This is a genomic window from Trinickia fusca, assembly GCF_003628145.1.
Classification (GTDB): domain Bacteria; phylum Pseudomonadota; class Gammaproteobacteria; order Burkholderiales; family Burkholderiaceae; genus Trinickia; species Trinickia fusca.
Window position 1 is genome coordinate 735,793 of sequence record NZ_RBZV01000002.1, and the last position, 226,816, is coordinate 962,608.

Consider the following 226,816-nt stretch of genomic DNA (forward strand, 5'->3'; position numbering starts at 1 on the left):
GCCGAGCTGCCGTCCACCGTGCTCGGCGTGCTGAGCCGCATGCTGCTCGACCGGTAGGCGGCTAAGCGGCGCCCTTCCCTGCGGGCCCCATGATCGACTGCACGCATTCGTCGACGCTCAGTTCGCGCAGCGCGTCGGCCTGCAGCGTGTCCTCGTCGGCGGCTCGGGCCAGCACCGCGAGAGCGCGCGGCTTCAGGCGCGCGAGCACGAGCCTTTGATCACGCGAGCGCAGCTCCGCCGCAAAGATGCGCAACGATTCGATCGCCGAGCCGTCGACATCGGGTGTCTCCTCGAGGCTCAGCATGACCGTCTGCGGCTTGACTGGCTGCGCGGCCACGAGCGCGCGCACCTTGCTGAGCACGCGTTCGGTGTTGGCGAAGAACAGCGGCACCTCGGGACGCACGATCGCGATGCCGGGAATCGGCTTGGCGTCGGCATGCGCCGACACGTCGACGAAATCGTGACTGTCGCGCAAGCGGCCCAGCACGCTGACGGTCGGCTCCGACAGATTGCGCAGCGTGACGAGCAGACTCACGCCGATCGCGACGAGCAGGCCATGCAGCACGCCGAACACGAGCACGGCCGCGAGCGCCGCCAAGACGACGAGCCGGTCGCGCTGCCACCGCCAATACGGCCGGAACACCTCCCAATGGAGCGAATGACTGACCGCATAGATGACGATCGCCGCGAGCACGGGCTCGGGCGTGCGAGCCAACTGCGGCAGCAGCAGCCACACGATCAGCGCGATCACGATCGCGGCGCAGGCGCCGGCCCGGCGCGTCTGCGCGCCCGCCGCCTCGTTCGCCGACGTCGCCGAATAGCCAGCACCGACGGGCATCCCCTGCAGCAGCCCCGAGACGATGTTGGCGCCGCCGAGCGCGATCAGGTCCCGATTGGCCACCACCTGATCGCCGTGCTTGAGCGCGAAGCTGCGGATCGAGCCGTACGACTCGGCGTACAGAATCAGCATCAGCGCGAAGGCGAGCTCGGCCGTTTGCAGCCACTCCGTGCGCTCGAACGCGGGCAGCCCGAAACGCACATTGTTCAGATCGATCGTGCCCACCACCCTGATGCCCCAGTGGTGCCAATCGACCCAATAGCCGAGCGCGATGCCGAGCACGATGACGACCAGCGTGGCCGGAATGCGCGTGCGCCCGCCCAGCGTGAACAGGATCGCGAGCGACAAGGCCCCGAGCACGACGCTGTGCCAGTTCCACGCTTGCAGTTGCGCGAGCAGATCGTAGGCCACGCGCGGCACGTCGGCATAATGCGAACTCACGCCGAGGATCGTGGGCAGCTGCTTGATCGTGATCGTCAGCGCGAGACCGAACGCGAAGCCGCGCAGCACCGGCCTCGAGATGAAGTCGGACATACCGCCCAGGCGCGCGAGACCGGCACCGACGAACAGCAGCCCGGTGGCCGCCACGAGCGCGGCCGCCACCGCGAGCTGGGCGCCGCCGTCGCCGTGTGTGGCGCTGACGGTCGCAGCCAGCACCGCGGCTGACGACGATGTCGCCGAGACGATCGCGAACCGGCTGCTGCCGATCGCCGCATAGACGAGCAGCCCGGCCAGCAACGCGACGAGCCCCGCCTGCGGCGGCAGGTTCGCGATGCCGGCATAAGCGACGGCCTCGGGCAGTAGCAGCCCCGCGATCGACAGGCCTGCCAGCACGTCCATGACGACGCGCCGTCCGGGCGGCGGCGGCTCCGCCGGCTGCGCGTAGTGGGCCGGATTCTGCAGATGCGCCGCGGCGGCGTGTCCCGTGTCGATGGTCATGAGTGGAGTGGATGCGCGTGAAGACGTGGATCGAAAATGAGCCGCCGCGCTCATGCGATGCGGGCGGCGCCGGCGATGCGTCGATCAGTGGGCCGAGAACTTGCCCGACCAGCCCGGCAGATAGCGCGCATCGTCGCCGTGCGCGAGCGCGAGCGCATCCTTGAGCGCCTTGTCGAAGTTCTTTTGCAGGCGCTTCGCCGAAATCTTCAACCGCAGATAGTCGGCCCAGAGAAATTCGCTGAATGGCGTCGCATCCTTCGCATAGCCGCCCGCGCGGCGCAGCTCGCCGGCGAGGCTGCGATACGGATCGTCGGTCAGCCCCGTCAGCGAATCGGGCAAATGATCGTAATCGTGACGCGTGCCGTCGGGCCCGAACGGGTGCGCCCACTGGTTATGCTCCATGACACGCCAGAACATCGTGGGCTCGAGCCACGACAGATCCTTCAGCACCATCATCTGCACGGTCTGCACCCCCTCCTCGATCAGCGCAAGCCCAAGATGATGATGGTCGACGACGAAGTACTCGTTGCCCGGCCCGTGCACGGCCGGGAACCAGTGCGTCGCGATCGCCTGCGCGCGGGCCTTCTTGTCGAGCGTCTTCCAGTGCTCCCGCTTGGCCGTGACTTCGAAGTAGCCGACCGTCATCTGCGTGGGCCGCAGCTTCTCGAGCTTGGTCGTAATCAAGTGCACGTCGGCGCTCGTATGGTTCATTCTCTCTCCTCAGGTTGCCGGCCATTGCGCGTTCGCGCCGCCGCGATGAACAGTTGATATACCACTGATGCTCAAACAAAAAGGGCGTCACGCATACGCCGCGACGCCCTTTGCCATGCCGGTGCCGTGCGGCACGCGCCTCACCGGCTGCCCGAATTGCGCGCGATCGGCGCAGCGCCCCGCTTGCGCCAGATCTTCCACAACGCTCCGAGCGCGACCGGCACGACGGCCGCGCCGACCCCGACCAGCACGATCACGTTCAGGTACTGCCGGATGAACGGAATATTGCCGAACCAGTAGCCGGCCAGCACGAGCAAGAACACCCACAGCGCCGCGCCCGCGACGTTGAACGCCTGAAAGCGGCCAGCGCGCATCCCGGAGACACCCGCGACGAACGGCGCGAACGTGCGCACGACGGGGATGAAGCGCGCGAGCACGATCGTCTTGCCGCCGTGGCGCTCGTAGAAGTCATGCGTCTTTTGCAGCGCGGCGCGATCGAGGAAGCGCTCGAGCACGGGAATATGCGTGTTGAAAACCTTGGGCCCGATCGCCTTGCCGATCAGGTAATTGATGCTGTTGCCGCCGATCGACGCCAGGAGCAGCAGGCCGATCAGCGAGGCGAGGTTCATTTGGCCTGTCGCGCAGAACGCGCCGCCGATGAACAGCAGCGAATCGCCGGGCAGGAACGGCAGGATCACGAGCCCCGTTTCGCAGAACACGATCAGGAAGAGCACCGCGTACACCCACGCGCCGTATTGATGGACAAATTGGTCGAGGAATTTGTCGATGTGGAGAATCAAAGTGGCGAAATGAAGCAGCGTGTCCAAGTGCATTCCTTCTCGAGTAGTGCGGTCAACGACACCTCGCGGCCGCGCAGGCGAGGTGGATCGCGCCATGATACCGAAACTGCCCGGCCACGCCGCCAAATCGGAGGAATCGGTGGCGTGGCGGGCCCGGTGCGTGGCCGACGACGCGGCAAGCGGCCCGCTATAATCGCGCCATGTCCGAATTTCCCGATCTGCCGTCCGACGCCGAACCGGCCACGGACGCCGCGCGCCCCATGCCGTCGGCACCTGCCATGCGCCGCACGATCCAGCCGTTGCCCGACCAGCTGATCAGCCAGATCGCGGCCGGCGAAGTCGTCGAGCGGCCGGCCTCGGTCGTCAAGGAGCTGCTCGAAAACGCGCTCGACGCGGGCGCGAAGACGCTGCGCATTCTGCTCGACGGTGGCGGCGTCAAACGCATCTCGATCACCGACGACGGCTGCGGCATGCCGCCCGAAGAATTGCCGCTCGCGCTCATGCGCCATGCGACGAGCAAGATCCGTTCGCTGGCCGAACTCGAATCGGTCGCGACGCTCGGGTTCCGCGGTGAAGCGCTTGCCTCGATCGCCTCCGTGGCCGAAACGTTCATTACGAGCCGCACGCCGGACGCGCCGCACGCGACGCGCATCGACGCGCAAACCGGCGTTTTGTCGCCTGCTGCCGGCGCGGTCGGCACGACGATCGAGATCCGCGAGCTTTACTTCAGCACGCCCGCGCGCCGCAAGTTTCTCAAGAGCGAGCAGACCGAGCTCGGCCATTGCGTCGAAATGATCCGCCGCGCGGCGCTGGCGCGGCCCGACGTGTCGATTTCGGTGCTGCACAACGGTCGCGCGCTCGAGCACTGGAACGCGAGCGAGCCGACCACGCGCGTCGCGAAGATCCTCGGCGAAGCGTTCGCGCTCGCCCACTTGCCGCTCGACGAACAAGCGGGGCCGCTCGCGCTGTATGGCTGCGCGGGCTTGCCGACCGCGAGCCGCGGCCGCGCCGATCAGCAATACTTCTTCGTCAATGGCCGCTTCGTGCGCGACAAGCTGCTCACGCACGCGGTGCGTGCGGCCTATGAAGACGTGCTGCACGGCGACCGCTACCCGTCGTATGTGCTGTTTCTCGACCTGCCGCCCGAGGCGGTCGACGTGAACGTGCATCCGTCGAAGATCGAAGTGCGGTTTCGCGATTCGCGTGCGATCCATCAATTCGTGTTCCATGCCTTGCAGCGCGCGCTCGCGCGTCATGCGGGGGCTTCGCCCGAGACGACGGCTGGCGGCCACGCTGCTCATCTGCAAGCGAGCGAGACTGGCGCGAGCCACATCGCTGCCGGCCCTGCCGCGGCCGGCAGCGGTATATCGGCCTCGCCCGTCACGAGCCGCACCGGCACGTTCTGGATGCGCGATGCGCGCATGACGCAAGGCACGCTACCGGTCGGGCAGCCGCTCGCACTGTATGACGCGCTGTTCGGCCGCAAGGACTCGTCCGGCTCAGCCGGTATCGCGCCCGCAAGCAGCGCACCCGGCGATGCGGGCGCGAGCCTGCCGTTCGATGGCGCCGCCATGCTCGAAGCGCGCGACGAAGGCACGCCGTTCGCTTATGGCGGCCTCAAGCCGTCGGCGCCGTCGTTCGATGCCGCCGACGACCATCCGCTCGGCTTCGCGCTCGGCCAGGTCCACGGCATCTACGTGCTGGCGCAGAACACGCGCGGCCTCGTCATCGTCGACATGCACGCCGCCCACGAGCGCATTCTCTACGAGCAGTTCAAGCGCGCGCTGGCCGAGCGCACGATCGCCGTGCAACCGCTCCTGATCCCGCTGTCGATGCCGGCCGACGCCGTCGAGATCGGCACCGTCGAAGAGGAGCGCGAAACGCTCGACGCGTTGGGCTTCGATCTGGCCGCACTGTCGCCGACGACGCTCGCGATCCGCGCCGTCCCCGCGTTGCTCAAGGACGCCGACTTGCCGACCCTCGCCCGCGCGGTGCTCGCCGATCTGCATGCCTACGGCGGCTCGCGCGTGCTGACCGAACGTCAGCACGAGTTGCTGGGCACACTGGCTTGCCATCATGCGGTGCGCGCGAACCGTCGGCTCACGCTCGACGAGATGAACGCGCTGCTGCGGCAGATGGAGGCAACGGAGCGCGCCGATCAATGCAATCACGGTCGCCCGACCTGGTATCAGCTGACGCTGGGCGATCTCGACCGGCTGTTCATGCGCGGGCAATGAGCGATCCCAAGCACAGCATGACGACGATTGCGATTGCCTGCCTGCTGGGCCCGACCGCGTCGGGCAAGACGGCTGCCGCGCTGGCGTTCGCGGCACGGCACCCCACTGAGATCATCAGCGTCGATTCGGCGCTCGTCTATCGCGGCATGGATATCGGCACGGCCAAGCCGACGGCCGAGGAACGCGCGAGCGTGCCGCATCATCTGATCGACATCGTCGACCCTGCGGATGCCTACTCGGCCGCTCAGTTTCGCGCCGACACGTTGCGGCTCGTGGATGAGATCCGTGCGCGCGGACGCGTGCCGCTGCTCGTGGGCGGCACGATGCTGTATTACAAGGCGTTGGTGGAAGGCCTGAACGCGTTGCCGTCGGCCGATGCGGCCGTGCGTGCTTCGCTCGAAGCCGACGCTGCGCGTGAAGGCTGGCCGGCGCTGCATGCGCGTCTCGCCGGCATCGATCCCACGACGGCAGCGAGGCTTGCGCCGAACGATGCACAGCGCATCCAACGTGCGCTCGAGGTGTTCATGCTGACGGGGCAGCCGATGTCGGCACTGCTCGACGCGTCCGAGCGTGAACGTGAACGCGACGCCGCGGGTGCGCTTTATCGCTTCGTGCCGATCGCACTCGAACCTTCGAATCGTGCCGTACTGCACGAGCGCATCGCGGCGCGGTTCGATGCCATGCTCGAAGCTGGCTTTATCGATGAAGTGAAGCACTTGCGTGCGCGCGGCGACTTGCACGCAGGCTTGCCGTCGATGCGTTGCGTCGGCTATCGGCAGGCATGGGAGTATCTCGACGGCGCGATCGACTACGCGACGATGCGCGACAAGGGCGTCTTCGCGACGCGCCAGCTGTGCAAACGCCAGCTCACGTGGCTGCGCTCGATGCCCGAGCGCGTGATCGTCGATTGCTGTGCCGAGACTGCCACGCACGATGCCGTGCAGGCGATCGAGGCGGTGGTGGGGCACGCCGGGTAGCCAACACGGGACAGCGACAGCGCCTCCTTCCTGCCGTCACTCGGCACACCGACAGTAGCGATGAAAAAAAACCGCTCGGCCAACAACACCGAGCGGTTTTTTGTTTTTCTTCGATTGCCTGACCGACGAATCAGTCCGTCGGTCAACCAATGTCAGACCACGACCGTCTGCGCCTCGCCTTCCCCACTTGCACGCACGGTACCGATCTTCCACACCTGCTCACCGGCTGCAGTCAACTGACGCACGGCTTCATCGGCATCGGCCGCTGCGACGACGACCGCCATCCCGATCCCGCAGTTGAACACGCGGTGCATTTCCGCATCGGCGACCCCGCCGTGTTGCTGCAACCATGCGAACAGCGGCGGCATCGGCCACGCATCCTTGTGCAGCTCGGCCGTCAGCCCATCGCGCAGCACGCGCGGAATGTTCTCGACGAGCCCGCCGCCCGTGATGTGCGCCATGCCCTTCACAGCGATGTTCTGCATCAGCGCCAGCAGCGGCTTCACATAGATGCGCGTCGGCGCCATCAGCGTATCGGCCAGCGAGCGGCCATGGAAGTCCGCCGAGAGATCGGGATTCGCGCGCTCGATGATCTTGCGCACGAGCGAAAAGCCGTTCGAGTGGATACCGCTCGACGCCAGACCCAGCACCACATCGCCCGCCGCGATCGTGCTGCCGTCGATGATCTTGCTTTTCTCGACCGCGCCGACCGCAAAGCCGGCAAGGTCATATTCGCCGTCGGGATACATGCCCGGCATTTCGGCCGTCTCGCCGCCGATCAGCGCGCAGCCCGAGAGCTCACAACCTTGCGCGATGCCCTTGACGACGGTGGCCGCGATGCCCACGTCGAGCTTGCCGCAAGCGAAGTAATCGAGGAAGAACAGCGGCTCGGCGCCTTGCACGAGGATGTCGTTGACGCTCATCGCGACGAGATCCTGGCCGACCGTGTCGTGCTTGTTCAGATGAAATGCGAGCTTGAGCTTCGTGCCGACGCCGTCCGTGCCCGACACCAGTACCGGTTCGCGGTACTTCTTGGGCACTTCGAACAGCGCGCCGAACCCGCCGATGCCGCCGAGCACGCCGTCGCGCAGCGTCTTCTTCGCAAACGGCTTGATCGCATCGACGAGCGCGTCGCCGGCGTCGATGTCCACGCCCGCGTCGCGATACGACAAACCTTGGGCCGGAGTCTGCGCATCCGGAGCGGATTTCGGTTGATTCATGGGGAGGAGCAAGAAGGTCGGTAAAATGCGATTTTACCCGATGTCGATCCGGGGTTAGTGCTTACCGCGGTCCCCTATACGGTTGTCGATCCCGGGGATCCCCAACACACCAGGGAAAACGCCTTGTCGCAAAGTTCTCCGCTGCTCACGCCCTATCAGCGCCAGGCTCTGTTCTGGGGCACCGTCGCGCTCGGCCTCGGCATCCTGCTGTGGCTGCTGCGTCCCGTGCTGACGCCGTTTCTCCTCGGCGCGATCCTCGCGTACATCCTGCAGCCCGGCGTGGCCTGGCTCGTACGCCGTCGCGTGCCGCGCACGCTCGCCGCGTTGCTGATGATGCTGTTCTTCGCGCTCGTCGTCACGCTGGTCGGGCTGCTGATCATCGCGGTCGTGCAGAAGGAAGGCCCCGAGCTCAAGCAGCAGATCCCCGGGTTGATCGCGCATCTGCACGACTGGGCACAGCCCAAGCTCGTGTTCCTGGGGCTCGGCGATTCGTTCGACTTCTCGAACCTGCGCGACCTCCTCACGAGCCAGCTCGAAGGCAGCGCGCAAACCGTCGCGCTCGCTGCGTGGAAGTCGCTGCGCACGAGCGGCAACGTGATGATCACCTTGATCGGCAACGTCGTGATGGTGCCGCTCGTGCTGTTCTACCTGCTGTACGACTGGAATACCATGCTCGCGCGCGTGGCCGGCTTCATCCCGCGCCGCTGGCTCGCCAAGACGGTCGAGCTCGTCACCGAGATGGATCGCACCCTGTCGCAATACCTGCGTGGCCAGCTGCTCGTGATGGGCGTGCTCGCAGCGTTCTACGCCATCGCGCTCGCGATCGCGGGTTTCGAAATCGCTTTGCCCGTCGGCATCTTCACGGGCCTGGCCGTGTTCATCCCGTACGTCGGCTATGCGACGGGCCTCGCGCTCGCGCTGCTCGCGGCGCTGCTGCAATTCGGCGACTGGTACGGCTTCGGCGCGGTGGCCGCGATCTACGGCGTCGGGCAAGTGCTCGAAAGCATGTTCCTGACGCCGCGTCTCGTCGGCGAACGCATCGGCCTGCACCCGCTCGCCGTCATCTTCGCCTTGCTCGCGTTCGGCCAGCTGTTCGGCTTTTTCGGTGTGCTGCTCGCGCTGCCCGTCAGTGCGATCCTGTCGACTGCGCTGCGCGAAGTGCGCCGCGGCTACCTCGCGAGCGCGCTTTACAAGAATTGATTGACCACGTTTCAACTGTGACTGTGCATCGCCAACTGGCGCTCGATCTCGGCACCCCGCCGCCTTCGACGTTCGATAACTTCTTCGCCGGCGCCAACGCCGAACTCGTCGCGCGTCTCGCCGAGCTCGACAGCGCGCTCTCGGCCGGCCCCCTCGCCGACCGCACGTTCTACATCTGGGGCGAGGCCGGCTGCGGACGCAGCCATCTGCTCGCCGCGCTCGTGCATGGCGCAGGCCCGGGCCGCGCACGGTTCCTGGGCCCGCAAAGCGCACTGACCGCGTTCGCGTTCGACGCGCACGTGCCGATCTACGCAGTCGATGACTGCGACAAGCTCTCGGCGGCCCAGCAGATCGCGCTGTTCAATCTGTTCAACGAGGTGCGCGCGCATCCCACGAGCGCGCTCGTCGCCACGGGCAACGCGGCGCCGATCGCGCTGCAGGTGCGCGAGGACCTGCGCACACGACTCGGCTGGGGGCTCGTGTTCCACCTTGCGCCGCTGCCCGACGAGCACAAGGCGGCCGTCCTCAAGCACGCGGCGAAGGAGCGCGGCATTGCGCTCGCCGACGACGTGCCGGCCTACCTGCTCACGCACTTCAGGCGCGACATGCCGAGCCTGATGGCCCTGCTCGACGCGCTCGATCGTTTCTCGCTCGAGCAAAAGCGCGCGATCACGCTGCCGTTGCTGCGTACGATGCTCGCGCTGCCCCCCGTTGACACCGGCTCCCATGGCCCCGCCGACCCGGCAGGCCGCTTCAAGTAAAATGCGCCCTCATGACGAATCTTGCTCTCTTTGACCTCGACCACACGCTGATCCCGACCGACAGCGATCACGAATGGGGCCGCTTCATGGTGAAACTCGGCATCGTCGATGCCGAGACGTTCATGCGCGACGTCGACCGTTTCTATGCCGATTACAAGGCCGGCCAACTCGACATCCATGCCTACCTGACGGCCATGCTGACGCCGCTCGCCCAGTTCTCGCGCGAGCAACTGACTGCATGGCACGAGCAGTTCATGCATGAGGTCATCAAGCCGGCGCTGGTGCCGGCCGCGCTCGAGCTCGTGCGCCAACACCAGGACCAAGGTGACCTGTGCTGCATCGTCACGGCGACGAACGAGTTCATCACGCGCCCGATCGCCGACGCGTTCGGCGTGGACATGCTGATCGCCTGCGAAGTCGAGACCGTCGACGACCATCCGCACGCCCAATTCACGGGCCGCGGCAAGGGCACGCCGAGCTACCGCGAAGGCAAGATCGTGCGCGTGCAAGCCTGGCTCGAGTCGCTCGGCAAGACGCTCGCCGACTACGAGCACAGCTACTTCTACAGCGATTCGCATAACGACATTCCGCTGCTCGAAAAAGTTACCGATCCGATCGCGACCAACCCCGATGCCACGCTCCGGGCCCATGCACAGGCCAAGAACTGGCGCATCCTCGATCTCTTCCAACCGTCGTGATCAAGAAACTCATTCGCAAGCTGCTCGGCCAGGATTCGGCCGCCACCGACGATTCGCCCGCAACCAAAGAGGCCGCTGGGAGCGCCGCCGATGCGGCCACCGCCGGCAAGCCGCGCCGCAAGACCCTGCGCGTGCCCAAGGGCGCCAGCGCGCCAACGCCCGATACGCCCGTGATCCAGTCCTCGGACGTGCACGGCATCGATCCGCAACTGATTTCGCGCAACGCGATCCGCGTGACCGAAACGCTGCAACAGGCCGGTTTTCGCGCGTTCATCGTCGGCGGCGCCGTGCGCGATCTGCTGCTCGGCATCGCGCCGAAGGATTTCGACGTCGCGACCGATGCGACGCCCGACGAGGTGCAACGCCTGTTTCGCCGTGCGCGGCTGATCGGGCGACGCTTTCAGATCGTGCACGTGCAGTTCGGCCAGGAGCTCATCGAAGTCTCTACGTTCCGTGCACTCGTCGACCCGCCTCCGGCGGACTCCGCGCCGGCCAAACGCCTGCGCCGCGAGGAGCTCGACCGGCGCACGCACGCGGTCGACGCGAGCGGTCGCGTGCTGCGCGACAACGTCTGGGGCGAGCAGCACGAAGACGCCACGCGCCGCGACTTCACGGTCAACGCGATGTACTACGATCCGGCCACGCAGACGGTCCTCGACTATCACAACGGCATGGCCGACATTCGTGCGCGCGTGCTGCGCATGATCGGCGACCCGGCCACGCGCTATCGCGAAGACCCGGTGCGCATGCTGCGCGTCGTGCGCTTCGCCGCCAAGCTCGGCTTCGAGATCGACGACGCCACGCGCGCCCCGATCAAGCCGCTGGCCGACCTGATCCACAACGTGCCCGCTGCGCGCCTGTTCGACGAAATGCTCAAGCTGCTGCTGTCGGGCCACGCGCTCGCCTGCCTGAAGCAGCTGCGCAAGCAAGGTCTGCACCATGGCCTGCTGCCGCTGCTCGACGTGGTCCTCGAGCAGCCGCATGGCGAGACGTTCATCACGCTCGCGCTGAACAACACCGACGCGCGCGTACGGGCTGGCAAGCCCGTCTCGCCCGGGTTCCTGTTCGCGACCTTGCTGTGGCACGACATGCAGCAGCGCGCGCAGCAGTACGAAAGCGATGGCGAGTATCCGGTTCCTGCGCTGCACCGCGCGATGGACGACGTCCTCGACATGCAGACGGAAAAGCTCGCGATCCACAAGCGCTTCTCGGCCGACATGCGCGAGATTTGGGGTCTGCAAGCGCGCCTCGAGAAGCGCTCGGGCCGCAGCGCGCTCAAGCTCATCGAACACCAAAGATTTAGAGCGGGTTATGATTTCCTCCTGCTACGCTGCGAATCGGGCGAACTGGACCCGTCGGTCGGCCAATGGTGGACGGATTTCATCGATGGCGACGCAGCGGCGCGCGAGACATTGCTCACGCAAGGCGGCAAGGATCGGGCGCCGCGCAAGCGGCGGCGGCGCAGCGGCGGAAAGGGCCGCAAGTCGGGCGACGGCGAATCGGCAGGCACGACCGCCGCGCGCAGTGCGCACGAGGACTGACGCGGCAACGTTTGCCGCTAAAGGAACATCGTGAAGTCGTAGGAAGCCATGCCATGACGGTTGCTTATCTCGGTCTCGGCGCCAATCTCGGGGATGCTCGACAAGCCCTGAAAGACGCGGTCGTTTGCCTGGCTCAGCAGCACACCATCACCGTGCTCGCGAAATCCAGCCTGTATCGCACCGAGCCGATCGATGCCGGCGGCGACGACTACTACAACGTCGTCGTCAAGCTCGACACTACGCTGTCGGCGCAGGCGCTGCTTGCGCTTTGCCACCGCATCGAGCATCACTTCGGCCGCGAGCGTCCCTTTCGCAACGCGCCGCGCACGCTCGATATCGACATCCTGCTGTTCGGCGATGCGCGCATCGACGAACCCGACCTTATCGTTCCCCACCCGCGCGCAGCCGAGCGCGCGTTCGTGCTCGTACCGCTCGTCGAAATCGACGGCGACGCCACGATTCCGGGCTACGGCCCGGCGCAGATGCTGCTCGCGGGCGTCGCCCACCAGCGCATCGAGAAAGTGAAGACGTGCAGCTGCCCGATGCTCGACGCGCTCAAGGCGAAATCCGCGCCAAGCGGCCCAGCCGCCGGCCCTAGCGCGCCGTCCGAGAAAGGCGGCTGCCGATGAGCACGCCGCCCATCACCGTCCAGCCGCCCGAGCTGCACGGGCCCTTTCGCTACCTCGCGATAGAAGGGCCGATCGGCGTCGGCAAGACGTCGCTCGCCCAGCGGCTCGCCGACCGCTGGTCGATGCATGCGCTGCTCGAGCGGCACGACGACAACCCGTTCCTCGCGCGCTTTTACGACGACATGCCCCGCTATGCGCTCGCGACGGAGCTGCACTTCGCACTGCAACGCGCCGCGCTGGCGCGCGAAGCGGCCCAAGCGCTTGCGGCGGGCACTCGACTCGTCTCCGACTTCATCGCGCAAAAGAGCGCCGTGTTCGCGCGCCTGACGCTGCCCGACGACGAATGGCGGCTATACCAGGCGGTGGCGCCTCGCGTCGAAGCAGCAACGATGCCGACCCCCGACCTTGTCGTCTATCTGCAAGCCAGCCCCACCACGCTGCTCGCGCGCGTCGGCAAGCGCGCCCGGCCTGCCGAGCGGCAGATCTCCGACAGCTATCTGCGCGCCTTGGGCGACGCATACGATCAGTTCTTCTTCCACTACGACGAGAGTCCTGTGCTGACGGTCAACACCGAGCACCTGGACCTGCTGGGATCGGACGCCGATTTCGCGCTGCTCATCGAGCAGATCGAAGCGATGCGCGGCCGTCGCGCAAGCTTTGTCAAAGCGCATTGACTTCCTCCCCGCCCTCGGCCTTCGGCCGCCGTGCTGCGCACGGAAAGGACGGGGATTCCTACTGCGCTCAAGCTTGGGGGTGAACCACGCTTGAGCCGCTTCGGTGGGTTCCCACTGCTGGCGGCCTTGCTGCACCGCTCACTTTGCCCCGAAGGACATTCCCTCGGGGGACATGGGCGAACCGGGCATCGTCCTGCCCTTCACTGCTGAACAGTGCTTCGCCACGGCGAAGCACATTGATGGCGCCCACCACGTCGGCGTGCCCCTCGTAGCCGCACGCCACGCAGGCAAACTTCGCCTGCGTGCGCCGGTTTTCCGCTGACGCATGGCCGCAACACGGGCACGTCCGGCTCGTGTGCTGCGGGGGCACGGCCACCAGCCAGCCGCCGTTCCACGCCAGTTTGTACTGCAGCTGACGGCGGAATTCGTACCAGCCCTGGTCTAGGATGCGCTTGTTCAAGCCGGATTTGGCCCGCACACGCTGACCTGGCGCTTCGGGTGTCCCAACCGCCGACCTCACCATGTTCCGTACCCGCAGGTCCTCGACACACACGAGCGCGTGGTTTTTGCTGATCGTGGCCGTGGCCTTGTGCAGGTAGTCGCGGCGGGCGTTGCCGATGCGCGTATGGATGCGTTGGACGCGGGCCTTCGCCTTCTTCCAGTTGCTGCTGAACTTCGTCTTGCGGCTCATAGCGCGCTGCGCCTTGCGCAGCGCCGTTTCGTGTTTCCTGAAGCTGTTGAGCGGAGCCAGAAACGTGCCATCGCTGAAGGTCGCGAAGCGCACGATTCCCATGTCGATGCCCACCGCGCTCGTTGCCTGCGGTATCGGCTGCTCGACCTCGCGTTCGGTCTGAATCGAGACGTACCACTTGCCAGCCGAGTAACTGACCGTGGCATTGCGCACCTCACCCAGCACCTTACGACTGCTGCGGTAACGCAGCCAGCCCAGCTTGGGTAGAAGGATGCGGCTGCCTGCCTGGTCGAGCTTGACGCCTTGAGGGTAGCGAAAGCGGTCATGCTGCCCCTTCTTCTTGAAGCGCGGAAAGGCCGCCCGTTTCTCGAAGAAGTTGATGTAAGCCCGCTCCAGATCCTTCAGCGTCTGTTGCAGCACTTGCGAATGGGTCTCGCTCAACCACTGCGTTTCGGGACTGTGGCGCCACGCCGTGAGTTCGCGGCACAACGCAGCGTAGCCCAACTTCTTGGCGCCTTGTGCGTAGCGCTCCTTGTGCAGCGCCAGTGCCTGGTTGTAGACGAACCGGCACGAGCCGGCGAAACGGCGCATGGCGCGCTGCTGTTCCCCCGTCGGCATCAGCTCGAACTTGAAGGCCTGAATTCTTCGCATCGGAGCATAATAGTGGCGCTCGGTATGGCACCACCGCACCCACGGCATCTTTAAGACGCACGTCCGCTCCCCCCATTCGACGCAGCGGTCTCGACGTATGCGCGCCATATCGGCTAGCGCATGCCGGGATTTCGACAACGCCCCGAAACGGCGCTTGCAGTCGTCTGTTAGAAGCAGTGCCTGGACATCCGCAAGCGATACAGAGAGGGCTACGTCACCGCGTCTCTGCCCCCCGTCCGCATCGTGCACCAGCCTATCGAACACCATCAGGCGCCAGACTAACCGCGGCAAAGGACGCCTTCGGCATCCGCGCTATTCATCTCCCCCATGAACGGGGAAGCTTTCCGCGCGTCCTGGTAACATGCGCCCCGGCGGCCATGTTGCGCCGCACCTAACTCCTCGAGAACGGAATTTCCGATGACTTATTTGCAGGAATCCAGCCGGCCGAAGGTGACTGTGCCCAAGCTGCAAGCGATGCGCGACGCCCGTGAAAAGATCGCGATGCTGACGAGCTACGACGCGAGCTTCGCGTCGCTGCTCGACCGCGCCGGCGTCGACGTACAGTTGATCGGCGACTCGCTCGGCAACGTGCTGCAGGGCCAGAGCACGACGCTGCCCGTCACGCTCGACGAAATCGCTTATCACACGGCTTGCGTCGCACGCGCGCAGCCGCGCGGCCTCATCGTCGCCGATCTGCCGTTCGGCACTTACGGCACGCCGGCCGATGCCTTCGCGAGCTCGGTCAAGCTGATGCAAGCGGGTGCGCAGATGGTCAAGCTCGAAGGCGGCGAATGGCTGGCCGACACGGTGCGCTTTCTCGTCGAGCGCGCGGTCCCCGTGTGCGCGCACCTGGGGCTCACGCCGCAATCGGTGCACGCGTTCGGCGGCTTCAAGGTGCAAGGCAAGACGCAGGCGGGCGCGGAGCAATTGCTGCGCGACGCGCGTGCCGTCGACGAGGCCGGCGCGCAACTGATCGTGCTGGAGGCGATGCCTGCCGACGTCGCAGCGCAAGTGACGGCGCAAGTGCGCATTCCGACGATCGGCATCGGCGCCGGGCGCGACTGTTCGGGCCAAGTGCTCGTGCTGCACGACATGCTCGGCATTTTCCCCGGCAAGCCCGCGCGTTTCGTGAAGGATTTCATGGCCGGCGCACCGAGCATCCTCGCGGCCGTCGAGGCCTACGTCAAAGCCGTCAAGGACGGCTCGTTCCCGGGCCCCGAGCACACGTTCTGATACACCTGGCGAGCGCGCGGCCCCACCTCTAGTGCGGGCGCCGTGCGCTCGTGTGCCGGTCAGCGCGCCTGTTCTGCCGTGATCACGCGTGCAGGCAACGCACCGCGCAGTGCATTGCAGATGATCAGCGCCTGCGCGTTCAACAAGTCTTCGCGCGTGAGCACGCGCTCGCGCGCCTGCCATGCAGCGTCTTCGAGCAGCACCTGACGCATGACGCCCGGCAGCAGACCCGCAGCGAGCGGCGGCGTCCACCATTGACCGTCGAGTTTGACGAACACGTTCGAGCGGCCGCCTTCGGTCAACTCGCCGCGCTCATTGAAGAACAGCATGTCGAAAGCGCCGTGCGCTTCGGCCTCGCGCCACGCGCGGTCATATTCGGCGCGCGCCGTCGTCTTGTGTTTGAGCAGAAATTCGCCCGAGGACGTCGGCGCAAAGCCATGCTCGGGCCCGAGCAGCACACCGACCGTCTCGGTCTCGCCCGCTTCCGCGCTCAAGCCGGCGATCGTCTTGAGCGCGCCGAGCGACGCTGTCTGCAACTGGACACCCCCCCCTTTCGCGAGCGCAACGCGCATTCGGTGCGGCACGCCAGGCGGCAGCTGAGCGCAGCACGCATCGAGTTGCGTCCGCAGCGCAGGGGGATCGAATGCGAAGCCGAGCGCCGCAGCGCTCGAGGCAAGCCGCGACACATGGCGTTCGCGGTGCCTCACCCCACCCTCGTGCGTCGCCAGCATCGTTTCGAACAGTTCGAAGCCCGGATCGGCACCGGTCAGGAATTTGGCTTTCAAACGGCACTCCGCATATTCGTCGGCGGCCACGCTGTCGAGCACGATGCCGCCACCCACGCCCATCATCCCGCGCCGCATGCCGGTGCCGGATGCGTTGCTGTCCGGCGCGGCCAGCGTCAGCGTGCGGATCGTCACCGACAGACAGAAGTCACCACACGCGTCGCGCTGCCCCTCGTCGCCCGATTGGGCGTCGAGCCAACCGATCGTACCCGTATACAAGCCGCGCGGCGTCGTCTCGATCTCGTCGATGAGCTCCATCGTGCGATGCTTGGGCGCACCCGTAATCGAGCCGCACGGGAACAGCGCGCGCAGCACCCCGGCAAACGAGGTGTCCTCGCGCAGATCGGCCTCGATCGTCGACGTCATGCCCCAGATCGACGGATACGGCTCGACCGAGAACAACGCCGGCACGCAGACCGTTCCGGTCTTCGCCACGCGCGACAGATCGTTGCGCAACAAGTCGACGATCATGAGATTTTCGGCGCGATTCTTCGGATCGTTGCGCAGGAACGCTTGCGCGCGCGCATCCTCCTCAGGCGTGGCACCGCGCGCCGTCGTGCCTTTCATCGGACGCGTGCGCAATCGGGTGCCGGCCTTCTCGACGAACAGCTCGGGCGAGCACGAGACGATCCACGCACCGTCCGGCAAGGCAATCAGCGCGCCGTAACGCACCGGCTGCCGCGCGCGCAGGCGCCGGTACAACGCGACGGGCGGGCCGAACGCGTCGAACGTAAGACGGTAGGTGTAGTTGATCTGATACGACTCGCCTGCCCGCAACGCCTCGTGCACGGCGGCAATCGCCGCATCGAATTGCGCGGGCGTGACGCTTTCGGCGACGTGCGCGGCCCCGGCCACCGAAGGACCAACCTGGCCGCCGTCCATCTGGGCGAGCCAAGCGTCGACTTGCTCGCGCGAGCGCTTCTCGCAGTGCTCGAACAATAAAAAACGCAGCGAGGCGTTGCCGCCACGCTGCGTCGCATGCTGCTTGAGCTCGAGATCGCGCCCGAACTCATAGTCACCGAGCACGACCGCGTGAAGACCGCGGTTCACCTCGGCGGCAACCGCCTCGCAGACTTCCTCGAGCCGGGCGCCGTCCGTGCAGACGTGCTCGCGCACGAAGCGCGTATAGAGCCGGCTCGAAGGCGCAGCGGTGCTCGCCTCGCAATCGTCCAGCAGCGCGAACACCGCACTGCGTTCTTCAACCTTCATCTATCCACTCGCTGCCGTGGCTGCGCAGCGCCCACAACCAATCAATCGAAAAAGCTCTTCACGCGGTCGAACCAGCTTTTGCTCTGCGGGCTGTGACGCGGGCCGCCCTCGACGAGCGACTTCTCGAACTGCTTGAGCAGATCGCGCTGCGTATCGGTCAGCTTCACGGGCGTCTCGACCTGCACGTGGACGTATAGATCGCCCGGCACGCTCGAGCGCAGACCCTTGATGCCCTTGCCGCGCAGACGGAACGTCTTGCCCGACTGCGTGCCCTCGGGCACCGGGAAGGTCGCCCGGCCAGCCAGCGTCGGTACTTCGATCTCGCCGCCGAGCGCCGCCGTCGTGAACGGAATCGGCATCTGGCAGTGCAGATCGTCGCCGTCGCGCTCGAACACCGAGTGCTGTTTGATGTGGATCTCGACGTACAGATCGCCCGGCGGCCCGCCGTTCACACCCGGCTCGCCGTTACCCGACGAACGGATGCGCATGCCGTCGTCGATCCCGGCCGGGATCTTGACCTCGAGCGTCTTCGTTTCCTTCACCTTGCCCGCGCCGTGGCAGTGCACGCAGGGGTCGGGGATGTGCGTGCCGCTGCCGTGACACTTCGGGCACGTCTGCTGGATGCTGAAAAAGCCTTGCGACATGCGCACCGCGCCCGCACCGTGACAGGTCGGGCAAGTCTCGGGCTTCGTGCCGGGCTTGGCGCCCGAGCCGTGGCACACCTCGCACGACACCCAGCTCGGCACGCGGATCTGCGTGTCGCAGCCATGCGCGGCCTGCTCGAGCGTGATCTCCATGCTGTAGCGCAGATCGGCGCCGCGATAAACCTGCGGCCCCGCGCGGCCACCGCGTGCAGCTCCGCCGGCCGCCTGACCGAAGATGTCGCCGAAGATGTCGCCGAACGCATCGGCGAAGCCGCCAAAGCCGTGCGCGCCCGCGCCGGCCATGTTCGGGTCCACGCCCGCGTGGCCGTACTGATCGTAGGCCGCGCGCTTTTGCGAATCCGAGAGCATTTCATAGGCTTCCTTCCCCTCCTTGAAATGCTCCTCGGCGTTCTTGTTGTCCGGATTGCGGTCGGGGTGGTACTTCATCGCGAGCTTGCGATACGCCTTCTTGATCTCGTCGTCGCTCGCGTTTTTCGCAACGCCCAGAACCTCGTAGTAATCCCGTTTCGCCATCGGTTCACCGCCGGTGCGCGCACAGCGCGCCCGCTCCTTTCAATACTGTGGAGTCTCGCGACTCGTTCGGCGTGCGCAGCCCGGCCCTTGGCCAGCCCTACGCCCCACCCTTTATAAAGCAATGTGCCCGGAGAACCCGAAGGCCCGCCAGGCGCGTGAAAAGCCGGCGCATTCGTTGCGCCGGCCATCGTTTCCAGCTCCAGCTAGGCCGAAGCTCAGTCCTTCTTCACTTCCTTGAACTCGGCGTCGACCACGTCGTCCTCGGGCGCGCTCGCGCTCGCACCTGCCGACGCACCCGCACCTGCCGCCGCACCCGCGGCACCCGCCGCGCCTTGTGCCTGCATGTCGGCGTACATCTTCTCGCCGAGCTTTTGCGACGACGTCGCGACCGCTTCGATCTTCGCCTCGATCTCGGCCTTGTCGGCCGAGTTGCTCTTCAGCGTTTCCTCGAGATCCTTCAGCGCCGCCTCGATCTTCTCCTTCTCGCTCGAGTCGATCTTGTCGCCGTACTCGGTGAGCGCCTTCTTCGTGCTGTGCACGAGCGCGTCGCCCTGGTTGCGTGCGTCGGCCAGCTCGCGCAGACGGTGATCTTCCTCAGCGTTCGCTTCGGCGTCCTTCACCATCTTCTCGATCTCGGCTTCGGACAGACCCGAGTTCGCCTTGATCGTGATCTTGTTTTCCTTGCCGGTCGCCTTGTCCTTCGCGCCGACGTGCAGGATGCCGTTCGCGTCGATGTCGAACGTCACTTCGATCTGCGGCACGCCACGCGGTGCGGGCGGAATGCCTTCGAGGTTGAACTCGCCGAGCAGCTTGTTGCCGGCCGCCATTTCGCGTTCACCCTGATACACCTTGATCGTCACGGCCGACTGGCTGTCGTCCGCCGTCGAATACACCTGCGCGTGCTTCGTCGGGACCGTGGTGTTCTTGTTGATCATCTTCGTCATCACGCCGCCGAGCGTTTCGATGCCCAGCGAGAGCGGCGTCACGTCGAGCAGCAGCACGTCCGTACGGTCGCCCGACAGAACCTGCCCTTGAATCGCGGCACCGACGGCCACCGCTTCATCCGGGTTCACGTCGCGGCGCGGGTCCTTGCCGAAGAACTCCTTGACCGTTTCCTGCACCTTCGGCATACGCGTCATGCCGCCGACGAGAATCACGTCTTCGATGTCGCTGACCTTCACGCCTGCGTCCTTGATCGCGATGCGGCACGGCTCGACCGTGCGCGCGATCAGGTCTTCGACGAGCGCTTCGAGCTTCGCGCGCGTGATCTTCAGGTTCAAGTGCTTCGGACCCGAGGCGTCGGCGGTGATGTACGGCAGGTTGATTTCGGTCTGCTGGCTCGACGAGAGCTCGATCTTCGCCTTTTCGGCCGCTTCCTTCAGGCGTTGCAGCGCGAGCACGTCCTTCGACAGATCGACGCCTTGTTCCTTTTTGAACTCGCCGATGATGTAGTCGATGATGCGCTGGTCGAAGTCTTCACCGCCGAGGAACGTGTCGCCGTTCGTCGAGAGCACTTCGAATTGCATTTCACCGTCGACGTCCGCGATTTCGATGATCGAGATGTCGAACGTGCCGCCGCCGAGGTCGTACACGGCAATCTTGCGGTCACGCTTTTCCTGCGCCTTGTCGAGACCGAACGCCAGCGCTGCGGCCGTCGGCTCGTTGATGATGCGCTTGACTTCGAGACCGGCGATGCGGCCGGCGTCCTTCGTGGCCTGGCGCTGGCTGTCGTTGAAGTAGGCCGGCACCGTGATCACGGCTTCCGTGACCGGCTCGCCGAGATAGTCTTCGGCCGTCTTCTTCATCTTGCGCAGCACTTCAGCCGAGATTTGCGGCGGCGCGAGCTTCTGATCGTGCGCTTCGACCCAGGCATCGCCGTTGTTGGCCTTGATGATCTTGTAGGGCATCAAGCCGATGTCCTTTTGCACTTCCTTTTCGTCGAAACGGCGACCGATCAGGCGCTTGACCGCGAACAGCGTGTTCTTCGGGTTCGTCACGGACTGACGCTTCGCCGGTGCGCCGACGAGCACTTCACCGTCGTCCATGTAGGCGATGATCGACGGCGTCGTGCGGGTGCCTTCCGAGTTCTCGATCACCTTGACCTGATTGCCTTCCATCAGCGCCACGCACGAGTTCGTGGTGCCGAGGTCGATGCCGATGATTTTGCCCATTTTCCTAATCTCCTAAACTTTCGATCGCTTTGGGGCGGTGCCCGTCCGGCACGACAACCCATTCAATTCAAACCTGCACTCAACATGAGTGCTGCCGCACCGTTTTCAAGCCCCTTCGAGCGATGCGGTCTTTAAATTTTTTCAATCGCGCGGTGCGCCTCGTCGAGCCGCAGCCAAACGCTTACTTCGGCTGCGCGACGGTCACGAGCGCCGGACGCAGGACGCGATCGGCGATCACATAACCCTTTTGCAACACGGTAACGACCGTGTTGGGCTCCTGCTCGGCCGGCACCATCGAAATGGCCTGGTGGCGATGCGGGTCGAATTTTTCGCCGACCGGGTTCAACGCCGCTACTTTGCCTTTCTCCAGCGCGCTCGAGAGCTGGCGCAGCGTGAGCTCGACGCCTTCGCGCAGCTTGGCGGCGTCGCCCGTCGAGTCGGCAAGCGCGGCCTCGAGGCTGTCGATCACGGGCAGCAGATGCTCGGCGAAGCCTTCGATCGCGAACTTGCGCGCCTTCGTGACGTCCTCGTGCGCACGGCGGCGAACGTTCTCGGTCTCGGCCTTGGCGCGCAGGACGCTCTCGCCGAGCTCGGCGATCTTCGCCTGGGCTTCGCCCAACGCGGCTTCGGCTGCGTTTTCGGGTTGAGCTTGAGCAGCGGCTGCGGCGCCTTGTGCCGCGACGTTCTCGGCAGCCGGTTGCGCGGTTTCGTCCGCAGGCGCGGCGTTCTGGTTGGCCGGATTGTCTTGCGTATGTTCCATGTCGCTGAAATCGTCCAAAAATTAATCAAAAGCAAAACGGCGGCAGGCATGTTTCCGACGCATGTCGCGTCGCGCTATCCACCGGAGCCGGCCGGGCCGGCAGCCGAGTGTTGCGGAAATACAACCTGCCGGCGTGCATTAGGGGCGCAGATGGGGGTGGCCCGTGCGAATTCAAGAGGCCCGCCCAGTCTTTCCACACGATGATCGGTCCCTAAAACGGGAAACGAACGGTAACACTCGTTACGGCACCGAGGCCGAAACCGCGTTGAGCACCATTGTGGTTTGCCCTAAACTGCCCTCATGCGTTTCGAGTCCAGGCGCCATGCGCGCAGCACCGGAACGCCGCCGTATCGCCATCCGAGTACCTGTGTCCGTATCGCCCTCTCCGTTGGAGGAGTACCGTGAAACTGACCTTTGCTACTGCGGTGGTCGCCCTGGTACTCATCGCGGGCACCACGACCATCTGCATGTCCGGGGCCGTCACCGACAACACGACCGAGTACGGCAGCGTCCATGCGACGCTCGAACAGCTTTTCAGTCCCCACCTGAAAATTTGTCGATGACGCGCCGATCACGTTTGGTCGGCCTGCCCTGCAACGTCGCTGCAGGCTCGCGAAACGTCTTGCGCCGCTCCGCTTCCACAGCCCGCCTGGCCTGACTGTCGGGCGTTTCCTCATACAGCGTCTGGGCCACGCTGGCCGGCCCGCGCACATCGCAGACACCGAGCACGCGCACCTGCCAGACGATCCCCTCGATCTCGACTTCGACGAGATCGCCGACACGCACCTCTTTGGCCGGCTTGACCGCCGCCCCGCCGATGCGCACGCGGCCCTTCTCCACGGTATCGGCCGCCAGCGAGCGCGTCTTGAAAAAACGAGCGGCCCACAGCCATTTGTCGATGCGCATGCGCGCACCCGGTTCGGTCGAGATCTTGTAGTTCATCGCAATCAGAAAAGAGAGGCGTGCCGCTTGCACCGTTGCCGGTCATGCGCAGCAAGGATCCTGCCTGCGGCGGAACCCAGCGCTTGAGCCTGGCTCGTCATGCGACGGCACCGAGCGGCGAGGACGCCCGCGCCGGCCAGCCCTGCAGATGCTGGGCAACGATCTCACCGAGCGCGGCGATCCAGGCCGGCGCCGCATTGAGACAAGGAATCCTGTGAAACGCCTTGCCACCCGCATGCAGGAACTCGTCGCGCACTTCGATACCGATCTCCTCGATCGTTTCGAGGCAGTCGGCGGTGAAGCCGGGACAGAACACGTCGGCGCGGCGCACGCCCGCGGCACCAAGTTCGTGCAGCGTGGGCGCCGTATAGGGCTGCAACCACTCCGCCTTGCCGAATCGCGACTGGAAGGTCACACGGCACTCCGTCGACGTGAGCCCGAGCTCGCCCATCAGCAGGGCGGCCGTCTGCCGGCACTGGTCGTGGTACGGGTCGCCGAGATCGAGCGTCCGCTTGGGCACGCCGTGAAAGCTCAGCACGAGTTTGTCACCGGCCGCGAACTCGGGCCGGCCGTGTGCCGCCCAGTATTGCCGCACCTGCTCGGCCAGCGCGTGGATATAGGCGGGATGGTCGCAATAGTGCCGCACCGTGCGGATCTCGGGCTGATTGCGCATATGCCGCAATGCGGCGAACGCTTCATCGAATGCCGTGGCCGTGGTCGACGCGGAATATTGCGGATACATCGGCATCAGCAAGACGCGCTCGGCGCCCGCGAGCTTGAGCTGGTTCAGCATGGCACCTATACCGGGTGTGCCGTAGCGCATCGCATAGTCGACGATGATCGGATATTCGTTCGCGTGCAGCAGCTGCCGCACCGCCTCCGTCTGCTTTTCCGTATGCACGCGCAGCGGTGAGCCTTCGGGCATCCAGACGGCGGCGTACTTCTTGGCCGACGAGCGTCCGCGCAGCGGCAGGATCAGGCCGCGCAGCAGCGGCTGCCAGATCGGCGCGGGAATCTCGACGACGCGGGGATCCGACAGGAACTGCGCGAGATAGCGGCGCACGGCGCCCGGTGTCGGTGCATCGGGCGTGCCGAGGTTGATCAGCAGCACGGCGACGCGATGGGACGTGGCAGGCTGCGACGGCAGCTCGAGATCGAAACGCATGTGTGGAAAAAGCATGCCTCACAACGCGGAAAACGGCAGCGAGGCTTCGGTTCAGGTGAGGGCCATTATAGCGGCGCGTCTGCCGCGCCCTCACTAGCCATTCGGCCAATGGGCGGCATGCGGCAAAACGCGGCACGATAGCCATCACCAGCGTGCAACCCGGGGCAGCGGTGCAGGCTGCACGCAGCCGCTACTGCTGGCTCAACGCCGTCGACAGAAGCCGTGCGGTGATGTCGACGATCGGAATGACACGGCTGTACGCCATGCGCGTCGGCCCGATCACGCCGAGCGTGCCGACGATCGTGCCGTTGACCTCGTAAGGTGCCGTCACCACGCTCATTTGCTCGATCGGCACGAGCTTCGACTCGCCCCCGATGAAAATCTGCACGCCTTGGGCGTGGCTCGACACGTCGAGTAACTGCAGGAGGCTCGTCTTTTGGTCAAAGATGTCGAACAGCTTGCGCAACCGCGCCATGTCAGACGAAAGGTCCGCCACTTCGAGCAGATTGCGCTCGCCCGAGATCAGCACGGTTTCGCCGGTATCGGTTTCCTCGGTGCTGGCCGTGACGGCCGCATGCATGAGCGCCGTCATGTCGCCCCGCAACTCGTCGATCTCCTCGCGCAGCCGCCGACGCACCTCGTCGAACGACAACCCGGCGAAATGCGCGTTGATGTAATTGGATGCTTCGGTCAGCTGCGAGGGCGTGTAGTCGCGCTGGGTCGCCATGATGCGGTTTTGCACGTCGCCTTCGGGCGTCACGATGATGAGCAGGATGCGCTTGTCGGACAAGCGCATGAACTCGATCTGCTTGAAGACGTGGCTGCGCCGCGGCGTCAGCACGACCCCGGCGAACTGCGACAGGTTCGACAACACGCTCGCGGCCGCCGCCACCACCTTCTGCGGCTCGCCGGGCTGCAGCGTCGTACGCACTGCGCGCGTCACCGCGTCTTCGTCGGCCACCGATTCGACGGTCAGCATGGTATCGACGAACAAGCGGTAGCCGCGCGGCGTCGGCACACGCCCCGCCGACGTATGGGGGCTCACTACCAGCCCGAGCTCCTCGAGGTCCGACATCACGTTGCGAATCGTCGCCGGACTCAATTCGAGCCCGGAGTACCGCGACAACGTGCGCGAGCCGACCGGCTGACCTTCGGCGATATACCGTTCGATCAGCGTCTTGAGGAGAGTTTGTGCGCGAGGTTCTAACATGACGCAAAATTTTAGCCGAACAGCAAGGGCCCCGGGAGCGTCTAGCCGCGCCCGGCGAGCTGCCGCATTCCCGTCCGGCCGACGGAAACACCCGATCAGACACCACCGCTCGGCATCGTGCGCCGAACGGCGGGCGCGTCATCGGTACGTCATCATTCTAGCGACAAATAAAAGCATGCGAACCTGCTTACCGCATCCGTTCGAGTAGGCAAGCCGACAGGGCGGTTCTTTTCGACTCTCACCTATGGTGTAATGCCGGCATGGAAATTGGCAGCCAGTTCAAGACCGTTGCGCTCGTCGGGCGCAGCAATACGCCCGGCATCGGCGAGCCGCTGACGGCGCTCGCCGCTTGCATCGCCAAGCGCGGCTTCGAGGTGGTGTTCGAGGCAGAGACCGCGCGCGAAATCGGCGTGACCGGCTACGCGGCGCTCACGCCGGCCGAGATCGGCGCACGCGCCGACGTGGCCGTCGTGCTCGGCGGCGACGGCACGATGCTCGGCATCGGCCGCCAGCTCGCGCCCTACCGCACGCCGCTGATCGGCGTGAACCAGGGCCGGCTCGGGTTCATCACCGACATCCCCATTACGGAGATGCAGCAGCGCGTGATGCAGATGCTAGCCGGCAGCTTCGAGCGCGAAGAGCGCTCGCTGCTCGAGGCGCGCATCGAGCGCGACGGCGAGCCGATCTACCACGCCATCGCGTTCAACGACGTCGTCGTGAACCGCAGCGGCGTTTCGGGCATGGCCGAGCTGCGCGTCTTCGTCGACGGCCGCTTCATGTACAACCAGCGCTCGGACGGCCTGATCGTCGCGACCCCCACCGGCTCGACGGCTTACGCGCTGTCGTCGCAGGGGCCGATCCTGCATCCGCAGCTGCAAGGCATCGTACTCGTGCCCATCGCCCCACACGCGCTGTCGAACCGGCCGATCGTGTTGCCTGACGACAGTAACGTGCGCATCCAGATCGTCGGCGGGCGTGACGTCAACGTGAATTTCGACATGCAGTCGTTTACCGCGCTGCAGCTCAACGACACGATCGAGGTGCGCCGTTCGCGGCACACCGTCCCCTTTCTGCATCCGGTCGGCTACAGCTACTACGCGACTTTGCGCCAGAAGCTGCACTGGAACGAGCATCCTTCCGATGAAGAGGGCGCGGCGCCCTAGGCGCTCGCGCGTGCCCCGGCAGGGTAAGGCCGGTCCATCGAATACGCCGTCAACACGACTCCCATGCTCCGCCATCTTTCGATACGCGACTTCGTCATCGTCGCCGCGCTCGACCTCGAATTCGACCGTGGCTTCACCGTCTTTTCCGGCGAAACAGGCGCCGGAAAATCGATCCTTATCGACGCGCTCGCGCTCACGCTCGGTGCGCGTGCCGATGCCGGCGTCGTGCGCACGGGTACGAGCCGGGCCGACCTCACCGCCGAGTTCGCCGCGAGCCCCGAGGTCATGCGCTGGCTCGACGAACACGCACTGGCCGGCGCGGAGCCCGACGGCGCGGACACTGGCGATTGCCGCGTCTTGCTGCGCCGCGTCGTCGACAGCAACGCGCGCTCACGCGCCTTCATCAACGGCACGCCGGCCACGCTCGCGCAGCTGCGCGAAGTCGGCGAAATGCTCGTCGACATTCACGGCCAGCATGCGCACCAACTGCTGATGCGTCCCGATGCGCAACGCATGCTGTTCGACACCCATGCGGGCCTCACCCAGGCGGCCACGAACGTGGCGCGCGCACACCGTGCCTGGCGCGACGCCGCGCACGCGCTCGAGCTCGCCCATACGCGCGATCGAGAATTGCAGCTCGAGCGCGAACGGCTCGCATGGCAGCTGACCGAGCTCGACAAGCTCGCGCCGCAAGCCGGCGAGTGGGAAGAGATCAGCGCCGAGCACCGCCGGCTCGCGCATTCGGCGAACCTCATCGACGGCGTGCGCGGCGCGCTCGATGCGCTATCGGAATCCGACGAAGCGATGATCGGCCAGCTCGGCTCGATCATCTCGAAGCTGCGCGACCTGGCCGAGATCGATCCGGCGCTCGGCGACGCACTCGCAGCACTCGAGCCGGCCGAAATCCAGTTGCGCGAGGCCAGCTACTCGCTCACGCACTATGCGCAACGACTGGAGCTCGACCCGGACCGCCTCGCGCAAGTCGAGCACCGCCTCGATGCGCTGCACTCGCTCGCACGCAAGTTCCGTCTGCAACCCGAGACGCTGCCGGAAGAGCACGAAGCGCGCCGGGCACAACTGGCCGCGCTCGATGCGGCGGCCGACCTCGATTCGCTGACGGCAAGGGTCGAGGCCACGCATCGCGCCTATATGACCGAGGCCAAGCAGCTGTCGAAAGCGCGCGCGAAAGCCGCCAAGGCGCTCGGCGTGGCCGTGACGACAGGCATGCAGGAATTGTCGATGGCGGGCGGCAGCTTCGAAGTCGCGCTCGTCTCGCTCACCGAAGGCGGCGCACACGGACTCGAGCAGATCGAGTTCCGCGTGGCCGGCCATGCCGGCGTACCGCTGCGCCCGCTCGCGAAAGTCGCGTCGGGCGGCGAACTCGCACGTATCAGCCTCGCGTTGGCCGTCATTGCTAGCGCCGCGAGCCCGACACCCACGCTGATCTTCGACGAAGTCGACACGGGCATCGGCGGTGGCGTCGCCGAAGTGGTCGGGCGCCTGCTCCATCAGCTCGGCCGCGACCGCCAGGTGCTATGCGTCACGCATTTGCCGCAAGTCGCGGCGCGCGGAGATCACCACTTTCAGGTGGCCAAAGCCGCGGACGGCGCCGGCGGAACGCTCTCCACCGTTAGCGCGCTCAACCACGCGAACCGCATCGAGGAAGTCGCCCGCATGCTGGGCGGCCTCGAAATCACCGCCACCACGCGCAAGCACGCGAAAGAAATGCTGGCCGCCTAACGCCAGCCGCCCCGCCACGGAGGCTTGCGCACGGGCGCGGCCTCCGCCCTCCCGCGCCGCGCCCCTCCCTTCTCCATGGGAGTCAGCCGAACACGCGCTGCCACAATTTGAGCACGGCTTCACGCTCGGCGGCGATGCGCTCGTGTTCCACGCGCGCGGCTTCCATCCCGTCCAGCCGCAGCCGGTGCTGCAGCTTGCGGTAAGTCCGGTAGGCACCGCCGACCGTCTCGGCCTCCTGCTCGCTCATCATCCCGAAGTGCGAGACTTCGCGCAGCAGCGCGATGTTGCCCGTGTTGCTGATCAGTTCGGGGTGACGCTCCGCGTGCAGCAGCACCCAGTACTGCACGATGAACTCGATGTCGACCATGCCGCCGCGGTCGTGCTTGAGGTCGAACAGCGTGCTGCGATTGGGATGGCCTGCCGCCACTTTCTCGCGCATCGCCTTGATTTCGGCCGCTAGCGGCGCGCTATCGCGCGGCGTCGTCAGCACGCGTTCGCGAATCGCCTCGAAAGCGGCGCCGATCGTGCTATCGCCGGCGCAAAAGCGTGCGCGCGTGAGCGCCTGGTGCTCCCACACCCAAGCCGTGTTGGCGGCGTCTCCTTCGCGCAGCTGATAGCGCCGGAACGCATCGAGGTCGGTGATCAAGAGCCCCGACTCGCCGTTCGGCCGCAATCGCAGATCGACGTCGAACAGCGTCCCGGCGCCCGTGGCCGACGTGAGCCAGGTGATGAGCCGCCGCGTGAAGGTCGCGTAGACGTCGGCGGCTTGCTCGTCGGGGTCGTCGTAAAGAAAGATCAGATCGAGGTCCGACGCATAGCCAAGCTCTTTGCCGCCAAGCTTGCCGTATGCGATCACGGCAAAGCGCGGCACGTCGCGATGGCGCTTGGCCAGTTGCTGCCAAACGGCGTCGATCGTCACGTCGAGCACCGAGTCGGCGAGCTCGGAGAGCCGGTCGCTGACCTGCTCGACCGTCAGCTTGCCGGCCAGATCGATCAGCAGGATGCGGAACACTTCAGCCTGATGCGCGTGGCGCAGCAAGTCCATCTGATGCTCGACGCCATCGGCCGCGGCCAGGCGTTTACGCAACGACGCCTTGAACCCGGCCCAATCGAACGGGCTGGCGATCGCTTCGTCGTCGAGCAGTTCGTCGAGCAGCTGCGGATGCCGGGTCAGGTAGCCGGCCGCCCAACGCGAGGCCCCGAGCAGGCCCAGCACACGCTCGAGCGCGGCCGGATATTCGTTGAGCAACGCGAGGTACGCGCCGCGGCGGCCGACCGCCTCGAGCAGATCGAACAGCCGCACGATCGTCTGGCCGCGCTTGTCCGCGGGCTCGAGCTTGGCCGCGATCTCGAGTGCACGCCGTGCGATCGCGTCGAACCGCTCCCGGCTGCGCTCGGGCAGCCCCTGGTAGCGCGACGATTGCCGCATGCCGCGCAAGCGCGAGAGCACCTCGGCCGCGTCGGCGATGCCGAGCGTCTGCAAGCGCGCGAGCAGCTCAGCGCCAGCGGCTTCGTCGTCGAGGTCGCTGCTCCAGAGCTCGGCGGCGACGCTCTCGTCATCGCCGCGCGTTTTGTCGGCAAAGATTTGATCGAACTGCGCCTCGACGATCTCGCGATAACCATCGAGTTTGGCTTTCAGTGCTGCGTAGTCGGCGAAACCCAGGGAGGCCGCCAGCCGCATGCGCTCCTCGGGATCGACCGGCATGGCGTGCGTCTGCGCGTCGTGGCGGTATTGGAGCCGATGTTCGAGCTCGCGCAGGAAGCGGTAGGCATGCGAAAGATCGGCGCAGACGGACGGCGAGATCAGTCCACACTGGGTCGCATGGCGCAGCACCGCGAGCGTCGGACGCACGCGAAAACCGGCATCCTGACCGCCGCGAATCAACTGGAAGACTTGTGCGCTGAATTCGATCTCGCGAATACCGCCGCGGCCCAGCTTGATGTCGTCGGCCTTGTCGGGACGCATCGTGGCGCGGCGGCGTGCCTCTTCGCGAATCTGCTGATGCAGCGAGCGGATCGCCGCGATCACGCCGAAGTCGAGGTAGCGCCGGTAGACGAACGGCTTGACGAGCGCCTCGAGCTGGCTCGAAAGCCGCTGCGCCGCCGGGCTCTCGCCCTCGGAGACGAGGCGCCCCTTGATCCACGCGTAGCGCTCCCACTCGCGGCCCTGTACATAGAAATACTCTTCGAGCATGCCGAGGCTGCACACGAGCGGCCCCGAATCGCCGTTCGGACGCAGCCGCATGTCGACGCGGAACACGTAGCCATCGGCGGTCACCTCGGCCAGTGCGCCGATCAGCCGGCGCCCGAGCCGCGTGAAGAAATCCTGCGTGGCGATCGGCGCGCGCGTGCCGCCAGCCGTCTCGCCGTCGTCCTCGTAGACGAAAATGAGGTCGATGTCCGACGACGCGTTGAGCTCGCGCCCACCCAGCTTGCCCATGCCGACCACGCCGAGCGTGAGCCGCTCCCCATCCTGCCCGCGCGGCTCGCCGAACAACGCTTCGAGATCGGCCGACAGCACCGCCAGCGCGCGCTGGATCACCGCCTCGGCGAGGTCCGTCATCGTGCCCGTGACTTCGGCGAGGTCGGCGCGGCCCGCCAGGTCGCGCTCCATGACGGTGCAGAACACTTCGGTGCGCAGGCGGCGCAGCACGTGGCGAAGCGCGTCTTCACCCAGCGGCGTCGTGGGTGCGAGGCCCTGCGCCCCTCGATACTCGGCGGTCAAGGCATCGAGCCGGGCATCGATGCGCTCGCGCGTGACGCTCTCCTGCGCCCAATCGGCGATCTGTGCGGCAAGCTCAGGCCGCGCAGCAACCGCACGCGCGACATAGGACGAGTAATGGGAACTCAGCAATTCGGCGAAGGTCATGAAGGAATGTGGCTCGCTTGTTGCGCTGGGGTGTCGCGAGGTGCGCCGGCGCGCAAGTCGCAGGGATGGCGATCTTCGCGGCGCAAGCGCGGCAAGGGTTTTCGGCAAAAGGCCGAGACGAGGCGCTGTGATACATTTCGTCGTCTGAGACGCAAAACTACCATATCCCCGATTTACCGCAGCATGTCCGACAGCAAGGAATCCGCCGAAGCCACCTTCGCCGGACACGCACGCCCCGATGATCCGCTGTTGCGCCGTCTGCTCAAAATAGCCCTCGCGGCCGCGTTCATCATCTACTGCCTCGCCGCAGGCCTCTTTCTGGGCCTGCGTTATGTCGTCCTGCCGCGCATCGACGATTTTCGTCCGCGCATCGAAGCCCTGGTCTCCACGAAGTTGAACGCCCAGCTGCGGATCGGCAAGCTCGCCGCGCACTGGTCCGGCCTGGAGCCCGGAATCGACGTGACCGACCTCACGATCCGCGATCGGGACGGCCGCCTCGCGCTGACCGTGCCGCATGCGACGGCGTCGCTGTCTTGGTCGTCGCTGGTGCGCGTACGGCCGGTGCTCGCGAGTCTCGTCGTCGAACGACCCGACGTGCTCGTCGCGCGTGCCGCCGACGGCACCCTGTCGGTCGGCGGCATACAGGTCGCGACCACGCACGCCGGCAGCGACACGTTCTCGACCTGGCTGCTCTCCCAGCAGGCCATCGTGCTGCGCGGCGGGACGCTGCGCTGGCGCGACGCGCGCAAAGCGGCGCCCGAGCTCGCACTGCACGAGATCCGCGCGGCGATTCTGAACAGCGGGCTCACGCATCGCGTGGCCTTGCAGGCGCCGCCCGACGGCACGGTGCTCAAAGGCCCGCTCGACTTTCGCGCCCGCTTTCGCCATCTGCCCCTCGCGGTGGCCGGCAAGCCGCAGAACTGGAGCGGGCAGGCGTACGTGTCGACGGGCCCGGTCGATCTGCCCGCGCTCGCGCGTTACGTCGACTTTCCGATCGAGACTTACGCGGGCCACATCGACAACGCGATCTGGCTGGGCTTCTCCGGCGGCCATATCCGCTCGGCCAGCGGTCAGCTGCAAGGCTACGAAGTCGCGCTGCGCGTGCGTCCGACGCAACCGCGCCTCGACATGCCGGTCGCCCGCTTCGGCTGGACGCTGCAAATCGAGCCGCATCGCGACTACCGTCTGAGACTGACGAACCTGCACGCCGAACTGGGCCAGCCGCCGCTGGCCGATGGCACGCCGGTCTCGCGCACGCTCGCGCTCACGACGCTGTCGGGTCACTACCGCGTGCCGAGCGTCGAGGCGGGCCAACTGATGGAGGTGTCCGGCGACCGCGTCGACCTCGGCCTCCTCGCCGAATTCTCGCGCGCGCTGCCGGTACCGCGCCGCTTCCTCGACGAGCTCGTGCGGTTCGATCCGCGCGGCATGGTCGCCAACTACACGATCGGCGTCGAGCGTGCCCGCCCGGTCGACGCGCTCGCCGCGAACGAAGAACGGGTGAGCGGCACCGCGCCGGTCGTGCACTACCGGTTCAAAGGCGAGCTGCAAGGCATCAGCCTGTCGGCGCAGGAGCCGCCGCCAGGGCTGTCGCCGGCGGGCCACCCGCGCGCGGGCTTGCCTGGCTTCGAAAATCTGTGGGGCACGATCGATGCGGACGAAACGCACGGCACCGTGAGCCTCGATACGGTCAACGCCGCGCTGACGGTTCCTGGCGAATTCGACGATCCACGCCTGACCTTCACGCGGCTCGCCGGACACGGCGAGTGGACGGTCACGCCTGCGCCCGGGCAGCCGCACAAGGCCTTTGCGATACGCGTCGCGGACCTGCGCGTCGAAAATGACGACACCGTCGGCCGGGTCGTGGCGAACTATACGAACCCGGGCCACGGCCGCGGTTCGCTCGATCTGACGGCCAACATCGAGCGCGCCAAGGTGCCCGCCATTCCGCGTTATCTGCCGACGAGCGTCGGCGACCATCTGCGCCACTACCTGGGACACGGTCTGCAGGACGGCGTCAGCCGCAATGCGACGATCGAAGTGCATGGCGGGCTCGACGAATTCCCCTACTCGCGCAATCCGAAGGCGGGCATTTTCCGCATCGTCGCGCCGTTCACGGGCGGCAAGTTCGATCCCACGCCGTACCCACAGAAGACGCTCAAGAACGGCACGCCGGACGTCTGGCCTGCGTTCGACGGCATCGACGGCGTCTTTACGCTGCGCGAGAACGTCCTGCGCTTCGACATCGACCGGGCCCGCTATAAACAGGTGGCGCTCGAGCACGTCACCGGACGCATCGACGATCTCGGCACGCACGCCTCGAACCTCATCATCGACGGCCACGCGCGCGGTCCGCTCCCCGATTTTCTCGCCTACGTCAACGACAGCGCGGTGGCCGGCATGACCGGGCACGTCGGCGACAAGCTCAGCGCGAGCGGCCCGGCCACGCTGGCGCTCACGCTGACCGTGCCGCGCACGGCCGACGCGCACGTGAGCGTGGCGGGCACCGTCGGCCTGCTCGGCAATACGATCGCTGCACCGCAATGGCCGCCGCTCGAACAGCTCGCGGGACGCGTGCATTTCACCGAGCACTCGCTGTCGCTCGAGCGCGTCGCGGGCCGCTGGCTCGGCGGCGGCGTACGAGCGGGCGGCGCGCTGGACTCGAACGGCAAGTACGCCTTCGACATCGATGGACGCATCGCGGCCGACAGCGCGCGCGAGCTCGACGTGCAAGGGCCCGCTACGCGGCTGCTCGGCCACCTGTTCGGCGATGCGCCGTACAGCGTGCAGGTGCGCGGCGGCAAAGGCGGCACGCCCGACATCGTCGCGAGCTCGGATCTGACCGGGCTCGCACTCGACTTCCCTGCTCCGCTCGCCAAGTCGCGCGGCACGCCGATGCCGTTCTCGTTCACGCTCAAGCCGCTCGCGAACGGGCCCTCGCCGCGCGGGCGCGCCGAGCTGCAATTGGGCCCGCTGGCCGCGTCCTACGTGCTGCATCGCGAGGCTGGCACGCCGCGCGCGCACTGGGTCGTCGAGCAAGGCGCGATCGGTATCGGCCACAGCGCCGTGCCACCGGCCGAAGGCGTGAGCGCGGTCGCCGACTTGCAGACATTCGACGCCGATGCCTGGCGTGCCCTCATCGCCGACCTGCAGCTCGGCGAAGCCTCCGCGAAAGCGGTCGCAACCGCACCGGCCGGCGAGCAGCCGCAAGCCGCGGCGGGGTTCGCGCAGGCAAGCGCCGTACCGGCGGCGCAGTTCATGCCGAGCCGGTTCATGCTGCACACGGACACATTGAAGCTGTTGAACCGCCAATGGTCGAACGTCGCGATCGATGCGACCCACGGAGAACGCGACTGGCGGGCGAAGATCGCATCGAACGAAGTCATGGGCGACGTGTTGTGGCAACCGGGCATCGCCAACGGGCCCTCCGGCGTGCTGCAGGCCCACTTCACGAAGGCGGCGATTCCGGCGTCGGCCGGCCCGGACCCGGTCGGGCAGATGATGTCGTCGACGTCGACGCAGAAAATGCCGGCCATCGACCTGCTCGTCGACGATCTGATCCTGCACGGGCGCAGCCTCGGCAAGCTCGCCGTCAACGCGCGCAACCTCGACATGGACGGCGTGCCGGTCTGGCAGCTCGACAAGCTCGAACTGACCAACCCGGCCGTCCATCTGAATGCCAACGCCAACTGGCGTGCCGCGCGCCGGCTCGGCGCCAACGCCGGCCCCGATGCGCCGCGCCGCACCGTCATCGAGTTCACGCTCGACATCGCCGATGCAGGTGGCCTGCTCGATCGCCTGGGCCTGCCGCGCACGGTGAAGGCCGGCAGCGGCTCGCTCGCGGGCAAGGTGGGCTGGCGCGGCGGCCCGACAGCCGTCGACTACCCCACGCTGAACGGCCTCATGAAGCTCGAGCTGCACCACGGGCAGATCCTGAAGGTCGACCCCGGCGTCGCGAAGCTGCTCGGCGTGCTGAGCCTGCAGAGCCTCACGCGCGTACTCACGCTGAACTTCAAGGACGTGATCGGCGAAGGCTTGCCGTTCGAGAGCGTGACGGCGACCGGCCAGGTCAACGACGGCATCGCGCGCACCGAGGACTTCCGCATGGTCACGGCACCCGTACGCGCCGATCTGGCGGGCACCGTGGACCTCGCCGCCGAAACCCAGAACCTGCGCGTGGAAGTCACGCCGACGATTAACGCGGGCTCGGCCGTGATCGCCGCGACGATCGTCAATCCGCTGGTGGGGCTCGGCGCGTTCGTCGCGAACCTGGCGCTCGCGCAATCGATCTCGCATGCGTTCGCCGTGCAGTACGCGGTCACGGGCTCGTGGTCGCATCCGCAGGTCGAGCGGGTGTCGGGCGATCGGGGTAAGATGGCTGCTCCGGCCGAGGCGACCGGCCACTGATGCTCCGACGAGTCGCCCGGCAGCATCCGACACCGAATTCATGAGCGATCGACATGCCATCCTGACGCCCTTTCGCGTGAGCGCGCTGCAAATGGTCAGCACGCCGGAGCGCGAGCGCAATCTCGACGAAGCCGGCCGGCTCATCGCCCAGGCGGCCGGTGAAGGTGCGCAGCTCGTCCTGCTGCCCGAATACTTCTGCTTCATGGGCCATCGCGAGGCCGACAAGCTGGCCATCCGCGAAACATACGGCGACGGCCCGATCCAACGGTTTCTCGCCGACAGCGCACGCCGCCACCGCGTGTGGATCATCGGCGGCACGCTGCCGCTTGCGGTCACGACCCCTACCCCGGATCACGCCCGCGTGCTGAACACGACGCTGGTCTTCGACCCCGAAGGCGTCGAGCGGGCACGCTACGACAAGATCCACCTGTTCAATTTCGAGAAAGGCAGCGAGTCGTTCGACGAGGCGCGCACGATCCGTCCAGGCAGCGAAGTGTGCGTGTTCGATGCGCCGTTCGGCCGGGTTGGATTGTCGGTCTGCTACGATCTGCGCTTTCCGGAGCTGTATCGGCGTATGGGTGACGTTGCATTGATCGTCGTGCCGTCAGCGTTCACGTATACGACGGGGCGCGCGCATTGGGAAACGCTGCTGCGAGCTCGGGCGGTCGAAAACCAGTGCTACGTGCTCGCCGCGGCGCAAGGCGGCACCCATGAAAACGGGCGCCGCACCTGGGGACACAGCATGTTGATCGACCCATGGGGCGAGATCGTCGGGCAGCGTAGCGACGAGGGCCCCGGCGTCGTGACGGGCGACATCGATCGCGCGCGCATCGACGAGGTGAGACGCAGCCTGCCCGCGTGGCGGCATCGCGTGCTGCGCTAGCGCTTGCCAAGCGTCTGCCCGAGAGAATCACTATCCACTATCCGCATTAGGCATTGCCTTCTTTTTGGTATCCGACAAGATCGTATGAACGTTATCGAACCCGGCATCCGCAACCTCGCAACAGCGAAGGACATCCTGCTCACGCCGTACGGCCTCGACGAAGGGCTGCTCATCCGCACGCTCGGCGACATCTTCACGCACCGCGTCGACTACGCGGATCTCTACTTCCAGGCCACGCGCAGTGAAGCGTGGAGCCTCGAGGAAGGCATTGTGAAGTCGGGCAGCTTCAGCATCGACAAGGGCGTCGGCGTGCGTGCCGTGTCAGGCGAGCGCACGGCCTTCGCCTATTCGGACGACCTCTCGCCCGAGGCGCTCGCGCAGGCCGCGATGGCCACGCGCTCGATCGCCAGGGCCGGCGGCGGCAAGCAGAAGGTGAAAGTGGCGAGCGCGCTCACGGGCGTGTCGGGCCGCGATCTGTATCTGCCGGCCGATCCGCTCGCTTCGCTCGACGCGACGGCCAAGGTCAAGCTGCTCGAGCGCATCGAGAAAATGGCGCGCGGCCGCGACCCGCGCATCACGCAAGTGATGGCCGGGCTCGCCGGCGAGTACGACGTCGTGCTGATCGCGCGCAGCGACGGCGCACTCGCGGCCGACATCCGCCCGCTCGTGCGTGTGTCGGTGACCGTGATCGCCGAACAGAACGGCCGGCGCGAAATCGGCAGCGGCGGCGGTGGCGGCCGTTTCGACTATGCGTACTTCACCGACGAGGTGCTTTCGCGCTATGTCGACGACGCCGTGAAGTCCGCGCTCGTCAATCTCGACGCGCGGCCCGCACCGGCCGGCGCGATGACGGTCGTGCTGGGCCCCGGCTGGCCCGGCGTGCTGCTGCACGAAGCCATCGGCCACGGCCTCGAAGGCGACTTCAACCGCAAGGGCTCGTCGGCGTTCGCCGGCCGCATCGGCGAGCGTGTGGCCGCCAAGGGCGTGACCGTCGTCGACGACGGCACGCTGCCGAACCGCCGCGGCTCGCTCAACGTCGACGACGAGGGCAACCCGACGCAATGCACGACGCTGATCGAAGACGGCGTGCTCAAGGGCTACATCCAGGACACGCTGAACGCACGGCTCATGAAGATGAACGTGACGGGCAACGCGCGCCGCGAATCGTACGCGGCGCTGCCGATGCCGCGCATGACGAATACGTACATGCTCAACGGCGACAAGGACCCCGGCGAGATCCTGGCGTCGGTCAAGAACGGGCTCTATGCGGTCAACTTCGGTGGCGGCCAGGTCGACATCACGAACGGCAAGTTCGTGTTCTCGGCGTCCGAGGCGTACATGATCGAAAACGGCAAGATCACGTACCCGGTCAAGGGCGCGACGTTGATCGGCAGCGGGCCGGAATCGCTCAAGTACGTGAGCATGATCGGCAACGACATGTCGCTCGACACGGGCGTTGGCGTGTGCGGCAAGGAAGGCCAGAGCGTGCCGGTCGGCGTCGGTCAGCCGACGTTGCGCATCGACCGCATGACGGTCGGCGGAACGGTTTGATCGCCAAACCAGAATGCTCGATAGTTGCATCAGAGCACTCCTGAGCGCGGATTGTCCGCATTTTTAGGCGGCGCGGGTTGCCACCCGCGCCTAAACAGCGTATAAAGCGTAAGAACCCTTTTTGACGAGCAACACGCGCGCCATGTCCACGAAGTTTTACTTTTACTTCTTTTGGCATCTCAGTCCGCCGGCGGATCGAGAGGGGTGTTAGCGCGTTGATCGCACCCGATTTCCCGAAAAACCGCCGGCCAAACCCGGCGGTTTTTTTTCGCCCCGGCGGTCCCGGGCCGATTGAGCGCTTGCCCTGCGGCGAACGCTGTACCGAACCGATGAGGAGAAAAACAGCATGCCCCCGTACAACACCGATGACGTACGCATCCGTGAACTCAAAGAACTCCAGCCGCCCGCGCACCTCATTCGCGAGTTTCCGTGCACGGAGAGCGTAGCGGACCTGATCTATGGCACACGCCAGGCGCTGCATCGGATTCTGCACGGCATGGACGACCGCCTGATCGTGATCATCGGGCCCTGCTCGATTCACGACCCGAAGGCGGCGATCGAATACGCGCAGCGTCTCGTCGAGCAGCGCAAGCGCTTTGCCGGCGAGCTCGAGATCGTCATGCGCGTGTACTTCGAGAAGCCGCGCACGACCGTCGGCTGGAAGGGCCTCATCAACGACCCGCACCTCGACAACAGCTTCAAGATCAACGACGGCCTGCGCGCCGCGCGCGAGTTGCTCGTCGACATCAATGCGCTCGGCCTGCCCGCCGGCACCGAATACCTCGACATGATCAGCCCGCAGTACATCGCCGATCTGGTCTCGTGGGGCGCCATCGGTGCGCGCACGACCGAGTCGCAGGTGCACCGCGAACTCGCCTCGGGCCTCTCGTGCCCGGTCGGCTTCAAGAATGGCACCGACGGCAACGTGAAGATCGCGGTCGATGCGATCAAGGCCGCCTCGCAGCCGCACCATTTCCTGTCCGTGACCAAGGGCGGACATTCGGCGATCGTCTCGACGGCAGGCAATGAGGACTGCCATGTGATCCTGCGCGGCGGCAAGACGCCGAACTACGATGCGGCCAGCGTCGACGCGGCCTGCTCCGACGTCAGCAAGGCGGGGCTCGCTGCCCGGCTCATGATCGATGCGAGCCACGCGAACAGCTCGAAGAAGCACGAGAACCAGATTCCCGTGTGCGCCGACATCGGCCGTCAGATCGCGAACGGCGACGAACGCATCGTCGGCGTGATGGTCGAATCGCACCTCGTCGCAGGGCGTCAGGATCTGCAGGAAAACTGCACGCTGACTTACGGCCAGAGCATCACCGATGCGTGCATCGGCTGGGACGAGAGCATCGCCGTGCTCGAAGGGCTCGCCGACAGCGTCAAGCAACGCCGTATTGCGCGCGGCAGCGGCAACTGAGACTGCCTGACGCGATATGCCCGGTGGCGCGACGCAGAAAAAAACGCCGCTCGCAGGGGAACGAGCGGCGCATAAGGCTCAATCAAGGTGAGCGGCGGCCTGAGCCGCCTCGTTCGGTGCGTTATTCGAGCGCGCCCGAACCGAAGACTTCGCTGTGGATACGCGACGCGTCGACGCCGCGCGCCACCAGCGCATCGCGCTGTGCCTGCATGAACGCCAGCGGCCCGCACAGGTAGTAGTCGGCATCGGGCAGCACGGCCTGATCGGCCAGGCGCGCAAAGTCGATACGGCCTTCGTAGTCGTAGTCGACGCCCTCGCGGTCGGTTGCTTCGAGCTCTTCATAGAAGACGGCGCGCGTGACGTTCGGATGGCAGGCCACGGCCTCGCCGAGCCACGTCTTGAACGCATGCACGCGGCCGTTGCGGCACGCATGCACGAACGCCACGCGGCGCGTGCTGCCGTCGGCGATCAGCGTCGAGAGCATCGACACCATCGGCGTGATGCCGACCCCGCCCGACACGAGCACGACCGGCGTCGTCTTCGTGCGATCGAGGCGGAAATCACCCATGGGCGCCGTCACTTCGACGATTGCGCCCTCTTCCACACCGTCATGCAGCAGCGTCGACAGACGTCCCGGCGGAATCTGCTCGTTGCCGCCCTCGCGCTTGACCGAAATGCGCAGGTGCTGGCCGTTCGGGGCGTCCGAGAGGCTGTATTGGCGCGGTTGATCGACGCCGAGTTCGCCGACGTAGCGCTTGACCGTCACGAACTGGCCCGGCTCGTAGCCACAAGCGGCTGCACCGTCCGCCGGCGTCAGGTAGAACGACGTGATCTCGTCGCTCTCCACTTCCTTGCGCGCCACGATGAACGGGCGATAGCCGCTCCACGCCGCTTGCTCGTACAGCTTCGCCTCGACGCCGATCATGAGCTGCGCCAGTTGCGCATAGGCCAAGCGCCAGGCTTCGAGTGTCTCAGCATCGACGGCGTCGCCGAGCACTTCGACGACCGACGCCAGCAGATGCTCGCCGACGATCGGATAGTGCTCGGGACGGATATTCAGGCTCGCGTGCTTGTGCGTGATTCGGCCCACGGCCGCGCCCAGCGCTCCCAGGTTGTCGATGTTGGCCGCATAGGCATACACGGCCCGGGCCAGCGTATCGGCTTGGCTGCCGCTCGCCTGGTGCGTCTGGTTGAACAGGTTGCGCAGCTCGGGACGGTTCGCAAACATGCGCCGATAAAAGTGCTTCGTGATCGTCGTGCCATGCTGCGCGAAGACCGGCGCGGTGGCCTTGACGCGGGAGATTTGATCGGCGGTGAGAACGGGCGTCATGTCTGCTGCTCCTCTTTAAGATGCATCTAAGATACATGTTAAAGAGGACAAGACGGTATAGGTCACTTTGTCGCACCGCAGCGGACTTAACCTCGCGGGCCCGTCGTGGGCTATGTCGAAACGGTCAGGCCCCTATTGCGCGGTGCGGCCAGGCTCCCACAGCACGTCACTGCCGCCGCCGACACGGTTCAGCACGCGCGCCAGCACGAACAGCAAATCGGAGAGCCGGTTCACATAGCGACGCGGCGTCGCCGCGAGCGGAACAGCCGAACCGCCTGCGTCGAGCGCACCGACTGCGTCAAGTGCGACGATCGTCCGTTCGGCACGCCGGCAGACGGTGCGGCACACATGAGCCAACGCCGCCGCGCGCGTGCCGCCGGGCAGGATGAACTCCTTGAGCGGCGGCAAAGCGGCGTTGTAGTGCGCGAGCCAGCCGTCGAGCCGGGCAAGGTGCGCGTCGGTCACCATCGTATGACCCGGTATGCATAGCTCGCCACCCAGGTCGAACAGATCGTGCTGGATCGTGACGAGCGCATCGCGCACATCGTCGGGCAGCGGCTCGCAGAGCAGCACGCCGATCTGCGAGTTGAGTTCGTCGACATCGCCCATCGCGGCCACGCGCACATCGTCCTTGCGCACGCGGCGGCCGTCGCCGAGGCCTGTCGTGCCGTCGTCACCCGTACGCGTGGCGATCTTGCTCAAGCGGTGGCCCATTGTCGTCGCTCCTTTCGTGGCGCACGCCCAGGTAGCAGGCGTCGCGAAGCGACCCATTATAGAAGCCCGCAGCGACAGTCGCGGCGCGGATTTGCGCCAATTTTGGCGAAGTCTGTTCGGCGTAGAATGAAACGACCGCTCAATTGCGCGTGCCCGGTCAACCTCATCGTCATAAAACGAGACACGAGCGCGCGAGCGCACCGCGCGCCCATGCCAGGAGACATCCTTGAACCATCCCGCGCCCGCAGCGGCCATCCGCCCTCGCCGCCCGTTCCCCGCCGAACTGCTGACCGCGCTGCAAGCTGCGTTCGGCGATCGTGTGTCGACGGCCGAGGCCGTGCGCGCGCATCATGGCCGCGACGAGTCGCCGTTCGATCCGCAGTTGCCCGACGCCGTCGTGTTCGCGTGCAGCACCGAGGATGTCCGCACGGCCGTCACGCTGTGCGCGCGCCACGATGTGCCGGTGATCCCCTACGGCAACGGCTCGTCGCTCGAAGGCCATCTGCTGGCCGTCGAAGGCGGCGTCAGCGTCGACGTCTCGGGCATGAATCGCATCGTGTCCATCGATGCCGACGATCTGACGGCGACCGTCGAAGCCGGCGTCTCGCGCAAAACGCTCAACGACGCACTGCGCGACACGGGCCTGTTCTTCCCGATCGACCCCGGCGCCGACGCGAGCCTCGGCGGGATGGCCGCCACGCGCGCGTCGGGCACCAATGCCGTGCGCTACGGGACGATGCGCGAGAACGTACTCGGCTTGACCGTCGTGCTGGCCGACTCGCGCGTCGTGAAAACCGGCACGCGCGCCCGCAAGTCGTCGGCCGGCTATGACCTCACGCGGCTGCTCGTCGGCTCCGAGGGCACGCTCGGCGTCATCACCGAGGTAACGGTGCGCCTGTATCCGCAGCCCGAGGCGGTCTCGGCTGCCGTGTGCGCGTTTCCGTCGATGGGCGACGCCGTGCGCACCGTCATCGAGACGATTCAGCTCGGCGTACCGATCGCGCGCGTCGAGTTCGTCGATGCGCTCGCGATCCGCGCGATCAACCGGCATTCGAACCTGGCGCTCGCCGAATCGCCGACGCTGTTCTTCGAATTCCACGGCACCGAGGCAAGCGTCAAGGAACAGGCCGAACAGGTCCAAAGCCTCGCCGCCGAGCATGCGGGCAGCGGCTTTGCGTGGGCCACGCGGCCCGAGGAGCGCAGCCGGCTGTGGAACGCGCGCCACAATGCGTTCTTCGCGATGCTGCAACTGAAGCCGGGCTGTCGCGCCGTGACGACCGACGTCTGCGTGCCGATCTCGCGGCTGGCCGAGTGCGTCGTCGAGACCGAGCAGGATTTGCGCGGCTCGCCGCTGCCGTGCCCGATCGTCGGCCACGTCGGCGACGGCAACTTCCACGTGGCGATGCTGATCGATCCGGCCAGGCCCGACGAACTTGCCGAAGCCGAGCGATTGAACCGGCGCGTGGTCGGGCGCGCGCTGCGCATGGGCGGCACCTGCACGGGCGAGCACGGCATCGGCCTGCACAAGATGGATTTCCTCATCGACGAGCACGGCGCCGACGGCGTCGATGCGATGCGCGCGATCAAACATGCGCTCGATCCGCGCAACCTGATGAATCCCGGCAAGATCTTTTCCTACACGGCTTGAACGACGGAGCAAAGTCCATGGAAGCCTTAGCGCAGAGCGCAACCGAAGGTCGCGCCGAACGTCAGCGTGAAGTCGTGCAAGCGCTGATGGCGACGCTGCCGCCGCACTGCCTGCTCTATCGAGACGAAGACACGGCACCCTACGAGTGCGACGGCCTCAGCGTCTATCGACAATTGCCGCTGGCCGTGGCGCTGCCCGAAACCGAGGCGCAGGTCCAGCGCGTCGTGCAGATCTGCCGCCGGATCGGCGTGCCGGTCGTGCCGCGCGGCGCCGGCACCGGGCTCTCGGGCGGCGCGACGCCGATCGGGCACGGCATCGTGCTCTCGCTCGCGCGCTTCACGAAGATCGTCGATGTCGATCCGTATGCACGCACGGCCACCGTGCAGCCGGGCGTGCGCAACCTGGCCGTCTCCGAAGCCGCGGCGCCCTACGGGCTCTATTACGCGCCCGATCCGTCGTCGCAGATCGCCTGCACGATCGGCGGCAATGTGTCGGAGAACTCGGGCGGCGTGCATTGCCTCAAGTACGGACTGACCGTGCACAACGTGCTGCGCGTGCGCGCCGTGACGATGGATGGCGAGATCGTCGAGTTCGGCTCGCTGGCTCCCGATGCGCCGGGGCTCGACCTGCTCGCCGTGATGATCGGCAGCGAGGGCATGTTCGCGATCGTGACCGAGGTGACGGTCAAGCTGATCCCCAAGCCGCAAACCGCCCAGGTGGTGTTGGCGAGCTTCGACGACGTCGTCAAGGGCGGCGAGGCGGTGGCGGCCATCATCGCCGCGGGCATCATCCCGGCCGGGCTCGAGATGATGGACAAGCCCGCGACGCGTGCCGTCGAATCGTTCGTCGGCGCGGGCTACGATCTCGACGCGGCCGCGATCCTGCTCTGCGAATCGGACGGCACGCCCGAGGAAGTGGCCGAGGAGATCGTGCGCATGACGGCCGTGCTGCGCGAGCATGGCGCGACACGGTTGCAGATCTCGCGCACCGAGGCCGAGCGTCTGAAATTCTGGTCCGGCCGCAAGAATGCGTTTCCGGCCGCGGGCCGCGTTTCGCCCGACTACTACTGCATGGATGGCACGGTGCCGCGACGCACGATCGGCATGCTGCTGGCCCGCATCGAAACGATGGAGTCCAAGTACGGCCTGCGCTGCATGAACGTGTTCCATGCGGGCGACGGCAACATGCATCCGCTGATCCTGTTCAACGGCAACGATCCCGACGAACTGCGGCGCGCCGAGGCGTTCGGCGCCGACATCCTCGAAGCCTGCGTCGAGCTCGGCGGCACGGTGACAGGGGAACACGGCGTCGGCATCGAGAAGCTCAACTCGATGTGCGTGCAATTCTCCGAAGCCGAGCGCGCTGCGTTCTTCGCCGTCAAGCGCGCGTTCGATCCGGCGGAGCTGCTCAATCCGACCAAGGGCATCCCGACGCGCGCACGCTGTGCCGAGTACGGCAAGCTGCACGTACGCGGCGGCCTGTTGCCGCACCCCGACCTGCCGCGCTTTTAGCGCGACGCCGACGGCGCGCCGCACCGGCAGAAGCAGGCGCGCGCCGTCGTACCATGAGGATCAACCCGGGCAGGGCCAGCCCGGCTTGCCGGCGAGGAGTCGACCGGTACAATTCTCCTGAGGCAAAGACGGCATGACTTGCAAAAATCCGGCGCGACCGGATCAACGACACCACGAAGCGAGAAGCCATGCAAGATGACGACATCGTCGCCCAGTGGTCCGAGCGCATCCGCGCGGCCACGGCCGACGAGCGCCCCCTGCGCGTGCGCGGCTCGGGCACCAAGGACTGGTACGGCCAATCGCTGCAAGGCGAGATTCTCGATACGCGCGCGTATCGCGGCATCGTCTCCTACGACCCAGCCGAGCTCGTGATCACGGCGCGCTGCGGCACGCCGCTGGCCGAACTCGAAGCGGCGCTCGCCGAACACAACCAGATGCTCGCTTTCGAACCGCCGCACTTCGGCCGCACGGCGACGTTCGGCGGCTGCATCGCGACCGGCATCGCGGGCCCGCGCCGCGCGTCGGCCGGTGCACCGCGCGACTTCGTGCTCGGTGCCGTGCTGATGAACGCCCAAGGCGAGATGCTGCGCTTCGGCGGCCAGGTGGTGAAGAACGTCGCCGGCTACGACGTCGCACGGCTCCTGGCGGGCTCGCTGGGCACGCTGGGGCTCATGCTCGAGCTGTCGGTGAAGGTGCTGCCGAGGCCCGCCGCCGAAGCGACGCTGAAGTTCGACATGAACGGCACCGACGCCGTGCGCAAGCTCAACGAATGGGGCGGCCGGCCGCTGCCGATCACCGCGAGCGCCTGGCGCAACGGCACGCTGGCCGTGCGTCTGTCAGGCGCTGAAAGCGCCGTGAAGACGGCGCGCAACGTGCTCGGCGGCGAAGTCGTCGACGCGGTGGAAGCCGAACGATTCTGGGAAGGCCTGCGCGAGCAGACCGATCCGTTCTTCGCGGCGATCGCACCGAAGGCGGCACTGTGGCGTCTCGCGCTGCCGTCGATTACCGAACCGCTGCAGTTGCCCGGCGCCCAGTTGATGGAATGGGGCGGCGCGCAGCGCTGGTGGATCACCGATGCCGATGCCCAGACAGTCCGCATGAGCGCCAAGCAGGCCGGTGGCCACGCGACGATCTTTCGCGCGGGGAGCGCGTTCGATCGCAGCGCCGGCGTGTTCACGCCGCTGCCGGCACCGTTGATGAAGATTCACCGCGGCCTCAAAGCGGCGTTCGATCCCGCGCGCATCTTCAACCGCGGCCGCCTGTACCCCGACTTCTGACCGCCTCGAACCCGCCTGACGAAGCGCCCACTCCATGCAAACCCATCTCGCAGACTTCATCCGCAACACGCCCGACGGTGAAGAAGCCGATGCGATCCTGCGCAAGTGTGTGCACTGCGGCTTCTGCACGGCGACGTGCCCGACCTACCAACTGCTCGGCGACGAGCTCGACGGCCCGCGCGGGCGCATCTACCTGATCAAGCAGATGGTCGAGGGCGCGCCCGTCACGCGCAGCACACAGCTGCATCTGGACCGCTGCCTGACCTGCCGCAGCTGCGAAACCACCTGCCCGTCCGGCGTGCAGTACGGGCGACTCGCCGAAATCGGCCGCCAGCACGTCGAGGCGACCGTTCCGCGTCCGACCGGGCAGCGGCTCGTGCGGCGTTTCCTGGCGAGCTTCCTACCCAGCAGCACGCTGTTCGCCCCCGCCATGCGGCTCGGCCAGGCCGTGCGGCCATTCCTGCCGCGCAAGCTGCGCGACAAGGTGCCCGCGCGTCAGCGTCTGCTCGAATGGCCCGAAGCCAACGCGGCGGGCTCGGCGGGCACGCACACGCGCAAGATGCTGCTGCTAGCGGGCTGCGTGCAGCCCGCGATGCTGCCGAACATCAACATCGCGACGGCGCGCGTGCTCGACGCGCTCGGGATCGAAACCGTCATCGAGCCCGAAGCCGGCTGCTGCGGCGCGATCCGCCTGCACCTCGGCTATCGAGACGAAGCGCTCGACGACGCGCGCCGTAACATCGACGCCTGGTGGCCGCACGTCGAGGCCGGCGTCGAAGCGATCGTGATCAACGCATCCGGCTGCGGCGCGACCATCAAGGAATATGCGCACCTGCTGCGCGGCGATCCGGCGTATGCGGACAAGGCGCAGCGCATCACGGCGCTCGCGCGTGACGTCGTCGAAGTCCTGTGCGGATTCGAAACCGAGCTGGCCGCGCTCGCACGGCGGCGCGGCGTGCACACGGTCGCGTTCCATCCACCGTGCACCTTGCAGCATGGGCAGCAAATCCGCGGCAAGGTCGAGCAGCTGCTCGGCGCACTCGGCATCGAAGTGAGGCTGCCCGCCGACAGCCATCTGTGCTGCGGCTCGGCCGGCACTTACTCGATCATGCAGCCCGCCCTCGCCTATACGCTGCGCGATCGCAAGGTCGAAAGCCTCAATGCGCTCGAACCGCAGATGATCGTGTCGGCCAACGTCGGCTGCATCGCCCATCTACAAAGCGGTACGGCGACGCCGGTCGGGCACTGGATCGAGCTCGTCGAACACCTGTTGTACGGCTGATGGCTCATGGCCGTTGCGGTGTGAGGAAATCGCCGGCCCGCGTGCGGGCCTCCGTATAATCGAGCGCATCACCTTCGACTCGTGCGCACCGCCGCGCTGCTCGCGTCGGTACGCCGCTTTTGCCTGGCCCAACATGCCCGATCTCGCTCAACCCCTCGACGCAGTGCACCGTCGCATCGAGCAAGCCGCGCGCGACGCCCGGCGCGACCCTGGCTCCGTCAAGCTGCTCGCCGTCTCGAAGACGTTTCCGGCCGAGGACGTCCGCGCCGCCCATGCGGCTGGCCAGCGCGCGTTCGGTGAAAACTACGTGCAGGAAGCGCTCGACAAGATCGAGGCGCTCGCCGATCTGCGCGCGGATCTCGAATGGCATTTCATCGGCCCGCTCCAGTCCAACAAGACGCGGCCCGTCGCCGAACAGTTCGACTGGGTGCATTCGGTCGACCGGCTCAAGATCGCCCAACGGCTCGCCGAACAACGCCCCGCGCACCTGCCGCCTTTGAGCGTCTGTCTGCAAGTGAACGTGAGCGGCGAAGCGACCAAGGCCGGCGTCGCCCCCGACGAAGTGGCCGCGCTCGCCCATGCCATCGCCGCGTTGCCGAGTCTGCGGCTGCGTGGGCTCATGTCGATTCCCGAACCTGCCGCCAACCTGGCCGCCCAACGCGAGCCGCACCGCCTACTCCGCACGCTGTTCGAGCAATTGCGCGCCGACGGGTTGGCGCTCGATACGTTGTCGATGGGCATGTCGGGCGATCTCGAAGCGGCCGTGCTCGAAGGTGCGACGATCGTGCGCATCGGCACGGCCATCTTCGGCACGCGCGACTACTCGCACTGAGCCGCCCCCCGTTTCCCCTGAGTTACCCATCATGAAAATTGCATTCATCGGCGGCGGCAACATGGCCGCGGCCTTGATCGGCGGTCTCATCAAGCGCGGCGTCGCCGCAGCCGACCTCTACGCGATCGACGTCAACGAACAGGCACGCGAACGGACGCAAACGCAGTTCGGTGTCAAAACCGGCGCGCATACCGACGAGGCGCTGCGTGACTACGATGCCATCGTCCTCGCCGTGAAGCCGCAGGTGCTTAAGAGCGTCGCGGCCGCGCTCGCGCCGCATTTGTCGACGCAGCTCGTCGTCAGCATCGCGGCCGGCATCCGCGGCGGCGACCTGTCGCGTTGGCTCGGCGGCTACACGCGCCTCGTGCGCGCGATGCCGAACACGCCTGCGCTGATCGGCATGGGCGTCACCGGCTTAGCCGCGCTCGGCGGCGTCGACGAGGCAGGCCGTACGCTCGCGTCTCAAGTGCTCGGCGCGGTCGGCGAAACCGTATGGTTCGACGACGAAGCCAAGATCGATGCCGTCACGGCCATTTCGGGCAGCGGGCCGGCCTACGTCTTCTACTTCATCGAAGCATTGCAGGAAGCGGCGCAGCGCCTGGGCCTGACCGACGAGCAAGGCCGCGCGCTCGCACTCGCGACGTTTGCAGGCGCGGCCCAGTTGGCGGCGCAGTCGAACGATCCGCCCGGCGTGTTGCGTGAACGCGTGACGTCCAAGGGCGGCACGACGGCCGCGGCGCTCGCCTCGTTCGATGCACAGGGCGTGAAGGAAGCGATCGTCAATGGCGTGCTCGCGGCAGACGCACGCGCGAAGGAAATGGGCGACGAACTGGGCCAGCAGTGACACACCCGCCGGCCCCGGCCCGGGGCGGCGCGGGTCATACCGCCTCGCCCTCTTGTCTAAAACGCTATAGCCGGGCCGGTCACAGCCCCGCGACCGCGTAATGCGCGGCGATGCCGGCAAACAGTACGGCGCCGAGCCAGTTATTGTGGCGAAATGCCGCGAAGCACGGCATGCGTTCGCGGCCGCGAACCAGCGTGTAGTGGTACAGCGCGCAACCGACGGCGCCCGCCCAACCGAGCCAGTACGGCCAGCCGAAACCGAGTGCGATGCCGATCGCCACATAGATGCCGAGCGTCGCCGCGTAGCACAGCATGATCGCGGCGACGTCGAAGCGGCCGAACGTGATCGCCGAGGTACGGATGCCGATCTTCAGATCGTCGTCGCGATCGACCATCGCGTAGGCCGTGTCGTAGGCGACCGACCAGAACACGTTCGCGAGCAGCATGACCCATGCGAGCATCGGCACATGATCCTGCACGGCGGCAAACGCCATCGGAATGCCGAAGCCGAACGCAATGCCCAGATAGGCCTGAGGAATCGCGAAAAAACGCTTCGTGAACGGATACGAGCCCGCCACGAACAACGCGGCGATCGACAGCTCCTTCGTCAGCGCGTTCAGCGGCAGGATCAGCAGGAACGATACGATCGACAGCCCTGCGGCGATGGCCAGCGCCTCCCAGGCGCGGATCTTGCCCGACGTCAACGGACGGTCCGCCGTGCGCTTGACGTAGCGGTCGAAATCGCGGTCGGCGTAATCGTTGATCGCGCAGCCGGCCGAGCGCATCAGCACCGTACCCACCACGAAAATCGCGATCAGCATCGGCGCCGGCCTGCCGTTCGAGGCGATCCACAACGCGTTGAGGGTGGGCCACAGCAGCAACACGCTGCCGATCGGCTTGTCCATGCGGATCAAGCGCAGGTAGAGCGGAAAACGGGCGAACAAGGGCGCGTACATGGCAAACGGCCGTGGTGAGAATGACGCCGTATTGTAGAGCCTCGCGCCTTGTGCCGAAACGACGAGGGCCTCCCGATCCCGGGAGGCCCTCATGACTTACGACGGCAACGCGCCTGTTACGCGAGCAGCGAACGCAGCATCCACGCCGTCTTCTCGTGCGTTTGCATGCGCTGCGTGAGCAGGTCGGCCGTGGGCTGATCGTTGGCCGCGTCGGTCGCCGGGAAGATTTCGCGTGCGGTGCGCGCGACGGCTTCCTGCCCCTGCACGAGCTGCTGAATCATCTCTTCGGCGCTCGGCACACCGTCCGCCTCGGCGATCGACGAAAGCTTCGCAAACGCCTTGTAGCTGCCCGGTGCCGGCTCGCCAAGCGCGCGAATACGTTCGGCGATGGCATCGACGGCAAGTGCGAGTTCGTTGTACTGCCCTTCGAACATCAGGTGCAGCGTATTGAACATCGGCCCCGTGACGTTCCAGTGGAAGTTGTGCGTCTTCAGATAGAGCGTGTAGGTATCGGCGAGCAGCCGCGAGAGCCCCTCTGCGATTTTCTTGCGGTCCTTGTCGCTAATGCCGATGTCGATCTTTGTTGCGGTGGTGTTCTTCTTTGCCATGACGGCTCCTTGCAAAAGTAAAGCGAAACGGCCAGACGGCTAAACGGCTAAATCACTGAGCCACTGAGCCCCATGCGTCCTTGCACAGCGCTCACCCATGGGGCATTCGGGTCCGCGCCAGTGTAGCCCAGGGCAGACGCGCAGCGCCACTTCGCGCGACTCTACGCCCGCCGCTCGCCGTTTGCGCTCAGGTGGCGCGTGCGGCCTTGCGCTGCGCGATGGCGGCTTCCACGCCCTGCGCATAGGCCGGATCGGCGCGACGGAAATGCTCGAGCTGACGCGCGACGATGTCCTCGGGCACACCGGCGATATGGCGCGCGATGTTGGCGAACAACCGCTCGCGCCCAGCCTGATCGAACAGCCGGAACAGCGCGCCCGGCTGGCTGTAGTAGTCCTCGTCTTCGCGGTGATCGTAGCGATCGACGATGCCGGCCGCGAGCGGCGGCTCGGCCGCGCGGCGGTCCTGCGTGAAGTCGCCGAAACGGTTGGGCTCGTAGTTCGGCGTGCCGCCCAGATTGCCGTCCGTGCGCATCGCCCCGTCGCGATGGAACGAGTGGAACGGGCACTTCGGCGCGTTGACCGGAATCTGGTGATGGTTGACGCCGAGACGATAGCGATGCGCATCGCCATACGAGAACAGCCGCCCCTGCAGCAGACGGTCCGGCGAAAAGCCGATGCCCGGCACGACGTTCGCGGGCGTGAATGCGGCCTGCTCGACGTCGGAGAAGTAGTTGCCCGCATTGCGGTTCAGCTCGATCACGCCGACGTCGATGAGCGGATAGTCCTCGTGCGGCCACACCTTGGTGATATCGAACGGGTTGATACCGTACGTCACCGCATCGGCTTCGGGCATCACCTGGATGCGGAAGTACCATTTCGGGAAGTTGCCGCGGTCGATATTCTCGATGAGGTCGCGCTGCGCGCTCTCGCGGTCGCCGGCGATCACTTGCGCGGCTTCCTCGTCGGTATAGTTCTCGACGCCCTGGGCCGATTTGAAGTGGAACTTGACCCAGAACCGCTCATTGTTCTCATTGATGAATGAGAACGTGTGCGAGCCGAAGCCGTGCTGCTGTCGATAGTTCTTCGGAATGCCGCGATCGCTCATGACGATCGTCACCTGATGCAGCGACTCGGGGTGACGTGACCAGAAATCCCACGCCGCGATGTTGCTGCGCAGGTTCGTGTACGGATCGCGCTTTTGCGTGTGGATGAAGTCCGGGAACTTCAGCGGGTCGCGAATGAAGAACACGGGCGTGTTGTTGCCGACCACATCCCAGTTGCCCTCTTCCGTATAGAACTTGATCGAGAAGCCGCGCACGTCGCGTTCGGCGTCGGCAGCGCCGCGCTCACCCGCCACGGTCGAGAAGCGGATGAACAACGGCGTCTCCTTGCCGATCTCGCTGAAGAGCTTGGCCTTCGTGTACTTCGTGATGTCGTGCGTGACCGTGAACCGGCCGAACGCGCCCGAGCCCTTCGCGTGCACACGGCGCTCGGGAATCACCTCGCGATCGAAGTGCGCGAGCTTTTCGAGCAGCCACACGTCTTGCAGTGCGATCGGACCGCGTGGGCCCGCGGTCAGCGAGTTCTGGTTGTCGGGGACAGGGGCGCCGGCGGCGGTAGTCAGCTTGCGTTCGGACATCGTGGGCTCCTTGGCGAAATGGGCGAAACGAATGAAACGGGCTCGGCCGAACCGGCAGGCGGCCCAACGGCGAACCCGCAGTAAGTCAGGCGGCAATGGCGCGATCGGCCAGCAAGGAGAAAGCGATCGCTCGCGACTGAGCAAGCGCGTGCGCCAGCCGCGCCTCGGCATGCGGGCGGCCAGACGCGGCAACGACTCGAACGAACAGCTGGGACATGACTTCCTCCATGAACGGCGGATCAGCGCGATCCATGGAGGAAAGTATAGATTTGGCTATCGAATTTAGATAATTAATTGATTAAATTTATTCGATAGCAGGGGCCAGGAGAATGGCCCGCGGATGGGTCAGTTGACGACGGCCGGCATGTCGAGCTTCCGGACGCCTGGCAGCTCGCACGCGGCGATCGCCTCACTGATCGCGTCGATGGCAGGCATGCGCGTAAAACTCTTGCGCCACGCGAGCACGACGCGGCGGTCGGGTACCGGTTCGTCGAACGGCACATAGCTGAGCAGGCCGGCATCGACACCGCCCGCGTGCGCCTTGACTTCATGCACCGACATGCGCGGCAGCACGGTGATGCCGACACCGCTGGCGACCATATGGCGGATCGTCTCGAGCGACGAGCCTTCGAACGTCTTTTGAATACCGTCGGCCGTTTGCGAGAAGCGCATGAGCTCGGGGCAGACGCCGAGCACGTGATCGCGAAAGCAGTGCCCCGTCCCGAGCAGGAGCATCGTTTCCTGCTTGAGGTCGCCCGCGTCGATCTTCTTGCGCGACTCCCACGGATGGCCGGCCGGCAACGCGATGACGAACGGCTCGTCGTAAAGCGGACGCACCATGAGCCCTGTTTCGGGAAACGGCAGCGCCATGATCGCGACGTCGATCTCGCCTTGCTTGAGCAGCTCGATCAGCTTGAGCGTGTAGTTCTCCTGAAGCATGAGCGGCATTTGCGGCACGCTCTTGATCATTTGCTTGACGAGTGTCGGCAGCAGATACGGGCCGATCGTGTAGATGACGCCCAGGCGCAGCGGGCCGATGAGCGGATCCTTGCCTTGCTTGGCGATTTCCTTGATCGCGAGCGTCTGTTCGAGCACGCGCTGCGCCTGCGTGACGATCTGCTCGCCGATTGGCGTCACGCTGACTTCGCTCGTGCCGCGCTCGAAAATCTGTACGTTCAGTTCGTCTTCGAGCTTCTTGATTGCGACCGACAGCGTCGGCTGGCTGACGAAGCACGCCTCGGCGGCGCGGCCGAAATGCCGCTCGCGAGCAACCGCGACGATGTATTTCAGTTCAGTGAGCGTCATGGGGACCAATCAGAGCGTTGGATTCGATAGGTTTTATCTTATACACCGGCTACGAGAATTCGCCAACTCTCCGAGGGGCGGATAGCCGAAAAGGGCTCTGCCTGCCGGCTGCCGTCTCTGCTCCTTCAGATACCGCTCGCGCACCCCTTCCCGCTACTCGCCCTTCTTCTCGCCGCTTGCCCCTCGATTGGAGGCAGATGATTCCATCTCCGGCTGAAGCGCCAGCAATTTCCCGATGAACTGTGTCAACTTGCCTCCTGCCTCATAACTGCGCCATAACAACAGCGAAAAATTGGCCCGAAAATTCTCCGGCTCAAATAGGCGCAGACGATGGACATTCTGCATGGCTTCGTCGTCGCGCCCAAGCAGAGCGAGCGCAACGGCGTAGTTCGTCATCACTTGTGACGTCGGTAAAACCGCGAGCGCATCACGCTGCAATTGCAAGCGGGCTTCCGGGTGGTCGGAGTTGACCGAAATGCCGGCCGCAGCGGCGAATGTCCCATAGGGATTCAACAGGATCGCGGGAGCCTCCCGGTAATGCGCAAACGCTACCGGTAGATCGGGTGCACCGAACAAGTGTTCGAGCTTACGCATGTCGCTGGTCGACACCAGCAATCCAGCGAGCATAGGCGGCAACAATAGCGCGCAAAGGGCGTGTGCGGAGCGCACGCTGGGCCACCGCAACGGTCGGGTATCGAGCGCCCCCAACACAAAGGCGCACGGAAGCAAGAAGTAGGCGTAGTGCAGCGGATATTCGAGCAGGGCATGGGCGAACGTCGTCCCCAGCATACACAGCCAGAAGGCGCGCTTGCCGGTCAATGCATGCAGCTTGGCCCTCACTGTCCACCTCGCCATCCCCACGACGAACACGCCGAAACCGAGCAAGCCCGTTTGCGCCAGCAGATCCAGCAAAACGTTATGTGCGCTCGTCGCTGCCACAACCGGCCCCAAGCGGTCGATATGCTGATATTGCCAATAGGGGAAACTGCCCCAGCCACCGCCCAGATAGGGTGAACTCAGGAACATCCGCCATCCGTAACGCCATAGATGTTGGCGTGCGCTCACATCGCCGGTCGCGAGCCGCTCGAAGCCGCTTCCGCCTAAGTTCAAGTGAAGAATCGTCCGATCCAGCCAGCCCAGCGACCAATAGGTGGCGAGATAAATCAATCCCAGCGCCAATGGAAGCGCGCAGGCCCGCAGCTTGCGAGCCCGGGACGAAAAGCCTGCGAGCACAGCCGGACGCTGCCAACGCAACATGCCGAACACCGCACCGATCAATACCACCTGAACTGGCGCGATACGGGAAGCGGTAACCACCATCCCCGCCGTCATCAAGATGATCAGAAGCCAGCCGCTTCGACGCCCCAAGACACGACGATCGAGCAAATACAGCACGCCGGCGAGCCCCCATACGAGATAGGTCGCCAGGTGGTTCGGCTGAGCAAGATTGGCGAACAAGCGGCTGCTCGCACGTAGATCGATCCAGCCGTCGAACATGAACGCATTGGGCGGCAAGTAAGCCTGCACCACCTGAATCGCCACCGACACGAGTGCGCCCGCAGTCACCGCCACCGCGGCGGCGGCCGTCAAGCCGGCCAGGTTCCTCAGCCGAAAACCGGCATAAGTCAGGCACGTGGCTGCCGCCGAGTAGATCATCGCGACATGCATCGCCATGGGATTGACGATCGTCAAGCATGCGCTTTGCAGGCACAGCAGCAAGAACAGACCTAAAGGGATGCACGCCACCCGGGGAAAATGTGTCGGCAGCGCGAGCGACGGCGAGGCAAACGACGGCAGCAGGATGAGCGCGAGCATGACGGCTGCCCATGCGCCCCCCGCGGCGAGTTCATTGTAGAACGACGCCAACGGCTGGCGATGCACAGGGATCAGATAGGGTAGCGTCAGCGCAACGACGATGAGCGCCAGGACAATAGTCCGAAACGAAAGAACACGAGGCACGGATGGGACCAACTGAGTAAAGGCGGGATCGACGGTTGGCGTGTCTCATGCGAACACGCTCCATCAAGGGAAACCAGACGAGGACGCGAGACGATAATTTCGCACACATCGGCACCACGACACGCAGAGCGCGATATTTTCATACCATGCGCAACGCTCTGGTAAAGACTGAATTCGATACGGCGACGCCCTATCCGGGTCTTGAGAACAACCTCTCGTAGGCTTCTTTGACTTTTATCGCGTACCCGCGCTTCAGCGCCGGCGTGTTGGAATGGTAGCGGCCGACGCCGGCCCACACGTCACCGCCCTCCGAGGCGATCGCGCGACTCAGGATCCAAGCACCGACTTCGATGTTGTAACAACCGTCGTCACGCAGGCGCACATAGGCATCACGCTGGTTGCCCCCGAATTGCGCCTGGGCGACGAGATCGAGCCAGGCGCCGGTGTTGATCTGCATCAACCCAAGGTCTTCGGTCGCATTGCGATTATGAGCAACCGTGCCGATTGCACCGCCCTCCACCGACATCACCGATATCAACAGCTGAGGCGGCACCTGCATCGCATCGCCAGCGCGCAGCACGCAGGTCAGCAAGGCGGCCGTCAATCCGGAAACCATGTCCTGACTCTCTTCTTCATCATTTTTTTGTTCACCACGTCCAGCCGCCTTGGAGCACGGCACGCCAGGCCGGCAACGCCCACTGAGCGGCGATCCAGCCCAGCGCCAGCGCCGGCCCCATCGGAACGAACAGGCGCCCCCGGCGACGCAGCGGCCAGGCATAGGCCAGGAAGCCCAGCGACGCCACCAGCAAGAACAGGGGTAGCGCGGTCAACCCGAGCCAGGCGCCGGCGGCAGCGGCCAAGGCGATATCGCCGCCCGCCACGAGATCGGCGCGGCGCGCGAAGCCCACCACCTTCATCGCCAGCCACATCAGCACACAGCCGCCGAAGGCGCCTTGGATTCTGTCCATCGCATCGGCAGAGAACGGCGAAGACAGCAGCCCGAGCCAAAACAGCGGCTGCGTAACGACGGCCGGCAACCATTGCTCGCGCCAATCGATCCAGGCGAGAAACAGTAAAACCAGCCACAGCAAAGCGGCGCTGATGCCAGTCCACGCGAAGCCGAAATACGCCAGCGCCGCACACGCGCCGCCGCCGCCCAGCGCCTCGAGCAGCGGATAGGCAGGTGGCACCCGCGCGCCGCAATGCGCGCAGCGCCCCCGCGCCAGCAGATAGCCGACCACGGGAATCAGATAAGGCCAGCCGATGCGCACCGCGCAGGCATCGCAGCGGGACGGCGGATGACAGAGCGTCAGATCCGGCTGCGGCTCCGGCCGCCAGCCCAGTTGATGCGGCAGGCGGTCGGCGGCCAGGCAGGCGAAGCTCGTCAGCGACGCGCCGGCGAATGCGGCGAAGACGTAGAGTGGCCAATGCGGAACATCGGGCGCTGCAAGTGCGATCGTCATGGGCACGCAGCACCGCAGAGCGCGCGTTCGCTGTCGTTCAGCGGCTGGTGGATCGCGTATTTCAGCTTGATCAAATCAAGCCGTTGCCGGGCCAGGTCGGCCTTCAGTTCGACGTTTTGCCCGGTCAGGTTCTGCACCTGGGCTTGCAGTGAGGCATCGTCCTGCCGTAGCTTCGCAATGTCCTGCTTGAGCGACGCGACGGCGTCGTTCAGCATGTGGTGCAGGGTTTTGACGGCTTCGATGAGGGGGGCGACGAGACTGCCATACTTCACGGCTTTCATGCCACTCACATCGCTCACCTCCACGATGGAAGGAAATACCTTTTCGACCTCCTGAGCGATCACACCAATCGATGGTTTGCCATCCTTTTTCCATTTAAACGAATACCCGTTCAGGCGCTCTATTTCATTCAGCGCGCCAGCAAGCGGCTCAATATTCGTTTTCAATCTGCGATCTGAAGAATCGTAAGCGATACCATTCCCATTGAGCCTCATATCGCCCCACACTCTAAAATTGCCATACATGGTGAAGTACGAGGTCGCGGCAAACGGACCGCCGCTCACTTGATCGCTTACACAACCGTCATGCCCCCCCGAACCATAATGACCACCCATGCAGACGTAGTAGTTATCGCCACCATTAGGGGCCGTCGCGGAAGTAGTCTGCAAGGTATTGATATACATCCCTGAGTTCCCCCCTCTATTTGCAAATGTCGTCGCCCCCTTGCTATAAAAAGTGGTGTTTCCATCGGGCCTCAATTGGATCTTCGCATCACTGGGATAGACTCCAAAAACTGAAAATCCATCCTTACCCCCGGGGTACACGTTGACACTACCATCACCTTCATTATTAGCATAAAAATTGATTTCACCACCGTTCCCATTGGCCGTCACGTTAACGACTCCCTTTACGCCGTTGGCCACCGGCGCATTGATGTCGAGTTCACCATTCGGCTTGCTGTCAAATACCGTAACCCAGTCGCCGCCAGCATTATCTTGACGCCCCACGATGCGAGGCTCTTCCGCACTCCACGTCGAACTGCCCGCCCCGCTCACCCCATGGGTCAACGTAAAGCTCTCCCCAAAAGTATTGTTCACGCTGAAGCTATTGCTCCCTGCCTCGCCTAGTTTTAATTCCGTGTTATTGGCATAGAGGTGAAACTGCTGTGTCGCCGCGCTACCCATCGAGATGTTGGGCGTGGTCGTCAAAGTACCGATATTGATATCGCTGCCCGCCCCTTGCGCCCCTTGATACTCATTTGCCTGCACCGCCGACGCATTCTTCAGCGCATTACCGTTGACGTCGATATCGACGCCCGTATCCAGTTTATAAAACTGCTGATCCAGCCCGCTTTTACGCCCGAGCCACGGACCATTGTTACTGCTTCCAGCGCCGTATCCCATGCCCACCAGCGCCATCACGTGGCCAACGTCCGGCGTAGCGCCCCCTGCATGCCAGTCCGCCGCTCTTTCCTTCCAACCACCTCCAGCCCCGTCGATATTATTGCGATCGATCGTGCGGCTCATATAACCGCCCGCCGCCCCACTCAGATTGACGATCTGCCCCGCCTGATCATCGCTGAACGACGTGCCGCCATGAGTCGTGACCAAGCCCTTTATCAAGTACTGCGGCACACCGGATGTCGGGCCGATATAGGCCGGGTTGTTGACGGCCCTCAACAGCAGCGCAACAGATTGGCCGTTACTGAACGTGTTCTGAATCGACTGCGACAATTCACCGTCGTCTTGCAGATTTTTCACCGTCTTGGTGATCACAGTCCCAAGCCGAACGCGGCCAGGGTCCAAATCCCCACCGCTGCCCAGCAACACTCCCGTGTTCTTGATGATGTACGCATCGCCCGCACGCGCAATCGCCATCAGATGCTGCGCATCGCTTCGACGTTTCATTTTCTGGGCTGCGTTCACCGTGTAAAAGGTGATACCGGACATGACCACCGCCGCCAACGCAAGCGCCATTCCCACCTCCAGCAGGCTCAGCCCAAGCCCAGATCGACGCGGAGGCATTGCGTCATATTGCTTCATCATGAAACAGCTCCTCGAACCACTATGCAGGTCCGGATAAACGATGTGTAAATCAATGGCCTTAAGCAGATGTGCCGTGCACGGCCGCAAACGGCAACCTCGCTATCGGCTATGGCATTGCCTGCGCAATGATCGGATTGCCGTTTACCAATGTGTGCGAGCCCTGCTGCGCAGCCACGGTATCGGTGCTGGTCCCATTGCGGCTCACGATATGTCCCGCCTGCCAATAGCCGACACCATCGGCACCGCCGGCATCGAGGATGAGCGCCGCGCTCACGCTCCCCCACAAGGCACCCCGCGCCGCCGCATTCGACTCGTCGACGAACGCCACGATGCGATTGGAACCGGTGTCATACCGGGCAACGAACAGCCCGGAACGGTACAGCGGCGCGTCAGTGATGCTGGCGTTGAGCCTCGCGCTCGTATCGATATCCCCGCCGCCCTTACATTCGGCCGGCGGCGCCGCTTCTTCGCACAGATTGACCGCTGCGAGATATTGCGCGTTCAGCAATTGCGCGATGACGCCGGCCCTGGCCGCCTGCTGGTCGCCCTCGATATCGCTACGCATCATGACGGGCACGGCAGCCAATACGCTGAACAGCACCACCATCACCATCGCCAGCATCCCGGACCCTTATAGTTCGACCGGCGACAAGCCGCGCGCGATGCGCATGCGCTGCGCCTCGATATCGGTGCTCAATTGTTCCAGCTTGCCGCCGCGAATCTTCGCGCGCAGCCCGTGTTCGTTGCCGAAGCAAAGCATGTCCGCTTGCAGCACACGCCGGCCCGGCCGCTCGGGATCTTTCACCAATGCCTGGTGCACGACGGCCGCCAGACCGTCGGCCAGAATCGAGCGGGCCAAGTCCGTCGAGCCGGTAGCCGCGGCAGCGATCTGTTGCAACGCGAGAATCGCACCGGGCAGCGAATTGCCGTGAATCGTCGCGAGCACGAGGTGGCCGTTGACCGCCGCGCGGATGGCTTCGTTGGCGACATTCGGCGAGCGGATCTCCCCCAGCATGATGAACCGCGGGTTATAGCGCATCGCCGCGATCATGGCGACGTCGTAACCGCCCGCCGCATGGGCATCCACCTGGTACCACAGGCCCTGCCCCTGCTCCCCGTAATTGCCCTGCACCGGGATCTCGGGTGGATCCTCGACGGCGATGGCAATGTCGCCGCGCGTCGAAACGTATTCGTTGAGCAACGAATAGATCGTGGTAGTTTTACCGGAGCCCGTCGCACCGGCCAGCAAAATCATGCCCGAGCTCCCCCCCAAGGCACGCAGCGCCGCAGCCACCGCCGGCTTCAATCCGAGCGCATCCAGTGGTGGCACTGGATATTTAGGACGTCGCATGAAATAACCGACGCCGTCCAAAGTTTGGACACGCGCGACCCGGTACGGCACCTCGTCGATGCGCAGAAAAAATTCGCGAGGGCGGTTCTCGCTCTCGATCACGTCCAGGACGCGCCGGACTTCCGGCTGCAGTTCCGCCGGCAACTCGGTAATCGGCCCTTCGAAGCCCACGGCATGGCGTAGAAAGCCACGTCCGTCCGGCCAAATCATCAAGTCGGAGAATTCGAGATCGACGAGGCGCATACCCGCCACGATCGGAGTACATTCCATTTGAATCGCACCAATATCATTAAGTACTACTAATCAACAAAATTCCTATCTATGCATACGGCAGATAGCGCTTCGCGTCAGCCTAAAGATACGAACACGGGAAAACCATGATCCAATGAAATAGATTCAATGTGCGGCATTCGATATTTGTTGCTGCAACGTGAACATGCCGGCCGCAATCCACATGAACATCAATCCCATGACGACGATCGCGACATTGCGAAGCATGTCCATTTGCGTCTGAATCAATTCAACCGAATCATCGAGCCATTGGCGCGACAACCGGTCGAGCATGTCCTCGAAACCTTCGAGTGATGCATAGGAGCGGATGTCGATCACCATTTCCCAGCTCGGGAATCGATAGCCCGTCAGGTGGAGCGCGTCACCGATATTCTTGGCCCCGTTCAATACCAGGCGCCGCGTGGCGGCCAAGCGCTCCTTGTACCAGGGCGGCGCCGTCTGGTGAATGATGCGCAACGCTTCCGGCACCGGAACACCTGCATGCAATAGCGCGCTGAGCGAGATCAGGAAGCTCGACCCGATCGCCAGCCGGTACAACGACCATGGCGGCACGCGGTCGAATACCCGGCGCAAGCGGCCGGTCCAAGACCCCAACGTGGCGAGTATCAGGCTCAGCACCCCACCACAGGCCACCAATACGATCAACATCCAATGCGTGACGAAATCCGCCAGCACCGCCATTTGCGCCCCTGTTCCCTGCCACTTCTCGACCGGCAATATCTGCTTGAATGCCGGCACCACCTGATTGCCGAAGATATACAAATAGAAACAGGTGGTGGCGACTAGCACCAGCGGGTAGATCAGACCAAAAATTGCACCGCGAATACGCTTTCTCGCGACGTTGATGAACAGGACGTCTTCGATCGCTTTATCGAGACGACCGGCGATTTCACCGGCGTCGAGCACCGACAATTCGTTCGCCGGCGCCCAGTCGGCAATCGCTCGCGCAAAGCTGCGGCCGTTGCGGATCGAGCGGCGCCAGTCGTCCACGACGATGGCCGCCGTCGTGCGAGGCTTCTTGCCCTCGAGCGACACATGGATGTAGATCTCGTCGAGCGCGTGCGTGATCGGTACCCCGTTCGCGATGAATTTTCCGAGCTTTTCGTACAAACGCATACGCAGCTTGCTCGAAAACATGAATTTGGTCAGCCATAGGTCGGCGCCCGTCAGCGGCTTGGGCCCCTTTTCGGCGCGCTTGGAAGCCTTGACACGGCTCGCTTTCCCCGGGGCACTCTTAGACGCAGCGGCCTTGTACAGATCTTCCGGCCGCATTACCGCTGTCGACGATTCAGTCGTCGCCTCCTGCGCACCCGCCAGCTCTGCGGGAAGCCCGGGGGTATCAACCGTGGCGGCACCCGAGCGGCCGAAAAGCGTCCGCGGCGCTTGCGACTTCTTGCGCTCACGGATCGCCGCCACCGGTGCGCCGCCACGGCGCGGCAGCCTTTGCTTGAGGAGCTCAAACAGCTCAAACATCTTCCGTCTCCAATCCCAGTCTTATCAAGGTTTCGCAGCGAGCGGCGTCCAGGTCGGAAAACGGACCGACCCGGGCCAGCAGATCGCGTGGATCGATTTGCCCGGCAATCAGGCGCATCCAGCCATGCTCCGCGATCGTCAGTCCACGCAGACAGTCGAGCCAGTATCGATGAGCCCCAACCCGGTCGCCCTGCGCCATCAGGTCGAGAAATTCCTGGTCCGGACAAATCACTTCGGCAAGCACGGCACGCCCGCTATAGCCTCCCGTGCAATGTCCGCAGCCCGTGCGATTCACGAGCCTGATCGTCTCGAGAAACGCGCTCGCCGTACGCGATATCGCGTGCTGCAAATCCGTACTCAATTCGTCCGCTGGCGCTTCCTGCAAGGGCGTGCAGCACCGAGGGCAGAGCAGCTTGATCAGACGCTGTGCCGTCAGACCCGTAACAAGATGCGGATCGCTGAGTTTGTAGCTTTCGACACCTTGATCGCGCAGCCGGTCAAAGATCGCCATCGCGTTATTGGCGTGAAGCGATGTCCACACCTGGTGACCGGTCATGGCCGCCGTGAACACCAGATTGATGACGGCCTGATCGCGCGCTTCACCGGGCATGATGACGTCCGGATCGGAACGTAATGCGGCGGTAATCGCTTTCCGATACGCGGCGCCCCGTTCCTCCTCGGTATCGACGTTGGCGACCGGCAATTGCGCCGCGCCGGTAATTTCGTACTCCGGAGGATCTTCGATGGTCAAGATGTTGATTTGCTGGCCGCGCTCCTCGTACAGGCCTTCAAGCACGACTTTCAACGTCGTGGATTTTCCCGAGCCGGTCGGACCGGAGATGATGTTGATGCCCTCCGGCATCTGCCGCATGCGAGCGAACGCTTTGCGGTGCAAGGGGTGGAATCCGAGGCTTTCCAGCGACACCCGGTTCCCCCAGCGACGTTCCGCGTACAACAGGCGCGCAATCAGATATCGGCCGCCCGACCCTAGCGGATTGAACTGCAGGCGCACGGCTTGCAAGCCGCTGGGCAAACTCGTCTTGCCGTTCGAAATGCGCGCCGCCTGATAGTCATGCACGCGGTACGTCGCATCGGCGACGTCGGCCATGTTGAACGCGGCGGCCAATAGCTCATGGCCGAATTGCGCGTTGACCTGGCGCTGCCGCACCATATCGCCGCCCATGCGGAATTTGATCTCTGCTTCGTGTTCGCGAACATAAATGTGAATATCGCTGACGTGTGCATGCACGGCTTCAGCCAGCAACTTCAGCACTTCTCCCTGCATCGGAATGGCCTGGTGCCGATTGGGCGCGGCGCCATCGAGCGTGCCGCCGAGCCGGTCCGCCTCCTCGTACAGCAAACGAATCACCTCGATGTCGGCCGCATACCACGCCGTCACACCGATGCCTTTACGGCGAGCGACCTCGCGCAGCGCCAGAACCTGTGAATGGCGCGGACTATTCCGATCGACGATCAGCGTGCCGTCTTCGAACAATACCGCCAGCTTGCGCTGCGCCGGCGACGCCTCTACGCGCCCGCCATTCGACGAAACGATACTGCCGGCTCGCCGAAAGAACGGTTGCATGTCGTCTTGCCTGAGTTCCCGCAATCTGACGCCGCCAAAGCGGGGAGCCGCCGTACGCCCATCGGTGGGTGCACCGTCCTCGAAAGCCTCTGGGGACGGCGCGGTACGCTGCGCGGCATCGTGCTCTTCGATGCTCACGTCGCGTTCCGGGTCGCGTCGCTGTAGAACGGCAGCCGCATGCGTTTGGCACCACGCGCGGAGCCTGGGGTCACCACCACGCCGCCGTCGTCGATGGCCACCACCTTCCAATGATTGGGCAACGCATCGCCGGCGCGCACCATGATTTGGCCGTAGCCGGGTACGCTGAGAAGCGCCTCGCGCTCGTCACCCACCCCCGTCAAGCTGACCACCGACGGAACGTTGTCACCGTCGTCATCCGGCGCCGCGTGCTTGCCATCTTGATTGGCCGCGCGAATCTGAGCCTTCAACTGGGCTTGTTGCAGCTCCAACTTCAGCTGCAAATTGTCACGCTGCAATTTCTGCATGGTGGCCAGTTGACCTTCGTAAGGGGACAAGTCTGGTGGCGGCAAAGCCTCCGCGTTGTCATTCGACTCGGCCGGTGTGCGCGCGCCGGCCGTGGGTACCGGCGCCGACGCCGAAGCAGGAACCGAGGCTGAGGCTGGCACCGAAGCCGGCGCATCCGGCCGCCGGGCAACCTCGCCGGAGCCGGCCTGAACCGGCGCTCCATGCGCGTTCAGCGCCAGGAAGCAAAGTAAGGAGAAACATGCGACTCGTCTTCCTGTCGCGTATCTACCGATAGTCGATTTGTCGTGTCGAGATTGGACGTTCATCGTGTTCGTCTATTTTTAAAAGTTCAGCGCCGGCGCCGCCTTGTAAGAACGGGGAAATGCACCAGATCGCCAATATGCGCGCCGCGCACAATGGATGAAGGGGCCATCCCGGACCACCGCTTATCCGTCAACTCACCTCCGCCGGGCAGTGGCGCCGTGCGTTCGAACACCTCGCCCGTGACGCTCCAGTTATCTGTCGACGAATCGAACGTGATCTCGCGAACGACCGACCCGGGGATCCGCCCCAACAGCGGCGTGAACGTATCCGGGCTCGCCAGCGTCGTGAACTGATAGCGGAAGCTGCGCCAAAATGGCTGACTCTCACCCGGCGTAATCGTCAGCGGCAATTGCAGCTCCGCGAAGTGGCTGCGCAAATAGTCCTGCGATTTCCCGAGGATGGTGCCGCGGCTGCCTGAACCATAGCTTTGCAGCGGCACCAGTTGCCAAGTGAGCGTTGCATGGTCACCTTGTATATTGCTGATCTCCGGTTCGCCCGGCACTTGGCTCACGTCGGACTTGATCCAGTTCACGGTGCCGCCCTGGCGGCTGACGTCGTAACGCACCGTCGTGCCGTCGCAATGCCCGACGTTGTCGGCCACCCAGCCCGGGATGTCGTCGGCTGCCGCGCGGGCAGCCCACAATCCGTCGACACAGACCTGCAAAGTCTGGTCCGGCAGAGGCTTGCCTACCCACGGCATCGGCGGCACATGCACTGCAGGCGGAGCAGGCGGCACCGGCGGCGGCGCCTTGTGCGCCTTATAGAGGAAATGAGCAGCCACGGCCAAGCTCACCGCCGCAAACGATACGAAAGCTGCGATACGTGTCCAGTTGCGCCGCACCGATCGCAATTTGACCGGCGCCTTGCTAAAGCGCTCTCGCAGCGAATCGGACGGACTCGCACCGCCGATTTGCCAAGCGGCGGGACAAACGATCTCGGTCCAGGGCTCCGTAGTCAGCCCCTCGTCGAACTCGACACGCGCCTGTGCCTCATTCTCGAACGCCTTGTCATAAACGATCGACGTATCGGCCCGGATGCCGAGCAAAATCCATGCGCCGTCATCCGAACGCCAGACACCGTAAACAGATCCGCTACAAGCCGCGGCCACGGCCGCCGCCAAAACCGGCAACCCTGGCCGGTGCCCGATGAGCGCATCACCGAGCCCGTATTGCGGCAGCGTGTCGGCGTGAATCGGGTACAGGCACATGACGCCGGCGCCAAGCCGCGCGGCACTTTCGCGCGCCTCCCCGATCAACGACCTTTGATCGGGCGCGCTATTCCAAATCAGACTGGCGGCATAGGAGCGTTTCCCCAGGCGGACCACGCCCACCAACTCGGCAGGCGTGGTGCCGAACTGTTCGCCTTGCTGCTCGATATTCATGTCGTTCCGGCTCAGTTGTAGCCGGCCAGCGAACCCGAATGGTCGAGCACTACCGGCGTGATACAGATCACGAGGATCTGGCGCGAGTGGCTCCCGCTACGCGAACCGCCTAGCAACTTGAAGTCCGGACTGCCGATTCCATTGTCGGACGACTTGTCGTTCAATGCCTCGAAACCCGCCAGCACCAGCGTCGCCCCATTGCGGATCATGGCTTCTTGAATGAACGAGCGCTGATTGATGTTCGGCACCTGCAGCTTCTGGCCATTACCGATATCGACGCTATCGAACCCGCGGTCCTTACCCGCCAGCGCGGACAGATTGACGCTGTATTGGAGCAGAACTTCGCCGTCGTCCAATACCTTCGGTAGTACGGTCAATGAGAAACCCGAGCTGACCATCGACGCAGAGGCATTCGACGACGACGACGAGTCGTTCACCGTGGTGCCGAGCTGCGCAACGTAGCCTTTCGTGTTCCCGACTTGCAGCGGCACCGGCTGGCCGGACATCGTCGTGACCGCCGCGGTCGTCACGATGCTCGTGTTGCCAAGCGAGTCGAGCGCGTTGAGAATGGCTTTCGAATCTTTGAACTTTCCGCCTGTCAGGCTGATCATCGCCGCCGCCGGCAAGTCCGACGCGCCCGCTGCCGCCTTGCCGAGGCCCGAGGAACCGAGCGCGGCGTTCAGCACGCCGCCGCCTTGGAATGCAGCGGCCAGCGAGAACTGCCAATCCGAAGTGGCGCCGATGTTGACGCTGTACATTTCGACTTTGACCGTCACCTGGCGCAGCAACTGTTTATTGACGCTCTCGATGTAGTCGGCAACCCGGGCGATCTGTGACGGCGGCGCTGTCACCGTAATCGACGACATACTCGTCGACGCACTGAATTTGCCATTACCGCCAAGGATCGTCTGCAGCGTTTTTTCCAGGTCCTTCCAGAAATCGAGCGCGACCGTGATCGACGCGCTCTGCGACGCGCCCACCGACAAGCCCGAACCGGAGTCGCCGGAACCACCCGAACCGCCTCCCGAGCTACCGGAGCTACCGGAGCCACCACCTCCCGAGCCACCGGAGCCGCCGCCGCCCGAACTCCCGCTACCGCCAATCCCGGCGTTGACGTTCGAATCCGCCTTCACGACCGTCGGCATCGTGATGAGCGTGAAGGTACGCGTGACGTTGCGCTCGAACTCGATGCGCCCGTCGCGGTAAGTCCAGTTGATGTCGAAATAGGCCGCGGTCTGGTTGAGAAATCCCGACAAACTGCCCCTGTAGTTGACGTGCATTTTTGCCTGCGAGGAAGATGCCAAGCCGCCCGAAAACAACATCGGCGTTGCCTGGCCATGATCGGGAAGGCCGCGTATGTCCACGTCGGGAACCTTGCCCGTCGCGGCGGCGTTGAGCGCCGCGGCCAGATCGTTTGCCGTGCCGCGCGAGCCACCGCGCGTGGCGCCGCCCCCCGGCCTGCCCGGCGCGGCATCCGTCGTGGATTCGAAGACGTCCACCGAAAACGAAACAGGAATGCCGGTCGCCTGAGCGATCAGTTCGCCGAGCGCTTTCAGGCCCAGCGGGGAGGCTGAGACCAAGCGCACGCTCTCCTGCTCGAAGCGAGCCGGCAGCACCTGCCCCGCATGCGTTTTGACGGCCTGAGCGCCGAGGTAGACGCCGTCATGCACCTGGATCTTCGACATATCCGCGCGATTCGAGGTTTGCTGCGCCTCCTTTGCCAGACTGGACGCCTTGGTTTCATCGTCTTTTCCCGCTTGTTCTGCCTGGCGGTACGTCGTGCTCGCACACGCGCCGAAAAGACAACTCGACACGATCGCGGCGATCAGCCTGGTAGAGGCTGGGTATCCGATTTTTTTCATCACTCTTACTGGCGCACGCGAAGCATGCCGCCCAAAAAACGTTTGGCCAAATCAAGAAGGGACCGTATGAGACCAGCGGTGTGCCTCGCTTCCACGCTACGGCGCAAGCACACCAACCGATCTATCGACTAGGATTGTTTTTGATCACGAGCACACGATTCCCTTTGTAAATATCCGGATAAATCGGTGGCGAAACATTTCCCAACGCGGCCAGCATGGACGTTACGGCACTGACAAAATCCCCATTGAACGTCGCCTCCGCGTCGATCCGATAGCTATATTCCGATTTCCATACGAGCGTCCAACCTGCGCGGCGGCACCAATCAGTCAATACCGCTTGCAATTGGCCATCCCGCGCGACTGTCCAGCGTTGCGACGGAGGTGAAGACGGAGATGGTTTCTCTTCAGGTACGCCATCTGTCGATTTCGGAGTTGACGCCTGCTGAACTGACTTGACCAACGCCTGAACGAGATTGCGCGTCGCGTCTGTCAGCATCGTGTTCGGATCGTGTGACGGAGCCGCGGAAGATGCCGATGAAGTTGGCGCTACCTCAGTCGTTGCAGCCCTAGCTGGGGACAAAATGCCGCTAGCAATCCAGATAGGCACCACAAACTTCACGCAAATTCTGAATAGGCGCATTAATTTATAGATGTATGACACCAGCCTCTCACATTTCTCATGCTATCCGAGATCAATGGAATATTGATATCCACCGAGTCACGATTCGCGCCACTGTTACTTTTCCTATGGGCCGACCAAGAATTTGGCCGACCCAATACGGCACCCCAACGGCTTACTTCAATACCCATTCAATCTTGGCTAACCCATTGGCAGCAGCGCCGGTGTTGCATGCCGTTTGCGCATCAGAAGGACTCAAGGGCGTTGTTGACGGCGTTGTCGCACCATTAACAGATATGCTCACCATCTGCGATCCCAATTGCTGCGACGCAAACGCCGCACAGGCGCCGACGGGAATGCCCTCGAATGTGACATCGTAATTAGTTTTTACCGCATCCACCGCCACCGTCACCGCGCCATTCCAGGGATTCTTCAGATCACCTGTCGTCGCATCCTGCATACTTGGCGGAATCGACGAGTTTCCCTTGAGCACCACATTTGACAAATTCGTATAGTCAGATTGCCCCGCATATAACGTTTGAACCGCAGTCTGGATCGAACCCAGCTCGCCCAACGCGCTTTGCAATCGATTATTATCGGAAGCCGATTGGTAGTACAGCATCACACCCGCCACGACCACGGCGGATAGCGCCAGCACCATCGATGCCTCGATCAGCGTCAGACCTTGCTCACGACGCTTACGGAAGAGTTTTTTACATTTCACCATATACCACCCCATTTGAAACTGACAAAATCCTTCATTGCCCCGGAAACGCAATAAATCCAAAGCGGATTACAGCGATACGAAACCAGACGAAAGATATAACGCCCTCTATTTCAGGGTCCATATAATTTTATTTCCTGCAGAGGTCGTGACATCGCACGCCGTCTGCGCCCCGTCTGGTGTAAATGGCTGCCCTGCGGTAGGCGCGTCTGTGCTATTCACCTTGACACTCACCATCTGTGACCCGAGTTGCTGAGATGCAAAAGGTACACAACCACCAGCGGGCACGCCATCGAATTCCACCGTATATTGAGTTGGAGTTGCGGCAACCACATCCACCTTCACCTCCGCATTCCACGGATTCGTGAGTTTATTATTTGCCACATCCTGCATACTCGGCGGAATCGACGAATTTCCGATCAGCCCCTTAGTTGCCAAACCCGTATAGTCCGACTGCCCCGCATACAATGTTTGCACTGCTGTCTGAATCGAACCCAGCTCACCCAATGCACCTTGCAAGCGATTATTATCGGAAGCCGATTGGTAATAAAGCATCACACCAGCCACGACCACGGCGGACAATGCCAGCACCATCGATGCTTCAATCAGCGTCAAACCTTTCTCGCGGCGCTGACGCATCAAGCCATCGCGCTTAGATACCAACGATTTCATACCACCCCCAACAACATTTGATTAAACATGGATTGCGCGACCACGAATTCAAACACTTAGTCCGCGCCAACGAAATTTCGCGAACTCAGACAGAGCAGCCGGCATCGATATATTAGTTCGCGCAATAGTCTGATGAAATAATCGACAGCCATTTCGGACAATGGGAAGCGCATTTTTAAGAATTCCTTAAGAACCATTGAAAGTCTTAAGAAGATCGAGTAGCGCGTTGGGATTCTGTTGACCTCGGCGGAACGCAACTGCCGGAGTGCTGGATGAAGTGTGTCGTTGTGCTGAACGAAGCCGAGGAGCAGACGTTGCAAAAGACCTGCGCGTCGTGGACTTCATCAATGGCCTGCTCGTTGCAGGCGACGCCCGACCGACGGTAATGAGGGAAGGCATGTGAGGCGGATTTCCGCGCTGCTACCGCGCTCTCGCGCTTCAATGAGGAATAAGAGCCGAACAACGAGAAACCCGTTGGCGGCGATGCACGGCGATGAAACGCGCGCCAGCGCCTCTGGAAATGCCCGAGGCACGCGGGCTGGAGGCGTGATTTCGCCGGCGGTCAATCGCCTCGGCCGGAAGTTGTTCAGTGCGTTGCGACGCGCCTCGGACTCGCGTCTCGACGAGTGACGGCGCTTGCTCGACGTCTTTGCCGGGCGTCGAGCCCTCGTGCCTTCACGCCTTCACGCCTTCACGCCTTCACGCCTTCACGCCTTCAAATACTGCTCGCGACCGCCGAGCCAGCGCGCCAGATGTTGCGTCACCACCTCGGGGTGCTCGGCGATCAACCGCGCCGCCGCTTCGCGGGCCGGCTCGATGAGCCAAGCATCGTTCTGCAGGTCGGCAAAGCGCAGCATCGCGGCGCCCGACTGACGCGCGCCAAGAAACTCGCCCGGGCCACGGATCTCCAAATCGCGTCGCGCAATCTCGAAGCCGTCCGTCGTCTCCCGCATCGTCTGCAACCGCGCACGCCCCGCGATCGACAACGGCCCGCTGTACAGCAACACGCACGCCGACGCCTGGCTGCCGCGCCCCACGCGCCCGCGCAACTGATGCAGCTGCGCAAGCCCGAAGCGCTCGGCATGCTCGATCACCATCAGCGACGCGTTCGGCACGTCGACCCCAACCTCGATCACCGTCGTCGCGACGAGCAACTGCACCTCGTTGCGCGAGAACGCGTCCATGACCGCAGCCTTCTCGGCCGGCGCGAGCCGGCCATGCACCAAGCCCACCCGCAACTCCGGCAGCGCGGCCACCAGCGTCTCGAACGTCTCGACCGCCGTTTGCAGTTGCAGCGTCTCGCTTTCCTCGATGAGCGGACAGACCCAATACACCTGCCGGCCGGTCAGCGCCGCTTCGCGCACCCGGCCGATCACCTCTTCACGGCGCGCGTCGGAAATGAGCTTCGTGACGATCGGCGTGCGGCCCGGCGGCAGTTCGTCGATCGTCGACACGTCGAGGTCGGCGTAATACGTCATCGCCAGCGTGCGCGGAATCGGCGTGGCCGACATCATCAGCTGGTGTGGCTGAAAATCGCTCGCGCCGTCCGCCGCGCGGTGCGCCTTCGCGCGCAGCGCCAGCCGCTGCGCCACGCCGAAACGGTGCTGCTCGTCGACGATGACGAGGCCGAGCCGCGCGAATTCGACGGTGTCCTGAATGATCGCGTGCGTGCCGATCACGAGCTGCGCGGCACCGGACGCGGCCGCCTCGAGCGCCGCGCGCTTGTCCTTCGTCTTCAAGCTGCCCGCCAGCCATGCGACCGTCACGCCGAGCGGCTCGAGCCAGCCGCGCAGCTTGCGCGCGTGCTGCTCGGCGAGGATTTCGGTCGGCGCCATCATCGCGGCCTGATAGCCGGCATCGATCGCCTGGGCGGCCGCCAGCGCGGCGACGACCGTCTTGCCGCTGCCGACGTCGCCCTGCAGCAGACGCTGCATCGGATGCGGCGCGGTGAGATCGGCCGAAATCTCGGCGACGACGCGCGTTTGCGCCCCCGTGAGCGCAAACGGCAACGCCCCGGCCAGACGCGCGCTCAGCGAGAGCGCCTCGCTTTCGGCGCGGCGCGGCATGACCGGCGCGGTGCGCAAGCGGCGCTCATCGTGCGCCCGCTTGAGCGAGAGCTGCTGCGCGAGCAGTTCGTCGAACTTGATGCGCGACCACGCCGGGTGGGTGCCGTCGATGAGCGCCGCTTCGTCGGCATCGGCGCTCGGGTGATGCAAGGTGCGCACCGCCTGCGCGAGCGGCGGCAGCTCGAGCGGTTGGCAGTAGGTGCGTGCCACCGACTCGGGCAGCAATTCGGGCAACGGCGTGCGTGCGAGCGCGTTGTCGATGGCCTTGCGCAGATACGCCTGCGAGACACCGGCCGTACTCGGATAAACGGGGGTCAGCGCTTGCGGCAGCGGCGTGTCGTCGTCGACGGGGCGCACGCTCGGGTGCACCATCTCGAGGCCGAAAAAACCGCCACGCACGTCGCCGCGCACGCGCAGACGCTGGCCGATGGCCATCTGCTTGACCTGCGAGCCGTAGAAATTCAGAAACCGCAGCATCAGCTCGTCGCCAGCCGCGTCGCGCAGCTTCACGACGAGTTGCCGGCGCGGCCGGTAGGCGATTTCGTTGTCGAACACGATGCCCTCGGTCTGCGCGGTTTCGCCGGGCAACAGCTCGCCGATCGGCGTCAGCGAGGTTTCGTCCTCATAGCGCATCGGCAGATGCAGCACGAGATCGATATCGCGCGTGAGTCCGAGCTTGGCAAGCTTGTCGGCCGTCTTGGGCAGCTTGGCGGCTGGCGCGGACGCCGCATCGTCACTCGTCCCCGCCTTCTTCGACGGGGCCTTTTTCTTACGCGGCGGCACGGCATCGGCCGCATCGATCGCCGCGTCAGGTTGCCCCACGTCGAGCGCCGGCGCACGGGCGCGAGGCGCGGCGACGCGCGGTTCGCTGGCGGCGGGGTCGTCGATGGACTCGAGCGGGCGTCGGCGGGGCAAGGGCATCAGTGTCTTCGCAAGTACAATATCGGTTTTATCGAACGCGGCGCACACCGCGACAACCAGGCCGGTGCACCACCGCGATCATAGCGGCTCGCAAGCCCGGCCGGCCAAGCCGCTCACCGCCGATCAACGCAGCATGTTCACGCTTTCCGATTTCGATTTCAATCTGCCGCCCGAGCTCATTGCGCAAGAAGCGCTCAAGGAGCGCAGCGCCAGCCGTCTGCTCGAGGTCGACACCACTGTCGCGCCCGCGCGTCTCGTCGACCGGCATTTCGCCGAGTTGCCCGAGTGCATCGCGCCCGGCGATCTGCTCGTGTTCAACGATACCAAGGTGCTCAAGGCGCGCTTCTTCGGACAAAAGGCCAGCGGTGGCAAGATCGAGGTGCTGATCGAGCGCCTGACCGGCGAGCGCACGGCGCTGGCACAGATCCGTGCGAGCAAGAGCCCCGCGCCCGGCACGCTGCTCCGCCTTGCAGATGCATTCGACGTGACGGTCGGCGAGCGTGTCGAACCGTTCTACACACTGCATTTTCCCGAATCGTGCCTCGATCTGATCGAGCAATACGGCCGGCTGCCGCTGCCGCCCTATATCGAACACGATCCCGACGCAACCGACGAGACGCGCTACCAGACCGTCTTTGCGCAGAACCCGGGCGCCGTCGCCGCGCCGACGGCCGGCCTGCACTTCGACGATGCGCTGCTCGCGCGGCTCGATGCGCGCGGTGTCGAACGCGCGACGTTGACGCTGCACGTCGGCGCGGGCACGTTCCAGCCCGTGCGCGTCGAGAACATCGCCGAACACAAGATGCACACCGAGTGGTATCAGCTGCCGCAATCGCTCGTCGATAAAATCGCCGCGACGCGCGCGCGCGGCGGGCGCGTGATCGCGGTCGGCACGACCTCGCTGCGCGCGCTCGAAGCGGCGGCGCGCGACGCCGAGGCCGCAGGTAGACCGCTTGCCGCGACATCAAACGAGACCGATATTTTCATCACGCCGGGCTATCGTTTCCGCATCGTCGACCGGCTCGTGACGAACTTCCACCTGCCGAAGTCGACGCTGCTGATGCTGGTGTCGGCGTTTGCGGGAGTCGAGACGATCCGCGCGGCGTACCGGCATGCGATCGACGCACGCTATCGATTTTTCAGCTATGGCGACGCGATGTTATTGACCCGAACAGGCGACAACGCGTAGCACAGCTGTTCTAGCCGCTTCCCTCGCCGCCGGGCCTGGCCCAGGCGGCGCTTCATCTTATGCGCCGGACTGTTTTCCGGTAGCAACTGGAGTCTTATACATGACCGACGGTCATAGTCATACCCACGCCCACGACACCTCCTCGGCCGCGCCCGACATCGACGGCCTCAAATTCGAGCTGCTGACGACCGACGGCCAGGCGCGCCGCGGACGCGTCACCCTGAACCACGGCGTCGTCGAGACGCCGATCTTCATGCCGGTCGGCACCTATGGCACCGTCAAGGCGATCCAGCCGCGCGAGCTCGAAGAAATCCGCGCGCAGATCATCCTCGGCAACACGTTTCACCTGTGGCTGCGCCCCGGCCTGGAGACGATCGCGGCACACGGCGGCCTGCACGGCTTCATGGGATGGCGCCGGCCGATCCTGACCGATTCGGGCGGCTTCCAGGTGTTCTCGCTCGGCGATCTGCGCAAGATCACCGAGGATGGCGTCACGTTCGCGTCGCCGATCAACGGCGACAAGCTGTTCCTGTCGCCCGAGATCTCGATGCAGATCCAGAAGGTGCTGAATTCCGACATCGTCATGCAGTTCGACGAGTGCACGCCCTACTCGACGAACGGCGTGCCTACGACTCATGAGGAAGCCGCCGACTCGATGCGCATGTCGATGCGCTGGGCCAAGCGGTCGATCGACGAATTCCGGCGTTTGGACAACCCCAACGCGCTGTTCGGCATCGTCCAGGGCGGCATGTACGAGGATTTGCGCGACGAATCGCTCGCGGGCTTGGCCGAAGTGGGTTTCCACGGCCTGGCCATCGGCGGCCTGTCGGTCGGTGAGCCGAAGGAAGACATGATGCGGGTGCTGAACCATATCGGCCCGAAGCTGCCCGCCGACAAGCCGCACTACCTGATGGGCGTCGGCACCCCCGAGGACCTCGTGGCCGGCGTCTCGGCCGGTATCGACATGTTCGACTGCGTGATGCCGACCCGCAATGCGCGCAACGGCTGGCTATTTACGCGCTTCGGCGACATCAAGATCCGCAACGCCACCCACAAGAACTCGCTGCGCCCGCTCGACGAAACCTGCGGCTGCTATACCTGCCGCAACTTCACGCGCGGCTATTTGCACCACTTGCACCGCGTCGGCGAAATTCTCGGCGCGCAGCTCAATACGATTCACAATCTGCACTACTACCTCGAATTGATGGGCGAAATGCGCACCGCGATCGAGACGCATTCGTTCGAGGCGTTCCGCAAGCGCTTCCACGAGGATCGCGCCAAAGGCGTCGACTAGCGTCCGGCCCGCGCCGCGGGCCGCATCCGACGGACCTTTCAGAACACCAGCACGCGACGCCGTCCCGAAAAACGGCGGTGGTAAAATACGCGGCTATTTTGCGATCGCCTTAGATCGCTCTTAACGGAGAAACCAGCGTGTCGTTCATTCCAAATGCATTCGCGCAAGGCGCCACTGGCGGCGCAGAATCGAGCCTGATGAGCTTTCTGCCGCTCATCCTCATGTTCGCGGTGCTGTACTTCATCATGATTCGCCCCCAGATGAAGCGCCAAAAGGAGCATCGCAACATGCTCTCCGCGATGGCGAAGGGCGATGAAGTGGTCACGAACGGCGGCATCGTCGGCAAGGTGACGAAGGTCGGCGAAGCGTACGTGAGCGTCGAAGTCGCCGAAGGCACGGAAATCACCGTGCAGAAGTCCGCCGTCACGACGATTCTCCCGAAAGGCACGATCAAGTCGCTTTGATGCTGTTCCTTATCGCGTCCGGCGCGCTAACGCGCCCATGATGCGCCGGACAGTGCCCGCCTGCTGCGCCGCTTTGGGCCAGCAGAGGGCATGCCGGACGCGGTGCTTTCACGCCAACTTTCCCGTTCGGCTAATCCCATGAATCGTTACCCTCTCTGGAAATATGTCGTGATGGTCGTGGCGCTCGCCATTGGCCTTCTGTACACATTGCCCAATTTCTACGGCGAAGCACCGGCAGTGCAGGTGCTGAGCGGCAAGGCGACGGTCAAGCTCGACTCGTCCACGCTCTCGAGCGTCGAAGCCGCGCTCGCCGCCAATCAGATTCAACCTGACGACATCACGTTCGACAGCGCCTCGGCCAACGCGAACATTCGCGTGCGCCTGAAGGACACCGACACGCAGCTGCACGTGAAGGACCTGCTGCAAAAGACGCTGAACCCCGATCAGGCCGATCCGCAGTACGTCGTCGCGCTCAATCTGCAAAGCGCCTCGCCGCGCTGGCTGACCGCGCTGCACGCGCTGCCGATGTACCTCGGCCTCGACCTGCGTGGCGGTGTGCACTTCCTGATGCAGATCGACATGGCCGGCGCGCTGAACAAGCGCCTCGACTCCGACGCCTCCGATGCGCGCACGCTGCTGCGCGACAACAACATCCGCGAAGGCGGCGTGAATCGCGTGGGTCAGTCGGTCGTCATCGACTTCGCCGATGCGAATGTCGCCGAAACGGCACGCACCCAGCTCACCCGCACGATCACCGAACTGCAATGGGCCACGCAGCCCGCGGCAGGCGGCGGCGTCCAGCTCGTCGGCACGTTCACGCCGGCCCAGCAGCGCGCCGTCGAGGAAGCGGCGGTCAAGCAGAACATCACGACGCTGCACAACCGGGTGAACGAACTCGGCGTGTCCGAACCCGTCATCCAGCAGCAAGGCGCCGACCGTATCGTCGTCGAGCTGCCCGGCGTGCAGGACACGGCGAAGGCCAAGGAAATCATCGGCCGTACGGCGACGCTCGAAGCGCGCCTGGCCGATCCGGTCAACACGCACCCGGCGGCCGGCGAACCCGTGCCCCCCGGCGACGAGCTCTTCACCGAAGGCGCCCAGGCACCGGTGCTGCTGCGCAAGCAAGTGATCTTCACGGGCGACAGCATCATCGACGCGTCGGCCGGTTTCGACGAGCATCAGCGTCCGTCGGTCAACATCCGCCTGAACTCGGCCGCGGGCCGCGCCGTGCGCAGCGTCTCGCGCGACAACATCGGCAAGCCGATGGCGATGGTGCTGTTCGAGAAGGGCAAGGGCCAGGTGCTCACCGTCGCGACGATCCAGTCCGAGCTCGGCGACCGCTTCCAGATCACGGGCCAACCGACGCCGCAATCGGCCACCGACCTCGCGCTGCTGCTGCGCGCCGGCTCGCTGGCCGCGCCGATGGACATCATCGAAGAGCGCACGATCGGCCCGAGCCTCGGTGCGGACAACATCAAGAAGGGCTTCGACTCGGTCGTCTACGGCTTCGCCGCGATCGCCGTGTTCATGGTCGCGTACTACATGCTGTTCGGCCTCGTGTCGGTGATCGGCCTGTCGGTGAACCTGCTGTTGCTGGTGGCCGTGCTGTCACTGCTGCAAGCCACGCTGACGCTGCCCGGCATCGCCGCTATCGCGCTCGCGCTCGGTATGGCGATCGATGCGAACGTGCTGATCAATGAACGCGTGCGCGAAGAACTGCGCCACGGCGCACCGCCGCAGCTCGCGATCGAGAACGGCTACGCGCATGCGTGGGCCACGATTCTCGACTCGAACGTCACGACGCTGATCGCCGGCCTCGCGCTGCTCGCCTTCGGTTCGGGCCCCGTGCGCGGCTTTGCGGTCGTGCACTGTATCGGCATCCTGACCTCGATGTTCTCGGCCGTGTTCTTCTCGCGCGGTCTCGTGAACTTCTGGTACGGCGGCAAGAAGAAGCTCAAGACGCTCGCGATCGGCCAGGTCTGGCGTCCGCAAACGACTGAAAGCTTGGACTATCAAGGCGCCGAAGTGCTCGAAGAAGCGAGCACGGCCGGCAAGACGGCCGCGCCGGCTGCCCGCACGCAGTCCGCACGCGGCGGCAAAGCCACGTTGCGCAACCGCGCGCAGCCGGGCGTGACGCCCAAGAAACCGGGCTCGTCCCGCTAACGGCCCGGGGAGACGAACATGGAATTTTTCCGCATCCGCAAAGACATTCCGTTCATGCAACGCGCGTTGATCTTCAACGCGATCTCGTTCCTGACCTTCTTCGCGGCCGTGTTTTTCCTGCTGCACCGTGGGCTGCATCTGTCAGTCGAGTTCACGGGCGGCACGGTCATCGAAGTGCAGTATCCGCAGGCCGCGCAGCTCGAGCCCGTACGCACGACGCTCGACACGCTCGGCTATGCCGACGCGCAGGTGCAGACGTTCGGCACCGCGCGCAGCGTGCTGATCCGTCTGCCGTTGAAGACGGGCCTGACCTCCTCGCAGCAGAGCGATCAGGTCATGGGCGCGCTGAAGGCACAGAACGCGCAGGCGCAACTGCAACGCGTCGAATTCGTGGGGCCGCAAGTCGGCAAGGAACTGGCCACTGACGGTCTGATGGCGCTCGCGTGCGTCGTCATCGGCATCGTCATCTACCTGTCATTCCGCTTCGAATGGAAGTACGCAGTCGCCGGCATCATCGCGAACCTGCACGACGTCGTGATCATTCTGGGCTTCTTCGCGTTCTTCCAGTGGGAGTTCTCGCTGTCGGTGCTGGCGGCCGTGCTGGCCGTGCTCGGCTACTCGGTCAACGAGTCGGTCGTCATCTTCGACCGGATTCGCGAGACGTTCCGCCGCGAGCGCAAGATGGGCGTGATCGAAGTCATCAACCACGCGATCACGAGCACGATGTCGCGCACGATCATCACGCACGGCTGCACGCAGATGATGGTGCTGTCGATGTTCCTGTTCGGCGGCCCGACGCTGCACTACTTCGCGCTGGCGCTGACGATCGGCATTTTGTTCGGCATCTACTCGTCGGTGTTCGTCGCTGCCGCGCTGGCCATGTGGCTCGGCGTCAAGCGCGAGGACCTGCTCAAGGAAAAGCGCGCGAGCCACGATCCGAACGACCCGAACGCCGGCGCGCAAGTCTGACGGCGTTCGATACCAGGCGGGATTAGCGCCCCGCCGCGGCTGCCGCGCCATACGTGGCGGCAGCCGCAAGCTGCTCACAGCGCGCTTGCCCTCCCCTCCTGCTGTCATTTCCCCGCTTCTCTTGCCTGCTCACCCAGCCCAGCCGTTTGCTGGTGGCGTGCGATCGCGCCCGGCCCTATGCCTGGCCGCCAGCGCCCCGACCGCGCTTAGCCCTTAGCCAACCGCCCCGACGTTCAGCATGCGATGCCTGGCTGGGCTCACGCGTACGGCCAACGCCCCGATGCACAGTGTCGCGAGGCAAACGATCGGCACGAGCATCGGCGCGCTGGCCGTGCCCACCGTCTTCGCAACGAACGGCATCAGGTTCTGGCTGAAGAATCCACCCAAATTACCAATCGAATTGATCGCGGCCACGCTCGCGGCAGCACGTGCACCTGCGAAGAAACGCGGCGGCAGCGACCAGAAGCACGGATACAGCAGCGGAATGCACATGCCGCCGAGCACGAGCGCGGTGAAGCGCGCCCCCGTCGACGGCAGCAAGAAGCTGCCGGCAAAGCCCAGCGCGCCGACCACGGCGATCAGGCCCATCGCCGTGACGACTTCGCCCGAGCGACGCAGCTTGCCCGGCAGCCACAGCAGCAGCAACGTCGCACCCGCCCACGGCAGCATGTTCAGCATGCCGTTCGCGACGTCGGTCACGCCGAAGCTCTTCACGAGCGTGGGCAGCCAGTAGGTGACGCCGTACAGCGACGTCGACATCAGCATGTAGGTAACGGCAAAGAGCAGCACACGCCAATCGAAGAACGCCATCCAAGGATGCCCGCTGGTCGCCTCTTGAGACTGCTCGCGTACGAGCGCCGCCCGCGCGATGCGCTTTTGCTCGTCGCTGAGAAAGCGCGCATCTTCGATCGAGGCAGGCAGCAACCGTAGCGCAGCCACCGCGACCAGCACCGCCGGCAGCCCTGTCGCGACGAACACCCACTGCCAACCGGCCAGCTGCGCGATGCCGTTCATGCCGAGCAACGCCCCGCCGATCAGCGAGCCCAGCATGTTCGCGAGCGAGCTGCCGAGCGTGAACACACCCAACACGCGCGTGCGGTAGCTCTGCGGAAACCACAGCGTCAGATAGTAGATGACGCCCGGATAGAAGCCGGCTTCGGCCACGCCGAGCGCGAACCGCAACACGCAGAAAACGGGCATCGAACGCGTAAAGGCCATCGCCACCGTCACGGCCCCCCACGTCAGCATGATGCGCGCCAGCCACATGCGCGCGCCGAACTTGTGCAGCGCCAGCGTGCTCGGCACTTCGAACAACAGATAGCCGATGAAGAACAGCGACGACGCGAGCCCATACGCGGCCTCCGTCATGCCGAGGTCGTGCCGCATCTGCAGCTTCGCGAAGCCGACGTTCTGACGATCGATGAACGCGATCAGAAACATCAACACCAGAATCGGCAACAGGTGCCGCGCCATTTTCGCCATCACTTGGCGCTCGTCTTGCGCCGTATCCTGCATCGTCATCGCTTTCCCCCGTCGTTTGTTATCGGTCTGCTATCGATCTGTTGTCGTGGCATCGCCGCGCACCGAATGAAACCGGCGGCGCGATGCGTTCGTCTCACTTCGAACCCGCGTGGCCCCGCTTCACTTGAAGCCGAGCACGCGGCGCGCCGCCGTGAGCGCGATCAGGCTCACGACGGCCGCGAACATCATGTAGAAGCTCGGCGCGACCTTGTCACCCGTGACGCGAATCAGCCACGTAATGATGAATGGCCCGAAGCCGCCGAAGATCGTCACGGCGATGTTGTACGCCAGCGACATGCCCGTCGTGCGCGTAGCAACCGGGAAAATCTCGGCGAGCAGGGCCGGCAATGCAGCAAAGTAGCCGGTGACGGCAAGGCCGAGCACGATCTGCACGACGATGAGCGTCGCCGCATTGGGGCTCGCCACGAGCCACGTGAATGCCGGGTAGATGACGACGAGCATCAGCGCGCCGGATGCAAGCATGATGCCGGTCCGCCCGACCTTGTCCGACCAGTGGCCGATGAACGGCGCACCCACCATCTGGATCGCGCCCGTCAGGACGATGGCCGAGAACGAAATCGACGGCGCAAGTCCCAGCTGCTTGATGCCGTAGGTCGGCATGAACATGACGAGATAAGTGGCCACGGTGCCGACCGCGACGATGCCGATCGCAATCGACAGACGCACCTTGTGCCCCACGAACGTATCGCGCAGCGGCGTGGCCGTCGTCTCCGTCGCCAGGAATTCGGGCGTCTCGTCGACGTTCGCGCGAATATAGTAGGCAATCGGCCCGAGCAGCAAACCGAACACGAACGGCACCCGCCAGCCCCAGGCCGCCAGCGCCTCGGGCGAAAGCCTGCCCGTCAGCACGGCGCCGAACACCGCCGCGAGCACGGTCGTGAGTCCTTGGCTCGCGACTTGCCAGCTCGAGAAGAAGCCACGCCGGTGCGGCACGTGCTCGGCCAGAAATGTCGTCGCGCTGCCGAATTCGCCGCCGGCCGAGAACCCCTGCATGAGCCTCGCCAGCACGAGGATCACCGGGGCTGCGATGCCGATCGTCTCGTAGGTCGGCAGCACGGCGATCATCGCGGTGCCCAGCATCATCAACAGAATCGACCGCGTGAGTGCTGCCTTGCGGCCCGCGCGATCGGCGTAGGCGCCGATCACGATCGCGCCGAGCGGGCGCATGAAGAACGACACGCCGAACGTGCAAAGCGTGAGCAACAATGAAACGGTGTCGTTGCCGGTCGGGAAGAACAGCTTCGCGATCACGACCGCGAAAAAGCCGAATACAACGAGATCGAACCACTCGAGCGCATTGCCGATGGAGGTGGCCACCACGGCTCGCCAGACGTTCTGACGCGTGCCCGCCGATGCTGCCGTCAACGTGTCACTCATTGCTTGTCTCCCGTGTGTCGAAGGAAATCGTGGCGATGATGCCCGTCTCGTTTTGCTTGTTCCAGCTCGTTCCGGCTTGTTCCCGCTTGTTCGGCTCGTGGCCGCATGCGGCGCGCGGCCAATTAGATGCGCATGCAACCAATGTGGCGGCTGCGGCCAAGTATGGACCGCAAAGTTGACATGCGCAACGCGCAAGCTACAACGAAAAAAACCGCCACGCACCCTATCGGTGCGAGGCGGTTTTGTCGCGGCGCGGCGCGCAGGCCGCGTCGCTGCGATGCCGCTGGCTTACTGCTTGATGCCTTCGGCCTGAATTTCCAGCGCGGTCTTCATGTTGAAGCCGTACTTCTGGCCGAAGTCGAGGCCAAAATCGGCGCGATTGAATTCGGCGCTCGCTTCGACGCCGCACACTTCACGCTTGAGCATCGGATGCGGCATGCACTTGAACGAGTCGATCTTCAGGTCGACCGGCTTGGTCACGCCGTGCAGCGTCAGCGTGCCGACGACTTCGACGGGCTTGTCGCCGTCGAACTTGATCTGCGTGCCCTTGTAGGTCGCCGTCGGGTACTTCGTGACGTCGAACATTTCGGCGGTTTGCAGGTGCTCGTCGAGCTTCTTGTTGCCGGTGTCGATCGAGGTTGCATCGATCGTCACATCGACGGTGCCCGTCTTCGCTGCGCGATCGAGCGTGACGGTACCCGTAGACTTCGTGAACTTGCCGCGCCACACCGACAGCCCGCCGAAGTGATCGGCCGCGAAGCTCGGATAGGTGTGGGTCGGGTCCAGTTGATACGTGTCGGCGGCGAACGCGGTGCCCGAGACGAAGGCGGCCAGCGCGGCCGCGGCGATGAGAGCGTGCTTCAAATGATTTCTCCTGGTACGGGGGCCGCCGACACTCGGCGACAACGGTTGATAGCGATGTTTCGCTGACTGATTGATGCTTACGACTTTCACGACTTCTTGGCTGCCGTGACGAGGTGGAATTTGATCGACACTTCGTCTGCGACAACCGAGGTGTCCTTCCACTCGCCGGTACCGACATCGAATTGGGAGCGCTTGATCGGCAGCACCCCGTCGAACACCTGCGTCGCGCCCTGCTGCACGACCGTCACGGGCACGACGATCGTTTGCGATTTGCCCTTGATCGTGAGCTTGCCCGTCACGTTATAGCGGTTGGCGCCCGCGGGTGCGATGGCGCTCGAGACGAACGTCGCTTGCGGGAAGGCCTTCGCGTCGAACCAGTCCTTGCCGCGCACCTGCTCGTTGTAGCTCTCGTCGCCGAGGTCGTAGCTGCCGACGTCGACCGTCAGCTTGGCGCTGCCGGCTTGTGCCTTGGCCGGATCGAAGGTGAGCTGCGCGTCGAACTTCTTGAACTTGCCTTCGACAGGCACGTTCATCTGTTTGGAGATCGCCAAGACCGAGCTCTTGGCGATGTCGACCTGGGCGTGCGCCGAACCTGCGGCGACCAGCGACGCCGCGGCGAATGCGGCCAGCATGTAGCGGTAGAACGAAGCTTTCATGTTCATTTCCAATCGGACCTACGTTACTTGAGGAAGGGAAGCATTCTCGCGAGCAAGCCGTCGCGATCGATCCACTGGTGCTTGACGGCCGCCGCCACGTGGACGGCCACGAGGACGGCCAGCCCGTAATTGAGCACCGTGTGCAAGGTCTTGAGCGTCTCCTTGAGCACGGGATCGGGCGCGATGAGTCGCGGCAGCGGCACGATGCCGAAGTACACGACGGGCACGTTCGCGGCCGAACTGTACAGATATCCCGTAACGGGAATCGCAATCATCAGCACATACAGCAGCAGGTGCACGACCTGCGCGGCCACGCGCTGCCAGGCCGACATGCGGCGCGGCAACGGCGGCGCCGCATGCGTGAACCGCCAGACGATGCGCAGCACGGCAAGCGCGAACACCGTCACGCCCATCCATTTGTGCCATGAGAAGTAGCGCAGCTTGGCCGGGGTAAAGCCATGGATGCTGGTCATGACCCAGCCGAGCGTGAAGCCGCACACCATGAGCAGTGCGATGATCCAGTGAAAGGCGATCGCCCCGCGCGTGTAGCTGTCGGACTCGGCAAACGAAGGCTGACGTGCCATGAATATATGTAATGAAGCGTAAGAAAACGGTGACCGTGAAAAGAGGCGCAGGCCGCTCGTGCGATAGCCCTCGGCCCCTCAAGGAATACGGCCGCCATGCTACCCCAAGCAGGAAATGCGTGCGGGCTCGCTTTTCGCTGCATGCCCGCCAAAAGATTCGACCGCGCCAAACGAGCCAGGTGCCGAAAAACGTTCGCACCGCATCCGACCCCGCAGCGCAAAAGCGCCCTTTTGTGCTGCGCAAAATGCCCTTTTGGTAAGATTGGCGCGGGTTTGCGGGGAGATCAGCCGGTTCGCGGCCAGTCCCTTGCAAGCCGTGCTCGACACCGTCGACGCTGGATGCCTATGGATCGAAACGACCTGATTGCATGTCATGAATGCGACGCACTGTTGCACAAACCGCGCTTAGCGGCCAAGTGCAATGCATGCTGCCCACGCTGCGGCGCCACGCTCTATCGCGCGAGCTCGATCCATCTCGAGCGCATTTGCGCGCTCACGCTCGGCGCGTTGATCACGTTCCTGATCGCGCAGGCGTTTCCGATCGTCGAAATCGACATGAGCGGCGTCACGTCGCAAACGACGTTGATCGGCGCGCTCGTGGCGTTGTGGAACGAGGACATGCAACTCGTTGCGATCGCCGTGTTCTGCTCGACGATCCTGTTTCCGCTGACCGAGCTCGTCGCGCTGCTGTACGTGCTGCTGCCGATTCGCGCCGGCGTCGTGCCGCCCGGGTTTCACCGCGTGCTGCGCGCGATCCGCTTCGTACGGCCATGGGGCATGATCGAAGTGCTGATGCTCGGCATTCTCGTCACCATCGTCAAAATGACGAGCCTCGCGCGCGTCGTGCCCGAAGCGGCCCTGTTCGCGTTCGGCGCGCTGACGCTGATGCTCGCGGTCGTGGTGATGTTCGACCCGCACACGATCTGGGACCTCGCCGATGCGCTGCCCTCGCGCCGGGCCGGCGGCACGCTCGCGCCCGACGCACCCCGCGGCGCTTGCGACAATGGTCCGGGCTCGCGATGAAGTACCTTAGCGCTGCGCGCGCCGGCATGATCGGCTGCCATGCCTGCGGCAAGGTGAACGCGTGCGAGACCCCGCCCGACGCCGCCACGCCGCCACCACGCTGCTCGCGCTGCGGCGCGCCGCTCCATCGGCGCAACCCCGACAGCATCACGCGCACGTGGGCGCTCCTGATCGCCGCCGCGCTGCTGTACATCCCCGCCAATCTGCTGCCCGTCCTGCACACGACGTCGCTGTTCGGCGACGAGGACGACACGATCATGAGCGGCGTCGTCTACTTCTGGGTGTCGGGCGACTGGCCGCTCGCCGTCATCGTGTTCGTGGCGAGCATCCTCGTGCCGATGCTCAAGCTGTCCGTGCTCGCGCTGCTCGCGTTCACGGCGCAGCGCCGCTCGCGCTGGCGCCCGCACGAGCGCACGCAGCTCTATCGCATCGTCGAGCGCATCGGCCGCTGGTCGATGCTCGATGTGTTCGTCGTCACGCTGACCGTTGCGCTCGTGCGCTTCAAGTCGCTCGCCGTCATCACAGCCGGCTGGGGGGCGCTCGCGTTCGCGGCCGTCGTCGTGCTGACGATGATCGCTTCCATGCAATTCGATCCGCGCCTCATCTGGGACGACCTCGACCTTGACACCGACGAGGCTCCCCGCACGCCATCAGGACAACAACATGACTAGCCCCCCAGGACAGCCCCCTCAATCGAACGGCGAGAAGCCGCGTGGCCCCGAGGTGCCGGCGCCGCTGAGCGTGCCGAGAAGCCGCTGGCTGCCTTCGCTCGTGTGGCTCGTGCCGCTCGTGGCAGCGCTCGTGGGCATCGCGCTGGTCGTGAAGGCCGTCGTCGATCGTGGCCCCACGATCACGATCAGCTTCTCGACGGCCGAAGGGCTCGAACCCGGCAAGACGAAGGTCAAGTACAAGGACGTCGACATCGGCGCGGTCAAGACGATCCGCCTGTCGCACGACCATACGCGGGTCGTCGTCGAAGTGCAGCTCACCAAGGAAGCCGAAGATTTCGCGGTGCAGGACACGCGGTTCTGGATCGTACGGCCGCGCATCGGCACGAGTGGTGTCTCGGGTCTCGGCACGCTGCTCTCCGGGGCGTACATCGGCGTCGACGCCGGCCACTCGCACGACTCGCAGACCGACTTCGTCGGCCTCGAGAAGCCGCCCGCCGTCACCGGCGACCAGAAAGGCCGGCAGTACACGCTGCACGGCGCGTCGCTGGGCTCAGTCGACATCGGTTCGCCCATCTATTACCGCCGCGTGCAGGTGGGCCAGGTCGTCGGCTTTTCGCTCGACAAGGACGGCAAGGGCGTAACGGTCAACGCCTTCGTCGATGCGCCCTACGACCAGTACGTAGGCAGCAATTCACGCTGGTGGCATGCGAGCGGTGTCGATCTGCGACTCGATTCGAGCGGCCTGAAACTGAACACGCAATCGCTCGCAACGGTCATCGTCGGCGGCATCGCGTTCCAGTCGCCGCCGGGACAGGCCGTCGGTAACGTCGCGCCCGGCGACACCGTGTTCGTGCTCGCCGCCGACGAAGCCGACGCGATGCGCGCGCCGGACGGCCCGCCGCTGACCGTCGTCATGAACTTCGGCCAGTCGGTGCGCGGGCTGTCGGTGGGCGCCACCGTCGACTTCCGCGGCATCGAGCTCGGCGAAGTGACGGGCATCGGCATCGAATACGATCCGAAGGCGCGCGACTTCACGATGCCGGTGACGATGAACCTGTATCCGAACCGCCTCGGCAGGCGGTTCAGCGAGTCGGTGCAGCGCGGCGGCGAGACGGCCGGCAAGGCACTGTTGCGCGACCTCGTCGCACACGGGCTGCGCGGCCAGTTGCGCACCGGCAATCTGTTGACGAGCCAGCTCTATGTGGCACTCGACGTGTTCCCGAAGGCGCCTGCCGTGCAGTTCGACGCGAACCGCACCCCGCTCGAGCTGCCGACCGTGCCCAACACGCTCGAGGAACTGCAGGTGCAGGTGGCCGACATTGCCAAGAAGCTCAATCAGATTCCGTTCGACGAGATCAGCAAGAACCTGAACGGCACGCTCGAGCATGCCGACGGCCTGTTCAAGCAGCTCGACACCGAGCTCGCGCCGCAAGCACGCGACACGCTCGCGGCCGCGCGCAAGACGTTCGACTCGGCACAAGCGGCGCTGCAGCAAGACTCGCCACTGCAATCGGACATGCACCAGGCGCTCGGCCAGCTCACGCAGACGTTGCAATCGCTGAACGCACTCGCCGACTACCTCGAGCGGCACCCCGAATCGCTGCTGCGCGGCAAGGCTCAGGATCAACAACGACCATGACACTCGAACGATTCCCGTACTCCTTGCGCACGCTCGCGCTCGTTGCCGCCTGCGCCGGCGCCGCCATGCTGACGGCTTGCTCGTCGTCGCCGCCGAGCCGCTTTTATACGCTCGGGGCGGGCAGCAGCACCAGCAACGCGGCGACGCCTTCGAACAGCGCCGCGCCTGCGATCAAGCCGGCGTTCCTGATCGAAGTGCCGCCCGTCGACGTGCCGTCGCAGATCGCGCGCAATCAGCTCGTCGTGCAAACGAGCGAGGCGCGCGTCGACGTGCTCGAGCAGGAACGGTGGGCTTCGATGCCGGCCGACGAGATCCGCCGTGCGGTGTCGGGCGACCTGGCCGCTCGGCTCGGCACGTTCGACGTGTTCGGCACGCCGTACCCGGACGGCGTGCCCGTCTATCGCATCAGCGTGAACGTGCAGCGGTTCGAATCGTGGCCGGCCTCGCACACGGTGCTGGCGGCGGTGTGGAGCGTGCGCGCCGTGCATGCGCAATCCGGTTTGACTTGCCGCACGCGCGCAACCGAGCAGGTCGGCGCAGGCTACGACGCGCTGGTCGAGGGTCATCGGCGCGCGCTCGCGCAAATGGCCGACGAGATCACGGTGGCCGTTCGGCAGCTCGCTGCGGGCGCGGGTGCAGGCACGCTCGCGGCTCATCTGCAGGATTGCGCGATCGAGAGCCGATCGCCGACGAAACCGGGCGGCGCGTAACGCGCTTGCATGGTGTTATCGCGTCGCCCTAAAAAGAAAGAAGGGGCCAGGCGACGCGAGCGCAGACAATGGCGTGGCGGGGGCCTCATGCCGCGCCGTTTCATCCCTTGATATGGAATACATCGAATGACAACAAAATCCATACGCCACACGCTGATCGCGGCAGCCATCGCGTTGACCACCGCGGCGCCTGTCATGGGCGCTACCGTCAAGCCGTTCGGACCCGACGCGACGATGCTGTCCGACGACATCGCCTATGACGTGCACGCCGACGGTACGCACATCATGGAAGAAACCGAGCGCGTGCGTATCGACAGCGATCGCGGCATCAAGCGCTACGCACAGATGTCGCTGCATTGCAGCACGTCGCTCGAAGCGCTCGACGTGCTCGAGGCCTACACGACGACGAAGGACGGCAAACGTCTCGACGTTGCGCCCGACAAGATCATCGTTCAGCAAAGTCCCCAGAGTGCCGGTGCGCCGACGTTCGACGACGGCAAGGTGAAGACGGTCGTGTTCTCCGACGTGACCGTCGGTTCGACCGTCACACTGCACGTGCGCAAAACGCAAAAGCAGGCGATGTTTCCGGGACAATTCTCAGCCATCGAACACTTCGGCGATGACAAGCCTATCGAGTCGGCGCGCGTGACGCTGCGCGCGCCTGCCTCGCTGACGTTGCACGTCGATGCGCGGGGCATGCAAGGCGGACGCACCGCGCCAGACGCGCCGGGCATGCAGCGCTGGCAATGGACGCTCGAACATACGAGCGCGCACGTGCCCGAGCTGGGCTCGGTCAGCGTCGCAGACCGCGATCCCTACGTCGCGATGACGACTTTCGCCGATTTTCCGGCGGTCGGTGCTGCATACCTCACGCGCGCCGAGCCGAAGACCGCCGTCACGCCTTCCGTGCGCGAACTGGCCGACTCACTCACCAAGGGCGTAACCGATCGGCGCAAGCAGGCCGAAATCCTCTACAACTGGGTCAGCGAAAACGTTCGCTATGTCGCGATCTATCTGGGCTTCGGCGGTCTCGTGCCTCACGAGGCGAGTGACATCCTCGCCGCCCGCTATGGCGATTGCAAGGACCACGTAACGCTGCTCGAAGCGTTGCTTGCGGCAAAGGGCATCAAGAGCAGCCCTGTGCTCGTCAACGCGGGCGCGACCTACCGGTTGCCGAAGGTGGCCGCCCCGCTCGGCGTGTTCGACCATGCCATCACGTACCTGCCCGAGTTCAAGCTGTACGTCGACTCGACGCCGGGCTTCGCACGCTTCGGCACGTTGCCGATCGTCGAGTCGGGCAAGCCGGCGCTCGTAGCCGACGATGGCAGCGGCCGTGCAGCCATCGTGACGCTTCCGCAATTCGACGCGAAGACGGCGAGCGTGCAGGTGACGACGAAAGTCGCGCTGGACAGCGACGGCAACGCAAAAGGCACGAGCGAGATCGACAACATGGGGGCGTTCGACTGGATCACGCGCGAGTTTTTCTCGTCCATCGCGCCCGGCGTCGAACCGGAGGTCGCGAGCCGCATGCTGACGCTGACGGGACAGAGCGGCACCGGCACGTTCACGCATACGCCCGTGCACGACCTGACACAACCGTTCGTCTATAAGGCCGAATTCGAGCTGCCCGCCTATGCATCGTTCCCGGGGCCTGGCGCGATGCGGGTGTCGATGGGGCTCGGTAGCCTCAGCGGCATCTCGACGGCGTTCGAGCAGTGCGCGGCGACGACACGCGACTTCGGCATGCCGGTCGTGAGCCGCCACGTCAGCGAGACGACCATCGTGACGCTGCCCGACGGCGTGACGATCGCGAATCTGCCGAAGCCCGCCGACATCGAATCGCCGTTCGGCTCGTATGCGTCGAAGTACACACGCGACGGTCGCACGGTGACGGTCACGCGCACGCTCGATCTCGCGCTGCCCGGGCCGGTGCTCGAGCCGGAGCAGTATCCGGCATTCAGGAAGATGGGGCTGGCGGTGATGCGTGACTTGGGCACACAGCTCGTGTATTAAGCGTCGTGCGGATCAGGGTCGATCACACCCTGCGTCGGCGCGCACGATAACGGTAGCTAGATTGGGTCGCGTTATTTGACATCGCAGCACTTGCAGTGGATCTGCAGGCATAGTGGAGCGTGGCCGCCTTGCAGCAGGCGCGGAAGCCCTGTACCATTAGTAGCGGTAGCGTATGAACGGAACGGCGGGAGCCGTGCGTTACCCCCGCCCCGTAAGGGGTCGTCACCCAAGTGTGGCGATAGCCAAGAGGTCCGATTAGCAGTTTGAATGAGGCCCCTTTTCGAGGGGCCTTTTTCTTTTCCGGGCAACCTGCCGGCTGCCGTCACTGTCAGCGCATTGGCTCCTTGATCGGTCGATTGGTCAGTGTGTTGTGGAGAATCACGTGTAGTCGGATCGGCCTCTTCTTCGGGCGGTTGCCCGCGTGGGCGCCGTCCCGCACATCGGCACTCTGGACGAACAGGTTGAGTACACCGCGCTCGGTCGCGCGCGACGCGGTGAAGTACACCTCGTATTCCTGCGTCGTGCCTTGCTCGTCGACGACCTCCACCGTGAAAAAGTTGCCCTTGCCGGTGTGATAGCACGGCCGGCCAGCCAGTCCATCGATGATCGCCGGCAGTAGCATGGAGAGCCGATAGCGCCGCAGACAGAACACCCGTGTTTCACGCGAGTCGCTGTAGAGCAGGGCCGGATCAATTACCTCGCCCGCTTCGGCCGAACGCGTGAAGCAGTGCAAGCCGAAGATGAGCTGTACCGCGTACGTGCGCTCGGGATGCTCGCCCTTAGCTGGCTGGAGGATTTCGACGCGGCGCGGATGTAGGTGGGACAGGTTGTACTTGACACCAGCGTACGAAAAGGCCTGCCATGCAATCATGAAGCGGCGGCCTCGTTTCTGGCTGCGGCCGCGCGTCTTGCTTTGACGGTGGCGGACTTCGCGCCCAAGTTGCGCCATTCGCTGCTGAGTTCGAGCTCAGACAGAACGACGGTTGTACTCTGATGTGCAGGTGTAGTCGGCACAGCTTCTTTCTTGGCTGTGATTTTCGCTTCCACGATGGAGCTCCGGTAAGCCAGTGGGAGCCGTATCCGGGAGCAACCCGCGGCGGCTTCGTGAAGACGATGAAGCGCGACTACATCCCCGTCATGCCTAAGCCCGACGCCATAATGACACAGCGCAAATCTCGCCTAAATGAAATATCAGTCGCGATGTAAATTCTCGCGCAGGACCAATTCAGCAGCTCAAGTATGAGGCGGCGTCCGGCAGTGCAGGGACGAATCGAGTAGCGCCATCAATGCCGCCCGCACCACAACTGCAACGCCTGGCCCAGCCCGATGCGGCACAAGTACAATGTCGTCTTTGCACGCATCGCCTCTGCCCCCCATGCCCTCCCCCTTCGATTTTTTCGCCCCTTGCCCGCGTGGCCTTGAATCGGCACTGGCCGCCGAGCTCGCGGAAATCGCCGTACGCCATCTCGGCCAAGCTGCCGCAACCGGCTTCGAACGCGGCGCCGAGGTTCCCGGCGGCGTCCATTTCCGGGGCAACTGGCCGATCGGCATGGCCGCGAACCTGCACTCGCGCATCGCGAGCCGCATTCTGCTGAAAATCGCCGAGCGGCCCTATCGCAACGAACAGGACATTTATGCGCTCGCCGCGGAGCAGCGCTGGGAGCAGTGGTTCTCGGCGAACGAGACGCTGCGCGTCGATCTGACCGCAATCAAATCGCCGCTGCGCAGCCTCGAATTCGCGACGCTGCGTGTGAAGGACGGCATCTGCGACCGCCTGCGCAGCGTGAGCGGCGCGCGCCCCAGCATCGACACCGCGCAACCCGATGTGCGCGTGTTCGCGTTCCTCACCGCGACGGGCTGCACGCTGTACCTCGATACGTCGGGTGAACCGCTGTTCAAGCGCGGCTGGCGTCTCGACAAGGGCGCCGCGCCGCTGCGCGAGAATCTTGCCGCGGGCATCCTGCGCATCGCCAACTGGACGCCCGACACGCCGTTCTACGATCCGATGTGCGGCAGCGGCACGTTCATCGCCGAAGCCGCACAGATCGCGCTCGGCGTCGCGCCTGGCGTCGAGCGCCGCTTCGGCTTCGAGAAGCTCAAGCAGTACGACGTCGCCGCATGGCAGACGATGAAGGTGGCAGCACTCGATGCCAAGCGCGCCGCGCGCACGCGAAAGACCGATGCGCTACACATCTTCGGCAGCGACATCTCCGGCGACATGCTCGACAAGGCGCGCACGAATCTCGAACGCGCCGGCCTGCCGCCGATCCCGCTCAAGCAGCTCGACGCGCGCGCCATTACGCCGCCGATCGCGACGCCCGGCATCCTGATCCTGAACCCGCCCTACGGCGAGCGTATTGCCGTGCGCGGCCGCGGCCCGCGCGGTGAAGAGCGTGGAATGCGCGACGCCAGCCGCGACCGCGAAGCCGGTGCGCCGCAGCGCCGCGAACTGCTTGACGCGCCCGATACCGAGTTCTTCCAGGCATTCGGCGATGCGCTGAAGCAGCGCTTCACGGGCTGGCGCGCGTTCGTGCTGACGGCCGATCGCAAGCTGCCAGGCTTGCTGCGCCTGCGCGAATCGGCCAAGACGCCGCTGTTCAACGGCGCGCTCGAGTGCCGGCTGTTCCGCTTCGATCTCGTGGCCGGCAGCGTGAAATCGCGCCCTGCAACGGACGGCACCGGCCAGGCCGGCACGCCGGGCAACTGAAGCCGCCGCGCGCGGCCCGTCTCGATGAGGGCCTGTCCACGCCAACGACAGGCCCTGATCGCCACAGTCTCCATTTCTCCATCGTCACGGCTCGCCCACGCAAGCTGCTGACAGAACGTTGTCAGTAGCCCTGTCGCAGACTTCGGTTCACGCGCTGCTGAGCGCTTGTCCGGCCTGTCCGGCCTACTACCTTACTGCCACATCGTCATTGGAGACTGTCATGACCGCTGCTGCTACTGCCACTCGTGTGATTTCCTGGTTCGAGATCCCCGCGCTCGATTTCGATCGTGCCGTGCGCTTCTACGAAGCGGCGCTCGACACGCCGCTGTCGCGCGAAGTGTTCGGCGGCGTGCCGATAGCCGTCTTCGCGAAAGAGGAAGAAGCCACGGGCGGCTGCATCGTTCACCAGCCGGGCCAGATGCGGCCCGCCGCGGCCGGCGAAGGCGTGCTCGTCTATCTGAACGCCGAACCGTCGGTCTCGGCCACGCTCGAACGCATCGCGCGCGCGGGTGGCAAACAGGACGGCTCGGTGATCGAGCTGCCCAACGACATCGGTTACATCGGCTATTTCGTCGACACCGAAGGCAACCGCGTCGGCCTGCATTCGAAGAACCTGCGCTGAGCCACGCACGCAACGGGCGGGGCCGGCGCTATCATCGCGACACCGGCGGCCCCGTCTGCTGCTCGTTCCGTTCGCCACTGCGTCTTTTGCGTCTTCGTCATTTCGTCGCCCGATCCTTGCCATGCCCCGTCGCGCCGATCGCCTCTTCCAAATCGCCGAACTGCTGCGCGGCAGGCGCCTGACCACCGCGCAGCAGCTGGCCGAATGGCTCAGCGTATCGCCGCGCACGGTCTATCGCGACGTGCGCGACTTGCAGCTTTCGGGCGTGCCGATCGAAGGCGAAGCGGGGATCGGCTATCGTTTGAGCCGCTCGGCCAGTCTGCCTCCGCTCACGTTCACGGCCGACGAGCTGACGGCGCTGGCAGCCGGTGCGCGCATGATCGAAACATGGGGCGGCGCGGGTCTGGCGGGCGGTGCCCGCTCGGCGCTCGCCAAAATCGCCTCGGCCATGCCGGCCGACAAGCGCGCCACGCTCGAGCGCCTTGCCGTGTTCGCGCCGTCGTTCCATGTCGACCGGCAATTCTCGGAAAACGTCGATGCGCTGCATCGCGCCGTCGATACGCACCACGTCGTGAGCTTCGCCTACTGCGATCGGGTCGGCGCGCAGACGGAGCGGCGCATCTGGCCGCTGAGCCTCGTGTACTGGGGAGGACGTTGGACAGTCGGTGCCTGGTGCGAGCTGCGCTCGGATTTTCGCAACTTCGACATCGCGCGCATGACGCACGTGACGCCGCACGAGCCGTTTCCCGATAGGGAAGGCCGCCGCCTGGCCGACTACCTGCGGCGCGTGCAAGCCCCGTCGAACCGGGGCTCCCGCGCGCAGCCATCCTAATCGACGGTCTTGACCATATCCTCGATGACCTTCTTCGCGTCACCGAAGACCATCATCGTCTTGTCCATGTAGAACAGCTCGTTGTCGAGGCCCGCGTAGCCGGCCGCCATCGAGCGCTTGTTGACGATGACGGTGCGCGCCTTGTAGGCCTCGATGATCGGCATGCCGGCGATCGGCGATTTCGGGTCGGTCTTCGCGGCTGGATTGACGACGTCGTTGGCCCCTAGCACGAGCACGACATCGGTTCTCCCGAACTCGTTGTTGATGTCCTCCATCTCGAAGACGAGGTCGTACGGCACTTCGGCTTCGGCAAGCAGCACATTCATGTGCCCCGGCATGCGGCCCGCGACGGGGTGGATCGCATAACGCACGTCGACGCCCTTCTCGACCAGCTTGTCGGTGAGCTCCTTCAACGCATGCTGGGCGCGCGCCACCGCCAACCCGTAGCCAGGCACGATGACGACGCTCTCGGCATTGCCGAGCATGAACGCGGCGTCCTCGGCCGAGCCCGACTTCACGGGCCGCTGCTCGCCCGCGCCGCCCGCCGCTTGCGCGCCCGGCTCGGCACCGAAGCCGCCCAGCAGCACGTTGAAGAACGAGCGATTCATCGCGTGGCACATGATGTACGAGAGGATCGCACCGGACGAGCCGACGAGCGAACCTGCGATGATCAGCATCGCGTTGTTCAGCGAGAAGCCGATACCGGCCGCGGCCCAACCCGAGTACGAGTTCAGCATCGACACCACGACCGGCATATCCGCGCCGCCGATCGGGATGATGATGAGCACACCGAGCGCGAACGCGATGAGCGTCATGATGATGAAGGGCAGCCACGACTGCGTGAGGAAAAAGATCACGCCGAAGCCGAGCATGCCGAGCGCGAGCATCAGGTTGATCAGATGCTGGCCCGGATAGACGACGGGTGCGCCCTGGAACAAGCGGAACTTGTACTTGCCCGAGAGCTTGCCGAACGCGATCACCGACCCCGAGAACGTGATGGCGCCGACGACGGTACCGATGAACAGCTCGACGCGGTTGCCGTACGGCAGGAAGTTTTCATAGGGCGCGTCTTCGGGAATGAGCCCGAATGCGGCCGGCTCATAGACAACCGCATAAGCGATCGCCACCGCCGCGAGACCGATCAGCGAGTGCATCGCGGCCACGAGCTCGGGCATCTTGGTCATCTCGACGCGCGCAGCCACGAACGCACCGATCGCCCCACCGACGACGAGCGCGGCGAACAACAGAGCGAGGCCCAGCCCGAGACTCGAGCCCAGCGCCGACGCCTGCTTGACGATCAGCGAGACGGTCGTGAGGATCGCGATCGCCATGCCGACCATGCCGAAGACGTTGCCGGCACGCGCGCTTTTCGGGCTGGACAGCCCCTTGAGCGCCTGAATGAAGCACACCGACGCGACGAGATACAGCAGCGTAACGACGTTCATGCTCATTTACGCGCCCTCCTTCTTCGTCTGCTTCGGCTCTTTCTTCTTGAACATCTCGAGCATGCGGCGCGTCACGAGAAAGCCGCCGAACACGTTGACGGCCGCTAGCAGCACGGCAAACGTGCCGAAGAACTTGCCCGGCCCGCCATTGGTCAGCCCGGTCGCGAGCATTGCGCCGACGATGACGATCGCCGAGATCGCATTGGTCACGGCCATCAGCGGCGTATGCAGCGCGGGCGTGACGTTCCAGACGACGTGATAGCCGACGTAGACGGCCAGCACGAAGATGATGAGGTTGATCACCGTATGGTTGATGATTTCCATCGCGCTCTCCCGTTAGGCTGCTTTGCGTGCGACGGCTCCGTCGCGCGCGAGCAGCGTCGCCGCAACGATGTCGTCGGTCATGTCGATGTTCAAGGCGCCCTCCTTCGTCACGATGAGCTTGAGGAAGTCGAGCAGGTTGCGCGCATACAGCGACGACGCGTCGGCCGCGACCATCGCCGGCAGATTCGTATGTCCGACGATCGTCACGCCATGCTTGACGACGACCTTGTCAGGCTCGGTCAGCGGACAGTTGCCGCCACGCACGCCAGGCTGCCCCGCGAGCTCGGCTCCGCGTCCCGCGGCCAGATCGATGATGACCGAGCCGGGCCGCATCGCCTGCACGGCCAGCTCCGACAGCAGCGTAGGCGCATCGCGGCCGGGGATCAGCGCCGTCGTGATGACGATGTCGGCCTGCTTCGCGCGTTCGTTCACCTGCAAGGCCTGACGGGCGAGCCAGCTCGCCGGCATCGGCCGCGCATAGCCGCCGACGCCTTCGGCAGCCTCGCGCTCCTCGTCCGTCTCGTAGGGCACGTCGATGAACTTCCCGCCTAGCGATTCGATCTGCTCCTTGACGGCCGGCCGCACATCGGACGCCTCGATGACGGCCCCCAGGCGCCGCGCCGTCGCGATCGCCTGCAGGCCCGCGACACCGGCGCCGAGGATGAGCACGCGCGCGGCTTTCACGGTGCCGGCGGCCGTCATCAACATCGGCATGAAGCGCGGATAGAGATCGGCCGCGAGCAGCACGGCCTTGTAGCCGGCGATGTTGGCCTGCGAAGAAAGCACATCGAGACTTTGTGCGCGCGTCGTGCGCGGCGCGGCTTCGAGCGCGAACGCGGTCACGCCCGCGCTGGCCAGGCGTGCGGCGTTGTCGGCATTGAACGGATCGAGCATGCCGACGAGCACCGCCCCGCGCTTCATCTGCGCCAGTTCGGTTTCGTTGGGGGATTGGACTTTGAGAACGAGCTCGGCGCCTAGCGCCGTGGCCGCATCGACGAGTTCGGCGCCCACGGCGGCGAATTGCTCGTCGGGAAAGCTCGCGGCACCGCCCGCACCGCGCTCGACGGTGACGCGATGCCCGCTGCCGACGTATTTCTTGACCGTCTCGGGCGTCGCGGCGACGCGGGCCTCATGCGTGCGCGTCTCGGCTGGCACTCCGATGTGCATCGTCGAATCCTCCTCACCTTCTCGTTGTTGAAGCGAAGCGAAGACGGTCCGACGTTGCACGCCGGCTCCATCATCTGACTAGATTCACGGCATTTCCGGTGCTACGGCTGGGGGTGGGCGCCGCGAGGCCGCGGCACACCGAAGCGACACTTTAACCGAAGTTGTGCGATGCGACGAAAAGAGGCGCCGATCAGGAGCAAGCCCTCTACTCGGGTAGCAAGACGGTCGACAGACGGCCTACGGACCGGTACGCGCGGCATGTCGGCGTACCCGTCGGCGCTCGCCCGGCGGCTTGTTGCGGCAAACGGTAAAATGCACCCTTATGAAACAGGAACGCTGGAGCCCGCACGTTACGGTCGCGGCCGTCATCGAGCGCGACGGGCGCTTTCTCGTCGTCGAGGAGCACACGCCCGACGGCCTGCGCATCAATCAGCCGGCCGGCCATCTGGAGGCCGGCGAAACGCTCGTCGATGCCGCCAGGCGCGAGACGCTGGAGGAAACGGCGCGCGCGTTCTCGCCCGAGGCCCTCGTCGGCGTCTACATGACGCACATCGACCAGGCCGAGGGGATGGGTGCGACGTATCTGCGCTTCACCTTCTGCGGCACGATCGGGCAAGCGCATGACGCACGCGCGCTCGACGCCGGCATCGTGCGCACGCTGTGGCTCACGGCCGACGAGCTGCGCGCCTGTCAGGCGCGCCATCGCACGCCGCTCGTGTTGCGCTCGGTCGAGGACTACCTCGCGGGCCGGCGTTTTCCGCTCGACTTCGTGCACACGCATTCGGTCGGGCCAGCCCAAACGGATAGTTGATTCAATGAGCAAGCAAAGAGTGGTGGTCGGGATGTCGGGCGGCGTCGATTCGTCGGTGACGGCCTGGCTGCTCAAGCAGGAAGGCTACGACGTGGTCGGCCTGTTCATGAAGAACTGGGAAGACGATGACGACGGCGAGTACTGCTCGACGCGGCAGGACTGGATCGACGTCGTCTCCGTCGCCGATCTGATCGGCATCGACGTCGAAGCCGTCAATTTCGCGGCCGAATACAAGGACCGCGTCTTCGCCGAGTTTCTGCGCGAATACTCGGCCGGCCGCACGCCGAACCCCGACGTGCTGTGCAACGCCGAGATCAAGTTCAAGGCGTTTCTCGACCACGCGATGTCGCTGGGCGCCGACACGATCGCAACGGGCCACTACGCGCGCGTGCGCGAAGTCGACGGGCGCTTCGAGCTGCTCAAGGCGAAGGACCACACGAAGGACCAGTCGTACTTCCTGCATCGCTTGAATCAGGCGCAGCTGTCCAAGACGCGCTTTCCGCTCGGCGAGATCCCGAAGACGCAAGTACGCGCGATCGCCGAGCAAATCGGTCTGCCGAACGCGAAGAAGAAGGACTCGACCGGCATCTGCTTCATCGGCGAGCGGCCGTTCCGCGATTTTCTGAACCGCTACCTGCCCACCCGCCCAGGCCCGATGAAGACGCCCGACGGCAAGGTGGTCGGCGAGCACATCGGCCTCGCGTTCTACACGTTCGGCCAGCGCAAGGGCATCGGCCTCGGCGGCAGCAAGAGCGGCAGCGGCGAGCCGTGGTTCGTGGCGCGCAAAGATATGGCCGCCAACACGCTGTATGTGGTGCAAGGCCACGATCATCCATGGCTGCTCTCGCGCACACTGGTGGCCGGCAACACGAGCTGGGTGGCGGGCGCCGCGCCCGAGCCCGGCACGCATTGCGGCGCCAAGACGCGTTATCGGCAGGCCGATAGCGCCTGCAGGTTCGGCACGTTCGCTGCCGGCCCCGACGACGAAGCGCGTTTCGAGCTCGCGTTCGATGTGCCGCAGTGGGCCGTGACGCCGGGCCAGTCGGCCGTGTTGTACGACGGCGACGTGTGCCTCGGCGGCGGCATCATCGAAGCGGCAGCGGCGGGCGAAGCGGTGCCGAGCCAGGCTGCGACGCTCGTGCACACGGGCTGACGCGGTAGGAGGGCGCGACCTCCACGACCCGAGTGACCGCCCTACTTCCTGAGACGACCGGCCGAGCGCGGCGCGTGCGGTTGCGATTGCACCCTATCTAAAGCCGCCGTTCACGCATTGCGATTAAACTTGCGCATCTTTTAGCTCACGGCAGTCGCCCACGCCTTCCCGGCGCTTGCCGCCCTGGAGGTTGTCCCCGATGTTTTCCCGACGCTACTTCGCGATCTGGTTGGCCGTACTCGCGGCCGCATCCTGCGCATCGCTTGCCGCGCGCCATGTCATTGCCTGGTGGTGGCTCGCCGCCCCGCTCGCACTCGTCGCGCTCGGCCTATACGACTTGCGCCAGCGGCGCCATAGCATCCTGCGCAACTATCCGATCGCCGGCCATCTGCGCTTTTTCCTCGAATTCATCCGCCCCGAGATCCGCCAGTACTTCGTCGAGGACGACACCGAGGAGAAGCCGTTTTCGCGTGCCCAGCGCACGATCGTCTATCAGCGCGCCAAGAACGAGCCGGACAGCCGCCCGTACGGCACCGAGCTCGACGTCAAGGCCGTCGCGCACGAGTGGATCAGCCATTCGCTCGCGCCCACCCAGCTCAAGACGCACGACTTCCGCATCGTCGTCGGCCCCGAGCGCGCGCAGCCGTACTCGATGTCGATCTTCAACATTTCGGCGATGAGCTTCGGCGCGCTGTCGGCCAACGCGATCCGATCGCTCAATCTCGGCGCGAAAAAAGGCGGCTTCGCGCACGACACCGGTGAAGGCTCGATGTCGAAGCACCACCGCGAGCACGGCGGCGACGTGATCTGGGAAATCGCTTCGGGCTACTTCGGCTGCCGCAACGACGACGGCACGTTCAACCCCGAGAAGTTCGCGAAGCAGGCGCGCGAGCCGCAGGTGAAGATGATCGAGGTGAAGTTATCGCAAGGCGCCAAGCCCGGCCACGGCGGCGTGCTGCCCGCGGCCAAGGTCACGCCCGAAATCTCTGAGGCGCGCGGCGTGCCGATGGGCCGCGACTGCATTTCGCCGGCCGCGCACAGCGAATTCTCGACGCCGCAAGGCCTGCTCGAATTCGTCGACCGGCTGCGCACGCTCTCGGGCGGCAAGCCGACCGGCTTCAAGCTGTGCATCGGCCATCCGTGGGAGTTTTTCGGCATTGCCAAGGCAATGCTCGAGACCGGCATCCTGCCCGACTTCATCGTCGTCGACGGCGCCGAGGGCGGCACGGGTGCCGCACCGCTCGAATTCACCGATCACATCGGCGTGCCGCTGCAGGAAGGGCTGCTGCTCGTACACAACACGCTCGTCGGCATCGGCCTGCGCGAGAAGATCCGCATCGGCGCGAGCGGCAAGATCATCACGGCGTTCGACATCGCGCGCACGCTCGCGATCGGCGCAGACTGGGTCAACTCGGCGCGCGGCTTCATGTTCGCCGTCGGCTGCATCCAGGCGCAGACCTGCCATACGGGGCGCTGCCCGACCGGCGTCGCCACGCAAGACCCGGTCCGTCAGCGCGCGCTCGTCGTGCCCGACAAGGCCGATCGCGTGTTCAATTTCCATCACAACACGCTGCACGCGCTGCGCGAGATCGTGCAGGCAGCCGGCCTCGAGCATCCGCAACAGCTGCGCGCGCACCACATCGTGCGGCGTGTGTCGTCCCATGAGGTGCGGTTGATGTCCGATCTGCTCAAGTACCTGGAGCCGAACGACCTCATCAACGGCCACTACCGCTATTCGCTGTATGAGAAGTGGTGGCCGCTCGCGCGCGGCGACTCGTTCGCGCCCAAGGAGACCACGCCCGCGGTGTAATAGCGCGATCCGAACCGGTTACGGTCCAGCGCATTCATCAGTAGAAAGCCGAGGCCGGCGCGTGCACCGAAGCACTCGCCGAGCACGGCCGCACGCGTGCCTTGCGGGACGCGTGCGCGACGGGGAACGGCATCGAGGGGATCGGGCATGGCTGCCTCCGTCTAATGAGCGGAGCCTGCCGCACCCGATACGTCAGGCGGGGGTAGTGTCGACGAATGACGGGCGTTGCGAAAGCTTCGCGAAATGCTTCTCGAGATTCGGATGGTCTTCGCGCCAATTCAATTGCGGCATGCGGAAGTCGAGGTAACCGAGCGCGCACCCCACGGCGATGTCCGCCAGCGAGTAATGGTTGTTCGCGCACCAGGGCTTGGTACCGAGCCCTTGCGACATCGCGACAAGGCCCTCGTCGATCTTGCGCTGCTGGTGCGCGACCCAGGCGTCGCTGCGCACCCCTTCCGCACGCTGCGTGCTTTCGAGGCGGATCAGCACGGCCGCATCGAGCATGCCGTCGGCGAGCGCTTCCCAGCAACGCACCTCGACGCGCTCGCGCCCCGATTGCGGAATCAGCTTGCCGACCGGCGAGAGCGTGTCGACGTATTCGCAGATGACGCGCGAATCGAACACTGCCTCACCGTCTTCCATGACGAGACACGGCACCTTGCCGATCGGATTGAAGGTATGAATGGTGGTATCCGGTGACCAGACATCCTCGAGCACCAACTGATAGTCGATCTTCTTTTCGGAGAGCACGATCCGTGCCTTGCGCACGAACGGGCTCGCGAGCGAACCGATTAATTTGATCATCTGCCTTTCTCTCAAGAAAACGCCGGGGCCGCCCCTGCTGCCTTCGACCCCTGTCTGATGCGGGGCCAGCCGCGCGGCGATGGGCGGGGGCCCTTTAAAGCGCGTGAAAGAGTATACGTTGCCGACGATCATAACGGCGCACTGCAACGCCGTCATATCGGCGCCGATCGGCCGATGGGCGTCTGTCGGCGGAATGCAACAGGCCGCAAGCGCCCCGTGCTCGTGCACCTCCAGGAACGGCAGCCGATTGGGCGCTACAATCGCACGATGAATCCGCCGACCGAATCCCCCATCGCCGTCTCCGTCTATCACGCCCGCCGCGAGCGCGTGCTCGCCGCGCTGCGTGCCGCGGGCGGCGGCCTCGCCATCGTGCCGACGGCGCCCGAGGTGTCGCGCAACCGCGATGCCGACTACCCGTATCGTCACGACAGCTATTTCTACTACCTGACCGGCTTCACCGAGCCGCAGGCGACGCTCGTGCTCGATGCGAGCGCCCAGGATGGCCAGCCCGCGGCACTGCTGTTCTGCCGCCCGAAGAACGCCGAGCGCGAGACCTGGGAAGGCTTTCACTACGGCCCCGATGCGGCGCGCGAAGCGTTCGGCTTCGATGCGGCATTTCCGGTCGACGCACTCGATGCCGAGATGCCGCGGCTGCTCGCCGACGCCCGGACGCTGCACTATGGCTTTGGCCACTCGGCCGAGCTCGACGGCCAGGTGCGACGCTGGCTCGACGCCGTGCGTGCGCAAGGCCGCAGCGGCGTGGCCCCGCCCGCCACGCTCGCCGACCTGACGCCGCTGCTCGACGACATGCGGCTCTTCAAGGATGAACACGAACTCGGAGTGATGCGCCGCGCCGCCCGCATTTCGGCCGAGGCGCACTTGCGCGCGATGCGGGCATGCCGTCTGGGTATGCGCGAGTACGAGCTCGAGGCCGAGCTGCTCTACACCTTCCGGCGCCATGGCGCGCAGGCGCCTGCCTACGGCTCGATCGTCGCGGCCGGCGCCAACGCTTGTGTGCTGCACTACCCGGCCGGCAATGCGCGCCTGCGCGAGGGCGACCTGATCCTCATCGATGCGGCGTGCGAGCTCGACGGCTATGCGGCCGACATCACACGGACCTTTCCGGCCAACGGGCGCTATTCGCCCGCGCAGCGCGAGCTGTACGACATCGTGCTTGCCGCGCAGCAGGCGGCCGTCGAAGCGACGCGTCCCGGCGTGAGCTTCGAGGCGCCGCACGACGCCGCCGTGCGCGTGCTTGCGCAGGGCCTGCTCGATACGGGCATCATTGCACGCGAGCGTTTTTCGTCGGTCGACGACGTGATCGCCGAGCGCGCATACAGCCGCTTCTACATGCACCGCACCGGTCACTGGCTCGGCATGGACGTGCACGATTGCGGCGACTACCGCGAGCGCCAAGGCGAGCGCGACGGGAACGGCGCCCTGCCGTGGCGCGTGCTGCACCCGGCCATGACGCTGACGATCGAGCCGGGCCTATACGTACGCGCGGCCGAAGACGTGCCTGAGCGCTATTGGGACATCGGCATCCGCATCGAGGACGACGCGATCGTCACCGCCACGGGCTGCGAGTTGATCACGCGCGACGTGCCCGTCGAAGCCGACGCGATCGAAGCGCTGATGCGCGAAGCCCGCCCCGATGCCGTGCCGGTCTGATCAATGAGCAACATTCAGTCTTCCTCCGCCCCGTTCGACTTCGACGTGACGATCGTCGGCGCCGGACCCGTGGGCCTTGCGCTGGCCGCCTGGCTCGCGCGGCGTAGCGGCACGGCGCAGTTGTCGGTCGCACTGATCGATGCGCGCGAGCCCGACGCGCACGCCGGCGACCCGCGCGCGATCGCCGTCTCGCAGGGCAGCCGCATGCTGCTCGAGCCGCTTTCGGCATGGCCCCTTGATGCCACGGCGATCGAACGCATCCACGTCTCGCAACGCGGCCATTTCGGCCGCACGTTGATCGAGCGCGACGAGCACGACTTGCCGGCACTCGGCTACGTCGCACGCTACGGCTCGATCGTGCAGGCGCTCGCGCATGCCGTGCGACGCACGCCGATACATTGGCTCACCTCGACGGCGGCCCTCGCGCCGCAGGCCGAGCCCGGCGGCAGCGCCGTGTGCCTGCCGATCGAGAGCGCGCACGTGCGGCGCACGCTGCGCACGCGCATTCTCGTCAATGCCGAAGGCGGTCTGTACGGCGATCCGCGTCGAATCAAGGACGGCGGAGCGAAAACCGAAGCGAACGATGAGACCGGTAGCCAAACCCACGACCGCCGCCATCTGCGCGATTACGGCCAGACGGCCATCGTCGGCACGGTGACGGTGTCGGCACCCCAGCCGCATGTCGCGTGGGAGCGCTTCACCCGCGAAGGCCCGATCGCGCTGCTGCCGATGGGCGGCGTGCGCCAGGCCGACTACGCGCTCGTCTGGTGCATGTCGCCCGAACAGGCGGCGCGGCGCGCCCCGCTGTCCGATGCGGCGCTGCTGACCGAGCTCGGCGCCGCCTTTGGCGAACGCATGGGCCGCTTCGAATCGATTCGGGGCCGGGCCGCGTTCCCGCTCGGGCTCGCGGCCGAAAAAAAGCTCGTCGACGGACGCATCGCGGCGATCGGCAATGCCGCGCAAACACTGCACCCCGTCGCGGGTCAAGGCATGAACCTGGGCTTGCGCGATGCGCATGCCCTCGCCGATGCGCTCGCTCACCACGGCGCCACGCCGGACGCCCTGGCGGCTTTCGCGGCACGCCGCGCGCTCGATCGGCGTCTGACGATCCGTGCGACCGATGCGCTCGCGCGCGCGTTCACGGTCGAGTTCGGCCCCCTCGCCGCGCTACGCGGCCTCGCGCTGACGGCGCTCGAATGTGTGCCGCCCGCGAAGACGGCACTGGCGCGTCAAATGATGTTCGGCCAGCGCCGCTGAGGGCTCTGGAGGACGGGCCGCGCCCCGGGGCGGCCCGCCGTCCGCATCTTGCGCCAGTCCATCAAGCCCCATCAATCGCCGGACTAACCGCTGCAAAGAGCGCTTTCGGCGTCCGCGCTATTCATCTCCCCCATGAATAGGGGAGCTTTCCGCGCGTCCTGGTAAAATACCCGTTTCCCTTGTCTTATCGTCGTCCCATGCCCGCGCCGTCCGGCTGCGTGGGCGATCGCTCCATCATGCCAACGCTCGGCCCGCACACTCTGCGTAACAACCTATTCGTCGCCCCGATGGCGGGCGTCACGGATCGGCCGTTCCGCCAGCTCTGCAAGCACCTCGGTGCCGGCTATGCCGTGTCCGAGATGGTCGCGTCGAACGCGCAGCTATGGAAGAGCGAGAAGACGATGCGCCGAGCCAACCATGCGGGGGAAGTCGAACCGATCGCCGTGCAGATCGCGGGCGCCGATCCGGCCATGATGGCCGAGGCCGCGCGCTACAACGTCGCGAACGGTGCGCAGATCATCGACATCAACATGGGCTGCCCGGCGAAAAAGGTCTGCAACGTCGCGGCCGGCTCCGCGCTGCTGCAGAACGAACCGCTCGTCGTGCGCATCGTCGAGGCCGTCGTGGCGGCCGTCGGCACCGGGCCCGACGCGGTGCCCGTCACGCTGAAGATCCGCACGGGCTGGGACCGTGAGCACAAGAACGCCGTGCACATCGCGCGGCTCGCCGAAGCGGCCGGCATCTCGATGCTGACCGTGCACGGCCGCACGCGCGCCGATCTGTACCACGGCGAAGCCGAGTACGAGACGATCGCCGCGGTCAAGGCGGCTGTCCGTATTCCGATCGTCGCCAACGGCGACATCGATTCGCCGCCGAAGGCCAAGGCCGTACTCGCGGCCACCGGCGCCGACGCGATCATGATCGGCCGCGCGGCGCAGGGGCGCCCGTGGCTGTTCCGTGAGATCGAGCATTACCTGAAGACGGGCGAGCTGCTGCCACCGCCGCGCATCGCCGAGATCCGCCAGGTGATGAACGGGCACCTCGAGGATCACTATGTCTTTTATGGTGAGTTCACGGGCGTGCGTACTGCGCGCAAGCACATCGGCTGGTACACTCGCGGCCTTTCCGGCGCCAATGCGTTCCGGCACCGGATGAATACGCTCGATACCACGCGCGAACAACTGCTCGCCGTCAACGAATTCTTCGACGAGCAGGAGGCACGCTCCGAGCGCCTCGTCTATGTCGACGACGACGCCCCCGGCCGTGACGATGCGCCCGGCAGCCGCGAGCCGAACCGAAACGAACCCTTAGCAGCATGAGCAAGCACAACATCGAACAATGCGTCCGCGACAGCCTGGATATGTACTTTCAGGACCTCGACGGATCCAACCCGCACGACGTCTATGAAATGGTGATGTCGTGCGTCGAAAAACCGATGCTCGAGGTGGTGCTCGAGCAGGCCGGCGGCAACCAGTCGCTCGCCGCCGACTATCTCGGCATCAACCGCAACACGTTGCGCAAGAAGTTGCAGCAGCACGGCCTGCTGTAGTCGCTCGCGCCGCCCTCGTCTCTTTTCGGTCTTCGTTTCCATCATGATCAAGCAAGCGCTCATCTCCGTCTCCGACAAGTCGGGCATCGTCGAATTCGCTCAATCGCTGTCGGCGCTCGGCGTCAAGATCCTGTCGACGGGCGGCACCGCGAAACTGCTCGCCGACGCCGGCCTCGCCGTGACCGAGGTCGCCGACTACACGGGCTTCCCCGAAATGCTCGACGGGCGCGTAAAAACGCTGCATCCGAAGGTGCATGGCGGCATCCTCGCGCGTCGCGACTTGCCCGAGCACATGGCCGCGCTCGAAGCGCACGGCATCCCGACGATCGACCTGCTCGTCGTGAACCTGTATCCGTTCGTCGCCACCGTCTCGAAGGACGAGTGCACGCTCGAAGATGCGATCGAGAACATCGACATCGGCGGCCCCACGATGCTGCGCTCGGCGGCGAAGAACCACCGCGACGTGACTGTCGTCGTCGACCCGGCCGACTATGCGACCGTGCTCGACGAAATGCGCGCGAACGGCAACGCGGTCAGCTACAAGACCAACTTCCGCCTCGCCACCAAGGTGTTCGCCCATACGGCGCAATACGACGGCGCAATCACGAACTATCTGACGAGCCTGACCGAAGCGCTGCAACATTCGTCGCGCAATACGTACCCGTCGACGATGAACCTGGCGTTCGAGAAGGTGCAGGACCTGCGCTACGGCGAGAACCCGCATCAAAGCGCCGCCTTCTACCGCGACCTCGTCGTGCCGGCCGGCGCGCTGGCTGGCTACCGCCAGCTGCAGGGCAAGGAGCTGTCGTACAACAACATCGCCGACGCCGATGCCGCCTGGGAATGCGTGAAGACGTTCGATGCGCCGGCCTGCGTGATCATCAAGCACGCCAATCCGTGTGGCGTGGCCGTCGGTGCCGATTCGCTCGAGGCTTACTCGAAGGCGTTCCAGACCGATCCGACGTCGGCTTTCGGCGGCATCATCGCGTTCAACCGCGAAGTCGACGAAGCGGCGGCCAACGCCGTGGCCAAGCAGTTCGTCGAAGTGCTGATCGCCCCGTCGTTGACGGACGGCGCCAAGCAGGTATTCGCCGCCAAGCAGAACGTGCGCGTGCTCGAGATCGCGCTCGGCGCAGGCCAGAACCCGTTCGATTTCAAGCGTGTCGGCGGCGGTCTGCTCGTGCAATCGCCCGATGCGAAGAACGTGCTGCAGCGTGATCTGCGCGTCGTGACGCGCCGTCACCCGACGCCGCAGGAAATGGACGATCTGATGTTCGCATGGCGCGTCGCGAAGTTCGTGAAGTCGAACGCGATCGTGTTCTGCGGCAAGGGCATGACGCTCGGCGTCGGCGCGGGCCAGATGAGCCGTGTCGATTCGGCACGCATCGCCAGCATCAAGGCACAAAACGCCGGCCTGACGCTGAACGGTTCGGCCGTCGCCTCTGACGCATTCTTCCCGTTCCGTGACGGCCTCGACGTCGTCGTGGCAGCGGGCGCGACCTGCGTGATTCAGCCGGGCGGCTCGATGCGCGACGACGAAGTGATCGCCGCAGCCGACGAGCACAACATCGCGATGGTGATGACGGGCGTGCGGCACTTCCGGCATTGAGTCGAATCGGCCTCTGCCGATTTCACTGCACTGTGCAAAAGACCGGCGGTCGCAAGACCGCCGGTCTTTTTTTTGGCGATCGCTGACGACCACCTCTAAGTCCATTTTTCTGGACTAAAGCGGTTAGCCGAAAACTTCTATGCTTCTGCTCTTCTGATTTACTGAGCAGCACGTCGATTGATTAGTTCTACAAAATATTAATCGATATCCGGCATCGAAGCGAAGCGGGCAACCCACCTGCCCGCTCGGCTCAACCAACGTCCGATCATGGCCCCACAAGATCAAGAATTCGTCATCGCGGGAGCCGGCATTGCCGGCATGACGCTGGCGCTCCTGCTTCATCGCATGGGCCGGCCAGTCCTTCTTTTGGAAAGAAGAACGCAAGACGCCTTTCTGAGCGAGGAATCGCGTTCGATCAACTTCACGTTGACGGCTCGCGGCTTGACGGCGTTACGTCGCCTGGGGCTACAGGACCGCGCGCTGAACAGCGCCGTCCGGCTGCGTAGGCGCGTCGTGCACGACCGTTTCGGCGCGATCGCAACGCAGCGCTATGGCTCGCAGGACACGCATGCCATCTATTCGATTCGCAGAAAGGCGCTGTTGGAAATGCTGTATGAAGCCATTCGCGGCATACCCGGGATATCGATCATCCATGACGCGCCAGTCGAGACCATCGACTGCCATTCCGGCATGCTGACCTATTCCTGCGGCGAGCAACGCCAAACTATCCGTGCCGGCACTATCGTCGCCGCAGACGGCGCGTTCTCGCGCGTGCGCTCGTCGTTCGTCCAACAGACGTCGGCACACTGTCATCTGACCGACTTTCCCTCCCGCTACCTGGAATTGCACGGCGGCCGCGACTTCGTCGCCAAGCTCGGTCTGCCACTGGATGCATTGCACGTCTGGCCCGGCCACCAGGCGCTGCTCGTCGGCATCCCCAACCCCGATGCGACGATCGCGCTCATGTTCGTCTCCGAGGACTTGCAAGGGTACAACCGCGAGCGCTTCGCGCAAATCTTCGCCTCGCACTTTCCTCGAGTGCCGATCACGGCAGACATGGCGTCGCAATTGAAGGCGGCGCCGCTGGGGAGGCTTGCCTCCGGCGAACTCAGCCGCTGGCACCACGAAAGCCGCGTCGTGTTCGTCGGCGACGCCTGCCATCCCGTACTGCCGTTCTACGGCCAAGGCATGAACGCCGCCTTGGAGGACTGCTTCGTCCTCAGCGATCTGATCGGCAGCGAAACCTCGCGCGCGCAAGCGTTCACGCTCTACGAAGCGCGTCGCAAACCCCAGACCGACGCGCTCGCCGTGCTTTCGCGCTCGCACTTTTCGAATCTGCAACGGGGGGCGTTATCCGCCCGCTGGCAGGCATCGACGTTCATGGACCTGTGGCTTGCCCGGCTCACGCGTGGCAGCTGGTTCTACGAATACGAAAAAGTCGCGCACACGAATCTCCCCTACGACTCGATCGTCGCGCGCCTGGCACGACAACGTTCGATCAAACGGCGCAGCGGTCTATTGCTGGTCGAGCTGGGCCTGGCATTCGCGATTTCACTCCTCCGCCAATTGAGGTTGCAACTATGGACGCTTCGCCGTTCGTCGTCGCGCGCGACGACATCCGTGCCATCACCGAGATAGAAATTCAGGGTCGCACGCACTCGCTGGGTGAGCATCGCGACTTTCGCCGTCACGAGGCACTGGCTCGGTTTCTCCCTTCAGCGGGGCGAACTTCCTTGAGCTGGACGCGCCTCACGGCCGGCCAGGAGCTTGCGGTGCATGCGCATCCCACCAAGTCGATGATCGTGATCACTGGGGGGCGCGGTCGTCTGCTCGGCGCTTATCCACGTGACCTCTGCGAAGGCGACGTCGTCGCAGTGCCAGCGGGTGCGCCGCATGGCTTTCGGACCGATAGCGAGCTGACCGCCTTGTCGATTCAGTTCGAGGGAGCGGGTCTCTATGAGGACGAGCGCGCGCCGCGCGCAACTTTTGTCGACGATTTCGGCAAACGGCTGCTCGAGTATCAAGAACAGCGCTTTGTTCGACACATCACGCAGCCGTTTTTTGGCCTGCTGACCGACGGCACGCTGGCGCACCCCGAGCGCCGCGCCCGGCTGCTCGCCTGCCTCTATCAGTGGTCGAAAGCCTTTCAGCGGATGATGTTTCTGCGTCAAGGCCTCACGCACGGCGTGCCGTGGGAGCCCCTGTTCCTCCATCACTTTCATGAGGAGCTTGGACACGACGAGTTGCTGGCGCATGAGTGGCACGCCGCGCAACAGGCGGACTCGGCGATCGAAGCTTGCGCTTCGTGGTTTCTGTATCGAACCGTGGCCGGCGACAACCTCGAACGGCTGGTGCTCACGCATTTCGTGCTGGAGCGCAGTGCCGAAGTCTTCCATCGTCTGGCCAGCAAGATGTCTTCGCATGCGTATTTCGCGGCCCATGCCGGCGTGGACGAAAGCCACCATCTGCTCGGGCGAGGTGAACTCCAGGGAATGACCGAACCGACGTTTCGGCGATTGCTCCACGTATCGGGCCAGGCCTGGGACATCCTGGAACTCATGCTCGAACGCATCGTCAAGATCGTCGATCAGGATTCCTATGTTTGATAGAGCGATGACGTCCGAAGCCGCGCGCCATACGTTCGCCGATGCGATGCGAATTTTTGCACCGGACCTCGTGGTCAGGTTGACCGATATGCCGCATTACGGAGGCCCACTGCCGACCGACGACAAGGTTCGTCTAGCAGCGGGATATTTCTATAACTTTTCGACGCGACCGAGTGATGGCGATATCGACGCAGCGTTGAACACGCGTGGCGGCGTGCTGATTCCGTCGGTTCGTGCCGCCAAGTCGCGCATGCTGAAGCATCACTTCGTCCGCACCGCGGAACACGTCGAATGCGTGGCCACGTTCGAGGCTTCCATCGACCGATGTCTTAGCGATCGACTCGGCGCGCGACGCGCATGCGACATCCGGCGGCTGGCCCGCAAGGCGGGCTACGGCTTCGAGATGCTCGAAGCCAGCCAACTAGACGAGACGCACTGGGCTGATCTCGCACGCCTCGACGCCTTGCACAACGCGCGGCATGCGACAGCCACACCGATGTTCTGCGAAGCGGTGCAACGCAAGTTCGCGGGCTCGCCGCTGGCACACGACTTTCGCTGGATATTCCGGCGTGATGCTTCAGGACGTGTCGTCCAGACGGGCCTGATCCTTCTCGGCCGACAAGAACGCACCGTCTACTACTTGAATCAGTCGATCGACCGCGCCTCGCTGGCACCGGGGCAGAACCTTTACGTCGCCACGTTCTACGCGCTCTATTGCTGGTCGCAGGCAAACGGGTTCCACGCCGTTCATTTGGGGAGAGACGGCGCGGCGGAAAAACAACGCCTCGGCGCCGACGTGTTCATCCCCCAGAGTCATTGGCTGAAACAGGCATAAGCACCTATGGCACCCCATCCTTTGGCACGTCGGGCCATTGTCGAGCTGCCGCTGCCGGGCCCCTTGACCCAAGCGCCGAGCAAGCGCTACGCACTGGACGACAACCTGCCTGCCGACGATGGGCCGTGGCGAGCGTATCCACACACGCGACCGCTCGACTTGATCGAAGGCGTAATCGAGCTTTGGCGCGACATTGAAGAGCGCAAGGGTATCCGCCTTGAACTGGGCTTTGAGAACGTCTTGCTCACACACGGCGGAGTCGATGCGCTGAACCTGGCATTGACGGTCTTTTGCGAGCCCGGTCGAGATGCCGTCGGCATTCCGATGCCTTGCTTCGAGGCGTTCCCGCATTGGGCGACCCTACACGGCCTGCGTGTCGCGACACTCGAGCACGGTGATTGGCGAACCGCCGCGACTTCCGATACGAAGGCGTTGTTGCTGTGCTCACCGCACAATCCGCTCGGGACGATGATGATGCGGGACGAGATTCGCGCATTACTCACCACGTACCGCGGCGTCGTCATCGTCGATGAAGCGTATGCCGACTTTTCCGATAAGGCATCGGCCATCTCGCTGGTCGACGAGTTCGCCAACCTGGTAGTCCTCCGAACGCTCTCGAAGAGCTTCGGCCTCGCGGGTTTGCGTGTCGGTGCACTCGTCGGACACGCATCGACGATCGATGCCGCTTTGCGCGTCCAGATTCCGTTCGCCATGCCGATACCCGTCATCGACGCGCTGCGGGTTTCACTCGGACACGCCCAGGCCATTCACGATCGCCTCGCCTTCGTCCGCGTGGAGCGCGTCAGGGTGGCAGCGCTGCTCGCGATGAGCCCGCATGTGACGAGCGTGCTGCCCACCGATGCCAATTTTCTTTGCGTGCGTTGGCGCAGCCCCGACCTCGTCCATCGGCTGCTGGAGAACGCGAACGTGGGTGTACGCCACTTCGCGGCGGTTTCGCGGGTGACGGTCGGGGACAGGGACGCGAACGACGTGTTGCTGAAGGCACTAGGCGTATTCATCACGGAGACGAATTGACGTGGAAGAACTGTCATGGAATGAATGGCAATCGCTTTGCGAAGCGATGAACGGCTATATCAAGACGCAAGTCTTGTCGACCGCCTGCGATCTCGGCATCTTCGACGTCGTGGAACGAGGCGTAACGTTAGCTGCCCTGCCCGCGTCACTCGGCATCGACGCGCATGGCTGCCGCATCCTGATGCTGGGTTTGCGGCAACTGGGATGCGTGCAGGTCGACGGTGATGGTACGGTGCGCAATTCACCTCTGGCGCGGCGCTGCTTGCGGCGCGAATCGCGACATTCGATGGTGCCGTTCATCATGCTGAACGACCGGATTCAACATCGCGCCTGCCTGCATTTCACGCGTGCGCTGCGCGAGCGCCGCAATGCCGGTCTCGACGAATTCGCCGGCGACGCGCCAACGCTGTACGGCCGCATGGCGATGAGCCTTGACACCGAACGGCTCTTCCACGAGGGGATGGCCGCCTACACCCGGCTGTCGCCTCGCATGCTCGACATGAAGGAGCTCAGGCAAGTGTCGATGCTGCTCGACGTCGGTGGCGGGGACGGTTCGAACGCCATTCGCCTGTGCGAGCGCTTTCCATCGCTGCGGGTCTGTCTGGTCGACTTACCCTCGGTACTCGACAAAGCCAAGGCGAACGTGGCCGATCACGGGTTGGAGCAGCGCATCACCTGTGTAGCAGCCGACATGTTCGAAGACGCCTGGCCGCCCGGTTGCGACGGTGTGCTGTTCTCGCACGTGCTCGAGATTTTCTCGCCACCGAAGATCTCGTTGCTCTACAGGAAGGCCAAGGACTATCTCAAGCATGTCGAGGACGGGCGCCTCTTCGTCTGGGCGCTCATGTGCGACGCCGACGAAGGTGGTGGCCTGCAAGCCGTGAAGTCGTCGGTCTACTTCATGACCGTCGCGAGCGGCGAAGGCATGGCCTACCCTGTCGGCGACCACCGCCGCTGGCTCAAGGAAGCGGGCTTCACCATCACCGCCCAGTACGACGCACGCACCATCGATCATTGCGCACTCGTCGCGCGCTGAAGGAGAGCGAATTGGCCCCCTCCCCTCTGTTCCTGCTAGGGCGTTTCCTGTCGCAGTTCGCCGCGCGATTGGGCGACTTCCTGTTTCCGCTCGTCATCTATCGGCAATCGGGCAGCTTGTCGCTTTCGGGCCTCGCGCTGGCGATCGAGTGGCTGCCGCGCATCGTCGGCCTGCCGCTATGCGGCGCGCTGGCCGATCGCTTTCGTGCCGGGCGGCTGTTCGCCATCGCCGATCTGGCCCGCGCCCTGCTCGCCTTCGTACCATTCCTGTTTCCGGATGTGCCCGTCTTGCTCGCCACGTCGGCGGCATTCGGCTTCCTGTCGGCGCTGTCGCAGGTCACGCTCGAACGCACCGTCGCCACTTCCGGCAAGGTGCTCGCGCGCGCACAAATGTCGCTCGAGGCGATCAACAACCTGGCGTTCATCCTGGGTTCGGCAGCAGCCGCCTGGCTCGTGTCCTGTCTGGATCTGCGCGCGCTGTTCGTCGTCCTGGCCGCCTTGTTCGCTTGCCCCGCGCCGTGTCTCTGGCGAGCCGGTCTTGCTCATCCCGCGGCGCCACGCTCGCCATTCTCGCCGGCACGCGACGCGTCGGCCGCGCTCTCCATCCTCAAGCACAAGACGAGACTGCGTCAGATCGTGATCTGCGGGTTCTTGCTGGCCATTGCATCGGGAATCGTCACCTCCACGGGGCCGGCGATGATCACGACGGAATTCGCGTTACCCGGCGCGGCGTTCGCCCAGGTGCAAATGTGGGCTGCGGCAGCGACCGTGCTCGCTGTTTTGCTCAGTCGCCATGTCCCCGGCGCTGCCGCGCGGACGCAATGGATAGGCCTCGCTACGATCGCTGCCGGACTGTTCCTTGCAGCAAGCGCCTGGAGTTTTCCGCTTTGGGTGCTCGGCTACGCCATCTTCTTCGCCGGCATCATGCTGTTTTCGATTCATCTTCGCTGCGAGCGTGTGGCGCACATCCCCCCGAAGCATCTCGGCAAGACACTCGGCATCATCATGGTCCTGACCGCCGCTGGCTTGCCTGTGGGCGGGCTGCTGGTCGCCTACCTGGCCGACACGTTACCGGTACGCGGCGTCACATGGCTGGCTTGGCCCGCTTTCGCCGGCGCCTTATTTTTATCCCTATTTATTAGGAGTTCGAATAAACCGCGTACCGTCATGGACAGCAATGGGCAAGCCGGAAGCAACGTCAATGAAATATGAGCTAGTCTCGCCGGAGAATTTCACCGATGCACATCGATCGTTCATCGATACGTTTCGACGCTCGATCGATGTGTTGTCCTCCCAGATCGACGTCATCGCGGGCGCCAAGGATATCCATTCGCGGCACCTCATTGCGACCGATGCCTATGCCCGCCTGGTCGGATTGGCGAAAGGCGCCGACGTGACGGGGCGGCTCGATTGCGAGATGCCATGTGAGGGGACGGCACGCTTCGCCGATTGCCATATCCGCGAAGATCGGGAATTGCTGAGCCATCGGGACGCCGACAGCACGAAGTCGATCCTGAAGGTGTACGAATATAGCGACGGCTTGAAAGCACTGGTTTTCGACAAGTTCGTCATGAAACATGATGCCTCGCACTCCATTCTCGGCATCATCTATCAGGCCCATGAAGTCGACGTTTCGCACTTGTTCGCGTTGCTGCCGAATTACGCGCTCGAGTTCGGCTCCGGCAGCCTGGAGAAGGCGCACCTCGACGAAATCATCGGGCGCGCCAATCTGACGGAGTACGAATACGAGGTGGGCTTTCTGATCGCCATGAACTGGAGCGTCGGACAGATTTCGCGCTTCATGAACCGGTATCGGCCGACGGCGAACCCGCGCGTGGCGGACACCATCTACAAGTGCAAGGACCGGATCTGCGAAAAGCTTGGCATCGACGATTGCCGCGTGCCCGTCTTGCGCGAAAAGCTGCTCCAGTTCGGCATTCACCGAAAAATGCCGCGGTCGTTCTTCCACCGTATTCTCGGGTCGCGACAACTATAGGCGCATGTTACGCACCGGTGCGGCTTCGTCGTTTGCGCACCGGCGCGCTGAAAGCCCGTTCAACGATCGACGAAACTCATCTGCATCGACCATGGCGTCCCGTTCGCATCGACATGGCGGACCGTCGGATCATTGAGTGTGCTTTCTTGCGTCACACCGAGCAGCCCCGTTTCGGGATGGCGGCCGATCGTCATCTGATAGGCCCCGGCGGAGCCGTAGTCATAATCGGTGCCGTCGGCAACGATCACGCCCATCATGTTTTCACCGGGCGTGTCTTGCTCGGCCCAGTTCATGCTGATATCGGCGGACGCTTTGGCTGCGAGGCGATAGGCACGGTCGAACGGCTGCCCGTCGACGAGCAGCGCCTGGTCGTCCCAGTTCGGGTCGCCGGCGACGAAGAGATCGCGGCTGGTTTGGTTGCTGACATGCACGACAATTTGGCTCATGGCGTTACGCTCCTCATGATGGGTCAAAGGTGCGCTCGACTTTCAGGGCTGCCCGGCCTCTGAGTACACGTAAGCTGAATTATCCGGACGGAACGAAACGCTGTAGTATCGCAACCAGTTCGTTCGCTTTCACTTTTGATGAGAATTCTCGGCATCGACCCCGGCTTGCGCGTGACGGGCTTTGGCGTCATCGAGCAAACCGGTCACCAGCTCACCTACGTTACGAGCGGCGTGATCCGCACTGCCGATGCCGACTTGCCTTCGCGCCTCGGCACCATCTTCGAGGGCATCTCGACGCTGATCCGCCAGCACGCGCCCGATCAATCGGCGATCGAAAAAGTCTTCGTCAACGTCAATCCGCAATCGACGCTGCTGCTGGGCCAGGCGCGTGGCGCCGCGATCTGCGGCCTCGTCGCGGGCGGCGTGCCCGTCGCCGAGTACACGGCACTGCAGCTGAAGCAGGCCGTCGTCGGCTACGGCCGGGCGACGAAAGAGCAGATGCAGCAGATGGTCGTGCGGCTCTTGAATCTGTCGGGGCTGCCCGGCACCGATGCGGCCGACGCGCTCGGCATGGCCATCTGTCACGCGCACAGCGGCAATACGCTCGAAACGCTGGGCGGCATCGCCCCCGCGCTCGCGCGCAAAGGCTTGCGCGTGCGCCGCGGACGGCTGATCGGCTAAGGACGGCCGATACCCCGCCGCGCGCCGGCTGCGGTGCGCTACACTCGCGCTTTCCTTACCGCTTCTGTCCTGCCCCATGATCGGTCGCATCGCCGGCACCCTGCTCGAAAAGAACCCGCCTCACCTGCTCGTCGACTGCAACGGCGTCGGCTATGAAGTCGACGTGCCGATGAGCACGTTCTACAACCTGCCGCAGGCCGGCGAAAAAATCGTGCTGCTGACGCAGCTGATCGTGCGCGAGGATGCCCATCTGCTGTACGGCTTCGGCACCGCCCAGGAGCGGGCGACGTTCCGCGAGTTGCTCAAGATCAGCGGCATCGGCGCACGCATGGCGCTGGCGGTGCTCTCGGGCATGAGCGTGCAGGAGCTGTCGCAGGCGGTCACGCTGCAGGACGCCGCACGCCTCACGCGCGTGCCCGGCATCGGCAAGAAGACGGCCGAGCGGCTGCTGCTCGAACTGAAGGGCAAGCTCGGCGCCGACCTCGGCTCGGCCGCCGCGGCGGTGTCGGCCTCCGATCATGCGACCGACATCGTCAACGCGCTGCTTGCGCTCGGCTATTCGGAGAAGGAAGCGCTCGCAGCCGTCAAGAACGTGCCGGCCGGCACGGGCGTCTCCGAGGGCATCAAGCTGTCGTTGAAGGCGCTGTCGAAGGCTTGAGGGTCCTGTAGCCGCGTGCCCTTGCGCCCCCGGCGCGCGCGGTACAATCACGAGCATGATCGAAACCGACAAGCTCGCTAGCGAGCGCATCATCTCGGCCAAGCCCGCCTCCTCGCACGAAGAAGCGTTCGAGCGCGCCTTGCGGCCGCGCCAGCTCGACGAATACGTCGGGCAGGAAAAAGTGCGCAGCCAGCTCGAAATCTTCATCGAAGCGGCCAAGCGCCGCTCCGAGGCGCTCGACCACGTGCTGCTGTTCGGGCCGCCTGGCCTCGGCAAGACGACGCTCGCGCACATCATCGCGCGTGAAATGGGCGTCAATTTGCGGCAAACCTCTGGGCCGGTGCTCGAACGCGCGGGCGATCTCGCCGCGCTGCTGACGAACCTCGAAGCAAACGACGTGCTGTTCATCGACGAGATCCACCGACTCTCGCCCGTCGTCGAAGAAATTCTCTATCCGGCCCTCGAGGACTACCAGATCGACATCATGATCGGCGAAGGGCCGGCCGCGCGCAGCGTAAAGCTCGATTTGCAGCCGTTCACGCTCGTGGGTGCCACGACGCGTGCGGGCATGCTGACGAACCCGCTGCGCGACCGCTTCGGCATCGTCGCGCGACTCGAGTTCTACGATGCCGAGCAGCTCTCGCGCATCGTGAGCCGTTCGGCGTCGCTGCTGGGCGCCCAGATTCACCCCGACGGCGCACTCGAGATCGCCAAGCGCTCGCGCGGCACGCCGCGGATCGCGAACCGGCTGCTGCGCCGCGTGCGCGATTACGCCGAGGTCAAGGCCGACGGCAACATCACTGCGCGGGTGGCCGATGCGGCGTTGAAGATGCTCGACGTCGACCCGGTCGGCTTCGATCTGATGGACCGTAAGCTGCTCGAAGCGATCCTGCACAAATTCGATGGCGGCCCGGTCGGCGTCGACAATCTGGCCGCCGCGATCGGCGAGGAACGCGACACGATCGAAGACGTGCTCGAGCCGTATCTGATTCAGCAGGGCTTCCTGCAACGCACGCCGCGCGGCCGCGTCGCGACGCTGGCGGCGTACCGTCATTTCGGCCTTGGCGCGCCGGATGCTTCGAACCCCGTGCGCAACCTGTGGGACGCTGAGTAGCGCCGCGCCCTGAGCCACGGGTTGACCAGAGGCAACAGCCATAAGGAAGGAAGCCACGCGATGTCCGACCACGCAGGCAACCCGCACGGCGAACCCACCAGCCCCGCCCAGGCACTCGCGCAGCGCGTACGCGCACGGATCGCGCAACGCGTCACGCACCTGACGAGCGGCAGCGGCGGCCCGTCGCTCGACTATTCGTCGCCGGCCGGCGATCCGGGCTTATTCGGCCCGGACTCGGTATGCTGGCGCGTGCATGCCGATTTCACGTCGATGATGGTCGGCGGCGTCAGCGCGTTGATGTTGCAGACGCTCCATCCGCTTGCACTCGCGGGTGTCTGGGATCATTCGACATTTCGCACCGACATCCTCGGCAGGCTGCGCCGCACGGCGACGTTCATCTCCGGCACGACTTACGGCAGTCGTCAGGATGCGCTTGCGCTGATCGAGCGAGTCAAGCGCATCCACCAAGGCGTGACAGGCACAGCGCCCGATGGACGCCCCTATCGGGCTGACGATCCGGCCTTGCTGCGTTGGGTGCATGTCGCAGAAGTGTCGAGCTTTCTGACCGCGCACCTGCGTTACGCGAATCCGGCGCTGTCTCACGCCGACCAGGACCGCTATTACGCCGAGACGGCCCGCATCGCGCAGATGCTCGGCGCGACCGACGTCCCCACCTCGCGCGCTGCCGTCGCCGCCTATTTCGAGTCGATGCGGCCAGAGCTCGAAGCGGGGCCGCGCACGCAGGAAGTCGTTCGCATTCTGATGGATGCCGCGCCGAAGCACTCGGCGATGCGGCCGGCCGCGACGATGATGCTCCATGCGGGTGTCGATCTGCTGCCGGACTGGGCACAGCAGATGCTGGGCTTTACGACATTCACACGGCTGCGCGGCACACTTGCGCGGCCCGGCGTGCGGCTCGTGGCGCCCGTGCTCCGCTGGGCGCTCGTGAATGGCGTGTCCAAGCGCGCGCGGCGTCGCGTCGGCGCACCGCCTGCCTGACGCGAAAGTACTGCGTACGTTTTCTTAGCGACGATATCGAAGAACGCGAGCGACTGCCACACGCAATCGCTCAATGCGACGCACCGGCGAGGCACGCCTTGAACCCGTCGTCATCGGACATCCCGCCCAGGTGCCCAACATCGGCCCAGGCGAGCACGCGCGCGCCCCTGCCGTCGTCGTCGAACTCCACCGTATTGATGCTCGCGTTCAGCAACGCATAGTTGCGCGGCGCCTCGAGCGGCAAGCCATGTGCGCTGCGATAGATGCAATCGAGCACGCCGCCATGCGTGACGCAGGCGATGCGCTGACCTCGATGCTCAGCCACGATGGCGGCAACGGCATGCAGCACGCGATGGTAAAACGCGCGCACCGATTCGCCGCCTGGCGGCGCGAAGCCAGGGTCACGCGTTTGCCACTGCGCGTACTCATCGGGAAAGCGCGCGGCGATCTCGGCGCTGTCGTGCCCCTGGAATACGCCGTAGGCCCGTTCACGCAACCCTTCGACCAGGCGCAGCGGCAAGCCCAGCGCCGCAGCCGTAGGCCGCGCCGTCTGCTGTGCGCGCTGCAGGTCGCTCGAATAGATCGCATCGAGCCGGCCGCCCTCGCGCGCTTCGCGGTCAAGCCGCGTCGCGAGCTGCTCGGCCTGCGCGAGCCCGCTCGCCGCGAGCGGAATGTCGATATGCCCCTGGATGCGCTTGATGCGATTCCAGTCGGTCTCACCGTGGCGAATGAACAGAACGTGCGTGGGCATGAACCTGAAACCAGAAGCGAGCGAAATCAGCCGCGCGTGCGCAGCCAGAACGTGACGGGGCCGTCGTTGACAAGCGAAACCTGCATCGCAGCACCGAACTCGCCCGTCTCGACGATCGGATGACGCGCACGGGCCGTGGCGACGAAGTAATCGAAGAGCCGCTGGCCTTCGTCAGGCGGCGCGGCCGGCGTGAAGCTCGGACGCAGGCCGCTGTCGGTATCGGCCGCGAGCGTGAACTGCGACACGAGCAGCAAGCCGCCCGCACGCCCGGCGCCGTCGAGGTTGGTAACGGGCAGGTTCATCTTGCCGGCCGCGTCGCTGAACACCCGGTAGCCGAGCACCTTCGCGACGAGCTTGTCGGCGTCTGCCTCGGTGTCGCCGCGCTCGGCGCACACGAGCGCGAGCAGGCCCGGCCCGATCTCGCCCGTGATGCGCTCGCCGACACGTACGCTGGCCTGCGCGACCCGCTGGATCAGCGCGATCATGCCGTCAGCGTCACGCGCGCGAAGCGCCGCTTGCCCACCTGCACGACATACTCGCCGGCCTCGACCTTGAGGCTCTTGTCGGCAATCACCGTACCGTCGATCTTCACACCGCCTTGCTCGATGTTGCGCAGCGCCTCGCTCGTCGACGGCACGAGGCCGGCCTGCTTGAGCATCTGCCCGATCGCGAGCGGCGCACCCGTCAGCGTCACCGTCGGAATGTCGTCGGGCACACCGCCCTTGGCACGGTGATTGAAGTCCTCGAGGGCGCGCTCGGCATCGGCTTGCGAGTGGAAACGCGCGATGATCTCCTGCGCGAGCAGCACCTTGAAGTCGCGCGGGTTGCGCCCTTCCTTGGCTTCGCGCATGAAGCCCGAGATCTCTTCGATGCTGCGGAACGACAGCAGTTCGTAGTAGCGCCACATCAGCGAGTCGGAGATGCTCATCAACTTGCCGAACATATCGCTCGGCTTTTCGCTGATGCCGACGTAGTTGTTCTTCGACTTCGACATCTTGTCGACGCCGTCGAGGCCTTCGAGCAACGGCATCGTCAGGATGCACTGCTGCTCCTGGCCATACTGCTTCTGCAACTCGCGGCCCACGAGCAGATTGAACTTCTGGTCCGTGCCGCCGAGCTCGAGGTCGGCGTTGAGCGCGACCGAGTCGTAGCCCTGCATGAGCGGGTACAGGAATTCGTGGATCGAGATCGGCACGCCGCCCTGAAAGCGCTTCGTGAAATCCTCGCGCTCGAGGATGCGCGCCACCGTGTAGCGCGAGGCGAGCTTGATCATGCCGTCGGCGCCGAGCGGCATCGACCATTCGCTGTTGTAGCGGATCTCGGTCTTCTCGCGATCGAGCACGAGCGCGGCCTGCTCGAAGTAGGTCTTCGCGTTCGATTCGATCTGTTCGCGCGTGAGCGGCGGACGCGTCGCATTGCGGCCGGACGGATCGCCGATCAACGACGTGAAGTCGCCGATCAGAAAGATCACCGTGTGGCCGAGATCTTGCAGCTGGCGCATCTTGTTCAGCACGACCGTGTGGCCGATGTGGATGTCGGGCGCAGTCGGATCGAGGCCGAGCTTGATACGCAGCGGCTTGCCGGTGGCTGCGCTTCTCGCGAGCTTTTGCGCGAACTCTTCTTCGATCAGCAGCTCATCGGCGCCGCGCTTCGCGACGGCCAGCGCATGACGGACCTCGTCCGTGATCGGAAACGACGTGGCAGGCTTGGATGTGGACTCGGTGCTCATCTGGAAATCTGGCAGGCGGACGTTGCAAAGGCGTTAATTGTCCCATATTCTCGCCGCGCCCCCGATGCCATCTGCCCCTGGTGGGCACCTGCTTAACGCGTGCGGCCGTTGCGCGGATAATGCTGCGGGACGAGCGGGGCCAATGGGCCAAGTGCTTTTTCCGGCCGTGGCCGGTAACGACGAAAAGGAGCGAACCGTGACGCGAAGCACGACACCGCATGCGGCAGACGGGATCTATTTCGGCCTGATGTCGGGAACGAGCATGGACGGCGTCGACGGCATCGCCGTCGAGTTCGTGGCCGGCAAACCGCCCGTCGTGCTGGCCGACGCGTTCGTCGGCTTTGCCGACAGTCTGCGCGACGCGCTGTTCGCGCTGCAACAGCCCGGCCAGAACGAGATCGAACGCGAGGCGCTGGCTGCTGCCGCCCTCGCCTCGCGCTACGCGGTGTGCTGCCACGAGTTGCTGCGCGCGGCCAACCTCGCGCCCACGCGCGTGCGTGCGGTCGGCGTGCACGGTCAGACCGTGCGCCATCGTCCCGAGAAAGGCTACACGCGGCAGATCAACAACCCGGCATTGCTGGCGGAAATGACGCGCATCGACGTCGTCGCCGATTTCCGCAGCCGCGACGTCGCGGCGGGCGGCCAAGGCGCACCGCTCGTGCCGGCCTTTCACGCGCAGATGTTCGGCTCGGCCAGTGAAACGCGCGTCGTCTGCAATCTGGGCGGCATCAGCAATATCACGATCCTGCCCGCCGCCGACGGCAACGCAGCGGCGGCAGCCGGCGTGCGCGGCTTCGATTGCGGGCCGGCCAACGTGTTGCTCGATGAATGGGCTCAGCGCCATCTGGGTAAGCCATACGACGAGGGCGGCCGCTTTGCCGCCAGCGGCGCCGTGCATCAGCCGCTGCTCAATGCGCTGCTCGACGAGCCGTTTTTCGAGCAGGCGCCGCCCAAGAGCACGGGCCGCGACCTGTTCAACGCAAGCTGGCTCGACACCAAGCTCTCCGCGTTCGCGGCGTTGCCGCCAGCCGACGTGCAGGCCACGCTGGCCGCGCTGACGGCCGTCAGCATCGCGCGCGAAATCGAGCGGCACGCATCGGACTGCCGCGCCGTGTATGTGTGCGGCGGCGGCGCGCGCAACCCGGAACTGCTGAAGGCACTGGAGCAAGCGCTCACGCGCAGCGGCGCAAGCGGCGTGCCGGTGATGACGACCGACGCGCTCGGCGTGCCGCCGCACTACGTCGAGGCGCTCGCGTTCGCGTGGCTCGCCATGCGGTGCATCGAACGCACGCCGGGCAATCTGCCCGCCGTCACGGGCGCGGCGGGTAAGCGGGTGCTGGGGGCGATTTATCCGCGTTGAGACGCACTCGTCGCGAATCGCAAATATGCGCGCACCAATATAAAACGGGGCCGAAGCCCTCCGTTCGTTGTGGGCTGGCTGCTTCGAGGCGATGGTTCGCTGTCTGTGCTCGATGCTCTGTTTCGGCACGCCGGACAACGTGTTACGCTGCACCTATCACGTAACACATGCGAGCACCGCGATGAGCGAGGCAACCTTTACTTTCCGGGTCGATGAGGCCCTCAAAACCGATTTCTCCGCGGCCGCCAAGGCCCACGACCGTACTGGTGCGCAACTCCTGCGCGACTTCATGCGGGACTACGTGAAGCAACAGCAAGAGGCAGTGGAGTACGATGCGTGGCTCCGCGCCAAGGTGCAAAAGTCTCAGGCCTCGGCCAACGCTGGCAACCTGGTACCGGCTGCGGACGTCGAGGCCAAGTTCGCTGCCCGCCGAGCAGCAACACGTCGAGGGCTTGAAGCGGCCAAGTGATGGAGTTGTTCTGGACGCCAGAGGCGATACAAGACCGCGAAACGATCTATGACTACATCGAGGTCGACAACCCGACCGCAGCGCTAGCCCTTGATGAGCTGTTCTCAGAAAAAGCCGCACGCTTGACCGATCATCCCGATCTGGGCCGGCTCGGCCGCATTGCCGGCACCCGCGAGCTGGTTGCGCACCGGCATTACATTCTGGTCTATGACGTAGTCGGCAGCGTAGTGCGGGTACTGAACGTCGTACATGCAGCCCGCCAATGGCCACCCGCTGAAAGCGGGTGAAAACGCGAAGATTTCTGCGGGATGAAAGCCGTGTCCTTCATTCAACCGCTAACGAGACGCGCCGGCGCACGAATCACTGAGCGCATCAATAAAAAACGGGGCCAAAGCCCCGTTTTTCTTGCCATTTAACGCGACGCGGCATGCCGCGTCACGCCAAGCCAAGCGCATGCTCAGACCGAGAACGACGAGCCGCAACCGCAAGTGGTCGTGGCGTTCGGGTTCTTGATGACGAACTGCGCGCCGTTGATATCGTCCTTGTAGTCGATCTCGGCGCCGACGAGGTACTGGTAGCTCATCGAGTCGATCAAAAGCTGCACGCCGCCCTTGTTCATGACGGTGTCATCCTCGTTGATCGTTTCGTCGAACGTAAAGCCGTACTGAAAGCCGGAGCAGCCGCCGCCTTGCACGAATACGCGCAATTTGAGGTCGGGATTGCCCTCTTCGTCGATCAGTTGCTTCACTTTGTCGGCCGCCGCGTCGGTAAAGACGAAGGGGCTGGGCATCTCGGTCACGGGGGTGTCGGTGACGGCGGTCATTCGGACTCTCCAAAAAAGCTTCTAGGCGCTATTGTAGGGCTGTTCAACGTATCGTGCTTGGCAAGCCCATGAATCCAATAGGTTCTTGCCGCCGACGACCCTCGCGCCAGTAAAAAAGCCGCCGAGCTTGCGCATCGGCGGCTTTTTGAAGCGACTTCGCCACAAGGGCGAAGCGCATCGAAACGCGTATTAACGCTTCGAGAACTGCTTGCGGCGACGTGCCTTGTGGAAGCCGACCTTCTTACGTTCGACTTCACGGGCATCGCGCGTCACGAAGCCGGCGTGCGACAGTGCCGGCTTCAGCGTCGCGTCGTAGTCCATCAGCGCGCGGGTGATGCCGTGGCGAACTGCGCCGGCTTGGCCCGTTTCACCGCCGCCCGACACGTTGACCTTGATGTCGAACGTCGTAGCGTGGTTCGTGAGCTCGAGCGGCTGACGCACGATCATCAGCGAAGTTTCGCGCGAGAAGTAGTCGGCGATGGGCTTGCCGTTGACGACGATATCGCCCTTGCCTGCCTTGATGAAGACACGAGCGACTGCGCTCTTGCGGCGGCCCGTACCATAGTTCCAATTACCGATCATGTGGGCTCCCCTTAGATCTCGAGCGCTTTCGGCTGCTGAGCCGTATGCGGATGCGTGGCTTCTGCGTAGACCTTCAGCTTCTTGATCATCGCGTAGCCGAGCGGCCCCTTCGGCAGCATGCCCTTGACCGCCTTCTCGAGCGCACGGCCCGGGAAGCGTTCTTGCATCTTGCCGAACGTCGTTTCATAGATACCGCCCGGGTAACCCGAGTGACGGTAGTACTTCTTGTCGGTGGTCTTGTTGCCCGTGACCTTCAGCTTGCCGGCGTTGATGACGATGATGAAATCACCGGTGTCGACGTGCGGGGTGAACTCAGGCTTGTGCTTGCCGCGCAGACGGCGTGCCACTTCGCTGGCGACACGGCCGAGAACCTTATCCGTCGCGTCAATCACGTACCATTCGCGCGTCACCTCATGGGCTTTGGCGGAAAACGTCTTCATGATCGATCCAAAAAAAATTGCCGTGCCCTGTTTCTTGTTCCTGCTTGATGTCGCGCATCTAGGCGCTGTGCAGGCTCTCCCTGTTCTTCTTCCGCGGGCATCGATACGGAAAAGCCCTGAATTATAAAGGAAATCCGCGGGCGGCGTCAAAAAAAAGCCCGAACGCTCGGTTCGGGCTTAATCCACCTAAGGAGGAGGGTGGAGGAGACATGCGGAGATTGCCGAATCTCGGCAATCAATGAAGCGAATTGTACAGACGGAACACCGGGCGCGCAAGAAAACCTGCATTGCGAAATCTTGATTCACATTACGAAATTTGAATCCGGGCGCACGCCGCCGGCACCGTGTGCTGGACCGCCCCAACGCACCGCCGGCCGCGGGGCTACAATGCAGGTCGATTTTCTGCACAAACGCTCGGAGAGCTTCATATGGAATGCAAAGTGAGCTGGATGGGCCCGGATGGCATGGCCTTTGCCGCCGAAACCGGCAGCGGCCATCTGGCCATGATGGACGGCGCGCCCGAAGGCGGCGGCCGCAACCTGGCGCCGCGGCCAATGGAAATGGTGCTGCTCGGCACCGGCGGCTGCACGGCTTACGACGTCGTGATGATTTTGAGGAAAAGCCGCCAGGACATCGTCGGCTGCACGGTCACTTTGAAGGCCGAACGAGCCAGCGAAGATCCGAAAATCTTCACGAAGATCCACTTTCACTTCACCGTGACGGGCAAGAACCTCAACCCGTCGACGGTGGAGCGCGCGATCAATCTGTCGCACGACAAGTACTGCTCCGCGTCGATCATGCTCGCCAAGACGGCCGAACTCTCGCACTCGTTCGAGATCGTCGAGACCTGAGCGCGCCGCGCCAGCGGAATCGAGCACGCATAAAAAAGCCGGCGTCCCTAAAAAGACGCCGGCTTTCGTTTTGTAGCGTGGCAAAGCAGGCCGGTAAGCCGGATTCTGTGCATGCGCCGCACCGAAGCACCGCGCATGTGGCAGCCATTCCTCTAGGCGCGCCATTGCTGACGCGCTCAAGCTTCCTACCCGCAGACAAGACGGGGGCCCCGCCTTGCACCCGAAGATGCGTGCCTGCCTATTTGGAATTGCTCCGGGTGGAGGTTACCGTGCCGGTCTGCGTCGCCGCAGCCGCGGTGCGCTCTTACCGCACCGTTTCACCCTTACCTGATCCCGGCTTGCGCCGGGCCATCGGCGGTTTGCTTTCTGTTGCCCTGTTCCGCGTGTCGCCACGGATGGCCGTTAGCCATCACCCTGCCCTATGGAGTCCGGACTTTCCTCGCCCTTTCCGGCTTGCACCGGAAAAGCCGCGACTGCCTGGCCTGCTTTGCAGTTCGAAATGTTATCACGCGGCCGCGCGGCGCCCGGGACGAAAGACGCCCGTATCGTCGTAGAACGTCGCGTCGGCATTGGCGGCGCACCAGCCGGGAATCCCGAGCACCGGTAGTGGTGCGAATGCACGGCTCGTGGGCGCTGCCTGCGCAAGCGCGCACGCCGTGGTTTCGTCGAGCCACGCGCGACGGTCTGCCTCGGGCCAGCCGAAATAGGCTTGCGGCGCGCCCACGATCCAGGCGTGTGCCGTGCAGGCCTTGTAGGGCGAGATCAACTTCTCGAGCAGCGCGTGGCCGACGATGTGGACCTCGCAACGCGTGCCCCAGCTGCTGCGGCCCGCGACGAACAGGCGCCGCCAGTCGAAAGCGACGAGCGCCTCGGTCAGCGCGTCGTCGGTCGTGACGAACAGCGCCGCGTTCTCGTCGAACAGGGTCAGTGCGTCGCGCTCGGCACCTCGCACGGCGCCAACGCCGTCGCGCTCGATAGCCTGCGCCTGCCGCGCATTGAGCCCCGCTTTCAGACGCGGAAATGCGAGCCAGACCAGCGCATTGAAAAAATCGTGCAGATTGTGACGCGTGGGCACGCGTCCGGTAGCGGCGATGTGCGCCTCGTAGGCCGTGTCGACTGGCAGCTGTGTTTGCGTGACGAAGCGCAGCGGCAAGCCGCGCCCCGTCACGCAGGTGCTCGCGCACGCGTCTGCGTCGAGCGTCGCCAGAAACGGCTCGGGCCCATCCAGCGCACTGCACTGCCAGCGCGCGCCGCGCTCGGCGAACGGCGCAAACCACGGCGCCGCCCAGTCGATGCACCCAAAGGACTCAGCGTCGGGCGCGTCCACGCCGCCGGCTGCCTGTGCATCCATACGGATCAGGCGAGCCGCCAGCCCAATTCCTCACCACCACGCAGCGGCACGACCGACGTATCGCCGGCTTCGATCTGCGCGGGCAGCGTCCAGCGCTCGCGCACAAGCGTCACGCGCTCGGTGCTGCGCGGCAGACGGTAGAAATCGGGACCAAAGAAGCTCGCGAAACCTTCGAGCCTGTCGAGCGCCCCGGCCTGATCGAACGCTTCCGCGTAGAGCTCGAGTGCGTGCAGTGCCGTGTAGCATCCCGCGCAGCCGCACGCATGCTCCTTCAGGCCCTTCGGGTGCGGCGCGCTGTCGGTGCCGAGGAAGAAGCGCTGATTGCCCGAGGTCGCGGCCGCCACGAGCGCCACGCGATGCGTTTCGCGCTTGAGCACGGGCAGGCAGTAGTAATGCGGGCGAATGCCGCCCTGGAAGATCGCGTTGCGGTTGTACAGCAGATGATGCGCCGTGATCGTCGCGCCGAACTGGCCCGGTGCCGCATCGGCATCGCGCACGTAGTCCGCCGCATCCTTCGTGGTGATGTGCTCGAACACGACCTTCAATGCGGGGAAATCGCGGCGCAGCGGCTCCATCACGCGATCGATGAACACCTTCTCGCGATCGAACAGGTCGATCGATGCGTCGGTCACTTCGCCATGCACGAGCAGCGGCATGCCGACTTCCTGCATGACTTCGAGCGTCTTCGCGCACTTGCCCAGATCGGTGACGCCCGCGTCGGAGTTCGTCGTCGCACCGGCCGGATAGAGCTTCACGCCGTGTACGAAGCCGCTTTCACGCGCGCGGCGAATCTCGTCGGGCGCCGTGTTGTCGGTCAAGTACAGCGTCATCAGCGGCTCGAACGTCATCCCGGCCGGCAGCGCCGCGAGAATGCGCTCGCGGTAGGCGCGCGCGGCCTCGGTCGTCGTGACCGGCGGCTTCAGGTTCGGCATGACGATCGCGCGGCCGAACTGGCGCGCCGTATGCGGCAGCACCGCCGCGAGCATCGCACCGTCACGCAGGTGCAGGTGCCAGTCGTCGGGGCGTGCAAGGGTCAACGAAGACAGCGTGCTTGCGGCCGGCGCTGCGCTCGGGGAAGAAGTGGAAACGGTCATGGCGACGATCAAACTAGAAAGAGAAGCGCGCGTGGCGCGTGGCGAGCGCGGACGAGATCGGGCGGATGCGCGGGCGGGTACGACAGAGGGCTCGGCCGTCGGTATCGTGGAAAAACTGCAACGCAGGCCGCCCTGCGCCCGCTGATTTCGCTTTTTTCGACTTGCGGCTCGGTATATGCTTCAAAAAACATATTGTAGCGGGTTCGCAACCGGGCCCGCGGACCACACGCTTTACCCTTCGTACCATGTGCCAACTTCTCGGAATGAACTGCGCCGCGCCAACGGACGTCACGTTCTCCTTCACCGGCTTCGCGGCGCGTGGCGGCGTGACCGACCACCATGCCGACGGTTGGGGCATCGCGTTCTTCGAAGACAAGGCCTGCCGGCTATTCATCGACCACCAGTCGTCGGCCACCTCGCCGCTCGCCGACATGGTCAAGCGTTATCCGATCAAGTCGAAAAACACGATTGCGCATATCCGCAAGGCGACGCAAGGGCACATCCTGCTCGAGAATTGCCACCCGTTCATGCGCGAGCTGTGGGGACGCCACTGGATCTTCGCGCACAACGGCGATCTGCAAGGCTATCGGCCGACGCTGAACGGCGTCTATCAGCCCGTCGGCACGACCGATAGCGAGCTCGCCTTCTGCGCGCTGCTGCAAGGCTTGCGGCAAGCATTTCCGTGCGCACAGCCGCCCTTGCATGAACTGTTTGCGGTGCTCGGCGAGCTCACGCGTGAGATCACCGACTACGGCGTGTTCAACTTCTTGATGTCGAATGGGCAGGCTCTCTTCGCGCACGGCTCGACGCACCTGCACTATCTCGTGCGTCGCTGGCCGTTCTCGACCGCGCATCTGATCGACGCCGACATGTCGATCGACTTCGCGCAGTACACGACGCCGGAGGACCGCGTGGCCGTGATCGCCACGCAGCCGCTAACCGATGACGAGATCTGGACCGCCTTCGAGCCCGGCGACTTGCTGATGTTCAAGGATGGTGATGTGGCCGCGCGCATGCATATTCCCGTGCCGCCGGCCGTGCTCGAGAAGGCACGCAACCCGGCTTGCGATGTATCGGCCTCCGCCCCCAGGAAACGCAGCGCAGACACCGCGTCGCGCGATTTGGACGCCGAAGCCGACGATATCGCCGCGTTCGAATCGTAACGTGCCGTTACCCCTCGGGTAACGAAGCAAGCCTCAATGCAGGATCTTCGCGAGGAACTCGCGCGCGCGCTCCGACTTCGGGCGAGCGAAAAACGCCTCTTTGAGGTCGTCCTCGACGATCGCGCCGCGATCCATGAAGACCACACGATGCGCGACCTTCTTCGCGAAGCCCATCTCGTGCGTCACGCACATCATCGTCATGCCTTCCTGCGCAAGCTCGACCATGACGTCGAGCACCTCGTTGATCATCTCGGGATCGAGCGCCGACGTGGGCTCGTCGAACAGCATCGCGACCGGGTCCATCGACAGCGCCCGCGCGATCGCCACGCGCTGCTGCTGCCCACCTGAGAGCTGGCCCGGGAATTTGTCGGCGTGCTCCTTCAATCCCACGCGATCGAGCAGCTTCAGGCCTTTGTCGGCCGCTTCGTCCTTCGAACGGCCCAGCACCTTGATCTGCGCGAGCGTGAGGTTCTCGGTAATCGACAGGTGCGGAAACAGTTCGAAATGCTGGAAGACCATGCCGACTTTCGCGCGCAGCTTCGACAGATTCGTTTTCTTGTCGCCGACCGATTGGCCGTCCACAACGATCTCGCCCTGCTGAAACGGCTCGAGGCCGTTGACGGTCTTGATCAGCGTCGACTTGCCCGAGCCCGACGGCCCGCACACGACGACCACCTCGCCCCGCTTGACCTCCGTCGTGCAGTCGGCCAGCACCTGGACCGGGCCGTACCATTTCGAAACATTCTTGATTGAAATCATTTCACGACCTTTGTTTGAAGACTTGCCACGAGCCCCGACGCTATCGTGCAGACGACAAAATAGCAGCCGCCGGCAAACAGCACCATCTCGATGAGCGTGCCGTCGCGGTCACCGACGTTCGTCGCCGTGCGGAAAAAATCAGCGAGACCGATCACGTAGACAAGCGACGTGTCCTGAAAGAGGACGATTGCCTGCGTCAGCAGCAGCGGCACCATCGCGCGCCATGCCTGCGGCAGCACGACGAAGCGCATCGCCTGCCATGCGCTCATGCCGAGCGCGAGCGAGGCCTTCGCCTGCCCGACCGGCACAGCTTGAATGCCGGCCCGCACGATCTCGGAATAGTAAGCGGCTTCGAACAGCGAGAACGCGATCATCGCCGAGGCGAGGCGGATGTCGGCGTCGGGCGACAAGCCGAACAACCGCTGCAGAACGTGCGGCACGATCAGGAAAAACCAGAGCAGAACCATGACAAGTGGAACTGCGCGAAAGCAGGCCACGTAGGCTTGCGCGAATGCACGCAGCGGCTTGACCGGCGAAAGCCGCAGCAACGCGAGTAAGGTGCCCCATGCGATACCGGCCGCGATCGCGACGAGCGCGATTTCGAGCGTCACGAGCGCACCGGCCCCAAACGTCGGCAATGCTCCGGGAACACCGCTCCAATCGAACTGATCCATCATGCCCCTCCGAGTTGGCCGGGCAGCCGCGTATGACGCTCGATCCAGCGCATCGCGCACATCACCGTCAGATTAATGAAGGCGTATGCCAGCGTCACAGCGATGAACGATTCGTACGCCTGCGCCGTGTAGTCGACGAGTTGCCGCGCCTGGGCCGAAAGCTCTATCAGGCCGATCGTCGACGCAACCGCCGAGTTCTTGAAGACGTTGACGAACTCGGATGTCAGCGGCGGTACGATGACGCGAAACGCGACGGGCAGCAGCACGTAGCGGTAGGTCTGCCACTGCGTGAAGCCGAGCGCGAGGCCCGCGGCACACTGGCCTCGCGGCAACGCCTCGATGGCCGAGCGCACCTGCTCGGCGACGCGCGCGGCCGTGAACAGGCCCAAGCAGAGAATCGACGTCGACAGGAACTGCAGATGGGGCGGTAGCTGCTTGAACCATGCGCCGGCCGACGAGGGCAGCAGCTCAGGCACAACGAAGTACCAGGCGAAGAACTGCACGATCAACGGCACGTTGCGATACAGCGCAACGTAGGCTGCGGCGACGCCGGCCAGCCCGCGGTGCGGCATCGTGCGCAATACGCCGACGCAGGAGCCGACGACGAGCGCGAGCACCCACCCCGACAGCGAAACAGCCACGGTGAGCTGCAGGCCCGACAGCAGCCACCCGAGGTACGTGCTCGGCTCGCCCGTCGAGACCGGGCTTAGCAGCACGCCCCAATTCCAGTGATAAGACATGACAAGGCTCCCGTCGAGGCGAGCAGCTCGCCCGCCTCTTCTTTTCGTTCATCGGCGCCCAATGGCGGCATCAACATGCCACCTCAGCTCATCGGCTTGTCGTTTGGAGTCCTGAACAATGCTTTCATGTCTTCGCTTTCAGGGAAGTTCAGGTTCAACCCCTTCGGCGGGATCGGCGATTCGAACCACTTGCGATAGATCTGGTCGGCTTGACCCGACGTCTGCGTCTGAGCGATCGCATGGTCGACGACCTTTTTGAATTCTGGATCGTCCTTGCGCATCATGCAGCCATAGGCTTCGCGCGATTGCGGCGTTCCGACGATGATGTAATCGTCGGGACGCCGAGCCTTGGCACGCTCACCGGCAAGCAGGGCATCGTCCATCGAGAACGCGACGGCGCGGCCTGTCTGCAGCGTATGAAACGCGTCGCCATGATCTTTCGCGCTGACGACGGTCATGCCCATGTTCTCGTCCTGATTCATCTTGCGCAGCAGGCGCTCCGACGTCGTGCCGGCCGTCGTCACCACAGTCTTGCCTTTCAGATCGGCGAAATCGCGGATGCTCGATGTCTTCTTCGTCAGAAGGCGCGTGCTGATCACGAAGATCGTGTTCGAGAAGGCGACTTGTTGCGCACGCTCGGCGTTGTTCGTCGTAGAGCCGCATTCGATATCGATCATGCCGTTCTGCACGAGCGAGATGCGGTTTTGCGACGTGATCGGCACGAGTTTCATGCGCAGATCGGGCCGGTTCAGCTCGCGCTTGACGGCCTCGACAATCTTCATTTCGAAGTCGTACGAGTAGCCGATGACGTGATGCTGATCGTCGTAGTAGGAGAATGGAATCGACGATTCACGATGGCCCAGCGAAATGACACCCGTGTCCGCGATCTTCTTCAGTGTGCCCGCGCTCCCGCCCTCGGCTCGCGCCGCACCGGCCGCCCCCAACACGCTGACTGCGCCCATTGCACAGATCGCCCGCACGAGCTTCTTGAATTTCGTCGACGCCATAGTTTTACCTCATTCAGGATAACTTTCACCCACTGTAACAAAGAAAGCATCTTGAAAGTAGCGAAAACTGCAGACGAACTGCGTCGTCGGCCGCAGCAAACGAAAAGCGGGCGACACCTTGCGATGCCGCCCGCTTCAAATGCCGGACACGCGCGGGCATGTCGCCCCGCGTGCCGGCCTGGGTCTGAGCCCTCGATCGGTATCGATCAGGGGTACAGGCCGCGCATTTCGCGCGCCATCAGGATCCGCTTGCACGCGACGATGAACGCCGCCGTACGCATCGACACCTGATTTTCGCTCGACACTTGCCACACGGCGTTGAACGCTTCGCGCATGACGCGCTCGAGGCGCTGGTTGATCTCGTCTTCGGTCCAGAAGAAGCTCGAGAAGTCCTGCACCCACTCGAAGTACGACACCGTCACGCCACCCGCGTTGGCCACGACGTCCGGGATCACGAGGATGCCCTTGTCGTGCAGGATGTCGTCGGCGGCCGTCGTCGTCGGGCCGTTCGCGCCTTCGACGATGATCTTCGTCTTGATCTTCGACGCGTTCTTCTCGGTGATCTGGTTCTCGAGCGCGGCCGGGATCAGGATGTCCGTCTCGATCGTCCAGAATTCATCGTTGTTGAGCGGATCGGCGCCCGTGAAGCCGCCCACACCACCTTGCTTGGCGACGTGCTCGAGCAGCGCGGCGGTATCGAGGCCCTTCGGATTGAAGATCGAACCCGTGTGATCCTGCACCGCGATCACCTTCGCACCGGCTTCTTCGAACAGGTGCGCAGCGATGCCGCCCACGTTGCCGAAGCCTTGCACGGCGATACGCGCGCCTTCGATGCTCAGGCCCACGCGGCGTGCCGCTTCCGTGCCGACGACGAACACGCCGCGGCCGGTCGCTTCCCGACGACCCAGCGAGCCGCCCAACGAGATGGGCTTGCCCGTCACGACGCCCGTGGCCGTCTGGCCTTGGTTCATGGAGTACGTGTCCATCATCCACGCCATGATCTGTTCGTTCGTGTTGACGTCAGGCGCCGGAATGTCGGTGTTCGGTCCGATGATGAGGCCGATCTCGCTCGTGTAGCGGCGCGTGACGCGCTCGAGCTCGCCGCGCGACAGCGTGCGCGGATCGACACGGATACCACCCTTCGCGCCGCCGTACGGCACGTTCACAGCGGCGTTCTTCACCGACATCCAAGCCGACAGCGCCATCACTTCCGACAGCGTCACGTCCTGGTGGTAGCGCACGCCGCCCTTGCCGGGACCGCGCGAGACGTTGTGCTGCACGCGATAGCCTTCGAAGTGCGCGACGGTGCCGTTATCGAGTTCGATGGGCACATCGACGACGAGAATGCGCTTCGGACGCTTGAGCGTTTCGAGCCAGCGCGACAGGGAACCGAGATACGGCGCGACGCGGTCGACCTGACGCAGGTAGTTGCCCCAGGGGCCGAGATCGTCGCGGTTGAGATACGAGGGAATCGATTGCGCAGACGGCGAGGACTGCAATTGCGAGGACATGGACACTCCAACGGTCACAGGAATGGGCGCCATTGTCGAAAAAGGCATTTTTGAAATCCAATGCCGTTTGCTCATCCCGTTATGCATGGTTTGCATAACGTTGCCCGGCACGCATGCGAAGCGGCCGGCCGAGCCGACGCGTCAACCGGTTCGCGCGCCTTCGTCGGCCTGCCTCACACCGCCCTCGACCTCGCCTGCGACGACCTGCCACAGGCGCCGCACGAGCTGCTGGCGCGGATCGTCGCTGGTCGCGGCGAGCTTGTCTCGATACAGGCGGATCTCCATCGTCAGCGTGAAGCGGTCCGCGCTTGCCCCGCGCGTGGGCCGGTCGAGCCGGATCAGGTCGCCGGCCGCCACGGCGTCTTCGACCGCGCTGTGCGGCAGAAACGCGACACCGTGGCCCGCCAGCGCCATCGCCTTGAGCCCTTCGGCCATATCGGTTTCGTAGATGCGATCGAGATATAGGCGCTCGGATGCGTTCGCGATGATGACTTCCGTCATGCGCCCGAGGTAAGCGTTGGGCGTGTACGACAGATACGGCACCGGCGCCTCGAGCGTGCCCGGCAACTGGTAGCGCGCGCGCCCCGCGCGCAGCGGCGCCGAGAACGGGCTGATCGGCTCGCTGCCCAGCGTCAGCATGTCGTAGCGCGCGGGATCGAGCGCGACGGGATGGCTCGGATGGTGATATCCCATCACCAGGTCGCACCCGCCCTCAACGAGCGAGAGCACCGCATCGTGTACGTTGAGCGCGCGCAGGCGCGTATGCACGGGGCCCAGTTGCGCTTCGATGCGTTGCAGCCAGCGCGGGAAGTACGTCAGCGACAGCGTATGCGGCACGGCGAATTCGATCGTGGCGGCGGGCGCGCCCGTGTGGCCGCGCAGCAGGATGCGCGCCTCGTGCACCTGCGACAGCATGGCTAATGCTTGTTCGTAGAAGACCTGTCCCGCCTGCGTCAGCCGCGTCGGATACACCGAGCGGTCGATCAGCTCAGTGCCGAGCCACGCCTCGAGCGCCTGGATACGCCGCGAAAACGCAGGCTGGGTGACATGCCGCAGTTCGGCCGAACGGCTGAAGCTGCGCGTTTCCGCGAGCGAAACGAAGTCTTCGAGCCATTTCAGTTCCATGCGGGCCTTGGCAAAAAGCAGCGAGAGGGGCAACGCGCGCATTTTACCGGGCGCCGTGATGGACGCCTCCGCCGTCGTTCTTGCAGCGCACCATCGGCGCGCGCGCCGCACGCGCCCTGTGCCGGCCGCGCAAGCCCGGTGCGCCGACGCTGCACCGCTCGCGGGCGGGCCGCCAACCGATGCGGGGCATGCTGTGTGACGACACGCGGCGCAAACGCACGCGCGGCGCGTCCTTGCGCTTTGTTCTGCTTTTTAGGGCACGGATCTTGGCACAGGCCTTGCATTTGCCTGGCCTCGCGCTGCACTGCAAAAGAAGATGCGCGGCGCGCACCCGACCTCACCGACCTTCCCTTCCATCGCGACGCGAGGATGCCATGAAGAACCTGCAACAAGCGCTACGGAGCGGCAATTGGCGCTCGCTCCTCGCGTGCTTCCTCTATTTCGATACCGGCTTCACGGTCTGGGTCCTCTATGGCCCGCTCGCGCCGTTCATCGGCAAGGACGTGCCGATGAACGCCGCCGAGCAGGGCTTTCTCGTTGCCGTGCCCGTGCTCGCCGCCGCCATCCTGCGCGTGACGCTCGGCAACCTGTATCAGTCGACCGATGGCCGGCGCATTGCGCTGCTGGGCGTGCTGCTCTCGGCAGTGCCGGCCGTCGTGTTGCCGCTGTGGCCGGGCGTGCCGTCCTATACGCTGCTGCTCGTGCTCGGCGTGTTCCTCGGCATGGGCGGGGCGAGCTTCGCGGTCGCGCTGCCGATGGCCGGCAGCAGTTACCCGCCGAAGGTGCAGGGGCTCGTGCTGGGCTTGGCTGCTGCCGGCAACATCGGCGCCATGCTCGACGGCTTCCTGTTCCCGCACGTGGCGAGCGCGCTCGGCTGGCAGTTCGCCACGGCGGCCGCGTTGCCGCTGCTCGGGCTCGCGGGCCTGGCGCTGTTTGCCTGGGGCGATGATCGCGGCGAAAAGACCGGTGACACCGCGCGTGCGCTCGGCAGCTTCGCCGCCACGCTCGCGGGCCTCGTCGTCCTCGTGCTGGCCGTGCATGCGGGCGTGTTCGGCCCGGGCAAGACCGGCGTGTTGCTGCTGCCGCTGATCGGCGCGCTCGGCGCGATCGCGTTGCTGCCCGCACGCTACCGCGCCGTGCTCGCCGAACGCGATACCTGGGTGCTGATGCTGATCTACGGCATCACGTTCGGCGGCTTCGTCGGCATGTCCTCTTACGTGACGCTGCTGCTGACCACGCTCTATCAGCTGCCCAAGCTCGAGGCAGGTCTGTTCATGTCGCTGCTCGCGTTCCTCGGCGCGATCGTGCGGCCGATGGGCGGCTCGCTGGCCGATCGCGTGACGGGCGTGCGCGCGTTGCTCGTGCTGCTGGCGCTGATCTCGCTCGGCGATTTCGCGTTCGCCGCCTGGATGCCTCCGCTCGGCGGCGGCATCGCGCTGCTCGTGTGCCTCTACCTCGCGTTCGGGCTCGGCAACGGCGCAACGTTCCAACTCGTGCCGCACCGCTGGAAAGGCAAAACCGGCCTGCTCTCGGGCGTGATCGGTGCCGCGGGCGGGATCGGCGGCTTCTATCTGCCCGTCGTCATGGGCATCGCCAAGGAAAACACGGGCAGCTATCAGATGGGCTTCGCGACGTTCGGCGCGCTCGCGGCCTGTGCGTGCGGCGCGCTGGTCCTGCTGCGCACGCAGTGGCTCACCTGGGCCTCGCCGGCGAGCGTGACGGCCAGCGAACCCGCTCCCTCCCCCGTGCTCGGCCAAACTGCCACCGCCGGCGAATAACCCTCTGACGATAAACACGGGTACGGACACGAGGACGGTCGCAACCGGCCCGTGTCCAAACGGCAAACGGCGGCGCGGCGCGATGCAGGTGGTAAAATTCGCGGTTCTCCCCTGCTCAGAAACCGGCGCGTTTCGCGCCCAAGCCGCCCCATCATGTCCGATACTCGCGCCGACACCCTCTTTGCCCTCACCGCCCTGTCCCCGCTCGACGGCCGCTACGCCACGAAGACCGAAGCGCTGCGTGACTGGCTCTCCGAAGCCGCCTTCATGCGCCACCGCGTGACGGTCGAGGTCCACTGGCTCATCGCGCTGTCGCATGCGGGCTTTGCCGAAGTCCCGCGCTTCTCGGCTGCCAGCGAACAGTTCCTGCTCGAACTCATCGAGCGCTTCTCGGCGCACGACGCCGCGCGCATCAAGGAAATCGAGCGCGTGACGAACCACGACGTGAAGGCCGTCGAATACTGGCTCAAGGAATCGGTGAAGGGCCAGCCCGAACTCGAGCGTGCGAGCGAATTCATTCACTTCGCCTGCACCTCGGAAGACATCAACAACACGTCGCACGGCCTCATGCTGGCCGGTGCACGCGAGCACGTGATCCTGCCCGCGCTGCGTGCCGTGCACTCGCGCCTCGTCGCGCTCGCGCACGCCCACGCCGAGCAGCCGATGCTCTCGCGCACGCACGGTCAGCCTGCGAGCCCGACGACGCTCGGCAAGGAAATCGCCAACGTCGCCGCGCGTCTCGCACGCGCGATCGAGCGCATCGCGCGCGTCGAGATCCTCGGCAAGATGAACGGCGCGGTCGGCAACTACAACGCGCACCTGTCCGCCTATCCCGAGTTCGATTGGGAAGGGTTCTCGCGCGAGGTCGTCGAAAAGCGCCTGAAGCTCGCGTTCAACCCGTACACGATCCAGATCGAGCCGCACGACTACATGGCCGAGCTGTTCGACGCCGTGGCCCGCGCGAACACGATCCTGCTCGACCTCGACCGCGACGTCTGGGGCTACATCTCGCTCGGCTACTTCAAGCAGAAGACGAAGGCCGGCGAAATCGGCTCGTCGACGATGCCGCACAAGGTCAACCCGATCGACTTCGAAAACTCCGAAGGCAACCTGGGCCTCGCCAACGCAACACTGCGCCACCTGGCCGACAAGCTGCCCGTCTCGCGCTGGCAACGCGATCTGACCGATTCGACGGTGCTGCGCAACATGGGCGTCGCACTCGGCTACTCGCTGCTCGCCTACGACGCGCTGCTGCGCGGTCTCGACAAGCTCGAAGTCAATCCGCAGCGCCTGAACGACGATCTCGACAACTGCTGGGAAGTGCTGGCCGAACCGGTGCAAACGGTGATGCGCCGCTACGGCATCGAGAATCCGTACGAGCAGCTCAAGGAGCTCACGCGCGGCAAGGGCATCACGGCAGAGGCGTTGCAGCAGTTCATCGGCGGCCTCGCGATTCCCGAAGACGCCAAGGCACGCCTGCTCGCCATGACGCCCGCCTCGTATGTCGGCAAGGCCATCGAGCTGGCCAAGCGCATTGCTTAAAGTTTAAGGCGCGCGCCGTTTAAGCCTTGCCAATCGGGGCCGGCTGCCTTGCGCAGCCGGCCCTTTGTTTTTTGAGCGTGCCCGAGGTGCAGGTACGCGAGTTACGCGCTCCTTCGACCAAGCTTGGCCATCACCTCGTCGACGATCGCCTCGGGCGTCATGTCGACGCTGACCGTCAGCGCCTCATCCTCGCCCGGTTCTTCGAGCGTATCGAGCTGACTTTGCAGCAACGACGGATCGAAGAAATGACCGGCGCGCGCGTTCAGGCGCTGGCGCAGCACCTCGAACGTCCCCCTCAGATAAACGAACCGTACATTGCCGTCGCCACCGGGGCCACCGCGCAGCACGTCGCGGTACGCGCGCTTGAGCGACGAGCAGCCGAACACCGCCGTCTCGCCGGCCCGCTGCCGGGCCTCGATAGCCGCGCGAATCGCCGCGAGCCACGGCCAGCGATCGTCATCGGTCAGCGCGATGCCATGCGCCATCTTCGCCTTGTTCGCCTCGCTGTGAAATGCGTCCCCATCCATGAAGCTGCACGCCAGTCGCTCGGCCAGCAGTTCTCCGATCCGCGTCTTGCCGGCGCCCGAGACGCCCATCACGATCAGAATCATCGCTCCTCCGTTACAGCACCGCCGCAGCCACGAACGTCAACGCAAGACCGAGCACCGAGATGATCGTCTCGCACAGCGACCACGTCTTGAACGTCTGCCCGACCGTCATGCCGAAGTATTCCTTGATGAGCCAGAAGCCGCCATCGTTCACGTGCGAGAAGATCAGCGACCCCGAACCGGTGGCGAGCACGAGCAGCTCGGGCCGCACGTGCACGGCGCCCGCGGCGGCGATCGGGGCGACGATGCCGCATGCGGTCGTCATCGCCACCGTCGCCGAGCCCGTCGCCAGACGGATCAGCGCGGCGACGAACCAGCCGAACAGCAGCGGCGAGAGATGCGCCTGCGTGGCGACCGCCACGATCTGCTGCGAGATGCCGCTCTCGCGCAGCACGCCGCCGAAGCCACCGCCCGCACCGACGATCAGCGTGATGCCGGCGATCGGCGCCAGGCATTCGCCGCAGAACTTCTGGATCTGCTCGCGCGAAAAGCCGCCCCGCACCCCGAAGCTCCAGAAGCTGAAGAAGACCGCGATCAACAGCGCGACGTCGGAATTGCCGACGAAGTGCAGCAGATCGTTCGGCAACGACTTCGGCGCGAAGAACAGATTGGCCCAGCTGCCCAGCAGCATCAGCAGGACCGGCAGCAGCACGGTGAGCACCGTGATGCCGAAGCCCGGCAACTCGCGCCGCGCTGCGTCGTCGCCCCGCTCGACGAACTGTTCGGCGAGCGGGTTCACCTCGGGCAGCTTCACGGTACGGTAGATCAACAGCGCGAACAGCGGCCCGGCGACGAGTGCGGTCGGCACGCCGACGATCAGGCCATATGCGATCGTCTTGCCGACGTCGGCGCCGTAGGCCTGCACGGCAAGCAGCGCGGCCGGATGCGGCGGAATGAGCCCATGGACGACCGACAGCCCCGCCACCATCGGCAAGCCGATCAGCAGCAGCGACTTGCCGGTGCGCTTGGCGACGTTGAACGCGATCGGGATCAACAACACGAAGCCCACTTCGAAGAACACGGGCAAGCCGACGATGACGGCCACGAACAGCATCGCCCAGTGGATGTTGCGCTCGCCGAACCAGCGTATCAGCGTGGTCGCGATGCGCTCGGCCCCGCCCGACTCGGCCATCATCTTGCCGAGCATCGTGCCCAGGCCCACGACGACGGCGATATGGCCGAGCGTGCCGCCGTTGCCGGTTTCGAACGCCTTGACGATCGTGTCCATCGGCATGCCGGCCGCCAGACCCAGCAGCAGCGAGACGACGATGAGGACCAGAAACGGATAGACCTTGAAGCGGGCGATGAGGATGATGAGCGCCGCGATGGCGATGACCGCATAGACGAGCAAGAGTCCGCCGTGGACCGATCCCATGTACTGTCTCCTTCACGGGTCATGCAATGAGGACTTGGACGGCACTCACGGAGCCCTCGTGAGGCCGTCGCAGCATTGTAGACGGCGTGACGAAGCGTCGACAGAAACGATTCCACCAAACAAAACCCTCACATCGCGCGCGAAAACACATGCAATGTGAGGGCCGACAGCAGGCGAGAAAGGCCGCTTGATGCGGCGCAGCGTTTAATTCTGATGCGCGGCCAGTTCGGAAGCGGCGCGTGCCAGGCGCGTGACGTCGTCCCAGTTCTTGGCGGCCAGCGTGGCCTTCGGCGTCAGCCACGAGCCCCCTACGCACACGACGTTCGGCAACGCGAGGAACGTGGGCGCCGTCTCGGGCGTGATGCCACCGGTCGGGCAGAACTTGAGCGTCGGGAACGGACCGTGAAAAGCCTGCAGCATGCCGACGCCGCCCGCTTGCTGCGCGGGGAAGAACTTGACGATCTCGTAGCCGAGCTCGAGCGCGACGAGGATGTCGGTCGGCGTCATGACGCCCGGCAGCAGCGGCAGCCCCGCGTCTTGCGCGGCTTGGTGCATGTCTTTCGTGAGCCCTGGCGAGACGCCGAATTGCGCGCCGGCCTTCTTGGCGAGCGCGCAGTGCTCGGGCTTCGTAATCGTGCCGACGCCGACGACGATGTCGGGCGCAAGCTGACTTGCGCGCTCGATGGCCTGCAGGCCCGCTTGGGTGCGCAACGTGATTTCGAGTACCTTCACGCCGCCCGCATGGAGCGCGCGCGACACGTGTTCGCCCTGCTCGGCCGAATCGAACGCGAGCACGGGAATGACCGGGCCCAGACGGACAATCTCGTCAATCGTTTTCATTTGCACCCTCCTTATCGCTGTGCGGCGTGAACGTGTTTTTCGGCCGGCTCACCTACGGCCAACGGAAGTCCCTGCGGGACGAGCGGACCGAACACCGAGGCGCCCATCTCGGCCGGCGCCGCAGCCGCCCGGAAGACGCCGAACAATTCGCGGCCGAAGCCGACTTCGTTGTGTGCCTGATGCTGCGGCACCGCATTCTCGCGCGCGGCCCACTCGGCTTCGTCGAGCTCGATGTCGAGCACACCGCGCTCGGCGTCGATGACGAGCGTGTCGCCCGTGCGCACCTTGCCGAGCGGCCCGCCCAGCAGCGCCTCGGGCGAGACATGAATCACGGCCGGCACCTTGCCCGAGGCACCCGACATGCGCCCGTCAGTGACGAGCGCGACATGGAAGCCTTGATCCTGCAACACGCCGAGCAGCGGCGTCAAACGGTGCAACTCCGGCATACCGTTGGCGCGCGCTCCCTGGAAGCGCACGACGGCGACGAAGTCGCGTTTGAGTTCACCGTTGTCGAACGCTTCCTGCACGGCCTCTTGCGAATCGAACACGATGGCCGGCGCACGTACCGTGCGGTGCTCGGTTGCCACGGCCGAAATCTTGATGACGCCGCGCCCGAGCCGCCCCTGCATCAGGCGCAGGCCGCCATCGGCCTGGAACGGATCGCCGATTCGCCGCAGCACATTCGTGTCGCCGCTCGCCTCGGGGCCCGGCACCCATTTGAGCGCGCCATCGATCAGACGCGGCTCTTCGGTGTATCGATGCAGCCCCTTGCCAGCCACCGTCGTCACGTCGTCGTGCAGCAATCCGCCCTCGAGCAGGTTGCGGACCAGGAAGGCCATGCCGCCCGCCGCGTGGTAGTGGTTCACATCGGCCTTGCCGTTCGGATAGATCTTGGCAAGCAGCGGCACGGCCTGGGACAGCGTGTCGAAGTCGTCCCAGTCGATCAGAATGCCGGCCGCGCGCGCGATGGCGACCAGATGCAGCGTATGGTTCGTCGAACCGCCCGTTGCCAGCAGCGCCACGATGCCGTTGACGATCGCTTTTTCGTCGACGACATGGCCGATCGGCGTGTAGTGGCTGCCCTCGGCCGTCAGCTCGAGCACGCGCTGCGCCGCCGCCGCCGTCAGCGCATCGCGCAGTGGCGTATGCGGATGCACGAATGCCGAGCCCGGCAGGTGCAAGCCCATCACTTCCATCAGCATCTGGTTGCTGTTCGCGGTGCCGTAGAACGTGCAGGTGCCATGCCCGTGATACGCGGCGGCTTCAGCTTCGAGCAGTGCATCGCGGCCCACCTGCCCCATGGCGAACTGCTGGCGGATCTTCGCCTTTTCGTCGTTCGACAGCCCGCTCGTCATCGGGCCCGCTGGCACGAAGATCGTCGGCAGATGGCCAAATTGCAGCGCGCCGATCAACAGACCCGGCACGATCTTGTCGCAGACGCCCAGGCACAGCGCCGCATCGAACATATTGTGCGTGAGCGCAACGGCCGTGCTCATCGCGATGACTTCGCGCGAGAACAGCGACAGCTCCATGCCGGCGTTGCCCTGCGTAATGCCGTCGCACATGGCGGGCACGCCGCCCGCGAACTGGGCGACGCCGCCCCGCTCGCGCGCCGCACGCTTGATGATGTCGGGAAAAGCCTCGTACGGCGCGTGGGCCGACAGCATCTCGTTGTACGCCGAGACGATGCCGATGTTGGGTTGTCGCAGCGCCTTGATCGCGAACTTGTCGTTGCCTTCGAGCCCGGCGAAGCCGTGTGCGAGATTGGCGCACGAGAGCGTGCCGCGTGCCGGAAAGTGCCCTTGCGCGGCGTCGATGCGTGCGAGGTAAGCCGAACGTGTCGGCTTGCTGCGCTCGACGACGCGCCGAGTCACCTGGATCAGAGTGGGATGCGGCGAAACCATGAGGGGACGCTCCTTCCAGAAAAGAATCGCACGGCTTGAGCCGCGACAGGCGATTGAGTCGTCGACGAGTTTAGTAGAAAAACTACATCACAGCAATCAGGAGCAAATCTGATGATTCCTCGCCCACATAACCAAAGAAACCGCCAGCAATATCCAAACCCGCCGATCGGTAGCATGGTTATGTAGATTTTCTACATCAAAACGACGATACTGGTGGCCGACGCTGATTTCCCGCCGCGTGACCCGCGGCGTCATTGACGATGCTGACCCGAATCGAAGCGATGCGCGCGCAGTTGCGCCCGTCCGAACGCAAGCTGGCCGACTACGTGCTCGAGACGCCGCGAGAGGTGCTCGATCTCGCCATGACCGAACTGGCCGAGCGCGCCGGCGTGAGCCAGCCGACGATCGCGCGCTTTTGTCATGCGCTCGGCTGCGGCGGGTTTCGCGAGTTCAAAATCCGGCTCGCGCAGAGCATCGCGCCGGGCCTGCCGTCCGTGTACCGCGACGTGCGGCCCGATGAACCGGCGCCTGGCGTCGTGGCGAAGGTGTTCGACCGGACGATCGGCGCGCTGATCGAAGTGCGCAACAGCCTGTCGGCCACGAGCATCGCCAAAGCGATCGACCTGCTCGCCCAGGCCTCGCGGATCGAGTTCTACGGTGCGGGGGGCTCGGGCATCGCGGCGCAGGACATTCAGCACAAGTTCTTCCGCCTCGGCATTCCGAGCGTGGCCTATGCGGACCCGCACACGTACTCGATGTCTGCTGCACTACTGGGTGCAGGCGATGTGGTCGTCACGATCTCGAATACGGGCCGCACGCGCGACATCGTCGATGCGGCGCGCTCGGCACTCGCCTGCGGCGCCAAAGTGATCGCGATCACGCACAGCAGCTCGCCGCTCGCGCAGCTCGCAAGCGTGAGCCTGTGCGCGAACATTGCCGAGGAGGCCGACATCTTTTCGCCGATGACCTCACGCATGTCGCACTTGGCGATCGGCGACATCCTGGCCGTGGGCGTCGCGCTGCGTCGTGGGCCCGAGCTCGTCGACAAGCTCGGGCGCGCGAAAGCGACGATTACCCGCCGGCGTATCGACGCTCAGGAAGAGGAACAGGATTAGGCGAACGGAAGCACGCTGGAGAGGAGAAGGAAGCCGCCGACGGACTCGGGGCACCTTCCCTCAGAACGACTCAGAACGACTCAGAACGACTCAGAACGGCTTGATGACGACGAGCGCGACGGCCGCCAGCATGCCGAGCACGGGCAGCTCGTTGAAGAAGCGATACCAGCGGTCGGAGCGGCGATTCTCGCCGCGCTCAAAGGTAGCGAGCAGACGCCCGCAATAGACGTGATAGAGGATCAGCAGCACGACCACGCCGACCTTCGCGTGAATCCAACCCTGTCCGCGGCCGATGCCGATCACGAGCCACAGCCACAGCCCGCACGCGAGCGCGGGCACCGCGATGAACGACATGAAGCGATACAGCTTGCGCGCCATCGTCAGCAGCCGGCGCACGGCGGCCGGCTCGGTTTCCATCGCGAGATTGACGAAGATGCGCGGCAGGTAGAAGAGCCCGGCGAACCAGGAGGCGATCAGAACAATGTGAAAGGTTTTGATCCAGAGCATCGGCATTGTGTTTGGTGAGTTATCGACGCACTTCCCCGTGCCCCAGCACGACATACTTCAGCGACGTCAGCCCCTCGAGGCCGACAGGGCCACGCGCATGCAGCTTGTCGTTCGAGATGCCGATCTCAGCGCCGAGGCCATATTCGAAGCCGTCGGCAAAACGCGTAGAAGCGTTCACCATCACGCTCGCCGAGTCGACTTCGCGCAGGAAACGCATCGCCCGGTCGTGGTCTTCGGTGACGATCGCGTCGGTGTGCGCCGAGCCATACGTGTTGATGTGCTCGATCGCGTCGTCGATGCCGTCGACGATCTTGATCGCGAGCACCGGCGCAAGGTATTCGGTGCGCCAGTCCTCTTCGGTCGCATCGACGAGCGCGAGCATCGTCGCATCAAGCCCTTCGGCACCTTCGAGCACGGCCCGCGCAGCCGCATCGACGCGCAGCTCGACGCCCTTGTCGCGATAGCCCCGCGCCAGCGCGGGCAGCACCGCACGCGCAATGCCGCGCGCGACAAGCAGCGTCTCCATCGTGTTGCAGGTGCCGTAGCGATGCGTCTTCGCGTTGTCACACACGGCGAGCGCCTTCGCGATGTCGGCCCGGTCGTCGACGTAGACGTGGCAGATGCCGTCGAGGTGCTTGATCATCGGCACGCGCGCCTCCTCCATGAGCCGAGCGATCAGGCTCTTGCCGCCGCGCGGCACGATGACGTCGACGTATTGCGTCATCGTGACGAGCTTGCCGACCGCGGCACGATCGGCGGTCTCCACGACCTGCACGGCGTCGCGCGGCAGGCCTGCCTGTGCGAGCCCCTCCTTGATCAACGCGGCAAGCGCCGTGTTCGAGGCGAGCGCCTCCGAGCCGCCGCGCAGGATCACCGCGTTACCGGACTTCAGGCACAGCGCCGCCGCATCGATCGTCACGTTCGGGCGCGACTCGTAGATGATGCCGATCACGCCGAGCGGTACGCGCATCTGGCCGACCTGGATGCCGGTCGGGCGGTACTTGAGGTTGCCGATTTCGCCGATCGGGTCGGGCAGCGCCGCCACTTGCCGCAAGCCCTCGATCATCGTACGCAGCGCCTTGTCCGACAGCGTGAGCCGGTCGATGAAAGCTGCGTCGAGCCCTTTCTCGCGCGCACTGGCCACATCGCGCGCATTCGCTGCCTTGAGCGCCGCTTCCTCGCGCTCGATCGCGCAAGCAATCGCTTCGAGCGCGTCGTTCTTCGCGGCCGTCCCCGCACGCGCCATCGCGCGCGATGCCTGGCGGGCGCGCATGCCCACGCCCGTCATGTACTCGTCGATATCCATGATGATTCTCGTTGCTCGCGCGCGAAAGCGCGCTTCGATTGCTGACGACGCAGATTGAGAAGACGTATCGATTGTAAGCCGGATGCGGCGGCTGGCGCCCGATGCGTATCGATTCAGCCGTCATCGCCCGATACCGATACCAATACTGCTATCGGACCGGTCACGCCGCAGGGCGACGGCTGCGCGCGTGGCGCTTGCCCGGCGCCGCGACCAGCGCAGCCAGTTCGAACAGGCCATCCCATGGGTCCGGCGGCAACGCGTCGCGCTTGCGCCCGCCCGGCACGCTGCCCGTGAGCCCCTTGACCTGCCGGTCGAGCGCGGCAGCCAACGTGAGCCCTTCTTCGAGCACCGCTTCGGTCGCGCGCGAGAGCGCCGGCCCGACGAGCCGTTCGCGCGGCCCCCAGACGCGGTTTTCGCGTAGCAGCATCGCCAGCGGCTTGCCAGCGGCCGCGCCGCGCTTGATGCGCAACAGCGTGCGTAATTCTTCAGTAAGCGCCCACAGCACGAGCACGGCGGCCTCGCCTTCGCCCTTGAGGCCGTCGAGCATGCGCCCGAGCCGCCCCACGTCGCCGGCCAGCATGGCCTCGTTGAGCTTGAAGACGTCATAGCGCGCGACGTTGAGCACCGCATCGTGGATCTGCTCGAAGCTCAGCACGCCCTCGGGATAGAGCAGCCCCAGCTTCTGGATTTCCTGGTGTGCCGCGAGCAGGTTGCCCTCGACACGCTCCGCGACAAATTGCAGCGCACGCTTGCCGTCCTCACCGGGCGCCACGCGCTGCCCTTGCTGAGCCAGACGCTGCGCGACCCAGTTCGGCAGCTGCGCGCGCTCGACAGGATCGATGCGCAGCGCGGCGCCGGCATCGGCGAGCGCCGTGAACCATGCCGACTTTTGCGTTGCCGCATCGAGACGCGGCAACGTGACGAGTGTCAGCACGTCGGGATTGGTGGACGCCGCCAGCGTCTTCAGCGCATCGGCCCCTTCCTTGCCAGGCTTGCCCGACGGAATCCGCAGCTCGACGAGCTGACGGTCGCCGAACAGCGACATCGACTGGCTCGCCCCGAGCAGCGTGCTCCAGTCGAAGCTGCGCTCAACCGTGAACACCGAGCGCTCGGTGAAGCCAGCCGCGCGCGCGGCCGCGCGAATGCGGTCGCACGCCTCCTGCGCGAGCAGGTGCTCGTCGCCGTACACGACGTACAGCGGCGCGAGCCCCTTGGCCAGATGCGGTTCGAGCGCGTCGAGTCGCAGTTGCATGCGGTTAAAGCCGGTAGTGGTGAAAGAAGACGCGGCCGATCAAAGCGGCGGCGGCGGCAACGGCGCACGCGGAGCAACCGCAGGCGCTTGCTCCCCAGGTGCCGGATGCAGCGAGTGCACGGCAGCGAGACGCCGCGTCAGTTGATCGACGGCGTCGTTCTCCATGTCCGCGTAAAGCAGATCCGACTCCTGCGCCTTGGCCAGCGAGTACTGATCGCTATACGTCATCGCGCGGTTCAGCCCGATCGCGCTCGACGGAATCAGAACCGTACCGTCGACCCCAACGAGCGTGTAGCTCAGCGAGTAGTTGAGCTGGTACTCCTGCGCCACGCCGAGCGAATTGAGCGTCAGCACGGAGGAGCCGCGCCCTTCGCTCAAAGACAGCACGGCATCGGCGTCGGCCGGATTGCTGACGACGACGGTGTCGCTGCCGCCTTGCACCATACGCGTCAGACGCGCGGCCACGGGTGCCGGCGCACCGACGATTGCGAGCCGCTTGAAAGCATAGTTCTGCTGCCCGCGCAGCTGAAAGCCGCAGCCGCTGACGAGCAGCGCGCCGCAAGCGAACGCGAGAGCGAGAAACGATCGGCGAATCACATTGGCTCCTGATTCTGGCTGTAACGCAAAAGCGAGTCTGCGGTCTTTGACGTCTTAGACGACAACGTTCACGAGGCGACCCGGCACGATGATGATCTTCTTCGGGCTCTTGCCTTCGCTGAAGCGCTCGAACATCTCGTGCGCGAGCGCGGCCGCTTCGATCGTCTCGCGCGGTGCATCCTTGGCGACCGTCACCGCACCCCGCACCTTGCCATTCACCTGCAGCACGAGTTCGATTTCGGCTTGCTCGAGCGCCTTCTCGTCGACCTTCGGCCACGGCGCATCGAGCAGCGCGCCGAACGCGTCGACGTAGCCGAGCGCCTGCCACAGCACGTGCGTGGCGTGCGGCACGACCGGATACAGCACGCGCAACAGGATACCGTAGCACTCGCGCACGACGGCGGGTTGGGCTTGCTTGGCACCTTCGAGCGCGTTCAGCATCTTCATCGCCGCCGACACGACCGTGTTGTATTGCAGACGCTGATAGTCGAAGTCGGCTTGCTTGAGCACGCTGTGAATCTCGCGGCGCAGCGCCTTTTCGGCGTCCGACAGCGACACGCCCTCGAATGTCGAGGGCACGGCTACGCCTGCCATTTCGAGGTTCGCGTAACCGAACGACCACACACGGCGGAGGAAGCGGCTCGCCCCCTCGACGCCAGCGCCCGACCATTCGAGCTGCTGCTCGGGCGGGGCTGCGAACATCGTGAACAAACGCGCCGTGTCGGCACCGTATTGATCGATGAGGACCTGCGGGTCGACGCCGTTGTTCTTCGACTTCGACATTTTCTCGATACCGCCGAGCACGACCGGTTGGCCGTCCGCATTGAGCGTCGCGCCGATCGGGCGCCCCTTGTCGTCGTGCGTGACGGTGACGTCGGCCGGGTTGTACCAGGTCTTCTTGCCCGACGCGTCCTCACGGTAGAACGTCTCGTTGAGCACCATGCCCTGCGTCAGCAGATTCTTCGCGGGCTCGCTGAACTTCACGAGACCGAAGTCGCGCATGACCTTGGTCCAGAAACGCGAGTACAGCAGGTGCAGGATCGCGTGCTCGATGCCGCCGATGTATTGATCCATCGGCATCCAGTAATCGGTGCGCGCATCGACCATCGTGTCGGCGTCGGGGCACGTGTAGCGAGAGAAGTACCACGACGAATCGACGAACGTGTCCATCGTGTCCGTTTCGCGCTTGGCCGGCGCGCCGCAGCTCGGGCACGTGCAATTCAGGAACGCGGCCGACTTCGCGAGCGGATTGCCCGTGCCATCCGGCACGAGATCTTCGGGCAGCACGACGGGCAGATCCTTCTCGGGCACCGGCACGTCACCGCAGCTTGCGCAGTGGATGATCGGAATCGGCGTACCCCAGTAGCGCTGACGCGAGATACCCCAGTCGCGCAGACGCCAGGTGACCTGCTTGTCGCCGAGTTCGAGCGCCTTCAGATCGGCCGCGATCGCATCGACGGCTTCCTGGTAGGCGAGGCCGTCGTACTTGCCGCTCGCGATGCACACGCCCGCGTCCTTCTCGCCGTACCACTCCTGCCAGGCATCGAGCGAGTAGTCGCAGCCGGCCTTCGAGATGACCTGCTTGATCGGCAGACCGTACTTCTTCGCGAACGCAAAGTCGCGCTCGTCGTGCGCGGGAACGCCCATCACGGCGCCCTCGCCGTAGCTCATCAGCACGTAGTTGCCGATCCACACTTGAACTTGCGCGCCGGTCAGCGGATGCGTCACGTAAAAGCCCGTGGCCATCCCCTTCTTTTCCATCGTCGCGATGTCGGCCTCGGCCACGCCGCCGTGCCGGCACTCGTCGATGAACGCCTGCAGCTCGGGCTTGCCCTGCGCCAGCCGTGCGGCGAGCGGATGCTCGGCCGCGATCGCGCAGAAGGTCACGCCCATGATCGTATCGGCACGTGTTGTGAACACGCGCAGCAGCTTGCGCTCGCCGTCGAGCTCGTACGGGAAGCCGAAGTTCACGCCGTAGCTCTTGCCGATCCAGTTCTGCTGCATGATCTTCACGCGCTCGGGCCAGCCGAGGGTGTCGAGATCATTGAGCAGCTCGTCCGCGTACTGCGTGATCCGCATGTAGTACATCGGGATCTCGCGCTTTTCGACCAGGGCGCCCGAGCGCCAGCCGCGCCCGTCGATGACCTGCTCGTTCGCCAGCACGGTCTGGTCGACCGGATCCCAGTTCACCGTGCCCGTCTTCTTGTAGACGATGCCCTTCTCGAGCATCTTCAGGAACAGCCACTGGTTCCACTTGTAGTAGTCAGGCTTGCAGGTCGCCACCTCGCGCGACCAGTCGATCGCGAGCCCCATCGACTGCATCTGCCCCTTCATGTAGGCGATGTTGTCGTAGGTCCACTGTGCGGGCGGCACGCCATTGGCCATCGCGGCGTTCTCGGCCGGCATGCCGAAGGCGTCCCAGCCCATCGGCATCAGCACGTTGTACCCGTTCATCCGCAGATAGCGGTACATCACGTCGTTGATCGTGTAGTTGCGCACGTGACCCATGTGCAGCTTGCCCGACGGGTACGGCAACATCGAGACGCAATAGAACTTCGGCTTGCCGGCCGCTTCGGTCGACAAGTAGGCGTTGGAGGCGCGCCACTCTGCCTGAGCGGCGGCTTCGATGTCGGCGGGTAAGTATTTTTCTTGCATGGCGTGGTTCGGGCTAGGCTGTCTTCGGGCGTCGAGCGCCAGGCGCACTGAGCGGCACCTGAGCGCCGCAAGGGTCGATAAGCGCTTTCCCTCTCGCGGGGAAAGGGTCGATTATACCGTCGGCGAGCGGGCTGAACGTCGTGCCGCTACGGCTTCGCGGCACCCGCCGGTGCGGGGTGGGTGGACGGGCTCGCCGGCGGCGGCTCCGTGACGAAGCCGATGCGCTCCAGGCCGGCCTGCTGCGCGGCCCCCATGATCTGCGCGATGACCTCGTAGCGCGTGGCGCGCGCCGCCCGCAAATGCACTTCGGGCGGTTCGGCGCGCTTGCCTGCATCGATGAAACCGGCACGCACGGCCTCGAACGTCGCGGGCTTGCCGTTCCAGAACAGGTGCCCCGCATCGTCGATCGATAGCGAAATCGTCTGCGGCAGCTGGCGCGCCGGCGCCGCAGCGACCTTCGGCAGGTCGAGCCGGATCGCATGCGTGAAGAGCGGCGCCGTGATGATGAAGATGACGAGCAGCACGAGCATCACGTCGATGAGCGGCGTCATGTTGATGTCCGACATCGGCGCGCTGGCCGGCTTTTTCTCGAATCCGCCGAATCCCATGCCTGCCCTCCGTTGCCGTCACGCGCGTCGACGCGCGGTTCACTCGTGCCGCGTACGCGGCGCGACACCTGTCACTGCCGTGTCGGACGCGCAGACGTAGGCGCGCAGATCGTGCGCGAAGCCGTCCAATTCGTCCGACAAGTGCCGCTGCATGCGGCCCAGCACGTTGTAGGCGAGTACAGCCGGGATCGCGACGACGAGCCCGAACGCGGTCATGATCAGGGCTTCGCCGACGGGCCCGGCGACGCTCTCGATCATGGCCTGCCCGCTCGCCGCAATGCTGCCGAGCGCGTGATAGATGCCCCAAACGGTGCCGAGCAAGCCGACGAATGGCGCCGTACTGCCGATCGACGCGAGCAGCACATGACCGAACTCGAGCCGGCGCTGCGACGCCATGAGCGCCTGACGCAGTGCCCGCGTCACACGCTCGCCGTGCTCGACGCGCGCGAGCAGCGCGTACGGTGCGTGCGCCTCGGAGACGTCGAGGGCGGCTTCGGCGAGCGGCACGAACACGCGCTCACGATCGGCGCGGCGCAGCGCGAGCACCGCATCGGACAGCGTGGGCGCTTGCCAGAACAACGCCAGCGCGCGCGGCGCCTGCCGCTTCGCGCGACTCAGCATCCAGGCCTTGACGATCAGGAAGCACCAGCTCGCCACCGACATCGCCGACAGCAGATAAGCGACACCGTGCGTCACGGCGTCGCTCGTTTGCAGGTAGTGGAGCATGCCGGCGTGTTCCATGCGCGCCTTCAGCGCAGCCCGAGCACGTCCTGCATGTCGTACCAGCCCGCTTCGCGCGTGGCCAGGAAATGGGCCGCGCGCAGTGCGCCTTGCGCGTACGAGACGCGGCTCGACGACTTGTGCGAGATTTCGATGCGCTCGCCGGTGCCCGCGAACAGCACCGTGTGATCGCCCACGATATCGCCGCCGCGAATTGCCGAGAAGCCGATCGTCGACGGATCGCGCTCGCCCGTGATGCCCTGACGGCCGTAGACGGCGCAATCGTCGAGCTTGCGCCCGAGCGCACCCGCGATCGCCTCGCCCATCATCAGCGCAGTGCCCGACGGCGCGTCGACCTTGTGGCGATGGTGCGCCTCGACGATCTCGATGTCGTAGCCGGTCTCGAAAAAGCGTGCCGCGAACTCGAGCAGCTTGAGCGTGACGTTCACACCGACGCTCATGTTGGCCGCGCACATGATGCCGATCTTCGCGGATGCCGCACGCAGCGCCGCCTTTTGTTCGTCCTCGAAACCGGTCGTGCCGATGACGAGCTTCACGTTGTGGCGCAGCGCGGCCTCGAGATGGACCATCGTGCCTTCGGGGCGCGTGAAATCGATCAGGCATTGCGCCCCGGACAGCACACCGTCGATGTCGTCGCTGATCGCGACGCCCGTGCGTTTGCCGAGGAACGCACCCGCATCCTCGCCAAGCTGCGGCGAACCGCTGCGCTCCAGCGCACCCGCCAGCGTCGCGTTCGGATCGTTCAGGACGGCTTCGATCAGCATCCGGCCCATCCGGCCCGATGCGCCTGCGATAGCGATCTTCATCGGCAACATGCCCCCACTTTCAATATCAGGAAACCACGATGCGGCGGCGCATTGCCCTGCCCCGCCGCCAAAAACAAAGGCGGGCGGCGCGCGTTGCGCACGGCCCGCCTTTCGGAGAACGAACGATCAGCTGCCCGTGCTCGACCCGTCTTGCGACGAAGACAGGCGCTGACTCTGCGCCGCCGAGCCGTCGCGGCTTTCCGTACCAGCCGGGCCAACCGGATTGCTGTCGTTCGGCACCGCGGGCGGTTGCGGCTGGCGGTGGAACTTCAATTGTGGCGTGGCGCTGGGCGGCGTGCCGCCAGCGGTCGGCGCACGGGACCGAACCGACGGCGTCGACTGCGTGCTCGTCGACACTTGATTCGTCGCACGGTTGGCCGCCTCTGCCGCTTGCGCGTTCGCGTCGACGGCAGGCGCAGGCGCTTCGCTCGCCGCCACGGGTGCCGCCGCCGCAGTAGCGGACGCAGCCGATGCCGCCGATGCCGACGCCGCGCTGGCCGAAGCGAGTGCTTTGGCCTTCGCCTTCTTGCCGAGCTTGTCGCCGTCGATGTCGGCCAGCAGTTCGAGCTCGGACGGAAGATCGTCGCCGCCCGTCCAGCTCACGACACGATCATTCTGGAAGTTGACGATGAAGTCGCGCTGCTGGACAACCGCCGTCGAACCGCGCTTGAAGTAGAACAGGTAATCCCAGCGGTCGGCGTGGAACATGTCTGTCAGCAACGGTGTGCCGAGCACGGCCCTGACCTCGGGCCGCGACATGCCCACGCGCATCTTCTCGGCCGCTTCCTTGGAGACGAAGTTGCCCTGCACGACGGTGATCCGGTACGGCGTGATGCTTTGCGCGACGCGCTGCGTGACGTTGTCGTAAGTCGAACATCCGGCGACGAGTGCAACTGCCGTCACGGCCATCACCGCGCGGCGAGCGCGGCTCCCCCGACACTTCAAAAGAAAATTTGGACTCATTTCACCCACCGTGCGGGCTCGTTCGCATGCGATGCGCGAACCGCGCGAGTTTCATCGAAGATGACCGAAACGGCAAAAACACATTACCATTGGAACCGTGCATTGTACTCTAGGGATGCCTAGCTATGACCAATCCCACCGATCTCAAAAATATCGGGCTGAAGGCGACCCTACCGCGCCTCAAAATCCTTGAAATCTTTCAGCGTAGCGCCGTCCGCCACCTGACTGCCGAAGACGTCTATCGCAACCTGCTGAGCGAAGAACTCGACATCGGGCTTGCCACCGTCTATCGCGTGCTCACGCAGTTCGAGCAGGCCGGGCTGCTCTCGCGCAGCAACTTCGAATCGGGCAAGGCCGTGTTCGAGCTCAACGAGGGCACGCATCACGATCACCTCGTGTGCATCGACTGCGGGCTCGTCGAGGAGTTCTTCGACCCTGAAATCGAAAAGCGCCAGCATAAGATCGCACAAGAACGCGGCTTCAAGCTGCAAGAGCATGCGCTCGCGCTGTACGGCGCGTGCACGAAGGACGAGTGCCCGCATCGCAAGCACTGACGTCCCGCCGCACCAATGAAGAAGAGCCGCCCGAGGGCGGCTCTTTCGCATACAGCAAGCGAATCGACGCTTACTTCGCGTTCGCGAGCGCGATCGCCGTATCGAGCATACGGTTCGAGAAGCCCCACTCGTTGTCGTACCAGCTCGAGACCTTCACGAGGCGGCCAGCCACCTTCGTCAGCGTCGCGTCGAACGTCGACGATGCCGGGTTGTGGTTGAAGTCGATCGACACGAGCGGCGCCGAGTTGTAGCCGAGGATGCCCTTCAGTTCGCCTTCGGCCGCTTCCTTCATGATCGCGTTGATCTCTTCGACGGTCGTGTCGCGCTTGGCGATGAACGACAGGTCGACGACCGACACGTTGATCGTCGGAACGCGGATCGCGTAGCCGTCGAGCTTGCCTGCCAGCTCGGGCAGCACGAGACCGATCGCGGCGGCTGCGCCCGTCTTGGTCGGGATCTGGCTTTGCGTTGCCGAACGCGCGCGGCGCAGGTCTTCGTGGTAGACGTCCGTCAGCACCTGGTCGTTCGTGTAGGCGTGGATCGTCGTCATCAGCCCCGTCTCGAGACCGATCTTGTCGTTGAGCGGCTTGACCAGCGGCGCGAGGCAGTTCGTCGTGCACGATGCATTCGAGATCACCGTGTGCTCGGCCTTCAGCGTGTTGTGGTTCACACCGTACACGACCGTCGCGTCGACGTCCTTGCCGCCCGGCGCCGAGATCAGCACCTTCTTCGCGCCACCGGCGATGTGCGCACTAGCCTTTTCCTTCGTCGTGAAAAAGCCCGTGCACTCCATCACGACGTCGACACCGAGCTCGCCCCACGGCAGCTCGGCCGGGTTGCGGTTGGCCAGCACGCGGATCTTGTCGCCGTTCACGACGAGGTAATCGCCGTCGACAGCCACGTCAGCGTTGAAGCGGCCGTGCGCCGTGTCGTACTGCGTCAGGTGGGCGTTGGTCTTCGCATCGCCGAGATCGTTGATCGCCACGATCTCGAGGTCGTGCTTCTTGCCGCCCTCGTAGAACGCGCGCAGCGTGTTGCGGCCGATCCGGCCATAGCCGTTGATTGCAACGCGAATCGTCATGCTGTTTCTCCTGATACTTGGACTAAGAAATACTTGAAATGGTGTTCTGTCTGCGTCCCGGCGCATCCCGGCGCATCCCGGCACGCGCCGGGATGCGCGTGAGCGCGTCAGTCGAGCGCCGCCTTGGCAGCCGCCACGACATGCTCGACCGTGAAGCCGAAGTGCTTGAACAGCTCGCCGGCCGGAGCCGATTCGCCGAACGTGTCGATCCCGACGACGCCGCCCTCGAGGCCCACGTACTTGCGCCAGAAATCGGTCACGCCCGCTTCGATCGCGACGCGGCGCACGCCCTTGGGCAGCACGCGTTCGCGGTACTCGGCGTCCTGGCGATCGAACACCGTCGTGGCCGGCATCGACACGACACGCGCGCCGATCCCTTCACGCGCGAGCGGCTCGACGGCCTTCAGCGCGAGCTCGATCTCGGAGCCCGTGGCGAGGAGGATGATCTTGCGCGCGACGATGTCGTCATTCCAGTCGCGCAGCACATAACCGCCCTTCGCGATGTTGGCGATCTGCGAATCGGTGCGCGTCGAGAACGGCAGGTTCTGACGGCTGAAGATCAGGCACGACGGGCCTTGGTGCTCGACCGCATGCGTCCACGCCACGGCCGTTTCGACCGTATCGGCCGGACGCCACGTGTGCAGGTTCGGAATCAGGCGCAGGCTCGCGACGTGCTCCACCGACTGGTGCGTCGGACCGTCTTCGCCGAGGCCGATCGAATCGTGCGTGAACACGAAGATCGACGGCGACTTCATCAGCGCGGCCACGCGCAGCGCATTGCGGCTGTAATCCGAGAACGTGAGGAACGTGCCGCCGAACGCCTTGTAGCCGCCGTGCAGCGCGATGCCATTGATCATCGCGCTCATGCCGAATTCGCGCACACCGTAGTTGATGTGATTGCCCCACTCGATGCCGTCGGCACCCGCGCGCACGGCCTTGCTGGCCTTCCAGTTCGTGAGGTTCGAGCCGGTCAGGTCGGCCGAGCCGCCCAGCAATTCGGGCAGCGCCGCGGCCAGACCTTCGATCGCCTGCTGGGACGCCTTACGCGTGGCCACCGTCTCGGCGCGCTCGTTCGCGCCCGCGATGATCGCCTGCGCCTTGGCCGCCCAGTCGGCGGGCAGCTTGCCGGCAGCGCGGCGCTCGAATTCGGCCGCGAGTTCGGGGTGCTTCGCGCGGTATTGCGCGAACGCGTCGTTCCACTTTGCTTCGCTCGTCGCTCCCTGTGCCTTGGCATCCCATGCCGCATAGACTTCCTGCGGGATGACGAACGGCTCCCACTTCCAGCCGAGCCCTTCACGCGTCGCGGCGATTTCCTGCGCGCCGAGCGGTGCGCCGTGCGCATCGTGGCCACCGGCCTTGGTCGGCGCGCCCTTGCCGATCACGGTCTTGCAGCAGATCAGCGTCGGCTTGTCGGCGCCCTTCGCTTGCGCGATGGCGGCATCGACCGCGTCGACGTTATGCCCGTCAACGTTGCGGATCACGTTCCAGCCGTACGCCTCGAAGCGCTTGGGCGTGTCGTCGCGGAACCAGTGCTCGACGTGGCCGTCGATCGAGATGCCGTTGTCGTCGTACAGCGCGATCAGCTTGTTCAGCTTCAGCGTGCCCGCCAGCGAGCAGGCTTCGTGCGAGATGCCTTCCATCAGGCAGCCGTCGCCGAGGAACACGTACGTGTAGTGGTCGACGATCTTGGCGTCGGCCTTGTTGAATTCGGCTGCCAGCAGCGCCTCGGCCAGCGCCATGCCGGCCGCGTTCGCGAGCCCTTGGCCCAGCGGGCCCGTCGTCGTTTCGACGCCCGGCGTGATGCCGTATTCGGGGTGGCCCGGGGTCTTCGAATGCAGCTGGCGGAAGTTCTTGAGCTCGGCGAGCGGCAGATCGTAGCCGGTCAGGTGCAGCAGCGCGTACAACAGCATCGAGCCATGGCCGTTCGACAGGACGAAACGGTCACGATCGGCCCAGTGCGGGTTGGCCGGGTTGTGCTTCAAATGACGCGACCACAACGCGACACCGATTTCGGCCATACCCATCGGCATGCCGGGGTGGCCGGAGTTCGCTTGTTGTACGGCGTCCATCGCGAGCGCGCGAATCGCGTTCGCCATCAAAGCGGTGGAGGCGGGAGACGAAGTCGTCATGTGGAGTCCGAAGAACGAGTCGAGAAATCGGGACGCACGGCGGACCGCTGCTCGTTTTTTGAGGCCGCATAACGCGCGGGAATAAGCACCGCAACGCGAGGCGGGCAGAGCAACGGACGGGGCTGCAAAGCGTGCCATTCTAACAGATACGCATGCGCCCTCCCCCCGCCCGTTCGGGTAGGCCCCGACGCTGCCCGAGCGCAGTTCGGGCACCTATAATCGAACGAATAGGACTGATTCACGCGGCATCGCGCCGTTCATCTTCCCGTGCACGCTCATTCGAACACTCCGCTGATGTTTCATCCGTCGCCCGACGCCGTGTACGGCTTCGCCCACGCCCGGCGCCTGGCCCATGTTGCATCGCAACATCAGCAGATCGAAGTGTGGGAGACGCCGCAGCTCGGAAAGCTGTTCACGCTCGACGGCCGGCCCATGACGTCGGTCGGCGACGAGTTCGTCTATCACGAATGCATGGTGCATCCGGGCGCGCTCGCCCACCCCGAGCCGAAGAAGGCGCTCGTGCTCGGCGGCGGCGACGGTGGCGCCGCCCGACAGTTGCTGATGCACCCGAGCATCGAGCGGATCGTCGTTGCCGAACTCGACGAAGCCGTCGTGCGCATGGCGCGCGAGCACCTGGCCGACGTGCACCGCGGCGCGCTCGAAGATGCGCGCGTGCAGGTCGTGATCGGCGATGCCCAACACTTCGTCGCCGCGACGAACGAGCGGTTCGATCTCGTGGTGTTCGATCTGACGCCGCCCGATTCGCCGGCCGCCACGCTCTATACCGCCGAGTTCTATGCGCAACTCAAAGCCGTGCTCGCGCCGCGCGCCGCGCTGTCGATGCACCTGGGCTCACCGCATTACCATGCGGCGCGCGTAGCCGGTCTCCTGCGCGGACTGCGCGAGCGATTTGCGGTCGTCGACGTCATGTCGGCGTTCGTGCCCCTGTACGGCTCGCAATGGCTGATGGCGCTGGCAAGCGATACGCTCGACGCCGCCTCGCTGTTCCGGCACGACATCGAGGAGCGGCTCACGGAGCGGCGCATCGGCGGGCTGCGCTATTACAGCGCGGCATTACACCCGGCCCTTTTTACCGTCTCGCACGCCGTTAGCGATAAACTCGACGCTCGCTCGTAGCGCCGCGCGCCATCCGGCACCCGGCCTGCGAAGCGGGTCGACTCACCCGTAGCAAGCGTAGCGAGCACGCAATTTGCGCTCGCGCGCCGCCGTTGAACCCACCTCCTGCCCATGCCTCGTTTTTTCGTCGATTCGTCCTTTCAGCCCGGAGCGCTCGTCACGCTGCCCGACGCCGTCGCACGTCACGTCCAGGTGCTGCGCCTGCAACCGGGCGACACCCTCGTGCTGTTCAACGGTCGCGGCGGCCAATACGAAGCGCGGCTCGTCGAGATCGGCCGCCGCCATGCGAGCGCCGAAATCGGCGCATTCGCCGACGTCGAAGCCGAGCCGCCCTACCGCATCACGCTTGCGCAAGGCATCGCCGGCGGCGACAAGATGGATTGGCTCATCGAGAAGGCCGTGGAACTCGGCGTCTCCCACGTCGAACCGCTCGCCACCAGCCGCAGCGTCGTGCGGCTGGCGGGCGAGCGTGCGCTACGCCGCCAGGCGCATTGGCAGGCGCTCGCGCAAGCGGCTTGCGAACAATGCTGCCGCAACCGCGTGCCCGACGTCGGGGCGCCACTCGAGCTGAACGCGTGGCTCGACGCGCTGCCGGCCGGGCCGGCCGATGGCGACATGCGGCTCATGCTGTCGCCGCGCGCGCGCCTAGCGTTCGACGCGCTGCCGCAGACCCCGCCGAGCGGCAACGTGATGCTGCTGATCGGCCCAGAAGGAGGGCTCGCCCCCGAGGAGGAAAGCGCGGCAGCCGAACGCGGCTTCGTGCCGCTGGCGCTCGGGCCGCGCGTGCTGCGCACCGAAACGGCCGGCATCGCGGTCCTGGCCGCGCTGGCTGCGCGCTGGGGCGGCTGGTAAGCACACACTCCGCACCTGCGCCATACCTGACAAGTTGGCAGAAACGAAAGAGGCCCGCACTAGTGCGGGCCTCTTTCTGGTTTGTCATGCGTTCGCGCGCTAGCTATCGCGCGCATCGCCATCCGTCAGTCAGGACATCAGGCGAACGAGTAGAAGACCCGGAACGCGACCTTGCGCTCCGCCCAGAACTCGGCTGCCTCGCGGAACACGTCGAGCAGCGTTTCGCGGCCTTCCTTGTCGAACTTCTGCGCGATGGGCAGCGCCTCGAGCACGATCACGAAGCCAGGCTGGGTGCCTGCCTTATGCACGAGATCGGTCACGCAATCATAGAGCGCGTCGTAGTTCTTGCCGAAATGCTTGGGAAACAGGAACGAAGTCGCGATCGTCTCGAGCACTTCCTGCTTCGAATTCGCGTGGCCGCAATATGCATAGAGAAAGTGCTGGCCGAGCCGTTGCGCCTCGTCGGCAAGATCCTGAACGCGAAATGCGCGGATCGATTGCACGATGTTCGATCGCACCGTCGCGAATAGGCTCATAGGCTCCTCGTTCGATGAATGCCCGGGCAGGGTGTCGCCTTGCACGGCTTGGCCACGCTCGGCCAGGCGCATTTGCATGACACGCTGAAAAAGATTGCCGTCGCCGGCCGCGAACAGATCCGTCGCGACTCCGGAGTCGTGCGCGTAGATGTTGTCGCTCATGCCGTTCATCCCGATATCATTCAACAATGCGTTTAAAACTGTTGTAGTGGTCGTCTGAATAAAAACAGTTGTCGGTTCGCCTCGGCGGCCCACCACACACGATGCGGCGAGCGCCGCGGCTTCTGGCCCGCGGCGTGGGAACCGTGTATTCGTGGTAGTAACCGCGCGGATGCGAGGGCAGTAGCCTTTCGAAGTTGCCGAATACGACGCCGTCCTTTGCGTAAGGGTAAGGCCCGCCGGCTGCGATCAAGTTCAATGTATCGACGGCCTCATGCGGCAATTGCGCCCGGGCGATCGCGCCGATCTGCCCCGACGCAGGCGACATTTCGCGCGCCGAGACGGAAGGACCGAACGCCGCGCCACCCGGCAAACCGAGGCCGGCGATGCCGCCAAGCGCCACACACACCGCGAGCACGCCGCGGCGAAGCCATTTACAAGCCTGTTCGCGTTGCCCCGCGCGTGTCATCGGCTGGATTTCCCGCTGTTCGATTCTTGACGTGAACGTCCACTAAAGCTGTAAGGGTATCCCTAACGGCCCCCGGAAGCAATCTTTGTCTGGAAAATGAAAGATATAGCGCATGTTCGACCGTTTTTTAGGCCTATTTTTCGCACCCGCCAAAGAAATTTTTAGCTTGTTTACGCTAAAGTGACGGTGACGTTTCCCGATGGCGACGGGTCTTTGCCTCCTCGTCGTGCTTCGAGCGGTCGGGGAATGTCGTTTCACGCATTTGGGCGGCAATCTCTCTCATTCGCCCACGGCGTGCCCATTGCGGGCACGCCGTTTTTTTTGCCTTCGCCTGCAGCGCTTAGCGCGTGGCGGCGCTCACGTCGGCCACGAGCAGCGCCGTCATGTTGACGATACGGCGCACCGTGGCGGATTCCGTCAGCACGTGCACGGGCTGGGCCGCGCCGAGCAGGATCGGGCCGATCGCGATGTTGTTGCCCGCCGCAGTCTTCAGCAGGTTATAGGCGATGTTGGCCGCGTCGATGTTCGGCAGCACGAGCAGGTTCGCATCGCCTTCGAGCGTCGACTCGGGCAGCACTTCGCGCCGCAGCGCCGCATCGAGCGCCACGTCACCGTGCATCTCGCCGTCCACTTGCATCTCCGGTGCGCGTTGCTTGAGGATCTCGAGCGTGTCGCGCATCTTCTGCGCGCTCGGCGCATTGCTCGTGCCGAAGTTCGAATGCGACACGAGCGCGACCTTCGGCTCGATACCGAAGCGGCGCACCTCTTCGGCCGCCATGATCGTGATCTCGGCCAGCTGCTCGGGCGTCGGGTCGACGTTCACGTGCGTATCGACGAGGAAGATCTGCCGGCCCGGCAGCACGAGGCCGTTCATCGCCGCGTACACGGTGCAGCCCTCACGCTTGCCGATCACTTGATTGATGAAGTGCAGATGGCGGTGCGGCGTCGAGATCGTGCCGCAGATCATGCCGTCCGCTTCGCCCTTCTTCACGAGCATCGCGCCGATCAGCGTCGTGCGGCGACGCATCTCGATCTTGGCCATCTGCTGGCTGATGCCCTTGCGCGCCATCATCTGGTAGTACGTCTGCCAGAAGTCGCGATAGCGTTCGTCATGCTCGGTGTTGACGATCGTGAAGTCGACGCCGGGCGTCAGACGCAGGCCATAGCGCTCGATGCGATGCTCGATCACGGCCGGCCGGCCGATCAGGATCGGCTTGGCGAGCTTCTCGTCGACGACGATCTGCACCGCGCGCAGCACGCGCTCCTCCTCGCCTTCGGCGAACACGATGCGCTTCTTGCCCGGCTCGACGCTGCGCGCCTGCTGGAAGATCGGCTTCATCGTCGTGCCGCTGTGGTAGACGAATTGCTGCAGGTGCTGCTTGTAGGCCTCCATGTCCTCGATCGGACGCGTCGCGACGCCCGAGTCCATCGCCGCCTGCGCGACGGCCGGCGCAATCTGCACGATCAGACGTGGATCGAACGGCTTCGGAATCAGGTATTCCGGGCCGAACGACAGATCTTGAATGCCGTAGGCCGTCGCGACGATGTCGCTCTGCTCGTGCCGCGCCAGTTCCGCGATCGCATTGACGGCGGCGATCTCCATCTCGCGCGTGACCGTCGTCGCGCCCGCATCGAGTGCGCCGCGGAAGATGAACGGGAAGCACAGGACGTTGTTGACCTGATTCGGATAGTCGGTGCGGCCCGTCGCGATCACCGCATCGGGGCGCACCTCGAGCGCGAGCTCGGGCAGGATTTCGGGCGTCGGGTTCGCCAGTGCGAGGATCAGCGGCTTGTCGGCCATCGTCTTGACCATCTCGGGCTTGAGCACGCCGCCGGCGGACAGACCCAGGAAGATGTCGGCCCCCTCGATGACCTCGGCCAGCGTGCGCGCGTCGGTCTCGCGCGCAAAGCGCTCCTTGTCCGGGTCCATGAGCTCGGTGCGGCCCTTGTAGACGACGCCGGCCAGGTCCGTCACGAGGATGTTCTCGAGCGACAGGCCCAGATCGACGAGCAGGTCCAGGCACGCGAGCGCGGCTGCGCCGGCCCCCGAGGCGACGAGCTTGACCTTCGCGATGTCCTTGCCGACGACCTTCAAGCCGTTCGTGACGGCCGCCGCCACGACGATGGCCGTGCCGTGCTGGTCGTCGTGAAAGACCGGGATCTTCATGCGCTTGCGGCATTCGCGCTCGACGATGAAGCAATCGGGCGCCTTGATGTCTTCGAGGTTGATGCCGCCGAAGGTCGGCTCGAGCGCGGCAATCACGTCGACGAGCTTGTGCGGGTCCGATTCGTTGAGCTCGATGTCGAACACGTCGATGCCGGCGAACTTCTTGAACAGCACCGCCTTGCCTTCCATGACAGGCTTCGACGCGAGCGGGCCGATGTTGCCGAGGCCCAGCACGGCCGTGCCGTTCGTCACCACGCCGACGAGGTTGCTGCGTGCCGTGAAACGCGCGGCGTTCAGCGGATTCTCGACGATCTCCTCACACGCGAACGCGACACCGGGCGAATACGCTAGCGCCAGATCGCGCTGGTTGATCATCTGCTTGGTCGGCGCAATCGCAATCTTGCCGGGAACAGGAAATTCGTGATAATCGAGAGCGGCTTCGCGCAGCTTCGCTTTGGCGGCGGCAGGATTCGTAGACATGAGGAAGTAAGTCCAGTCTTCAGTGCGGATTAGAATAGATATTCGACGCATTGTAGCGCCAATCCCCGCGCCAGCCGTTGTCGCACTTAGCGCCGCCTGCGCGAAAAACCGCTTTGCGTCCCATTTTGGATTCCTGTTTGCGCCTGCTCCCTCGGCGCCATTTTTTGTATTTGCCCGCCGACTTCGACCATGTCGCTATCCGAGTTCTCGCTGATCGAACGCTTCTTCGCCCGCCGCGCGCGCCATGACACACGCGATGCCGTGCTCGGCATCGGCGACGACTGCGCACTGCTCGCCCCCTCGCCGGGCGAGCTGCTCGCGATTTCGACGGACATGCTCGTCGAAGGCCGACATTTTCTGCCCGACGTCGACCCGCATGCGCTCGGCCATAAGGCGCTCGCCGTGAATCTGTCGGATCTGGCCGCAATGGGCGCCAGGCCGCGCGCCTTCACGCTCGCGCTGGCGTTGCAGACACCGCGCGAAGACTGGCTCGAGGCGTTCAGCGATGGCCTGTTCGCGCTCGCCGAGCGCTACGGCTGCGCACTGATCGGCGGCGACACGACGCGCGGCCCGCTGAACCTGTGCCTGACCGTGTTCGGCGACGTGCCGCCGGATCGCGCGTTGCGACGCGATGCCGCACGCGCAGGCGACGACATCTGGGTGTCGGGCACGCTCGGCGACGCGCGCGCCGCGCTCGGCATCCTGCGTGGCGAATGGCCCGCAAGCCTGTGGGAGGCCGACGAAGCGGCTGCACTCAAGCATGCACTCGAGCGCCCCGAGCCGCGCGTCACGCTGGGACTCGCGCTGCGCGGCATCGCGCATGCGGCGCTGGACATCTCCGACGGGCTCGCCGGAGACCTCGCCCACATTCTCGAACGCTCGCGCGTCGCGGCGACGGTCGACGTCGATTGCGTGCCGCGTTCGCGCGCCCTGCGCAAGCTGCCCGCCGACGTGCAGTTGCGCTGCGCGCTGGCCGGCGGCGATGACTACGAACTGTGTTTCACGGCGCCGCGCGAAGCACGTGAGGCGGTTCTCGACGCCGGCGCGCACGCGGGCGTGGCCGTGACGCGCATCGGTACAATAAGCGCCCTGCGCGAAGCGGCGGACACGCCGTCGATCGCGTGGACCGATGCGGCGCAGACGCCGCTCTCCCTCTCATTGCACGGTTTCGATCACTTCGATGCAGACTGACCCGACACTCGGCGACGGTGCGCCCATCACGCCGCCGGTTGCGAAGCCGCGGCGCGCCACCGCGCGCTTCATGCTGTCCCACCCGCTCCATCTGATTTCGCTGGGCTTCGGCAGCGGCTTGTCGCCGGTCATGCCCGGCACGATGGGCACGCTGTTCGCATGGCTGTCGTTCGCGGCACTGGCCAGCCATCTAACGGTCGTCCAATGGGCGGCGCTGATCGGGGTCGGCTTTATCGCCGGCATCGGCATTACCGGCTTCACGGCGAAGAAGCTCGGCACCGACGATCCGTCGCCCGTCGTCTGGGACGAAATCGTCGCGTTCTGGCTCGTGCTGCTGTTCGTCACGCCCGAGACGTTCGTCGGCCAGCTGTGGGCGTTCGTCGTGTTCCGCTTCTTCGACATGGTCAAGCCGCCGCCGATCCGCTACTTCGACCGTCACGTAAAAGGCGGCTTCGGCATCATGCTCGACGATCTGATCGCCGCGTTCTTCACACTGCTCGTCATTGCGCTGTGGCGCATGACGATCTGACCGCCCGGCCCATGTCAACCGACTCCGTCGTCAGCCAACTCGCCGTGCGCGTCGGCAACAAACTGCGCGACATGCGTCTCATGCTGGCCACCGCCGAGTCGTGCACGGGCGGGATGGTGGCCACCGCCATCACCGACATCTCGGGCAGCAGCGGCTGGTTCGAGCGCGGCTTCGTCACGTATTCGAATCAGGCGAAGATGGAGATGATCGGCGTACCGGCCGAGCTCATCGACAGACACGGCGCCGTCAGCGAACCGGTCGCATGCGCAATGGCAGAAGGCGCACTGCGCAACAGCCGCGCGCAGGTGTCGCTCGCGATCACGGGCGTCGCCGGGCCTGGCGGCGGGACGGAAACGAAGCCGGTCGGGATGGTGTCGTTCGCCTGGAGCAATCGGCTGCATACCGAGGGCGAAACGCTCGTCTTCAAGGGCGACCGCGAGCAAATTCGCGTGCAAGCGGCCGCGCATGCGCTGCGCGGCCTGCTGCGCCTGCTCGACGATAACGAGCAGTAGGCGCGCGGTGTCGCGCCTTGGCCTTAGCGATACGCGTTGATCTTGTCGCGCGTCTCTTGCGCCGCCCGCTCGGCCGCTTGCGCGTAGTCGTCGCCCTTGCTGGCGTACAGGATCGCGCGCGACGAGTTGATCATCATGCCGGTGCCGGCTTGCGTGCGGCCTGCGCGCACCGTCGCCTCGACGTCGCCGCCTTGCGCGCCGATGCCTGGAATCAACAGCGGCATGTCGCCGACCAGCCCACGCACCACTTCGATTTCCTTCGGGAACGTCGCGCCGACCACGAGGCTCAGTTGCCCACTCGCATTCCACTTTTGAGCGGCCAGCTGCGCGACGACCTGATAGAGCGGCCGCCCGCCCGTCTCGAGAAACTGCAGGTCGGAGCCGCCCGGATTCGACGTGCGGCACAGCACGATCACGCCCTTGCCCTCGTGCGCGAGATACGGCTCGATCGAATCGAAGCCCATGTACGGATTGACCGTCACGGCATCGGCACGGTATCGCTCGAACGCTTCGCGCGCGTATTGCTCCGCCGTGCTGCCGATGTCGCCGCGCTTGGCGTCGAGGATCACCGGCAGGCCCGGGTGGCGCTCATGGATGTGCGCAATCAATGCCTCGAGCTGATCCTCGGCCCGATGCGCGGCGAAGTAGGCGATCTGCGGCTTGAAGGCGCTCGCATAAGGCGCCGTCGCATCGACGATCGTGCGGCAGAACTCGAAGATCGCATCGGCGCGATTCGCAAGCGCACCCGGAAAACGCGACGGTTCAGGGTCGAGACCGACACACAGCAGCGAACCCGTGCGCTGCCACGCGCCGTTGAGCATTTCGACGAAGGACGAGGAAGAAGACATGGCGGGAGCGTAAGCGAAACTGAAGAGGCCTGTATTCTACCCGCCCGACCCGCGCGCCGGCCCGCCACGCCATCAGTCGCGTAGCCTGGCACCGGCCCTCATCGTCAAATGCCGACGCGCGCAACCGTGAAACGAAACTCGCGCGAAAGCCGCTCGCCAGGCTCGAGCGCCGTCATGCCATGCGCGCTCGCCCCACCCGGCAGATTGACCGCGTTGATCGGGTGATCGACGGGCTCGAAACAGAAGAAATCTTCGCCGGGCGGCGTGTAGAGAATGTAGTAATCGGTGTTCGCGGCGATCGTCAGCGAAAGGCGCTTGTTCGGCCAGACCACCGTCGCCTGTCCGCTCCAATCGGTGAACGCATGATTGACCATGCCGGCCGACAACGGATAAGCCACGCCCAGCTGCCACGCGGGCGGCGTGGGCACGTGGCGCACGGGCAGCCAGTCGTCACCCGACAGCCACAGCCCGCCCGCGGCCGCCGACAGTTGCGTACACGTGTCGCGCGGCAGGAACGGATGCAGCCCCAAGCCGAACGGCAGCGTCGCGCGGCCCACGTTTTCGACGCTGAGCCTGACCGTCAGCGTCGCGCCATCAAGCGTATAGGCCAGCGTCGCACGATAGGCGTGCGGCTTGCCCTGCGTGCGATCGAGCGCAAGCAGCGCGTGCGTGTGGTCGCCGCTCACGAGCTGCCACGCTTGCAGCCAGCCGTCGCCATGGATCGGCAACGGCTCGCTCGCGCGGTTACGCGGCACGTCGACGTCACGCCCGTCGAAACGAAAGCGCGCGCCGCCGATGCGGTTCGAATACGGCACGAGTGGATAGCAGGCCAGCGCGTTCGGGTCGGTGCCGGTCTCGTCGGATAGCGCGCGGCGAAAGATCGGCGTCGCGGCATTGCCCTGGCCGCGCCAGTCGAAACGCGTGATGCCGCCGCCAAGCGCAGGCGCAATGTCGAGCCGCAGGTGCGCGTTGGCGAGCGTGACGGCCGCAAGCAGCGGCGCGTCCTCGTGGAGCGCTCGAGCGGCGCGCGCGTTCAGGGCCATACGCCTTGAAACACCGGTTCGGGTAAGCCGCGTCGCGCGCTCGTCGCGACGAACACCCCGCCTGCGTCAGGCTCGCCTGCCAGCGTCGCCGCATCGAGCTCGACGCGCGCCGTCGTCACGTACAGCGTGTCGAGCTGTGCACCGCCGAATGCGACGCAGCTCGGCTGGCGCACCGGCACGCTCACGCGCTCGGTCTCGACGCCTCGCGCGTCGTAGCGCACGACGCGCGCGCCGCCCCATTGCGCATTCCACAGTCCACCTTCGGCATCGACGGTCGAACCGTCGGGCACGCCGTCGGGGTCGAGCAAGCGCACGAATAGCCGCGATGCGCCGATGTGTCCGTCGGCACCGTAGTCGCAGGCGTGAATCGTGCGTGTCGGCGAATCGCAGTAGTACATCGTCGCGCCGTCGGGGCTGAACGCGATGCTGTTCGAGATCGCGGGCGCCGGCAGCGGCAGCCGCTCGATCGACAAATCATGATTGACCCGGTAAAAGCCGCCGATCGCCTGCGGCTCGGCCACTTCGTCTTTCGTGCCGAACACGAAGCGTCCCTGGCGATCGCACTTGCCGTCGTTCAGCCGCGTGTTCAGCCCGGGCTCGATCGTGGCGATGCGGTGCATGTGGCCGGTCGCCAAGTCGAAGAACGCGAGGTGCGTGGCCAGCCCCAACAGCAGATGATGCGGATCGGCGCACAGCGCGAACGTGGCGAGCCGCTCGGGCATGGTCCACGCGGTGTGCTCGCCCGAACCCGGATCGTAGCGCCACAGGCGCGCGCCTTCGATGTCGGTCCAGTAGAACCGTCCGCTGCGCGCGCACCACGTCGCGCCTTCGCCGAGCGCGCACCGCGTGTCTACCGCAAGCGTGGCGCATCGAGCAGTCTGCGTCATACCCAGCCTCCGTCGACGACAAAATCCTGCCCCGTCACCATGCGGCTGTCGTCGGCCGCCAGAAACAGCGCCATGCGCGCGAGGTCCTCGGGCAGCAGCTCGCCGTCGAGGCATTGCCCAGCCTTCAGCGCGCGCAAGCCAGCCTCATCGAGCCACAAGCGCTTTTGCTTTTCCGTCATGACCCAGCCCGGCACCAGCGTGTTCACGCGGATGCCGAACGGGCCGAGGTCGCGTGCGAGCCCGCGCGTGAGCCCGGCGATCGCCGCCTTCGCTGTCAGATAGACGGGCATGCCGCCGTTCTTGAGCATCCAGCTGATCGAGCCGAGGTTCACGATCGAACCGCCGCCGTGCTGCTTCATATCCTCGATGACAGCCTGCGCCGCGAAGAACTGATGCCGCAGATTCACGGCGATGCCGGCGTCGAAGAACTCGGGCGTGACGTCGGCAATCGCATGCCGCTTGTCGTTGGCCGCGTTGTTGACGAGCACGGCGATCGGGCCGAGTGCGGCGCGCGCATCGGCGATGGCGCCCTTGAGCCCGCCGATGTCAGTAATGTCGCAGGTCAGAAAGAGCGGCTTGGTGCGTGCTTCGCCGAGTGCATCGGCAAGCGCCTCGCCGGCCGAGGTATCGATATCGCAGAACGCGACGCGTGCACCCTGCGCCGCAAAGTGCGAGACGAACGCGGCGCCGATGCCCGTCGCGCCGCCCGTGATGAAGACCGTGCGGTCGACGAGGCTCGGATAGCGCGCATACGGGCCGGGTACAGGATGATCGGGGAACGTCATCGTGAACTATCTCCATGAAACGACAAGGCGCGCTCGTTCAGTCGCGCGTGCCGCGATTCTTCAACTGGTCGAGCAACACGGCGGCCAGCAGGATCGCGCCGCGCACCAGGTATTGATAGAACGCGTCGATGTTGAGCAGGTTCATCACGTTCTCGACCGTGCCCATGATCAGCACGCCGATCACGACGCCCGAGATCGTCGCACGCCCGCCCAGCAGCGACACGCCACCGAGCACGCAAGCCGAAATCACGTTGAGCTCGAAGCCCTCGGCCGCGTTCGGCTGCCCCGACGTGATGCGCGACGCGAGAATCACGCCGGCCAGTGCCGTCACGGCGCCCTGGATCAGGAAGATCATCACGCGCGTGCGCTCGACATGGATGCCCGCGAGCCGCGACGCTTCGGGGTTGCCGCCGATCGCGAGCGTGTTGCGGCCATAGACCGTGTGATTGAGCAGCACGCCGAACACGATGAAGCACACGAGCGTGACCCAGATCGGCAGCGACACGCCGAACATGGTCAGGCCGCCCAGCGCGATGAAGGTATCCGACGATACGCCGACCGCCTGCCCATGCGAGACGATGAAGCCGAGCCCGCGCACGATCTCCATCGTCGCGAGCGTCGTGATCAGGGCGTTGATGCGCAGATAGGCGATCACGGCGCCGTTCACGAAGCCGATGACCGAGCCGGCCGCCACCGCGGCAACGATCGCGAGCACGGTGCTGCCCGTCGCATTGAGCACCATCGCGCACAGCACGCCGGCAAAGGCGACGGTCGAACCGACTGACAGGTCGAAATCGCGCGAGGCGAGGCAGAACATCATCGTGCAGGCGACCATGCCGATCTGCGAGATCGACAGTGCCAAGCCCAGCATGTTCTCGATCGAGAAGAAGTGATCGACGCTCAGCGACGTCGTGACGAACATCACGGCGAAGATGACGATGAGGCTGTATTCGGTGATGTGCTGCCACCACTTCTGCCGATCGCCGGGCTGCGGGATCAGCACGTCGGCGGCCTGCTTCGTGACCTGCTTGGCGGCCGCTTGCGCGAGGTTCTCTCTTGCTTGCATGTCTTGACTCCTTGCCTACTTGACTACTTGATCACGCTGCCTGCCGGCTCGCGCCTTGCGGCAACGCAAGGCTCAGCAGTGCTGCTTCGTTCGCGTCGCCGCGCTTCAATTCCCCGGAAATTCGGCCTTCGCGCATTACGACGACGCGGTCCGACACGCCGAGCACCTCGGGCAGTTCCGACGAGATCATGACGACGGCGCACCCGCGTTCGGCCAACTCGTAGATCACGTTGTAGATCTCGTGCTTGGCGCCCACGTCGATGCCGCGTGTCGGCTCGTCGAGAATGACGACCTTCAGATCGGGCTCGGCGAGCCAGCGCGACAGGATCGCCTTCTGCTGATTGCCGCCCGACAGGAAGCGGATCTTCTGACGCCGGCCTGGCGTCTTGATCCGCAGCCGCTCGATGAAACGGTCGGCCGTCTGCGCTTCCTTCGCGCGATCGAGAAAGAGCCCCATGCGCAAGTGATGACGACGGCAACTGATGTTGATGTTCTCGGCCACCGAGGCCATCGCGACGATGCCCTCCTCCTTGCGATCCTCCGGGCACAACACGATGCCGTGACGAATCGCTTGCGTGGGGCTGTTCGTTTCGATGGCGGTACCGTCGAGCGTCAAACGTCCGGCGCGCTTTTTCTGCGCCCCGTAGACGAGATGCATGAGCTCGCTGCGGCCCGCGCCGACGAGCCCGAAGAAGCCGACGATTTCGCCTGCGCGCACGGTGAAGCTCGCGCGCTCGCGCACACCGTGCCCTTCGATGCCGTCGACGGCGAGCCGCACGGCGCCGAGCTCGCGCGGCCGATAGTTGTAGATGTCCGTGATCTCGCGCCCCACCATCTCGGCGACGAGCGTTTCGCGCTTGAGGTCGGCAAGCGACGCATGCGATGCGACCTTGCGCCCATCGCGAAAGATCGTGCATGAATCGCACAGCGCGTAGATCTCGTCCATGCGGTGCGAGATGTAGATCAGCGCCCGGCCGTCGGCCTGCAGATCGCGGACGAGCTTGAACAGCACCTCGGTTTCGCGATGCGAGAGCGAGCTCGTCGGCTCGTCGAGCGCGATCACGCGCGCGTTGCGCAGCAACGCCTTGCAGATCTCGACCATCTGCCGCTGCGCGATCGATAAGCGCCCGAGCTTCGCATTCGGATCGAGATCGACACCCATCGCGGCAAGCCGCTCGCGCACGAATTGCTGTGCGCGACGCTTGTTGACGAAGCCGAAAGCATTCGGCAGTCGCCCGAGCAGCAGATTCTCGGCCACCGTGAGATCGGGCACGTACTGCAGCTCCTGGTGGATCACGGCAATGCCGGCCGCGATCGAGGCGGCGGCGTTGGCGAAACGCACCTCCTGCCCGTCGATCAGAATGCGGCCCGAATCGGGCTGGTATTCGCCGCCGAGCACCTTCAGCAGCGTCGACTTGCCCGCGCCGTTCTCGCCCATCAGGCCGTGCACCTGGCCCGCATGGACGTCGAACGACACGCCGTCGAGCGCGCGCACGCCGGGGAACACCTTGCCGATATTGTCAAAACGCAGCGTTGCTGACATCTCGCCTAACCTCGTTACTGATACATCCTCGCAGGCCGGCGGCGTTGCGCAATGGCGCGCCGCCGGCCCAGCTCGTTGCCGGGCGCCGCGATCACTTCGCGGCGAGCCCCATCTTTTCGCGCACGTCGCCCACGTTGTCGCGCGTCGCCAACATGCCCGTCGTCAGCGTGAGCTTGGGCGGCTCCTTGCCCTGCGTGATCCATGCGTACATGAGATCAGACGTCTCTTCGCCATGGCGCTTCGGGCTGATGATCACCGTGCCGAAGAAGCCCGTCGGCTGCGGCTTCTTGAACTCGCTCAAGGCCGAATCGGACCCGCCGATGCCGATGCCGATCATGTTGTCGGCCTTGAAGCCTCGGCCTTCCGCTGCCCGCACGGTGCCCAGCACCGCCTCATCGTTCAGGCCGTAGGCGACCCAGTGCTTGAACTGCGGGTTCTTGGTCAGCGCGATGTTGGCGGCGTTGAACGCGTTTTCGGTGTCGGTCTTCGCTTGCGGCGCGGCGATCACGTTCGCCTTCGGAAAGCCCGCGGCCACGAGCGCGTCGGTGGCGCCCGTCGTGCGGTCGTGGGCGGTCGGCAGTTGCTCGTAGGTCACGTCGATGGCGCCGACGTCCTTCATGTCCCAACCGCGCTTCTTGATCTCGGCCGCGATGCCCTCGCCGACCTGCTTGCCGATGTTGTAGGCCGAGATGCCCATGTGCGGCACCGCGTCGATCGGCTTGCCGGCGCCGTCGACGAGGCGATCGTCGACGGTCATCATCTTGAGCTTGTCGGCCCTGGCCTTCGCGACGATGCCGGGCCCGAGCTTCACGTCGGGCGTGCAGATGATGAAACCCTGCGCCTTTTGGGCGGCGAGGTTGTCGATCGCGCTCATGACTTTCTCACCCGATTGCGCGCCGATCTTCACGAGCGTGAAGCCCTTTTCCTTCGCGGCCATCTCGGCGAATTTCCATTCGTCCTGGAACCATGGCTCCTCAGGCTGCTTCACGAGAAAGCCGATCTTGACCGGGTCGGCCGCCTGCGCCACGGGTGCTGCAACGAACACCGATGTCACTGCCGCACAAGCCAGCGTAAGGAAAATTCTGCGCTTCATGATGCGTGTCTCCTGTCTGATTGAAGGTCCCGGCCGCGTTATCGTTGTCGGATGACTCGCGCGGCCAGCGCGCCATCCGGTATCGTCGCGATCTCGTCGTCGCGCTCGTTGGGTCCTGCCTGGCCCGTCAGTCGTGGTAAAGCGCCGAGCGCCCACCGTCGATCGTGATGCAGCTCGCGTTGATGAACGGCGCTTCGTCGGAGGCGAGGAACACCGCGGTCATCGCCACTTCCTCGGGCCGACCGATGCGCTTCATCGGCTGCAACTCGAGCGTCGCGCACCTAGCCTCGTCCGGCTGCGGCTGCGCGTTCCACCAGTCGTGCGTCAATTGCGTCTCGATGTAACCGGGCGCGATCGCGTTCACACGCACCTGCCGCGCCGCATATTCGATGCCGAGCGCACGCGTCAGGCCGATCACGCCGTGCTTGGCGACCGGATAGGGAAAGCAGCCCGGGATGATCTTGAATGCGTGCGTCGAGGCGATGTTGATGATGCTGCCGCGCCCGCGCTCGACCATGCCCGGCAGCACCGCACGGCAGCCGTTCCATACGCCGTCGAGATCGACGGCGAAGCAGCGCCGCCAGTCGTCGTCGGTCATCGATAGCGGATCGCAGAACACGTTGATGCCGGCGTTGTTCACGAGCACGTCGAGCGCGCCGAACCTCTGCTCGGCGGCCTCGACGGCCGCGTGCACCGAAGCCGCCTGCGTCACATCGGTTCGCACCGCCAGCACGCGCGCCCCGCGGGTCTGCGCTTCGATCTCGGCCGCCACCTGCCGGCCCGCTTGCTCGTCGAGCTCGGCCAGCACGAGCGCCGCGCCTTCGCATGCGAAAGCCTTGGCGATCGCGGCACCGATGCCGCGTCCGGCTCCCGTCACGAGCGCGACCTTGCCGGCCAGCCGGTTCATGGCCGCACGCCTTCGCACGCAGCGCGCACGCCGTCGACGAACGCGCGCGCCTGTGCAGCCGTCTGCAGCACGTCTTGCCCCGGCCGATAAAGGGCGGAGCCCAAGCCGAAACCGTCTGCGCCGGCCGCCAGGAACGGCGCCATGTTGTGCGGCGTGATGCCGCCGACGGGCACGAGCGGCACACGCTTGGCGATCACCGCACGCCATGCCTTGACGACGGGCACGCCCAACTGCTCAGCCGGAAACATCTTGAGCGCGTCGGCGCCGCTGGCCAGCGCGGCAAATGCTTCGGTGGGCGTCGCCACGCCGGGCGTGCAAGCGAGTCCTTGCGCCTTGGCCGCCTCGATCACGGCGCGATCGGCATGCGGCATCACGATCAGTTCACCGCCGGCGCGCGCCACTTCGGCGACGAATCCGGGCCGCAGCACGGTACCCGCGCCCACGACGGCATCAACGGCCAGCGCCGCGCGCAGCGCTGCGATGCTCTCGAACGGATGCGGCGAATTGAGCGGCACTTCCAGCACACGAAAGCCCGCCTCGTACAGCGCCACGCCGTGCGCGGCAGCTTCCGCGGGCGTGATGCCACGCAGAATCGCGATCAGCGGGCACGCGGCGAAGGCTGCGGCAAAGCGCGGATGCGGCCGATACGGAGCGGGAAGGTCGAGATCGATCTGCATGTTGGGTGTCGCCATGTCGTCGGGCAGTCTGTCGTCTAGAGAACCTGTGGAGATCCAGGCGTTCGCATCGTTCGCACCTACGCGCATCGTCTAAGCGTCGGGCCGGGCTTCAGAGGCGGCCTCGCGCGCGGCGACGAGGCCCGCTTGCGTGGCGATACGCCACAAACCGCGCTCGGTCGCCGCTTCGACGATCGTCGCGTGCGCACATCCGAACGCTGCCAGTGCAAGCCGGTAGCGCTCGCACAGTTCAGGGCTGCCGATCAGTCGCAACGGCTCGGCCGCGAGCGTCGTGCCGCGCGCGGTCAGCAGCGCGTTCAGGCCCGCAAGCTCGTGGCCGATCAGGAGTCCAGATAAATATTCCGGCTGCTGCTCGGCCGTGAGCTGCGCGGTCAAGCCGAGCGTGCGCGTGCTGAAGATCGTCGCGAGCAGTCCCGCGCGGTCGGTTCGCCGGGCCACCTCCACACCGCGCAAAAATGTTGCGGCATCGGGTGCGTCGGCATCGCGCATCGTGCGACCGAGAATCGTGTGATGTCGAAGCGCCGCGAACAGCTCACCGGTCATGAAGGTATGAAACGCTTCGATGCGCTCGCCGCGCACGACGGCCCACTTGGCGTGTGTGCCCGGCAAACCCACCAGCACGCCGGCGCGCGCGCCGCCGAGTGTGGGGTCGCCCGCCAGTGCGCCGACAATCTGCGTTTCCTCGCCGCGCATCACGTTCGGCAACTCGCCGCGCTCGATCACGCCGGGCACGATGTGCACCGTCCCGGCGCGGGCCGTAGCCACGTGGACGATACCGCGCACGAGCGCATCGGCCGTGGCTGGCGCATCGACGTACGGCGCTTCGCGCCAGCCCTGTGCGCTACCGACCATGCCGGCCGCGATGACGGGCAAGTCAGGCGCTTGCGCGAGCCACGGGCCGCAAGCCTCCTCGAATACGGCGTCGAAATCGCCGGGCTGGTGCAGCGTCATGATCCCCGCAGCCGATGCGTGCGTGGCGAGCACGCGGCCGGCCGCATCGAACAGGTAGGCGCGCAGCGCCGTCGTGCCCCAATCGAGGCCGATCAGCGCCGGCTGTCCGAGATCGGCGTGTGCGATGGTCATCGTTTGATCCGGCGCGTGCCTTGCGGCGCACGCCAACCGAGTTCTTCGGAGATGCCGCGCGCTTCGCGCTGCACCACGGGCACGAGTTCGTCCATGCGCTCGAGCGGCATGTACGGAATCGTGCTGGCGACCGAAAGGGCCGCAATGATGGCACCCGACGCATCGCGCACCGGCGCCGCGACACAACGGATCGACACCTCGTTCTCCTCGAGGTCGAACGTGAACCCGCCTGCCGAGTAACGCGCCATGCGCTGCAGGAATACGGGCTGGTCGGGGCGGTTGTCGGGCTTGAACGTGACACCGGCGAGCGCCCGACGCGACGCATCGAACAACGCGCTCCACGCTTGCGGCCCCATATCGAGCATGAGCGCCTTACCGATGCCGGTCGAAGCGAGCGGCATGCGGTGGCCGATCCGCGAGCGCATTTCAAGGCCGCGCTGGCTCGAGATCTTGTCGATGTAGAGCACGTCGTCGCCGTCGCGTACGCCTAAGTGCACGGTGTCGAGCGTCGCCTGCGCGAGCCGCTCGAGGTGGGGCCGCGCCACGGTCGTGAGCGGCATCTGTTCGAGCGCGATCGTGCCGAGCTCGATGAGCTTGGGCCCCAGCAGGTAACCGTTCTGGGTCTGCCGCAGATAGCGCGCCTGCACGAGACTGTTCACGAGCCGGTGCGTCGTGCTGCGCGTGGTGCCGAGCGCGGCGGCAAACGCACGCATGTCGCGCGCGCCCGCTGCGGCCGCCTCGAGAATCGCGAGCCCGCGCAGCAGTGTCTGCGTACCGGCTTGCTGGTTGGCGATGTCGAGCGGCGTCCCCGACAGCGCGATCGTCTCCGAGCCCCCTTGGACCGGCGGTGTAGCGGCAGTGCTTGCGCCGAGTATCGGCTCGGCCACGTCCCCTGGTCCTGCGGTATCGCGCGAGGCGGTCATGGGTGTCTCCTGCATTTTCTCTGCGGCCCTGGTTGGCCTTCTGTCTGGCTTGAATTGTAGGCAGCTCTTGCACGGCAGCTCAACATATGAGTCATATGTCCAAATGTTGGGATTTCAAATATTCATTCGAGTGCGGCATGCCCCTCCCGCTGCCTGCCTTCGTCGAACTGCAGCGTGTGGTTGCGCAAGCCGAAAAAATAGTTAGAATTCAAATCATGTCAAAACCGATCATGGACCTCCTCTCTCACGTGCATCTGTCGTGGAAGCGCCGGATTACGCGAGACCTTGCCCCGTATGGCGTCACGCCGAAGCAGATCTTTCTGCTGCGGCGGCTCGCCGAATCGGAGGGCATTGCACCGAGCGAGATTGCTGAGCTGCTCTACGCGGACCGTCCGAGCATCACGTCGATGCTCGGCACGATGGAGCGCGTGGGATGGATCGAGCGCGTGAAGGACGCGCGCGACGGTCGCCGCCTGCTCGTCAGAATCACGGCGCAGGGGCGTGCGACGCTCGCGTCCGTGCCCAAGCCGCTGTGGCGCTCGGGGAAAACGGCATTCGACCCGACGGCAAGCCTTACCCCCGAGGAGCGCAGCGAACTGACGCGGCTGCTCGGCAAACTCGCGCACGCATTCGAGCAGGACAACGACAACGAGCAAGACTGACGCGCTTGCACACCGGCAAGCGCATCGTGCCGCGCAGGACGACGAATGGGCGGCTCACATCGCTTCACCGCAAGGAGACGTGGGATGCTGGCTTGGTTGGCTTACGCGACCGTATCGGTCGTATGGGGATCGACGTTTCTCGCCATTGCATGGGCGATCGATTCGTTCACGCCGTTCGGGCTGTCGGCCGTCCGGTTCATTCCGGCGGCCCTGATTGCGCTTGCGATCGGGCGGTTGCGCCGCGAACCGTGGCCCGCATGGCGCGAAGTACCGCGGCTCGCGAGCGTCGGCGTGCTGCTGTTGACGGTTTGCATGGCATTGATCGCGTGGGCCGAGGCGCGCGTGGCAAGCGGCGTGACGGCAGTCATGGCCGGCGTCATCCCGCTGCTATTGGCGCTAATGGCCCGGCAGAGCCTGGCCATGCGCGGCTGGCTCGGGCTTGCGCTGGGCTTCCTGGGCGTCGCGCTGCTGATGTGGCCCAGCGCCGGTAGCCCCGACTTTGCCGGCTGCGCGGCGCTCGCACTCTCGACCGTCATCTGGTCATGGGCCACGTTGCTCGGCGGAAAAAAGGCTTCGTCGGCCGGGCACTTCACGCAAGTTGGCATCGAGATGGCTAGCGCGGGGGCGTTGTCGCTGGTGATCGCAAACGCCACGGGCGGCACCACGCATGCCCCGGTCAGCCACGCCGCGCTGCTCGCGCTCGGCTATTTGATCGTTTTCGGGTCGATTGCCGCCTACTCGGCTTATATTTATCTCACCAAGACGTGGCCGGCCGCGCGTGTCGGCACTTACGCCTTCTGCAATCCCGTAGTCGCCGTCGCACTCGGCTGCGGCTTGCGTGGCGAGCCGTTTCGTCCTGCGATGGGTGCCGCGCTTGCCTTGATTTTGGCCGGCGTCGCGCTATTGCAAGTGCCGCGCGTAGAGGCATCGACGCCGAAACGTCAGTCGCCCGTACGGCCCTTCCCACAAGAGGAGTACTGACGACGGCTGCAACATCGCGGCTCTGCGAGCCGGCAGTGCTATTCTTGATGGCCTCCAACGCCGTTCGACAAGAAGGAATACCCATGCGACCGTCCGTTGCGCTCGACCTGAAGCGCAGCACCATACGCGAAGTGACAGGCCGCTTCCGCGCGGCGAACCCGCGCGTCTTCGGCTCGGTGTTGCACGGTACTGACAAGGACGGCAGCGACCTCGATCTGCTGGTCGACGCGCTGCCCGAAGCGACGCTATTCGACCTGGGCGGTTTGCAGGATGAGTTGGAAAGGCTGCTGGGGGTCCACGTTGATCTGCTCACTCCGGCCGACCTGCCTCCGACGTTCCGAGCGAACGTGCTTGCGGAAGCGCAACCGGTATGAAAGAGAACCGCCTTGCCGACTATCTCGACCACATGCGGCAGGCCTTACGGATAGCGAAAAAACATCCTGAACGTTCGAAGCACCTCTAGGCGCTAGCCCGCATCTTGGCACGCGCCCAACATTACCTTTCGTTCGATTTTCCGAGCCTCGATCACGTGCAGCCCGCTTCTGCATCGTGCATAACCATCGCCACCTGAGCAGCAACGACATTCCCAGCCCTTTCCCTTCCACGAAAGGAGTACAAACGAATGAACCCCACCAAGCCGATCATCAATATCGCCGATGTCGAAGTCACGCCTCTGCCCCAGCTGTTCGCGCCTCCCGAATCGATGGCCGACCGCTATGAGCCGCGTATGGGCGCGATCGGGCCGCGCATCGGCGCGCAGAAGCTCGGCTACAACATCACGGCGCTCGCGCCGGGCAAGCGCGCGTTCCCGTTTCACAATCACCGCATCAACGAGGAGATGTTCTTCGTGATCGACGGCACGGGCGAGATCCGCATCGGCGAGCACACTTACGCGATCCGCGCAGGCGACGTGATCGCCTGCCCGCCGGGCGGTGCCGAAGCCGCGCACCAGATCATCAATACGGGCACGCAGGAGCTGCGGTATCTGGCCGTCAGCACGAAGATCTTTCCGGAAGTCGCCGAATATCCGGACTCCAAAAAATTCGGCGTCCTGGCCGAATTCGCTGGCCAGCCCGGCGAGCCGCCGAAGCTGTTCCGCTTCGTGTCGCGCGAAAGCGAAGCGATCGGTTACTGGGAGGACAACTAAACTAAGCTAAGCCAAGTCGATCCAGGCGCATCGCCATCGATCAGCGCGGCACTTCGGCGGCGCCCATGCGCCGCGCGATGACGCCCGCGCGCTGCGTGAGAAACGACGATCCGCGATGCTGATCGAAGTACTTGGGGCGCGGCAGCATCACGGCCAGCCGCGCGGATTGCCAGGCACTGAGTTGGCTCGCCGACGAACGGTAGTAATAGCGCGCCGCGGCTTGTGCGCCGTACACGCCGTTGCCCCACTCGACCGAATTCAGATAGATCTCGAAGATGCGCTGCTTGTCCATCAGCGTCTCGAGCATCCAGGTGATGATGAGCTCCTGCCCTTTGCGGATATAGCTCTTCTCGCGCGACAGGAACAGATTACGCGCGAGCTGCTGCGTGATCGTCGAGCCGCCTGCGACGATCTTGCCGCGCGCCTTGTTCTTCTCCCACGCCTGCAGAATGGCGTCGGTTTCGTAGCCGTTGTTGTTGACGAAGTTGGCATCCTCCGACGCGATGATCGCGCGCTTGAGGTTGCGCGAGATGCGCTCGTAAGGCACCCATTCGTGCGCGATCGACAAGTCGGGGCGATCCTGGGCGAGCCGCCAGGCGTCGGAGCGCATGAATGCCGTGGACTGGGGATCGACGAAGTTCCAGACGGCAATCTGCCCGAAGTAGTAGACCTGTGTCGACAGCCACGCGAGCACCACCACCGACACCACGTAGATCAGCCATCGGCCGGTCCCGCGCCCCTTCGCGCCTTTCGCTTTCGTCATGATTGTCGTTTTCGATGCATCGTCCGCGTTCTCGCGCGCCTTCAGCAAGCGGCTAGCCGCTGCCTGCGCGCCCCCGTCTCGTCGATCGTCAGATCAGCTACGCCCTCGTCGACTGAAGACGCTCACGCAGCGCCGCCAGCACGGGCGTGCCGTCTGGACGCACACCGCGCCACACGAAGAACGATTCGGCCGCCTGCTCGACGAGCATGCCGAGACCGTCGGCCACCCTTGCCCCCTGTGCGCTCGCGTGCCGCATGAAGACGGTCGGCTCGGCACCGTACATCATGTCGTAAGCCAGCGTCGCGGCGCCAAATGCGCGCGCATCGCACTCGGGCAACGCCGCATCGAGGCTGCCTGCCGTCGCGTTGACGATCACATCGTACGGCTGCGGCATGACCGCATCGGGCCCGCCGCCGGCCAGCGCGCACCCGGCTTCGCGCGCGGCCGCGCCGAACTGTTCGACGAGCGCTTCGGCCTTGCCTGCCGTGCGGTTGACGATCGTGAGCCCGTGCGGCGCACGCTCGAGCAACGGCAGCACGGCACCGCGCGCCGCACCGCCCGCGCCGAGCAGCAGAATGCGAGCGCCCTGCAAAGGCACGCCGAGATTGACCTCGATGTCACGCACGAGACCGACACCGTCGGTGTTGTCGCCGAAGATGCCGTCGGCATCGAAGCGCAGCGTGTTGACGGCCCCCGCGGCGGCCGCCCGCGGCGACAGCCGCTGCGCCAGCGCATGCGCTTCGAGCTTGAATGGCACCGTGACGTTCAGGCCACGCCCGCCCACCGCGATGAAGCTCCGTGCCGTTTGCTCGAAGCCGTCGACGGGCGCGAGCAAAGGCCGGTACTCGATGCGCTCACCCATCTGCTCGGCAAACCGAGCATGGATGAACGGCGACTTGCTGTGTGCGACCGGGTTGCCGACCACAGCGTACAGGTCATACCCGGCAGCAGCGGCAGCGATCGGCTCGATCGAACTCATGGCGTCACTCCGTCACGTGCGCGGCACGGCTCGCACCGCTTGGCCCATCGCTGGGTCCGTCGATCGATCCATCGCTTGCACCGCTGGCGGCGTCTTGCGCAGCCGATGCGCCGTCTGCATCGGGCTCGGCCGCGTCAAAGTCCGTGCCGGCCAAGTCGGACTCGGCGCGCGCTTCCTCTTCGCTTTCGGCCGATGCATCGGCCGCATCGATGAGTGCGTCGACCTCTTCCGTCTCTTCTTCGTCGAGGGCCGCGCCGCCCGTGGCACCCGGCGCATCGATCACGCGCACGATGCGCACCGACGCTTCGACCGTGAGCTCATCGATCGACATCACCTCGAGCACCACGCGCGTACCGCGCGCATGCACGCCGAGACCCGGCACGTGGAGCAACAGCGGCACTTCTTCGAGCCGCACGAGATCGCCCTTCACGACGGCCGCGACGACCTCCTTCTTGTGCTCCTGCGTAATCCAGCGCAAGCACCAGAAGTACTCCATGCGGCGCTGATGGTCGGCATACGCCGTGTAGGTATCGTCGAAGCCTTGCACGACCGCGAACAGGTCGGCATCCTTCGGCTTGAACGGTGCAACGAGCTTGGCTGCCACGCCATGCTGCGAGCACGCGAGCAGTTGCCATTGATTGACGAGGTCGACATAGCGACGCAGCGGCGACGTGCTCCACGCGTACTGCGCGACGCCGAGCCCTTCGTGCGGCGCGGCGCTCGTCTGCATGCGCGTGCGCTTCGGTCCCGCGGCAGCGAACGTGCGTTGCGTGCGGTAGATGCCGGGCACGCCGTGATCGTGCAGCAGCGCACCCCACGTCGAATTGGCCAGGATCGCGAGCTCGGCGACGATGAGGTCGAGCGGCGAGCCGCGCCGTCTCGGCGTAATCGTCACGTGTTCGCCTTCGACGTAGAAGTTGAAGTCGGTGTTGCCGGGCACTTCGCGTCTCAGGCCATAGCCCGCGCGCGCAGCTTGGCGCTTCTCGAACAGCGCCTGCGCGAGCGGCCACAGCACGGCGATGTCGTCCTTGTGCGGATAGTCGCCGCTACCAGCCGCGAGCGCCTCTTCGGTCACCTCGGCATCGAGCGTGTTGTGACGCAGATTGCTCTTCACGAACACGCGCTCGGCGCGCGTCTCGGTCGCCACGATCTCGTGCGTCTCGCGATTGACGATGACGTAGAGCGACAACGCCGGACGCAGCCCGCCTTCCTTCAGCGTGAAGACGTCGACGACTTCGTCGGGCAGCATCGTGATCTTGTCGCCGGGCATGTAGACCGTCGACAGACGTGCGCGAGCGATCGCGTCGACGGCGTCGCCGCGCACGATGCCGAGCGCCGGCGCGGCGATGTGGATACCCACCCGCACGCGCGAGTCGGCCAACAGCTCGACCGAGAACGCATCGTCGATTTCGGTCGTCGTGATGTCGTCGATCGAAAAGGCCTGGACGTGTGCGTCGGCCGTCGGCAAGTCGTCGGGCAGCTCGCCCGGCGTGACAGCCGGAAAGCCCGTGCCATGCGGGAAGTATTCGGACAGAAAACGCGCCTCGTGCAGCGCGCGCGGCGACGCGATACCGCCACACTCGAGCATGAGCTGGGCCTGCGAAATGCCGCGCGCGGCCGCGGCGGCCTCGAGCGCCTTGTATTCGATCGCGTTCTTGTCGGGCTTGGTCAGCAGCCCCAGGACCTTGCCCTTGAACACCTCGGGCAGGCGACCCGCCTTGAGCTCCTCCTCGTAGCCGGCCTGCACGAGCGCTTGCTGACGCTTGCGCTCGAGCCCGGCCAGCGCCATCTTCAATTGCTCTTCGGGCGCGCGCTGATATTGTCCGCGGCCCTTGCGGCGAAAGTACACGGGCGCGCCCTGCATGCGCAGCACGAGCGCCGCGCGCTCGACGGGGCCTGCCGAGGCGCCGAAGTATTCGTCGGCCAGCGTGCCGAACGGGAATTCGTCGCCCGGCGCGCACTCCCACAGGAAGTCGAGATCAATCTGCTGCGCGGCCGCATCGGCCGCCTGCATGAGCTCGGCCGCGCTCGGCGCGGCGAACTCAATCAGCACGTCCTTCGCGCGCACCTTGGCGCGCCGGCCGCCCGGCAACTCGACTTGCAGCGCGTCGCCCTGACGCGACAAGACGCCGCCCGCCTTCAAACTGCCCGATTCCTCAAAGAAAACGTTCACTTGCTATTCTCGCTAGAGACTGTGTCATCGCAGCAGAGGCGCCGTGCGAGCCGCTCGTCTGCTGCCGATTCGAATTGGGATGCCGCGCAACGAACGCGCGGTGATGCGTGGCCACGCCCGCCCCGGCTGCTGGCGCTTCCGTCTCAGGCGCACGCGGGCGGCCTGATGCCGCAAAACGCCAGCACGCTGTCGGCGTACCGAGCGAAGTCGCTGATGGCGTGGTCGCCGCCGTCGATCAGCGTTGTCTCGACACCCGGGTAATGCGCCAGCATCTCGCGATAGTCGAGCACTTCGTCGCCCGTCGCGGCGATCAAATAATAGCGTTCCGGCCGCGTAACCGACGTCACGCCGAGCATACGCAGTTCGTCGAGATGGCGCGGCTCGACGACGATACTGCCACCGCCGTGCCACAGCGGCTGTTCGCCCAGATAGGCAGACAAGTCGCGCTGCGGGAGCACGGCCGGGTTCAGCAGCACGGCGCGCCAGCCGTGCTTCTCGGCCAGATACGTCGCGTAGTAGCCGCCCAGCGAACTGCCGACGACGGTCACGTCGCGCGCGCCGGCCGCTGTCTGCTCGGCCAGCGCAATGGCGGCCAGTGGCGACACGGGTAGCGGCGGACAGCGCCAGAGCTCGGCTTGTCCGAGCTCCGCCACGCGTGCCGCGAGCAGTTTCGCCTTGAACGAATCGGGCGACGAGCGAAAGCCGTGCAGGTACAGAATCACGCGGCGCCTCGTTCGCGCGCGCCGAGTGCGTCGAGCAGTTTCTGATGCACGCCGCCAAACCCGCCGTTGCTCATCACGAGCACGTGATCGCCGGGCCGCGCGGCCTTGACGACGCTCGCGACCAGCGACTCGATATCGTCGAACGCCTGCGCTTTGTCGCCGAGCGGCGCCAAAGCTTCGGCCAGATTCCAGCCCAACGCGTCACGGCCCGTGGGGGCGCCGTAGCCGAACACCAATTCGGCGTCGGTCAGACTGCCCGGCAGTTGCGCCTTCATGACGCCGAGCTTCATCGTGTTCGAGCGCGGCTCGAGCACGGCCAGGATGCGCGAGTGCGTACGGCCGATCCGCGTGCGCAGACCGGCGATCGTCGTCTCGATCGCGGTCGGATGATGGGCGAAGTCGTCATAGACGATCACCCCGTCGACGCTGCCGCGCACCTCCATGCGGCGCTTGACGTTGCGAAATTCCGCGAACGACCGCATGGCCTGAGCGGGTGGCACGCCTACGTGGCGCGCCGCCGCGATCGCGGCCAGTGCGTTCATGCGATTGTGTTCGCCCTGCACCAGCCAGTCCACCTCGCCCATGCGCTCGCCGTGCGCGTAGACGGCGAAACGCTCATCGACCGGCATCCCGTCGGCAGCCGGCTCGGCGACCCAGCCGCCGTCGACGCCGAAGCGCTCGACCTCGCTCCACGCGCCGCGCGCCAGCACGCGCTCGAGCGCCGGCTCGCGACCGTTGACGATCAGCCGCCCGCTACCTGGCACCGTCCGCACGAGATGGTGGAACTGGGTTTCGATCGCGGCCAGATCGGGGAAGATGTCGGCGTGATCGAACTCGAGGTTGTTCAGGATCGCCGTGCGCGGGCGGTAGTGAACGAACTTCGAACGCTTGTCGAAGAACGCCGTGTCGTACTCGTCGGCCTCGATGACGAAGAAGTTCGAATCGGTCAGCCGCGCCGAGACGCCGAAGTTCAACGGCACGCCGCCGATCAGGAAACCGGGGTTCAGCCCTGCGTCCTCGAGCAGCCAAGCGAGCATCGAGCTCGTGGTGGTCTTGCCATGCGTACCGGCCACCGCGAGCACCCACTTGCCGGCGAGCACGTGCTCGCCGAGCCACTGCGGCCCCGACACGTACGGCAGACCGCGGTCGAGAATCGCTTCCATCAGCGGATTGCCGCGCGAAACGACGTTGCCGATGACGAACAGATCGGGCTCCAGCGCGAGCTGCTCGGCGCCATAGCCTTCGACGAGTTCGATGCCTTGCGCCTTGAGCTGCGTGCTCATCGGCGGATAGACGCCGGCGTCGCAACCGGTCACCTTGTGTCCAGCGCTGCGCGCGAGCACCGCCAGACCGCCCATGAACGTGCCGCAGATGCCGAGGATGTGGATGTGCATAAAAGAGTGTCGTGCCGCGCAAACGCGAGTGCGTGGGGAAAGACGCTTTGACCGTCACGAACGCCGATGGCCGTGAGCGAGCCGCGTACGGAAAGGCCGCTATTGTACCCGACGGCTTAGCCCGGACAGGGCGGTCAGCCGGCTTGCGACGATCGAGTATGATTGCCGCATGACGCGCAAATCCGTTGATCCGCAGCGTGTGCGGGAAGAAATCGCGATCGCCGCGGCGCGGCTGATCGCCGAAGAAGGACTCGATTACTCGAGCGCCAAGCGCAAGGCTGCGCGGCAAGTCGTCGGGCAGGCGCGCGTGGCTGGCGAATGGCTGCCCGACAACGACCAGATCGAAGAAGAGATCCGCGAGTATCAGTCGCTGTTCCAGTCCGACAGCCAGCCGGCCGTGCTGCGGCGCCTGCGCGCGATCGCTCTCGACTGGATGAAGCGGCTCGCCCCGTTCAACCCGTACGTGACCGGTGCCGTACTGAACGGCACCGCAGGCGAGCATTCGGACATCCATCTGCAGGTGTTTTGCGACAATGCCAAGGAAGTCGCAATCTATCTGCTCAATGCCAACGTCCAGTACGACGTGTCCGAGACGCGCCACTTCGGCGGTCGCGGCGCGGTCGAGACGCTGAGCTTCCTGTGGCGCGCCTCGCGCGCCGAGGAACCGGTCGGCATGCACATTGCGCTTTACGATACCGACGATCTGCGCGGCGCCGTCCGCGCCGATGCACGCGGACGCGCCGCACGCGCCAACGCCGAGACGCTCGAGGCGCTGCTCGCCGAAGATGGCGGCGCGTCCCTTACTAGTTAACAGACAACACGATGAACAAAACGCGGATTTACGCGATGGCCGCGACGGCCGTCATTGCCGTGGCGCTCGGTGCCGGAGCCGGTCATTGGCTGCACGGCGCCCCCAAGGACGCGGACGTGTCGAAACCGGCCGACGCAGCACAGCCCATCAGCCAGGCGGATGCCGTCAATCAATTGCTGGCCGCCCCGCTCACGAACCCGGCCGGCCAACCAGAAACGCTGGCCGCCTATAAGGGACACGTGCTCGTCGTCAATTTCTGGGCGTCGTGGTGCGGCCCGTGCGTGCAAGAGATGCCTACGCTCGCGAGTCTGCATCGGCAGTACGCAGCCAAGGGTGTGCAATTCATCGGTATCGGCGTGGACTCCGAGAAAAACGTCCAGGCGTTCCTGCAGAAGGTGCCTGTCGACTACCCCATTCTCGTGAGCGGCTTCAGCGGTGCCGACTTGGCGCGCACGCTCGGCAATACGGCCGGCGCGTTGCCGTTTACAGTCGTAATTGACGCAAAAGGTGCCGTTCGTACGACAAAACTGGGTCAAATCGAAGCAAACGAGCTACGGCGCACTTTGGATGCGCTGTAGGGCATCACAGCGCGCCTGCCCGCACCTAATATCGAATTGTCGGACGTAGGCGGCAAATTCTTCGCTTGTTGAGCGACGTTGATGCAAACCGGACGCTTCAGCCGGCAAAAACCGGCATCCTGAGATCCGACTTTTGCATCCGCAACTAGACAAGTTTCTCTAAACGGCGCTAAAGTTCGCGCAATTCCGCGGAAACAGAAGCGACCATGACACGACTGCTGGTACTGCACGGCCCCAACCTCAATCTTCTCGGCAACCGAGAACCGCAGGTCTATGGGCACGTCACGCTGGACCAGATCAATCGAGCTCTGGCCGAACGGGCACGACAAGCCGGCATCGAGCTGACCACGTTTCAGAGCAATCACGAAGGTCAGCTCGTCGATCGCGTGCAGGCAGCGCCCGCGGAAAAAGTCGACTTCATCCTGATCAACCCCGCCGCCTACACGCATACGAGCGTCGCGATCCGCGATGCTCTGGCGGGCGTCGGCATTCCGTTCGTCGAGATTCACCTGTCGAACGTGCATCGCCGCGAACCGTTCAGGCACCACTCCTATTTTTCGGATCTGGCCGAAGGCGTCATTTGCGGTCTCGGGTGGAAGGGGTACCTGTACGCGCTCGAATTCGCGCTCGACCGGCTTGCGCCCGAACCCGCGCGCGGCTGATTCAAGAACACCAATTCGGCGCCGGCTCGATCCGGCGCCTCACGTATTAAGAAAGGGGATTCCCTATGGATCTACGTAAGCTGAAGACTTTGATCGACCTCGTCTCCGAGTCCGGCATTTCGGAGCTGGAAGTCACCGAGGGCGAGGGCAAGGTGCGCATCGTCAAGAACGCGCCGCCGGTTTACGTTCAGCCGTCCGCCGCGTTCGCACCGCAACTGACGGCGGCGGTCCCCACCGTGGGCGGCGCGGCCGTCGCGTCCGGCGAAGCCCCGGCGGCTGCCCCCGCCGCGGCCGCCACGCCGGCCGGCCACATCGTCAAGTCGCCGATGGTCGGCACGTTCTACCGCGCACCGTCGCCGGGCGCCGCCGTGTTCGCCAATGTCGGCGATACGGTCAAGGAAGGCCAGACGCTCTGCATCATCGAAGCGATGAAGCTCATGAACGAGATCGAGAGCGATAAGGCGGGCGTCGTCTTGGAAATCCTCGTCGAGAACGGTCAAGCCGTCGAGTTCGGCCAGCCGCTTTTCGTTATCGGCTAAAACGCGAGCAAGCCTCGCGCCTTCGCGCCTCGGGCACGCACCGCCCAGCCCGAGGCCCGCGCCGCCGAGTTGCCGCGGCCCTCGCCTCGATCCGCACCGCGCGCGGCGCCTACTGAAGAGTCGAATAATCGCCATGTTTGAAAAAATCCTCATTGCCAATCGCGGCGAAATCGCACTGCGCATCCAGCGCGCGTGCCGCGAACTCGGCGTCAAGACGGTCGTCGCCTACTCGGAAGCCGATAAGGAAGCCAAGTACGTCAAGCTCGCCGACGAAGCCGTCTGCATCGGCCCGGCCCCGTCGCCGCAGAGCTACCTGAACATGCCGGCGCTGATCAGCGCCGCCGAAGTCACGGACGCCGAGGCCATCCACCCCGGCTATGGCTTCCTGTCCGAGAATGCCGATTTCGCCGAGCGCGTCGAGCAGTCCGGCTTCACGTTCATCGGCCCTCGCCCCGAGACGATTCGCCTGATGGGCGACAAGGTCACGGCCAAGCAGACGATGATCAAGACCGGCGTGCCGTGCGTGCCGGGCTCCGAAGGCGCGCTGCCCGACGATCCGAAGGAGATCATCAAGATCGCCCGCTCGGTCGGCTACCCGATCATCATCAAGGCGGCCGGCGGTGGCGGCGGACGCGGCATGCGCGTCGTGCACACCGAAGCGGCGCTCATCAACGCCGTCAACATGACCCGCGAGGAAGCCGATCGTGCATTCGGCAACCCGCAGGTCTACATGGAGAAGTTCCTCGAGAACCCGCGCCACATCGAAATCCAGGTGCTCTCGGACTCCTTCAAGAACGCACTGTGGCTCGGCGAACGCGACTGCTCGATGCAGCGCCGCCACCAAAAGGTGATCGAAGAGGCGCCCGCGCCGGGTATCGCGCGCCGCCTGATCGAACGTATCGGCGACCGCTGCGCCGACGCGTGCAAGAAGATGGGCTATCTGGGCGCCGGCACGTTCGAATTCCTCTATGAGAACGGCGAGTTCTACTTCATCGAGATGAACACGCGCGTGCAGGTCGAGCACCCGGTCACGGAGCTCATCACCGGCATCGACATCGTGCAGGAACAGATCCGCATCGCCGCCGGCGAAAAGCTCGCCTACCGTCAGCGCGACATCACGTTGCACGGTCACGCGATCGAATGCCGCATCAACGCCGAAGATCCGTTCAAGTTCACACCGTCGCCGGGCCGCATCACGTCGTGGCACACGCCGGGTGGCCCCGGAATCCGCGTCGATTCGCACGCGTACAATGGCTACTTCGTTCCGCCCAACTACGACTCGATGATCGGCAAGCTGATCGCTTACGGCGCCACGCGCGAGCAGGCCATTCGCCGCATGCGCATCGCGCTGTCGGAAATGGTCGTCGAAGGCATTCTGACCAACATTCCGCTGCATCGCGAGCTGATGCTCGACGGCGGGTTCGTCGAAGGCGGCACGAGCATCCACTATCTCGAGCACCGGCTGGCGGAGAAGCAGCAAGCCGCGCCCGAGGAAGCGTAACGCCATGAGCTACCGGGAACTCATCGTCGAACTCGATCGCATGCACGCCGAGGCGCTGTCGGACGCGCTGCTCGAGCTCGGCGCGCTCTCGGTGTCGGTCGAAGACGCCGATGCCGACACGCCCGACGAGCAGCCGCTGTTCGGCGAGCCCGGTCTGACGCCCGAGCGCACGGCATGGCAGCATTCGCGCGTCATCGCCTTGCTCGCGCCCGAGCTTGACCCGGCCGTGCTCGCGGCCGCGGCTGCGAACGAGTTGGGGCTGCCGCACGTTCCCACGTTCACGGTACGCGAAGTGGCCGAGCAGGACTGGGTGCGCCTGACGCAATCGCAGTTCGAGCCGATCCCGATCGGCAAGCGCATCTGGGTCGTGCCGTCGTGGCACGATGCCCCCGATCCCGACGCGCTCGTGCTCGAACTCGACCCGGGCCTCGCGTTCGGCACGGGCAGCCACCCCACCACTCGCCTGTGCATGGAATGGCTCGAGCAGTCGGTCGCGCCGGGTCAGTCGGTACTCGACTACGGCTGCGGCTCCGGGATCCTCGCGATCCTCGCCAGGAAATGCGGCGCCGATCCCGTCTTCGGCATCGACATCGACCCGCAAGCGGTCGACTCGGCACGCGAGAACAGCACACGCAATCGTGCCGAGGTCACCTACGGCCTGCCCGACGCGTGTCCCGAGCGCGATTTCGATATCGTGGTCGCGAACATCCTGTCGAACCCGCTCAAGCTGATGGCGTCGATGCTGTGCTCGAAGGTCCAGCCCGGTGGACGGCTCGCCCTGTCGGGCGTGCTGGCGCGCCAGGCCGACGAAGTGGCTGCCGCCTACGCACCGTGGATCAAGATGACGGTGTGGCGCGAGCTCGACGGCTGGGTGTGCCTGACGGGCACAAAATGAGACACGCGGGGAACCCGCGCGAAAGTCTTTAAAATACGCGTATCGATTTTGCGTACCGGCCGTCGAGGCCTGCTCTCCCGATCCACTATGGTTCTTGCCACTCGCTGCCCCCACTGCGAAACCGTCTTCCGCGTGCCGGACGAACTACTGGCGCGCGCGAACGGATGGGTGCGCTGCGGACACTGCCAGCAAGTCTTCAACGCCTCGCAACACCTCGTCGAAGAGTCGCATGACGAGTTCAAGCACGAGGAGTCCAGGCACGCCGAGCCCAAGCACGAGGAGCCCAAGCACGACGAGCCCAAGCACGACGAGCTCAAGCACGACGAGCTCAAGCACGACGAGCCGAAGCACGACGAGCCCAAGCATGAGCCGACGGCGAGCTTCGGTCCCGGCGCCTGGGACATGTGGAAGCCTGCGGCGAACGGCGATGTGGGTATGCGTCACGATATCGAGAGCGTATCGCGCGAGCCGATCGTCGTGCCTGGTGCGTTAGCGCCGTTGCACGAAGACGCGACTGAGCCGAGCCTCGAGCCGGCCCAGGTGCACGAACCGCAAGTCCCTGAGCCGCAAGCCCCCGCTGCGTCCGTCGAGCCGCCCCCGGCAACTGAGTCAGCACCTGTGCAGGAAGCCGAGCCCGCCGCACCCATCGAGCCGGAGGCGCCCTTCGACACCGCGCTGGACGAGCCGCGCGAGCCGACATTTTCCGCACCGCCCCCGCCTGCCAGCGAGCCGGCCCTTGCGCCGAACGCGCACGCCGATTTTGCGTCGACGGGTGCCCGCGATGAGGTAGAGCCGAGCTTCTCGCCGGAACCCACGCCCGCATGGCACGCCGATCCCGAACCGCACTTCGGTGCGCAGCCGGCCACCGAATCAACGGAGCCGCTGCCCTTTGCCGCCGATGTGCCGCCCGCCGCCAGCGATGGCGCACGCCATTTCGAAGTCACGCGTGAGACGCGTCCGCGCAAGCCGGGCCGTGTGCTGTGGCGTATCGCGGGCTCGGTGATCGCAGTGCTGCTGATTGCGCTGCTGCTGGCGCAGCTGGCTTGGTGGCGCCGCGAAACGGTCATCGTCTCCTGGCCCGAAACGCAGCCGCTCTTTGCCGGCGCATGCGCGCACCTCGGCTGCCACATTGCGCCGCCGCGCGACATCGAAGGCCTGCGCGTCGAGTCGACCGAACTGCGTCAGATCGACGGCCCGCATCGTCTCGAGCTGCGCGTATCGCTGCGCAACCATTCCGGCGTGGCGCTGGCGTACCCGGCGATCGAGCTCACGCTGTCGGACAACAAGAACGACGTCGCAATCCGCCGCGTGCTGTGGCCGCAGGACTATGCGCCGCCGGGCACGCCGATCGCAGGCGGCCTGCCGTCGCATATGACGCAAACGATGGTCGTGCAGCTCGACAGCGGCAATACCGTCGCGACGAATTTCCGCGTACAGATTTTTTACCCGTAGCGCAAAACCGGGTGCGCCGCCATCGGTGAACGGCAGCGCCCTTTTCGTCGCACTCGCGACAACCTGAGACGATTTTCGGAGCACAACATGAGTCAAGTCACGCTGGGTGGCAACCCGATCGAAGTCGGTGGCACCTTCCCGTCGGTGGGCCAGCAAGCCCCCGAGTTCTCGCTCGTCGGCAAGGACCTCAAGCCGGTGGCGCTCGCCGACTTCGCAGGCAAGCGCAAGGTGCTGAACATCGTCCCGAGCCTCGACACGCCGACGTGCGCTACGTCCACGCGCAAGTTCAACGAAGCGGCTGCCAAGCTCGCCAACACGGCCGTCATCGTCGTGTCGGGTGACCTGCCGTTCGCGCAATCGCGCTTCTGCACGACCGAAGGCATCGAAAACGTGGTGACGGCTTCGACGTTCCGCGGCCACGAGTTCGCGCAAGCCTATGGCGTAGACGTGACGACGGGCCCGCTGACCGGCCTGACCGCCCGCGCCGTCGTCGTGCTCGACGAACACGACAAGGTGCTGCATGCCGAGCTCGTCGGCGAAATCAAGAACGAGCCGAATTACGACGCGGCGCTGAATGCATTGAAGTAATACGACCCAAGCCCAGTCGGAAGCGCCGCGCCTCTCGCGCGGCGTTTTCGTATGGTCCTGACGTCCAACGACTCCCTCATCTAAGGAACCTTCGCCTTGGCTACGCTGATCTGCGGTTCGCTCGCCTACGACAACATCATGACCTTCCAGGGTCGATTCCGTGAGCACATCCTCCCCGAACAAGTCCACATCCTGAACGTGAGCTTCCTCGTGCCGACGATGCGGCGCGAATTCGGCGGCTGTGCGGGCAACATCGCCTACGCGCTGAGCCTGCTCGGCGGCGACGCCCGCATCATGGCGACGCTCGGCTCGACCGATGCGCAGCTTTACGTCGACCGTCTCGACAGCCTGCGCCTGTCGCGCGAGCACGTGCTCGTGGTGCCCGACACGTATTCGGCGCAGGCCATGATCACGACCGACCTCGACAACAACCAGATCACGGCATTTCACCCCGGTGCGATGATGCAGTCGCATCTGAATCACGCTGGCCATGCAGCCGGGATCTCGCTCGGCATCGTCGCCCCCGACGGCTACGACGGCATGGTTCAGCACACCGAAGAACTGGCCGCGGCTGGCGTGCCGTTCATCTTCGATCCGGGCCAGGGCCTGCCGCTGTTCGATGGTGCTGCGTTGCGACGCGCCATTGAACTCGCCACCTATGTGGCGGTCAACGACTACGAGGCAAAATTGGTCTGCAGTAAGACTGGCTGGTCGGTCGAAGAGATCGCAAGCCGTGTCAAAGCGCTGATCGTGACGTGCGGCGAAAACGGCGCGCAAATCCATCATTCGGGGCAGTGCGAAGCCATCCCGGTCGTTCCCGCGGCGCGCATCGTCGACCCGACCGGTTGCGGCGACGCATTCCGTGGCGGTCTGCTGTACGGGATCGAAAATGGCATGGATTGGGCGACGACCGGCCGCTTGGCAAGCCTCATGGGCTCGCTCAAAATCGAACAAGCGGGCCCGCAAAACTACGCGCCTTCGCGCGCGGAAATCGATGCGCGGTTCGAGCAGGCGTTCGGTTACCGCCTGCGGTAATTTTTTGTGGAGCAAAGCGAATGAAAACATCGGCTCGTGTGGTTATTGCCACCTTGCTTGTCGGCTCGTTGGCCATGACGGGGTGTGCGTATAACAGCAGCTCGCCCGACGTCTACACCGCTGGCCAGGCACAGCGCGAAGAAACGGTGCGTTTCGGCACGGTCGAAAGCGTGCGTGCAGTCACGATCAGCTCGAACAACGGCCAGCCGAGCGGCTTGGGTGCCGTCGGCGGCGGTGCGCTCGGCGCCGTGGCCGGCAGCGCGATTGGCGGCGGCAAGGGGTCGATCGCGACGGCCATCATCGGCGGCATCGCGGGTGCTGTTGCCGGCAATGCAATCGAGAACGGCGTCGCCAAGCGAAACGGTGTCGAGATCACTGTGCGGCTCGACAATGGCGATCTGCGTGCGATCACGCAAAGCGCGTCGGGTGAGATGTTCAACGCCGGCGATCGCGTACGACTGCTCTCGAGCGGTGGCGTGACGCGCGTCACGCACTGATGGAAGGATGCCCCGCGGCGCGGTACTCACGCGCACGCGGGGCAAAAAAAATCCCGTCGCCGGCGAGCCGGGGACGGGATAGTGATCGATAAGCGCAGCGTTGCCGCCGCGCCATCGCATCAAGGGACTTACGGACGGCTGCCGGTCGGGAACGGCCATGCAGCAGCCGGGTTCAACGCGGTCTTCACCGTCCCTGCGGGAGCCGTCGAGGCAGCAGCAGGAGCAGCGGGGGCGGGCGCAGCCTTCTTGGCGGCAGCCTTCTTTGCTGCAGGCTTCTTCGCAGCAGGCGCAGCCTTCTTCGCAGCAGGTGCAGCCTTCTTCGCAGCAGGTGCAGCCTTCTTCGCAGCAGGTGCAGCCTTCTTCGCAGCGGGAGCAGCCTTCTTCGCAGCAGGCGCGGCCTTCTTCGCAGCAGGCGCAGCCTTCTTCGCAGCAGGCGCAGCCTTCTTCGCAGCAGGCGCAGCCTTCTTCGCAGCAGGCGCAGCCTTCTTCGCAGCAGGTGCGGCCTTCTTAGCAGCAGGCGCAGCCTTCTTCGCAGCAACCTTCTTAGCAGGCGCCGCCTTCTTCGCCGGTGCGGCCTTCTTCGCTGCAACCTTCTTCACTGCGACTTTCTTGGCCGGTGCTGCCTTCTTGGCGACAACCTTCTTCGCTGCGACCTTCTTGGCCGGTGCAGCCTTCTTCGCTGCAACCTTCTTCACTGCGACTTTCTTGGCCGGTGCGGCTTTCTTGGCCGGTGCAGCCTTCTTCGCTGCAACCTTCTTCACCGCGACTTTCTTAGCCGGTGCCGCCTTCTTGGCCGGCGCAGCCTTCTTCGCCACGACCTTCTTCACTGCAACCTTCTTGGCTGCGACTTTCTTGGCCGGAGCAGCTTTCTTCGCAGCGGGTTTCTTCTTGGCAGTTGCCATTTTTTTACTCCTTCAGGTTTTAAGAATGAGAGTTAGTTCGAACTACACCCTTCTTCAAAACCCGCTTCCCGCTGCGCGCCTTGACGAAGGCGCGCGCTGACAAGCGGGCTATTCATCGGCGTACGCACGTGCTGCGCGCTTACGCTAATGAATACGGCAAGGCGTGCCGTGCCAAAAGGCACAGCACGCCAAATCAAGTCGGCAGCCGAACGCTTGGCGCTCAGGCTCGCCGGCAATCGCTTGAATCGAGCCGGTGGCCTAGCCACCGGCTTTTTCGGGGGGTAGTTCGCCCATCCCACTGAAGGGTTCGCAAAGTGCCTGTCATGTTTGTTGGCGGACTTGCCGCCGGGCACGCTTTGCATCAGGCGTTCTTGCTCCTTACCATCTTCGCCGCGGCTTACGCCGCCGGCACCCCATCATTCGTTTGCGACGCGCCCTCTCACTCCCAGGACAGCGCACCGCCGGTTTGATATTCAATGACTCGCGTCTCGAAGAAGTTGCGTTCCTTCTTCAGGTCGATCATTTCGCTCATCCACGGGAACGGGTTCTCTTCGTTCGGGTACAGCGGATCGAGACCGATCTGCTGGCAACGACGATTGGCGATGAACCGCAGATAGCTCTTGAACATCGAGGCGTTCAGACCCAGCACGCCGCGCGGCATCGTGTCTTCCGCGTAGCGATACTCGAGCTCGACCGCGTGCTTGAACAGGCCGCGAACGTCCTCGCGGAACTCGGCCGTCCACAGGTGCGGGTTCTCGAGCTTGATCTGGTTGATCAGGTCGATGCCGAAGTTGCAGTGCATCGACTCGTCGCGCAGGATGTACTGATACTGCTCCGCGGCGCCCGTCATCTTGTTCTGGCGGCCGAGCGCGAGAATCTGCGTAAACCCGACGTAGAAGAACAGCCCTTCCATGATGCAGGCGAACACGATCAGCGACTTCAGCAGCTTCTGGTCCGCATCGAGCGTACCCGTCTTGAAGGCCGGATCGGTCAGCGTATGGATGAACGGAATCAGGAATTCGTCTTTGGCGCGAATCGACGAAACCTCGTGATACGCGTTGAAGATCTCGCCTTCGTCGAGACCCAGCGATTCGACGATGTACTGATACGCGTGCGTGTGGATCGCTTCTTCGAACGCCTGGCGCAACAGGAACTGGCGGCACTCGGGTGCCGTGATGTGCCGGTAGGTGCCGAGCACGATGTTGTTCGCAGCCAGCGAGTCGGCCGTCACGAAGAAGCCGAGGTTACGCTTGACGATACGGCGCTCGTCTTCGGTCAGCCCGTTCGGATCCTTCCACAGGGCGATGTCGCGGGACATGTTGATTTCCTGCGGCATCCAGTGGTTCGCACAGCCAGCCAGATACTTCTCCCACGCCCACTTGTACTTGAACGGCACGAGCTGATTGACGTCGGTGCTGCCGTTGATGATGCGCTTGTCGGCAACGTTCACGCGCGCTTCGGAAGCAGCAACCGGTGCCGCTGCTTGCGTTGCGTACGGAGCGACCGCGCTATCGGCCGCGAAGATGTCTTGCGCCAAGGGAGCTTGCGTTGCGACGTGCGCCGCTTGCATTCCGACAGCCTGCCCTGCGGGGTTGCGCAACGTGTTCAGTTGCGAACCGCTCGAGGGAGTTACGGCAGTCGTCTCGTCATCCCAGTTGAGCATAAATTCTCACCATCAATTTAGATCGGTTTGTACCATCTTTTCACGAGCGATAAAAGAGCCCGCTCATGAAAATTCCTCTTTTCGATTCGCGCTGCGACCTGCATACAACACTTTGATCGTTACGTTGTGCAGTCCACATCGTTTGTTGCGAGCGCAGCGTGGATCGAATCACTGTGCGCTCGTCGTCGAACACTGCTCGGCAAGCCAAGCGTCGTCGACATGCGCGGCTCGTTGCCGCCCTCGCCCGACACTCGCTTCGATAACGCACGCGCCTTTGTCTTTCTGTTGTTCGCGCGTGCGCCCGGAGGTCGACGCTTCACTGCTGGTTCACTGCTTGCGCGCCGCGCATCGAAGCGCGGCGCGCGTTTTGGGCTGACCGCCCGCTTGCCGTTACTGGCAGGCCTCGCACTCGTCGAAGCCGGGGTCGCCAGGACGCATCGTGCACACCGGACCGTCCGCGATCAGTTCCTGCTCGGCGACGGGCGCTGCGTTCAAGCCGCCCGTCGGAGCCGACGCGCCACCGAGCATGCCGCCCGCTGCGCCGAAGCCACCGGCTGCACCACCGCCTGCTTCGCCCGAACCCGTATCGCTCGACGGCACCGCGTTCAGCGCGCCGTGCGCGACCGTCGACTTCTCGACGTGCGTCGCCGCCATCGTGCGCAGGTAGTAGGTCGTCTTCAGGCCACGCAGCCACGCGAGCTTGTACACCTCGTCGAGCTTCTTGCCCGACGCGCCCGCCATATAGATGTTCAGCGACTGCGCCTGGTCGATCCACTTCTGACGACGCGAGGCAGCCTCGACGAGCCACTTCGGATCGACTTCGAACGCCGTCGCGTAGATCGCGCGCAGGTCGGCCGGCACACGGTCGATGCGCGAGAGCGTGCCGTCGAAGTACTTGAGGTCGGCAACCATGACCTCGTCCCACAGGCCGCGCGCCTTCAGGTCGCGCACCAGGTAGTCGTTGACCACCGTGAACTCGCCCGACAGGTTCGACTTCACGTACAGGTTCTGGAACGTCGGTTCGATGCAGGCCGACACGCCGATGATGTTCGAGATCGTCGCGGTCGGTGCGATCGCCACGCAGTTCGAGTTGCGCATACCGAAGTTCGCGATGCGCGCACGGAGCGTCGTCCAGTCCATCGACTCGCTGGCATCGACTTCGACGTAGCCGCCGCGCGCGTCGGCCAGCAGCTTCAGCGTGTCTTGCGGCAGGATGCCGCGATCCCACAGCGAGCCACGGTAGCTCGAGTAGCGGCCGCGCTCCTCGGCGAGCTCCGTCGACGCGTAGTAAGCGTAGTAGCAGACCGCTTCCATCGAGCGATCGGCGAACTCGACGGCCTCTTCCGACGCATACGGCGTGCGCAGCAGATGCAGACAGTCCTGGAAGCCCATGATGCCGAGGCCCACCGGACGGTGCCGCAGGTTCGAGTTACGCGCCTTCGCCACCGCGTAGTAGTTGATGTCGATGACGTTGTCGAGCATGCGCATCGCCACGCTGATCGTGCGCTTGAGCTTGTCTTGGTCGAGCGCGTAGCTGCCGTCGTCCTGCTTGGCCAGGTGCGCCACGAGGTTGACCGAGCCGAGGTTGCAGACGGCGATTTCGTTGTCGCTCGTGTTCAGCGTGATCTCCGTGCACAGGTTCGACGAGTGCACGACGCCCACGTGCTGCTGCGGCGAGCGCACGTTGCACGGATCCTTGAACGTGATCCACGGATGGCCCGTCTCGAACAGCATGCCGAGCATCTTGCGCCACAGCTGAGCCGCCGGAATCTTCTTGAACAGCTTGAGCTCGCCGCGCGCCGCCTTGTCTTCGTAGGCCGTGTAGGCCGCTTCGAACTCGGCGCCGAACTTGTCGTGCAGATCGGGGCACGTGGACGGCGAGAACAGCGTCCAGTCACCGCCCTCCATGACGCGCTTCATGAACAGGTCGGGAATCCAGTTGGCCGTGTTCATGTCGTGGGTGCGGCGGCGATCGTCGCCGGTGTTCTTGCGCAGCTCGAGAAACTCTTCGATATCGAGGTGCCACGACTCGAGGTACGCGCACACGGCGCCCTTGCGCTTGCCGCCCTGGTTCACGGCGACGGCGGTGTCGTTGACGACCTTCAGGAACGGCACGACGCCCTGCGACTTGCCGTTGGTGCCCTTGATGTGCGAGCCCAGCGCACGCACGCGCGTCCAGTCGTTGCCGAGGCCGCCCGCGAACTTCGAGAGCAGCGCGTTTTCCTTCAGCGCTTCGTAGATGCCGTCGAGGTCGTCGGCCACCGTCGTCAGGTAGCACGAGGACAGCTGCGAGCGGCGCGTACCCGAGTTGAACAGCGTCGGCGTCGAGCTCATGAAGTCGAAGCTCGAGAGCACGTTGTAGAACTCGATCGCGCGCGTTTCACGGTCGATCTCGTTCAGGGCGAGACCCATCGCGACACGCATAAAGAATGCCTGCGGCATCTCGATGCGCGTGCCGTCCACGTGCAGGAAGTAGCGGTCGTACAACGTTTGCAGGCCGAGGTAGCCGAACTGCAGGTCGCGGCTCGTGTCGAGCGCGGCACCGAGGCGCTTAAGGTCGTATTGCAGCAGCTTGTCGTCGAGCAGCTCGGCTTCGACGCCGCGCTTAATGAACTGCGGGAAATACTCGGTGTAACGCTCGGCCATCTCGCCTTGCGTCACTTCCTCGCCGAGGATCTCGCGGCGAATCGTGTGCAGCAGAATGCGTGCCGTGACCTGGCTGTATGCCGGGTCCTTCTCGATCATCGTGCGGGCCGCGAGGATCGCCGAGTCGTAGACCTGGCTCATCGGCACGCCGTCGTACAGATTCTTCACCGTCTCGGCGACGATCGGCTCGGCCGACACGGCATCGCCGAGGTGCTCGCAAGCCGATTCGATCAGCGCGGTCAGCGCCTTCAGATCGAGCGGGCGCGTCACGCCATTGTCGACGACGTTGATGCCGTGCGCCTGCGCGCCTGCCTCTTCTTGCTCGAGGCCACGCTCCTGGTTGCGCTTCTCGCGGTAAAGCACGTAGGCACGCGCGACGTTGTGTTCGCCGCCGCGCATCAGCGCGAGCTCGACCTGATCCTGGATATCTTCGATATGGAACGTGCCGCCATTCGGGCGGCTGCGCAGCAGCGCGCGCACGACGCTCTGCGTAAGCTGCTCGACGAGCTCGCGCACGCGTGCCGACGCGGCGCCTTGCCCGCCGTTGACGGCCAGGAATGCCTTCGTCACCGCGATCGCGATTTTGGACGGCTCGAACGACACGACGCTGCCATTGCGGCGGATCACCTTGTAGTCGGCGAAAGTAGCCTGCGGCGCGAGCGGCTGCGCGAAGCCTGCCTGGCCACTGAGGGCGTGGCTCATCGGCGCGCCGTCTTGCTGGCTCGTCATGTTGTCGGTCGTTTGCATGTGCAAAGCTCCTGATCTTGGATGTGCGGACATACCGCGGATTGGAACAACCGCCGCGCCACCCCGAGCGCGAACGATGAGGTGCGGGAAGAGAGGAGACGCAATCCGGATGCCCGGCGGCACGACACGAAACAGACGATGGTCTTCGTCATTGTTCTTGCGGCTTTCCTGCGCCTTTTCTTCCCCGAATACGAGGCGCCGGCCTGTCGGCTTCAGCCCCTCGTCGCATGATTTTCAACGTCCCTTGACCGGTTGCGGCACCTTGCCCCGAGCCAAGGCGTCGCAAACGTTTTTACACAATATCTAGTGCGGACGTGTATCTTCACTACCAAGTATAGTGGGGTGAGGACGAGGTTCCAACCGATTTATTTGTGGTCTGACGCTTGACTTTTCATTAAGCGAGCCAGGACAAGGACTTAGCCAAAAGGCAAGAGGCGCGGCCCTTTTTCGCCTCGGCCGCAGCATGGGCGAGCCGGTCGCTCAGCGCGTCAGATAGGGGAAATAGCGATCGGTCAGCGCGGTGTCGCGCTGCAGCCGTCGCCAGTCGAAGTGCGGCCCTGGATCGGTTTTACGGCCTGGGGCGATGTCCGAGTGGCCCCCGAGCGCCTCGATGCGATAGTGCCTGCACAGTGCCCTCACGAGCGCGGCCAGCGTGTCGTACTGGGACGCCTCGAACGGTATCTCGTCGGTGCCCTCGAGCTCGATGCCGATCGAAAAGTCGTTGCAGCGCTCGCGGCCGAAGAAATTCGACGCCCCCGCGTGCCAGGCACGCCCATCGCACGACACGAATTGCTCGAGCACGCCGTCGCGACGGATCAGGAAGTGCGACGAAACGCGCAAGCCACGCAGGTGCGCGTCGTAGTAGGGATGGGCGGCACAGTCGAGCCGGTTCAGGAACAGGTCGGCGATGGCGCTGCCGCCGAACTGGCCCGGCGGCAGACTGATGTTGTGGATCACGATGAGCGTCGGCACGACGCCGTCAGGCCGCGCTTCGAAATTCGGCGACGGTAATGCGCATGCACGAGGCACCCAGCCATCGTCGGCGACGACGAACCCGGCAGCCTTCATCGCGCGGCGCGACCACCTGTGCTCGCAGCGCGGCTGCGAGCATGTTCGGCGCAGCAGTAGTACTGCGCGTCGAGCACGATCGAATCGCTCTTGGGCGCGTGCACGCCGCAGGCGGCGCAGCGCACGATCGGCTCGGCCAGCGATGCCGTCGGCGTCTTGGCGCTGCCCTGGGGCGGCGCCGTGCGCGCGCCTGACACGCCCGGCGCGCCTGCGCGCGTGCCGGCCGCTTGCGCATCGGCAGCGCGCAAGGTCTTCACGAGCCAGCGGCCGGCGAGCACGAACAGGACGAGAAGGAGAAGTTGTCGCATGAGCGGTCAGACCACGGGACGGTGCAACAGCACCTCGAAGACGAAGCGGCTGCCGACATAGGCGAGCAGCAGCGCGGCGAACGAAGCGAGGACCCAGCGCAGCGCGGCTCGCCCACGCCAGCCCGACACCTTGCGGGCCGTCAGCAGAGCGCCGAACATCACCCACGACAGCACGGCGAAGACGGTCTTGTGATCGAGCTTGAGCGGCCGGTCCAACAGCTGCTCGCTGAAGAGAATACCCGAGACCAGCGTGAGCGTGAGCAGCACGAAGCCGGCCGAGATCAGGCGAAACAGCAGCTTCTCAAGCGTGAGCAGCGGCGGCAGCGTATCGAGCCAGCTGGCGAGCCAACCACCCGCGCGACGCTCGAGCGCCCCACGCAAACCGTGCAGGCGCCGCTCGGCGAACAGCATCAGCACAGCGTGCAGCGCGGCGATGGCGAACAGGCCATAGGCGATGTTGGCGATCACGAAGTGCAGCTTGAACAGCGGCGCGGCCGCATAGGACAGCACGTGTACGCCGCCGAACACGAGCGGCAGCTGCGACGCGACGCACGCGAGCGGCAGTACGAGCAGACGCAGGCCGTCGAGCGGAAAGAAGAAGCTCTCGATCCAGTAGATGCCGGCACCGAGCCAGAACATCGCCGACAGTGCGAACGCGAAGCCGAACACCATCGCGTCGTGCGGGAAGATCGTCATGTGCAGCAGCAGCCCGTGCGCGACGAGCGCGGCAAACAGCAGCGCGCGTCCCTGCACAGCCGCGCCCGAGGCCGCCGGCAGCGCCGGCACGGCCGGCATCTGCGGCACGCTCGAGAGCACCGCCTCGGTCCCGCCTTGCCGATGTGCGCGCCAACCTGCCACGGCGAGGCCGCCATACAGGAGCGCGGTGAGGGCATACAGTACAATATCCATGTCCGAAGTTTACACTAGGCCGTTTGGCGCGCCTGCATCCCGATGTCTCGATGCGCGCTCCGGCCACTTCCGCTTATCCGCTCCCCATGCTCGACAATCTGACTCAACGGATGGCGCGCGTCGTCAAGACGCTGCGCGGCGAAGCCCGTCTCACCGAAGCCAACACGCAGGAAATGCTGCGCGAAGTGCGTCTCGCGCTGCTCGAAGCCGACGTGTCACTGCCCGTCGTACGCGACTTCATCGCCAAGGTGAAGGAAAAGGCGCTCGGCGAGGAAGTCCTGAGCAGCCTGTCGCCAGGACAAGCGCTCGTCGGTGTCGTGCAACGCGAACTCACCGCCGTCATCGGCGGCGACTACGAAGGCCGCGCCAGCGAACTGAACCTGGCGGTCACGCCGCCTGCCATTATCCTGATGGCCGGCCTGCAAGGCGCCGGCAAGACGACCACCGTCGGCAAGCTCGCCAAGCTGCTGCGCGAGAAGCACAAGAAGAAGGTGCTGACGGTCTCGTGCGACGTCTACCGCCCGGCCGCTATCGCGCAGCTGAAGACGGTCACCGAGCAAGTCGGCGCCGAATTCTTCCCGTCCGAGCCGGACCAGAAGCCGGTGGACATCGCCGTGGCGGCCGTCGATTGGGCCAAGCGGCACTATCACGACGTACTGATCGTCGATACGGCCGGCCGGCTCGGTATCGATGAAGCCATGATGCAGGAGATCGCAGCGCTGCACGACGTGCTGAAGCCTGCCGAAACGCTGTTCGTCGTCGACGCGATGCTGGGCCAGGATGCCGTCAACACGGCCAAGGCGTTCAACGACACGCTGCCGCTCACGGGCGTCGTGCTCACGAAGCTCGACGGCGATTCGCGCGGTGGTGCGGCGCTGTCCGTGCGCCACGTGACGGGCAAGCCGATCAAGTTCGTCGGCGTCGCCGAAAAGCTCGACGGGCTGGAAGTGTTCTATCCGGACCGCATGGCGAACCGGATTCTCGGCATGGGCGACATTCTTGCGCTCGTCGAGGAGGCGCAGCGCAGCGTCGACGTTCAAGCTGCGCAAAAGCTCGCCGACAAGGTCAAGAAAGGCGGCGACTTCGACCTCAACGATTTCCGCGCCCAGCTCTCGCAGATGAAGAACATGGGTGGGCTGTCGACGCTGCTCGACAAGCTGCCCGCGCAGTTTCAGCAAGCGGCGTCCGGCGCCGACATGGGCCAGGCCGAAAAGCAGATGCGCCGCATGGAAGGCATCATCAACTCGATGACGCCGCAAGAGCGTGCAAAGCCGGAGCTCATCAAGGCCACGCGCAAGCGCCGCATCGCGGCCGGCGCGGGCGTGCAGGTGCAGGAAGTCAACCGCCTGCTCAATCAGTACGACCAGATGCGCACGATGATGAGAAAGCTCAAGGGTGGCAACTTGCAGAAGCTGATGCGTGGCATGAAAGGCATGATGCCGGGGCTGCGCTAAAGGCGCGCGGGTTAATGCGGTGGCGCGCCACCGCAAGTTTGCACACTATGTATACAGTTATCGCTTTGCCGACGCCATGAATCGCGAAGAAGCTCTCCACATCTTTCACCACTCCGAACAGATCGTCTCGGCCGACGAGGTCAACACGTCGATCTCGCGCATGGCCGGCGCCATCCGCGCGGAAATGAGCGAGTCGTTCCCGCTCGTGCTGTCGGTCATGGGTGGCGCGGCCGTCTTCACCGGCATGCTCCTGCCGCACCTCGACTTCCCGCTCGAGTTCGACTACATCCACCTCACGCGCTACCGCAACACGACCAAAGGCGGCGCCGACATGCAGTGGCGCGTCGCACCGGCCGAGTCGGTGAAGGACCGCGTCGTGCTCGTGCTCGACGACATCCTCGACGAGGGCGAGACGATGGCCGCGATCCGCGACCGCATCGTCGCGATGGGCGCGAAGCGCTTCCTCAGCGCGGTGCTGTGCGAAAAGATCATTCCGAAGGCGAAGCCGCTGCGTCCCGATTTCTGCGGCTTCGAAGTGCCGGACCGCTACGTGTTCGGCTGCGGCATGGACGCGAAGGGTTACTGGCGCAACCTGCCGACGATCCGCGCGCTGACCGAAGGCGCCTGAGCCCCCTCCCCCTGCCTCGCCCGGCATGACTACATGCCGGGCGAGCGCCGCGCACCGCTACAGCTGGTGCACGAAAACGCGGATCCCCGCGAGAATCATCTCGATCGAAATCGCGACGAGCACGAGCCCCATCAAGCGCTCGAGGGCCGTGACCGTGCGCTCGCCGAGCCAGCGCTGAATGCGTTCGGCCAGCACGAGCACGACGGCGCAGACGGTCATCGTCACGGTGAGCGCGCCAATCCACTCGAACGTGCGGCTCGGCGCCTGCGAGGCCAGCAGCATCACCGTGGCCATGGCCGACGGCCCCGCGAGCGCAGGAATCGCCAGCGGCACGATGAGTGGCTCGCCATGCGGATCGTTGCCGAGCGGGCCATCAGGGTGCGGAAAGATCATGCGCAGCGCGATCAGGAACAGCACGATGCCGCCCCCGATGCGCAACGACAGATCGGTGAGGTTCATCATCCGCAGGAAGCGATCGCCCGCCAGCATGAACACGAGCAAGATCGCGAACGCGATGGCGACTTCGCGCAGAATCACGACGACCCGCCGATCCGGCCCGACCTCGCGCAAGGCGTTGACGAACAGCGGGATGTTGCCGAGCGGATCGGTGATCAGGATCAGCAGGACCGTCGCGGACAGGAAGTCGTATTGCAAACGCGCCCCCGATCAGCGAGCCGCGCGCGGATTGGCCAACGCCGCGCGGATCTTCGCCGCCGCCAACGCGGCCGCTTCGTCCACGGGCAGCAACGTCGCCTCGGTGTCGCGGCGGCCCTGGTACTCGATCTTGCCGTCCTTCAGGCCACGATCGCCGATCACGAGCCGATGCGGCACGCCGATCAACTCCCAGTCGGCAAACATCACGCCGGGGCGCTCGCCACGATCGTCGAGGATCACGTCGACGCCCGCTTCGCTCAGTTGCGCATAGAGCTTGTCGGCCGCTTCGCGCACTGCCTCGCTGCGGTCATAGCCCATCGGGCACAGCACGATCTCGAACGGCGCGATCGCTTCGGGCCAGATGATGCCGCGGTCGTCGTAGTTCTGTTCGATCGCCGCGCCGAGAATCCGCGTGACGCCGATGCCGTAGCAGCCCATCACCATCGGCTGCGGCTTACCCGTCTCGTCGAGGAACGTCGCGCCCATTGCTTCGGAGTACTTGGTGCCGAGCTGGAACACGTGCCCCACTTCAATGCCGCGGCAGATCTCGAGCTTGCCCTTGCCGTCCGGCGACGGATCGCCGGGACGCACATTGCGGATGTCGGCGACGACCGGCTCGGGAAGATCACGCCCCCAGTTGACGCCAGTCGTGTGGAAGTCGACTTCGTTCGAGCCGACGACGAAATCGCTCATGTGCGCGACGGTGCGGTCGGCGATGACCTTGACGGGCTTCTTCGTGCCGACCGGGCCCAGGTAGCCGGGCGGCGTACCGAACCACTCGACGATCTCCTGCTCGGTCGCAAAGCGGAAGTTCGCCAGCCCTTCGACCTTGCTGGCCTTGACTTCGTTGAGCTCGTGATCGCCGCGCAGCATCAGCAGCCAGATCGTCGGCTCGGCACCTTCGTTGTCGGTGGCGAGCACGATCGACTTGATCGTGCGTTCGAGGGGGATGTTCAGGAGTTCGGCCACCGCCTCGCATTTGGCCTTGCCCGGCGTCGCCGTCTTCTGCATCGGCTCGGTCGGCTCGGCACGCTTCGCGTACAGCGCCACCGCATCGGCCGCTTCGACGTTGGCCGCGTATTCGGAATCGGGACAATACGCGATGTCGTCCTCACCGGTCGCCGCGATCACGTGAAACTCCTGCGAGCGATTGCCGCCGATCGAGCCGCTGTCGGCCGTCACCGCGCGGAACTCGAGGCCGATGCGCGTGAAGATGCGCACGTAGGCGTCGAACATCTTCTGATACGACTCCTGCAGACCCGCCTGATCCTTGTCGAACGAGTACGCGTCCTTCATCGTGAACTCGCGGCCGCGCATCACGCCGAAGCGCGGGCGGATCTCGTCGCGGAACTTGGTCTGGATCTGATAGAAGTTGACCGGCATCTGCCGGTAGCTCTTGATCTGATTGCGCGCGATGTCGGTGATGACTTCCTCGTGCGTCGGTCCGATCACGAACTCGCTTTGCTTGCGATCCTTGAAACGCAGCAGTTCGGGGCCGTACTGCTCCCAGCGGCCCGATTCCTGCCACAGCTCGGCCGGCTGCACGGCGGGCATCAGCAACTCGAGCGCGCCCGCCCGGTTCATTTCCTCGCGCACGATCGCTTCGACCTTGCGAATCGAACGCAAACCGATCGGCAGATAGTTGTAGATGCCGCCAGCGACGCGCCGGATCATGCCGGCGCGCACCATCAATTTGTGGCTGACGACTTCCGCGTCGGCCGGGGCTTCCTTCAGGGTGCCGATAAAGAAACGGGAGGCTTTCATTCAGAATTTATCCAAAAGCGGCGGCCCACGGCGGGCTGCCGAAAGAGGGAACGAGTGAACTCGGAGTATCGATCAGAATCGCTGCGTCGTGCTGCGCGATAGCCTAGCGCATCGCGCAACGATTCGTCAGACAAGCGGCCGGCCGCACGAGGCACATGCTTTGCAGTGCTTCGAACTGTCCTGGTGCATGCCGATGCGGAAGACTCGTTATCTGTTTATAATCAAAGCAATTTTAAAGGATTCGAAGGTGGTTGTATGCTGGATCGCGAAGGCTTTCGCCCGAACGTCGGCATCATCCTCTTGAACGCGCGCAACGAGGTGTTTTGGGGCAAGCGGCTGCGTGAACATTCCTGGCAGTTTCCGCAAGGGGGCATCAAGTATGGCGAGACCCCTTTGCAAGCGATGTATCGGGAGTTACACGAAGAAACCGGCTTGCTTCCGGAGCACGTCAAGATCATCGGTCGCACACGCGACTGGTTGCGCTATGAGGTGCCGGACAAGTTCATCAAGCGCGAAGTACGCGGCCACTACCGCGGCCAGAAACAGATCTGGTTCTTGCTTCGAATGGTCGGACGCGATTGCGACATTTGCTTGCGCGCCACCGATCACCCGGAGTTCGATGCTTGGCGTTGGAACGAATATTGGGTGCCGCTCGATGCCGTCATCGAGTTCAAGCGGGATGTGTATCAGTTGGCTTTGACTGAGCTGTCGCGATTCCTGCGCCGCTCGTCGCCGCGCAATGAGAAGTCGCGCGGGCCGCATCATGGGCAGCGCTATCCACGCGTGTCGCCAGCCGCCCAGGCTGTCGTCATGTCGGCTGACGGGTTGATGACGGAGGTCGTCAGCACGAACGCCGACGGCTCTGTCGTCGTCATATCCAGCTTCATCGAGCCGGAGTAGTCGGCCGGTCCATTCGCACTCGATACCGTACGGGCGCTATCATTCGGTCTCCGAATATCGCGCCCGTTTTTTCGAGGAACCCATATTGAAAGCGATTGCTCTCGCGCTGGCCTGTGCGGCCGCCAGCGCACTGGTGGCCGGCTGCTCGCACGCCCCCACGAACAAAGACGACGGCGTCTTCACCTATCTGCTCGACCGCCAGTCGGAGTGGAAGGAGAACAAGGTCGACGCGCTGCCGCCACTGCCGCAGTCGAACGATCTGATTTCGTTCGACGTATCGCGCAATACGCCGCTGCAGTTTGCCGTCGATGCGAAGTCGGTCTCGGTGGGGTCGGACGGCGTCGTGCGCTACACGGTGGTCGTCACGAGCCCGTCAGGCGCGCATAACGTCAACTACGAAGGCATCCGTTGCGATACCTATGAGTGGCGGCAGTACGCCGCGCTCAATGCCGACCACAACGGTTGGGACAACACGGTCGCCAACGACTGGCAGCGCATCGAGAACGGCGAGCTCAACGCCTATCAGGCGACGCTGTATCAGGATTACTTCTGCGCGAGCAAGATGCCCACCGGCAAAGCGAAGACCATCGTCGACAACATGCGGATGCATCGCACCGCGTCGTCGCTGATCCGCTGAGACCGACCGCTCGCGCGCATGGCGCGGCGAAACTGCTTCGCTCAAACAAAAAGGCTCGCGAACGACGCGAGCCTTTTTGTTGCCGGCATGGTTGCCCGCGCCTTTCGCAACGTCTGATCGCGTTCTTTAGACGAGCACCAGGTTGTCGCGATGAATGAGCTCGGGCTCGAGCATATAGCCGAGGATGCCTTCGATGTCGGCGCTCGCATGCCGGGCAATGAGCTTGACTTCGGCGCTGCTGTAATTCGTGAGCCCACGCGCGACTTCACGACCCGCTGCGTTCATGCACGCGATGACCTCGCCACGCGCAAACGTGCCATGCACGTCGACGACGCCGATCGGCAGCAAACTCTTGCCGCCGCTCGTCAGCTTCTCGACCGCGCCGTCGTCGATCACGACGTGGCCACGCACCTGCAGGTGATCGGCCATCCACTGTTTGCGCGCGGCTAGCCGCGCGGTGCGCGCAACGAGCTGCGTGCCGATCGCTTCACCTTCGGCCAGCCGCGTCAGCACATGCGGCTCCCGGCCGCTTGCAATGACCGTATCGGCCCCGCTTCCGGCTGCGCGCTTGGCGGCGAGAATCTTTGTCAGCATGCCGCCGCGCCCGATGGCAGAACCTGCGCCACCGGCCATCGCTTCGAGCTCCGGCGCCCCCGCATTGGCTTCGCGCACGAGTTCGGCCGCCGGGTCCTTGCGCGGATCGGCGGTATAGAGCCCTTGCTGGTCAGTCAGGATGATCAGCGCATCGCCCTCGATGAGGTTCGCGACGAGCGCCCCGAGCGTGTCGTTGTCGCCGAACTTGATTTCGTCGGTCACGACCGTGTCGTTTTCGTTGATGATCGGCACGACGCCAAGGCGCAGCAGCGTGAGCAGCGTCGAGCGCGCGTTGAGATAGCGCTCGCGATCGGCCAAGTCCGCGTGCGTGAGCAGAATCTGCGCGGTGCGGATCCCGTGCTCGGCGAAGCTGCTTTCGTAGACTTGCGCCAGGCCCATCTGCCCGACGGCTGCCGCCGCCTGCAATTCGTCGATCTCTCGCGGCCGCTTGGCCCAGCCCAGGCGCTGCATGCCTTCGGCGATCGCACCCGAGCTCACGAGCACGACTTCCTTGCCGTGCGCGCGCAGCTGCGCGATTTGCGCGGCCCAGCGGCCGATCGCGGCCTGATCGAGCCCGCGGCCGTCGTTCGTCACCAGACTGGACCCCACTTTCACTACCAGGCGCTTCGAATCGGCGATGACAGAGCGCATGCTCGCTCAGCCTCCTTCAAATGACAGGTGAGAGCGCCGCTCACGCGGCGGCAAGGAAATCCGCGAACCGCGGCTTACTGGTTCGACGTAGGCGTGTCGCTGCCACCTGCCGCCGGCGTGTCGCGAAAGCGTACATCGGCCGCCAGATCCTCGGCCTGCTCGGCGCGATGCGCATCCGAATGCTCGGACAGGTAATCGTAGACGGCGTAGCACAGGTTCTCGCAGCCGAGCCCTGTCAGCGCCGAAATCTCGAACATGGGGCCCGTCCACTCGAACCGCTCGATGAAGTCGGCCACGCGTGCGGCGCGCTCTTCTTCCGGAACCATGTCGAGTTTGTTCAGCACGAGCCAGCGCGGCTTCTGATACAGCGCTTCATCGTATTTGCGCAGCTCGCCGACGATCGCCTTGGCCTCGGCGACAGGGTCGACGCTCTCGTCGAACGGCGCCAAGTCGACGAGATGCAACAGCACGCCCGTGCGCTGCAGGTGTCGCAAGAACTGGTGACCGAGCCCCGCGCCCTCCGCCGCGCCTTCGATGAGGCCCGGGATGTCGGCGATGACGAAGCTCTTGCTGGGCCCGACGCGCACGACGCCGAGATTCGGTGCGAGCGTCGTGAACGGGTAGTCGGCGATCTTCGGCTTGGCGTTCGACACCGCCGAGATGAACGTGGACTTGCCCGCATTGGGCATGCCGAGCAGGCCGACGTCGGCCAGCACCTTCAGCTCGAGGCGCAGCATGCGCCGCTCGCCGGGCTTGCCTTCGGTCTTCTGACGCGGCGCGCGGTTCGTGCTCGACTTGAAGTGCAGATTGCCGAGCCCGCCCGCGCCGCCCTGGGCCACGAGGACGGTCTGTTCGTGCTCGGTGAGATCGGCGATCACCTCGCCGGTATCGAGATCGGCGATGACGGTGCCGACCGGCATGCGCAGCACGATGTCGTCGCCGCCCTTGCCATAGCAATCGGAGCCGCGGCCGTTTTCGCCGTTGCGTGCCTGGTGCTTCTTCGCGTACCGATAGTCGATCAGCGTGTTGATATTGCGGTCCGCTACTGCGTAGACACTGCCGCCTCGGCCGCCATCCCCGCCGTCGGGGCCACCGAACGGAACGAATTTTTCGCGGCGCATCGACGCGCTGCCGTCGCCGCCGTCGCCGGCGATCACTTCGATCCGCGCTTCGTCAATGAACTTCATCTATCGCTCCGTCGCCGTATTTCCGGTTATTTTGCCGCGCGCGGCCCGTATTGACCAATCGAGCCGGCCATCCGGCCGGTCGCCGCGCGCATAAGAAAAAAGGCCCCGCCAACTTCGCGGGGCCTTTCTCGGTCTATCGCACCCGTGTCTGATCGAACTCAGACCGCAGCCGGGATGACGTTGACCAGATGCTTCTTGTCGGCGCCTTTCGTCGTGAACTTGACGTGGCCGTCGATCAACGCGAACAGCGTGTGATCCTTGCCGATGCCGACGTTGTCGCCAGCGTGCATACGCGTGCCGCGTTGACGGACGATGATACCGCCTGCGTTGATCGCCTGGCCGCCGTACACCTTCACACCGAGGCGTTTCGACTCGGAGTCGCGGCCGTTGCGGGAAGACCCGCCTGCTTTTTTGTGTGCCATCTGATTGCTCCTTGACCGGTGCGCTTACGCGTTGATCGCGTCGATGCGCAGTTCGGTGTAGTTCTGGCGGTGGCCAGCATGCTTCTGGTAGTGCTTCCGGCGACGCATCTTGAAGATCGTGACTTTGGCATGACGGCCGTGCGAGACGACGGTAGCCTTGACGGAAGCCCCGCTCACCAGCGGCGCACCGAACTTAATCGATTCGCCTTCGCCCACTGCGAGAACCTGGTCGAGCGTGATTTCAGCGTCAATGTCAGCCGGTATCTGTTCTACTTTCAATTTTTCGCCAACGGCAACCTTGTACTGCTTGCCGCCGGTTTTTATGACCGCGTACATTGAGAACCTCACTCTGTATTCGCTTTTCCACGCACCGTGCGTGAAAACGCGTGATTATACATAGAGTTAGCTTCGCAGTCAAAGGCTCGCGACGCTCCCCTCCCCTCGCTGGCGCGCGCTTCACCGGGCGCCAGCCGACCAGCCCCGCTCAGCGCGAGCGCCCCTCGTCGCGACAGTGCAGGGAGAACCCTTCGGCTCGCCCTCATAACCCTTTATAATCCGCGGCACTACCCATTTCTCTCATTATGTCGTCGACCGCCACCACCTCCCCCAGCGCCGCCCATCTGCTCGCCCCTGTCGTCGAAGACATGGAGCAGGTGAATCGCGTCATCCGGCAACGTTTGGCCTCCGAGGTGATGCTGATCAATCAGATCTCGGAATACATCATCGGCGCCGGCGGCAAGCGTCTGCGCCCGGCGCTGCTGCTGCTCGTCGCGCGCGCGCTCGGCGACACGACCGGCTACCGGCATGAACTCGCGGCCGTCGTCGAATTCATCCATACGGCCACGCTGCTGCACGACGACGTCGTCGACGAGTCGGAATTGCGACGCGGCCGCCAGACGGCCAACGCGCTGTTCGGCAATGCGGCGAGCGTGCTCGTGGGCGACTTCCTCTACTCGCGCTCGTTCCAGATGATGGTCGGCGTGGGCAAGATGCGCGTGATGGAAATCCTCGCCGAGGCGACCAACATCATCTCGGAAGGCGAAGTGCTGCAGCTGTTGAACATGCACGACGCCGACGTCGACGAAGCCCGCTACATGCAGGTGATCCGCTACAAGACGGCCAAGCTGTTCGAAGCGGCGGCGCAACTCGGCGCGGTGCTCTCGGGCGCCGACGCAACGACCGAAGCAGCCGCGGCCGAGTACGGCCGCCGCATCGGCACGGCGTTCCAGATCATGGACGACTGGCTCGACTACACGGGCACCGCCGAATCGATGGGCAAGAACGCCGGCGACGATCTGCGCGAAGGCAAGCCGACGCTGCCGCTCATCTATTTGATCGAGCGTGGCACGCCGGAGCAGGCCGCGCTCGCGCGCGAGGCGATCGAGCAAGGCGGCACGGACCGCTTCGAGACGATTTTCGAGGCCATCACGACCTCGGGTGCATTGGATCACACGCTCGAATGCGCCAAGCGCGAAGCGCAGGCGGCTGCCGAAGCAATTTCTTCGTTCCCAGATTCCATTTTCAAAGAAAGCCTGTTAGAATTATGTTTTTACTCGACGGCAAGACAGTCTTGAACGAGACTGAATCAGCGTCTGAGTCCAAATCGGGGTGTAGCTTAGCCTGGTAGAGCGCTACGTTCGGGACGTAGAGGCCGGAGGTTCGAATCCTCTCACCCCGACCAGATTTGATAAAAAACCGCGCACGTGTTGCGCGGTTTTTTTTTGCCTCGAGCAGATGCAGATTGCGTTCGGATGCAACGCCCCCTGCCGATCGGATAAAGGGCATCGTCGAGCGCTCTGCTATATTCTTTTCTCCATCCCTTTCGTCCGCCTGTCATAGATCACGCGTGGAACAATTCCCCTTGTGGGCGCAAATCGGCGCCATCTTCCTGCTGCTGTTCTGCTCCGGCTTCTTTTCGATTTCCGAAACGGCGATGATGGCGCTCAACCGCCACCGCCTCAAATACCTCGCCAACAAGGGTGCGTTCGGCGCCAAGACCACGCAGAGCCTGCTGGGCCGCACCGATCAGTTGCTCGGTGTGATCCTGATCGGCAACAACCTGCTCAACACGATCGTGCCGGTGCTCACGACCTCGATCGCGCTGCGTACCTTCGGCCACGACAATCTCGTGCTCTCGATCGCCACGGGCATCGTCGCGTTCCTCATCATCGTGTTCGCCGAGATCACGCCGAAAATCGTCGGTGCGACCTTTCCGGAGAAGATCGCGCTGCCGGCGAGTATCGTGATCGCCCCGCTGATCCGCGTGCTCAAGCCGGTCGTGTGGTTCGTCAACCTGTTCTCGTATGCGATCCTGACGGTGCTGCACATCAACACCAAAGGCGGACGCGACCAGCGGCTTTCAACCGAAGAGCTGCGCGCGATCGTGCTCGAATCGGGCAGCTTCATCCCCACCAAGCACCGCAGCATCCTGCTCAATCTGTTCGATCTCGAGAATATCTCCGTCGACGACGTGATGATTCCGCGCCGGCGCATGGAAGCGCTCGACTTCAACGCGCCGTTCGACGACATCCTCCATCAGCTCGAGACCTGTTATCACAACAAGCTGATCGTCTATCAAGGCGACATCGACCGTGTGCTCGGCGTGCTGCACGTGCGCAAGACGCTCGCGGCCCTGCACAAGCAGGAGCTCACGCGCGAGACGCTGCGCGAGCTGCTGACCGAACCGTACTTCGTGCCGTCGGGCACACCCGTGTTCCAGCAGCTCCAGTATTTCCAGGAAACCCGGCAGCGCACAGCACTCGTCGTCAACGAGTACGGCGAGCTGGAAGGGCTCGTCACGCCCGAAGACATCCTCGAAGAGCTGATCGGCGAGTTCACGACGTCGATCCCGCGTAGCGCAGGCTCACGCGCGGGCTGGAACGATGAGGGCGAATGCATCGTCGCGGGCAGCATGCCGCTGCGCGAATTGAACCGCTGGCTGCATCTGACCCTGCCCACCGACGGGCCCAAGACACTCAACGGCCTGTTGCTCGAGACGCTCGAGGAAATTCCCGAAGGCGACGTCTGTGTGCGCATCGGCGACGTGCACCTCGAAGTACTGCAAAGCGACGATCAAGCGATTCGCACCGTGAAGGTCTTCAAGCCCAAGGCACTCGCCGTGCCTCGAGACACGCGCCATTAGCCATCCGGCCGACTGCCGGCCCAACGCCGCCCGCGCGATGATCGACGCATCGTGTTTTCCGCGGCGGCGCTTGGCCGGCATCGATGGCTTCCTCTCTTCCCTTTTCCGTTACGGCCGCGCCGTGGCCCCAGCCCGAAGGCGCGGACGATGCGCCGGCCGTGCGCTTGCTGGCCGAAACGCTGGCGCAAGCCGCACAGCGCGGCGCCTCCGATCTCCATATCGAGCCCGGCGAGCGCGACTGGCGCATCCGTCTGCGCGTCGACGGCGTGCTGCATGAACTGGCCCGTCCGCCCGCCCACTTGCGCGATCCATTCGTCGCGCGCGTGAAGGTGCTCGCAAGGCTCGATATCGCCGAACGCCGCGTGCCGCAAGACGGCCGGCTGCGCCTGGCCGTGGCGCCGGGCAAAGTCGAGGACTATCGCGTGAGCTCGTTGCCGACGATCTTCGGCGAGAAGCTCGTGCTGCGCCGGCTGCAGACATTGCCGGCATCGCTCACGCTCGATGCGCTCGGGATCGATGCACGACAGAGACCACTCGTCGAAGCGGCGATCGGCGCATCGCACGGGCTCGTGCTCGTAACAGGCCCCACCGGCAGCGGCAAGACCCTGTCGTTGTATTGCTTCCTGCAAATGCTCAACGCCGGGTCACGCAATCTGTGCTCGGTCGAAGATCCGGCCGAGATCCAACTCGCGGGCGTCAATCAGGTCAACGTCCGGGAAAAGGCTGGACTCACGTTCGCCGTCGCGCTGCGGGCATTCCTGCGCCAGGATCCCGACGTGATCATGATCGGCGAGATTCGCGATGCCGAAACGGCCGACGTCGCGTTGAAAGCCGCGCAGACGGGGCACCTCGTGCTCTCGACGCTGCATACGAACGACGCGCCCAGCGCGATCGCGCGACTGACCGATATCGGCGTTGCACCGTATCACGTGGCTTGCGCACTGCGCCTCGTCACCGCTCAGCGGCTCGTGCGACGCTTGTGCCGGCACTGCCGCGCCCCGGCCAATGTCTCTCGCGCCGAGCTCTACGCCGCCGGCTTTGCACACGCCGAAACGGACGGCTGGCAGCCTTATGTCGCATGCGGTTGCGAGACGTGTCACGGCATTGGCTACCGGGGCCGCGTCGGTGTGCATCAGGTGATGCCTGTCTCGAGTGCGATGCGCGAACTCGTCGTGGCGCGCGCGAGTACGCAAACCATCGTCGGGCAGGCTCGCAGCGAAGGCACGATGAGCCTGCGCGAGGCGGCCCTTGCGCGCGTGCGCGACGGCACGACGAGTCTTTCCGAGGCGCTGAGCGCCACGGAGGCCGCATGAGCTCGTATGCCGGTGAGGCGAGCGGCACCGAGCGGCGCTTTGCCTGGCGCGGTGTCGAGCCGGGTGGTGCGCGAAGGCGCGGCACACTCGTTGCGCCCAGCGCCGTGGCAGCACGCGCGCTGCTCCGGCGCGAGCAAATCGTCGTGCTCGATCTCGTCGAACGCGGCGCGGCGAGCCGCCCCAAGGCATCGGCGCGCGAAGTCACTGCGTTCACGCGGCAGTTGGCGAGCCTGCTGCGGGCGGGGCTCGCGCTGGCCCCCGCTCTCGAAGTCATCGGCCAATCGCCGACTGAAAGCGGGTTGCCGCGCATCGCGCTGAGGCTGGCAAGGCGCATCGCCACTGGTACGTCGTTCGCCGAGGCACTGGCCGAACATCGCGCGCAATTTGATGCGCTGTACTGCGCGCTCGTGGCGGTCGGCGAGGCATCGGGCTCGCTGGCCGCCGTGCTCGAGCGCCTTGCCAGCGATCGCGAACGCACTGCGGCGCAACGCGCCAAGGTGCGAACCGCGCTGACTTATCCGGTGGCGGTCCTCGTGCTCGCGCTGGCTATTGCGGCAGCACTGCTCGGCTGGGTCGTGCCGACGTTCGCACAAGTCTTCGATAGCTTCGGTGCAACGCTGCCCGCGCCGACACGTGTGGTGATCGCATTGTCCGATATCGTGCTCCGTTACAGCGCACCGGCGCTGGTTGCACTTGGCACAGCCCTCTTTGCGGTCACGGCTGCCGTGCGTCGCTTGCCGGGAGCACGCGCGACATTCGATCGCCTGTCACTTGCGCTGCCGGTCGTGGGTTCGGTACTCGTCACGCTTGCAGCCGCACGCTGGAGCCGCGCGCTCGGCACGTTGCTCTGCGCAGGAATGCCGCTCGCCGATGCACTGCAGGCGTTCTCGCATGCCACCGGCAATCAGGTGTTCGACGCGGCGAACGCCGAGATCGCGACACGGCTACGCCGCGGCGAGCGCCTGGCGGGCGCCATGCGTGCGCTGGGCTGTTTTCCCGCAGCGCTCGTGCAGCCGGTAGCCGTCGCGGAAGAGTCTGGGGCGCTCGATACGGTCTTGCTCGACGTCGCCGCGCTGGCCGAGCGCGAATTGGACGAAAAGGTCGGCATGCTCGCGAGCGTCTGCGAACCGCTGATCGTCATCGTGCTCGGTGCACTTGTCGGCGGCCTCGTCGTCGCGCTGTATCTGCCCATCATTGAACTCGGCAACGTGGTGTAGCATCCAGCCCATTCGATCCTTGGTCATGACCTTATACCCATCCGTGCACGCTACCGCTCTCAGCGACTCACTTAGCTTCGGCGCTTCGTTCGGCCAATTGCCGATCGCTTGGCAATTCGTCTTCGCGATTGCTTTCGGCCTCGCGATCGGCAGCTTCGTCAACGTCGTGGCACATCGGCTGCCGGTCATGCTCGAGCGGGCATGGCGAGCCGAAGTCGGCGATGCGACGGGCGCGCCGCCGCCCGATGACGGTCTGCCGGCGCGCTATAACCTGTGCGTGCCGCGCAGCGCCTGTCCGCACTGCGGACACGTGCTGCGCTGGTGGGAAAACATTCCATTGCTCAGCTATGCGTTGTTGCGCGGCCGTTGCTCGGCGTGCAAAACGACCATCGGCTTGCGCTACCCGCTCGTCGAAGTCGGTACGGCCGCCTTTGCTGCGCTGTCGCTGTGGTCGTTCGGGCCGACCGGCACGGCGCTCGCCGCCTTCGTACTCTGCACGGCACTCGTCACGATGAGCGCGATCGACAGCGAGACGCGCCTGCTTCCCGATTCGCTGACGCTGCCGCTGCTGTGGGCCGGGCTGCTCGTCAATCTGCTCGATACGTTCGTCAGCCTGCGCGCCGCGGTGGTTGGCGCAGTCGCCGGTTATGTATTCCTGTGGTCCATCTACTGGCTGTTTCGCTTCGTGCGCGGCGTCGAGGGCATGGGCTATGGCGACTTCAAGCTGCTCGCCGCGCTCGGTGCCTGGCTCGGCTGGGATGCGCTGCCGCAGATCGTGTTGATTGCAGCCGTCGCCGGCGCCGTCGTGGGCCTCGCCGCGACCTGGCTTGGCCGCATGCGTTTCGAAGAGCCGTTGCCGTTCGGCCCCTTTCTTGCCATCGGCGGTGTTGCGACCCTGTTCATGGGCCATCCGCTCTATCGTCTGTTCGGAGGGTAAGCGATGTTCGCGATAGGGCTCACGGGAGGCATCGGCAGCGGCAAGACGACCGTCGCGGATCTATTCGCGGCGCACGGCGTGACCATCATCGATACCGACCAGATCGCGCATCGCATCACCGCGCCGAACGGCGCCGCGATGCCGCTCATCGCCCGCGAATTCGGCCCCGCGTTCGTCGCGCCCGACGGCTCGCTGGACCGCGCGGCCATGCGTGCGCTGGTCTTCACCGACGACAGCGCACGCGCGCGGCTCGAGGCCATCACCCACCCGCTGATCCGCGCCGAAACCGACCGCGAGCGACAGGCGGCGACGGGGCCCTATCAGATGGTCGTCGTGCCGCTACTCGTCGAGTCGGGCAATTGGAAATCGCGCGTCGATCGCGTGCTCGTCGTCGATTGCAGCGTCGAAACGCAGATCGCGCGTGTAATGCGCCGTAACGCATTCGCGCGCGAGCAGGTGCTCGCGATCGTCGCTCGGCAAGCGACGCGCGAAGCGCGTCTTGCCGCGGCCGACGACGTGCTTGTGAACGAAGATGCCCCGCTCGATGTGCTCGACGCCCGGGTCCGGCAATTGCATACGCACTACCTGTCGCTGGCGAATGCGCCGCGGCCGTAACGATGCCGTAATCACGCGGCGGGAAGATACTTCGGACAACGGCATGAATCGAGACGAGCAGGCGTCGCCAACCTCGCCAATGCCACCAGAACGCAGTAAAAAGTACGCGATTCCGCGATTGCGGGGGGCCACCCGCAGCATTAGAATGTCCTGCAATTCCATCACCCATGACGCCAGGGGCGAGCGCGCTTGATTCTTTACGAGTATCCGTTCAACGAGCGAATTCGCACGCTGCTGCGTCTCGAAGACCTGTTCGAGCGCTTTGCTTTCTTTCTGAGCCAGGACGATCCGCGGGAACATCACGTCGCGCTGACGACGCTGTTCGAAATCGCCGAAGTCACTGGCCGGGCCGATCTGAAGTCGGATCTGATGAAAGAGCTCGAACGGCAGCGCCAGACGCTGGCGCCGTTTCGAGGCAATCCCGGCATCGAGCAAAACGCGCTCGAAGCCGTGCTCGGCGAAATCGAACAGACACTGGTCGGTCTTGCGCAGATGCAAGGCAAGACCGGGCAGTATCTCGTCGAAAACGAGTGGCTCTCGAGCATCCGCAGCCGCGCCATCATTCCGGGCGGCACGTGCAAGTTCGATCTGCCGTCGTATTACGCCTGGCAGCAATTGCATCCCGAGCAGCGCCGGCAGGACATCGCCAAGTGGATCACGCCGCTGCTGTCGCTGCGCGATGCGGCCATGATCGTGCTGCGCCTTGCCCGGGAGTCCGGTCAGGCATCCAAGGTGATGGCGATGCAGGGCAGCTACCAGCAAATGCTGTCGGGCCGCACGTACCAATTGATGCAGGTGCGCGTCTCGCCCGAGTTGCGCGTGATCCCCGAAGCAAGCGCGAACAAGTACATGCTGTGGGTGCGCTTCACCGTTCAGGACGGAGACTTGAGGCCGCGCCCCGTCGACGTCGACGTGCCGTTCCAGCTCACGCTCTGTAGCCTGTAACCACGCCTGCGATTGCCGTGCGCCTTCGGCGACTACGTCGATCCCGCCCCTTTACGATTGGCCGAACGAATGATTACCGTTGTGAAATGCCCGACGTGCGGCAAGGAAGTCCGCTGGGTGCCCGAGAACCGCTTCCGACCATTTTGCTCGGAGCGCTGCAAACAGATCGATCTGGGCGCCTGGGCTAACGAAAAGTACAAGATCGACGGCAGCGACGAGGCGCCGCCCTCGGACGACACCTCCCGCGACGACCTCAACTGAGCACCGACTGACTCACCATCGGCTTCCTGCCGCCCGGCTCGCGCCCGTTCAATCGGCAGCGAGCCACTCCAGCACGGGAATCGTCGCCGGCAGCAGCGGCGACACCTCGGCCGGCAAGCGTTGCCAGCTGAACGCCTGCCCTTCGCGGCCATGCGGCTCACCGGTCCACTGCGTGACCTTGCAGAAATAGAGCCGCACATAGGCGTGCGGATAATCGTGCTCGAGCGTATGCCAGCGATGCGACTCGGTGACGACGATGCCGAGCTCCTCGTGCAGCTCGCGCGCGAGTGCGGCCTCCACGCTCTCGCCAGGCTCGAGCTTGCCGCCCGGAAACTCCCAATAGCCTTCGTACGGTTTGCCGGCCGGGCGCTGCGCGAGCAGATACTGGCCGTCCGGCGTAACCAGCACGCCGACGGCTACCTCGGTGACGGGCCGCTCGACTTGGGTTTCCTGCGTCGCCCGCGTGTGTTCAGTTTGCGTCATGGTTATGCCTTCTTGCCCGACCAGTCGCGCGCGAATTGCCACGCGACACGCCCCGAACGCGATCCGCGCTCGAGCGCCCACACGAGTGCATCGCCGCGCGCCTGCTCGATATCGGCATCGTTGCAGCCGAAATGGCGCAGCCAATGTGCGACGATCGTCAGGTAGTCGTTTTGTTTGAACGGATAGAAGCTGACCCAAAGGCCGAAACGCTCGGACAGCGAGATTTTCTCCTCGACGACTTCACCGGGATGAATCTCGCCGTCGGGCATGTGCTTGTACGTCTCGTTGTCGCTCATGTACTCGGGCAGCAGATGGCGGCGGTTCGACGTGGCATAGATGAGCACGTTGTCCGACTGCGCCGACACCGAGCCGTCGAGCGCGACTTTGAGCGCCTTGTAACCCGATTCGCCCTCTTCGAACGACAAGTCGTCGCAGAAGACGATGAAGCGCTCGGGGCGGGAAGCGATGAGCTCGGTGATGTCGCCGAGGTCGTGCAGATCATCCTTGTCGACTTCGATGAGGCGCAGCCCTTGCGCCGCGTACGCGTTCAGGCATGCCTTGATCAGCGATGACTTGCCCGTACCGCGCGCCCCCGTGAGCAGCACATTGTTGGCCGGCTGCTTGTTCACGAACTGACGCGTGTTCTGCTCGATCAGCGCCTTTTGGCGATCGATGTTTTGCAGATCGGCGAGCGAGATCGGCGAGATGGCGTTGACCGGCTGCAGATAGCCGTGCCCCTGGCGCTTGCGCCAGCGAAATGCCATGGCCGCGGACCAGTCTACTTGCGGGGCGGCCGGCGGCAGCATCGCTTCGAGGCGGCCGAGCAATTGCTCGGCACGGTTCAGAAAGAGTTCGAGTTTGTCCATGTGCAAAAAACACGCACGACGCCCACGGCAAAAAGCCCGGAGCCGGACTCTCGCGCGACGCGATGCTGTTTCAGGAACGGTAATCGGCGTTGATGCTGACGTAGTCGTGCGACAGATCGCAGGTCCAGATCGTCGCCTGGGCGGCGCCGCGGCCCAGCAGCACGCGGATCGTGATTTCGCTTTGCTTCATCACGCGCTGACCGTCCTCCTCGCGGTAGTCGGGATGGCGACCACCCGCTTTGGCGACGTGCACATCGTCGAGGTATAGATCGATCTTCGCAACGTCGAGGTCAGCGACACCAGCATAACCGATTGCGGCCAGAATGCGTCCCAGATTGGGATCGGACGCGTAAAAGGCCGTCTTCACGAGCGGCGAGTGGCCGATCGCATAGGCGATCTGGCGGCATTCGGCCGCGCTCGTGCCGCCCTCGACCTGCACCGTCATGAACTTCGTCGCCCCTTCGCCGTCGCGGATGATCAGCTGTGCGAGCGACTGCGCCACCTCGGTCACGGCCTCGCGCAGCGCCGCATAGGCTGCCGAGTCGGTCGAGGTGATCGCCGGCAGGCTCGCCTTGCCCGAGGCAATCAGAATGAACGAGTCGTTCGTCGACGTATCGCCATCGATCGTAATGCAGTTGAACGAACGATCGGCGACCTCCTTCACGAGCGTGTCGAGCACCGGCTGCGAGACGGCAGCGTCGAACGCGAGGAAGCCGAGCATCGTCGCCATGTTCGGCTTGATCATGCCCGCACCCTTGCTGATGCCGGTCAGCGTGACGGTGTGACCGTCGATCGTGACTTGGCGCGAGGCCGCTTTCGGCAGCGTGTCGGTCGTCATGATCGCCTGCGCGGCTTCGAACCAGTGCGCAGCGCCCTGGTTCGCGAGCGCCGCCGGCAGGCCGGCCTTCAGGCGATCGATCGGCAGCGGCTCCAGAATCACGCCGGTCGAGAACGGCAGCACCTGCTCGGGCGCAATACCCGCCAGACGGGCAAGCTCGGCGCAGGTTTCGCGCGCGTGCAGCATGCCGGGCTCGCCGGTGCCCGCGTTAGCGTTGCCGGTGTTCACGACGAGCGCCCGGATGCCCTTGCTCGCCACCAAATGCTCGCGGCAGACCGTCACGGGTGCTGCACAGAAGCGGTTCGCCGTGAACACGCCCGCGACGCTCGCGCCTTCGTCGATCGACACGACGAGCACGTCCTTGCGGTTCGGCTTGCGGATGTGCGCCTCGGCCCATCCCAGCGTGACGCCGGCGACGGGATGAAGTTGTGCGGGATCGATCGAGGGAAAGTTGACAGCCATGATCCGGAACCTATCGAAGACATGAAATGCCGGCCTGGCGATGGCAAGACCGGCATCGAAGGCGCGATTACCGCGGTCCAAATAAAACGGCGCGCATTATGCGCGCCGTCTACTACCTTATGCAAGCCTGCCGTGGCATTGCTTGTACTTCTTGCCGCTGCCGCACGGGCATGGGTCGTTGCGGCCCACCTTCGGCAGGCCGTCCGCGCCGGGCGACGCGTCCGCCCCCGCGTGCGTGCCGCGGATCATCGCTTCGCCGACCATCTCCGCCGCCGCATCGACTGCCACGGCCGCGGGTCCGGCCACGGCAGCCGCTTCGGCGAACTCCGCGTGACGGAACTCTACGTTCTCGAGGTGGCTGCCCTGCTCTTCGTACTGCTCGGCGGCCTCTTCGAGTTGCTCAGGCGACTGGATCTGCACGTTCATCACGACGCGCGTGACTTCGGTCTTCACGACATTGAGCAGCGCCTCGAACAGCTCGAACGCTTCGCGCTTGTACTCCTGCTTCGGATTCTTCTGCGCATAGCCGCGCAGGTGAATGCCCTGACGCAGATGGTCGAGCGCGGCCAGATGTTCACGCCAGAAGCGGTCGAGCGTCTGCAGCATGACCGAGCGCTCGAACGCGCTGAACGCCTCGCGGCCCACGAGCGTGACCTTCGCGTCGTAGCTCTCGTCGCCGGCACTGAGCACGGCGTCGAGGATGTCGTCGGCGTCGAGCGACTCCGACTCGTTGATCATCTCTTGAATCGCGAGGTCGAGCTGCCAGTCATTGCGCAGCGCTTCTTCGAGCTCGGGCGCTTGCCATTGCTCTTCGATGCTGCCGGCCGGAATGAACTGGTGCACGATGTCGCTGATCACGGCATGGCGCATGGCGCCAATCGTCTCGGCGATGTCCTGTGCCTCGAGCAGCTCGTTACGCTGCTGATAAATGACCTTGCGCTGATCGTTGGAGACATCGTCGTATTCGAGCAGTTGCTTGCGAATATCGAAGTTGCGTGCCTCGACCTTGCGCTGCGCCGATTCGATCGAGCGCGTCACGATGCCCGCCTCGATGGCCTCGCCTTCGGGCATGCGCAGACGGTCCATGATCGAGCGCACACGGTCGCCCGCGAAAATACGCAGCAGCGGATCATCGAGCGACAGGTAAAAGCGCGACGAACCCGGGTCGCCCTGACGGCCCGCACGGCCGCGCAGCTGGTTGTCGATCCGGCGCGATTCATGGCGTTCGGTGCCGATGATGTGCAGGCCGCCTGCGGCCTTCACCTCGTCGTGCAGCGTTTGCCATTCGTCGTGCAGCGTCTGGATCCGGCGCGCCTTCTCTTCGGACGACAGCGCTTCGTCGGCTTCGATGAAGGCCGCTTGCTTCTCGGCGTTGCCGCCGAGCACGATGTCGGTTCCGCGGCCGGCCATGTTCGTCGCGATCGTGATGCGCTTCGGACGGCCCGCTTCCGCGACGATCGCCGCCTCACGCGCGTGCTGCTTCGCGTTGAGCACTTCGTGCGTCAAGCCGGCTTGCGTCAGCAGGCCCGACAGCAGCTCCGAGTTCTCGATCGAGGTCGTCCCCACGAGCACGGGCTGCCCGCGCTCATAGCACTCGCGAATGTCGCGAATCACGGCGTCGTAGCGTTCCTTGGCCGACTTGTAGATCTGGTCTTGGCGGTCGAGGCGCTTCGGCGGACGGTTCGTCGGGATGACGACCGTTTCGAGGCCGTAGATCTCGTTGAATTCGTACGCTTCCGTATCGGCCGTGCCCGTCATGCCCGCGAGCTTCCCGTACATACGGAAATAGTTCTGGAACGTGATCGAGGCGAGCGTCTGGTTTTCGCTCTGGATCTTCACGTGCTCCTTGGCCTCGACGGCCTGGTGCAGACCGTCGGACCAGCGGCGGCCCTGCATCAGTCGGCCCGTGAACTCGTCGACGATGATGACTTCGTTGTTCTGCACGACGTAGTGCTGATCGCGGAAGAACAGCGTATGGGCGCGCAACGCGGCATACACGTGGTGCATCAGCGTGATGTTCTGCGGCGCGTAGAGGCTCTCGCCCTCGCCGATCAAGCCCCAGTCGGCCAGCAGGCGCTCCGCCTTCTCATGGCCCGACTCGGTCAGGAACACCTGGCGCGCCTTCTCGTCGAGCGTGTAGTCGCCGGGCTTCTCCACGCCGGTGCCGTCGGCGCGCTCCTCGCCGATCTGCTGCTCGAGCAGCGGCGGCAGTGCATCCATGCGCACGTAGAGGTCGGTGTGATCTTCGGCCTGCCCCGAAATGATCAGCGGCGTGCGCGCTTCGTCGATGAGGATCGAGTCCACTTCGTCGACGACCGCGAAGTTCAGCGCGCGCTGCACCCGTGCGTCGGTCTCGTAGACCATGTTGTCGCGCAGGTAATCGAAGCCGAACTCGTTGTTGGTGCCGTATGTGATGTCGGCCGCGTAAGCCTGCTGCTTCGTGGCGTGATCCATTTGCGACAGGTTGATGCCGACCGACAAGCCGAGGAAGTTGTACAGCTTGCCCATCCATTCGGCATCGCGCTGCGCGAGGTAGTCGTTGACGGTCACGACGTGCACGCCGCGCCCCGACAGCGCATTCAGATAAGCGGCCAGCGTCGCGACGAGCGTCTTGCCCTCGCCCGTGCGCATTTCCGCGATCTTGCCGTAGTGCAGCACCATGCCGCCAATCAGCTGCACGTCGAAGTGACGCATTTTCAGCACGCGGCGGCTCGCCTCGCGGCACACGGCGAACGCTTCGGGCAGCAGCTTGTCGAGCGACTCGCCGCTCGCCACGCGCTGACGGAACTCGGCCGTCTTGGCGCTCAGCTGCTCGTCCGTCAATTGCTCGATCTGCGTCTCGAGCGCATTGATCACCGCGACGGTCTTTTGATACTGCTTGACGAGGCGCTGATTGCGGCTGCCAAAGATCTTTTGGAGAAAACCGGTGGTCATCGGATCGGGGTTGCGTCGCGGCTTCGGTCGGTTTCGCACGCGGGGTACGCCCGCGGGGTGTACCCGGACTCGGAAGGCCTCGGCGGCTTATTCCATGAGTGAATTCGAATCGCGCATTTTAGCACGCGAGCTTTAACGTACCGTGTCGCCTACCAGTGCAATGCGACGCAGGGCGAGCGACGCCGCGGCGCACATCGCGAGGGATATGCCCCCGCACGCGCCCCAGCGCCGCGGTTACAATGCCGGCATTGGCCGCGCACCGCCTCGCGGGCGCTACTTTCCCTCATATGAGTCGCTTTTCGTCGTTTTCCAAGCCTTTCCGGCCGCCCAAACCGCAGCCCGTCGCCGAAGTACTGGGCCGCACGGATGTCTTTGCCGCGCTGCGCGCCGGTGTCGAACAGACGGCCGCGCTCCAGCGCGATCTCGCCGAACTGCTGCCCGACTACCTCGCCACCAGCGTCGAGCCCGGCTTGCTCAAGGACGGCTCGCTGGCGCTATTCACGGCGCATAGTGCGCTGGCCGCCCGCCTGCGGCACCTCGAGCCGCGCCTGCTCGCCGACTTGCAGCAGCGCGGCTGGAGCGTGCGCGCCTTGAGCGTGAAGGTCCGGCCGCGTCCCGCCAAGGAGCCTGACCCCGTGAAGCAAGCACGCATGACGCCGGCTGGCGCCGAAGCGCTGCACTCGCTCAGTGAAACGCTCGCCCCTTCGCCGCTTCAGGCGGCACTCGCGCGCATGGCCGCGCGTCACCGGCCGGGCGGCAGCGAAAAAAAATGAGCGGCGCAAGCGCCGCTCATTTTCGGATGCGCCGGCTGGCGGCGCATCGTTCGAATACCTACCTGGTTCGTCAGGCGAATGCCGTCTGCGTGTCGTAGCCGAAGCCACGCGGCGCCTTCTGCGCGTCGTCGAAGCTGACGATCTCGTAGGCGTCTTCATGCGCGAGCAATTCGCGCAGCAGGGCATTGTTGAGACCATGCCCCGACTTGTAAGCCGTGTACAACGCGAGCAGCGGCGCGCCGACGACGTAGAGATCGCCGATCGCATCGAGCATCTTGTGCTTCACGAACTCGTCGTCGTAACGCAGCCCGTCGTTGTTGAGGATGCGGTACTCGTCGAGCACGATCGCATTGTCCATGCTGCCGCCGCGCGCGAGGCCGAGCTCGCGCATCATCTCGACTTCATGCGCGAAGCCGAACGTACGCGCACGGGCGATCTCACGCACGTACGACGTCGTCGCGAAATCGACTTCGAGCGCCTGGCCGGTCTTGTTGACGGCGGGGTGGCTAAAGTCGATCGTGAACTTGAGTTTGAAGCCGAAGTACGGCTCGAGGCGCACGAACTTGTCGCCATCGCGCACTTCGACCGGCTTCGTGACCTTGAGGAACTTCTTCGGAGCGTTTTGCTCTTCGATCCCGGCCGACTGGATCAGGAACACGAACGACGCTGCGCTGCCGTCCATGATGGGGATTTCCTCGGCCGTGACGTCGACGTACAGATTGTCGATGCCGAGACCTGCGCACGCCGACATCAAGTGCTCGACCGTCGAGACGCGCACACCATCCTTCTGCAGCACCGAAGCAAGACGCGTATCGCCAATCGACAATGCCGAAGCCGGGATGTCGACGGGCGTCGGCAGATCGACGCGCGAAAACACGATGCCCGTGTTCGCTTGCGCGGGACGTAGCGTCAGCTCGACCTTGCGCCCGGAGTGCAGGCCGATGCCGACCGTCTTGACGATCGATTTGATTGTGCGTTGCTTCAGCATAGTGTCGGATCGATTGAAAAACTCAATCGGAATTTTTTATTCCATAGACGATATTATACCGCATTCGTCAGAGCCTGTCGTCGCGACGGACGTATCAATCTGTTTCCTCTG

General features: G+C 64.9%; 209 protein-coding genes, 1 tRNA gene and 1 other RNA gene (1 of these 211 cut by a window edge). 97 read left to right on the forward strand and 114 right to left on the reverse strand.

Annotated features, from left to right (window positions below):
• Positions 1–57 carry the final stretch of a cobaltochelatase CobT-related protein gene (locus D7S89_RS08075; RefSeq protein WP_121277086.1) on the forward strand. The gene continues 1,731 nt to the left of window position 1, outside the view, so only the last 57 of its 1,788 coding nucleotides appear in the window; its start codon lies beyond the left edge, outside the window; its stop codon occupies positions 55–57.
• 4 nt (positions 58–61) lie between these two features.
• On the opposite strand, the gene D7S89_RS08080 is transcribed toward D7S89_RS08075, so the two are convergent.
• From D7S89_RS08080 to D7S89_RS08090, 3 genes are all read right to left on the reverse strand, one after another.
• Positions 62–1,777 carry a SulP family inorganic anion transporter gene (locus tag D7S89_RS08080; RefSeq protein WP_121277087.1) on the reverse strand — a complete coding sequence of 572 codons (1,716 nt, stop codon included), beginning with the start codon at positions 1,775–1,777 and terminating at the stop codon, positions 62–64.
• Between the two features lie 84 nt (positions 1,778–1,861).
• Positions 1,862–2,488 (reverse strand): ParB-like protein, encoded by a 627-nt coding sequence (locus D7S89_RS08085; RefSeq protein ID WP_121277088.1) that lies wholly within the window; start codon positions 2,486–2,488, stop codon positions 1,862–1,864.
• A gap of 140 nt (positions 2,489–2,628) precedes the next feature.
• Positions 2,629–3,321 (reverse strand): VTT domain-containing protein, encoded by a 693-nt coding sequence (locus tag D7S89_RS08090; protein ID WP_121277089.1) that lies wholly within the window; start codon positions 3,319–3,321, stop codon positions 2,629–2,631.
• A gap of 167 nt (positions 3,322–3,488) precedes the next feature.
• On the opposite strand from D7S89_RS08090, the gene mutL reads away from it, so the two are divergent.
• Together mutL and miaA are read left to right on the forward strand one after the other, a co-directional pair.
• Positions 3,489–5,525, forward strand: a complete 2,037-nt coding sequence (mutL, locus tag D7S89_RS08095; protein ID WP_121277090.1) for a DNA mismatch repair endonuclease MutL — start codon at positions 3,489–3,491, stop codon at positions 5,523–5,525.
• 17 nt (positions 5,526–5,542) lie between these two features.
• A complete protein-coding gene (gene miaA / locus D7S89_RS08100; protein ID WP_425470761.1) occupies positions 5,543–6,502 on the forward strand; it encodes a tRNA (adenosine(37)-N6)-dimethylallyltransferase MiaA in 960 nt (319 codons plus the stop codon).
• Positions 6,503–6,654: 152 nt separating this feature from the next.
• Here miaA and purM read toward each other — a convergent pair whose 3' ends face one another.
• Entirely contained in the window at positions 6,655–7,722 is a 1,068-nt protein-coding gene (gene purM / locus D7S89_RS08105) for a phosphoribosylformylglycinamidine cyclo-ligase (protein ID WP_121277092.1), read from the reverse strand.
• Positions 7,723–7,845: 123 nt separating this feature from the next.
• Here purM and D7S89_RS08110 point away from each other — a divergent pair, with 123 nt between their 5' ends.
• The 6 genes from D7S89_RS08110 to D7S89_RS08135 are packed head-to-tail and all read left to right on the forward strand — an operon-like array spanning position 7,846 to position 13,225.
• Entirely contained in the window at positions 7,846–8,922 is a 1,077-nt protein-coding gene (locus D7S89_RS08110; protein WP_121277093.1) for an AI-2E family transporter, read from the forward strand.
• Positions 8,923–8,939: 17 nt separating this feature from the next.
• Positions 8,940–9,683 carry a DnaA regulatory inactivator Hda gene (hda, locus tag D7S89_RS08115; RefSeq protein WP_281273087.1) on the forward strand — a complete coding sequence of 248 codons (744 nt, stop codon included), beginning with the start codon at positions 8,940–8,942 and terminating at the stop codon, positions 9,681–9,683.
• An 11-nt stretch (positions 9,684–9,694) separates the two neighbouring features.
• On the forward strand, positions 9,695–10,381 hold the full coding sequence (locus D7S89_RS08120) for a histidinol-phosphatase (RefSeq protein WP_121277095.1): 687 nt from the start codon (positions 9,695–9,697) through the stop codon (positions 10,379–10,381).
• Positions 10,378–11,922: a polynucleotide adenylyltransferase PcnB gene (pcnB, locus tag D7S89_RS08125; protein WP_121277096.1), complete on the forward strand. Its 1,545-nt coding sequence runs from the start codon at positions 10,378–10,380 to the stop codon at positions 11,920–11,922. The genes D7S89_RS08120 and pcnB overlap by 4 nt, the downstream gene beginning before the upstream one ends.
• Before the next feature lie 53 nt (positions 11,923–11,975).
• A complete protein-coding gene (gene folK / locus D7S89_RS08130) occupies positions 11,976–12,551 on the forward strand; it encodes a 2-amino-4-hydroxy-6-hydroxymethyldihydropteridine diphosphokinase (protein ID WP_121277097.1) in 576 nt (191 codons plus the stop codon).
• Positions 12,548–13,225: a deoxynucleoside kinase gene (locus tag D7S89_RS08135; RefSeq protein WP_121277098.1), complete on the forward strand. Its 678-nt coding sequence runs from the start codon at positions 12,548–12,550 to the stop codon at positions 13,223–13,225. The genes folK and D7S89_RS08135 overlap by 4 nt, the downstream gene beginning before the upstream one ends.
• Positions 13,226–13,292: 67 nt before the next feature.
• On the opposite strand, the gene D7S89_RS08140 is transcribed toward D7S89_RS08135, so the two are convergent.
• Positions 13,293–14,567, reverse strand: coding sequence for an RNA-guided endonuclease InsQ/TnpB family protein (locus D7S89_RS08140; protein WP_121277099.1), 1,275 nt, complete (start codon positions 14,565–14,567; stop codon positions 13,293–13,295).
• A 417-nt stretch (positions 14,568–14,984) separates the two neighbouring features.
• Between D7S89_RS08140 and panB the strand changes: the two genes are divergently transcribed.
• On the forward strand, positions 14,985–15,800 hold the full coding sequence (gene panB, locus D7S89_RS08145; RefSeq protein WP_121277100.1) for a 3-methyl-2-oxobutanoate hydroxymethyltransferase: 816 nt from the start codon (positions 14,985–14,987) through the stop codon (positions 15,798–15,800).
• A 59-nt stretch (positions 15,801–15,859) separates the two neighbouring features.
• Here panB and pabB read toward each other — a convergent pair whose 3' ends face one another.
• From pabB to grpE, 4 genes are all read right to left on the reverse strand, one after another.
• Positions 15,860–17,794 (reverse strand): aminodeoxychorismate synthase component I, encoded by a 1,935-nt coding sequence (gene pabB / locus D7S89_RS08150; protein WP_121277101.1) that lies wholly within the window; start codon positions 17,792–17,794, stop codon positions 15,860–15,862.
• Positions 17,795–17,835: 41 nt separating this feature from the next.
• Positions 17,836–18,972 (reverse strand): molecular chaperone DnaJ, encoded by a 1,137-nt coding sequence (gene dnaJ, locus D7S89_RS08155; RefSeq protein WP_121277102.1) that lies wholly within the window; start codon positions 18,970–18,972, stop codon positions 17,836–17,838.
• A gap of 215 nt (positions 18,973–19,187) precedes the next feature.
• Positions 19,188–21,143, reverse strand: coding sequence for a molecular chaperone DnaK (dnaK, locus tag D7S89_RS08160; RefSeq protein ID WP_121277103.1), 1,956 nt, complete (start codon positions 21,141–21,143; stop codon positions 19,188–19,190).
• Between the two features lie 181 nt (positions 21,144–21,324).
• A complete protein-coding gene (gene grpE, locus D7S89_RS08165) occupies positions 21,325–21,903 on the reverse strand; it encodes a nucleotide exchange factor GrpE (protein ID WP_121277367.1) in 579 nt (192 codons plus the stop codon).
• A gap of 401 nt (positions 21,904–22,304) precedes the next feature.
• Between grpE and D7S89_RS27395 the strand changes: the two genes are divergently transcribed.
• Positions 22,305–22,466 carry a hypothetical protein gene (locus D7S89_RS27395; RefSeq protein WP_183085123.1) on the forward strand — a complete coding sequence of 54 codons (162 nt, stop codon included), beginning with the start codon at positions 22,305–22,307 and terminating at the stop codon, positions 22,464–22,466.
• Here D7S89_RS27395 and D7S89_RS08170 read toward each other — a convergent pair.
• The 3 genes from D7S89_RS08170 to hrcA all read right to left on the reverse strand — a co-directional run bounded on the left by D7S89_RS08170 (position 22,438) and on the right by hrcA (position 25,220).
• The gene (locus D7S89_RS08170; protein WP_121277104.1) at positions 22,438–22,845 is read right to left on the reverse strand and encodes an RNA-binding S4 domain-containing protein; all 408 of its coding nucleotides are present in this window, start codon (positions 22,843–22,845) and stop codon (positions 22,438–22,440) included. The two genes, D7S89_RS27395 and D7S89_RS08170, sit on opposite strands and share 29 nt — an antisense overlap.
• Before the next feature lie 97 nt (positions 22,846–22,942).
• Positions 22,943–24,010 (reverse strand): ferrochelatase, encoded by a 1,068-nt coding sequence (hemH, locus tag D7S89_RS08175; RefSeq protein ID WP_121277105.1) that lies wholly within the window; start codon positions 24,008–24,010, stop codon positions 22,943–22,945.
• Between the two features lie 190 nt (positions 24,011–24,200).
• Positions 24,201–25,220: a heat-inducible transcriptional repressor HrcA gene (gene hrcA / locus D7S89_RS08180; RefSeq protein WP_121277106.1), complete on the reverse strand. Its 1,020-nt coding sequence runs from the start codon at positions 25,218–25,220 to the stop codon at positions 24,201–24,203.
• A gap of 260 nt (positions 25,221–25,480) precedes the next feature.
• Here hrcA and D7S89_RS08185 point away from each other — a divergent pair, with 260 nt between their 5' ends.
• Positions 25,481–26,383 (forward strand): NAD kinase, encoded by a 903-nt coding sequence (locus tag D7S89_RS08185; RefSeq protein ID WP_121277107.1) that lies wholly within the window; start codon positions 25,481–25,483, stop codon positions 26,381–26,383.
• Positions 26,384–26,446: 63 nt separating this feature from the next.
• Entirely contained in the window at positions 26,447–28,123 is a 1,677-nt protein-coding gene (gene recN / locus D7S89_RS08190) for a DNA repair protein RecN (protein WP_121277108.1), read from the forward strand.
• Between the two features lie 82 nt (positions 28,124–28,205).
• Here recN and glnE read toward each other — a convergent pair whose 3' ends face one another.
• On the reverse strand, positions 28,206–30,992 hold the full coding sequence (gene glnE / locus D7S89_RS08195) for a bifunctional [glutamate--ammonia ligase]-adenylyl-L-tyrosine phosphorylase/[glutamate--ammonia-ligase] adenylyltransferase (RefSeq protein WP_121277109.1): 2,787 nt from the start codon (positions 30,990–30,992) through the stop codon (positions 28,206–28,208).
• Positions 30,993–31,175: 183 nt separating this feature from the next.
• Here glnE and D7S89_RS08200 point away from each other — a divergent pair, with 183 nt between their 5' ends.
• The 4 genes from D7S89_RS08200 (at position 31,176) to aroG (ending at position 39,253) form a co-directional block, all read left to right on the forward strand.
• The gene (locus tag D7S89_RS08200; RefSeq protein WP_121277110.1) at positions 31,176–35,399 is read left to right on the forward strand and encodes a YhdP family protein; all 4,224 of its coding nucleotides are present in this window, start codon (positions 31,176–31,178) and stop codon (positions 35,397–35,399) included.
• Positions 35,400–35,439: 40 nt separating this feature from the next.
• Positions 35,440–36,282, forward strand: coding sequence for a carbon-nitrogen hydrolase family protein (locus D7S89_RS08205; RefSeq protein ID WP_121277111.1), 843 nt, complete (start codon positions 35,440–35,442; stop codon positions 36,280–36,282).
• Positions 36,283–36,366: 84 nt separating this feature from the next.
• Positions 36,367–37,833, forward strand: coding sequence for a metalloprotease TldD (tldD, locus tag D7S89_RS08210; protein WP_121277112.1), 1,467 nt, complete (start codon positions 36,367–36,369; stop codon positions 37,831–37,833).
• Between the two features lie 346 nt (positions 37,834–38,179).
• Complete coding sequence (aroG, locus tag D7S89_RS08220; protein WP_121277113.1) at positions 38,180–39,253, forward strand: 3-deoxy-7-phosphoheptulonate synthase AroG; 1,074 nt, start codon at positions 38,180–38,182, stop codon at positions 39,251–39,253.
• 121 nt (positions 39,254–39,374) lie between these two features.
• Here the strand turns inward: aroG and hmpA are convergent, their stop codons facing one another.
• Complete coding sequence (hmpA, locus tag D7S89_RS08225; RefSeq protein ID WP_121277114.1) at positions 39,375–40,583, reverse strand: NO-inducible flavohemoprotein; 1,209 nt, start codon at positions 40,581–40,583, stop codon at positions 39,375–39,377.
• A gap of 132 nt (positions 40,584–40,715) precedes the next feature.
• The gene (locus tag D7S89_RS08230; protein ID WP_121277368.1) at positions 40,716–41,297 is read right to left on the reverse strand and encodes a cob(I)yrinic acid a,c-diamide adenosyltransferase; all 582 of its coding nucleotides are present in this window, start codon (positions 41,295–41,297) and stop codon (positions 40,716–40,718) included.
• Positions 41,298–41,523: 226 nt separating this feature from the next.
• Here D7S89_RS08230 and D7S89_RS08235 point away from each other — a divergent pair, with 226 nt between their 5' ends.
• The 6 genes from D7S89_RS08235 to proC all read left to right on the forward strand — a co-directional run bounded on the left by D7S89_RS08235 (position 41,524) and on the right by proC (position 48,691).
• Entirely contained in the window at positions 41,524–42,945 is a 1,422-nt protein-coding gene (locus D7S89_RS08235; protein ID WP_121277115.1) for an FAD-binding oxidoreductase, read from the forward strand.
• A 17-nt stretch (positions 42,946–42,962) separates the two neighbouring features.
• Entirely contained in the window at positions 42,963–44,456 is a 1,494-nt protein-coding gene (locus tag D7S89_RS08240; RefSeq protein WP_121277116.1) for an FAD-linked oxidase C-terminal domain-containing protein, read from the forward strand.
• 188 nt (positions 44,457–44,644) lie between these two features.
• Positions 44,645–45,733, forward strand: a complete 1,089-nt coding sequence (gene glcE, locus D7S89_RS08245; protein WP_121277117.1) for a glycolate oxidase subunit GlcE — start codon at positions 44,645–44,647, stop codon at positions 45,731–45,733.
• A gap of 34 nt (positions 45,734–45,767) precedes the next feature.
• The gene (gene glcF, locus D7S89_RS08250) at positions 45,768–47,015 is read left to right on the forward strand and encodes a glycolate oxidase subunit GlcF (RefSeq protein WP_121277118.1); all 1,248 of its coding nucleotides are present in this window, start codon (positions 45,768–45,770) and stop codon (positions 47,013–47,015) included.
• 133 nt (positions 47,016–47,148) lie between these two features.
• Positions 47,149–47,847: a YggS family pyridoxal phosphate-dependent enzyme gene (locus D7S89_RS08255; protein ID WP_121277119.1), complete on the forward strand. Its 699-nt coding sequence runs from the start codon at positions 47,149–47,151 to the stop codon at positions 47,845–47,847.
• A gap of 31 nt (positions 47,848–47,878) precedes the next feature.
• Positions 47,879–48,691, forward strand: coding sequence for a pyrroline-5-carboxylate reductase (gene proC, locus D7S89_RS08260; protein ID WP_121277120.1), 813 nt, complete (start codon positions 47,879–47,881; stop codon positions 48,689–48,691).
• 79 nt (positions 48,692–48,770) lie between these two features.
• Here the strand turns inward: proC and ubiA are convergent, their stop codons facing one another.
• The 20 genes from ubiA to recG all read right to left on the reverse strand — a co-directional run bounded on the left by ubiA (position 48,771) and on the right by recG (position 72,399).
• Entirely contained in the window at positions 48,771–49,634 is an 864-nt protein-coding gene (ubiA, locus tag D7S89_RS08265; RefSeq protein ID WP_121277369.1) for a 4-hydroxybenzoate octaprenyltransferase, read from the reverse strand.
• A gap of 128 nt (positions 49,635–49,762) precedes the next feature.
• A complete protein-coding gene (locus tag D7S89_RS08270) occupies positions 49,763–50,254 on the reverse strand; it encodes a Dps family protein (protein ID WP_121277121.1) in 492 nt (163 codons plus the stop codon).
• Between the two features lie 187 nt (positions 50,255–50,441).
• The gene (locus D7S89_RS08275) at positions 50,442–51,893 is read right to left on the reverse strand and encodes a catalase (RefSeq protein WP_121277122.1); all 1,452 of its coding nucleotides are present in this window, start codon (positions 51,891–51,893) and stop codon (positions 50,442–50,444) included.
• An 85-nt stretch (positions 51,894–51,978) separates the two neighbouring features.
• Positions 51,979–52,110: a hypothetical protein gene (locus tag D7S89_RS28130; RefSeq protein WP_281273089.1), complete on the reverse strand. Its 132-nt coding sequence runs from the start codon at positions 52,108–52,110 to the stop codon at positions 51,979–51,981.
• Positions 52,111–52,238: 128 nt separating this feature from the next.
• A complete protein-coding gene (locus D7S89_RS08280; protein WP_121277123.1) occupies positions 52,239–53,198 on the reverse strand; it encodes a LysR substrate-binding domain-containing protein in 960 nt (319 codons plus the stop codon).
• 153 nt (positions 53,199–53,351) lie between these two features.
• The gene (locus tag D7S89_RS08285) at positions 53,352–55,013 is read right to left on the reverse strand and encodes a PglL family O-oligosaccharyltransferase (protein ID WP_147426615.1); all 1,662 of its coding nucleotides are present in this window, start codon (positions 55,011–55,013) and stop codon (positions 53,352–53,354) included.
• Positions 55,014–55,347: 334 nt separating this feature from the next.
• Positions 55,348–55,773, reverse strand: a complete 426-nt coding sequence (locus tag D7S89_RS08290) for a lytic transglycosylase domain-containing protein (RefSeq protein WP_121277125.1) — start codon at positions 55,771–55,773, stop codon at positions 55,348–55,350.
• A gap of 31 nt (positions 55,774–55,804) precedes the next feature.
• Complete coding sequence (locus D7S89_RS08295) at positions 55,805–56,620, reverse strand: prepilin peptidase (protein ID WP_121277126.1); 816 nt, start codon at positions 56,618–56,620, stop codon at positions 55,805–55,807.
• On the reverse strand, positions 56,617–58,665 hold the full coding sequence (locus tag D7S89_RS08300) for a tail fiber domain-containing protein (protein WP_121277127.1): 2,049 nt from the start codon (positions 58,663–58,665) through the stop codon (positions 56,617–56,619). Before D7S89_RS08300 ends, D7S89_RS08295 begins: the two co-directional genes overlap by 4 nt.
• A 106-nt stretch (positions 58,666–58,771) precedes the next feature.
• On the reverse strand, positions 58,772–59,287 hold the full coding sequence (locus tag D7S89_RS08305) for a hypothetical protein (RefSeq protein WP_121277128.1): 516 nt from the start codon (positions 59,285–59,287) through the stop codon (positions 58,772–58,774).
• Between the two features lie 9 nt (positions 59,288–59,296).
• The gene (locus tag D7S89_RS08310) at positions 59,297–60,286 is read right to left on the reverse strand and encodes an ATPase, T2SS/T4P/T4SS family (protein ID WP_220702131.1); all 990 of its coding nucleotides are present in this window, start codon (positions 60,284–60,286) and stop codon (positions 59,297–59,299) included.
• 126 nt (positions 60,287–60,412) lie between these two features.
• Complete coding sequence (locus D7S89_RS08315; protein ID WP_245982755.1) at positions 60,413–61,342, reverse strand: type II secretion system F family protein; 930 nt, start codon at positions 61,340–61,342, stop codon at positions 60,413–60,415.
• Between the two features lie 430 nt (positions 61,343–61,772).
• Complete coding sequence (locus tag D7S89_RS08320; RefSeq protein WP_183085124.1) at positions 61,773–63,140, reverse strand: GspE/PulE family protein; 1,368 nt, start codon at positions 63,138–63,140, stop codon at positions 61,773–61,775.
• Positions 63,141–63,499: 359 nt separating this feature from the next.
• Positions 63,500–64,156, reverse strand: a complete 657-nt coding sequence (locus D7S89_RS27140) for a hypothetical protein (protein WP_147426616.1) — start codon at positions 64,154–64,156, stop codon at positions 63,500–63,502.
• A 23-nt stretch (positions 64,157–64,179) separates the two neighbouring features.
• Entirely contained in the window at positions 64,180–65,535 is a 1,356-nt protein-coding gene (pilO2, locus tag D7S89_RS08330; RefSeq protein WP_121277132.1) for a type 4b pilus protein PilO2, read from the reverse strand.
• Positions 65,536–65,546: 11 nt separating this feature from the next.
• Entirely contained in the window at positions 65,547–67,220 is a 1,674-nt protein-coding gene (pilN, locus tag D7S89_RS08335; RefSeq protein ID WP_183085125.1) for a PilN family type IVB pilus formation outer membrane protein, read from the reverse strand.
• Between the two features lie 298 nt (positions 67,221–67,518).
• Positions 67,519–67,893, reverse strand: a complete 375-nt coding sequence (locus tag D7S89_RS08340) for a toxin co-regulated pilus biosynthesis Q family protein (RefSeq protein WP_183085126.1) — start codon at positions 67,891–67,893, stop codon at positions 67,519–67,521.
• 298 nt (positions 67,894–68,191) lie between these two features.
• The gene (locus tag D7S89_RS08345) at positions 68,192–68,743 is read right to left on the reverse strand and encodes a type 4 pilus major pilin (RefSeq protein ID WP_183085127.1); all 552 of its coding nucleotides are present in this window, start codon (positions 68,741–68,743) and stop codon (positions 68,192–68,194) included.
• Positions 68,744–68,848: 105 nt separating this feature from the next.
• Positions 68,849–69,412, reverse strand: a complete 564-nt coding sequence (locus tag D7S89_RS08350; RefSeq protein ID WP_121277136.1) for a type 4 pilus major pilin — start codon at positions 69,410–69,412, stop codon at positions 68,849–68,851.
• 707 nt (positions 69,413–70,119) lie between these two features.
• Positions 70,120–72,399, reverse strand: a complete 2,280-nt coding sequence (gene recG, locus D7S89_RS08355) for an ATP-dependent DNA helicase RecG (protein WP_121277137.1) — start codon at positions 72,397–72,399, stop codon at positions 70,120–70,122.
• Positions 72,400–72,532: 133 nt separating this feature from the next.
• Between recG and queA the strand changes: the two genes are divergently transcribed.
• From queA to secF, 5 genes are all read left to right on the forward strand, one after another.
• Complete coding sequence (gene queA, locus D7S89_RS08360) at positions 72,533–73,588, forward strand: tRNA preQ1(34) S-adenosylmethionine ribosyltransferase-isomerase QueA (RefSeq protein WP_121277371.1); 1,056 nt, start codon at positions 72,533–72,535, stop codon at positions 73,586–73,588.
• A 100-nt stretch (positions 73,589–73,688) separates the two neighbouring features.
• The gene (gene tgt, locus D7S89_RS08365; protein ID WP_121277138.1) at positions 73,689–74,882 is read left to right on the forward strand and encodes a tRNA guanosine(34) transglycosylase Tgt; all 1,194 of its coding nucleotides are present in this window, start codon (positions 73,689–73,691) and stop codon (positions 74,880–74,882) included.
• A 137-nt stretch (positions 74,883–75,019) separates the two neighbouring features.
• Entirely contained in the window at positions 75,020–75,346 is a 327-nt protein-coding gene (yajC, locus tag D7S89_RS08370) for a preprotein translocase subunit YajC (protein WP_121277139.1), read from the forward strand.
• A 138-nt stretch (positions 75,347–75,484) separates the two neighbouring features.
• On the forward strand, positions 75,485–77,509 hold the full coding sequence (gene secD / locus D7S89_RS08375; protein ID WP_121277140.1) for a protein translocase subunit SecD: 2,025 nt from the start codon (positions 75,485–75,487) through the stop codon (positions 77,507–77,509).
• Positions 77,510–77,527: 18 nt separating this feature from the next.
• Positions 77,528–78,478, forward strand: coding sequence for a protein translocase subunit SecF (gene secF / locus D7S89_RS08380; RefSeq protein WP_121277141.1), 951 nt, complete (start codon positions 77,528–77,530; stop codon positions 78,476–78,478).
• Positions 78,479–78,691: 213 nt separating this feature from the next.
• On the opposite strand, the gene D7S89_RS08385 is transcribed toward secF, so the two are convergent.
• The 5 genes from D7S89_RS08385 to D7S89_RS08405 all read right to left on the reverse strand — a co-directional run bounded on the left by D7S89_RS08385 (position 78,692) and on the right by D7S89_RS08405 (position 83,501).
• Positions 78,692–79,999, reverse strand: coding sequence for an MFS transporter (locus tag D7S89_RS08385; protein WP_245982756.1), 1,308 nt, complete (start codon positions 79,997–79,999; stop codon positions 78,692–78,694).
• A 120-nt stretch (positions 80,000–80,119) separates the two neighbouring features.
• Positions 80,120–81,397 (reverse strand): MFS transporter, encoded by a 1,278-nt coding sequence (locus D7S89_RS08390; RefSeq protein WP_121277142.1) that lies wholly within the window; start codon positions 81,395–81,397, stop codon positions 80,120–80,122.
• Between the two features lie 288 nt (positions 81,398–81,685).
• Complete coding sequence (locus tag D7S89_RS08395) at positions 81,686–82,261, reverse strand: YceI family protein (RefSeq protein WP_121277143.1); 576 nt, start codon at positions 82,259–82,261, stop codon at positions 81,686–81,688.
• Positions 82,262–82,347: 86 nt separating this feature from the next.
• Positions 82,348–82,917 carry a YceI family protein gene (locus D7S89_RS08400; RefSeq protein WP_121277373.1) on the reverse strand — a complete coding sequence of 190 codons (570 nt, stop codon included), beginning with the start codon at positions 82,915–82,917 and terminating at the stop codon, positions 82,348–82,350.
• Between the two features lie 23 nt (positions 82,918–82,940).
• Positions 82,941–83,501 (reverse strand): cytochrome b, encoded by a 561-nt coding sequence (locus D7S89_RS08405; protein ID WP_121277144.1) that lies wholly within the window; start codon positions 83,499–83,501, stop codon positions 82,941–82,943.
• 345 nt (positions 83,502–83,846) lie between these two features.
• Between D7S89_RS08405 and D7S89_RS08410 the strand changes: the two genes are divergently transcribed.
• The 5 genes from D7S89_RS08410 to D7S89_RS08430 all read left to right on the forward strand — a co-directional run bounded on the left by D7S89_RS08410 (position 83,847) and on the right by D7S89_RS08430 (position 89,557).
• Positions 83,847–84,524, forward strand: coding sequence for a paraquat-inducible protein A (locus D7S89_RS08410; RefSeq protein ID WP_121277145.1), 678 nt, complete (start codon positions 83,847–83,849; stop codon positions 84,522–84,524).
• Entirely contained in the window at positions 84,521–85,195 is a 675-nt protein-coding gene (locus tag D7S89_RS08415; protein ID WP_121277146.1) for a paraquat-inducible protein A, read from the forward strand. Before D7S89_RS08410 ends, D7S89_RS08415 begins: the two co-directional genes overlap by 4 nt.
• A complete protein-coding gene (locus D7S89_RS08420) occupies positions 85,188–86,834 on the forward strand; it encodes a PqiB family protein (RefSeq protein WP_121277147.1) in 1,647 nt (548 codons plus the stop codon). Before D7S89_RS08415 ends, D7S89_RS08420 begins: the two co-directional genes overlap by 8 nt.
• Positions 86,831–87,544: a PqiC family protein gene (locus D7S89_RS08425; protein ID WP_121277148.1), complete on the forward strand. Its 714-nt coding sequence runs from the start codon at positions 86,831–86,833 to the stop codon at positions 87,542–87,544. The genes D7S89_RS08420 and D7S89_RS08425 overlap by 4 nt, the downstream gene beginning before the upstream one ends.
• A gap of 126 nt (positions 87,545–87,670) precedes the next feature.
• Positions 87,671–89,557, forward strand: a complete 1,887-nt coding sequence (locus D7S89_RS08430) for a DUF3857 domain-containing protein (protein ID WP_121277149.1) — start codon at positions 87,671–87,673, stop codon at positions 89,555–89,557.
• Positions 89,558–89,885: 328 nt separating this feature from the next.
• Here D7S89_RS08430 and D7S89_RS08435 read toward each other — a convergent pair whose 3' ends face one another.
• Together D7S89_RS08435 and D7S89_RS27145 are read right to left on the reverse strand one after the other, a co-directional pair.
• The gene (locus D7S89_RS08435; protein ID WP_147426618.1) at positions 89,886–90,428 is read right to left on the reverse strand and encodes a hypothetical protein; all 543 of its coding nucleotides are present in this window, start codon (positions 90,426–90,428) and stop codon (positions 89,886–89,888) included.
• Positions 90,425–90,604, reverse strand: a complete 180-nt coding sequence (locus tag D7S89_RS27145) for a hypothetical protein (protein WP_147426619.1) — start codon at positions 90,602–90,604, stop codon at positions 90,425–90,427. The genes D7S89_RS08435 and D7S89_RS27145 overlap by 4 nt, the downstream gene beginning before the upstream one ends.
• Positions 90,605–90,932: 328 nt before the next feature.
• Here D7S89_RS27145 and D7S89_RS08440 point away from each other — a divergent pair, with 328 nt between their 5' ends.
• The 3 genes from D7S89_RS08440 to D7S89_RS08450 all read left to right on the forward strand — a co-directional run bounded on the left by D7S89_RS08440 (position 90,933) and on the right by D7S89_RS08450 (position 93,718).
• A complete protein-coding gene (locus D7S89_RS08440) occupies positions 90,933–92,264 on the forward strand; it encodes a THUMP domain-containing class I SAM-dependent RNA methyltransferase (RefSeq protein ID WP_121277151.1) in 1,332 nt (443 codons plus the stop codon).
• A 220-nt stretch (positions 92,265–92,484) separates the two neighbouring features.
• Positions 92,485–92,886, forward strand: a complete 402-nt coding sequence (locus D7S89_RS08445) for a VOC family protein (RefSeq protein ID WP_121277152.1) — start codon at positions 92,485–92,487, stop codon at positions 92,884–92,886.
• A gap of 121 nt (positions 92,887–93,007) precedes the next feature.
• The gene (locus D7S89_RS08450) at positions 93,008–93,718 is read left to right on the forward strand and encodes a helix-turn-helix transcriptional regulator (RefSeq protein WP_121277153.1); all 711 of its coding nucleotides are present in this window, start codon (positions 93,008–93,010) and stop codon (positions 93,716–93,718) included.
• On the opposite strand, the gene D7S89_RS08455 is transcribed toward D7S89_RS08450, so the two are convergent.
• The 3 genes from D7S89_RS08455 to D7S89_RS08465 are packed head-to-tail and all read right to left on the reverse strand — an operon-like array spanning position 93,715 to position 96,654.
• The gene (locus D7S89_RS08455) at positions 93,715–95,169 is read right to left on the reverse strand and encodes an NAD(P)(+) transhydrogenase (Re/Si-specific) subunit beta (protein ID WP_121277154.1); all 1,455 of its coding nucleotides are present in this window, start codon (positions 95,167–95,169) and stop codon (positions 93,715–93,717) included. The two genes, D7S89_RS08450 and D7S89_RS08455, sit on opposite strands and share 4 nt — an antisense overlap.
• Positions 95,170–95,487: a proton-translocating transhydrogenase family protein gene (locus D7S89_RS08460; RefSeq protein WP_121277155.1), complete on the reverse strand. Its 318-nt coding sequence runs from the start codon at positions 95,485–95,487 to the stop codon at positions 95,170–95,172.
• A 12-nt stretch (positions 95,488–95,499) separates the two neighbouring features.
• Complete coding sequence (locus D7S89_RS08465) at positions 95,500–96,654, reverse strand: Re/Si-specific NAD(P)(+) transhydrogenase subunit alpha (protein WP_121277156.1); 1,155 nt, start codon at positions 96,652–96,654, stop codon at positions 95,500–95,502.
• 322 nt (positions 96,655–96,976) lie between these two features.
• Between D7S89_RS08465 and D7S89_RS08470 the strand changes: the two genes are divergently transcribed.
• The 3 genes from D7S89_RS08470 to D7S89_RS08480 all read left to right on the forward strand — a co-directional run bounded on the left by D7S89_RS08470 (position 96,977) and on the right by D7S89_RS08480 (position 100,428).
• Entirely contained in the window at positions 96,977–97,465 is a 489-nt protein-coding gene (locus D7S89_RS08470) for an NUDIX hydrolase (protein WP_121277157.1), read from the forward strand.
• Positions 97,466–97,469: 4 nt separating this feature from the next.
• Positions 97,470–98,618, forward strand: a complete 1,149-nt coding sequence (mnmA, locus tag D7S89_RS08475; RefSeq protein ID WP_121277158.1) for a tRNA 2-thiouridine(34) synthase MnmA — start codon at positions 97,470–97,472, stop codon at positions 98,616–98,618.
• Positions 98,619–98,817: 199 nt separating this feature from the next.
• The gene (locus D7S89_RS08480) at positions 98,818–100,428 is read left to right on the forward strand and encodes an FMN-binding glutamate synthase family protein (protein ID WP_121277159.1); all 1,611 of its coding nucleotides are present in this window, start codon (positions 98,818–98,820) and stop codon (positions 100,426–100,428) included.
• Positions 100,429–100,620: 192 nt separating this feature from the next.
• Here D7S89_RS08480 and D7S89_RS08485 read toward each other — a convergent pair whose 3' ends face one another.
• A complete protein-coding gene (locus D7S89_RS08485; RefSeq protein WP_121277160.1) occupies positions 100,621–101,232 on the reverse strand; it encodes a glutathione S-transferase family protein in 612 nt (203 codons plus the stop codon).
• Between the two features lie 267 nt (positions 101,233–101,499).
• Here D7S89_RS08485 and D7S89_RS08490 point away from each other — a divergent pair, with 267 nt between their 5' ends.
• The 12 genes from D7S89_RS08490 (at position 101,500) to D7S89_RS08545 (ending at position 114,825) form a co-directional block, all read left to right on the forward strand.
• Entirely contained in the window at positions 101,500–102,903 is a 1,404-nt protein-coding gene (locus D7S89_RS08490) for an aminopeptidase P N-terminal domain-containing protein (protein ID WP_121277374.1), read from the forward strand.
• Positions 102,904–102,906: 3 nt separating this feature from the next.
• Positions 102,907–104,160, forward strand: a complete 1,254-nt coding sequence (locus D7S89_RS08495) for a UbiH/UbiF/VisC/COQ6 family ubiquinone biosynthesis hydroxylase (RefSeq protein ID WP_121277161.1) — start codon at positions 102,907–102,909, stop codon at positions 104,158–104,160.
• 236 nt (positions 104,161–104,396) lie between these two features.
• On the forward strand, positions 104,397–105,479 hold the full coding sequence (gene dusB, locus D7S89_RS08500; RefSeq protein WP_121277375.1) for a tRNA dihydrouridine synthase DusB: 1,083 nt from the start codon (positions 104,397–104,399) through the stop codon (positions 105,477–105,479).
• The gene (locus tag D7S89_RS08505) at positions 105,476–105,709 is read left to right on the forward strand and encodes a Fis family transcriptional regulator (RefSeq protein WP_121277162.1); all 234 of its coding nucleotides are present in this window, start codon (positions 105,476–105,478) and stop codon (positions 105,707–105,709) included. Before dusB ends, D7S89_RS08505 begins: the two co-directional genes overlap by 4 nt.
• Before the next feature lie 43 nt (positions 105,710–105,752).
• Positions 105,753–107,318 (forward strand): bifunctional phosphoribosylaminoimidazolecarboxamide formyltransferase/IMP cyclohydrolase, encoded by a 1,566-nt coding sequence (gene purH, locus D7S89_RS08510; RefSeq protein ID WP_121277163.1) that lies wholly within the window; start codon positions 105,753–105,755, stop codon positions 107,316–107,318.
• Positions 107,319–107,585: 267 nt separating this feature from the next.
• A complete protein-coding gene (locus tag D7S89_RS08515) occupies positions 107,586–108,956 on the forward strand; it encodes an FAD-dependent oxidoreductase (RefSeq protein WP_121277164.1) in 1,371 nt (456 codons plus the stop codon).
• A complete protein-coding gene (locus D7S89_RS08520; RefSeq protein ID WP_121277165.1) occupies positions 108,899–109,924 on the forward strand; it encodes a cupin domain-containing protein in 1,026 nt (341 codons plus the stop codon). Before D7S89_RS08515 ends, D7S89_RS08520 begins: the two co-directional genes overlap by 58 nt.
• Positions 109,925–109,931: 7 nt before the next feature.
• Positions 109,932–110,759 carry a hypothetical protein gene (locus tag D7S89_RS08525; protein ID WP_121277166.1) on the forward strand — a complete coding sequence of 276 codons (828 nt, stop codon included), beginning with the start codon at positions 109,932–109,934 and terminating at the stop codon, positions 110,757–110,759.
• Positions 110,760–110,765: 6 nt separating this feature from the next.
• Positions 110,766–111,794, forward strand: coding sequence for a pyridoxal phosphate-dependent aminotransferase (locus D7S89_RS08530; protein WP_121277167.1), 1,029 nt, complete (start codon positions 110,766–110,768; stop codon positions 111,792–111,794).
• A gap of 1 nt (position 111,795) precedes the next feature.
• A complete protein-coding gene (locus D7S89_RS08535) occupies positions 111,796–112,830 on the forward strand; it encodes a methyltransferase (protein WP_121277168.1) in 1,035 nt (344 codons plus the stop codon).
• A gap of 11 nt (positions 112,831–112,841) precedes the next feature.
• A complete protein-coding gene (locus tag D7S89_RS08540; protein ID WP_183085128.1) occupies positions 112,842–114,041 on the forward strand; it encodes an MFS transporter in 1,200 nt (399 codons plus the stop codon).
• Positions 114,031–114,825, forward strand: coding sequence for a hypothetical protein (locus tag D7S89_RS08545; RefSeq protein WP_147426622.1), 795 nt, complete (start codon positions 114,031–114,033; stop codon positions 114,823–114,825). Before D7S89_RS08540 ends, D7S89_RS08545 begins: the two co-directional genes overlap by 11 nt.
• 59 nt (positions 114,826–114,884) lie before the next feature.
• Here D7S89_RS08545 and D7S89_RS08550 read toward each other — a convergent pair whose 3' ends face one another.
• Complete coding sequence (locus D7S89_RS08550) at positions 114,885–115,271, reverse strand: hypothetical protein (protein ID WP_121277171.1); 387 nt, start codon at positions 115,269–115,271, stop codon at positions 114,885–114,887.
• Positions 115,272–115,409: 138 nt separating this feature from the next.
• On the opposite strand from D7S89_RS08550, the gene ruvC reads away from it, so the two are divergent.
• The 4 genes from ruvC (at position 115,410) to D7S89_RS08570 (ending at position 118,723) form a co-directional block, all read left to right on the forward strand.
• Positions 115,410–115,952 (forward strand): crossover junction endodeoxyribonuclease RuvC, encoded by a 543-nt coding sequence (ruvC, locus tag D7S89_RS08555; protein ID WP_121277172.1) that lies wholly within the window; start codon positions 115,410–115,412, stop codon positions 115,950–115,952.
• A 76-nt stretch (positions 115,953–116,028) separates the two neighbouring features.
• A complete protein-coding gene (ruvA, locus tag D7S89_RS08560) occupies positions 116,029–116,610 on the forward strand; it encodes a Holliday junction branch migration protein RuvA (protein WP_121277173.1) in 582 nt (193 codons plus the stop codon).
• A 55-nt stretch (positions 116,611–116,665) separates the two neighbouring features.
• A complete protein-coding gene (gene ruvB / locus D7S89_RS08565) occupies positions 116,666–117,724 on the forward strand; it encodes a Holliday junction branch migration DNA helicase RuvB (RefSeq protein WP_121277174.1) in 1,059 nt (352 codons plus the stop codon).
• Between the two features lie 60 nt (positions 117,725–117,784).
• Positions 117,785–118,723, forward strand: coding sequence for an oxygenase MpaB family protein (locus D7S89_RS08570; protein ID WP_121277175.1), 939 nt, complete (start codon positions 117,785–117,787; stop codon positions 118,721–118,723).
• 70 nt (positions 118,724–118,793) lie between these two features.
• On the opposite strand, the gene D7S89_RS08575 is transcribed toward D7S89_RS08570, so the two are convergent.
• The 3 genes from D7S89_RS08575 to tyrS are packed head-to-tail and all read right to left on the reverse strand — an operon-like array spanning position 118,794 to position 121,203.
• Positions 118,794–119,474, reverse strand: a complete 681-nt coding sequence (locus D7S89_RS08575) for a histidine phosphatase family protein (RefSeq protein ID WP_121277176.1) — start codon at positions 119,472–119,474, stop codon at positions 118,794–118,796.
• Between the two features lie 26 nt (positions 119,475–119,500).
• A complete protein-coding gene (gene dtd / locus D7S89_RS08580; protein WP_121277177.1) occupies positions 119,501–119,959 on the reverse strand; it encodes a D-aminoacyl-tRNA deacylase in 459 nt (152 codons plus the stop codon).
• Positions 119,956–121,203 carry a tyrosine--tRNA ligase gene (gene tyrS, locus D7S89_RS08585; RefSeq protein WP_121277178.1) on the reverse strand — a complete coding sequence of 416 codons (1,248 nt, stop codon included), beginning with the start codon at positions 121,201–121,203 and terminating at the stop codon, positions 119,956–119,958. Before tyrS ends, dtd begins: the two co-directional genes overlap by 4 nt.
• A 142-nt stretch (positions 121,204–121,345) precedes the next feature.
• Here tyrS and D7S89_RS08590 point away from each other — a divergent pair, with 142 nt between their 5' ends.
• The 3 genes from D7S89_RS08590 (at position 121,346) to D7S89_RS08600 (ending at position 123,319) form a co-directional block, all read left to right on the forward strand.
• Positions 121,346–122,563, forward strand: a complete 1,218-nt coding sequence (locus D7S89_RS08590; protein WP_121277179.1) for an anhydro-N-acetylmuramic acid kinase — start codon at positions 121,346–121,348, stop codon at positions 122,561–122,563.
• A gap of 181 nt (positions 122,564–122,744) precedes the next feature.
• Positions 122,745–123,032 carry a CopG family ribbon-helix-helix protein gene (locus D7S89_RS08595; RefSeq protein WP_121277376.1) on the forward strand — a complete coding sequence of 96 codons (288 nt, stop codon included), beginning with the start codon at positions 122,745–122,747 and terminating at the stop codon, positions 123,030–123,032.
• A complete protein-coding gene (locus D7S89_RS08600; protein WP_121277180.1) occupies positions 123,032–123,319 on the forward strand; it encodes a type II toxin-antitoxin system RelE/ParE family toxin in 288 nt (95 codons plus the stop codon). Before D7S89_RS08595 ends, D7S89_RS08600 begins: the two co-directional genes overlap by 1 nt.
• 170 nt (positions 123,320–123,489) lie before the next feature.
• Here the strand turns inward: D7S89_RS08600 and erpA are convergent, their stop codons facing one another.
• The 3 genes from erpA to rplM form a co-directional block, all read right to left on the reverse strand.
• Positions 123,490–123,855, reverse strand: coding sequence for an iron-sulfur cluster insertion protein ErpA (gene erpA, locus D7S89_RS08605; protein ID WP_121277181.1), 366 nt, complete (start codon positions 123,853–123,855; stop codon positions 123,490–123,492).
• Between the two features lie 189 nt (positions 123,856–124,044).
• Positions 124,045–124,437, reverse strand: a complete 393-nt coding sequence (rpsI, locus tag D7S89_RS08610; RefSeq protein WP_121277182.1) for a 30S ribosomal protein S9 — start codon at positions 124,435–124,437, stop codon at positions 124,045–124,047.
• An 11-nt stretch (positions 124,438–124,448) separates the two neighbouring features.
• Positions 124,449–124,877, reverse strand: a complete 429-nt coding sequence (gene rplM / locus D7S89_RS08615) for a 50S ribosomal protein L13 (protein ID WP_020566108.1) — start codon at positions 124,875–124,877, stop codon at positions 124,449–124,451.
• Positions 124,878–125,305: 428 nt separating this feature from the next.
• Between rplM and D7S89_RS08620 the strand changes: the two genes are divergently transcribed.
• Positions 125,306–125,728: an OsmC family protein gene (locus tag D7S89_RS08620; RefSeq protein WP_121277183.1), complete on the forward strand. Its 423-nt coding sequence runs from the start codon at positions 125,306–125,308 to the stop codon at positions 125,726–125,728.
• Between the two features lie 78 nt (positions 125,729–125,806).
• Here the strand turns inward: D7S89_RS08620 and rnpB are convergent.
• The 3 genes from rnpB to pyrC form a co-directional block, all read right to left on the reverse strand.
• Positions 125,807–126,217, reverse strand: an RNA gene (gene rnpB, locus D7S89_RS08625) — RNase P RNA component class A.
• Positions 126,218–126,233: 16 nt separating this feature from the next.
• A complete protein-coding gene (locus tag D7S89_RS08630; protein ID WP_121277184.1) occupies positions 126,234–127,079 on the reverse strand; it encodes a DUF3025 domain-containing protein in 846 nt (281 codons plus the stop codon).
• 5 nt (positions 127,080–127,084) lie between these two features.
• The gene (pyrC, locus tag D7S89_RS08635; RefSeq protein ID WP_121277377.1) at positions 127,085–128,173 is read right to left on the reverse strand and encodes a dihydroorotase; all 1,089 of its coding nucleotides are present in this window, start codon (positions 128,171–128,173) and stop codon (positions 127,085–127,087) included.
• Between the two features lie 245 nt (positions 128,174–128,418).
• Here pyrC and D7S89_RS08640 point away from each other — a divergent pair, with 245 nt between their 5' ends.
• Positions 128,419–129,336 (forward strand): class II glutamine amidotransferase, encoded by a 918-nt coding sequence (locus D7S89_RS08640; protein ID WP_121277185.1) that lies wholly within the window; start codon positions 128,419–128,421, stop codon positions 129,334–129,336.
• A gap of 33 nt (positions 129,337–129,369) precedes the next feature.
• On the opposite strand, the gene D7S89_RS08645 is transcribed toward D7S89_RS08640, so the two are convergent.
• The 6 genes from D7S89_RS08645 to D7S89_RS08670 form a co-directional block, all read right to left on the reverse strand.
• On the reverse strand, positions 129,370–130,095 hold the full coding sequence (locus tag D7S89_RS08645) for an amino acid ABC transporter ATP-binding protein (protein WP_121277186.1): 726 nt from the start codon (positions 130,093–130,095) through the stop codon (positions 129,370–129,372).
• Entirely contained in the window at positions 130,092–130,769 is a 678-nt protein-coding gene (gltK, locus tag D7S89_RS08650) for a glutamate/aspartate ABC transporter permease GltK (RefSeq protein ID WP_121277187.1), read from the reverse strand. Before gltK ends, D7S89_RS08645 begins: the two co-directional genes overlap by 4 nt.
• Positions 130,769–131,509, reverse strand: a complete 741-nt coding sequence (locus D7S89_RS08655; protein WP_121277188.1) for an amino acid ABC transporter permease — start codon at positions 131,507–131,509, stop codon at positions 130,769–130,771. The genes gltK and D7S89_RS08655 overlap by 1 nt, the downstream gene beginning before the upstream one ends.
• A gap of 83 nt (positions 131,510–131,592) precedes the next feature.
• On the reverse strand, positions 131,593–132,516 hold the full coding sequence (locus tag D7S89_RS08660; protein WP_121277189.1) for a glutamate/aspartate ABC transporter substrate-binding protein: 924 nt from the start codon (positions 132,514–132,516) through the stop codon (positions 131,593–131,595).
• Between the two features lie 206 nt (positions 132,517–132,722).
• A complete protein-coding gene (locus D7S89_RS08665; protein WP_121277190.1) occupies positions 132,723–134,027 on the reverse strand; it encodes a Glu/Leu/Phe/Val family dehydrogenase in 1,305 nt (434 codons plus the stop codon).
• Between the two features lie 141 nt (positions 134,028–134,168).
• Complete coding sequence (locus D7S89_RS08670; protein ID WP_121277378.1) at positions 134,169–135,152, reverse strand: LysR family transcriptional regulator; 984 nt, start codon at positions 135,150–135,152, stop codon at positions 134,169–134,171.
• Between the two features lie 374 nt (positions 135,153–135,526).
• Here D7S89_RS08670 and D7S89_RS08675 point away from each other — a divergent pair, with 374 nt between their 5' ends.
• Positions 135,527–136,930: an MFS transporter gene (locus D7S89_RS08675; RefSeq protein ID WP_121277191.1), complete on the forward strand. Its 1,404-nt coding sequence runs from the start codon at positions 135,527–135,529 to the stop codon at positions 136,928–136,930.
• 153 nt (positions 136,931–137,083) lie between these two features.
• On the forward strand, positions 137,084–138,472 hold the full coding sequence (gene purB, locus D7S89_RS08680; protein ID WP_121277192.1) for an adenylosuccinate lyase: 1,389 nt from the start codon (positions 137,084–137,086) through the stop codon (positions 138,470–138,472).
• A gap of 101 nt (positions 138,473–138,573) precedes the next feature.
• Here purB and D7S89_RS08685 read toward each other — a convergent pair whose 3' ends face one another.
• From D7S89_RS08685 to edd, 4 genes are all read right to left on the reverse strand, one after another.
• A complete protein-coding gene (locus D7S89_RS08685) occupies positions 138,574–139,083 on the reverse strand; it encodes a gluconokinase (RefSeq protein WP_121277193.1) in 510 nt (169 codons plus the stop codon).
• A gap of 10 nt (positions 139,084–139,093) precedes the next feature.
• Complete coding sequence (locus D7S89_RS08690; RefSeq protein WP_121277194.1) at positions 139,094–140,455, reverse strand: GntT/GntP/DsdX family permease; 1,362 nt, start codon at positions 140,453–140,455, stop codon at positions 139,094–139,096.
• Positions 140,456–140,659: 204 nt separating this feature from the next.
• Positions 140,660–141,295, reverse strand: a complete 636-nt coding sequence (eda, locus tag D7S89_RS08695; RefSeq protein WP_121277195.1) for a bifunctional 4-hydroxy-2-oxoglutarate aldolase/2-dehydro-3-deoxy-phosphogluconate aldolase — start codon at positions 141,293–141,295, stop codon at positions 140,660–140,662.
• Between the two features lie 11 nt (positions 141,296–141,306).
• Positions 141,307–143,199 (reverse strand): phosphogluconate dehydratase, encoded by a 1,893-nt coding sequence (edd, locus tag D7S89_RS08700; protein ID WP_121277196.1) that lies wholly within the window; start codon positions 143,197–143,199, stop codon positions 141,307–141,309.
• Positions 143,200–143,459: 260 nt separating this feature from the next.
• Between edd and D7S89_RS08705 the strand changes: the two genes are divergently transcribed.
• The gene (locus D7S89_RS08705; protein WP_121277197.1) at positions 143,460–144,314 is read left to right on the forward strand and encodes a MurR/RpiR family transcriptional regulator; all 855 of its coding nucleotides are present in this window, start codon (positions 143,460–143,462) and stop codon (positions 144,312–144,314) included.
• Between the two features lie 90 nt (positions 144,315–144,404).
• On the opposite strand, the gene D7S89_RS08710 is transcribed toward D7S89_RS08705, so the two are convergent.
• From D7S89_RS08710 to D7S89_RS08750, 9 genes are all read right to left on the reverse strand, one after another.
• Positions 144,405–144,827 carry a CopD family protein gene (locus D7S89_RS08710; RefSeq protein WP_121277198.1) on the reverse strand — a complete coding sequence of 141 codons (423 nt, stop codon included), beginning with the start codon at positions 144,825–144,827 and terminating at the stop codon, positions 144,405–144,407.
• A gap of 13 nt (positions 144,828–144,840) precedes the next feature.
• On the reverse strand, positions 144,841–146,127 hold the full coding sequence (locus D7S89_RS08715; protein WP_121277199.1) for a glutamate-5-semialdehyde dehydrogenase: 1,287 nt from the start codon (positions 146,125–146,127) through the stop codon (positions 144,841–144,843).
• A 160-nt stretch (positions 146,128–146,287) separates the two neighbouring features.
• Positions 146,288–147,379 carry a DNA polymerase III subunit delta gene (holA, locus tag D7S89_RS08720; protein WP_121277200.1) on the reverse strand — a complete coding sequence of 364 codons (1,092 nt, stop codon included), beginning with the start codon at positions 147,377–147,379 and terminating at the stop codon, positions 146,288–146,290.
• A gap of 39 nt (positions 147,380–147,418) precedes the next feature.
• A complete protein-coding gene (locus D7S89_RS08725; RefSeq protein ID WP_121277201.1) occupies positions 147,419–147,976 on the reverse strand; it encodes an LPS-assembly lipoprotein LptE in 558 nt (185 codons plus the stop codon).
• A gap of 54 nt (positions 147,977–148,030) precedes the next feature.
• Positions 148,031–150,631 carry a leucine--tRNA ligase gene (leuS, locus tag D7S89_RS08730; RefSeq protein WP_121277202.1) on the reverse strand — a complete coding sequence of 867 codons (2,601 nt, stop codon included), beginning with the start codon at positions 150,629–150,631 and terminating at the stop codon, positions 148,031–148,033.
• 146 nt (positions 150,632–150,777) lie between these two features.
• The gene (locus D7S89_RS08735; RefSeq protein WP_121277203.1) at positions 150,778–151,239 is read right to left on the reverse strand and encodes an ExbD/TolR family protein; all 462 of its coding nucleotides are present in this window, start codon (positions 151,237–151,239) and stop codon (positions 150,778–150,780) included.
• Positions 151,240–151,278: 39 nt separating this feature from the next.
• Positions 151,279–151,980, reverse strand: a complete 702-nt coding sequence (locus D7S89_RS08740) for a MotA/TolQ/ExbB proton channel family protein (protein WP_121277204.1) — start codon at positions 151,978–151,980, stop codon at positions 151,279–151,281.
• An 8-nt stretch (positions 151,981–151,988) separates the two neighbouring features.
• Positions 151,989–152,786 (reverse strand): 4-hydroxy-tetrahydrodipicolinate reductase, encoded by a 798-nt coding sequence (dapB, locus tag D7S89_RS08745; RefSeq protein ID WP_183085130.1) that lies wholly within the window; start codon positions 152,784–152,786, stop codon positions 151,989–151,991.
• A gap of 126 nt (positions 152,787–152,912) precedes the next feature.
• The gene (locus D7S89_RS08750; protein WP_245982757.1) at positions 152,913–153,695 is read right to left on the reverse strand and encodes an outer membrane protein assembly factor BamE; all 783 of its coding nucleotides are present in this window, start codon (positions 153,693–153,695) and stop codon (positions 152,913–152,915) included.
• 179 nt (positions 153,696–153,874) lie between these two features.
• On the opposite strand from D7S89_RS08750, the gene fur reads away from it, so the two are divergent.
• Entirely contained in the window at positions 153,875–154,303 is a 429-nt protein-coding gene (fur, locus tag D7S89_RS08755; RefSeq protein ID WP_121277207.1) for a ferric iron uptake transcriptional regulator, read from the forward strand.
• A gap of 70 nt (positions 154,304–154,373) precedes the next feature.
• Here fur and gap read toward each other — a convergent pair whose 3' ends face one another.
• Entirely contained in the window at positions 154,374–155,384 is a 1,011-nt protein-coding gene (gene gap, locus D7S89_RS08760) for a type I glyceraldehyde-3-phosphate dehydrogenase (RefSeq protein WP_121277208.1), read from the reverse strand.
• 107 nt (positions 155,385–155,491) lie between these two features.
• Positions 155,492–157,513 carry a transketolase gene (gene tkt, locus D7S89_RS08765; protein ID WP_121277209.1) on the reverse strand — a complete coding sequence of 674 codons (2,022 nt, stop codon included), beginning with the start codon at positions 157,511–157,513 and terminating at the stop codon, positions 155,492–155,494.
• Positions 157,514–157,807: 294 nt separating this feature from the next.
• Here tkt and speE point away from each other — a divergent pair, with 294 nt between their 5' ends.
• Together speE and D7S89_RS08775 are read left to right on the forward strand one after the other, a co-directional pair.
• Positions 157,808–158,650, forward strand: coding sequence for a polyamine aminopropyltransferase (gene speE / locus D7S89_RS08770; RefSeq protein WP_121277210.1), 843 nt, complete (start codon positions 157,808–157,810; stop codon positions 158,648–158,650).
• A 111-nt stretch (positions 158,651–158,761) separates the two neighbouring features.
• A complete protein-coding gene (locus D7S89_RS08775) occupies positions 158,762–159,502 on the forward strand; it encodes a 16S rRNA (uracil(1498)-N(3))-methyltransferase (protein ID WP_121277211.1) in 741 nt (246 codons plus the stop codon).
• A gap of 137 nt (positions 159,503–159,639) precedes the next feature.
• On the opposite strand, the gene D7S89_RS08780 is transcribed toward D7S89_RS08775, so the two are convergent.
• From D7S89_RS08780 to D7S89_RS08790, 3 genes are all read right to left on the reverse strand, one after another.
• Positions 159,640–160,200 carry a barstar family protein gene (locus tag D7S89_RS08780; protein ID WP_121277379.1) on the reverse strand — a complete coding sequence of 187 codons (561 nt, stop codon included), beginning with the start codon at positions 160,198–160,200 and terminating at the stop codon, positions 159,640–159,642.
• Positions 160,201–160,216: 16 nt separating this feature from the next.
• Positions 160,217–160,666 carry a ribonuclease gene (locus D7S89_RS08785; protein ID WP_121277212.1) on the reverse strand — a complete coding sequence of 150 codons (450 nt, stop codon included), beginning with the start codon at positions 160,664–160,666 and terminating at the stop codon, positions 160,217–160,219.
• A 340-nt stretch (positions 160,667–161,006) separates the two neighbouring features.
• Complete coding sequence (locus D7S89_RS08790; protein ID WP_121277213.1) at positions 161,007–163,313, reverse strand: NADP-dependent malic enzyme; 2,307 nt, start codon at positions 163,311–163,313, stop codon at positions 161,007–161,009.
• A 189-nt stretch (positions 163,314–163,502) separates the two neighbouring features.
• Here D7S89_RS08790 and thiL point away from each other — a divergent pair, with 189 nt between their 5' ends.
• The 3 genes from thiL to D7S89_RS08805 are packed head-to-tail and all read left to right on the forward strand — an operon-like array spanning position 163,503 to position 165,545.
• The gene (thiL, locus tag D7S89_RS08795) at positions 163,503–164,504 is read left to right on the forward strand and encodes a thiamine-phosphate kinase (protein WP_121277214.1); all 1,002 of its coding nucleotides are present in this window, start codon (positions 163,503–163,505) and stop codon (positions 164,502–164,504) included.
• Complete coding sequence (locus D7S89_RS08800) at positions 164,494–165,033, forward strand: phosphatidylglycerophosphatase A family protein (RefSeq protein WP_121277215.1); 540 nt, start codon at positions 164,494–164,496, stop codon at positions 165,031–165,033. The genes thiL and D7S89_RS08800 overlap by 11 nt, the downstream gene beginning before the upstream one ends.
• A gap of 11 nt (positions 165,034–165,044) precedes the next feature.
• Positions 165,045–165,545 carry a CinA family protein gene (locus D7S89_RS08805; protein WP_121277216.1) on the forward strand — a complete coding sequence of 167 codons (501 nt, stop codon included), beginning with the start codon at positions 165,045–165,047 and terminating at the stop codon, positions 165,543–165,545.
• A gap of 23 nt (positions 165,546–165,568) precedes the next feature.
• Here the strand turns inward: D7S89_RS08805 and pyrF are convergent, their stop codons facing one another.
• The 11 genes from pyrF to D7S89_RS08860 form a co-directional block, all read right to left on the reverse strand.
• Entirely contained in the window at positions 165,569–166,393 is an 825-nt protein-coding gene (gene pyrF / locus D7S89_RS08810) for an orotidine-5'-phosphate decarboxylase (RefSeq protein ID WP_121277217.1), read from the reverse strand.
• A gap of 104 nt (positions 166,394–166,497) precedes the next feature.
• The gene (locus D7S89_RS08815) at positions 166,498–167,436 is read right to left on the reverse strand and encodes an aldose 1-epimerase (protein ID WP_121277218.1); all 939 of its coding nucleotides are present in this window, start codon (positions 167,434–167,436) and stop codon (positions 166,498–166,500) included.
• Positions 167,427–168,323 (reverse strand): SMP-30/gluconolactonase/LRE family protein, encoded by an 897-nt coding sequence (locus D7S89_RS08820; RefSeq protein ID WP_121277219.1) that lies wholly within the window; start codon positions 168,321–168,323, stop codon positions 167,427–167,429. The genes D7S89_RS08815 and D7S89_RS08820 overlap by 10 nt, the downstream gene beginning before the upstream one ends.
• Positions 168,320–169,108 carry an SDR family NAD(P)-dependent oxidoreductase gene (locus D7S89_RS08825; protein WP_121277220.1) on the reverse strand — a complete coding sequence of 263 codons (789 nt, stop codon included), beginning with the start codon at positions 169,106–169,108 and terminating at the stop codon, positions 168,320–168,322. Before D7S89_RS08825 ends, D7S89_RS08820 begins: the two co-directional genes overlap by 4 nt.
• Positions 169,109–169,145: 37 nt before the next feature.
• Positions 169,146–170,174 carry an L-arabinose ABC transporter permease AraH gene (gene araH / locus D7S89_RS08830; protein ID WP_121277221.1) on the reverse strand — a complete coding sequence of 343 codons (1,029 nt, stop codon included), beginning with the start codon at positions 170,172–170,174 and terminating at the stop codon, positions 169,146–169,148.
• 31 nt (positions 170,175–170,205) lie between these two features.
• Positions 170,206–171,717, reverse strand: a complete 1,512-nt coding sequence (gene araG / locus D7S89_RS08835; RefSeq protein ID WP_121277222.1) for an L-arabinose ABC transporter ATP-binding protein AraG — start codon at positions 171,715–171,717, stop codon at positions 170,206–170,208.
• A 91-nt stretch (positions 171,718–171,808) separates the two neighbouring features.
• Entirely contained in the window at positions 171,809–172,810 is a 1,002-nt protein-coding gene (locus tag D7S89_RS08840) for an arabinose ABC transporter substrate-binding protein (RefSeq protein WP_121277223.1), read from the reverse strand.
• A 127-nt stretch (positions 172,811–172,937) separates the two neighbouring features.
• On the reverse strand, positions 172,938–173,717 hold the full coding sequence (locus D7S89_RS08845; protein WP_121277224.1) for an SDR family oxidoreductase: 780 nt from the start codon (positions 173,715–173,717) through the stop codon (positions 172,938–172,940).
• Positions 173,714–174,394 (reverse strand): 2-dehydro-3-deoxy-6-phosphogalactonate aldolase, encoded by a 681-nt coding sequence (locus D7S89_RS08850; RefSeq protein WP_121277380.1) that lies wholly within the window; start codon positions 174,392–174,394, stop codon positions 173,714–173,716. The genes D7S89_RS08845 and D7S89_RS08850 overlap by 4 nt, the downstream gene beginning before the upstream one ends.
• A 90-nt stretch (positions 174,395–174,484) precedes the next feature.
• Complete coding sequence (locus D7S89_RS08855; protein WP_425470759.1) at positions 174,485–175,531, reverse strand: 2-dehydro-3-deoxygalactonokinase; 1,047 nt, start codon at positions 175,529–175,531, stop codon at positions 174,485–174,487.
• Positions 175,492–176,418 carry an IclR family transcriptional regulator gene (locus D7S89_RS08860; protein ID WP_121277381.1) on the reverse strand — a complete coding sequence of 309 codons (927 nt, stop codon included), beginning with the start codon at positions 176,416–176,418 and terminating at the stop codon, positions 175,492–175,494. Before D7S89_RS08860 ends, D7S89_RS08855 begins: the two co-directional genes overlap by 40 nt.
• A gap of 215 nt (positions 176,419–176,633) precedes the next feature.
• On the opposite strand from D7S89_RS08860, the gene D7S89_RS08865 reads away from it, so the two are divergent.
• The 4 genes from D7S89_RS08865 (at position 176,634) to D7S89_RS08880 (ending at position 179,208) form a co-directional block, all read left to right on the forward strand.
• Positions 176,634–177,080: a MarR family winged helix-turn-helix transcriptional regulator gene (locus tag D7S89_RS08865; RefSeq protein WP_183085131.1), complete on the forward strand. Its 447-nt coding sequence runs from the start codon at positions 176,634–176,636 to the stop codon at positions 177,078–177,080.
• A gap of 84 nt (positions 177,081–177,164) precedes the next feature.
• Positions 177,165–178,061, forward strand: a complete 897-nt coding sequence (locus tag D7S89_RS08870; protein WP_183085132.1) for an EamA family transporter — start codon at positions 177,165–177,167, stop codon at positions 178,059–178,061.
• Positions 178,062–178,144: 83 nt separating this feature from the next.
• Positions 178,145–178,435 (forward strand): nucleotidyltransferase family protein, encoded by a 291-nt coding sequence (locus D7S89_RS08875; RefSeq protein WP_121277228.1) that lies wholly within the window; start codon positions 178,145–178,147, stop codon positions 178,433–178,435.
• A gap of 248 nt (positions 178,436–178,683) precedes the next feature.
• Positions 178,684–179,208: a cupin domain-containing protein gene (locus tag D7S89_RS08880; RefSeq protein WP_121277229.1), complete on the forward strand. Its 525-nt coding sequence runs from the start codon at positions 178,684–178,686 to the stop codon at positions 179,206–179,208.
• A gap of 40 nt (positions 179,209–179,248) precedes the next feature.
• Here the strand turns inward: D7S89_RS08880 and mtgA are convergent, their stop codons facing one another.
• From mtgA to mpl, 5 genes are all read right to left on the reverse strand, one after another.
• Positions 179,249–179,971: a monofunctional biosynthetic peptidoglycan transglycosylase gene (gene mtgA / locus D7S89_RS08885; RefSeq protein WP_121277382.1), complete on the reverse strand. Its 723-nt coding sequence runs from the start codon at positions 179,969–179,971 to the stop codon at positions 179,249–179,251.
• Positions 179,972–180,068: 97 nt separating this feature from the next.
• On the reverse strand, positions 180,069–180,950 hold the full coding sequence (gene aroE / locus D7S89_RS08890; protein ID WP_121277230.1) for a shikimate dehydrogenase: 882 nt from the start codon (positions 180,948–180,950) through the stop codon (positions 180,069–180,071).
• 4 nt (positions 180,951–180,954) lie between these two features.
• The gene (locus D7S89_RS08895; protein ID WP_121277231.1) at positions 180,955–183,123 is read right to left on the reverse strand and encodes a ribonuclease catalytic domain-containing protein; all 2,169 of its coding nucleotides are present in this window, start codon (positions 183,121–183,123) and stop codon (positions 180,955–180,957) included.
• A gap of 143 nt (positions 183,124–183,266) precedes the next feature.
• A complete protein-coding gene (locus tag D7S89_RS08900; RefSeq protein WP_121277232.1) occupies positions 183,267–183,845 on the reverse strand; it encodes a YqiA/YcfP family alpha/beta fold hydrolase in 579 nt (192 codons plus the stop codon).
• A complete protein-coding gene (mpl, locus tag D7S89_RS08905) occupies positions 183,842–185,239 on the reverse strand; it encodes a UDP-N-acetylmuramate:L-alanyl-gamma-D-glutamyl-meso-diaminopimelate ligase (RefSeq protein WP_121277233.1) in 1,398 nt (465 codons plus the stop codon). Before mpl ends, D7S89_RS08900 begins: the two co-directional genes overlap by 4 nt.
• 169 nt (positions 185,240–185,408) lie before the next feature.
• On the opposite strand from mpl, the gene D7S89_RS08910 reads away from it, so the two are divergent.
• From D7S89_RS08910 to D7S89_RS08955, 10 genes are all read left to right on the forward strand, one after another.
• Positions 185,409–186,050, forward strand: coding sequence for a UDP-N-acetylmuramate--alanine ligase (locus D7S89_RS08910; protein ID WP_121277234.1), 642 nt, complete (start codon positions 185,409–185,411; stop codon positions 186,048–186,050).
• Positions 186,051–186,061: 11 nt separating this feature from the next.
• Entirely contained in the window at positions 186,062–186,628 is a 567-nt protein-coding gene (locus D7S89_RS08915) for a TlpA family protein disulfide reductase (protein WP_121277235.1), read from the forward strand.
• Between the two features lie 206 nt (positions 186,629–186,834).
• Positions 186,835–187,290 (forward strand): type II 3-dehydroquinate dehydratase, encoded by a 456-nt coding sequence (gene aroQ, locus D7S89_RS08920; RefSeq protein WP_121277236.1) that lies wholly within the window; start codon positions 186,835–186,837, stop codon positions 187,288–187,290.
• A gap of 65 nt (positions 187,291–187,355) precedes the next feature.
• Positions 187,356–187,829 carry an acetyl-CoA carboxylase biotin carboxyl carrier protein gene (gene accB, locus D7S89_RS08925; RefSeq protein WP_121277237.1) on the forward strand — a complete coding sequence of 158 codons (474 nt, stop codon included), beginning with the start codon at positions 187,356–187,358 and terminating at the stop codon, positions 187,827–187,829.
• Between the two features lie 133 nt (positions 187,830–187,962).
• A complete protein-coding gene (gene accC, locus D7S89_RS08930) occupies positions 187,963–189,330 on the forward strand; it encodes an acetyl-CoA carboxylase biotin carboxylase subunit (RefSeq protein ID WP_121277238.1) in 1,368 nt (455 codons plus the stop codon).
• 4 nt (positions 189,331–189,334) lie between these two features.
• The gene (prmA, locus tag D7S89_RS08935) at positions 189,335–190,225 is read left to right on the forward strand and encodes a 50S ribosomal protein L11 methyltransferase (protein ID WP_121277239.1); all 891 of its coding nucleotides are present in this window, start codon (positions 189,335–189,337) and stop codon (positions 190,223–190,225) included.
• An 87-nt stretch (positions 190,226–190,312) separates the two neighbouring features.
• Entirely contained in the window at positions 190,313–191,677 is a 1,365-nt protein-coding gene (locus tag D7S89_RS08940) for a DUF3426 domain-containing protein (protein WP_121277240.1), read from the forward strand.
• 87 nt (positions 191,678–191,764) lie between these two features.
• A complete protein-coding gene (tpx, locus tag D7S89_RS08945) occupies positions 191,765–192,265 on the forward strand; it encodes a thiol peroxidase (protein ID WP_121277241.1) in 501 nt (166 codons plus the stop codon).
• 96 nt (positions 192,266–192,361) lie between these two features.
• Positions 192,362–193,300, forward strand: a complete 939-nt coding sequence (locus tag D7S89_RS08950; protein WP_121277242.1) for a carbohydrate kinase family protein — start codon at positions 192,362–192,364, stop codon at positions 193,298–193,300.
• Between the two features lie 20 nt (positions 193,301–193,320).
• Positions 193,321–193,797: an outer membrane lipoprotein gene (locus D7S89_RS08955; protein WP_121277243.1), complete on the forward strand. Its 477-nt coding sequence runs from the start codon at positions 193,321–193,323 to the stop codon at positions 193,795–193,797.
• Between the two features lie 128 nt (positions 193,798–193,925).
• On the opposite strand, the gene D7S89_RS08960 is transcribed toward D7S89_RS08955, so the two are convergent.
• The 7 genes from D7S89_RS08960 to D7S89_RS08995 form a co-directional block, all read right to left on the reverse strand.
• Complete coding sequence (locus D7S89_RS08960; protein WP_121277244.1) at positions 193,926–194,699, reverse strand: histone H1; 774 nt, start codon at positions 194,697–194,699, stop codon at positions 193,926–193,928.
• A 32-nt stretch (positions 194,700–194,731) separates the two neighbouring features.
• Entirely contained in the window at positions 194,732–195,061 is a 330-nt protein-coding gene (locus tag D7S89_RS27750) for a hypothetical protein (protein WP_121277245.1), read from the reverse strand.
• A gap of 77 nt (positions 195,062–195,138) precedes the next feature.
• Entirely contained in the window at positions 195,139–196,362 is a 1,224-nt protein-coding gene (locus tag D7S89_RS08970) for a ribonucleotide-diphosphate reductase subunit beta (RefSeq protein ID WP_121277246.1), read from the reverse strand.
• Positions 196,363–196,752: 390 nt separating this feature from the next.
• Entirely contained in the window at positions 196,753–199,755 is a 3,003-nt protein-coding gene (locus D7S89_RS08975; RefSeq protein ID WP_121277247.1) for a ribonucleoside-diphosphate reductase subunit alpha, read from the reverse strand.
• A 480-nt stretch (positions 199,756–200,235) separates the two neighbouring features.
• Complete coding sequence (gene ampD, locus D7S89_RS08985) at positions 200,236–200,823, reverse strand: 1,6-anhydro-N-acetylmuramyl-L-alanine amidase AmpD (RefSeq protein ID WP_121277249.1); 588 nt, start codon at positions 200,821–200,823, stop codon at positions 200,236–200,238.
• A complete protein-coding gene (locus tag D7S89_RS08990) occupies positions 200,820–201,131 on the reverse strand; it encodes a PP0621 family protein (RefSeq protein ID WP_121277250.1) in 312 nt (103 codons plus the stop codon). The genes ampD and D7S89_RS08990 overlap by 4 nt, the downstream gene beginning before the upstream one ends.
• A gap of 6 nt (positions 201,132–201,137) precedes the next feature.
• Positions 201,138–202,040 carry a cytochrome C assembly family protein gene (locus tag D7S89_RS08995; RefSeq protein WP_121277251.1) on the reverse strand — a complete coding sequence of 301 codons (903 nt, stop codon included), beginning with the start codon at positions 202,038–202,040 and terminating at the stop codon, positions 201,138–201,140.
• An 86-nt stretch (positions 202,041–202,126) separates the two neighbouring features.
• Between D7S89_RS08995 and ffh the strand changes: the two genes are divergently transcribed.
• Together ffh and D7S89_RS09005 are read left to right on the forward strand one after the other, a co-directional pair.
• The gene (gene ffh, locus D7S89_RS09000) at positions 202,127–203,494 is read left to right on the forward strand and encodes a signal recognition particle protein (protein ID WP_121277383.1); all 1,368 of its coding nucleotides are present in this window, start codon (positions 202,127–202,129) and stop codon (positions 203,492–203,494) included.
• Between the two features lie 76 nt (positions 203,495–203,570).
• Positions 203,571–204,122 carry a hypoxanthine-guanine phosphoribosyltransferase gene (locus tag D7S89_RS09005; protein ID WP_121277252.1) on the forward strand — a complete coding sequence of 184 codons (552 nt, stop codon included), beginning with the start codon at positions 203,571–203,573 and terminating at the stop codon, positions 204,120–204,122.
• Between the two features lie 57 nt (positions 204,123–204,179).
• Here D7S89_RS09005 and D7S89_RS09010 read toward each other — a convergent pair whose 3' ends face one another.
• Together D7S89_RS09010 and D7S89_RS09015 are read right to left on the reverse strand one after the other, a co-directional pair.
• Entirely contained in the window at positions 204,180–204,776 is a 597-nt protein-coding gene (locus D7S89_RS09010) for a MarC family protein (protein WP_121277253.1), read from the reverse strand.
• 12 nt (positions 204,777–204,788) lie between these two features.
• The gene (locus D7S89_RS09015; RefSeq protein ID WP_121277254.1) at positions 204,789–206,540 is read right to left on the reverse strand and encodes a proline--tRNA ligase; all 1,752 of its coding nucleotides are present in this window, start codon (positions 206,538–206,540) and stop codon (positions 204,789–204,791) included.
• 255 nt (positions 206,541–206,795) lie between these two features.
• Here D7S89_RS09015 and D7S89_RS09020 point away from each other — a divergent pair, with 255 nt between their 5' ends.
• The gene (locus tag D7S89_RS09020; protein WP_245982779.1) at positions 206,796–207,440 is read left to right on the forward strand and encodes an RNA pyrophosphohydrolase; all 645 of its coding nucleotides are present in this window, start codon (positions 206,796–206,798) and stop codon (positions 207,438–207,440) included.
• Positions 207,441–207,525: 85 nt separating this feature from the next.
• Positions 207,526–208,077 (forward strand): CNP1-like family protein, encoded by a 552-nt coding sequence (locus tag D7S89_RS09025; protein ID WP_121277255.1) that lies wholly within the window; start codon positions 207,526–207,528, stop codon positions 208,075–208,077.
• Between the two features lie 126 nt (positions 208,078–208,203).
• On the opposite strand, the gene proB is transcribed toward D7S89_RS09025, so the two are convergent.
• From proB to rplU, 4 genes are all read right to left on the reverse strand, one after another.
• Positions 208,204–209,322 (reverse strand): glutamate 5-kinase, encoded by a 1,119-nt coding sequence (proB, locus tag D7S89_RS09030; RefSeq protein ID WP_121277256.1) that lies wholly within the window; start codon positions 209,320–209,322, stop codon positions 208,204–208,206.
• 74 nt (positions 209,323–209,396) lie between these two features.
• The gene (gene cgtA, locus D7S89_RS09035; protein WP_121277257.1) at positions 209,397–210,509 is read right to left on the reverse strand and encodes an Obg family GTPase CgtA; all 1,113 of its coding nucleotides are present in this window, start codon (positions 210,507–210,509) and stop codon (positions 209,397–209,399) included.
• A gap of 158 nt (positions 210,510–210,667) precedes the next feature.
• Positions 210,668–210,931, reverse strand: a complete 264-nt coding sequence (gene rpmA, locus D7S89_RS09040) for a 50S ribosomal protein L27 (RefSeq protein ID WP_121277258.1) — start codon at positions 210,929–210,931, stop codon at positions 210,668–210,670.
• A 24-nt stretch (positions 210,932–210,955) separates the two neighbouring features.
• Entirely contained in the window at positions 210,956–211,267 is a 312-nt protein-coding gene (gene rplU, locus D7S89_RS09045; RefSeq protein ID WP_121277259.1) for a 50S ribosomal protein L21, read from the reverse strand.
• A 245-nt stretch (positions 211,268–211,512) separates the two neighbouring features.
• Here rplU and D7S89_RS09050 point away from each other — a divergent pair, with 245 nt between their 5' ends.
• The 9 genes from D7S89_RS09050 to yacG all read left to right on the forward strand — a co-directional run bounded on the left by D7S89_RS09050 (position 211,513) and on the right by yacG (position 219,361).
• Positions 211,513–212,505, forward strand: coding sequence for a polyprenyl synthetase family protein (locus tag D7S89_RS09050; protein ID WP_121277260.1), 993 nt, complete (start codon positions 211,513–211,515; stop codon positions 212,503–212,505).
• Between the two features lie 30 nt (positions 212,506–212,535).
• Positions 212,536–212,612 (forward strand) — tRNA-Pro (locus tag D7S89_RS09055).
• Positions 212,613–212,777: 165 nt separating this feature from the next.
• On the forward strand, positions 212,778–214,073 hold the full coding sequence (locus D7S89_RS09060; RefSeq protein ID WP_121277261.1) for an HlyC/CorC family transporter: 1,296 nt from the start codon (positions 212,778–212,780) through the stop codon (positions 214,071–214,073).
• An 83-nt stretch (positions 214,074–214,156) separates the two neighbouring features.
• Positions 214,157–215,386, forward strand: coding sequence for a GspE/PulE family protein (locus D7S89_RS09065; protein ID WP_121277262.1), 1,230 nt, complete (start codon positions 214,157–214,159; stop codon positions 215,384–215,386).
• The gene (locus D7S89_RS09070; protein ID WP_121277263.1) at positions 215,383–216,603 is read left to right on the forward strand and encodes a type II secretion system F family protein; all 1,221 of its coding nucleotides are present in this window, start codon (positions 215,383–215,385) and stop codon (positions 216,601–216,603) included. The genes D7S89_RS09065 and D7S89_RS09070 overlap by 4 nt, the downstream gene beginning before the upstream one ends.
• Positions 216,604–216,628: 25 nt before the next feature.
• Positions 216,629–217,540 carry a prepilin peptidase gene (locus tag D7S89_RS09075; protein ID WP_121277264.1) on the forward strand — a complete coding sequence of 304 codons (912 nt, stop codon included), beginning with the start codon at positions 216,629–216,631 and terminating at the stop codon, positions 217,538–217,540.
• 3 nt (positions 217,541–217,543) lie between these two features.
• Positions 217,544–218,155, forward strand: coding sequence for a dephospho-CoA kinase (gene coaE, locus D7S89_RS09080; RefSeq protein ID WP_121277265.1), 612 nt, complete (start codon positions 217,544–217,546; stop codon positions 218,153–218,155).
• A gap of 189 nt (positions 218,156–218,344) precedes the next feature.
• Entirely contained in the window at positions 218,345–219,100 is a 756-nt protein-coding gene (gene zapD, locus D7S89_RS09085) for a cell division protein ZapD (protein ID WP_121277266.1), read from the forward strand.
• A gap of 69 nt (positions 219,101–219,169) precedes the next feature.
• The gene (gene yacG, locus D7S89_RS09090; RefSeq protein WP_121277267.1) at positions 219,170–219,361 is read left to right on the forward strand and encodes a DNA gyrase inhibitor YacG; all 192 of its coding nucleotides are present in this window, start codon (positions 219,170–219,172) and stop codon (positions 219,359–219,361) included.
• A 48-nt stretch (positions 219,362–219,409) separates the two neighbouring features.
• Here the strand turns inward: yacG and D7S89_RS09095 are convergent, their stop codons facing one another.
• From D7S89_RS09095 to secA, 4 genes are all read right to left on the reverse strand, one after another.
• Positions 219,410–219,844, reverse strand: coding sequence for an NUDIX domain-containing protein (locus D7S89_RS09095; RefSeq protein WP_121277268.1), 435 nt, complete (start codon positions 219,842–219,844; stop codon positions 219,410–219,412).
• A gap of 2 nt (positions 219,845–219,846) precedes the next feature.
• Positions 219,847–220,710: an ATP-binding protein gene (locus D7S89_RS09100; protein WP_121277269.1), complete on the reverse strand. Its 864-nt coding sequence runs from the start codon at positions 220,708–220,710 to the stop codon at positions 219,847–219,849.
• Positions 220,711–220,780: 70 nt separating this feature from the next.
• Positions 220,781–222,010, reverse strand: a complete 1,230-nt coding sequence (gene argJ / locus D7S89_RS09105; protein WP_121277270.1) for a bifunctional glutamate N-acetyltransferase/amino-acid acetyltransferase ArgJ — start codon at positions 222,008–222,010, stop codon at positions 220,781–220,783.
• A gap of 117 nt (positions 222,011–222,127) precedes the next feature.
• On the reverse strand, positions 222,128–224,944 hold the full coding sequence (secA, locus tag D7S89_RS09110) for a preprotein translocase subunit SecA (RefSeq protein WP_121277271.1): 2,817 nt from the start codon (positions 224,942–224,944) through the stop codon (positions 222,128–222,130).
• 287 nt (positions 224,945–225,231) lie between these two features.
• Between secA and D7S89_RS09115 the strand changes: the two genes are divergently transcribed.
• The gene (locus D7S89_RS09115; protein WP_121277272.1) at positions 225,232–225,717 is read left to right on the forward strand and encodes a DciA family protein; all 486 of its coding nucleotides are present in this window, start codon (positions 225,232–225,234) and stop codon (positions 225,715–225,717) included.
• A 70-nt stretch (positions 225,718–225,787) separates the two neighbouring features.
• Here the strand turns inward: D7S89_RS09115 and lpxC are convergent, their stop codons facing one another.
• Positions 225,788–226,705, reverse strand: coding sequence for a UDP-3-O-acyl-N-acetylglucosamine deacetylase (gene lpxC / locus D7S89_RS09120; protein ID WP_121277273.1), 918 nt, complete (start codon positions 226,703–226,705; stop codon positions 225,788–225,790).
• Positions 226,706–226,816: the final 111 nt, after the last annotated feature.

What these genes read in the sequence shown, in the direction of transcription:
- D7S89_RS08815 (WP_121277218.1), bottom strand. Translation starts at nt 167,436, where the DNA reads ATGGCCCTGAACGCGCGCGCCGCTCGAGCGCTCCACGAGGACGCGCCG.
- ruvB (WP_121277174.1), top strand. Translation starts at nt 116,666, where the DNA reads ATGATCGAAACCGACAAGCTCGCTAGCGAGCGCATCATCTCGGCCAAG.
- cgtA (WP_121277257.1), bottom strand. Translation starts at nt 210,509, where the DNA reads ATGAAGTTCATTGACGAAGCGCGGATCGAAGTGATCGCCGGCGACGGC.
- pilO2 (WP_121277132.1), bottom strand. Translation starts at nt 65,535, where the DNA reads ATGAATATCGAGCAGCAAGGCGAACAGTTCGGCACCACGCCTGCCGAG.
- D7S89_RS08445 (WP_121277152.1), top strand. Translation starts at nt 92,485, where the DNA reads ATGACCGCTGCTGCTACTGCCACTCGTGTGATTTCCTGGTTCGAGATC.
- erpA (WP_121277181.1), bottom strand. Translation starts at nt 123,855, where the DNA reads ATGACCGCCGTCACCGACACCCCCGTGACCGAGATGCCCAGCCCCTTC.
- D7S89_RS08345 (WP_183085127.1), bottom strand. Translation starts at nt 68,743, where the DNA reads ATGGTGAAATGTAAAAAACTCTTCCGTAAGCGTCGTGAGCAAGGTCTG.
- D7S89_RS08690 (WP_121277194.1), bottom strand. Translation starts at nt 140,455, where the DNA reads ATGGGATCGGTCCACGGCGGACTCTTGCTCGTCTATGCGGTCATCGCC.
- aroE (WP_121277230.1), bottom strand. Translation starts at nt 180,950, where the DNA reads ATGAGTTCGATCGAGCCGATCGCTGCCGCTGCTGCCGGGTATGACCTG.
- D7S89_RS08600 (WP_121277180.1), top strand. Translation starts at nt 123,032, where the DNA reads ATGGAGTTGTTCTGGACGCCAGAGGCGATACAAGACCGCGAAACGATC.
- D7S89_RS08200 (WP_121277110.1), top strand. Translation starts at nt 31,176, where the DNA reads ATGTCCGACAGCAAGGAATCCGCCGAAGCCACCTTCGCCGGACACGCA.
- D7S89_RS09115 (WP_121277272.1), top strand. Translation starts at nt 225,232, where the DNA reads ATGAGTCGCTTTTCGTCGTTTTCCAAGCCTTTCCGGCCGCCCAAACCG.
- argJ (WP_121277270.1), bottom strand. Translation starts at nt 222,010, where the DNA reads ATGGCTGTCAACTTTCCCTCGATCGATCCCGCACAACTTCATCCCGTC.
- glcF (WP_121277118.1), top strand. Translation starts at nt 45,768, where the DNA reads ATGCAAACCCATCTCGCAGACTTCATCCGCAACACGCCCGACGGTGAA.
- D7S89_RS09100 (WP_121277269.1), bottom strand. Translation starts at nt 220,710, where the DNA reads ATGGACAAACTCGAACTCTTTCTGAACCGTGCCGAGCAATTGCTCGGC.
- D7S89_RS08270 (WP_121277121.1), bottom strand. Translation starts at nt 50,254, where the DNA reads ATGGCAAAGAAGAACACCACCGCAACAAAGATCGACATCGGCATTAGC.
- D7S89_RS08515 (WP_121277164.1), top strand. Translation starts at nt 107,586, where the DNA reads ATGGCCCCACAAGATCAAGAATTCGTCATCGCGGGAGCCGGCATTGCC.
- D7S89_RS08305 (WP_121277128.1), bottom strand. Translation starts at nt 59,287, where the DNA reads ATGCTGGCGATGGTGATGGTGGTGCTGTTCAGCGTATTGGCTGCCGTG.
- D7S89_RS09005 (WP_121277252.1), top strand. Translation starts at nt 203,571, where the DNA reads ATGAATCGCGAAGAAGCTCTCCACATCTTTCACCACTCCGAACAGATC.
- grpE (WP_121277367.1), bottom strand. Translation starts at nt 21,903, where the DNA reads ATGGAACATACGCAAGACAATCCGGCCAACCAGAACGCCGCGCCTGCG.
- aroG (WP_121277113.1), top strand. Translation starts at nt 38,180, where the DNA reads ATGCCCCCGTACAACACCGATGACGTACGCATCCGTGAACTCAAAGAA.
- pilN (WP_183085125.1), bottom strand. Translation starts at nt 67,220, where the DNA reads ATGTCGAAGATCCAGGTGCATGACGGCGTCTACCTCGGCGCTCAGGCC.
- D7S89_RS08280 (WP_121277123.1), bottom strand. Translation starts at nt 53,198, where the DNA reads ATGACGCTCACTGAACTGAAATACATCGTCGCGGTTGCTCGCGAGCGG.
- D7S89_RS08620 (WP_121277183.1), top strand. Translation starts at nt 125,306, where the DNA reads ATGGAATGCAAAGTGAGCTGGATGGGCCCGGATGGCATGGCCTTTGCC.
- D7S89_RS08135 (WP_121277098.1), top strand. Translation starts at nt 12,548, where the DNA reads ATGAGCACGCCGCCCATCACCGTCCAGCCGCCCGAGCTGCACGGGCCC.
- recN (WP_121277108.1), top strand. Translation starts at nt 26,447, where the DNA reads ATGCTCCGCCATCTTTCGATACGCGACTTCGTCATCGTCGCCGCGCTC.
- D7S89_RS08465 (WP_121277156.1), bottom strand. Translation starts at nt 96,654, where the DNA reads ATGCACATCGGAGTGCCAGCCGAGACGCGCACGCATGAGGCCCGCGTC.
- D7S89_RS28130 (WP_281273089.1), bottom strand. Translation starts at nt 52,110, where the DNA reads ATGTCCCAGCTGTTCGTTCGAGTCGTTGCCGCGTCTGGCCGCCCGCAT.
- araG (WP_121277222.1), bottom strand. Translation starts at nt 171,717, where the DNA reads ATGTCAGCAACGCTGCGTTTTGACAATATCGGCAAGGTGTTCCCCGGC.
- D7S89_RS08960 (WP_121277244.1), bottom strand. Translation starts at nt 194,699, where the DNA reads ATGGCAACTGCCAAGAAGAAACCCGCTGCGAAGAAAGCTGCTCCGGCC.
- D7S89_RS08340 (WP_183085126.1), bottom strand. Translation starts at nt 67,893, where the DNA reads ATGCTGACAGACGCGACGCGCAATCTCGTTCAGGCGTTGGTCAAGTCA.
- D7S89_RS08660 (WP_121277189.1), bottom strand. Translation starts at nt 132,516, where the DNA reads ATGGCGTCGACGAAATTCAAGAAGCTCGTGCGGGCGATCTGTGCAATG.
- D7S89_RS08785 (WP_121277212.1), bottom strand. Translation starts at nt 160,666, where the DNA reads ATGACACGCGCGGGGCAACGCGAACAGGCTTGTAAATGGCTTCGCCGC.
- folK (WP_121277097.1), top strand. Translation starts at nt 11,976, where the DNA reads ATGACGGTTGCTTATCTCGGTCTCGGCGCCAATCTCGGGGATGCTCGA.
- D7S89_RS08400 (WP_121277373.1), bottom strand. Translation starts at nt 82,917, where the DNA reads ATGAAAGCTTCGTTCTACCGCTACATGCTGGCCGCATTCGCCGCGGCG.
- D7S89_RS08655 (WP_121277188.1), bottom strand. Translation starts at nt 131,509, where the DNA reads ATGTCTTATCACTGGAATTGGGGCGTGCTGCTAAGCCCGGTCTCGACG.
- D7S89_RS08990 (WP_121277250.1), bottom strand. Translation starts at nt 201,131, where the DNA reads ATGCGACAACTTCTCCTTCTCGTCCTGTTCGTGCTCGCCGGCCGCTGG.
- D7S89_RS08955 (WP_121277243.1), top strand. Translation starts at nt 193,321, where the DNA reads ATGAAAACATCGGCTCGTGTGGTTATTGCCACCTTGCTTGTCGGCTCG.
- secF (WP_121277141.1), top strand. Translation starts at nt 77,528, where the DNA reads ATGGAATTTTTCCGCATCCGCAAAGACATTCCGTTCATGCAACGCGCG.
- pyrC (WP_121277377.1), bottom strand. Translation starts at nt 128,173, where the DNA reads ATGACCGTTTCCACTTCTTCCCCGAGCGCAGCGCCGGCCGCAAGCACG.
- D7S89_RS08910 (WP_121277234.1), top strand. Translation starts at nt 185,409, where the DNA reads ATGACGCGCAAATCCGTTGATCCGCAGCGTGTGCGGGAAGAAATCGCG.
- D7S89_RS08455 (WP_121277154.1), bottom strand. Translation starts at nt 95,169, where the DNA reads ATGAGCATGAACGTCGTTACGCTGCTGTATCTCGTCGCGTCGGTGTGC.
- D7S89_RS08850 (WP_121277380.1), bottom strand. Translation starts at nt 174,394, where the DNA reads ATGCAGATCGATCTCGACCTTCCCGCTCCGTATCGGCCGCATCCGCGC.
- D7S89_RS08705 (WP_121277197.1), top strand. Translation starts at nt 143,460, where the DNA reads ATGCTGACCCGAATCGAAGCGATGCGCGCGCAGTTGCGCCCGTCCGAA.
- D7S89_RS08860 (WP_121277381.1), bottom strand. Translation starts at nt 176,418, where the DNA reads ATGACCGCCTCGCGCGATACCGCAGGACCAGGGGACGTGGCCGAGCCG.
- D7S89_RS09075 (WP_121277264.1), top strand. Translation starts at nt 216,629, where the DNA reads ATGACCTTATACCCATCCGTGCACGCTACCGCTCTCAGCGACTCACTT.
- thiL (WP_121277214.1), top strand. Translation starts at nt 163,503, where the DNA reads ATGTCGCTATCCGAGTTCTCGCTGATCGAACGCTTCTTCGCCCGCCGC.
- tgt (WP_121277138.1), top strand. Translation starts at nt 73,689, where the DNA reads ATGACCGACGGTCATAGTCATACCCACGCCCACGACACCTCCTCGGCC.
- D7S89_RS08480 (WP_121277159.1), top strand. Translation starts at nt 98,818, where the DNA reads ATGTTTTCCCGACGCTACTTCGCGATCTGGTTGGCCGTACTCGCGGCC.
- ruvA (WP_121277173.1), top strand. Translation starts at nt 116,029, where the DNA reads ATGATCGGTCGCATCGCCGGCACCCTGCTCGAAAAGAACCCGCCTCAC.
- D7S89_RS09020 (WP_245982779.1), top strand. Translation starts at nt 206,796, where the DNA reads ATGCTGGATCGCGAAGGCTTTCGCCCGAACGTCGGCATCATCCTCTTG.
- mutL (WP_121277090.1), top strand. Translation starts at nt 3,489, where the DNA reads ATGTCCGAATTTCCCGATCTGCCGTCCGACGCCGAACCGGCCACGGAC.
- speE (WP_121277210.1), top strand. Translation starts at nt 157,808, where the DNA reads ATGTTTCATCCGTCGCCCGACGCCGTGTACGGCTTCGCCCACGCCCGG.
- D7S89_RS08230 (WP_121277368.1), bottom strand. Translation starts at nt 41,297, where the DNA reads ATGGGCCACCGCTTGAGCAAGATCGCCACGCGTACGGGTGACGACGGC.
- secA (WP_121277271.1), bottom strand. Translation starts at nt 224,944, where the DNA reads ATGACCACCGGTTTTCTCCAAAAGATCTTTGGCAGCCGCAATCAGCGC.
- D7S89_RS08550 (WP_121277171.1), bottom strand. Translation starts at nt 115,271, where the DNA reads ATGAGCCAAATTGTCGTGCATGTCAGCAACCAAACCAGCCGCGATCTC.
- D7S89_RS08275 (WP_121277122.1), bottom strand. Translation starts at nt 51,893, where the DNA reads ATGTCCGAACGCAAGCTGACTACCGCCGCCGGCGCCCCTGTCCCCGAC.
- tldD (WP_121277112.1), top strand. Translation starts at nt 36,367, where the DNA reads ATGAACGTTATCGAACCCGGCATCCGCAACCTCGCAACAGCGAAGGAC.
- D7S89_RS08485 (WP_121277160.1), bottom strand. Translation starts at nt 101,232, where the DNA reads ATGATCAAATTAATCGGTTCGCTCGCGAGCCCGTTCGTGCGCAAGGCA.
- D7S89_RS08790 (WP_121277213.1), bottom strand. Translation starts at nt 163,313, where the DNA reads ATGTCTACGAATCCTGCCGCCGCCAAAGCGAAGCTGCGCGAAGCCGCT.
- D7S89_RS08710 (WP_121277198.1), bottom strand. Translation starts at nt 144,827, where the DNA reads ATGCCGATGCTCTGGATCAAAACCTTTCACATTGTTCTGATCGCCTCC.
- D7S89_RS08820 (WP_121277219.1), bottom strand. Translation starts at nt 168,323, where the DNA reads ATGACGCAGACTGCTCGATGCGCCACGCTTGCGGTAGACACGCGGTGC.
- hemH (WP_121277105.1), bottom strand. Translation starts at nt 24,010, where the DNA reads ATGCGTTTCGATCTCGAGCTGCCGTCGCAGCCTGCCACGTCCCATCGC.
- D7S89_RS08665 (WP_121277190.1), bottom strand. Translation starts at nt 134,027, where the DNA reads ATGTCCTCGCAATTGCAGTCCTCGCCGTCTGCGCAATCGATTCCCTCG.
- D7S89_RS08865 (WP_183085131.1), top strand. Translation starts at nt 176,634, where the DNA reads ATGTCAAAACCGATCATGGACCTCCTCTCTCACGTGCATCTGTCGTGG.
- D7S89_RS08310 (WP_220702131.1), bottom strand. Translation starts at nt 60,286, where the DNA reads ATGGAATGTACTCCGATCGTGGCGGGTATGCGCCTCGTCGATCTCGAA.
- D7S89_RS09015 (WP_121277254.1), bottom strand. Translation starts at nt 206,540, where the DNA reads ATGAAAGCCTCCCGTTTCTTTATCGGCACCCTGAAGGAAGCCCCGGCC.
- D7S89_RS08740 (WP_121277204.1), bottom strand. Translation starts at nt 151,980, where the DNA reads ATGGAACACGCCGGCATGCTCCACTACCTGCAAACGAGCGACGCCGTG.
- D7S89_RS08630 (WP_121277184.1), bottom strand. Translation starts at nt 127,079, where the DNA reads ATGGATGCACAGGCAGCCGGCGGCGTGGACGCGCCCGACGCTGAGTCC.
- proB (WP_121277256.1), bottom strand. Translation starts at nt 209,322, where the DNA reads ATGCGCTCTGTCATCGCCGATTCGAAGCGCCTGGTAGTGAAAGTGGGG.
- D7S89_RS08675 (WP_121277191.1), top strand. Translation starts at nt 135,527, where the DNA reads ATGAAGAACCTGCAACAAGCGCTACGGAGCGGCAATTGGCGCTCGCTC.
- D7S89_RS08505 (WP_121277162.1), top strand. Translation starts at nt 105,476, where the DNA reads ATGAGCAAGCACAACATCGAACAATGCGTCCGCGACAGCCTGGATATG.
- D7S89_RS08545 (WP_147426622.1), top strand. Translation starts at nt 114,031, where the DNA reads ATGAAATATGAGCTAGTCTCGCCGGAGAATTTCACCGATGCACATCGA.
- araH (WP_121277221.1), bottom strand. Translation starts at nt 170,174, where the DNA reads ATGCAAGCAAGAGAGAACCTCGCGCAAGCGGCCGCCAAGCAGGTCACG.
- D7S89_RS08450 (WP_121277153.1), top strand. Translation starts at nt 93,008, where the DNA reads ATGCCCCGTCGCGCCGATCGCCTCTTCCAAATCGCCGAACTGCTGCGC.
- D7S89_RS08735 (WP_121277203.1), bottom strand. Translation starts at nt 151,239, where the DNA reads ATGGGATTCGGCGGATTCGAGAAAAAGCCGGCCAGCGCGCCGATGTCG.
- D7S89_RS08940 (WP_121277240.1), top strand. Translation starts at nt 190,313, where the DNA reads ATGGTTCTTGCCACTCGCTGCCCCCACTGCGAAACCGTCTTCCGCGTG.
- D7S89_RS08170 (WP_121277104.1), bottom strand. Translation starts at nt 22,845, where the DNA reads ATGAACTACAAGATCTCGACCGAACCGGGTGCGCGCATGCGCATCGAC.
- D7S89_RS08240 (WP_121277116.1), top strand. Translation starts at nt 42,963, where the DNA reads ATGGAAGCCTTAGCGCAGAGCGCAACCGAAGGTCGCGCCGAACGTCAG.
- edd (WP_121277196.1), bottom strand. Translation starts at nt 143,199, where the DNA reads ATGGTTTCGCCGCATCCCACTCTGATCCAGGTGACTCGGCGCGTCGTC.
- prmA (WP_121277239.1), top strand. Translation starts at nt 189,335, where the DNA reads ATGAGCTACCGGGAACTCATCGTCGAACTCGATCGCATGCACGCCGAG.
- D7S89_RS08825 (WP_121277220.1), bottom strand. Translation starts at nt 169,108, where the DNA reads ATGACGTTCCCCGATCATCCTGTACCCGGCCCGTATGCGCGCTATCCG.
- D7S89_RS08975 (WP_121277247.1), bottom strand. Translation starts at nt 199,755, where the DNA reads ATGCAAACGACCGACAACATGACGAGCCAGCAAGACGGCGCGCCGATG.
- leuS (WP_121277202.1), bottom strand. Translation starts at nt 150,631, where the DNA reads ATGCAAGAAAAATACTTACCCGCCGACATCGAAGCCGCCGCTCAGGCA.
- D7S89_RS08570 (WP_121277175.1), top strand. Translation starts at nt 117,785, where the DNA reads ATGTCCGACCACGCAGGCAACCCGCACGGCGAACCCACCAGCCCCGCC.
- D7S89_RS08415 (WP_121277146.1), top strand. Translation starts at nt 84,521, where the DNA reads ATGAAGTACCTTAGCGCTGCGCGCGCCGGCATGATCGGCTGCCATGCC.
- proC (WP_121277120.1), top strand. Translation starts at nt 47,879, where the DNA reads ATGAAAATTGCATTCATCGGCGGCGGCAACATGGCCGCGGCCTTGATC.
- lpxC (WP_121277273.1), bottom strand. Translation starts at nt 226,705, where the DNA reads ATGCTGAAGCAACGCACAATCAAATCGATCGTCAAGACGGTCGGCATC.
- D7S89_RS08915 (WP_121277235.1), top strand. Translation starts at nt 186,062, where the DNA reads ATGAACAAAACGCGGATTTACGCGATGGCCGCGACGGCCGTCATTGCC.
- mpl (WP_121277233.1), bottom strand. Translation starts at nt 185,239, where the DNA reads ATGCACATCCACATCCTCGGCATCTGCGGCACGTTCATGGGCGGTCTG.
- D7S89_RS08670 (WP_121277378.1), bottom strand. Translation starts at nt 135,152, where the DNA reads ATGGAACTGAAATGGCTCGAAGACTTCGTTTCGCTCGCGGAAACGCGC.
- D7S89_RS09065 (WP_121277262.1), top strand. Translation starts at nt 214,157, where the DNA reads ATGGCTTCCTCTCTTCCCTTTTCCGTTACGGCCGCGCCGTGGCCCCAG.
- D7S89_RS08470 (WP_121277157.1), top strand. Translation starts at nt 96,977, where the DNA reads ATGAAACAGGAACGCTGGAGCCCGCACGTTACGGTCGCGGCCGTCATC.
- rplU (WP_121277259.1), bottom strand. Translation starts at nt 211,267, where the DNA reads ATGTACGCGGTCATAAAAACCGGCGGCAAGCAGTACAAGGTTGCCGTT.
- pyrF (WP_121277217.1), bottom strand. Translation starts at nt 166,393, where the DNA reads ATGTCTTCTTCCTCGTCCTTCGTCGAAATGCTCAACGGCGCGTGGCAG.
- D7S89_RS08090 (WP_121277089.1), bottom strand. Translation starts at nt 3,321, where the DNA reads ATGCACTTGGACACGCTGCTTCATTTCGCCACTTTGATTCTCCACATC.
- dnaJ (WP_121277102.1), bottom strand. Translation starts at nt 18,972, where the DNA reads ATGGCGAAACGGGATTACTACGAGGTTCTGGGCGTTGCGAAAAACGCG.
- D7S89_RS08490 (WP_121277374.1), top strand. Translation starts at nt 101,500, where the DNA reads ATGAATCCGCCGACCGAATCCCCCATCGCCGTCTCCGTCTATCACGCC.
- D7S89_RS08520 (WP_121277165.1), top strand. Translation starts at nt 108,899, where the DNA reads ATGGACGCTTCGCCGTTCGTCGTCGCGCGCGACGACATCCGTGCCATC.
- D7S89_RS09095 (WP_121277268.1), bottom strand. Translation starts at nt 219,844, where the DNA reads ATGACGCAAACTGAACACACGCGGGCGACGCAGGAAACCCAAGTCGAG.
- D7S89_RS08205 (WP_121277111.1), top strand. Translation starts at nt 35,440, where the DNA reads ATGAGCGATCGACATGCCATCCTGACGCCCTTTCGCGTGAGCGCGCTG.
- mnmA (WP_121277158.1), top strand. Translation starts at nt 97,470, where the DNA reads ATGAGCAAGCAAAGAGTGGTGGTCGGGATGTCGGGCGGCGTCGATTCG.
- gap (WP_121277208.1), bottom strand. Translation starts at nt 155,384, where the DNA reads ATGACGATTCGCGTTGCAATCAACGGCTATGGCCGGATCGGCCGCAAC.
- eda (WP_121277195.1), bottom strand. Translation starts at nt 141,295, where the DNA reads ATGAAAACGATTGACGAGATTGTCCGTCTGGGCCCGGTCATTCCCGTG.
- D7S89_RS08775 (WP_121277211.1), top strand. Translation starts at nt 158,762, where the DNA reads ATGCCTCGTTTTTTCGTCGATTCGTCCTTTCAGCCCGGAGCGCTCGTC.
- D7S89_RS08140 (WP_121277099.1), bottom strand. Translation starts at nt 14,567, where the DNA reads ATGCGAAGAATTCAGGCCTTCAAGTTCGAGCTGATGCCGACGGGGGAA.
- accB (WP_121277237.1), top strand. Translation starts at nt 187,356, where the DNA reads ATGGATCTACGTAAGCTGAAGACTTTGATCGACCTCGTCTCCGAGTCC.
- D7S89_RS08970 (WP_121277246.1), bottom strand. Translation starts at nt 196,362, where the DNA reads ATGCTCAACTGGGATGACGAGACGACTGCCGTAACTCCCTCGAGCGGT.
- rpsI (WP_121277182.1), bottom strand. Translation starts at nt 124,437, where the DNA reads ATGATCGGTAATTGGAACTATGGTACGGGCCGCCGCAAGAGCGCAGTC.
- D7S89_RS08410 (WP_121277145.1), top strand. Translation starts at nt 83,847, where the DNA reads ATGGATCGAAACGACCTGATTGCATGTCATGAATGCGACGCACTGTTG.
- fur (WP_121277207.1), top strand. Translation starts at nt 153,875, where the DNA reads ATGACCAATCCCACCGATCTCAAAAATATCGGGCTGAAGGCGACCCTA.
- D7S89_RS08590 (WP_121277179.1), top strand. Translation starts at nt 121,346, where the DNA reads ATGGGCCAAGTGCTTTTTCCGGCCGTGGCCGGTAACGACGAAAAGGAG.
- D7S89_RS08685 (WP_121277193.1), bottom strand. Translation starts at nt 139,083, where the DNA reads ATGATTCTGATCGTGATGGGCGTCTCGGGCGCCGGCAAGACGCGGATC.
- D7S89_RS08840 (WP_121277223.1), bottom strand. Translation starts at nt 172,810, where the DNA reads ATGAAGCGCAGAATTTTCCTTACGCTGGCTTGTGCGGCAGTGACATCG.
- D7S89_RS08495 (WP_121277161.1), top strand. Translation starts at nt 102,907, where the DNA reads ATGAGCAACATTCAGTCTTCCTCCGCCCCGTTCGACTTCGACGTGACG.
- D7S89_RS08780 (WP_121277379.1), bottom strand. Translation starts at nt 160,200, where the DNA reads ATGAGCGACAACATCTACGCGCACGACTCCGGAGTCGCGACGGATCTG.
- D7S89_RS08425 (WP_121277148.1), top strand. Translation starts at nt 86,831, where the DNA reads ATGACACTCGAACGATTCCCGTACTCCTTGCGCACGCTCGCGCTCGTT.
- hrcA (WP_121277106.1), bottom strand. Translation starts at nt 25,220, where the DNA reads ATGTTAGAACCTCGCGCACAAACTCTCCTCAAGACGCTGATCGAACGG.
- D7S89_RS08530 (WP_121277167.1), top strand. Translation starts at nt 110,766, where the DNA reads ATGGCACCCCATCCTTTGGCACGTCGGGCCATTGTCGAGCTGCCGCTG.
- D7S89_RS08080 (WP_121277087.1), bottom strand. Translation starts at nt 1,777, where the DNA reads ATGACCATCGACACGGGACACGCCGCCGCGGCGCATCTGCAGAATCCG.
- D7S89_RS08405 (WP_121277144.1), bottom strand. Translation starts at nt 83,501, where the DNA reads ATGGCACGTCAGCCTTCGTTTGCCGAGTCCGACAGCTACACGCGCGGG.
- D7S89_RS08595 (WP_121277376.1), top strand. Translation starts at nt 122,745, where the DNA reads ATGAGCGAGGCAACCTTTACTTTCCGGGTCGATGAGGCCCTCAAAACC.
- rpmA (WP_121277258.1), bottom strand. Translation starts at nt 210,931, where the DNA reads ATGGCACACAAAAAAGCAGGCGGGTCTTCCCGCAACGGCCGCGACTCC.
- purH (WP_121277163.1), top strand. Translation starts at nt 105,753, where the DNA reads ATGATCAAGCAAGCGCTCATCTCCGTCTCCGACAAGTCGGGCATCGTC.
- dapB (WP_183085130.1), bottom strand. Translation starts at nt 152,786, where the DNA reads ATGAAGATCGCTATCGCAGGCGCATCGGGCCGGATGGGCCGGATGCTG.
- D7S89_RS08420 (WP_121277147.1), top strand. Translation starts at nt 85,188, where the DNA reads ATGACTAGCCCCCCAGGACAGCCCCCTCAATCGAACGGCGAGAAGCCG.
- D7S89_RS08285 (WP_147426615.1), bottom strand. Translation starts at nt 55,013, where the DNA reads ATGCTCGCGCTCATCCTGCTGCCGTCGTTTGCCTCGCCGTCGCTCGCG.
- purM (WP_121277092.1), bottom strand. Translation starts at nt 7,722, where the DNA reads ATGAATCAACCGAAATCCGCTCCGGATGCGCAGACTCCGGCCCAAGGT.
- D7S89_RS08575 (WP_121277176.1), bottom strand. Translation starts at nt 119,474, where the DNA reads ATGCCCACGCACGTTCTGTTCATTCGCCACGGTGAGACCGACTGGAAT.
- D7S89_RS08350 (WP_121277136.1), bottom strand. Translation starts at nt 69,412, where the DNA reads ATGAAATCGTTGGTATCTAAGCGCGATGGCTTGATGCGTCAGCGCCGC.
- D7S89_RS09050 (WP_121277260.1), top strand. Translation starts at nt 211,513, where the DNA reads ATGTCGTCGACCGCCACCACCTCCCCCAGCGCCGCCCATCTGCTCGCC.
- D7S89_RS27140 (WP_147426616.1), bottom strand. Translation starts at nt 64,156, where the DNA reads ATGAACGTCCAATCTCGACACGACAAATCGACTATCGGTAGATACGCG.
- D7S89_RS08440 (WP_121277151.1), top strand. Translation starts at nt 90,933, where the DNA reads ATGCCCTCCCCCTTCGATTTTTTCGCCCCTTGCCCGCGTGGCCTTGAA.
- D7S89_RS08390 (WP_121277142.1), bottom strand. Translation starts at nt 81,397, where the DNA reads ATGAGTGACACGTTGACGGCAGCATCGGCGGGCACGCGTCAGAACGTC.
- D7S89_RS08845 (WP_121277224.1), bottom strand. Translation starts at nt 173,717, where the DNA reads ATGAACCGGCTGGCCGGCAAGGTCGCGCTCGTGACGGGAGCCGGACGC.
- D7S89_RS08750 (WP_245982757.1), bottom strand. Translation starts at nt 153,695, where the DNA reads ATGGCCGTGACGGCAGTTGCACTCGTCGCCGGATGTTCGACTTACGAC.
- D7S89_RS08880 (WP_121277229.1), top strand. Translation starts at nt 178,684, where the DNA reads ATGAACCCCACCAAGCCGATCATCAATATCGCCGATGTCGAAGTCACG.
- D7S89_RS08120 (WP_121277095.1), top strand. Translation starts at nt 9,695, where the DNA reads ATGACGAATCTTGCTCTCTTTGACCTCGACCACACGCTGATCCCGACC.
- secD (WP_121277140.1), top strand. Translation starts at nt 75,485, where the DNA reads ATGAATCGTTACCCTCTCTGGAAATATGTCGTGATGGTCGTGGCGCTC.
- tpx (WP_121277241.1), top strand. Translation starts at nt 191,765, where the DNA reads ATGAGTCAAGTCACGCTGGGTGGCAACCCGATCGAAGTCGGTGGCACC.
- D7S89_RS08435 (WP_147426618.1), bottom strand. Translation starts at nt 90,428, where the DNA reads ATGATTGCATGGCAGGCCTTTTCGTACGCTGGTGTCAAGTACAACCTG.
- dnaK (WP_121277103.1), bottom strand. Translation starts at nt 21,143, where the DNA reads ATGGGCAAAATCATCGGCATCGACCTCGGCACCACGAACTCGTGCGTG.
- tyrS (WP_121277178.1), bottom strand. Translation starts at nt 121,203, where the DNA reads ATGAGCACCGAGTCCACATCCAAGCCTGCCACGTCGTTTCCGATCACG.
- D7S89_RS27750 (WP_121277245.1), bottom strand. Translation starts at nt 195,061, where the DNA reads ATGCAAAGCGTGCCCGGCGGCAAGTCCGCCAACAAACATGACAGGCAC.
- D7S89_RS08715 (WP_121277199.1), bottom strand. Translation starts at nt 146,127, where the DNA reads ATGGATATCGACGAGTACATGACGGGCGTGGGCATGCGCGCCCGCCAG.
- D7S89_RS08430 (WP_121277149.1), top strand. Translation starts at nt 87,671, where the DNA reads ATGACAACAAAATCCATACGCCACACGCTGATCGCGGCAGCCATCGCG.
- D7S89_RS08645 (WP_121277186.1), bottom strand. Translation starts at nt 130,095, where the DNA reads ATGATTTCAATCAAGAATGTTTCGAAATGGTACGGCCCGGTCCAGGTG.
- tkt (WP_121277209.1), bottom strand. Translation starts at nt 157,513, where the DNA reads ATGACGACTTCGTCTCCCGCCTCCACCGCTTTGATGGCGAACGCGATT.
- aroQ (WP_121277236.1), top strand. Translation starts at nt 186,835, where the DNA reads ATGACACGACTGCTGGTACTGCACGGCCCCAACCTCAATCTTCTCGGC.
- D7S89_RS08185 (WP_121277107.1), top strand. Translation starts at nt 25,481, where the DNA reads ATGGAAATTGGCAGCCAGTTCAAGACCGTTGCGCTCGTCGGGCGCAGC.
- ampD (WP_121277249.1), bottom strand. Translation starts at nt 200,823, where the DNA reads ATGAAGGCTGCCGGGTTCGTCGTCGCCGACGATGGCTGGGTGCCTCGT.
- D7S89_RS08805 (WP_121277216.1), top strand. Translation starts at nt 165,045, where the DNA reads ATGTCAACCGACTCCGTCGTCAGCCAACTCGCCGTGCGCGTCGGCAAC.
- D7S89_RS08085 (WP_121277088.1), bottom strand. Translation starts at nt 2,488, where the DNA reads ATGAACCATACGAGCGCCGACGTGCACTTGATTACGACCAAGCTCGAG.
- coaE (WP_121277265.1), top strand. Translation starts at nt 217,544, where the DNA reads ATGTTCGCGATAGGGCTCACGGGAGGCATCGGCAGCGGCAAGACGACC.
- miaA (WP_425470761.1), top strand. Translation starts at nt 5,543, where the DNA reads ATGACGACGATTGCGATTGCCTGCCTGCTGGGCCCGACCGCGTCGGGC.
- D7S89_RS08640 (WP_121277185.1), top strand. Translation starts at nt 128,419, where the DNA reads ATGTGCCAACTTCTCGGAATGAACTGCGCCGCGCCAACGGACGTCACG.
- D7S89_RS08875 (WP_121277228.1), top strand. Translation starts at nt 178,145, where the DNA reads ATGCGACCGTCCGTTGCGCTCGACCTGAAGCGCAGCACCATACGCGAA.
- D7S89_RS08870 (WP_183085132.1), top strand. Translation starts at nt 177,165, where the DNA reads ATGCTGGCTTGGTTGGCTTACGCGACCGTATCGGTCGTATGGGGATCG.
- D7S89_RS08385 (WP_245982756.1), bottom strand. Translation starts at nt 79,999, where the DNA reads ATGACGATGCAGGATACGGCGCAAGACGAGCGCCAAGTGATGGCGAAA.
- glnE (WP_121277109.1), bottom strand. Translation starts at nt 30,992, where the DNA reads ATGACCTTCGCCGAATTGCTGAGTTCCCATTACTCGTCCTATGTCGCG.
- D7S89_RS08995 (WP_121277251.1), bottom strand. Translation starts at nt 202,040, where the DNA reads ATGGATATTGTACTGTATGCCCTCACCGCGCTCCTGTATGGCGGCCTC.
- dtd (WP_121277177.1), bottom strand. Translation starts at nt 119,959, where the DNA reads ATGATCGCGCTGATCCAGCGGGTCGCGCAGGCCAGCGTACGTGTCGGC.
- D7S89_RS08255 (WP_121277119.1), top strand. Translation starts at nt 47,149, where the DNA reads ATGCCCGATCTCGCTCAACCCCTCGACGCAGTGCACCGTCGCATCGAG.
- ruvC (WP_121277172.1), top strand. Translation starts at nt 115,410, where the DNA reads ATGAGAATTCTCGGCATCGACCCCGGCTTGCGCGTGACGGGCTTTGGC.
- D7S89_RS08800 (WP_121277215.1), top strand. Translation starts at nt 164,494, where the DNA reads ATGCAGACTGACCCGACACTCGGCGACGGTGCGCCCATCACGCCGCCG.
- D7S89_RS09070 (WP_121277263.1), top strand. Translation starts at nt 215,383, where the DNA reads ATGAGCTCGTATGCCGGTGAGGCGAGCGGCACCGAGCGGCGCTTTGCC.
- pabB (WP_121277101.1), bottom strand. Translation starts at nt 17,794, where the DNA reads ATGAAGGTTGAAGAACGCAGTGCGGTGTTCGCGCTGCTGGACGATTGC.
- D7S89_RS08460 (WP_121277155.1), bottom strand. Translation starts at nt 95,487, where the DNA reads ATGGAAATCATCAACCATACGGTGATCAACCTCATCATCTTCGTGCTG.
- queA (WP_121277371.1), top strand. Translation starts at nt 72,533, where the DNA reads ATGTTCACGCTTTCCGATTTCGATTTCAATCTGCCGCCCGAGCTCATT.
- holA (WP_121277200.1), bottom strand. Translation starts at nt 147,379, where the DNA reads ATGCAACTGCGACTCGACGCGCTCGAACCGCATCTGGCCAAGGGGCTC.
- purB (WP_121277192.1), top strand. Translation starts at nt 137,084, where the DNA reads ATGTCCGATACTCGCGCCGACACCCTCTTTGCCCTCACCGCCCTGTCC.
- mtgA (WP_121277382.1), bottom strand. Translation starts at nt 179,971, where the DNA reads ATGACGAAAGCGAAAGGCGCGAAGGGGCGCGGGACCGGCCGATGGCTG.
- panB (WP_121277100.1), top strand. Translation starts at nt 14,985, where the DNA reads ATGACTTATTTGCAGGAATCCAGCCGGCCGAAGGTGACTGTGCCCAAG.
- hmpA (WP_121277114.1), bottom strand. Translation starts at nt 40,583, where the DNA reads ATGACGCCCGTTCTCACCGCCGATCAAATCTCCCGCGTCAAGGCCACC.
- glcE (WP_121277117.1), top strand. Translation starts at nt 44,645, where the DNA reads ATGCAAGATGACGACATCGTCGCCCAGTGGTCCGAGCGCATCCGCGCG.
- accC (WP_121277238.1), top strand. Translation starts at nt 187,963, where the DNA reads ATGTTTGAAAAAATCCTCATTGCCAATCGCGGCGAAATCGCACTGCGC.
- gltK (WP_121277187.1), bottom strand. Translation starts at nt 130,769, where the DNA reads ATGGATCAGTTCGATTGGAGCGGTGTTCCCGGAGCATTGCCGACGTTT.
- recG (WP_121277137.1), bottom strand. Translation starts at nt 72,399, where the DNA reads ATGCCCTTGCCCCGCCGACGCCCGCTCGAGTCCATCGACGACCCCGCC.
- D7S89_RS08295 (WP_121277126.1), bottom strand. Translation starts at nt 56,620, where the DNA reads ATGACGATCGCACTTGCAGCGCCCGATGTTCCGCATTGGCCACTCTAC.
- yacG (WP_121277267.1), top strand. Translation starts at nt 219,170, where the DNA reads ATGATTACCGTTGTGAAATGCCCGACGTGCGGCAAGGAAGTCCGCTGG.
- rplM (WP_020566108.1), bottom strand. Translation starts at nt 124,877, where the DNA reads ATGAAGACGTTTTCCGCCAAAGCCCATGAGGTGACGCGCGAATGGTAC.
- D7S89_RS08290 (WP_121277125.1), bottom strand. Translation starts at nt 55,773, where the DNA reads ATGGTTTCCGGATTGACGGCCGCCTTGCTGACCTGCGTGCTGCGCGCT.
- D7S89_RS08525 (WP_121277166.1), top strand. Translation starts at nt 109,932, where the DNA reads ATGACGTCCGAAGCCGCGCGCCATACGTTCGCCGATGCGATGCGAATT.
- dusB (WP_121277375.1), top strand. Translation starts at nt 104,397, where the DNA reads ATGCCAACGCTCGGCCCGCACACTCTGCGTAACAACCTATTCGTCGCC.
- D7S89_RS08300 (WP_121277127.1), bottom strand. Translation starts at nt 58,665, where the DNA reads ATGATGAAGCAATATGACGCAATGCCTCCGCGTCGATCTGGGCTTGGG.
- ffh (WP_121277383.1), top strand. Translation starts at nt 202,127, where the DNA reads ATGCTCGACAATCTGACTCAACGGATGGCGCGCGTCGTCAAGACGCTG.